Source organism: Pectobacterium sp. IFB5596 (genome assembly GCF_021432585.1).
Taxonomy (GTDB): Bacteria; Pseudomonadota; Gammaproteobacteria; order Enterobacterales; family Enterobacteriaceae; genus Pectobacterium; species Pectobacterium punjabense.
In genome coordinates this window covers 1-230,686 of record NZ_LXFY01000023.1, presented here as the reverse complement: position 1 = coordinate 230,686, position 230,686 = coordinate 1, and the positions used below count along the sequence as shown (strand labels likewise).

Annotated in this window: 192 protein-coding genes, 5 tRNA genes and 10 pseudogenes (1 of these 207 cut by a window edge); 98 read left to right on the top strand and 109 right to left on the bottom strand. The window is 52.0% G+C overall.

Annotated elements, in window-relative coordinates; translation table 11 throughout:
* The 9 genes from nuoG to elaB all read left to right on the top strand — a co-directional run.
* Positions 1-1,274, top strand: partial view of an NADH-quinone oxidoreductase subunit NuoG gene (nuoG, locus tag A6301_RS14715; protein WP_107170536.1) — the 3' portion only. The gene continues 1,453 nt to the left of window position 1, outside the view; the window shows 1,274 of its 2,727 coding nt (coding positions 1,454-2,727); the start codon falls outside the window, past its left edge; it ends in the stop codon at positions 1,272-1,274.
* Entirely contained in the window at positions 1,271-2,245 is a 975-nt protein-coding gene (gene nuoH, locus A6301_RS14710) for an NADH-quinone oxidoreductase subunit NuoH (protein WP_048259481.1), read from the top strand. Before nuoG ends, nuoH begins: the two co-directional genes overlap by 4 nt.
* A 17-nt stretch (positions 2,246-2,262) precedes the next feature.
* The gene (gene nuoI, locus A6301_RS14705) at positions 2,263-2,805 is read left to right on the top strand and encodes an NADH-quinone oxidoreductase subunit NuoI (protein WP_010278884.1); all 543 of its coding nucleotides are present in this window, start codon (positions 2,263-2,265) and stop codon (positions 2,803-2,805) included.
* 9 nt (positions 2,806-2,814) lie between these two features.
* A complete protein-coding gene (nuoJ, locus tag A6301_RS14700) occupies positions 2,815-3,375 on the top strand; it encodes an NADH-quinone oxidoreductase subunit J (RefSeq protein ID WP_101781442.1) in 561 nt (186 codons plus the stop codon).
* Complete coding sequence (nuoK, locus tag A6301_RS14695) at positions 3,372-3,674, top strand: NADH-quinone oxidoreductase subunit NuoK (protein WP_005969835.1); 303 nt, start codon at positions 3,372-3,374, stop codon at positions 3,672-3,674. Before nuoJ ends, nuoK begins: the two co-directional genes overlap by 4 nt.
* Positions 3,671-5,521: an NADH-quinone oxidoreductase subunit L gene (gene nuoL, locus A6301_RS14690; RefSeq protein ID WP_234258122.1), complete on the top strand. Its 1,851-nt coding sequence runs from the start codon at positions 3,671-3,673 to the stop codon at positions 5,519-5,521. The genes nuoK and nuoL overlap by 4 nt, the downstream gene beginning before the upstream one ends.
* A gap of 100 nt (positions 5,522-5,621) precedes the next feature.
* On the top strand, positions 5,622-7,157 hold the full coding sequence (gene nuoM, locus A6301_RS14685) for an NADH-quinone oxidoreductase subunit M (RefSeq protein ID WP_205543008.1): 1,536 nt from the start codon (positions 5,622-5,624) through the stop codon (positions 7,155-7,157).
* A gap of 6 nt (positions 7,158-7,163) precedes the next feature.
* Entirely contained in the window at positions 7,164-8,621 is a 1,458-nt protein-coding gene (gene nuoN, locus A6301_RS14680) for an NADH-quinone oxidoreductase subunit NuoN (protein WP_205543007.1), read from the top strand.
* A gap of 278 nt (positions 8,622-8,899) precedes the next feature.
* Positions 8,900-9,211, top strand: coding sequence for a stress response protein ElaB (gene elaB, locus A6301_RS14675; RefSeq protein ID WP_010295366.1), 312 nt, complete (start codon positions 8,900-8,902; stop codon positions 9,209-9,211).
* Positions 9,212-9,387: 176 nt separating this feature from the next.
* Here the strand turns inward: elaB and treC are convergent, their stop codons facing one another.
* The 4 genes from treC to A6301_RS14655 form a co-directional block, all read right to left on the bottom strand.
* The gene (gene treC / locus A6301_RS14670; RefSeq protein ID WP_234258121.1) at positions 9,388-11,073 is read right to left on the bottom strand and encodes an alpha,alpha-phosphotrehalase; all 1,686 of its coding nucleotides are present in this window, start codon (positions 11,071-11,073) and stop codon (positions 9,388-9,390) included.
* 65 nt (positions 11,074-11,138) lie between these two features.
* Complete coding sequence (gene treB, locus A6301_RS14665) at positions 11,139-12,557, bottom strand: PTS trehalose transporter subunit IIBC (RefSeq protein ID WP_107170530.1); 1,419 nt, start codon at positions 12,555-12,557, stop codon at positions 11,139-11,141.
* A 572-nt stretch (positions 12,558-13,129) separates the two neighbouring features.
* Positions 13,130-13,690 carry a GNAT family N-acetyltransferase gene (locus A6301_RS14660; RefSeq protein WP_234258120.1) on the bottom strand — a complete coding sequence of 187 codons (561 nt, stop codon included), beginning with the start codon at positions 13,688-13,690 and terminating at the stop codon, positions 13,130-13,132.
* A gap of 14 nt (positions 13,691-13,704) precedes the next feature.
* Positions 13,705-14,601 carry a PhzF family phenazine biosynthesis protein gene (locus tag A6301_RS14655; protein ID WP_234258119.1) on the bottom strand — a complete coding sequence of 299 codons (897 nt, stop codon included), beginning with the start codon at positions 14,599-14,601 and terminating at the stop codon, positions 13,705-13,707.
* Between the two features lie 117 nt (positions 14,602-14,718).
* On the opposite strand from A6301_RS14655, the gene A6301_RS14650 reads away from it, so the two are divergent.
* Positions 14,719-16,311, top strand: coding sequence for an ABC-F family ATPase (locus A6301_RS14650; RefSeq protein ID WP_107170550.1), 1,593 nt, complete (start codon positions 14,719-14,721; stop codon positions 16,309-16,311).
* A 57-nt stretch (positions 16,312-16,368) separates the two neighbouring features.
* Here A6301_RS14650 and A6301_RS14645 read toward each other — a convergent pair whose 3' ends face one another.
* Both A6301_RS14645 and A6301_RS14640 read right to left on the bottom strand, forming a co-directional pair.
* On the bottom strand, positions 16,369-17,190 hold the full coding sequence (locus A6301_RS14645) for a hemin ABC transporter substrate-binding protein (RefSeq protein ID WP_370642242.1): 822 nt from the start codon (positions 17,188-17,190) through the stop codon (positions 16,369-16,371).
* A gap of 11 nt (positions 17,191-17,201) precedes the next feature.
* Complete coding sequence (locus A6301_RS14640; RefSeq protein WP_234258118.1) at positions 17,202-19,385, bottom strand: TonB-dependent siderophore receptor; 2,184 nt, start codon at positions 19,383-19,385, stop codon at positions 17,202-17,204.
* A gap of 408 nt (positions 19,386-19,793) precedes the next feature.
* Between A6301_RS14640 and hutW the strand changes: the two genes are divergently transcribed.
* The 8 genes from hutW (at position 19,794) to fdhE (ending at position 29,351) form a co-directional block, all read left to right on the top strand.
* Positions 19,794-21,107 carry a heme anaerobic degradation radical SAM methyltransferase ChuW/HutW gene (gene hutW, locus A6301_RS14635; protein WP_107170526.1) on the top strand — a complete coding sequence of 438 codons (1,314 nt, stop codon included), beginning with the start codon at positions 19,794-19,796 and terminating at the stop codon, positions 21,105-21,107.
* Between the two features lie 14 nt (positions 21,108-21,121).
* Positions 21,122-21,622: a heme utilization cystosolic carrier protein HutX gene (hutX, locus tag A6301_RS14630; protein WP_234258117.1), complete on the top strand. Its 501-nt coding sequence runs from the start codon at positions 21,122-21,124 to the stop codon at positions 21,620-21,622.
* Positions 21,619-22,248 (top strand): NAD(P)H-binding protein, encoded by a 630-nt coding sequence (locus tag A6301_RS14625; RefSeq protein WP_107170524.1) that lies wholly within the window; start codon positions 21,619-21,621, stop codon positions 22,246-22,248. The genes hutX and A6301_RS14625 overlap by 4 nt, the downstream gene beginning before the upstream one ends.
* Positions 22,249-22,429: 181 nt before the next feature.
* Entirely contained in the window at positions 22,430-22,906 is a 477-nt protein-coding gene (locus A6301_RS14620; protein ID WP_233671856.1) for a YlaC family protein, read from the top strand.
* Positions 22,907-23,265: 359 nt separating this feature from the next.
* Complete coding sequence (locus A6301_RS14615; RefSeq protein WP_107170522.1) at positions 23,266-25,695, top strand: membrane-bound PQQ-dependent dehydrogenase, glucose/quinate/shikimate family; 2,430 nt, start codon at positions 23,266-23,268, stop codon at positions 25,693-25,695.
* 208 nt (positions 25,696-25,903) lie between these two features.
* A complete protein-coding gene (locus tag A6301_RS14610) occupies positions 25,904-26,626 on the top strand; it encodes a glutamine amidotransferase (protein WP_107170521.1) in 723 nt (240 codons plus the stop codon).
* Positions 26,627-26,734: 108 nt separating this feature from the next.
* Positions 26,735-28,186, top strand: a complete 1,452-nt coding sequence (locus tag A6301_RS14605) for a PLP-dependent aminotransferase family protein (protein ID WP_107170520.1) — start codon at positions 26,735-26,737, stop codon at positions 28,184-28,186.
* Between the two features lie 235 nt (positions 28,187-28,421).
* On the top strand, positions 28,422-29,351 hold the full coding sequence (gene fdhE, locus A6301_RS14600; RefSeq protein WP_107170519.1) for a formate dehydrogenase accessory protein FdhE: 930 nt from the start codon (positions 28,422-28,424) through the stop codon (positions 29,349-29,351).
* A gap of 89 nt (positions 29,352-29,440) precedes the next feature.
* Here the strand turns inward: fdhE and A6301_RS14595 are convergent, their stop codons facing one another.
* The 7 genes from A6301_RS14595 to A6301_RS14565 all read right to left on the bottom strand — a co-directional run bounded on the left by A6301_RS14595 (position 29,441) and on the right by A6301_RS14565 (position 35,954).
* Complete coding sequence (locus A6301_RS14595; protein WP_215483780.1) at positions 29,441-29,761, bottom strand: DUF202 domain-containing protein; 321 nt, start codon at positions 29,759-29,761, stop codon at positions 29,441-29,443.
* Positions 29,762-29,764: 3 nt separating this feature from the next.
* Positions 29,765-30,130, bottom strand: a complete 366-nt coding sequence (locus A6301_RS14590; protein ID WP_205542992.1) for a YidH family protein — start codon at positions 30,128-30,130, stop codon at positions 29,765-29,767.
* 136 nt (positions 30,131-30,266) lie between these two features.
* Positions 30,267-30,374, bottom strand: a complete 108-nt coding sequence (gene cydX, locus A6301_RS14585; RefSeq protein ID WP_107170516.1) for a cytochrome bd-I oxidase subunit CydX — start codon at positions 30,372-30,374, stop codon at positions 30,267-30,269.
* A gap of 19 nt (positions 30,375-30,393) precedes the next feature.
* Complete coding sequence (gene cydB / locus A6301_RS14580; RefSeq protein WP_205542990.1) at positions 30,394-31,533, bottom strand: cytochrome d ubiquinol oxidase subunit II; 1,140 nt, start codon at positions 31,531-31,533, stop codon at positions 30,394-30,396.
* A gap of 14 nt (positions 31,534-31,547) precedes the next feature.
* Positions 31,548-33,125 (bottom strand): cytochrome ubiquinol oxidase subunit I, encoded by a 1,578-nt coding sequence (cydA, locus tag A6301_RS14575; protein WP_234258116.1) that lies wholly within the window; start codon positions 33,123-33,125, stop codon positions 31,548-31,550.
* Positions 33,126-33,789: 664 nt separating this feature from the next.
* On the bottom strand, positions 33,790-34,407 hold the full coding sequence (locus A6301_RS14570; protein ID WP_234258115.1) for a tail fiber assembly protein: 618 nt from the start codon (positions 34,405-34,407) through the stop codon (positions 33,790-33,792).
* On the bottom strand, positions 34,407-35,954 hold the full coding sequence (locus A6301_RS14565) for a phage tail protein (protein ID WP_234258114.1): 1,548 nt from the start codon (positions 35,952-35,954) through the stop codon (positions 34,407-34,409). The genes A6301_RS14570 and A6301_RS14565 overlap by 1 nt, the downstream gene beginning before the upstream one ends.
* A gap of 299 nt (positions 35,955-36,253) precedes the next feature.
* On the opposite strand from A6301_RS14565, the gene A6301_RS14560 reads away from it, so the two are divergent.
* From A6301_RS14560 to A6301_RS14525, 8 genes are all read left to right on the top strand, one after another.
* Entirely contained in the window at positions 36,254-37,543 is a 1,290-nt protein-coding gene (locus tag A6301_RS14560; protein ID WP_234258113.1) for a nitrate regulatory protein, read from the top strand.
* 527 nt (positions 37,544-38,070) lie between these two features.
* Complete coding sequence (locus A6301_RS14555; RefSeq protein WP_234258112.1) at positions 38,071-39,330, top strand: CmpA/NrtA family ABC transporter substrate-binding protein; 1,260 nt, start codon at positions 38,071-38,073, stop codon at positions 39,328-39,330.
* Between the two features lie 12 nt (positions 39,331-39,342).
* The gene (gene ntrB, locus A6301_RS14550; RefSeq protein WP_234258245.1) at positions 39,343-40,257 is read left to right on the top strand and encodes a nitrate ABC transporter permease; all 915 of its coding nucleotides are present in this window, start codon (positions 39,343-39,345) and stop codon (positions 40,255-40,257) included.
* Positions 40,258-40,267: 10 nt separating this feature from the next.
* Positions 40,268-41,062, top strand: a complete 795-nt coding sequence (locus A6301_RS14545) for an ABC transporter ATP-binding protein (RefSeq protein ID WP_025919247.1) — start codon at positions 40,268-40,270, stop codon at positions 41,060-41,062.
* Between the two features lie 19 nt (positions 41,063-41,081).
* On the top strand, positions 41,082-45,269 hold the full coding sequence (gene nirB / locus A6301_RS14540; RefSeq protein ID WP_234258244.1) for a nitrite reductase large subunit NirB: 4,188 nt from the start codon (positions 41,082-41,084) through the stop codon (positions 45,267-45,269).
* The gene (locus A6301_RS14535) at positions 45,266-47,974 is read left to right on the top strand and encodes a nitrate reductase (RefSeq protein ID WP_234258111.1); all 2,709 of its coding nucleotides are present in this window, start codon (positions 45,266-45,268) and stop codon (positions 47,972-47,974) included. The genes nirB and A6301_RS14535 overlap by 4 nt, the downstream gene beginning before the upstream one ends.
* Before the next feature lie 25 nt (positions 47,975-47,999).
* Positions 48,000-48,833 (top strand): uroporphyrinogen-III C-methyltransferase, encoded by an 834-nt coding sequence (cobA, locus tag A6301_RS14530; RefSeq protein WP_234258110.1) that lies wholly within the window; start codon positions 48,000-48,002, stop codon positions 48,831-48,833.
* Between the two features lie 163 nt (positions 48,834-48,996).
* Complete coding sequence (locus tag A6301_RS14525) at positions 48,997-49,941, top strand: Rpn family recombination-promoting nuclease/putative transposase (protein WP_234258109.1); 945 nt, start codon at positions 48,997-48,999, stop codon at positions 49,939-49,941.
* Positions 49,942-50,027: 86 nt separating this feature from the next.
* Here A6301_RS14525 and A6301_RS14520 read toward each other — a convergent pair whose 3' ends face one another.
* Complete coding sequence (locus A6301_RS14520; RefSeq protein WP_107168455.1) at positions 50,028-50,489, bottom strand: DUF1456 family protein; 462 nt, start codon at positions 50,487-50,489, stop codon at positions 50,028-50,030.
* 84 nt (positions 50,490-50,573) lie between these two features.
* The gene (locus tag A6301_RS14515; protein WP_107168470.1) at positions 50,574-51,095 is read right to left on the bottom strand and encodes an acireductone dioxygenase; all 522 of its coding nucleotides are present in this window, start codon (positions 51,093-51,095) and stop codon (positions 50,574-50,576) included.
* A gap of 290 nt (positions 51,096-51,385) precedes the next feature.
* Here A6301_RS14515 and A6301_RS14510 point away from each other — a divergent pair, with 290 nt between their 5' ends.
* Genes A6301_RS14510 through A6301_RS14490 form a run of 5 tightly spaced genes read left to right on the top strand, consistent with a single transcriptional unit; the run spans position 51,386 to position 56,846 of the window.
* Positions 51,386-52,315, top strand: coding sequence for a sugar ABC transporter substrate-binding protein (locus tag A6301_RS14510; RefSeq protein ID WP_234258243.1), 930 nt, complete (start codon positions 51,386-51,388; stop codon positions 52,313-52,315).
* Positions 52,316-52,319: 4 nt separating this feature from the next.
* A complete protein-coding gene (locus tag A6301_RS14505; RefSeq protein WP_234258108.1) occupies positions 52,320-53,870 on the top strand; it encodes a sugar ABC transporter ATP-binding protein in 1,551 nt (516 codons plus the stop codon).
* Positions 53,867-54,856: an ABC transporter permease gene (locus tag A6301_RS14500; protein ID WP_234258107.1), complete on the top strand. Its 990-nt coding sequence runs from the start codon at positions 53,867-53,869 to the stop codon at positions 54,854-54,856. The genes A6301_RS14505 and A6301_RS14500 overlap by 4 nt, the downstream gene beginning before the upstream one ends.
* Positions 54,853-55,851, top strand: coding sequence for an ABC transporter permease (locus A6301_RS14495; protein ID WP_234258106.1), 999 nt, complete (start codon positions 54,853-54,855; stop codon positions 55,849-55,851). Before A6301_RS14500 ends, A6301_RS14495 begins: the two co-directional genes overlap by 4 nt.
* Positions 55,852-55,904: 53 nt before the next feature.
* A complete protein-coding gene (locus tag A6301_RS14490) occupies positions 55,905-56,846 on the top strand; it encodes a sugar kinase (protein WP_234258105.1) in 942 nt (313 codons plus the stop codon).
* 31 nt (positions 56,847-56,877) lie between these two features.
* Here the strand turns inward: A6301_RS14490 and A6301_RS14485 are convergent, their stop codons facing one another.
* The 3 genes from A6301_RS14485 to A6301_RS14475 all read right to left on the bottom strand — a co-directional run bounded on the left by A6301_RS14485 (position 56,878) and on the right by A6301_RS14475 (position 59,908).
* Positions 56,878-57,906 carry a 2-hydroxyacid dehydrogenase gene (locus tag A6301_RS14485; RefSeq protein WP_234258104.1) on the bottom strand — a complete coding sequence of 343 codons (1,029 nt, stop codon included), beginning with the start codon at positions 57,904-57,906 and terminating at the stop codon, positions 56,878-56,880.
* Positions 57,903-59,450, bottom strand: a complete 1,548-nt coding sequence (locus A6301_RS14480; protein ID WP_234258103.1) for an FGGY-family carbohydrate kinase — start codon at positions 59,448-59,450, stop codon at positions 57,903-57,905. Before A6301_RS14480 ends, A6301_RS14485 begins: the two co-directional genes overlap by 4 nt.
* 152 nt (positions 59,451-59,602) lie before the next feature.
* Complete coding sequence (locus tag A6301_RS14475) at positions 59,603-59,908, bottom strand: helix-turn-helix transcriptional regulator (protein WP_234258102.1); 306 nt, start codon at positions 59,906-59,908, stop codon at positions 59,603-59,605.
* Positions 59,909-59,995: 87 nt separating this feature from the next.
* Here A6301_RS14475 and A6301_RS14470 point away from each other — a divergent pair, with 87 nt between their 5' ends.
* Together A6301_RS14470 and A6301_RS14465 are read left to right on the top strand one after the other, a co-directional pair.
* Positions 59,996-61,084 carry an NADH:flavin oxidoreductase/NADH oxidase gene (locus A6301_RS14470; RefSeq protein ID WP_234258101.1) on the top strand — a complete coding sequence of 363 codons (1,089 nt, stop codon included), beginning with the start codon at positions 59,996-59,998 and terminating at the stop codon, positions 61,082-61,084.
* 284 nt (positions 61,085-61,368) lie between these two features.
* Positions 61,369-61,666 (top strand): annotated as a pseudogene (locus A6301_RS14465) (helix-turn-helix domain-containing protein); the annotation flags it as partial.
* On the opposite strand, the pseudogene A6301_RS14460 reads toward A6301_RS14465, so the two are convergent.
* Both A6301_RS14460 and A6301_RS14455 read right to left on the bottom strand, forming a co-directional pair.
* Positions 61,642-61,901 (bottom strand): annotated as a pseudogene (locus A6301_RS14460) (helix-turn-helix domain-containing protein); the annotation flags it as partial. The pseudogenes A6301_RS14465 and A6301_RS14460 overlap by 25 nt on opposite strands.
* Positions 61,902-61,963: 62 nt before the next feature.
* Positions 61,964-62,855 (bottom strand): annotated as a pseudogene (locus A6301_RS14455) (LysR family transcriptional regulator).
* Between the two features lie 137 nt (positions 62,856-62,992).
* On the opposite strand from A6301_RS14455, the gene A6301_RS14450 reads away from it, so the two are divergent.
* The 3 genes and pseudogenes from A6301_RS14450 to A6301_RS14440 form a co-directional block, all read left to right on the top strand.
* Positions 62,993-63,739 carry an SDR family oxidoreductase gene (locus A6301_RS14450; RefSeq protein WP_022633091.1) on the top strand — a complete coding sequence of 249 codons (747 nt, stop codon included), beginning with the start codon at positions 62,993-62,995 and terminating at the stop codon, positions 63,737-63,739.
* 78 nt (positions 63,740-63,817) lie between these two features.
* Positions 63,818-64,492, top strand: a complete 675-nt coding sequence (locus A6301_RS14445; protein WP_215483242.1) for a glutathione S-transferase family protein — start codon at positions 63,818-63,820, stop codon at positions 64,490-64,492.
* 100 nt (positions 64,493-64,592) lie between these two features.
* Positions 64,593-65,321, top strand: a pseudogene (locus tag A6301_RS14440) (IS110 family transposase); the annotation flags it as partial.
* Positions 65,322-65,411: 90 nt separating this feature from the next.
* Here the strand turns inward: A6301_RS14440 and A6301_RS14435 are convergent.
* Complete coding sequence (locus A6301_RS14435) at positions 65,412-65,972, bottom strand: TetR/AcrR family transcriptional regulator (protein WP_215483243.1); 561 nt, start codon at positions 65,970-65,972, stop codon at positions 65,412-65,414.
* 133 nt (positions 65,973-66,105) lie between these two features.
* On the opposite strand from A6301_RS14435, the gene A6301_RS14430 reads away from it, so the two are divergent.
* The 5 genes from A6301_RS14430 to A6301_RS14410 all read left to right on the top strand — a co-directional run bounded on the left by A6301_RS14430 (position 66,106) and on the right by A6301_RS14410 (position 70,438).
* Positions 66,106-67,197, top strand: coding sequence for an alkene reductase (locus tag A6301_RS14430; protein WP_234258100.1), 1,092 nt, complete (start codon positions 66,106-66,108; stop codon positions 67,195-67,197).
* A gap of 75 nt (positions 67,198-67,272) precedes the next feature.
* On the top strand, positions 67,273-68,055 hold the full coding sequence (locus A6301_RS14425) for an SDR family oxidoreductase (RefSeq protein ID WP_215483245.1): 783 nt from the start codon (positions 67,273-67,275) through the stop codon (positions 68,053-68,055).
* 131 nt (positions 68,056-68,186) lie between these two features.
* Positions 68,187-69,005, top strand: a complete 819-nt coding sequence (locus tag A6301_RS14420; protein WP_215483246.1) for an oxidoreductase — start codon at positions 68,187-68,189, stop codon at positions 69,003-69,005.
* A 3-nt stretch (positions 69,006-69,008) separates the two neighbouring features.
* Positions 69,009-69,419 carry a hypothetical protein gene (locus tag A6301_RS14415; protein ID WP_215483247.1) on the top strand — a complete coding sequence of 137 codons (411 nt, stop codon included), beginning with the start codon at positions 69,009-69,011 and terminating at the stop codon, positions 69,417-69,419.
* Complete coding sequence (locus A6301_RS14410) at positions 69,416-70,438, top strand: NADP-dependent oxidoreductase (RefSeq protein ID WP_215483248.1); 1,023 nt, start codon at positions 69,416-69,418, stop codon at positions 70,436-70,438. Before A6301_RS14415 ends, A6301_RS14410 begins: the two co-directional genes overlap by 4 nt.
* An 85-nt stretch (positions 70,439-70,523) precedes the next feature.
* Here the strand turns inward: A6301_RS14410 and A6301_RS14405 are convergent, their stop codons facing one another.
* The 6 genes from A6301_RS14405 to A6301_RS14380 all read right to left on the bottom strand — a co-directional run bounded on the left by A6301_RS14405 (position 70,524) and on the right by A6301_RS14380 (position 76,259).
* Positions 70,524-70,856, bottom strand: a complete 333-nt coding sequence (locus A6301_RS14405) for an EmrE family multidrug efflux SMR transporter (protein WP_234258099.1) — start codon at positions 70,854-70,856, stop codon at positions 70,524-70,526.
* 19 nt (positions 70,857-70,875) lie between these two features.
* Positions 70,876-72,930 carry a hypothetical protein gene (locus tag A6301_RS14400; RefSeq protein ID WP_234258098.1) on the bottom strand — a complete coding sequence of 685 codons (2,055 nt, stop codon included), beginning with the start codon at positions 72,928-72,930 and terminating at the stop codon, positions 70,876-70,878.
* Between the two features lie 208 nt (positions 72,931-73,138).
* Positions 73,139-74,056 carry an aminotransferase class IV gene (locus A6301_RS14395; protein WP_205542938.1) on the bottom strand — a complete coding sequence of 306 codons (918 nt, stop codon included), beginning with the start codon at positions 74,054-74,056 and terminating at the stop codon, positions 73,139-73,141.
* Positions 74,057-74,071: 15 nt separating this feature from the next.
* Positions 74,072-74,884 carry an amino acid ABC transporter ATP-binding protein gene (locus A6301_RS14390; RefSeq protein ID WP_205542936.1) on the bottom strand — a complete coding sequence of 271 codons (813 nt, stop codon included), beginning with the start codon at positions 74,882-74,884 and terminating at the stop codon, positions 74,072-74,074.
* 23 nt (positions 74,885-74,907) lie between these two features.
* Positions 74,908-75,573: an amino acid ABC transporter permease gene (locus A6301_RS14385; protein ID WP_107168481.1), complete on the bottom strand. Its 666-nt coding sequence runs from the start codon at positions 75,571-75,573 to the stop codon at positions 74,908-74,910.
* A gap of 8 nt (positions 75,574-75,581) precedes the next feature.
* Positions 75,582-76,259, bottom strand: coding sequence for an amino acid ABC transporter permease (locus A6301_RS14380; protein WP_107168482.1), 678 nt, complete (start codon positions 76,257-76,259; stop codon positions 75,582-75,584).
* Between the two features lie 151 nt (positions 76,260-76,410).
* Between A6301_RS14380 and A6301_RS14375 the strand changes: the two genes are divergently transcribed.
* A complete protein-coding gene (locus A6301_RS14375; RefSeq protein ID WP_234258242.1) occupies positions 76,411-77,820 on the top strand; it encodes an MmgE/PrpD family protein in 1,410 nt (469 codons plus the stop codon).
* Between the two features lie 35 nt (positions 77,821-77,855).
* On the opposite strand, the gene A6301_RS14370 is transcribed toward A6301_RS14375, so the two are convergent.
* From A6301_RS14370 to A6301_RS14360, 3 genes are all read right to left on the bottom strand, one after another.
* Positions 77,856-78,689: a transporter substrate-binding domain-containing protein gene (locus A6301_RS14370; protein WP_205542935.1), complete on the bottom strand. Its 834-nt coding sequence runs from the start codon at positions 78,687-78,689 to the stop codon at positions 77,856-77,858.
* Positions 78,690-79,006: 317 nt separating this feature from the next.
* On the bottom strand, positions 79,007-80,221 hold the full coding sequence (locus A6301_RS14365; RefSeq protein ID WP_234258097.1) for a cell wall metabolism sensor histidine kinase WalK: 1,215 nt from the start codon (positions 80,219-80,221) through the stop codon (positions 79,007-79,009).
* 5 nt (positions 80,222-80,226) lie between these two features.
* Positions 80,227-80,916: a response regulator gene (locus A6301_RS14360; protein WP_234258096.1), complete on the bottom strand. Its 690-nt coding sequence runs from the start codon at positions 80,914-80,916 to the stop codon at positions 80,227-80,229.
* 155 nt (positions 80,917-81,071) lie between these two features.
* Between A6301_RS14360 and A6301_RS14355 the strand changes: the two genes are divergently transcribed.
* Genes A6301_RS14355 through A6301_RS14345 form a run of 3 tightly spaced genes read left to right on the top strand, consistent with a single transcriptional unit; the run spans position 81,072 to position 86,073 of the window.
* Entirely contained in the window at positions 81,072-81,887 is an 816-nt protein-coding gene (locus tag A6301_RS14355) for a MipA/OmpV family protein (protein ID WP_234258095.1), read from the top strand.
* Positions 81,888-81,913: 26 nt separating this feature from the next.
* Positions 81,914-82,996: an efflux RND transporter periplasmic adaptor subunit gene (locus tag A6301_RS14350; RefSeq protein WP_234258094.1), complete on the top strand. Its 1,083-nt coding sequence runs from the start codon at positions 81,914-81,916 to the stop codon at positions 82,994-82,996.
* Positions 82,996-86,073, top strand: coding sequence for an efflux RND transporter permease subunit (locus tag A6301_RS14345; RefSeq protein WP_234258093.1), 3,078 nt, complete (start codon positions 82,996-82,998; stop codon positions 86,071-86,073). Before A6301_RS14350 ends, A6301_RS14345 begins: the two co-directional genes overlap by 1 nt.
* Before the next feature lie 58 nt (positions 86,074-86,131).
* Here A6301_RS14345 and A6301_RS14340 read toward each other — a convergent pair whose 3' ends face one another.
* The 5 genes from A6301_RS14340 to A6301_RS14320 form a co-directional block, all read right to left on the bottom strand.
* Entirely contained in the window at positions 86,132-87,313 is a 1,182-nt protein-coding gene (locus A6301_RS14340; RefSeq protein WP_107168489.1) for a mandelate racemase/muconate lactonizing enzyme family protein, read from the bottom strand.
* A gap of 109 nt (positions 87,314-87,422) precedes the next feature.
* Positions 87,423-88,922 carry a SulP family inorganic anion transporter gene (locus tag A6301_RS14335; RefSeq protein WP_234258092.1) on the bottom strand — a complete coding sequence of 500 codons (1,500 nt, stop codon included), beginning with the start codon at positions 88,920-88,922 and terminating at the stop codon, positions 87,423-87,425.
* A gap of 172 nt (positions 88,923-89,094) precedes the next feature.
* Positions 89,095-90,894, bottom strand: a complete 1,800-nt coding sequence (gene lepA, locus A6301_RS14330) for a translation elongation factor 4 (RefSeq protein ID WP_234258091.1) — start codon at positions 90,892-90,894, stop codon at positions 89,095-89,097.
* Positions 90,895-91,161: 267 nt separating this feature from the next.
* Positions 91,162-91,947, bottom strand: coding sequence for an SDR family oxidoreductase (locus tag A6301_RS14325; RefSeq protein ID WP_234258090.1), 786 nt, complete (start codon positions 91,945-91,947; stop codon positions 91,162-91,164).
* A gap of 78 nt (positions 91,948-92,025) precedes the next feature.
* Positions 92,026-93,528, bottom strand: a complete 1,503-nt coding sequence (locus A6301_RS14320) for an efflux transporter outer membrane subunit (protein ID WP_234258089.1) — start codon at positions 93,526-93,528, stop codon at positions 92,026-92,028.
* 87 nt (positions 93,529-93,615) lie between these two features.
* On the opposite strand from A6301_RS14320, the gene A6301_RS14315 reads away from it, so the two are divergent.
* The 4 genes from A6301_RS14315 (at position 93,616) to A6301_RS14300 (ending at position 99,820) form a co-directional block, all read left to right on the top strand.
* A complete protein-coding gene (locus A6301_RS14315; RefSeq protein ID WP_107168494.1) occupies positions 93,616-94,230 on the top strand; it encodes a TetR/AcrR family transcriptional regulator in 615 nt (204 codons plus the stop codon).
* 75 nt (positions 94,231-94,305) lie between these two features.
* On the top strand, positions 94,306-95,415 hold the full coding sequence (locus A6301_RS14310) for an efflux RND transporter periplasmic adaptor subunit (RefSeq protein ID WP_234258088.1): 1,110 nt from the start codon (positions 94,306-94,308) through the stop codon (positions 95,413-95,415).
* Complete coding sequence (locus A6301_RS14305) at positions 95,412-98,501, top strand: efflux RND transporter permease subunit (RefSeq protein ID WP_234258087.1); 3,090 nt, start codon at positions 95,412-95,414, stop codon at positions 98,499-98,501. Before A6301_RS14310 ends, A6301_RS14305 begins: the two co-directional genes overlap by 4 nt.
* Before the next feature lie 122 nt (positions 98,502-98,623).
* Complete coding sequence (locus A6301_RS14300) at positions 98,624-99,820, top strand: multidrug effflux MFS transporter (RefSeq protein ID WP_234258241.1); 1,197 nt, start codon at positions 98,624-98,626, stop codon at positions 99,818-99,820.
* Between the two features lie 137 nt (positions 99,821-99,957).
* Here A6301_RS14300 and A6301_RS14295 read toward each other — a convergent pair whose 3' ends face one another.
* The gene (locus tag A6301_RS14295; protein ID WP_234258086.1) at positions 99,958-101,130 is read right to left on the bottom strand and encodes a dienelactone hydrolase family protein; all 1,173 of its coding nucleotides are present in this window, start codon (positions 101,128-101,130) and stop codon (positions 99,958-99,960) included.
* Between the two features lie 373 nt (positions 101,131-101,503).
* Positions 101,504-101,579 (bottom strand) — tRNA-Asn (locus tag A6301_RS14290).
* Positions 101,580-101,958: 379 nt separating this feature from the next.
* Here A6301_RS14290 and A6301_RS14285 point away from each other — a divergent pair.
* Both A6301_RS14285 and iraP read left to right on the top strand, forming a co-directional pair.
* A pseudogene (locus A6301_RS14285) lies at positions 101,959-102,228 on the top strand (LysR family transcriptional regulator); the annotation flags it as partial.
* Between the two features lie 395 nt (positions 102,229-102,623).
* Positions 102,624-102,890 (top strand): anti-adapter protein IraP, encoded by a 267-nt coding sequence (gene iraP / locus A6301_RS14280; protein ID WP_168444506.1) that lies wholly within the window; start codon positions 102,624-102,626, stop codon positions 102,888-102,890.
* 169 nt (positions 102,891-103,059) lie between these two features.
* On the opposite strand, the gene cycA is transcribed toward iraP, so the two are convergent.
* Complete coding sequence (cycA, locus tag A6301_RS14275) at positions 103,060-104,472, bottom strand: D-serine/D-alanine/glycine transporter (RefSeq protein ID WP_107168529.1); 1,413 nt, start codon at positions 104,470-104,472, stop codon at positions 103,060-103,062.
* Positions 104,473-104,808: 336 nt separating this feature from the next.
* Between cycA and A6301_RS14270 the strand changes: the two genes are divergently transcribed.
* Together A6301_RS14270 and A6301_RS14265 are read left to right on the top strand one after the other, a co-directional pair.
* Positions 104,809-104,884, top strand: a tRNA-Lys gene (locus A6301_RS14270).
* A 448-nt stretch (positions 104,885-105,332) separates the two neighbouring features.
* Complete coding sequence (locus tag A6301_RS14265; protein ID WP_107168530.1) at positions 105,333-105,620, top strand: hypothetical protein; 288 nt, start codon at positions 105,333-105,335, stop codon at positions 105,618-105,620.
* 94 nt (positions 105,621-105,714) lie between these two features.
* Here the strand turns inward: A6301_RS14265 and A6301_RS14260 are convergent, their stop codons facing one another.
* A complete protein-coding gene (locus tag A6301_RS14260; protein ID WP_107168531.1) occupies positions 105,715-105,939 on the bottom strand; it encodes a DUF2594 family protein in 225 nt (74 codons plus the stop codon).
* A gap of 637 nt (positions 105,940-106,576) precedes the next feature.
* On the opposite strand from A6301_RS14260, the gene uvrY reads away from it, so the two are divergent.
* The 8 genes from uvrY to A6301_RS14220 all read left to right on the top strand — a co-directional run bounded on the left by uvrY (position 106,577) and on the right by A6301_RS14220 (position 114,509).
* On the top strand, positions 106,577-107,233 hold the full coding sequence (gene uvrY / locus A6301_RS14255; RefSeq protein WP_010279369.1) for a UvrY/SirA/GacA family response regulator transcription factor: 657 nt from the start codon (positions 106,577-106,579) through the stop codon (positions 107,231-107,233).
* Positions 107,226-109,058 carry an excinuclease ABC subunit UvrC gene (gene uvrC / locus A6301_RS14250; RefSeq protein ID WP_234258085.1) on the top strand — a complete coding sequence of 611 codons (1,833 nt, stop codon included), beginning with the start codon at positions 107,226-107,228 and terminating at the stop codon, positions 109,056-109,058. Before uvrY ends, uvrC begins: the two co-directional genes overlap by 8 nt.
* A 58-nt stretch (positions 109,059-109,116) precedes the next feature.
* Positions 109,117-109,665, top strand: a complete 549-nt coding sequence (gene pgsA / locus A6301_RS14245; RefSeq protein ID WP_205542889.1) for a CDP-diacylglycerol--glycerol-3-phosphate 3-phosphatidyltransferase — start codon at positions 109,117-109,119, stop codon at positions 109,663-109,665.
* A 139-nt stretch (positions 109,666-109,804) separates the two neighbouring features.
* Positions 109,805-109,880: transfer RNA gene (locus tag A6301_RS14240), tRNA-Gly, on the top strand.
* A gap of 228 nt (positions 109,881-110,108) precedes the next feature.
* A complete protein-coding gene (locus A6301_RS14235) occupies positions 110,109-111,914 on the top strand; it encodes an integrase arm-type DNA-binding domain-containing protein (protein ID WP_234258084.1) in 1,806 nt (601 codons plus the stop codon).
* Between the two features lie 216 nt (positions 111,915-112,130).
* Complete coding sequence (locus tag A6301_RS14230) at positions 112,131-112,676, top strand: hypothetical protein (RefSeq protein ID WP_234258083.1); 546 nt, start codon at positions 112,131-112,133, stop codon at positions 112,674-112,676.
* An 88-nt stretch (positions 112,677-112,764) separates the two neighbouring features.
* Positions 112,765-113,544: a hypothetical protein gene (locus A6301_RS14225; protein ID WP_234258082.1), complete on the top strand. Its 780-nt coding sequence runs from the start codon at positions 112,765-112,767 to the stop codon at positions 113,542-113,544.
* A 98-nt stretch (positions 113,545-113,642) separates the two neighbouring features.
* A complete protein-coding gene (locus tag A6301_RS14220) occupies positions 113,643-114,509 on the top strand; it encodes a hypothetical protein (RefSeq protein WP_234258081.1) in 867 nt (288 codons plus the stop codon).
* Positions 114,510-114,797: 288 nt separating this feature from the next.
* Here the strand turns inward: A6301_RS14220 and A6301_RS14215 are convergent, their stop codons facing one another.
* Positions 114,798-115,046 (bottom strand): helix-turn-helix transcriptional regulator, encoded by a 249-nt coding sequence (locus A6301_RS14215; protein WP_025919280.1) that lies wholly within the window; start codon positions 115,044-115,046, stop codon positions 114,798-114,800.
* A 376-nt stretch (positions 115,047-115,422) separates the two neighbouring features.
* Positions 115,423-115,695 carry a helix-turn-helix transcriptional regulator gene (locus A6301_RS14210; protein WP_234258240.1) on the bottom strand — a complete coding sequence of 91 codons (273 nt, stop codon included), beginning with the start codon at positions 115,693-115,695 and terminating at the stop codon, positions 115,423-115,425.
* A 620-nt stretch (positions 115,696-116,315) separates the two neighbouring features.
* Here A6301_RS14210 and A6301_RS14205 point away from each other — a divergent pair.
* The 8 genes and pseudogenes from A6301_RS14205 (at position 116,316) to A6301_RS14170 (ending at position 127,318) form a co-directional block, all read left to right on the top strand.
* Positions 116,316-116,834, top strand: a complete 519-nt coding sequence (locus tag A6301_RS14205; RefSeq protein ID WP_129707094.1) for an Hcp family type VI secretion system effector — start codon at positions 116,316-116,318, stop codon at positions 116,832-116,834.
* Between the two features lie 91 nt (positions 116,835-116,925).
* Positions 116,926-118,776 carry a type VI secretion system tip protein VgrG gene (gene tssI, locus A6301_RS14200; RefSeq protein ID WP_234258080.1) on the top strand — a complete coding sequence of 617 codons (1,851 nt, stop codon included), beginning with the start codon at positions 116,926-116,928 and terminating at the stop codon, positions 118,774-118,776.
* Positions 118,777-118,805: 29 nt separating this feature from the next.
* Positions 118,806-119,252 (top strand): DUF1795 domain-containing protein, encoded by a 447-nt coding sequence (locus tag A6301_RS14195; protein WP_234258079.1) that lies wholly within the window; start codon positions 118,806-118,808, stop codon positions 119,250-119,252.
* Positions 119,245-123,588, top strand: a complete 4,344-nt coding sequence (locus tag A6301_RS14190; protein WP_234258078.1) for an RHS repeat-associated core domain-containing protein — start codon at positions 119,245-119,247, stop codon at positions 123,586-123,588. Before A6301_RS14195 ends, A6301_RS14190 begins: the two co-directional genes overlap by 8 nt.
* A gap of 15 nt (positions 123,589-123,603) precedes the next feature.
* The gene (locus A6301_RS14185) at positions 123,604-124,158 is read left to right on the top strand and encodes a hypothetical protein (RefSeq protein WP_234258077.1); all 555 of its coding nucleotides are present in this window, start codon (positions 123,604-123,606) and stop codon (positions 124,156-124,158) included.
* 34 nt (positions 124,159-124,192) lie between these two features.
* Positions 124,193-124,720: pseudogene (locus A6301_RS14180) on the top strand (type IV secretion protein Rhs); the annotation flags it as partial.
* Between the two features lie 67 nt (positions 124,721-124,787).
* A complete protein-coding gene (locus A6301_RS14175) occupies positions 124,788-125,339 on the top strand; it encodes a hypothetical protein (RefSeq protein WP_234258076.1) in 552 nt (183 codons plus the stop codon).
* 380 nt (positions 125,340-125,719) lie between these two features.
* Positions 125,720-127,318: a sigma-54 interaction domain-containing protein gene (locus A6301_RS14170; protein WP_370642229.1), complete on the top strand. Its 1,599-nt coding sequence runs from the start codon at positions 125,720-125,722 to the stop codon at positions 127,316-127,318.
* 62 nt (positions 127,319-127,380) lie between these two features.
* On the opposite strand, the gene mobH is transcribed toward A6301_RS14170, so the two are convergent.
* Positions 127,381-129,204, bottom strand: a complete 1,824-nt coding sequence (mobH, locus tag A6301_RS14165; RefSeq protein WP_234258075.1) for a MobH family relaxase — start codon at positions 129,202-129,204, stop codon at positions 127,381-127,383.
* A 305-nt stretch (positions 129,205-129,509) separates the two neighbouring features.
* Between mobH and A6301_RS14160 the strand changes: the two genes are divergently transcribed.
* Both A6301_RS14160 and A6301_RS14155 read left to right on the top strand, forming a co-directional pair.
* Positions 129,510-130,478, top strand: a complete 969-nt coding sequence (locus tag A6301_RS14160; RefSeq protein WP_205555189.1) for a hypothetical protein — start codon at positions 129,510-129,512, stop codon at positions 130,476-130,478.
* A 202-nt stretch (positions 130,479-130,680) separates the two neighbouring features.
* Positions 130,681-131,052: a DUF3742 family protein gene (locus A6301_RS14155; RefSeq protein ID WP_043898987.1), complete on the top strand. Its 372-nt coding sequence runs from the start codon at positions 130,681-130,683 to the stop codon at positions 131,050-131,052.
* A gap of 26 nt (positions 131,053-131,078) precedes the next feature.
* Here A6301_RS14155 and A6301_RS14150 read toward each other — a convergent pair whose 3' ends face one another.
* The 15 genes from A6301_RS14150 to A6301_RS14080 all read right to left on the bottom strand — a co-directional run bounded on the left by A6301_RS14150 (position 131,079) and on the right by A6301_RS14080 (position 144,763).
* Complete coding sequence (locus tag A6301_RS14150) at positions 131,079-132,587, bottom strand: conjugal transfer protein TraG N-terminal domain-containing protein (protein ID WP_234258074.1); 1,509 nt, start codon at positions 132,585-132,587, stop codon at positions 131,079-131,081.
* A 12-nt stretch (positions 132,588-132,599) separates the two neighbouring features.
* Positions 132,600-132,950: a hypothetical protein gene (locus A6301_RS14145; protein ID WP_234258073.1), complete on the bottom strand. Its 351-nt coding sequence runs from the start codon at positions 132,948-132,950 to the stop codon at positions 132,600-132,602.
* Complete coding sequence (locus A6301_RS14140; protein ID WP_234258238.1) at positions 132,947-134,344, bottom strand: integrating conjugative element protein; 1,398 nt, start codon at positions 134,342-134,344, stop codon at positions 132,947-132,949. Before A6301_RS14140 ends, A6301_RS14145 begins: the two co-directional genes overlap by 4 nt.
* Positions 134,345-134,354: 10 nt before the next feature.
* Entirely contained in the window at positions 134,355-135,290 is a 936-nt protein-coding gene (locus tag A6301_RS14135; protein WP_234258072.1) for a TIGR03756 family integrating conjugative element protein, read from the bottom strand.
* Positions 135,287-135,733: a TIGR03757 family integrating conjugative element protein gene (locus A6301_RS14130; RefSeq protein WP_234258071.1), complete on the bottom strand. Its 447-nt coding sequence runs from the start codon at positions 135,731-135,733 to the stop codon at positions 135,287-135,289. The genes A6301_RS14135 and A6301_RS14130 overlap by 4 nt, the downstream gene beginning before the upstream one ends.
* A gap of 171 nt (positions 135,734-135,904) precedes the next feature.
* Positions 135,905-138,766 carry a conjugative transfer ATPase gene (locus tag A6301_RS14125; RefSeq protein ID WP_234258070.1) on the bottom strand — a complete coding sequence of 954 codons (2,862 nt, stop codon included), beginning with the start codon at positions 138,764-138,766 and terminating at the stop codon, positions 135,905-135,907.
* On the bottom strand, positions 138,766-139,203 hold the full coding sequence (locus A6301_RS14120; RefSeq protein ID WP_234258069.1) for a TIGR03751 family conjugal transfer lipoprotein: 438 nt from the start codon (positions 139,201-139,203) through the stop codon (positions 138,766-138,768). Before A6301_RS14120 ends, A6301_RS14125 begins: the two co-directional genes overlap by 1 nt.
* Positions 139,184-140,590 (bottom strand): TIGR03752 family integrating conjugative element protein, encoded by a 1,407-nt coding sequence (locus tag A6301_RS14115; protein WP_234258068.1) that lies wholly within the window; start codon positions 140,588-140,590, stop codon positions 139,184-139,186. Before A6301_RS14115 ends, A6301_RS14120 begins: the two co-directional genes overlap by 20 nt.
* The gene (locus tag A6301_RS14110) at positions 140,580-141,482 is read right to left on the bottom strand and encodes a TIGR03749 family integrating conjugative element protein (RefSeq protein WP_234258067.1); all 903 of its coding nucleotides are present in this window, start codon (positions 141,480-141,482) and stop codon (positions 140,580-140,582) included. The genes A6301_RS14115 and A6301_RS14110 overlap by 11 nt, the downstream gene beginning before the upstream one ends.
* A complete protein-coding gene (locus tag A6301_RS14105) occupies positions 141,479-142,159 on the bottom strand; it encodes a PFL_4703 family integrating conjugative element protein (RefSeq protein WP_234258066.1) in 681 nt (226 codons plus the stop codon). Before A6301_RS14105 ends, A6301_RS14110 begins: the two co-directional genes overlap by 4 nt.
* Entirely contained in the window at positions 142,156-142,554 is a 399-nt protein-coding gene (locus tag A6301_RS14100; RefSeq protein WP_234258065.1) for a TIGR03750 family conjugal transfer protein, read from the bottom strand. Before A6301_RS14100 ends, A6301_RS14105 begins: the two co-directional genes overlap by 4 nt.
* 12 nt (positions 142,555-142,566) lie before the next feature.
* Positions 142,567-142,926, bottom strand: a complete 360-nt coding sequence (locus tag A6301_RS14095) for a TIGR03745 family integrating conjugative element membrane protein (protein ID WP_103182609.1) — start codon at positions 142,924-142,926, stop codon at positions 142,567-142,569.
* Between the two features lie 19 nt (positions 142,927-142,945).
* The gene (locus tag A6301_RS14090) at positions 142,946-143,179 is read right to left on the bottom strand and encodes a TIGR03758 family integrating conjugative element protein (RefSeq protein WP_234258064.1); all 234 of its coding nucleotides are present in this window, start codon (positions 143,177-143,179) and stop codon (positions 142,946-142,948) included.
* Entirely contained in the window at positions 143,176-143,556 is a 381-nt protein-coding gene (locus tag A6301_RS14085) for an RAQPRD family integrative conjugative element protein (protein ID WP_234258063.1), read from the bottom strand. The genes A6301_RS14090 and A6301_RS14085 overlap by 4 nt, the downstream gene beginning before the upstream one ends.
* 304 nt (positions 143,557-143,860) lie before the next feature.
* Positions 143,861-144,763 (bottom strand): bacteriophage abortive infection AbiH family protein, encoded by a 903-nt coding sequence (locus tag A6301_RS14080; RefSeq protein WP_234258062.1) that lies wholly within the window; start codon positions 144,761-144,763, stop codon positions 143,861-143,863.
* A gap of 278 nt (positions 144,764-145,041) precedes the next feature.
* Here A6301_RS14080 and A6301_RS14075 point away from each other — a divergent pair, with 278 nt between their 5' ends.
* Both A6301_RS14075 and A6301_RS14070 read left to right on the top strand, forming a co-directional pair.
* Complete coding sequence (locus A6301_RS14075) at positions 145,042-146,037, top strand: DUF3800 domain-containing protein (RefSeq protein WP_234258061.1); 996 nt, start codon at positions 145,042-145,044, stop codon at positions 146,035-146,037.
* 49 nt (positions 146,038-146,086) lie between these two features.
* Positions 146,087-147,076: a hypothetical protein gene (locus A6301_RS14070; RefSeq protein WP_234258060.1), complete on the top strand. Its 990-nt coding sequence runs from the start codon at positions 146,087-146,089 to the stop codon at positions 147,074-147,076.
* A gap of 31 nt (positions 147,077-147,107) precedes the next feature.
* On the opposite strand, the gene A6301_RS14065 is transcribed toward A6301_RS14070, so the two are convergent.
* Genes A6301_RS14065 through A6301_RS14035 form a run of 7 tightly spaced genes read right to left on the bottom strand, consistent with a single transcriptional unit; the run spans position 147,108 to position 153,070 of the window.
* A complete protein-coding gene (locus tag A6301_RS14065) occupies positions 147,108-147,857 on the bottom strand; it encodes a TIGR03747 family integrating conjugative element membrane protein (RefSeq protein WP_234258059.1) in 750 nt (249 codons plus the stop codon).
* On the bottom strand, positions 147,854-150,013 hold the full coding sequence (gene traD, locus A6301_RS14060) for a type IV conjugative transfer system coupling protein TraD (RefSeq protein WP_234258058.1): 2,160 nt from the start codon (positions 150,011-150,013) through the stop codon (positions 147,854-147,856). The genes A6301_RS14065 and traD overlap by 4 nt, the downstream gene beginning before the upstream one ends.
* Positions 150,014-150,017: 4 nt before the next feature.
* Complete coding sequence (locus A6301_RS14055) at positions 150,018-150,554, bottom strand: integrating conjugative element protein (protein WP_234258057.1); 537 nt, start codon at positions 150,552-150,554, stop codon at positions 150,018-150,020.
* Entirely contained in the window at positions 150,551-151,144 is a 594-nt protein-coding gene (locus tag A6301_RS14050) for a transglycosylase SLT domain-containing protein (RefSeq protein WP_234258056.1), read from the bottom strand. Before A6301_RS14050 ends, A6301_RS14055 begins: the two co-directional genes overlap by 4 nt.
* Complete coding sequence (locus tag A6301_RS14045; protein WP_234258055.1) at positions 151,126-151,842, bottom strand: TIGR03759 family integrating conjugative element protein; 717 nt, start codon at positions 151,840-151,842, stop codon at positions 151,126-151,128. The genes A6301_RS14050 and A6301_RS14045 overlap by 19 nt, the downstream gene beginning before the upstream one ends.
* 11 nt (positions 151,843-151,853) lie before the next feature.
* Positions 151,854-152,504, bottom strand: coding sequence for a hypothetical protein (locus A6301_RS14040; protein ID WP_234258054.1), 651 nt, complete (start codon positions 152,502-152,504; stop codon positions 151,854-151,856).
* Positions 152,501-153,070 (bottom strand): PilL N-terminal domain-containing protein, encoded by a 570-nt coding sequence (locus tag A6301_RS14035; RefSeq protein ID WP_234258053.1) that lies wholly within the window; start codon positions 153,068-153,070, stop codon positions 152,501-152,503. Before A6301_RS14035 ends, A6301_RS14040 begins: the two co-directional genes overlap by 4 nt.
* Before the next feature lie 389 nt (positions 153,071-153,459).
* On the opposite strand from A6301_RS14035, the gene A6301_RS14030 reads away from it, so the two are divergent.
* A complete protein-coding gene (locus tag A6301_RS14030; RefSeq protein WP_234258052.1) occupies positions 153,460-154,389 on the top strand; it encodes a hypothetical protein in 930 nt (309 codons plus the stop codon).
* Between the two features lie 198 nt (positions 154,390-154,587).
* Here the strand turns inward: A6301_RS14030 and A6301_RS22415 are convergent, their stop codons facing one another.
* Together A6301_RS22415 and A6301_RS22500 are read right to left on the bottom strand one after the other, a co-directional pair.
* Positions 154,588-154,716, bottom strand: coding sequence for a hypothetical protein (locus A6301_RS22415; RefSeq protein ID WP_255764550.1), 129 nt, complete (start codon positions 154,714-154,716; stop codon positions 154,588-154,590).
* A gap of 98 nt (positions 154,717-154,814) precedes the next feature.
* Positions 154,815-154,937, bottom strand: a pseudogene (locus A6301_RS22500) (IS3 family transposase); the annotation flags it as partial.
* Between the two features lie 426 nt (positions 154,938-155,363).
* Here A6301_RS22500 and A6301_RS22495 point away from each other — a divergent pair.
* The 3 genes and pseudogenes from A6301_RS22495 to A6301_RS14020 form a co-directional block, all read left to right on the top strand.
* Positions 155,364-155,516: pseudogene (locus A6301_RS22495) on the top strand (integrase core domain-containing protein); the annotation flags it as partial.
* Between the two features lie 166 nt (positions 155,517-155,682).
* Positions 155,683-156,447, top strand: coding sequence for a hypothetical protein (locus tag A6301_RS14025; protein WP_234258051.1), 765 nt, complete (start codon positions 155,683-155,685; stop codon positions 156,445-156,447).
* Positions 156,444-159,254: a DEAD/DEAH box helicase gene (locus tag A6301_RS14020; RefSeq protein WP_234258050.1), complete on the top strand. Its 2,811-nt coding sequence runs from the start codon at positions 156,444-156,446 to the stop codon at positions 159,252-159,254. Before A6301_RS14025 ends, A6301_RS14020 begins: the two co-directional genes overlap by 4 nt.
* A gap of 299 nt (positions 159,255-159,553) precedes the next feature.
* Here A6301_RS14020 and A6301_RS14015 read toward each other — a convergent pair whose 3' ends face one another.
* The 5 genes from A6301_RS14015 to A6301_RS13995 form a co-directional block, all read right to left on the bottom strand.
* The gene (locus A6301_RS14015; RefSeq protein WP_234258049.1) at positions 159,554-161,833 is read right to left on the bottom strand and encodes a DEAD/DEAH box helicase family protein; all 2,280 of its coding nucleotides are present in this window, start codon (positions 161,831-161,833) and stop codon (positions 159,554-159,556) included.
* 135 nt (positions 161,834-161,968) lie between these two features.
* Positions 161,969-163,078 (bottom strand): DUF6094 domain-containing protein, encoded by a 1,110-nt coding sequence (locus tag A6301_RS14010; RefSeq protein ID WP_234258048.1) that lies wholly within the window; start codon positions 163,076-163,078, stop codon positions 161,969-161,971.
* A gap of 70 nt (positions 163,079-163,148) precedes the next feature.
* On the bottom strand, positions 163,149-163,796 hold the full coding sequence (locus A6301_RS14005) for a hypothetical protein (RefSeq protein WP_234258047.1): 648 nt from the start codon (positions 163,794-163,796) through the stop codon (positions 163,149-163,151).
* Between the two features lie 93 nt (positions 163,797-163,889).
* Positions 163,890-164,564 carry a DUF3275 family protein gene (locus tag A6301_RS14000; protein WP_234258046.1) on the bottom strand — a complete coding sequence of 225 codons (675 nt, stop codon included), beginning with the start codon at positions 164,562-164,564 and terminating at the stop codon, positions 163,890-163,892.
* Between the two features lie 82 nt (positions 164,565-164,646).
* Positions 164,647-165,567, bottom strand: a complete 921-nt coding sequence (locus tag A6301_RS13995) for a DUF3577 domain-containing protein (protein ID WP_234258045.1) — start codon at positions 165,565-165,567, stop codon at positions 164,647-164,649.
* 377 nt (positions 165,568-165,944) lie between these two features.
* On the opposite strand from A6301_RS13995, the gene A6301_RS13990 reads away from it, so the two are divergent.
* On the top strand, positions 165,945-166,268 hold the full coding sequence (locus tag A6301_RS13990; protein ID WP_234258044.1) for an H-NS family nucleoid-associated regulatory protein: 324 nt from the start codon (positions 165,945-165,947) through the stop codon (positions 166,266-166,268).
* A 65-nt stretch (positions 166,269-166,333) separates the two neighbouring features.
* Here the strand turns inward: A6301_RS13990 and A6301_RS13985 are convergent, their stop codons facing one another.
* The 15 genes from A6301_RS13985 to A6301_RS13915 form a co-directional block, all read right to left on the bottom strand.
* A complete protein-coding gene (locus A6301_RS13985; protein ID WP_234258043.1) occupies positions 166,334-167,176 on the bottom strand; it encodes a phosphoadenosine phosphosulfate reductase family protein in 843 nt (280 codons plus the stop codon).
* Between the two features lie 125 nt (positions 167,177-167,301).
* Positions 167,302-167,667 (bottom strand): DUF3085 domain-containing protein, encoded by a 366-nt coding sequence (locus tag A6301_RS13980; RefSeq protein ID WP_005966940.1) that lies wholly within the window; start codon positions 167,665-167,667, stop codon positions 167,302-167,304.
* Between the two features lie 148 nt (positions 167,668-167,815).
* Complete coding sequence (locus A6301_RS13975; protein WP_234258042.1) at positions 167,816-168,613, bottom strand: GTPase; 798 nt, start codon at positions 168,611-168,613, stop codon at positions 167,816-167,818.
* Between the two features lie 233 nt (positions 168,614-168,846).
* On the bottom strand, positions 168,847-170,280 hold the full coding sequence (locus tag A6301_RS13970) for a DNA cytosine methyltransferase (RefSeq protein WP_234258041.1): 1,434 nt from the start codon (positions 170,278-170,280) through the stop codon (positions 168,847-168,849).
* A gap of 523 nt (positions 170,281-170,803) precedes the next feature.
* Complete coding sequence (locus tag A6301_RS13965) at positions 170,804-172,816, bottom strand: DNA topoisomerase III (RefSeq protein ID WP_234258040.1); 2,013 nt, start codon at positions 172,814-172,816, stop codon at positions 170,804-170,806.
* 193 nt (positions 172,817-173,009) lie between these two features.
* On the bottom strand, positions 173,010-173,411 hold the full coding sequence (locus A6301_RS13960) for a single-stranded DNA-binding protein (protein WP_234258039.1): 402 nt from the start codon (positions 173,409-173,411) through the stop codon (positions 173,010-173,012).
* Between the two features lie 61 nt (positions 173,412-173,472).
* Positions 173,473-174,033, bottom strand: a complete 561-nt coding sequence (locus A6301_RS13955) for a DUF3158 family protein (protein WP_025920350.1) — start codon at positions 174,031-174,033, stop codon at positions 173,473-173,475.
* Positions 174,030-174,848, bottom strand: coding sequence for a PFL_4669 family integrating conjugative element protein (locus tag A6301_RS13950; protein ID WP_234258038.1), 819 nt, complete (start codon positions 174,846-174,848; stop codon positions 174,030-174,032). The genes A6301_RS13955 and A6301_RS13950 overlap by 4 nt, the downstream gene beginning before the upstream one ends.
* Positions 174,849-175,122: 274 nt before the next feature.
* Positions 175,123-176,337, bottom strand: a complete 1,215-nt coding sequence (locus A6301_RS13945; RefSeq protein ID WP_234258037.1) for an STY4528 family pathogenicity island replication protein — start codon at positions 176,335-176,337, stop codon at positions 175,123-175,125.
* On the bottom strand, positions 176,337-176,897 hold the full coding sequence (locus A6301_RS13940) for a DUF2857 domain-containing protein (RefSeq protein ID WP_103182579.1): 561 nt from the start codon (positions 176,895-176,897) through the stop codon (positions 176,337-176,339). Before A6301_RS13940 ends, A6301_RS13945 begins: the two co-directional genes overlap by 1 nt.
* An 11-nt stretch (positions 176,898-176,908) precedes the next feature.
* Complete coding sequence (locus A6301_RS13935) at positions 176,909-178,633, bottom strand: ParB family protein (protein ID WP_234258036.1); 1,725 nt, start codon at positions 178,631-178,633, stop codon at positions 176,909-176,911.
* The gene (locus A6301_RS13930) at positions 178,626-178,886 is read right to left on the bottom strand and encodes a type II toxin-antitoxin system HicA family toxin (RefSeq protein ID WP_044202821.1); all 261 of its coding nucleotides are present in this window, start codon (positions 178,884-178,886) and stop codon (positions 178,626-178,628) included. Before A6301_RS13930 ends, A6301_RS13935 begins: the two co-directional genes overlap by 8 nt.
* Positions 178,870-179,733, bottom strand: a complete 864-nt coding sequence (locus A6301_RS13925; RefSeq protein WP_234258035.1) for a ParA family protein — start codon at positions 179,731-179,733, stop codon at positions 178,870-178,872. Before A6301_RS13925 ends, A6301_RS13930 begins: the two co-directional genes overlap by 17 nt.
* Before the next feature lie 33 nt (positions 179,734-179,766).
* Entirely contained in the window at positions 179,767-179,979 is a 213-nt protein-coding gene (locus A6301_RS13920; RefSeq protein WP_234258034.1) for an AlpA family transcriptional regulator, read from the bottom strand.
* Between the two features lie 436 nt (positions 179,980-180,415).
* A complete protein-coding gene (locus A6301_RS13915) occupies positions 180,416-181,366 on the bottom strand; it encodes a LysR family transcriptional regulator (protein ID WP_228377255.1) in 951 nt (316 codons plus the stop codon).
* A gap of 525 nt (positions 181,367-181,891) precedes the next feature.
* Between A6301_RS13915 and A6301_RS13910 the strand changes: the two genes are divergently transcribed.
* From A6301_RS13910 to A6301_RS13865, 10 genes are all read left to right on the top strand, one after another.
* Positions 181,892-183,058, top strand: a complete 1,167-nt coding sequence (locus A6301_RS13910) for a hypothetical protein (protein ID WP_234258033.1) — start codon at positions 181,892-181,894, stop codon at positions 183,056-183,058.
* A 158-nt stretch (positions 183,059-183,216) separates the two neighbouring features.
* Positions 183,217-184,443 carry an ABC-three component system protein gene (locus tag A6301_RS13905; RefSeq protein ID WP_234258032.1) on the top strand — a complete coding sequence of 409 codons (1,227 nt, stop codon included), beginning with the start codon at positions 183,217-183,219 and terminating at the stop codon, positions 184,441-184,443.
* On the top strand, positions 184,440-185,105 hold the full coding sequence (locus A6301_RS13900; protein WP_025920360.1) for an ABC-three component system middle component 1: 666 nt from the start codon (positions 184,440-184,442) through the stop codon (positions 185,103-185,105). The genes A6301_RS13905 and A6301_RS13900 overlap by 4 nt, the downstream gene beginning before the upstream one ends.
* Positions 185,080-187,407, top strand: coding sequence for an AAA family ATPase (locus tag A6301_RS13895; protein WP_234258031.1), 2,328 nt, complete (start codon positions 185,080-185,082; stop codon positions 187,405-187,407). Before A6301_RS13900 ends, A6301_RS13895 begins: the two co-directional genes overlap by 26 nt.
* Before the next feature lie 165 nt (positions 187,408-187,572).
* The gene (locus tag A6301_RS13890) at positions 187,573-188,874 is read left to right on the top strand and encodes a PD-(D/E)XK nuclease family protein (RefSeq protein ID WP_234258030.1); all 1,302 of its coding nucleotides are present in this window, start codon (positions 187,573-187,575) and stop codon (positions 188,872-188,874) included.
* A 116-nt stretch (positions 188,875-188,990) separates the two neighbouring features.
* Positions 188,991-191,642 carry a PD-(D/E)XK nuclease family protein gene (locus tag A6301_RS13885; RefSeq protein WP_234258029.1) on the top strand — a complete coding sequence of 884 codons (2,652 nt, stop codon included), beginning with the start codon at positions 188,991-188,993 and terminating at the stop codon, positions 191,640-191,642.
* Entirely contained in the window at positions 191,639-194,884 is a 3,246-nt protein-coding gene (locus A6301_RS13880; RefSeq protein ID WP_234258028.1) for an exodeoxyribonuclease V subunit beta, read from the top strand. Before A6301_RS13885 ends, A6301_RS13880 begins: the two co-directional genes overlap by 4 nt.
* A gap of 433 nt (positions 194,885-195,317) precedes the next feature.
* Positions 195,318-195,391 (top strand) — tRNA-Cys (locus tag A6301_RS13875).
* A gap of 8 nt (positions 195,392-195,399) precedes the next feature.
* A tRNA-Leu gene (locus tag A6301_RS13870) sits at positions 195,400-195,486 on the top strand.
* Between the two features lie 202 nt (positions 195,487-195,688).
* Positions 195,689-196,960 (top strand): integrase arm-type DNA-binding domain-containing protein, encoded by a 1,272-nt coding sequence (locus A6301_RS13865; protein ID WP_234258027.1) that lies wholly within the window; start codon positions 195,689-195,691, stop codon positions 196,958-196,960.
* Positions 196,961-197,240: 280 nt separating this feature from the next.
* Here the strand turns inward: A6301_RS13865 and A6301_RS13860 are convergent, their stop codons facing one another.
* From A6301_RS13860 to A6301_RS13800, 13 genes are all read right to left on the bottom strand, one after another.
* Positions 197,241-198,710, bottom strand: a complete 1,470-nt coding sequence (locus A6301_RS13860; protein ID WP_234258026.1) for a serine/threonine-protein kinase — start codon at positions 198,708-198,710, stop codon at positions 197,241-197,243.
* The gene (locus A6301_RS13855) at positions 198,707-199,249 is read right to left on the bottom strand and encodes a hypothetical protein (RefSeq protein ID WP_234258025.1); all 543 of its coding nucleotides are present in this window, start codon (positions 199,247-199,249) and stop codon (positions 198,707-198,709) included. The genes A6301_RS13860 and A6301_RS13855 overlap by 4 nt, the downstream gene beginning before the upstream one ends.
* Positions 199,250-199,256: 7 nt before the next feature.
* A complete protein-coding gene (locus A6301_RS13850) occupies positions 199,257-200,942 on the bottom strand; it encodes an ATP-binding protein (protein ID WP_019106735.1) in 1,686 nt (561 codons plus the stop codon).
* A complete protein-coding gene (locus tag A6301_RS13845; protein WP_234258024.1) occupies positions 200,932-202,089 on the bottom strand; it encodes a hypothetical protein in 1,158 nt (385 codons plus the stop codon). The genes A6301_RS13850 and A6301_RS13845 overlap by 11 nt, the downstream gene beginning before the upstream one ends.
* Positions 202,090-202,091: 2 nt before the next feature.
* Positions 202,092-202,940 (bottom strand): hypothetical protein, encoded by an 849-nt coding sequence (locus A6301_RS13840; protein ID WP_234258023.1) that lies wholly within the window; start codon positions 202,938-202,940, stop codon positions 202,092-202,094.
* 10 nt (positions 202,941-202,950) lie between these two features.
* A complete protein-coding gene (locus A6301_RS13835; RefSeq protein WP_234258022.1) occupies positions 202,951-207,237 on the bottom strand; it encodes a hypothetical protein in 4,287 nt (1,428 codons plus the stop codon).
* Complete coding sequence (locus A6301_RS13830) at positions 207,234-208,520, bottom strand: hypothetical protein (protein WP_234258021.1); 1,287 nt, start codon at positions 208,518-208,520, stop codon at positions 207,234-207,236. The genes A6301_RS13835 and A6301_RS13830 overlap by 4 nt, the downstream gene beginning before the upstream one ends.
* A gap of 17 nt (positions 208,521-208,537) precedes the next feature.
* Complete coding sequence (locus tag A6301_RS13825) at positions 208,538-210,007, bottom strand: restriction endonuclease subunit S (protein WP_234258020.1); 1,470 nt, start codon at positions 210,005-210,007, stop codon at positions 208,538-208,540.
* Positions 210,007-212,160, bottom strand: a complete 2,154-nt coding sequence (locus tag A6301_RS13820) for a class I SAM-dependent DNA methyltransferase (RefSeq protein ID WP_234258019.1) — start codon at positions 212,158-212,160, stop codon at positions 210,007-210,009. Before A6301_RS13820 ends, A6301_RS13825 begins: the two co-directional genes overlap by 1 nt.
* A gap of 50 nt (positions 212,161-212,210) precedes the next feature.
* The gene (locus A6301_RS13815; protein WP_234258018.1) at positions 212,211-212,597 is read right to left on the bottom strand and encodes a hypothetical protein; all 387 of its coding nucleotides are present in this window, start codon (positions 212,595-212,597) and stop codon (positions 212,211-212,213) included.
* Positions 212,594-213,937 carry an McrC family protein gene (locus A6301_RS13810; RefSeq protein ID WP_234258017.1) on the bottom strand — a complete coding sequence of 448 codons (1,344 nt, stop codon included), beginning with the start codon at positions 213,935-213,937 and terminating at the stop codon, positions 212,594-212,596. The genes A6301_RS13815 and A6301_RS13810 overlap by 4 nt, the downstream gene beginning before the upstream one ends.
* Entirely contained in the window at positions 213,930-216,005 is a 2,076-nt protein-coding gene (locus tag A6301_RS13805; RefSeq protein WP_234258016.1) for an McrB family protein, read from the bottom strand. Before A6301_RS13805 ends, A6301_RS13810 begins: the two co-directional genes overlap by 8 nt.
* Before the next feature lie 116 nt (positions 216,006-216,121).
* Entirely contained in the window at positions 216,122-217,465 is a 1,344-nt protein-coding gene (locus A6301_RS13800) for a DUF1173 family protein (protein ID WP_234258015.1), read from the bottom strand.
* Positions 217,466-217,644: 179 nt separating this feature from the next.
* Between A6301_RS13800 and A6301_RS22490 the strand changes: the two are divergent.
* Positions 217,645-217,776, top strand: a pseudogene (locus A6301_RS22490) (IS3 family transposase); the annotation flags it as partial.
* Here the strand turns inward: A6301_RS22490 and A6301_RS13795 are convergent.
* The 6 genes and pseudogenes from A6301_RS13795 to A6301_RS13770 all read right to left on the bottom strand — a co-directional run.
* Positions 217,772-218,056 (bottom strand): annotated as a pseudogene (locus tag A6301_RS13795) (restriction endonuclease); the annotation flags it as partial. The pseudogenes A6301_RS22490 and A6301_RS13795 overlap by 5 nt on opposite strands.
* Before the next feature lie 88 nt (positions 218,057-218,144).
* A complete protein-coding gene (locus tag A6301_RS13790) occupies positions 218,145-218,690 on the bottom strand; it encodes a LuxR C-terminal-related transcriptional regulator (RefSeq protein ID WP_180790958.1) in 546 nt (181 codons plus the stop codon).
* 49 nt (positions 218,691-218,739) lie between these two features.
* The gene (locus A6301_RS13785; protein ID WP_234258014.1) at positions 218,740-220,194 is read right to left on the bottom strand and encodes a flagellin; all 1,455 of its coding nucleotides are present in this window, start codon (positions 220,192-220,194) and stop codon (positions 218,740-218,742) included.
* A gap of 261 nt (positions 220,195-220,455) precedes the next feature.
* A complete protein-coding gene (locus A6301_RS13780; protein WP_234258013.1) occupies positions 220,456-221,037 on the bottom strand; it encodes a hypothetical protein in 582 nt (193 codons plus the stop codon).
* A gap of 109 nt (positions 221,038-221,146) precedes the next feature.
* A complete protein-coding gene (locus tag A6301_RS13775; RefSeq protein ID WP_233991141.1) occupies positions 221,147-221,359 on the bottom strand; it encodes an AlpA family transcriptional regulator in 213 nt (70 codons plus the stop codon).
* A gap of 87 nt (positions 221,360-221,446) precedes the next feature.
* The gene (locus tag A6301_RS13770) at positions 221,447-222,049 is read right to left on the bottom strand and encodes an inovirus-type Gp2 protein (RefSeq protein WP_234258012.1); all 603 of its coding nucleotides are present in this window, start codon (positions 222,047-222,049) and stop codon (positions 221,447-221,449) included.
* Between the two features lie 550 nt (positions 222,050-222,599).
* Here A6301_RS13770 and A6301_RS13765 point away from each other — a divergent pair.
* The 9 genes from A6301_RS13765 to A6301_RS13725 all read left to right on the top strand — a co-directional run bounded on the left by A6301_RS13765 (position 222,600) and on the right by A6301_RS13725 (position 228,550).
* Positions 222,600-223,526 (top strand): hypothetical protein, encoded by a 927-nt coding sequence (locus A6301_RS13765; protein ID WP_234258011.1) that lies wholly within the window; start codon positions 222,600-222,602, stop codon positions 223,524-223,526.
* A gap of 94 nt (positions 223,527-223,620) precedes the next feature.
* The gene (locus tag A6301_RS13760; protein ID WP_234258010.1) at positions 223,621-224,508 is read left to right on the top strand and encodes a GTPase family protein; all 888 of its coding nucleotides are present in this window, start codon (positions 223,621-223,623) and stop codon (positions 224,506-224,508) included.
* Between the two features lie 183 nt (positions 224,509-224,691).
* On the top strand, positions 224,692-224,850 hold the full coding sequence (locus A6301_RS13755; RefSeq protein WP_156105178.1) for a hypothetical protein: 159 nt from the start codon (positions 224,692-224,694) through the stop codon (positions 224,848-224,850).
* Positions 224,851-224,996: 146 nt separating this feature from the next.
* On the top strand, positions 224,997-225,830 hold the full coding sequence (locus tag A6301_RS13750; protein ID WP_234258009.1) for a hypothetical protein: 834 nt from the start codon (positions 224,997-224,999) through the stop codon (positions 225,828-225,830).
* A 57-nt stretch (positions 225,831-225,887) separates the two neighbouring features.
* Positions 225,888-226,238, top strand: coding sequence for a hypothetical protein (locus A6301_RS13745; RefSeq protein WP_234258008.1), 351 nt, complete (start codon positions 225,888-225,890; stop codon positions 226,236-226,238).
* 122 nt (positions 226,239-226,360) lie between these two features.
* Positions 226,361-226,834 (top strand): DNA repair protein RadC, encoded by a 474-nt coding sequence (radC, locus tag A6301_RS13740; RefSeq protein ID WP_234258007.1) that lies wholly within the window; start codon positions 226,361-226,363, stop codon positions 226,832-226,834.
* A gap of 39 nt (positions 226,835-226,873) precedes the next feature.
* Positions 226,874-227,209, top strand: coding sequence for a type IV toxin-antitoxin system YeeU family antitoxin (locus A6301_RS13735; protein WP_234258006.1), 336 nt, complete (start codon positions 226,874-226,876; stop codon positions 227,207-227,209).
* Between the two features lie 69 nt (positions 227,210-227,278).
* Positions 227,279-227,599, top strand: a complete 321-nt coding sequence (locus tag A6301_RS13730; protein WP_234258005.1) for a TA system toxin CbtA family protein — start codon at positions 227,279-227,281, stop codon at positions 227,597-227,599.
* A gap of 117 nt (positions 227,600-227,716) precedes the next feature.
* Positions 227,717-228,550 (top strand): DUF4942 domain-containing protein, encoded by an 834-nt coding sequence (locus A6301_RS13725; protein WP_234258237.1) that lies wholly within the window; start codon positions 227,717-227,719, stop codon positions 228,548-228,550.
* Between the two features lie 595 nt (positions 228,551-229,145).
* On the opposite strand, the gene A6301_RS13720 is transcribed toward A6301_RS13725, so the two are convergent.
* The 4 genes from A6301_RS13720 to A6301_RS13705 form a co-directional block, all read right to left on the bottom strand.
* Positions 229,146-229,289: a transposase gene (locus tag A6301_RS13720; RefSeq protein ID WP_370642226.1), complete on the bottom strand. Its 144-nt coding sequence runs from the start codon at positions 229,287-229,289 to the stop codon at positions 229,146-229,148.
* Between the two features lie 207 nt (positions 229,290-229,496).
* Positions 229,497-229,853, bottom strand: coding sequence for a hypothetical protein (locus A6301_RS13715; protein WP_107170986.1), 357 nt, complete (start codon positions 229,851-229,853; stop codon positions 229,497-229,499).
* A 216-nt stretch (positions 229,854-230,069) separates the two neighbouring features.
* Positions 230,070-230,288, bottom strand: a complete 219-nt coding sequence (locus A6301_RS13710; protein WP_107170987.1) for a KTSC domain-containing protein — start codon at positions 230,286-230,288, stop codon at positions 230,070-230,072.
* Positions 230,289-230,564: 276 nt separating this feature from the next.
* Positions 230,565-230,672 (bottom strand): hypothetical protein, encoded by a 108-nt coding sequence (locus A6301_RS13705; RefSeq protein ID WP_370642241.1) that lies wholly within the window; start codon positions 230,670-230,672, stop codon positions 230,565-230,567.
* Between the last annotated feature and the right edge of the window lie 14 nt (positions 230,673-230,686).

The following is a 230,686-nucleotide window of genomic DNA, read 5'->3' as shown; positions in this document are numbered from 1 at the left end:
TCATCGTACAGGCGCTGGCCGGTGCGAAAAAGCCGCTCATCATCTCTGGCACCAATGCTGGCAGCGAAGAGGTGATCTCCGCAGCGGCAAACGTTGCTAAAGCGCTGAAAAATCGTGGCTCTGACGTCGGTATTACCTTTGTTGCACCTGCTGCAAACAGCATCGGGTTGTCAATTATGGGCGGCGGTTCGCTGGACGATGCGCTGGTGCAGTTGGAAAACGGCGAAGCCGACAGCGTGGTGGTTCTGGAGAACGATCTCTATCGCCATGCACCGGTCGCTCGCGTTGATGCGGCACTGGAAAAAGCTGAAAACCTGATTGTGGTCGATCATCAACGTACTCGCATCATGGACAAGGCCAGTATCATCCTGTCTGCTGCCAGCTTCGCTGAAAGCGACGGTACGCTGGTGAATCAGGAAGGCCGCGCTCAGCGTTTCTTCCAGGTTTACGACCCAACGTACTACAACGACAAAGTCGTGATGTTGGAAAGCTGGCGCTGGCTGCATTCGCTGTATATCACCTATAACAGCCGTCAGGTTGACTGGACGCAACTGGATAACGTGATTGACGCGTGTGTTACGGCATTGCCGCAGTTGGCGGCGATTAAAGATGCTGCGCCGGACGCCTCGTTCCGTATTCGTGGGCAGAAACTGTCGCGTTCGCCGATTCGCTCCAGCGGCCGTACTGCAATGCGTGCCAATATCAGCGTGCATGAACCGCGTCAGCCTGTCGACAAAGACACGATGTTTGCCTTCTCAATGGAAGGGAACAACAGCCCGACAGCCAATCGTCAGCAGATTCCGTTTGCCTGGGCACCAGGTTGGAACTCACCGCAAGCCTGGAACAAATTCCAGGACGAAGTGGGCGGACATTTGCGTCATGGCGATCCTGGCGTTCGTATGATCGAAGCCGGAGAAGGTTCGCTGGCGTACTTCGACAACATCCCAGCGGCTTTCGTCCCACAAGCGGGTCAGTGGCGCGTTGCGCCGTATTATCACCTGTTCGGTAGTGACGAAATGTCACAGCGTTCTGACGTGATTCAGCAGCGTATGCCAGAGCCTTACGTGATGGTGAATCCGGCTGATGCGGCGACACTGGGTGTAAACTCGGGGGCGTTGCTGGAATTGACTTGTGCAGGACAAACGCTACGTCTGCCACTGCGCTTAAGTGCGGCATTGAGTCAGGGACAGGTTGGTTTACCGCTGGGCTTGCCGGGTATTGCACCGGTGCTGGCGGGTGCAACCGTTGAAAATCTGCGGGAGGCCGCACAATGAGTTGGTTAACGCCGGAATTAATCGAAATTCTGATCACCGTCGGAAAAGCGATAGTGATTCTGCTGGTTGTCGTGACCTGTGGCGCGTTCATGAGTATGGGGGAGCGTCGACTGCTCGGCCTCTTCCAGGGACGTTATGGACCGAACCGGGTAGGTTGGGGCGGTTCATTACAGCTTGTTGCTGACATGATCAAAATGTTCTTCAAAGAAGACTGGGTGCCGAATTTCACCGATAAGGTGATCTTCACGCTGGCACCGATGATCGCATTTACGTCAATGCTGATTGCCTTTGCGATTGTGCCGATCACACCAACCTGGGGTGTCGCCGATCTGAACATTGGCATCCTGTTCTTCCTGATGATGGCAGGGCTGGCTGTTTATGCGGTGCTGTTTGCCGGTTGGGCGAGTAACAACAAATACTCGCTACTCGGTGCGGTACGTGCTTCCGCTCAGACTGTGAGCTACGAAGTGTTTATCGGTCTGTCACTGATGGGTGTTGTCGCGCAGGCGGGTTCGTTCAACATGCGTGATATCGTCGATTCTCAGGAACATCTGTGGAACGTAATTCCTCAGTTCTTCGGCTTTATTACGTTTGCCATCGCGGGCGTGGCGGTGTGTCACCGCCACCCGTTTGACCAACCTGAAGCTGAACAAGAACTGGCAGATGGTTACCACATTGAATACTCCGGTATGAAATTCGGTCTGTTCTTTGTCGGGGAATATATCGGGATCGTGACCGTTTCCGCGCTGATGGTGACCTTATTCTTCGGTGGCTGGCATGGTCCGTTCTTGCCTCCGTTTGTCTGGTTTGCGCTGAAAACAGGCTTTTTCATGATGATGTTCATCCTGATTCGTGCTTCGTTGCCCCGTCCACGTTATGACCAGGTGATGGCTTTCGGTTGGAAAGTCTGTCTGCCGATAACGCTTTTGAATCTGCTGGCGACAGCGGCCGTCATTTTGTACAACGCTTAAGAAGGGGTGAATAAACCATGACATTGAAAGAGTTAGTGGTTGGTTTCGGCACCCAGATACGCAGTATCTGTATGGTGGGATCGAATGCTTTCAAGAAGCGCGAAACCAGGATGTACCCAGAAGAGCCTGTGAATCCACCGCCGCGCTACCGTGGTCGTATCGTGCTGACCCGCGATCCCGATGGTGAAGAGCGTTGCGTTGCCTGCAACCTGTGCGCAGTGGCCTGTCCGGTTGGCTGTATCTCATTGCAGAAAGCAGAAACCAAAGATGGTCGCTGGTATCCAGAGTTCTTCCGCGTCAACTTCTCGCGCTGCATTTTCTGTGGCTTCTGTGAAGAAGCTTGCCCGACAACCGCTATCCAGCTGACGCCGGATTTCGAGATGGGTGATTACAAACGTCAGGATCTGGTGTACGAGAAAGAAGATCTGCTGATATCGGGGCCGGGTAAATATCCGGAATACAATTTCTACCGGATGGCTGGTATGGCAATCGATGGGAAAGACAAAGGCGAAGCTGAAAACGAAGCCAAACCTATTGATGTCAAAGGCCTGTTGCCCTAAGGAGCTAGCATGGAATTCGCTTTTTATACCACAGGTTTGATTGCGATATTGGCGACACTGCGCGTCATTACGCATACCAACCCTGTGCATGCGTTGTTATATATGGTCACCTCGCTTATGGCGATTGCGGGCGTCTTTTTCTCGCTCGGGGCTAATTTTGCCGGTGCGCTGAGTATCATCGTCTATGCGGGCGCCATCATGGTGCTGTTTGTGTTCGTCGTCATGATGCTCAACCTCGGTAATTCCGTAGAAGAACAAGAACGGAATTGGCTGAAACCCAGCGTCTGGATTGGCCCAAGCATTTTGTCACTGGCGTTACTGGTGATTGTGGTTAACGCCATCCTTAGCCTGAAAGAGCAGGGCATCACTGGCACGCCTGTTGAGGCGAAAGCCGTGGGTATCAGCCTGTTTGGTCCTTATGTTCTGGCGGTTGAATTAGCGTCAATGCTACTGCTGGCGGGATTGGTTGTCGCTTTCCACATTGGTCGTGAAGATAAACGTGGTGATGTTGTTAATAAAGAAAGCGCGAACCAGGATGTTGAGAAAAAAATAACGGGGGAACGTGCATGATTCCGTTACAACATGGATTGATTTTAGCCGCTATCTTGTTTGTTTTGGGGCTGACTGGTCTGTTGATTCGTCGTAACTTGCTGTTTATGTTGATTAGTTTGGAAATCATGATCAACGCTGCCGCGCTGGCTTTTGTTGTCGCAGGCAGTTACTGGCAGCAGCCGGATGGTCAGGTGATGTACATTCTGGCGATTACGCTGGCGGCAGCTGAGGCCAGTATTGGTCTGGCACTGTTGTTGCAGATGTATCGTCGTCGTCAAACCCTGAATATTGATACAGTCAGTGAGATGCGCGGATGAACTTACTCTATTTAACAATACTCTTCCCGCTGCTCGGCTTTCTGCTGCTGGCATTTTCCCGTGGTCGCTGGTCTGAAAACACGTCCGCGACGATCGGTGTTGGCTCGATTGGTTTGGCAGCGTTAGTTACCGCTTGGGTTGTGGTTGATTTTATGGGCCAGCAGCACAGCGGCGGTGTCACCTTCTTTAATCAACATCTGTGGACGTGGATGACCGTTGGCAATTTCGACATTAGCGTAACGCTGGTGCTCGACGGCCTCTCGGTGACGATGCTATCTGTGGTGACGGGGGTCGGCTTCTTTATCCACCTGTTTGCCTCCTGGTATATGCGTGGGGAAGAGGGATATTCTCGCTTCTTCGCTTACACCAACCTGTTTATCGCAAGTATGGTTGTTCTGGTACTGGCTGATAACCTGCTGCTGATGTATCTCGGTTGGGAAGGGGTAGGGCTGTGCAGTTATCTGCTGATCGGTTTCTACTACACCAATCCGAAGAACGGTGCGGCAGCGATGAAGGCTTTTATCGTTACGCGTGTTGGTGACGTCTTTTTAGCCTTTGCTCTGTTCATCCTTTACAAAGAGCTGGGCACGCTCAACTTCCGCGAACTGATGGTTCTGGCACCGCAGAAACTGGCTGAAGGTTCACCTGAAATCACCTGGGCTACGCTGATGTTGCTGGGTGGTGCGGTGGGTAAATCAGCACAGTTGCCGTTGCAAACTTGGCTGGCAGATGCGATGGCTGGTCCAACGCCGGTGTCTGCATTGATCCACGCCGCAACGATGGTTACTGCGGGTGTTTACCTGATTGCGCGTACCAACGGCCTGTTCCTGATGGCGCCGGATGTGTTGCATCTGGTGGGTATTGTCGGTGCCGTAACGTTGGTGCTGGCGGGTTTTGCTGCCTTGGTTCAAACCGACATCAAGCGCGTACTGGCCTATTCTACCATGAGCCAGATTGGTTACATGTTCCTGGCGCTGGGCGTGCAGGCATGGGATGCTGCGATTTTCCACCTGATGACGCACGCATTCTTTAAAGCGCTGCTGTTCCTCTCCTCTGGTTCGGTGATTTTGGCCTGCCACCACGAGCAGAACATCTTCAAGATGGGCGGCCTGCGTAAAACAATTCCGCTGGTTTATGTCTGCTTCCTGGTCGGGGGCGCGGCGCTAGCTGCATTACCGCTGGTTACCGCAGGCTTCTTCAGTAAAGACGAAATTCTGGCTGGCGCATGGGCAAATGGTCACATCAATCTGATGGTGGCTGGATTGGCCGGAGCCTTCATGACCTCGCTGTATACGTTCCGTATGATTTTCATCGTGTTCCACGGTGAAGAGAAAACCAAGGCGCATGCAGGAAAAGGCATTTCGCACCACTTACCGCTGGTTGTGCTGATGGTTCTGTCCACCTTTATTGGTGCGATGATTGTTCCTCCGTTGCATGGTGTATTGCCGGCAACGACAGCGCTTGAACATGGCCAGTTGCTGACATTGGAAATTACCTCTGGCGTGGTGGCGATTGCCGGTATTCTGCTTGCCGCTGTGCTGTGGCTGGGTAAACGTCAGGCGGTGAATAGCATTGCGAACAGTGCGCCAGGCCGTTTCTTCTCAACCTGGTGGTTCCATGCATGGGGCTTCGACTGGTTGTACGACCATGTCTTTGTTAAACCGTATCTGGCTATCGCGAAGCTGTTGCAGCGTGATCCGTTAAATGCACTGATGACCCTGCCTGCCCTCATCACCCGTTGGGGTAATCGTGGGTTGGCGCTCAGTGCGAATGGTCAGTTGCGCTGGTATGTTGCCTCTATGGGCTTTGGTGCCGTGCTGGTGCTGGGCTTGTTACTGCTGGTGTAAGGCAGTATCCGGTAACGTATGAAAGGCAGGGCATTCCCTATAAAGGAATGCCTGCCACGGCAAGTTTTCAGATTTCTTTAATTTAGGGACACAAAACGCCATGCTACTACCTTGGCTAATTCTTCTCCCCTTTATCGGCGGTCTGCTGTGTTGGCAGTTAGAGCGTTTTGGTACGAAAGTACCGCGCTGGATAGCGTTGATTGCAATGGGGCTGACACTCGCACTGTCTTTACAACTGTGGTTGCAAGGCGGTTATTCACTCGTAGCACCGAAAGGCGCTCCAGACTGGCAGGTTGAATACTTTGTGCCTTGGATACCGCGCTTTGGCATCGGTATTCACCTCGCGCTGGACGGCTTGTCACTGCTGATGGTCGTGCTGACGGGGCTGCTGGGTGTGTTGGCAATCCTCTGTTCCTGGAATGAAATTCAACGCTATCAGGGGTTCTTCCACCTGAATCTGCTGTGGATTCTGGGCGGCGTGATTGGTGTGTTCCTTGCCATTGACCTGTTCCTGTTCTTCTTCTTCTGGGAAATGATGCTGGTACCGATGTATTTCCTGATTGCACTGTGGGGGCATAAAGGCTCTGACGGTAAAACCAGAATTACGGCGGCGACTAAGTTCTTCATTTATACCCAGGCAAGCGGTCTGATCATGTTGATTGCGATCCTGGCGCTGGTCTTTGTGCATCACAATGCTACTGGCGTTTGGACATTCAACTACGAAGACCTGCTGAAGACACCAATGTCATATGGCGTCGAATATCTGCTGATGCTGGGTTTCTTCATCGCTTTTGCCGTAAAAATGCCTGTCGTGCCGTTGCACGGCTGGTTGCCGGATGCGCATAGTCAGGCTCCTACCGCAGGTTCTGTTGACCTCGCGGGTATTCTGTTGAAAACCGCTGCCTATGGTCTGCTGCGTTTTAGCCTGCCGCTGTTCCCAAATGCCTCTCATGCCTTTGCTCCGATTGCTATGTGGCTGGGTGTGATTGGTATCTTCTACGGCGCGTGGCTGGCGTTTAAACAGACGGATATCAAGCGTCTGATTGCTTATACCTCTGTGTCCCACATGGGCTTCGTGATGATTGCCATCTATTCCGGTAATCAACTGGCTTATCAGGGCGCGGTGATTCAGATGATTGCGCACGGGTTGTCCGCTGCGGGTCTGTTCATTCTGTGTGGTCAACTGTACGAGCGTCTGCATACCCGTGACATGCGTGAAATGGGTGGCCTGTGGTCGCGTCTGAAGTTCTTGCCTGCACTGTCTCTGTTCTTTGCTGTGGCAACCTTGGGTATGCCGGGCACGGGTAACTTTGTCGGCGAATTCATGATTCTGTTCGGCAGCTATCAGGTTGTGCCAGTCATTACGGTGATCTCAACCTTCGGTCTGGTATTTGCATCGGTCTACTCACTGATCATGATCCAGCGTGCTTATTACGGTACGCCTAAATCTGATGAGCCATTGAAGGGTATGTCGATCCGCGAATTGTCTATCGTGCTGCTGTTGGTGGTATTACTGGTGTTGTTAGGGGTTTACCCGCAACCGATTCTGGATACCTCCAGTGCCGCGATGTCAAATATCCAGCAGTGGTTTATGTCGTCTGCTCCAGATTCAATTATTTCAACAACAAGGCCGTAATTCGCCATGACAATAACTCTTCAACAACTAATTGCGCTATCGCCGCTGTTGATCGTCGGATTGACGGTAGTGGTTGTGATGCTGTGCATTGCGTGGCGACGCAACCATTTTGTCAACGCAACCATGACGGTTATCGGCCTGAATATTGCGTTGCTGTCACTGTACTTTGTCGGTCAGGTTGGCCCAACGGACGTGACGCCGCTGCTGCGTGTTGATGGCTTCTCGATGTTTTATACCGGGCTGGTTCTGCTTGCCAGTCTGGCAACCAGCACGTTTGCCTATCCGTGGCTGCAAGGCTACCCAGACAACCGTGATGAGTTCTACCTGCTGGTTCTGATTGCTGCCTTAGGTGGGATTCTGCTGTCGAGTGCCAATCATCTGGCTTCGTTGTTCATTGGTATTGAACTGCTTTCTCTGCCGCTGTTTGGCCTGGTCGGCTATGCTTTCCGTCTGAAGCGTTCGCTGGAAGCCAGTATTAAATACATGCTGCTGTCGGCGGCGGCGTCTTCCTTCCTGCTGTTTGGTATGGCGCTGATTTATGCTGAATCGGGCGATATGAGCTTTGCCAGCCTCGGTAAGAGCCTGAGCGATCACCAAATCCATGAGCCGCTGTTGTTGGCAGGTCTGGGGATGATGATTGTTGGTCTGGGCTTCAAACTGTCTCTGGTTCCGTTCCAGCTGTGGACGCCTGATGTCTATCAGGGCGCACCTGCACCCGTGTCTACGTTTCTGGCGACGGCCGGTAAAATTGCGGTTTTCGGTGCGGTAATGCGTTTGTTCCTGTACGCACCGGTGGCTGACAGCGAATCCGTCAGAATTGTGCTGGGCATCATCGCATTCGCGTCGATCCTGTTCGGTAACGTGATGGCGGTATCGCAAACCAACATCAAACGTCTGCTCGGCTACTCTTCCATCGCGCATTTGGGCTATTTGCTGGTTGCCCTGATTGCGGTTCAGAGCCATCAACTGGCGCTGGAAACCGTAGGCGTGTATCTGGTCGGTTACCTGTTCAGCAGCCTGGGCGCGTTTGGTGTGGTTAGCCTGATGTCCAGCCCGTACCGTGGTCCGGATGCTGATTCACTGTTCTCTTACCGTGGTTTGTTCTGGCATAAACCGATCCTGTCTGCGGTGATGACGGTGATGATGCTGTCTCTGGCTGGTATCCCGATGACGTTGGGCTTCTTCGGCAAATTCTACGTGCTGGCTGTCGGCGTGAATGCTGAGCTGTGGTGGTTGACCGGTGCCGTCGTGCTGGGTAGCGCCATTGGCCTGTACTACTACCTGCGTGTGATGGTCAGTTTGTTCCTGAATGCGCCTCAACAGCTACAGCGTGATACACCAAATAATTGGGCCTTAACGGCTGGCGGTGTGGTCGTATTGATCTCCTCCATCGCGGTGCTGTTCCTTGGTTTGTACCCGCAACCGCTTATCTCTCTGGTGCAGTTGGCGCAGCCAATGATGTAACCACTGACAAGAGTCTGCTTGAGTCATGAAACGCCGTTGATGAGAATCAACGGCGTTTTTTTATGGTGAGCTTCCTGCTCGCTACCCTTCGGGCCGTCGCAAGCGACGTTGAAAAACGCTCCCTGCGTTTTTTTATGGAAGCAAAATGCGTTTTAGGAATGATCTGGTCTGCTGAAGCCGTAGAAGTCAGGAAAAATTGTCTATAGTTAAGAAGACAACGATTTATAACTCATGGTTTTTCATAACCAATGACTTCTCATAACAGAAGGAAGCACTCTATGGCGGCAACCAAAAAACAGCCTGAAGAAATTCGTGTCGATGATGATTTAAAACTTCTGTCCGAGACGTTAGATGAGGTGCTGCGCTATACGGGCGATCAGGCAGACCAAGCCTATCTTGATTTGAAGAAGGGGGCGGAAAAAGCACTACTCGAAGTTAAAGCCCGTATCGGCGTGACTGACAGCTATTATGCACGTGCAAAGCAGGTGGCCGACAAAGCCGATGTTTATGTACATGACAAACCGTGGCACGGTATTGGTATTGGTGCCACCGTCGGTCTGGTATTGGGATTGCTGCTGGCTAAGCGCTAATTTTTTCCACACTGAGTTGGAATGTCCCTGAGAACGAAAACTCGCTGAGAACATCGCTCTGTCATCCCTTGCGACAATGCCGATTGATATCAGTGTAAACGGCCGAATAGCTCATGTTAGATCATTGACAATGTAGCGGGATGACCCGCTACATCTCACCTGATAGTTGATACCCTCTAAACCTTTCCCTCTTTTTCCTGCATTCCTTGTACCCAATATATGGCCTCAAATGGGCGTAGTACCAGAATGGCGGGCTGGGGCTGTGCATCAGAATAATTGCTGAATAACAGTCGCCAGCGGTGGTCATGGGTATCCGTTGGTGGCTGCCAGCGCTGCGGTTGTTTAGTGAGATTTGCCAAAACCAGAAGTCGTTGTCCTTCCCAGATACGTTGATAGCACCAGACAGTGGGATGGTCAGGCAGCAAATCCTGGTAGTCTCCATGCGTCAGCAGCGGAAGTGCTTTACGCATAGCGATAAGCTGCTGGTAGGTATAGAAGACGGACGCTTTATCCGAGAGCGCCTGATCTGCGTTGATGTCGGGGAAATTTGTGCATGGCGTTATCCACGGCGTACCGGTCGTGAATCCAGCATGCTTGCTGTCATTCCATTGCATTGGCGTACGACCGTTATCGCGCGATTTGCTGGCGAGGATCGCTAATATGTGGTCATCTGCCTGACCGCGGTCGCGCTGTTCGGCAAATTGATTCAGGCTTTCAATATCGCGATATTGTTCAATTTGCGTATAGCCGGGATTCGTCATGCCCAGTTCTTCGCCCTGATAGATATAGGGCGTGCCTTGCATACCGTGAAGCAGCATTGCCAGCATCTTGGCGGATTGCACACGGAATTCACCTTCATCACCAAAACGCGACACAATACGAGGCTGGTCGTGATTACACCAGAACAAGGCGTTCCAGGCGTGGTTGTGCATACCCTGTTGCCAGTGATTAAAAATCTGCTTGAGCTGAATAAAATCAGGTTCCGCCAGCGCCCATTTTTCCCCATTCGGATAATCAACTTTCAGATGATGAAAATTGAACGTCATGGAGAGTTCGCTGCCGTCCAGTGCCGCGTAGCGGCGACAGTGATCTAATGAGGTCGATGACATTTCACCGACGGTCATCAAACCACGGGGCTGAAAAACATCCTGACTGAATTCCTGCAAGTACTCATGAATCAGGGGACCATCGGTATAGAAACGGCGTCCATCGCCCTGTGCATCTGATGGTAAATCCTGCAGTTTGGAAACCAGATTGATCACATCCAGTCGCAGCCCATCCACGCCCTTATCCGCCCAAAATTCACAGACCTGTTTTAGTTCATCCCGCACACGCGGATGCTCCCAATTCAGGTCAGCTTGCTCGGTGGCGAACAGGTGCAGATAGTACTGCTTGCTTTCCGCATGCCACTGCCAGGCTGAACCGCCAAATTTTGAACGCCAGTTATTGGGCAGTGTGCCGTCATTCCCATCACGCCAGATATAAAAATGGCGATAGGGGCTACGGCGATCCTGAGCATTCTGGAACCAGTGGTGTTGCGTAGATGTATGATTGAACACCATATCCATAACGATATAGATACGGCGTCGATGTGCTTCGGCGATTAACGTTTCTATATCGGCCATGGTGCCGTAGGTTGGATCGATGGCGCAGTAGTCGGCGACGTCATAGCCGTTATCAACCTGAGGAGAGAGGTAAACTGGAGTCAGCCAGATCGCATCGACGCCCAATTGTTGCAGGTAATCGAGTCGGGAAGTGATGCCAGCGATATCGCCAGTGCCATTTCCGGTACTGTCCTGAAAGCTCTTCGGGTAGATTTGATAAATTACGCCGTTTTGCCACCAGGGGAGTGACGTACTCATGAAAAATCCTCCTGTAGCGCTATAGCCACGGCTCAACAGACGTGGCTGAATAGATATTGGGACGGTTATACGGGTTCTAGCGTGCCATTGCGGATTTTCCGCTTATAGACCAGCGATGTCAGCATAATTGGAATGACGGCAGCAACCAGCATGGCGATGGCGAAGATCCCCCAAAACTGCGGCTTGATGGAGAGAATGCCCGGCAGTCCTCCCACGCCGATACCATTTGCGGTTACGCCGTACAGGCCGCAAATAAGTGCGGCGGCAGCGGAGCCTGCCATGGCGCATAGCATTGGAAAGCGGTATTTCAGGTTAATCCCGTACATGGCCGGTTCGGTCACGCCAAGAAAGGCTGAGATTGCCGCAGGGACAGAAATCTCACGTTCGTTTGCTTTCCGGCTAACGAGTATTATCCCAACGACGGCCGAAGCCTGCGCAATATTGGACAGCGCAATGAGTGGCCAGACAGGTGTGCCGCCCATACTCTGAATCATCTGCATATCAATCGCCAGCGTGGTTTGGTGCACGCCTGTGATGACCAGCGGTGCATACAGAAATCCAAATAGCGCAGCACCAACGGGGGCAAAGCTGCCTGTCATGACTGCTTTAACGGCCCAGGCGACGCCATCGCCAATCATGCGACCAAACGGACCAATCAACGTGTGTGCCAGGAAAACAGCCAGAATGAGCGACGTTACGGGCACGACCACCAGATAGAGGTAATCCGGTACGATTTTTTTCAGCCGTGTTTCGATCAGCGCTAACGCCATCCCGGCTAATACGGAAGGGATAACCTGTGCCTGATAACCTATCTTCTCAATCGTGAACCAGCCAAAATTCCACACCTCCGGCGTTTGTTGGCCGATGAGGTAGGCATTCATCAACTGCGGCGACACCAGCGTGATACCCAGTACAATACCGAGGATGGGCGTGCCACCCATTTTACGCACGGTTGACCAGCAGACGGCGACAGGAAGATAGAAGAAGATGGCTTCGCCCAATAACCAGAGGAAATCATAGACGGTTTGCCAGGTTGGGTAGAGCTGTACCAGCGTTTGCCCGTCTCGCATCGGGATATCGCCGATAACGTTACGCGCCCCGAGGATCAAACCTCCGCTGATGAGTGCGGGGAGCAGCGGGAAAAAGATCTCGGCAAAATGTGAAATACTGCGTTCAAACCAGCTCATATTCTGGCGGGCAGCGACTTTGGCTTCTTCCTTATTGATTTCACCTTTGCCCGTGGTGGCGAGCAGCGCCTTATAATACTCGTCTACATCAGTGCCGATCACGACCTGAAATTGTCCGGCATTCGTGAAGCAGCCTTTCACCATTCGCATTTCTTCAATGTTTTTGGGATGCGCTTTGGAAGCATCGTGCAAGACAAAACGGAGGCGAGTGATGCAGTGTGTAACCGCTGCGATGTTCTCACGCCCGCCGACTAGCTCGATCAGACGGTCAATATCCTGTTGTTTCACTTTACTCATAGCCATGTCCTTATATCTTTTAGCGCAGACGTCGGGGACGCAAAGCAAGTACAGCTACAGAAAAGCATAGTCTGTTAATGGTGATTTTGCCGTGAGAGAGAAATGCATTGGGCTGTTTTTAAAAGAGAATGTTCAGGCATGCGGCGTGCTGCACAAATCTGTGCTGTGCGGGTAGACAAAAAAGAAAGGAAGATAAACAAGAATAGGGGCGCAAGAAAAACAAAAGCCGCCTGGTAGAGGCGGCTTTAGAGATTGTTTACATCACAATCAGAACGGGCTGATGATTGACCCAATACGTTCACAGTAGCTGACATAAACATCTCCCACTCTTTTGAAGAATTTGCTGATTTTACGAAACATAGTCATTTTCAGACTCCTCTAACGGGTTAATTAAGTGTGATGTTCATCACGTTTTTAATGGTAGCGGAGATGAAATTGGATTTCAACATTTTTGTGATATTAGTCACAAAAATATAACGACTTGGCAAATGGAATGTTCCGGGCGTGAAAAGAACCTGATGCGCGCCCGATAGAGCAGCGAATCAGGTGAGGGAATACACTACGAGGCAGTGTCAGGCGGAATAGTGATAAATATTGTGATCGAACCACTGCTCACTAATCTTCTCGGCCTTTTTTTCCATGTGATGAAAACGGAAACCAAGCCGTTGGGCGACAGCATTGCTACGTGTGTTGGCAGTTGATGCTTTGATGATACAGCGCTCAATGAGGCTGGCATCGACATAGGCTGCTATCAGTGTACTGACGGCCTGAGAAACGATGCCTTTACCTTCGAATTCTTCTGCGATCCAATACCCGATGATGCCTTCTTTATTCTTAATCGCATTGAAAGAGACGATGCCCGCTAGCATGTCGTCCCAACGGATGACATACACGGCTGCCGTTTTGGCGAAGAATTCCTTTCTGTTGCCGCGAATGGTTTCACGCGTGTCATCGACGGTCTTGACAGAATCCGGCCAGGGCAACGTCCGCCGCAGACGCGATTTTTCCTGTTGGATCAGGGTAAAGATCGCATCGGCATCGCTCTCTTCCTGTATTGTTAAGCGTAGGTGGGGCTGATGGCTTAATTGATACAATTTATCTGTAAATAACGTATCTGCCAGTGGTGCTTCCATAAAACTTCTCCCTTCTAATACTGTAACGTCCCGTCAACGATTGTGACGCTGTGTCCGCCGATCCATGGTTCATCGTTCAGGTAAGTCACGGTAATGCGGCCATCGCAGTGCAGCATCGTGCCCTGTCGAGCCAGATAGCTGAGTGGTGCGGTGACGTTATTGGTAGAGTGCTGCTGGCGAAGCAGCGCTGCCAGACAGGCATTGGCACTGCCGGTAACCGGATCTTCTTTAAGATGGCCGCATTCAATGTAGAATGTGCGAACTTCATAATCGGCAGGCGTTGCGTTATCGTGCGGGCCATAGATGGCGATGCCGTTGGTCTGGCTGAGATTTTGCACGGCGGAGAGCGCGTCTGCATCCGGTATGATGTTCAGACAGGTGTCAGCGCTATCGACCCGAACCACGAGCCAGCGAATGCCCATATATACGGCGGCAGGCGGATAGCACTTATCGATGTGAGCACTACCAAGACCGGTTATGCCGAGCGCTTTTTCCAGCAGCGGCGTGTGTTCATCGTCAAACGGCACAATGGTAGCCTGCGGTGCGTGAAACGCCAGACTCTTGTCATCACCGATATTGATTGGGACTAGGCCAACGCCGCACTGTTGCACTAACTGGCCCGGAGATTTGGGGCGCAATCCTTCTTCCAGCAGGGCATGTGCCGTGCCTAGCGTGGGGTGTCCGGCAAAGGGCATTTCCGCTTCTGGCGTAAAAATACGAACATGATAATCCGCCAGAGGATCGGTAGCAGGCAGGACAAACGTGGTTTCTGACAGGTTTGTCCAACGCGCGATATCCTGCATTTGCGCATCGGTTAACCCATTCGCTTCCATAATGACGGCAAGCGGATTGCCCTTGAAAGGCTGCTGGGTGAAAACATCGACCTGTTTGAAACGACGTACTGTAGGCATCGCATTTCTCTCCTGTATGCGCTATCGATTAAATATTACTCAAAACTAACCGCGATCCTGACGCGCGCTTGTGGCATAATGCGCGCCAAATCACATTCCGACTCGAGTATAAGTGCTGTGTTAAGTACCAACAATATCACCATGCAGTTCGGCAGCAAGCCGTTGTTTGAAAACATTTCCGTTAAATTTGGCGGCGGCAACCGTTACGGTTTGATTGGCGCAAATGGCTGCGGTAAATCTACATTTATGAAGATTCTCGGCGGCGATCTGGTGCCGAGCGGCGGTAACGTCTTCCTCGATCCTAATGAACGTCTGGGTAAACTGCGTCAGGATCAGTTCGCGTTTGAAAAATACAGCGTACTGGATACTGTTATTATGGGCCACGGCGAGCTGTGGGCGGTAAAAGAAGAGCGCGATCGCATCTACTCATTGGCTGAAATGAGCGAAGCCGACGGCTATAAAGTCGCCGATCTGGAAGTGCAATACGGTGAGATGGATGGTTACAGCGCAGAGTCACGCGCGGGTGAACTGTTGCTGGGTGTGGGAATTCCTGTTGAGCAGCACTATGGCTTGATGAGTGAGATTGCTCCCGGTTGGAAACTGCGTGTCCTGTTGGCGCAGGCGCTGTTTGCCGATCCCGATATCCTGCTGCTCGACGAACCGACCAACAACCTGGATATCGATACTATCCGCTGGTTGGAGCAGGTGCTGAACGAGCGTAACAGCACCATGATCATCATCTCGCATGACCGTCACTTCCTGAACATGGTTTGTACGCACATGGCGGACCTGGACTACGGCGAACTGCGTATTTATCCTGGCAACTACGACGAATACATGACGGCCGCGACGCAGGCTCGTGAGCGTTTGCTGGCCGATAACGCCAAGAAGAAAGCGCAAATTTCCGAACTGCAATCGTTCGTTAGCCGCTTTAGCGCCAACGCCTCTAAATCCAAGCAGGCGACATCGCGTGCACGCCAGATCGATAAAATCCAGTTGGATGAAGTGAAAGCGTCCAGCCGTCAAAACCCGTTTATCCGTTTCGATCAGGATAAGAAACTGTTCCGTAATGCGCTGGAAGTCGAAGCGCTGAGCAAAGGTTTTGATAATGGCCCACTGTTCAGCAAGCTGGGACTGATGGTCGAAGTGGGTGAGAAAGTCGCTATTCTGGGTGCCAACGGTATCGGTAAATCGACATTGCTGAAAACGCTGGTCGGTGATTTTGAACCAGATAGCGGTACGGTGAAATGGTCTGAAAACTCAAAAATTGGCTACTACGCGCAGGATCACGAATACGAATTCGATGACACACTGACCGTTTTTGACTGGATGAGCCAGTGGAAACAGGAAAAAGACGACGAGCAAGCCGTGCGCAGCATACTCGGCCGTTTACTGTTCAGCCAGGATGATATCAAGAAGAAAGTGAAGGTGTTATCCGGTGGTGAAAAAGGCCGCATGCTGTTCGGTAAACTGATGATGCAGCGTCCAAATATTTTGGTGATGGATGAACCGACCAACCACCTTGATATGGAATCCATTGAATCGCTGAATATGGCGCTGGAAATGTATGAAGGAACGCTGCTGTTCGTCTCTCATGACCGTGAATTTGTCAGCTCGTTGGCGACCAGGATTCTGGAAATTACGCCAAATAAAGTGATCGATTTCACCGGCAACTATGAAGATTATCTGCGCAGTCAGGGTATTCAGTAAGTGTGTGATACGGCCTCATTATTGAGGCCGTGTTATCTAGGGGATATATTCGTTTTGTTAAGGATAAAATCCGCGATTCAGCGCTTCAACCGCTTCGGCGACGCGCGGCCCCATTCCCAGTAAAATCGCCTGATCGAGCGCGATAATACGCTGGTTTTTCCAGGCTGCGGTTTGCGTTAAACCGGGCACGGCCGCTAGCGCCTCCACGCCGTTTTCCACACTTTGTGTGGTCACCACAACTACCTCTGGGTTCGCCGCAATCATCGCCTCGCCGCCATAAATACGATACTGGCTATGCGTGGCAATATTCTTTCCGCCTGCCAGCGCGATCAGGCTATCTACTACGGTATTTTTCCCCGCGACCTGCGCTGCACCGCCGCCGACACTCAGCAGAAACACAACGCTGACGCGATCCTTCCGCGTTGCTAGCTGCTCTGATACCGCACTGAGCTGCTGAGAGAGACGAGTGGCCAATTGCTCGGCAGCCTCCGTGCGATTGAGCAACGCTCCAGCCTGACGAATATTGCTAAGCAGTTGCGCTGGCGTGCTGGGCGTGCGGGTAAAACGGGCTACCGTTACGCCAGCCTGCTCAAGCTGATTAAGTACCTGCGGCGGGTTGGCATCCTGCCAGGTCATCAACAACGTTGGGTGCAGCGACAAAATCCCTTCGCTCGTCAACTGTTGCCAGTTGCTGACTTTGGGTAGCGTTGCTGTTTGTGGTGGATAGGTGGTGGTCTGATCGACGCCCACAACGGTATCGCCTGCGCCGAGCGCATAAACGATTTCCACCAGCGAACCACCGGCAATCACCACGCGCGGCTCAGCCGCGCAGTTGAAGGAAGACAGCCCGAAGAGCATTAACACAATAAGCGCCTTCATCATCATGATGCTTAGAATGAGAACGCCGCGCCAATCGCGGTGCTGAAGCCGGATGCAGGAATGCTTTCGTGCGCGGTGGTGTAGCGTTTATCCAGTAGGTTGTTCAATGCCAGCGTGACTTGATACTGATTCTCGCTGCCGAAGGTACTCGTGAATTCCAGATTGGCCGTTGCCCAGCCGCTGTGCTGGACGGCGATATCTGCCGTTTCATCCTTCGCGCGCGAGGCTGCTCGGAAGTAGAGATCTGATTCCAGCTCCATGCGCTCGAATAACGTGATGTTTTTGAGTCCGATTTTGCCGGTAAAGGTGGGTTCACCCGTGCGATAGGTGCTGCGGGTCGGCAGTTCTAGCTCACGACGGATGATGTTGCCGTTAACGTAAGGAGACAGTGCCCAGCCGAGGTATTCCGCATACATTTCCATTCCGTACGTGGTCGCACGGTTGGCGTTGGCGTAGTAGCGGCTGCTGCTGTTCGTGCTGCCAGAACAGACCGCGTTACCGGCACAGTTCAGCGTGGTGATGTAGTCTTTGGCGCGTGAGTGATAAATAGCGCTGTCCAGCAGCCAGCTCTCATCTTTATAGCGCATGCCGACTTCATAGTTATCCGACGTTTCCGCCTTTAGGTTGGCGTTTCCGTAAGTGGTGCTTCCGCCTGCCGCCGTGTCGTAAAATTTATGTGTCAGGGTAGGGTAGACATAACCTTGCGCAAAGGAGGCGCGCAGTTGGATATTGTCAAAGCCGGAATAGCGCAGGCTGCTGGCGGTGACTAATGTGCTATCACTTTCTTTCGCGGCCGCGGACGTACTGTTGTTCGGCCTTACCATACCGTTCATTGTTATTGAACCTGTTTTTTGTCCTCCGTAGGAGAGCGACTCAACCCAGTATTGGCGTGCACCCAGCGTCCACGTCCAGTCCGGCGTTATTTTCCATTCATCTTGTGCGAACAGCGCCCAGCTGTTCTGCCGCCAGTGGTTATTGGATACCGAGCTGGGGTTGACTGACAGGGATACGGGGAGAACAGGAGAGGCAAAGCCGTTGACATGAACATCAGAGAAGGCATTTTGCTTCACGACATCGGAGAGCCATTGTCCCCCAGCGATCAGCATGTGTCCGGCTAATGGCGTGATATCCGCCTGTAAGGTTAATCCCCGGCTGGTCTGCTTGTCGTCGGTGCCTGTGCTCATCGCCATTTTGCCCTGATAAAGCGCCATGCCTTCATATCTGAGCGGATTACCGCTCTGTGACAGATCGTTACGAAATTCGCGTTTGATATTTTGCTGATAGGCATCCAGATGCAGGTTTTTCAGCACATCGCCGCCGATCTGCCAGTCATAAAACAGGCCGACCTTCTTTCTTTCCAGTTCAGGAATGCGCACGCTGAAGCTGTCGTATTCATCCGAATCGGTGTAGGTCTGCGTGCTGAGTTTGAAGCTGTCCAGCGACAGGCCGAATTTATGATCGTCAAGGCGATAGCCGAGCCAGGCGGACTGGCCGCTGTTGCGGAAATGCGTATCCGGCAGGCGACCATCCGGCGTGCTGCGGTTGCCCTGATCGCTATAGCTGCCGCTAAGGCGATAATCAAAATTACCGATAGAGCCGTAGGCTAAACCTGATTCCTGCCAGCCTGCGGTTGCACTGTCATAAACGGCTTTGATTTTTCCGCTCAGCGGCTTGTCTCCGCCCTTGCGGGTAATAAAATTGATCACGCCACCGATAGCCTGTGAACCATATAATACCGAATGAGGACCTTTTACCACTTCGATACGTTCGATATAAGAAGGATCAATTAATAATCCGAGGCTGTAATTAGGTCCGGCGCGTTGATAAGTGACTTCTTGTCCGTCAATTAACACTAAGACGCGTGAGGCTTCTTCACCGCGAATACGTATTTGTTTACGGCCTGCTAATGCGGTGTCGGTAATATCGACGCCGGGAATATCACGCAGCGCTTCGGCAATAGAATCACCGGTATATTTATTCAGTTTTTCATTATCGACAACCTGCATCGTGACGGGACTTTCCCATAAATTCTGTTCCGTTCTCCCTGCGCTAATAACGGTTATTTCATCGCTGTTTGTCGTCGTATAGCTTGAGGATAAATTATTTATGGATAAATCGTTTGTAGCTGCACTAATTGCGCCGCTATAAATAGCAGGCAGCATAAATAGCGCCCAGCGTGTGGCCTTTTTATTCATGGCTTCTTCTCTGAAAGGTTAATGATTCTCATTAACATTATCATTTGGGCGCAAGGGGTAATAATTAAATTTAAATGAATTCTTTAAAATGTGACGCCAATCTCATTACTTATTAAATAAGGACTTGCAATATTTTATTGGCTGTAAAGTTAACGAACTTTAATGTAGTGGTTTTTGTTTTCATTTATTTAACATTTAAAAGTGGTGTGGCGGATTAATACTATGAAAATAATGAAAATTAACCGTGTTTATTAACTCGGTAAATTTTAAACAAAATAAGCAAATCGGTTAATTTAAAGAGAAAATGATGCGGAAAGAATAACCCGCCTCCTTTCTGCCCGTCGGGCAGGTTGCCAAATAAAAATAATTATCATTTAATTTATTTTATTGATTATTTGGGGGCCGTTAATGAACATCGATTTGACGCCGTATTATGCCGAGCCCGGTGAGCAACCTTTTGGTGCCCGACGTATGGCAATGCCTTGGCGCAACCATGTGCCACTTTCACCAGAACACATTCCAGCCGGTTGGCAGGCGCTGAAGCAGCAAACATTGCCTGCTCGTAAGCGCTTGCTCTATCTGCATATTCCTTTCTGTGCCACGCACTGCACGTTCTGCGGCTTTTACCAGAACAAACTGCGTGATGACAGTACCGCGACCTATACGCGCTATTTGTTGCAGGAATTGGCGATGGAAGCGGACAGCCCGCTGCATCAGTCTGCGCCTATTCATGCGGTTTACTTTGGTGGCGGTACGCCAACGGCGCTGGCAGCTGATGAACTATCGCAGATCATTCGCGCAATCCGCACCTCTCTGCCGCTGGCTCCAGACTGTGAAATCACGGTAGAAGGGCGGGCGATGGATTTTGATGATGAGCGGATCGATGCCTGTCTGGATGCGGGAGCGAACCGCTTCTCCATTGGGATTCAGACGTTTGATACTCGTATTCGTCAGCGCATGGCACGCACCTCAGATAAACAACAATCAATTCGCTTCCTTGAGCGACTGTGTGAACGCGACAGGGCGGCGGTCGTATGCGACCTGATGTTTGGCCTGCCGGAACAAACACCGGAGATCTGGCGCGAAGATCTGGCGATCGTCAGCGATTTAGCGCTAGACGGCGTCGATCTGTATGCGCTTAATCTGTTACCAACGACGCCGCTGGCGAAAGCGGCTGAAAACCAGCGTGTTGCACTGCCTGATGTGGTCGCTCGACGTGATTTTTACCGGACGGGTGCAGCATTTCTCGCGGATGCGGGCTGGCACCAGCTTAGCAACAGCCACTGGGCGCGTACCACCCGTGAACGTAACTTGTACAATTTGTTAATTAAGCAAGGTGCAGACTGTCTGGCGATGGGAAGCGGTGCAGGCGGTAATTTAAACGGCCAAGCCTACATGATGGAGCGGAGTCTGGAGCGCTATTATCAGCAGATCGATCAGGGGCAAAAACCGATCATGATGATGACGCCAGCCAGTTCTACCGGGCCGTGGCAGCATCAGCTTCAGGCGGGCATTGAAGTCGGCCGTATCAAACTGCCTCAGCTTACCCAGCATGCCCGCGAACTTCAGCCCTTGCTGAGTCAGTGGCATCAGGCGGGGCTAACCTGTGACGATTCCACCTGCCTGCGCCTGACTAACGATGGCCGCTTCTGGGCGAATAACCTGATGCAGGCATTACAACAAATTATCCCTCAACTTAATGCCGAAGAGCATGCGCACTAACCGGAGACGCAACCATGACCATGACACTGAATGAATTACTGGCAACTAACCCTGATGGCACATTGGAAGAGATTGCCGGAAAATATAATACTTCGCTGTTTGCCGTCGTCGAGGCGCTGCCTGCGGCTCAGCGTACGCTGGTGACGGGCGATCGTTTCGATCAGGTGTGGGACACGATTGCGACTTGGGGTGAAGTGACGTTAATTAGCCACACGGCGGATGCGATTCTGGAGTTTAAGAGCGAGCTGCCAACCGGGACGCATCGTCACGGTTATTTTAATTTACGTGGCAAAAATGGCCTGAGCGGACATATCCGCGCGACGAGCTGCCAGCATATTGCGTTTATTGAACGTAAGTTCATGGGGATGGACACAGCCTCCGTGGTGTTCTTTAATGCCAGCGGTGCAGCGATGTTTAAAATCTTCCTTGGACGAGACAGCCACCGCCAGCTGCTGAGCGCTCAGGTTGAGGCGTTCCGCGCGCTGGCGAATGAATTACAACCGGAGCAGGTATGACATGGTTACTTTTTGGCGCAGGCAATGGGGTCGGCGCCTGCTTATTACAGCGAGCGATTGAGTGCGAGCAGGCGGTAGTACTGGTATTACGCAACCCTGAGCAGGCTAAACACTGGCGTGAACAGGGGATGACCGTGGTGGAGGGTGATGCCTGTGACCCGGAAACGGTAGCAGAAGCCTGTCGCGTTGCTGGGCCGTCCGCTATTGTGGTATCGACGATGGGTGGCGGTACAGTAAATTATCAAGGGCACCGGACGGTGATCGACGGTGCAGAACAGGCGGGTATCAAGCGTATGCTGCTGGTGACCTCGCTGGGCTGTGGCGATAGTTGGCCACAGCTGTCGCCACGCGCCAGAGCGGCGTTTGGTTTCGCAGTACGTGAGAAATCGCTGGCAGAAAGTTGGTTGCAAAGCAGTACGTTGGATCACTGTATTGTTCGTCCCGGTGGCCTGTTGGATGTGGTCGCGACGCACAATGCGCAGCTGACACAAGGTGCGGCCACGCTGGGATTAGTCTCTCGCTGGGATGTGGCGCTGGCGGTTGATAAATTGTTGCAACAACCCGTGTTCGGTAATCACATCTACAATCTGATCGATCCCGATCTCACGATGCCTGCCATTCCGTAATTTTCGTGATGTCGTCATCCATGTTGTCGGGATCGTTCATCCCGGCATCAGACGAACTGTTATAGTCAATCTGTCGAAAACTGTATCTGTTATCTCTGGTATGGCTATGTTCTAATCAACGCCAGCCGTGTTGTGTTTTTGTTAAAGCATGACAGTTTTTATATGCATGATGGTGATGACGATGGATGAAGTAAAACGCCTTCTGACTGAAGAGATCGAACGTATTAATCGGGAAGAAAAACGCGATAATAAAATACGTTTTAGCCGCAAATTCATGCAGTCACATCCCTATTTGTTTGCCGCGATGCTGGTGAGTTACGTGCCGGTTGCGATGATCCTGTTTTACGCGCCTTATTTTGGTTTGCCGTACCTGATTGGTTTTACCATCTTCCTGTTGGTGATGTCGCTGGCACTCTCAATGGATATTAATCCGACCTACCGCTTTGAGGACATTGATACGCTGGATTTACGCGTTTGCTACAATGGTGAGTGGTTTACGATCCGCCATGTATCGCAGGACACATTGGATAAACTGCTACGTAACGAGCAGGTGCCACCTGCCGTGAAAGCGGGGATAGAGAAGATTCAACGCACGAAAGGCGATGTTGATTTCTACGATATTTTCTCGCTGGCTTATCGCCAACAGCCCTCTCTCTGAATGATATAAAACAGTCAACGTTATCTTTATATAGCGTTACGCTTGTTTATATTTCCATCTATTTCTTATTCCACTATTCAGCTATTTTCATCCGGCGGTGGGGAAATCCTTACGAAACCAAATGTTATAGAAATTTTATTTTCTTATTAAGAAAGTGCAATATGATTGTGACCCTTTAAAAAACATCTACGCTATGTAAGTGGGGTGGAAACGATATATCCAGCATGTTTATGCGGTTTCTCGACCCACGCTCTCGCTTTTCTAAAACATTAACGTAATGCATTCCTTTCTTCATCAGCGTGTTAGATGTGGGGCAAATGATGTGAAGACAAGGTTTGCTCGTATTGATGGAATTTTCTATGGCAAAACCACTTGTGTCCCAGTTGCAGGGTATTTGGCTGCTGATCTTGGGGTTAATCGTAACGGCGATAGGTGCTTTTTTTGCCTATTATGGCGCCAAACTTATTGGTTTGGGGGGGAGCCCATATTTTCTGGTATCTGGCGTAGCATTACTGATTTCCGGTGTGCTGATTTGGCGTAAAAGCGTCGTAGGCGCTTATTTGTACGCTGCCGTCTTATTGGGAACGGCGGTATGGGCATTGTGGGATGTGGGGCTGGATTTCTGGCCTCTGGTGTCACGCTTGCTCACGCTGGCAGGGATTGCCATTTTGGTCGCGTTGTCGCTACCGCTCTTACGTAATCGCGCGGGCAACCAACCTGGTTGGCGTGTGGCAGGGCTTTCTGCGGGCGTATTGGCGCTGGCTTTTGTTGCGACAGTCGGTGGGATGTTCGTCCCTCATGCTCCAGTGCCTTCTTCCGGCGCTCAGCTGCCGCTCGTTCCTGTAAAACCGGGTGAAGAGCAGCGTGACTGGACGAGTTACGGCAACACCTCCGGTGCTTCACGCTTTGTCGCGTTGGATCAGGTCACGCGTGATAATGTGAAAGATCTACAGGTCGCGTGGACGTACCGTACTGGTGATGTGCCGCAAAGTCCGGGCGGTGGTGGTGCTGAAGATCAGCAGACTCCGCTGCAAGTGGGTAACCGTTTGTTCCTCTGTACGCCGCATAACAATATTATTGCGGTGGATGCCACAAGCGGTGAGCAACTGTGGAAAACCGAGATTGGTGCTCAGCAGAAGAAGTGGATGCGCTGCCGTGGCCTTGCCTATTTTGATGCCACACAGCCGCTGGCTCAGCCCGATCTTCCGGGGTCTACGCCCGTTGAACAGGTTTCGGTACCAGTCGGCGCGGTTTGCCAGCGTCGTATTTTGATGAATAGCGTGACGCCGGAACTGATTGCGGTTGATGCAGATACGGGGGCATTTTGTCCAGATTTTGGTACCAATGGCCGGGTGGATCTCAGCGATCACATGGGCAAAGGTAGCGATAAAGGGCAATATTATCCGACGTCAGCGCCTACCCTGGCAGGGACGACCATCGTCATTGGCGGCAGAGTCGCGGATAACGTTAGCCTCGATATGCCTGGCGGTGTCGTTCGCGGGTTTGACGTAATTACTGGCAAGCTGCGTTGGGCGTTCGATCCTGGTAATCCGCAGGAGACAACAGAGCCAGCACAGGGTCAGAACTATACGCGTTCGACGCCTAACGTATGGGCGCCGATGTCCTACGATCCGCAGTCAAATACGGTGTTCATGCCGACGGGAAGCGCCGCCATTGATTTATGGGGTGTCAAACGTAGCGATTTGGATCGTAAATTTGGTGCGTCAATGGTGGCGGTGGATGCCTCCACGGGGCAGGTCAAATGGGTCTACCAGACGGTTCACGATGACCTGTGGGACTTTGATGTGCCGATGCAGCCTTCTTTCGTTAATTTCCCCAGCGAAAATGGCAAGAACGTACCCGCGTTAGTGTTCGGCACCAAAGCCGGTCAACTGTTCGTTCTCGATCGTGCGACGGGTAAACCGTTGACGAAAGTCGAAGAAAGAAAGGTTGAACAGGGAGAAATTCCAAGCGAAGTGTATTCGCCGACTCAGCCTGTTTCCGTTGGCATGCCGCAAATTGGGGCCGATGTCCTGAAGGAATCGGATATGTGGGGGGCGACACCGTTCGACCAACTGCTCTGCCGCGTTCACTTCAAGTCTAAACGCTACAACGGACTGTTTACCCCACCAGGTCACGATCCGTCACTTAACCTGCCGGGCTCATTGGGCGGGATGAACTGGGGCGGGTTATCTACCGATCCGGTGAATAATTATCTGTTCATCAACGACATGAGAGTGGGGCTGGAAGTTCAGCTCGTACCAACGTCGGCGGAGAATCAGGGTAAGAAAAGTGATGGGAACGAAGCGGCCAGCATCGATCGTCCGGTTCCGCTGGACGGCACGCCGTATTCGGTTAATGCCAAAGTGCGCTTTATGTCGCCTATTGAGATCCCTTGCCAGAAGCCGCCTTTTGGCACATTAACGGCAGTGGATTTAAAGACGCAGCAAATCGCCTGGCAGGTTCCAGTTGGTACGGTACAAGACACGGGGCCATTTGGCATCAAGATGGGGCTGCCGATTCCGATTGGGATGCCAACGATTGGCGGTACGCTTGCTACTCAGGGCGGCCTGGTGTTTATCGCGTCAACGCAGGATTACTATCTGCGTGCGTTTGATAGCGCGACGGGTAAAGAAGTTTGGAAAGCTCGGCTACCAGTAGGAAGTCAAAGTACGCCGATCAGCTATAAATCCTCGGTTGATGGCAAGCAGTACGTCGTTATTTCGGCAGGCGGTGCGCGTAATTCACCGGATCGTGGAGATTACGTGATTGCCTATCGTCTTCCATAATACGGAAGCGTCGGTATTGCCGTTGCAACGGTAGAGATGAAAGGCCACCGGCTATTGAGGTGGCCTTTTGCTATCCCGAGTGTGACTTGGGTAGGAATCGTATTGGGTTAGTGCTACGTTCGTTGAGGTGGATGAAGCCGCATTCTGTGGTTTTTCAGACGAAAAGTTTATCAAACGGGTGATTTTCAAATACAGGTAGAACAGGACGATGAGCGAAAAGGTATTGCTGGTGATTCAGTTGGGTCAACCGCCGGAAGGCATTGCGTCTCAGGTTGGGCAACAAGGGAAATGGTTTGTCGATGCTGTTGAAGGGAAAACACAGCCGGTGCAGGTGGTTCGTCCCGATCTTGGGGAACCGCTGCCGCCGTTTGATACGCTGGTGGCGGCGATTATCTCCGGTTCGTGGTCGATGGTCACAGATCGGCTGGACTGGAGTGAATACACCGCGGGTTGGCTGCGCGAGGCGTATTACGCGGATGTTCCGCTGCTGGGCGTGTGTTATGGGCACCAGTTGCTGGCCGATGCGCTGGGCGGTAAAGTAGGCGATAACCCGAACGGCAAGGAAGTCGGCGTTCAGGTGGTGACAACCCATGAAGTCGCGGCACAAGACCCATTATTGCGTGATTATCCATCGCAGTTTGGCGCTTACCTGACCCACCAACAATCTGTGCTGGAAGCGCCAGAAGGCGCGCAGGTGTTGGCGAGCTCAGAGATGGATGGTTGCCAGATTATCCGCTACAGCGATAAAGTCTTGACGGTACAATTTCACCCCGAATTCAGTGCGAACATCATGCTGACGTGCCTGCGCCATAATGAAACGGCGCTGCGGCAGGGCGGTTGGGATGTCGATCGGATGATGGATATTCCGCAAGAGCCTGTCTGGGCGCGCAAGATCCTGCTGGATTTTGTCGCGTGCTACGCGGCGAAATAGCCCTCGCTCGAAGCGTGGCTAGCGATAACACATCCTGCTCGATCGTCATCGATCGGTGATGATCGAACCGAAAATAATGACATACTCATCCAGCGAAACCCTAGTGCTATGGCAAAGTTTGAACAGCTCGCTCACCAGATCCGTGAGCAGCTTCAGGAAGGCATTTGGCAGCCGGGAGACAAACTGCCCTCGCTGCGGGAAAAATCACTGCATGCGGGCATGAGCCTGATGACGGTGCTGCACGCGTATCAACTGCTGGAAAGTCAGGGATTAATCGTGTCGCGCCCGCAGTCTGGTTACTACGCGGCTCCGCGGTTATCTCCGGCGTCAATAGACAGCTCACATTCGCCTGTCGGGCGGGATCGCGTCCAGCTTACCGAAGACGTGGACGTTAACGCGTTCATTTTTGACGTGCTTCAGGCCAGCAAAGATCCGACGGTGATGCCGTTTGGATCGGCGTTTCCCGATCCACAGCTCTTTCCGCAGCGCCAGTTAACGCGTTCACTGGCCTCGGTCGCCCGCCATATGCAGCCACAAAGTGCGCTGGATAATTTGCCGCCGGGTAACGAGAATCTGAGGAAGAACATCGCCCAGCGCTACGCGTTGCAGGGGATTGCCGTCTCGCCCGATGAAATTGTCATTACAGCGGGGGCGATGGAGTCCCTCAATCTCAGCCTTCAGGTATTGACGGAACCGGGTGATTACGTGGCGATCGAATCTCCGGCTTTTTACGGTGCGCTACAGGCGATTGAACGTCTTAAGCTCAAGGCCATTGCGATTGCGACCGATCCGCAACAGGGTATCGATCTTGAGGCGTTGCAGCAGGCATTGAATGACTACCCGATCAAAGCCTGCTGGCTGATGACTAATTTCCATAACCCGCTCGGCTACACGTTGTCCTGGGAGAAGAAACAGCGGTTGGTGGCAATGCTGGAGAAACACGGTGTCGGACTGGTCGAGGACGACGTCTATAGCGAGCTATACACTGGCCTGCAACGTCCGCTGCCAGCTAAGGCGTTGGATAAAAAAGGGACAATTTTGCACTGTTCCTCGTTTTCTAAAAATCTGGTAGCGGGATTTCGTATCGGCTGGGTGGCAGCAGGGAGCTATGCGGGCAGCATTCAGCGTTTACAACTGATGAGTACCTTATCAACCAGTGCGCCGATGCAACTGGCGATTGCTGACTATCTGGCGACCAGCAGCTATGACAGCCATCTGCGCCGCCTGCGGCGGGCGCTGGAGCAGCGTAAGCATGCGGCGTTACAGTCTCTACGTAGGCATTTTCCGGGTGACGTTCGCATTCATCATGCACAAGGCGGCTATTTTCTCTGGTTGGAATTACCTGAAGGCGTCAGCAGCACGGAGTTATACCGCTGTGCGCTGGAGCGGGGCGTCAGCATTGCGCCGGGGAAAATGTTCACGACTGGTGACCAATTCGACGGCTATTTCCGCTTCAACGCCTCCTACGAATGGGACGAACGCTGTGAACAAAGCGTGATCGTGTTAGCCGCGCTGATTCGGGCACAGATAAACGAACGTCTGACACGAGCACCTCTTTAGAGGTGTGGAGCGGCTTGCTGCTTTTCTGCTACTGTCTACGTCATGACGGGAAGCAACCCTATTGATAGCAAAAAACAGCCATAACCTTGCCGGAAATCAGGAAGTCGATAGGCATGATGGGTATAATCTTGGCTAAAGGTGAGCTATACCCGCTATCTTTCGGACCGCGCTGGCGGCCTTCCCGCATCCCGAAATCTATCGGATAGACAACGTAAATAACAGGAAAATCCCCCTGATGAGTATTCGTATTGTTCCTCAGGAACAGTTAGAACAGAATGAAAAATCGATGTCGGAAGGAAATATCCCTCCGCTGCTTTTCGCCAATCTGAAAAGCCTGTACAGCAGCCGTGCGGAACGTCTGCGTCAGCTAGCTGAAGATCACCCGCTGGGGGATTATCTCACCTTCGCCGCAGGCGTGGTGGAAGCCCAACAGAAGGTGTTGCACGATCATCCGTTGCAGATTGACCTGAGTGACGTGCTGAAGCAGTCCGGCGAACGCCCGCCGCTTGATATCGCCGTGTTCCCGCGTGATGCGCACTGGCATACGCTACTGCGTGCGTTGATTGAAGAATTGAAACCGGATGCCAGCGGACAGGTGTTAGCCACGCTGGAGAATCTGGAAAAGGCTTCTGAGCAGGAGTTGGAAGAACAGGCAACGGCGCTGCTGCAACACGAATTTCGTGCCGAAAGCAACGATAAAGCCCCGTTTATCTGGGCTGCGCTGTCGCTGTTCTGGGCACAGATGGCAGGTCTGCTGCCCGGTAAAGCTCGTGCTGTACCCGGTGAACATCGCCAGTTCTGCCCGGTGTGCGGCAGTATTCCGGTCTCTGGCGTGGTGCAGTTAGGTACATCCAGCGGGCTGCGTTATCTGCACTGTAATCTGTGCGAAAGCGAATGGCACATGGTGCGGGTGAAATGCAGCAACTGTGAAGAATCGAGCGAGCTGAATTACTGGTCACTGGATAGCGAGAACTCCGCCATCAAAGCGGAAAGCTGTGGTCACTGTGGCACGTATCTGAAGCTGCTATACCAGGAAAAAGATCACCGTGTAGAAGCCGTCGCTGACGATCTGGCTTCGCTGGTGCTGGATGTAAAAATGGAGGAAGAGGGCTTTTCTCGCAGTAGCATCAACCCTTTCTTGTTCCCGGAAAGTTCGATCGAATAGCCCATCTCATCGGTGAAGCACGTTTGGGCTTCACCGCCTTTCTTTTCCGAAAACCTTTCTTTTCCGAAAAAAGTACAGAAAATGGGGGCTTACCCCACGCCGCTGAAATGGAGTAGCAAGACCAGCGCGGTGATAACAATTGATGATGACGTGAGCACGATCAGCCCGTGACTAATGCGCGATAGCACCAACTGGCAACGGGCATTAAAACGATAACGCGCAATCGCTAGCACCGACATCAGCGCGGAAATGCATAACAACAGCATGGCGCAGGCAAACACTACTCGGCTGTCATCCACCATGCTCAGACGAAAACACAGCAGGCTGTTGATCAGCATCACAAACAGCGTACGTGACCAGGCCATACCGGTTCGCTGTGGCTGTAATCCCGGATCGCGTGTCGTGTCCATGCGCTACCCGAACAGAATCATCGCCGCAAGCGCGATGGCAATGAGGGTGATAAACAGCGTCACGATCAGCAGCATTGGCGTATACGGCATATCGCTTTCCTGACGCATCGCTTTCTCATTACTGACCCACCGACGATAGGCCAAGCCTCCCAGTAGCGCCGCACTGACGACGAGCAACAGCGACAGCCCCTGACGCAACAGAGGATCGATATGTACGGTAAATTGATCGATACCCACCGCGCCGGCAAGAAACGCCAACGCGGTGCGAATCCACGCCAGAAAGGTACGCTCATTCGCTAATGAAAAACGGTAGTCCGGGGTTTTCCCCTGGCTCCACCACGGTGTTTTGTCCTGTCTGGGCGTTGTCATGTTGTCGTCTGATTTCAGGTTGAAAAGGGCATCCGCTTGGGGCGCTGTGTTTGCATTTTAGCGCCCTTGGCGGATTTCGTCTGCCCTGATTGTCATCAGCACGGCATGATGAAACCCGTGATGGCAGTGCGTCTTTTTATCTGGAAGCGTCTTTGCCCGCTTCATGGTTCTCTACTGCCAGTGCGGTGACCAGCGCGAACGCGCAGGCCAGCAACGTGCCGAGTATCCAGGCGAAATACCACATGCTCTTTCTCCTCAAGTCGTTAGTAAACGGAATGCTTATTGGCTTCGATGTAGCGGGCATCGATTCGGCCAAACATTTTGTAATAACACCAACTGGTATAAAGCAGGATGGTGGGAACAAAAATACAGGCCAGAATGGTCATCACCTGAAGCGTAAGCTGGCTGGATGTGGCATCCCAGATGGTTAGGCTGACATTGGGATCGACACTGGAAGGCATCACGAACGGGAATAGCGTAACCCCTGCCGTCAGAATCACGCAGACAATCGTCAATGACGAGGTCAGAAACCCCCAGCCGCAGCGGTCTACGCGAGAGAAGAGACAGGTGAACCACGGCAGAACCACACCCAGTGCAGGAATCGCCCACAGCGCAGGGTGCGCCGTAAAGTTGGTTAACCACGCCCCAGCCTGCTGGACAACTTCTTTATTCAGCGGGTTAGATGGGGCCGCTTTATCCAGCGTGGAGGTAATCAGGTAGCCGTCGATGCCGAACAGTACCCAAAAGCCAGCCAGTAAGAAGGTGAGGCTCATCAGCGCGCTGGCGATCAGAACGGTTTTTTGCGCGCGACGCTGAAGCGCCTCTGTGGTGCGCATTTGCAGGTAAATTGCACCGTGTGCGACGATCATAGTGACACTCACGACGCCTGCCAGCAGCCCGAATGGATTCAACAGACCAAAGAACCCGCCGTGGTAGGTGAGGCGCAAATACATATCGACGCTCAGCGGCACGCCCTGCAATAGGTTGCCTAATGCGATGCCGAACACCAACGTGGGAACGAAACTGCCGATGAAAATGCCCCAGTCCCACATATTGCGCCAGCGCTGGTTTTCCAACTTGGAGCGATAATCAAAGCCCACCGGGCGGAAAAACAGAGCGGCGAGCACCAGAATCATGGCGAAGTAGAAACCGGAAAAAGCGGCGGCATAAACCATCGGCCAGGCGGCGAACAACGCGCCTGCCGCGGTGATCAGCCAGACCTGATTGCCGTCCCAATGTGGGGCGATCACATTAATCATCACCCGCCGTTCGGTATCGTTCTTGCCCAGCAGGCGCAGCAGAATGCCCACGCCCATGTCAAAGCCGTCGGTGATGGCGAAGCCGATAAACAACAGGCCAATCAATCCCCACCAAATCAGGCGTAATGTTTCATAATCCAGCATTATTATGTCTCCCGTTACGGTTTTGCAGGTGTCGCGAGTGGCGGTGTTGTCAGTTGTTCAAAGTGGTAGCGGCCGGTTTTCAGGCTGCTTGGCCCCAGTCGGGAAAACTTGAACATCAGATACAGTTCCGCAACCAGAAACAGCGTATACAGTCCGCAAATCAGCCCCATCGACAGCAGAATATCGTGTGCTTCCAGAGACGAATTGGCGATAGCGGTAGGCAGAACTTCGGCGACTGCCCAAGGTTGACGACCGTATTCAGCGATAAACCAGCCGGATTCAATGGCGATCCAGGGCAAGGGAATGCCGTACAGCGCCACGCGATGCAGCCATTTACGTTGTCCCATGCGGCCACGTATCACGCTCCAGAACGACAGGGCAAAAATAGCGAGCATCAGCACGCCGCAACCCACCATCAGCCGAAACGCGATATACAGCGGGGCGACGCGAGGAATTGAATCCTTTGTGGCCTGTTGAATCTGATTTTCACTGGCGTTGGCGACGTCATCGGTATAGCGCTTAAGCAATAAGCCATAGCCGAGATCGTGCTTGGCAGCCTCAAATTGTGCGCGAACGGTGAGGTCGGTGTTGCCTGAGCGTAGTTCTTCCAACAGACCATAGGCCGTCATACCGTTGCGAATGCGTATCTCATGTTGTGCCATTAGGTCTTTAATACCGACTACGGGTTTGTCGAGTGAACGGGTGGCAATCAACCCCAGCAAGTAAGGAACGTGGATAGCGTAATCGTTCTGCATCGTCTCCTGATTAGGAATAGAGAACAGCGTGAAAGAGGCTGGTGCGGGCTGCGTTTCCCACTCGGCTTCGATCGCTGCCAGCTTGGTTTTTTGCACATCGCCCATCACATAGCCGGATTCATCGCCCAGTACGATGACGGACAGCACCGAGGCCAAACCGAAACTGGCGGCAATGGCGAACGAACGCTTGGCAAACGCGATATCGCGGCCTTTCAGCAGATAGTAAGAACTGATGCCCAGCACGAACATCGCACCGGCGGTGTAGCCTGCCGCTACGGTATGTACGAATTTCACCTGTGCGACGGGGTTCAACACCAGTTCAGCGAAGCTCAGCATTTCCATACGCATGGTTTCGTAATTGAATTCGGCGGCAATCGGGTTTTGCATCCAGCCGTTGGCGACCAAAATCCATAAGGCGGAGAAGTTGGAGCCCAGCGCAACGAACCAGGTCACCAGCATATGCTGGACTTTGGTCAGGCGATCCCAGCCGAAAAAGAACAGACCAACCAGCGTGGATTCCAGGAAGAACGCCATCAGCCCTTCCATTGCCAGCGGCGCGCCAAAAATATCGCCCACATAGTGAGAATAGTAAGACCAGTTAGTACCGAACTGGAATTCCAGCGTCAGACCGGTTGCTACGCCCAGTGCGAAGTTGATGGCGAACAGCTTGCCCCAGAATTTCGTCATATCCTTGTAGATCTGCTTGCCGGTTAACACGTAAGCCGTGTTCATAATGGCCAGCAGGAAAGACAACCCCAGCGTCAGTGGGACGAAAAGAAAGTGATACATGGCAGTCAGGGCAAATTGCAGCCGCGACAGCTCGACGACATCAAACATGTTACGCTCCTAGCTTAAGGCAGGAAAATGCAGCTATTCCGATGCTTGCCGGAATAAATAGTGATGAATAAAATGCGAATAAATTACCGCCGACGGCATTTGCATCCGCCAGAAATTAACTTCACTGATTGAATTGAGATAAGAATAAATAGTGAGTGAAACGTGCGGGGATTATAGCGTGCAAAAAATAACGAATAAATAGTACAGTTTGTCGATTCGTATTTTTTATCTTTAATGTTGCTATTTTGGTTTTATATTCTAATTTTTAAATATATTTGGTTTTTTGATATTGATTGCATTGATTTTTTTGGTTTTTTATTTTGCTACCAATTAAGTATTAAATTTGATTGTGAGTTTAATTAGTACAGATGTGAAATTGATAAATATAACAGTTTCATTTTTTATTAAATTTTACATTTCATGATGAATAATAATGGGGAATTATCAGAATACTCCGCCTAAAGGAACTGAAATTATGGGTGTGCCGAACGCTAAATATGGCACACCATGATTATGCCCGTCATACTTCAAGTTGCATGTGCGTTGGCTGCGTTCAGTCACCCGAATCACTTACCTGAGTAAGCTCATCGGGATTCCTTCTCTTGCCGCCTTCCTGAAACTCGAATTATTTAGGGTATATATAATGAATTGCTGGTGTTACCGATTAGACGGAAGGCGCTTCTGGCCACACAACGGGTGCGGTGGTGAGGTCAATGCGGCTCAACGTGACCAGATAAATTTTCCATTGGGTTAGCCGTTCTTGCTCCTCATCCGTGGCGATAGCTAAGTCCACGGCGTAGCCCAGCTCGGTAATCCGGGTATTTGCTGTCGCGCGCCGTGCCGCCAGTTCCTGCTGAAGGTTTTTGGTCGCAGCAAGCTGTCGTGCTTCGAGGTTTGTCACCCAGGTCGTCCCATCCCACCGATCAAACTCGGTTGCAGGAGCCAGAAATGTCGTATTTTCAGGCAATTCACCGAATTGCATCACCGTCTGCGGCTGGCGGGTTTCTGTGCTGTAAACCGTCTGACCGCGATAGTCCGGTACCGGCTCCCACGATGTGCCATCAGCGGAACGGCGCAGGGCTTGGCCAACAGGCGGCAATTGCGGTTCGTCGGCGTAGCTGTCGGCAGGAAGACCAACACCTTGCATTACATATTCATAGCTGGCGCTCTGGTATTCCCGCGTCGTCGGGTTCACGTGATAAACGGTAATCCAGCCCGTATTGATGGCTAATCCGCGTTCGTTCAGTTCTGCGTTTTTAATTTGTGTTGAATAGTTGCTCATTATGCTGCTCTCACGATGTAGTTAAAGGCGATATTGCGTGGACGAGTTTCACTTCCGCCAACTGATCCTGTATCCGATGGGTCGTAGTTATCGACGCCTCCTGCTCCTTGATCGCCCCATCCGTCGATATACCCCCCCCATTCATATCGACGCGATATACCGCCTGAATGCTTGTGAGATTGAATATCAAAATTTTGCCAGCTCAGCAGTGCGCGCCCTGTATCAGCGCCGCGCCCGTCATCCCAACCACGCACGAACTCGCCGCGTAGGTCTGGTAATACACCGGATGGGTAGAGAGACGCCAAAATCGGATACAGTGATTTATTAAATGACTGCCCGTTGCACTTTATCCAGCCCGTAGGCGGGGTTGCTGATGGGTATGGAATAGGGACACCGACTGGAAACTCACTGGATAGATTAATATCCGCCGTACCATCAAACGCAACGCCATTAATCTTTCGGGCTGTCGCTAATCTGGTGGCAGCCACCGCTGTACCTGCGGCGGGCAATGCCCCAACATTTGCTGGGGTAAGTGAGATATTCGCTGTGCCATCAAACGTGATGCCGTTAATCGTCCGTGCCACTGCTAACTTAGTCGCCGCCGCTGCTGTTCCTGCCGTTGGCAATGCTCCCACACTCGCCGGAGTCAGTGAAATATTCGCTGTGCCATCAAACGCCACGCCGTTGATCGTTCGTGCCACTGCTAGCTTAGTCGCCGCCGCTGCTGTTCCTGCCGTTGGCAATGCTCCCACACTCGCCGGAGTCAGTGAAATATTCGCTGTGCCATCAAACGCCATACCGTTGATCGTTCTTGCCACAGCTAATTTTGTGGCTGCTATCGCTGTCCCTGTCGCCGGTAAGGCCCCGATATTTTCAGGCATCAGGGCAATATCCGCAGTACCATCAAACAATACGCCTGCAATCTTTCTCGCTGCGGCCAGTTTCGTTGCTGCTACCGCCGTGGTCGTTTTTTCTAAATAGCGGCCATCTCCAATAGCAATATCGGGAATATCGCTGGCACCTGTACCTACAGTACGTGTGGCAGCAGATTTTAACCCGATGTTAGCCAGAAATTTGGCCTTGTCGGGGATGTCTGCACCGTTTTGTTCTTTCTCCAGCTTTTGTGCCAGCTTATTCAACATGGTGGTTGAAAAATTTGGATCATTACCTAACGCATTCGCTAACTCTTGCAGCGTATCCATTGCTGCTGGCGAACCATTGATCAGTGCGGCAATGGCCGATTTCACAAATGCCGTGGTAGCAATCTGTGTGTTATTTGCTGTTTGCGCTGTCGTTGGCGCGGTGGGCGTTCCCGTTAGTACCGGACTATTTTTGGGCGCATATTGCGAATGCGGATCGCTGGCTGCGAGATGCTTTTGCAAATTCTCGCCAGTGGTTTCCTGCATTTTTTTCAGGTAAGCCGTGCGGTTGGCTAATTGCTCAGCCTGACGATTGGAAATTCCCCCTGGACCCGCGACAACCGGGTCTGATGTTTCAAGCTGGTAAATCCCATCAATCCAACTTTCTTGTTCAGATAAACTCGCCATGTTCATGCGCTCCTATGGGCTGTGGCATAGCTACGATGCGATTTTTACCGCGGTTCTTTCTGCTTCCGTGCAAGTGTCAGTATCGTGCTATGGCTATAAAACTGTTTTAGTAACGATGAAGAGCGTAACTGTTGAGATGGGGAAGGTTTAGCAACGGAGTTTAAAAATTAAGGTGAAAAGTGTACGAGCGCGGCTGTCACCGTGCGAACAACATGCCCTTGCTGCTTGCCCGCTGTAGGCTGATGTAACTGGCGCACTAATTGCATATTCCTAAAGATGGTTTTTTAGGAGAGACAGCAATGGTAGCGGAGCCTTCAACAACAATTCGATTTTTACTCGCCTCGCGCCAGTGTGAGCTGAACAGCCTGCGTTACCTGCTGCAAAGCGGTGAGCTGGTGGGAAAAATCAGCCAACTTGTGCATCTATTGCAGCGTGAACGAGGAACCGCCAACCTGTTTCTTTGCTCCGATGGCCGATTGTTCGCCGACGAACTGGTATTACGTGAAAGAGATGTACAGGTGGCGCAGACGAATCTGATGACGCATCTGGCCGGGTTGGAGAAAATGACGGCGGAATTGCCGCAGGCGAGTCGCCTATTCAGCCGTGTTGCCAGCGTGGTCTATGCGTTGAGTCTGCTGCCCGCGCTGCGTCAGCAGACTCGCCAGCGTTTGCTGCCCCAGCCGCAGGCGATGACATTTTTCAACGACATTATTCGTAACCTATTGGCGCTGGTTTTTGAGGTGTCGGACACGGCGGCCGATCCGGGGATTTCCCGTGCGCTGATTGCCATGTTCAGTTTTATGCAAGGGAAAGAGCTGGCGGGGCAGGAGCGTGCTGTCGGTGCGGCGGCTTATGCTGTGGGGAGTGTCGATGAGGACACCCGGCAAAAGCTGCTGGATTTAATTGAACGGCAGGAACGCTGTTTCGATACCTTCCTGAATTTTAGCGACGAAGAAAGCCAGCAGCGTTGGTGCACTATCGCGGTGGACAGCGAGTTTGAACGTCTGCGTCGCATCGTGTGCACTCGCAGCCCGGTAGAAAAACTGTCGGAAGCCGATAGCCTGCACTGGTTTTCGATTGCCACGCGGCGCATTGATGAAATGAAAAAAATGGAAGATGAACTGGAGCTGACGCTGATGCAGCGCTGTCGAACGCGTATTGCGGCAGCGGAGAAGGCGTGCAGCGATCAACGGGCAGATTTTGAAGAGCTAATGGTGCAGCAGGAAAGTGACGATCCCGGTTATTCGATATTTATCGCCGGTCACGACGTGGAAGGACAAAACGTGCAACCCGGTTGGTTACATAGCGACGGCGTCAGCCCACAGCTGGGGCGATCGCTGCTGTCGCTGGTGCAGCAACAGTCGCGGCGCTTGCAGGCGCAGGATCATGAATTGGCTGCGCTGCGAGCAACGTTGAATGAAAGAAAACAGATCGATCGTGCGAAGGGGTTGCTGATGCAGCACCGTGGGTTAAGTGAAGAAGAGGCCTACAAAACTCTGCGCCGCATGGCGATGAGCCAGAATAAAAAGCTGATCGATATTGCAACGGCGATGCTCGCGGTGGCCGATGTATTCAATGATACCCCTTAAGAGGTATATGCACATGAACTGTGCGTGTTCTGCTTGCTGGCGGTGCAAGACGCCGTCTTGTGAGTGGGAAAATAGCTGAGTAACTGACGGTGTGAAGTGGTTTCGTACATAGCTGGTTCTCGCTGTCGTTGTGTTGTGATGAGCGTAAATAACGCTGAAGGAAAAACAGTCTTAGGATGAGCGGCAGGGAAGCCGCGTGTCGGGCGCGTGCTACGACGTAGCATAGAAATGGCGATATTCTAGCGCACGAAATAATAACCTTAAATTACATGTTGTTATCGAAATTTCAATTCACCTCTCGATTAAATAATCCCTCGCGTGAATACGCAAAAGTGTGATAACTGGCACAAACCTTGCTTTAACTCATTAGCAATAACCAAACATTCATAATGCGTTTCGGGCCAACGGCGGTGCGGAAGGTGTTAATCGGACAACGGCGTCCATAAGCGTGCAGATTCTGCATGGGCTTGTGGACGCCGTTTTTGTTTTTACCACCTGAAAGGGTGTTTTGTGTAAGGGTGTCGTTGATGAGTGATTCCAAAACCAAAAGCATGACCGTCTCTCGCCGCCAATTTTTGTTGGGGAGCGCCGCACTGGGAGGCAGCCTGATGTTGCCGGGGTTGATGAATAGCGCCTGGGCTGCGGGTTCCGATGCGCCAGAAAAAAAGGAAATTCGGGTTGGGTTCATCCCGTTAACGGACTGTGCCTCGGTTGTGATGGCAGCAATGAAAGGCTTTGATAAGAAGTACGGCATCACCATCGTTCCCAGCAAAGAAGCCAGTTGGGCGGCGGTGCGCGACAAGCTGGTATCGGGCGAGCTGGATGCCGCGCACATTTTGTATGGGCAACTGTACGGCCTGCAAATGGGGTTATCTGGGTCGCAGAGCAACATGGCGGCACTGATGACGCTCAACCAGAACGGGCAAGGGATCACGCTGGCGAACCAACTGCGTGAAGCCAACGTTACCGATCTCGCCGGCCTGCAAAAATATGTTGCTGCCAGCCCGGCGGGTACCTACACCTTCGCGCAAACTTTCCCGACCGGCACCCACGCCATGTGGCTCTATTACTGGCTGGCTTCTGCTGGAATTCATCCACTGAACGATGTGCGCACCGTCGTGGTGCCGCCGCCGCAGATGGTGATGAACATGAAGATTGGCAACATGGTTGGCTATTGCGTCGGTGAACCGTGGAACCAGCGCGCCATCAGCGAAAAAATCGGCTTTACCGCTGCCACCTCACAAGACATTTGGCCGGATCACCCGGAAAAAGTGCTGGGTACTCGCGCCGACTGGGTGAACGCCAACCCGCATAGCGCCCGCGCATTGACTGCTGCGATCCTCGATGCCTCGCGCTGGATTGATGCTTCAGACGACAACCGCCGTGAGACGGCAGGTGTGATCGCCGGACGCGCCTACATCAATGCCAAAGAAGAAACCATCGTTGGACGCATGCTGGGCCAGTACGAAAACGGATTAGGGAAAAGCTGGAAGGACGAACACGCGATGCGTTTCTACCACGACGGTTCGGTGAACTATCCGTATCTGTCCGATGGGATGTGGTTCCTCACCCAGCATAAACGCTGGGGCTTGCTCACCGAAGAGCCGGACTATTTGGCCGTCGCGAAGCAGGTTAACCGCATTGATATCTACAAACAGGCGGCTGACGCCGTAGGGAATGTGTCGTTGCCCGGTAGCGATATGCGCAGCAGCGTGCTTATCGACGGTCGCCGCTGGGACGGTAGCGATCCGGCAGGCTATGCCAACAGTTTTAGCGTGAAGAAATAAGTGAGGTTAATGATGAAAAACCAGGCCCAGGTCATTCCAATTACCGCGGATAACGCCCCCGAAACCGTACACAGCGCCGAGGTTACGCCTCTGCCAACCAAACCGGCGATGCCTGAGAAATCGCCGACGGTTCCCGCTTTTGCCTACCGACCGCTGCTGCGTAAGCTATTTCAGCAGCTTTTCCCTGCCGTATTGGGGCTAGGGCTGCTGGTTGCCGTCTGGCAGATTGCCGCGCTCAACAGCGAAAACTTTCCAACACCGTGGACGACCTGGCTTGCGGCGCTCAGCCTCTTTGCCGATCCGTTTTATATCGCAGGGCCGAACGATCAAGGCATTGGCTGGAACGTATTGGCCTCGCTGCAACGTGTGGGTATCGGCTTCGGGCTGGCGGCGCTGGTGGGTATTCCCGCGGGCTTCCTGATTGGCCGTTTTACCTTTCTGGCTAACATGCTCAACCCGATCATTTCGCTGCTGCGCCCAGTCAGTCCGCTAGCGTGGCTGCCGATTGGCCTGCTGCTGTTCCAGCGTGCTGAACCGGCATCCAGTTGGACCATTTTTATCTGCTCCATCTGGCCGATGATCCTCAATACCGCCGAAGGCGTGCGCCGTATCCCGCAGGACTACCTGAACGTAGCACGCGTCCTGAAGCTCTCCGAATTCACCATCATGCGCAAAATTCTGCTGCCGGCGGTGCTGCCTAACGTATTGACCGGCGTGCGCCTGTCGATTGGCGTCGCCTGGCTGGTGATTGTGGCGGCAGAAATGCTGACCGGCGGCGTGGGTATCGGCTTCTGGATTTGGAACGAATGGAACAACCTGAATGTAGAAAACATCATCATCGCCATCGTGGTGATTGGCGTTATCGGTCTGCTGCTTGAGCAGGGGCTGGTGTGGATTGCTAACCGTTTCAGCTATGACAACCGCTAAGGAGCAGACGATGCGTACAACACCGATTATTCAAGTGCAAAAGGTGAGCCAGCGTTTCAATACCGCCAGCGGTGAATTTCTGGCGCTGGATCAAGTGAGTTTTGATATTCACACCGGAGAAACGATCAGCCTGATCGGCCACTCCGGCTGCGGGAAATCCACGTTATTGAACCTGATTGCCGGTCTGACGCTGCCGAGCAGCGGCGGCCTGCTGTGTGACAACCGTGAAATTGACGGACCGGGGCCAGAGCGTGGTGTGGTTTTTCAGAACCACTCACTGCTGCCGTGGCTGACTACCTACGAAAACGTCGCGCTGGCGGTACGGCAGGTGTTTCGTGGGCAGATGAACAAGCACGAGATGCACGAATGGATTACCCACAATCTGGAACTGGTACACATGGGGCATGCGCTGAACAAACGGCCTAATGAGATTTCCGGCGGGATGAAACAGCGTGTAGGCATCGCCCGTGCATTGGCAATGAAGCCGAAAGTGTTGCTGATGGATGAACCGTTCGGTGCACTGGATGCGCTGACCCGTGCGCATCTTCAGGACGCGGTGATGGAGATTCAGCAACGCTTGCAGACCACGATTGTGCTGATTACGCACGATGTAGATGAAGCGGTGCTGTTGTCGGATCGTGTGCTAATGATGACCAACGGTCCGGCGGCGACGGTGGGTGAGATCATGACGGTTGAGCTGGAGCGTCCGCGTTCACGCGTCGCGCTGGCTGACGATCCGCGCTATCACCATTACCGTCAGCAGGTGCTGCATTTCTTATATGAAAAACAGCCTAAAGCAGCCTGAGAGCGAGGCCAGAACGATGATGAAACCGCATCTGATAGTGATTGGTAACGGGATGGCGAGCGCTCGATTCGTCGATGTACTGCGGCAACTGGCCGCGACGCGCTATCGAATCACCGTGATTGGTGATGAGCCGCGCGCCAGCTATAACCGCATCCTGTTGTCGCCCGTGTTGAGCGGCGAAAAAGCGTTTACGGATACGCTGCTGACGCCTGCGGCTATCGACGATGATGCGGCGCTGCCGGTGAGTTATCTGTTGGGTGAACGGGTCACCCATATCGATCGCCAAGCGCGTGAGGTGACAACGACGCAACGGCAGATGCATTACGATCATCTGGTGCTGGCGACAGGCTCTACGCCGTTTATGCCGCCGATGCCCGGTATCGATTTGGCTGGCGTATGCGGTTTCCGCACGCTGGATGATGTTGAACTGATGTTAGCGACGATTGCTCAGTCCGTTCCTGCGGTGGTGATCGGCGGCGGTTTGCTCGGCATTGAAGCCGCCGCGGCGCTGCAACTGCGTGGGGCTGACGTCACGCTGCTGCATCGCGTTCCCATTTTAATGGAGCGTCAACTGGACGCCACGGCGAGCGACCTGTTGTGCGACAGTCTGCGCGCGCGCGGCATTACCTGTATGACGGATGTACAGGTTGCGGCGCTGCACGGTGATGAACACGGCGTGACGGCTGTCGCATTGGCGGATGGCCGCACGATCCCCGCCGGTCTGGTCGTCGTGACCGCTGGCGTGATCCCTGCCAGCCAACTGGCGCGCGAGTGTGGCTTGCCCTGTAATCGTGGCGTCTTGGTAGACGGACAGTTGCAAACCGCCGACCCGTATATCAGCGCGATTGGAGAATGCTGCGAACTCAATGGCGAAATCGTCGGGCTGGTTGCCCCGTGTTTCGCTCATGCCACGCTGGTGGCACAGCGCCTTGCTGGACATGCCCCGCAAGACTATCAGCGTGAACAGGCGACGACGCGGCTGAAAGTCACAGGAATTGGTGTGGTCAGCGGCGGCGATATTAACGTGGCGCCGAATGATGAGGTGTACACCACGTTTGATCCGCAGACGCAGCACTATCGCCGTCTGCTCCTGCGCGACGGTCGGCTGAGCGGTGTCTTGCTATATGGCGACACCGACGACAGCCCGCGTTTGCTGGCCGCGATGGAGAGCACCACTGAAGGCGAGATGATACCGCCTGCCGCGCTGCTTTTTGGCCTTTCTTCCCCTGATTCTGACTCACAGCCTGAAGCTGTAAGGATTCCTGTCATGAGCAAACCTATTTTAGTGGTCGTTGGCCACGGTATGGTCGGCCACTATTTTCTTGAACAACTGGTTGAACGTGATCTGCATCAGCATTACCACATCGTGGTATTTGGCGAAGAGCGCCATGAAGCCTACGATCGCGTTCATCTCTCTGAGTATTTTTCCGGGCGCAGCGCCGCCTCACTGTCGCTGGTAAAAGAGGGCTTTTTTGTCGAGAGCGGTATTGAGCTGCGCAGCGCCAGCGAGATCGTCGCGATCGATCGGGAACGTCAGTGCGTATGTGATGCACAGGGCAGAGAAATCGCCTACGACAAACTGGTGTTGGCGACAGGGTCCTACGCGTTTGTTCCACCGATTCCCGGCAATACGCGCCCCGGCTGTCTGGTTTATCGCACGTTGGACGATCTGGATGCGATTGCCGCACAGGCGAAAAAGGCTAAATCCGGTGTGGTGATTGGTGGCGGTTTGCTGGGGCTGGAAGCGGCCAACGCCCTGCGTCAGCTGGGGCTGGACACCCATGTGGTGGAGTTTGCACCGCGCCTGATGGCGGTACAGTTGGATGACGGCGGTGCAGCGATGCTGCGTCGCAAGATCGAGGCGCTAGGTGTACAGATTCATGTCAGCAAAGAAACACGTGAAATCACCGACGGCGAACAGGCATTGCATCGCCTCTGCTTTGCTGACGGCAGCGTGTTGGAAACCGATCTGGTACTGTTTTCCGCCGGCATTCGTCCGCGTGACAAATTGGCGGATAGCTGTGATTTAGAGAAAGGGCCGCGCGGTGGCATTGTGATTGATGACCATTGCCAGACCTCAGACGACGCGATTTTCGCCATCGGCGAATGTGCGCTGTGGAAAGGCCAGATTTTCGGTCTGGTGGCACCGGGCTATCAGATGGCGCGCAGCGTGGCGGACACCTTGGCGCAGCGCGATACGCCATTTACCGGCGCTGACATGAGTACCAAATTGAAGCTGCTGGGCGTGGAAGTCGCGTCGATTGGCGATGCGCACGGGCGCACGGCGGGAAGCCAAAGCTACCAGTGGACGGACGGCCCGAACGAGGTCTACAAGAAAATCGTGGTATCTGCCGACGGCAAGCATTTACTGGGGGCGGTGCTGATTGGCGACAGCAGCGATTACAGTACGCTGTTGCAAATGATGCTTAACGATATGCCGCTGCCTACACAGCCGGAAGGACTGATTTTACCCGCGCGTTCTGGTGATACGCCGAAAGGGCTGGGCGTGGCGGCTTTACCTGCCAGCGCACAGATCTGTTCCTGCCACAACGTCAGCAAAGGTGATATCTCCGCTGCGGTGGCGGGCGGCTGCGGCGAGCTGGGTGCGCTCAAAACCTGCACCAAAGCGGGGACAGGCTGCGGCGGCTGCGTACCGCTGCTTAAACAGGTGATGGAGTACGAACTGACGCAACTGGGTGTCGAAGTGAAGAAGGACATTTGCGAGCACTTTGCCTATTCGCGTCAGGAGCTGTATCACCTGATCCGCGTGCATGAGATTCGCTCGTTTGACAGCCTGCTTGAGCGTTACGGTCATGGTTTAGGCTGTGAAGTCTGTAAGCCGCTGGTGGGGTCGATGCTGGCCTCCTGCTGGAATGACTATTTGCTGCAACCACAACACCTGCCGTTGCAGGATACCAACGATCGTTTCTTTGCCAATATCCAAAAAGATGGCACCTATTCTGTGGTGCCGCGCGTTCCGGCGGGGGAGATCACACCGGCAGGGCTGATCGCCATCGGTCAGGTGGCACAGCGCTATAACCTGTATACCAAGATCACCGGCGGTCAGCGGGTGGACTTATTCGGTGCGCGATTGGAGCAGCTTCCGGCGATTTGGCGTGAGTTGATCGATGCAGGGTTTGAAACGGGTCATGCCTACGGTAAATCGCTGCGTACTGTGAAATCCTGCGTGGGATCGACCTGGTGCCGCTATGGCGTGCAGGATTCCACCGGGCTGGCGATTCAGTTGGAGCACCGCTACAAGGGACTGCGTTCACCGCATAAGATCAAAATGGCGGTGTCTGGCTGTACCCGCGAATGTGCGGAGGCACAAAGTAAAGATATCGGCGTGATTGCCACGGACAAAGGCTGGAATCTCTACGTGTGCGGCAACGGCGGCATGAAGCCGCGCCATGCGGATCTTTTTGCCAGCGATCTCGATACCGAAACCTTGTTGCGCACCATCGATCGGGTGTTGATGTTCTATATCCGTACCGGCGATCGTCTCCAGCGTACCAGCACCTGGATGGATAATCTGGAAGGTGGCATCGACTATCTGCGCCAGGTGATTCTGGAAGACAGTCTGAATATCGGCGAAGAGTTAGATAAAGAGATGCAGTGCGTGGTGGAGGCCTACCAGTGCGAATGGCAAACCACGCTGGAAAGCCCGGAACGTCTGGCGTTATTCCGTGGTTTCCTGAACAGCGATAGCCCGGATGAAGCAGTGGTGATGGTGCCAGAACGCGGGCAGATCCGTCCGGCGCAGGAGCATGAGAAAGCGATATCGCCAGAACCAGTCGCGCTCAAACCCGCCGTGCATGAAGCAGAGTGGGTACAGGTCGCAACGCTGGGCGACATACCGCGTCATGCTGGCATGGCGGCACGCCTCGGACAGCAACAGATTGCGCTATTCCACCTGCCGGGCAGTGAGCAGCAGGTGTACGCGTTGGAAAACCACGAACCGGGCAGCGGGGCGAATGTGCTGTCGCGTGGGTTGATCGGTGATGTGGCGGGTGAGCCGGTGGTGATTTCTCCGCTGTACAAAAAACGCTTCAAGCTGCGAGATGGCGTCAGCACGGATGACAGTGCGTTGTACGTTCGCGCCTGGCCGGTGCGCGTAGAAGACGACGAAATCTGGGTATGCCGTCAACCGCTGGCCGTGCCGGAAAGCGCTGGTCTGGCAGACCATGATATGGCGAAAGCATCATGAACGCGCGCGTCTGTCGGACAACCTGCCCGTATTGTGGCGTCGGCTGTGGCGTGCTGGCAGAACACGACGGGCAAGGTGCGGTAAAGATCAGCGGCGATCCGGCACATCCGGCCAATTTGGGGCGGCTGTGCGTCAAAGGCTCCGCGCTGGGAGAGACGCTGGATTTGAAAGGCCGGCTATTGTGGCCGCTCGTGGAAGGCCGTCGTGTTAGCTGGGATCGGGCGCTCGATACGGTAGCCGAACGGCTGCTGGCGACGATGCAGCAGCACGGCCCGCAGTCGGTAGCGTTTTATGGTTCAGGCCAACTGTTGACGGAAGATTATTACGTCGCGAATAAGCTGATGAAGGGCTTTATTGGCGTCGCCAATATGGATACCAACTCACGCCTGTGTATGGCGTCGGCGGTGATTGGCTACAAGCGCGGATTAGGAGCGGATGCGGTTCCCTGTAATTATGAAGATATCGAACAAGCGGATGTCGTGGTGCTGGTCGGTTCTAATACCGCCTGGGCACATCCGGTAGTGTATCAGCGGCTGGTGCAGGCGAAACAGCAGCGACCGCAGATGCAGGTGGTGGTGATCGATCCGCGGCGCACCGCAACCTGCGATATCGCCGATCTGCATTTACCGCTCCAGCCCGGCAGCGATGCGGGGCTGTTTAACGGCCTGCTGCAGTGGATTGCACAAGGTTCGCGTATCGATCGCGACGCATTGGTAGAACGCTTTTCCGGCGTGGAGGAGGCATTACAGTCAGCACAGACCTGGTCCGTGGCGCAGGTGGCGGATTTCTGTCAGTTGGATGAAGCCGATGTCGAGTGTTTCTATCATCTGTTCAGCACAAGTGAAAAGGTGGTGACGCTCTATTCGCAGGGGATTAATCAGTCGTCTTCCGGCAGCGATAAATGCAATGCAATTATCAATGCTCACCTGCTGAGCGGCAAAATTGGTTTACCCGGTAGCGGCCCCTTTTCGATAACCGGACAGCCAAATGCCATGGGCGGGCGAGAAGTGGGCGGACTGGCTAATCAACTTGCCAGCCATATGGGTTTTACGCCGCAGGATATCGAGCGCGTGGGGCGTTTCTGGCAGAGCGATAATGTCGCGACGCAGCCCGGACTGAATGCGGTAGATCTGTTCCGCGCCGTTGAATGCGGCGATATTAAAGCCGTGTGGATTATGGGCACCAACCCGGTGGTATCGATGCCGGATGCCGACCGCGTGAAACAGGCGCTGGAGCGCTGCCCGCTGGTGATCGTCTCCGAGGTGATGCGCCATACCGATACCGCAGAAACCGCCGATATCTTACTCCCTGCGCTAGGCTGGGGGGAAAAAGACGGCACGGTGACCAATTCCGAACGCCGACTTTCCCGCCAGCGCGCCTTTCTGCCTGCACCGGGGGAAGCCAAAGCCGACTGGTGGATGCTGAGTCAGGTGGCACAACGCATGGGATTTGCTGAGGCGTTCGCTTATCAGCATCCCGCAGAGATCTTCCGTGAACATGCGGCGCTGTCGGGTTTTGAGAATAACGGTAGCCGCGCGTTTGATATCAGCGGGTTGGCGACGCTCAGCAATGAGCTGTGGCAGCAGTTGGAGCCGATACAGTGGCCGGTGAATGCCACATACCCACACGGGCGCGCCCGACTGGGTGACGATGGCCGATTCTGGCATGCCGACGGCAAAGCGCGTCTGGTGGCGGTAACGCCGTCGCTACCGCAAAGCCCGTGGAGCGCGGCGTATCCGCTGGTGCTGAACACCGGACGTATCCGCGATCAGTGGCACACGATGACGCGTACCGGTAAAGCCGCCCGTCTGATGCGTCATATCAGCGAACCTTATTGCGAACTGCACCCACAGGATGCACAGACGCATGATATTCAGGCAGGTGATTTGGTACGTCTGTCATCGGTTCATGGCTGGATGTTGGCGCGGGCGCGCCTTGATGTTGGGCAGGCGCGCGGCAGCGTGTTTGTGCCGATGCATTGGAATCAGCAGTTCAGCGCTCAGGCGCGAGCTGACAGTTTAGTTGCCCCGATTACCGATCCGTATTCCGGTCAGCCGGAAAGCAAGCACAGTCGGGTGCGTATCCAGCCTTGGCATACTGCCTGGCAGGCTACGCTATTTTTTGCCGATGAACCGGTTTTAGCGCCATTAACATTACCCGCAGAGCATGATGTTCTGCCGCCGCCTGCAACCTATTGGAGCAAAGTGCCCCATGAAGGTGTGACGCAGTATCTGTTTGCCGACCGCACGCCGGTAGACGACTGGCAAGCATGGCTGACTGAGCATTATGGATTGGAAAATATGCAGTGTCAGGTTGCACAGGGTAACGGCGTGTTTCACCTGATTGGCTGGCGTGAGGGGCGCGTCGTGCTGGCCTGTTATGTCAGTGCACAAACGCTACGCATCGACAGCGATGCGGTGCGTCAGGCGTTTGCTACACCGCCACTGTTGCCGCATGAGCGTCAGGCGCTGTTGGCGGGCCAGGCACCGCAGGGGCAGGTGACGCAAGGGGCGACGATTTGCAGCTGCTATAGCGTTGGCGAAGCCATCATTGTTGGCGCGATTCGTAAAGGGTGCCACAGCGTGGCGGCATTAGGCGGCACGCTGAAATGTGGCACTAACTGTGGTTCCTGTATCCCCGAACTGAAGGCCTTATTGAGTCAGCATGTACCAATAACGGTCGATGAACTGAAAAAAGCAGGTTGAGCGCCACGGCGTAATGAGGTGTGACATGATGACAACACAATCAATATTGGCGCAGGGGCAGCGGCGTCAGCCCGTACTCGGTGGTGAAATCTGGCTGGTGGGTGCAGGGCCGGGGGATGCGGAACTGCTGACGCTGAAGGCGCTGCGAGCAATCCAGCAGGCGGATGTTGTGGTTTACGATCGGCTGGTGTCGGCAGAGATTATGGATCTGGTGCCAGAACAGGCGCTGTGTATCGACGTCGGCAAAACGCGCGGCTGTCATCGACTGTCGCAGGAAAAAATTAATCAGTTGTTGGTCGAGCTAGCGCAGGCAGGACAGCGGGTGATCCGTCTCAAGGGCGGCGATCCGTTTGTTTTTGGGCGTGGTGGCGAAGAAATGGACTATGCCCAGCAGGCGGGAATTGTCTGTCATGTGGTGCCGGGCATTACTGCGGCGACGGGCTGCGCCGCAGCGGTAGGATTACCGCTAACCCACCGTGCCTGTGCGCAGTCGGTGCGTTTTGTGACGGGGCATTCGCGCGATGGTGAACCACAGTTGGACTGGCCGACGCTGGCGGACAGCCAGCAAACGCTGGTGTTCTACATGGGGTTGAGCCACAGCAGTCGGCTGTGTCAGCGCCTGATTGAACACGGGCTGTCAGCGCAGACGCCCGTTGCGATTATCGAACGCGGTACTCAGCCCGATCAGCGGTTATTGACCGCGACGCTGGCAACCCTACCGGCATTATTGGCACGCTATCAACCACAGTCGCCCAGCCTGCTGGTGGTCGGTGACGTCGTTCGCTTCTGCCGTCATCCGGCGTTGCACGTCGACGCGGCTCCTGCGCGGCTGACGATGGAAAAACATGAAGCTGCCTGACGGCAACAGATTCTTTTCGACGATTAGCGCCTTGTTTTTAACATGAAAAACGTGTTTTCTTCGAGGCGCTTTCCACTTCCTATGCCGTTTTCTGTTTTGATACCGCATCCCCCTTATCCTCCCCACTGAGTTTTAGCCAGTGTCTGACAAGGAAGGGGATGAAATGCCATCGCATGATGCGATCTTTAAACTGTTTCTGAGCGACATCGCGGTCGCACGGGATTTTCTGACTATCCATCTACCGGATAGCATTCGTGAGCGATGTGATTTCAACACACTGCAATTGGAGTCGGCGTCGTTTATTGATGAAAAGCTGCGTGCGCGGATATCGGACGTGCTGTACTCGCTGCGCACCACCGCAGGTAAAGGATACATTTACTGCGTGATTGAGCACCAAAGTCGCCCGGAAAAGCAGATGGCTTTCCGACTACTGCGCTATTGCCTGGCCGCCATGCAGCAACATCTGGATCAAGGACACGATCGTTTACCTCTGGTGGTGCCCCTGCTGTTTTACCATGGCAGATCGCGACCTTATCCTTACAGCCTTCGCTGGCTGGACAGCTTCGCCGATCCCATACTGGCACAAGCGCTGTATGAACAACCTTTCCCACTGGTGGATTTAACCGTTATGCCGGACGATGAGATTCGCACGCACCGGCGTATGGCGTTACTGGAACTGGTACAGAAGCATATTCGTACCCGTGATATGCTGGAGTTGGCGCGAGAGATTGGGTTACTATTTGAACACTGGTCGGTGCCGCTGACGCAGCGTCGGGCGCTGTTATTTTATATTGCACAAGCGGGCAACACATCTAAACCCGCAGATTTCATTGACGCACTGGCTGCACCGCTATCAACCGGTCAGGAGGACATTATGACGATTGCAGAACAATTGAAAAAAATGGGATTCGAGGAAGGAATTCAACGCGGTATTCAGCAAGGATTGGAGCAGGGCATTGAACAAGGGATGAAAAGCAGTGCCAGACAGATTGCCCGTAATTTATTGCTAATGGGAATGGATAAACACAGCGTGCAGCAGGTCACTCAGCTTGAGACAGAAGAGTTGGATCAACTGGTTACGGCGATCCTCAATGAAACACAGCATTGATGTGTGCTGACAATAGAGCGTTGCTGCTGCCTGTTACGAAAAAAGGTCAGATAGGCAACGCTCACGTTTTTTATAACGGGATGTTTTTAGCCTTTGACCCGTGCAGTCAGCCCTTTTAGAAAGTAGCGGATCACCTGATCGCCGCAGGTGCGGTAGTTTTTGTGGTCAGGGGCACGCATCATCGCGGTGACTTCCGGCACTGAAATGCGAAAATTTTGTGCCATTAGGATCGCCTGAATATCATCCGTTTTTAGTGAGAAGGCGACGCGCAGCTTTTTCAGGATAATATTATTCGTCATCTTGCGCTCAAACTGTGGTGCTGGCTGGTTTTCATCTTGACCGCGTTTTTGCAGAATCAACCCATTCAGGAAATAACTCATCACGATGTCCGGGCAAGGCTGGTAGCCTTCCTCTCCCTCTTTTTTGACGTAGCTCGCCAACTGCTGGGGAGGGACGGTCATCTCCACCAGCGCCAGGATTTTCAGCAGGTGGTCATTATTGAAATTCAGCATATAGCGCACGCTGCGCAGGACATCGTTGTTCATCATTACGGAAGGGGTCTCGCCGTTCGTCTTGGTACAAAACGCACAGTATAAAGGGAACGGCGGAGAAATGCAGAAACGATCGTGGAATTAGTGAAACGTCTCCCGTCCGGTAAAGTGCCCAACCCAGCCTTCTGGATTGGTAAAAATACGGATCGCGACAAAATCAGGAAATTCACCACAGTCAAACCAGTGCGGCGTGTTAGCGGGGACGCGTAAGAGATCGCCTGCTTCACAGGTCAGTTGGAAAACCTGCTCGCCAATCGGCACGAAGAACGCACCGCTGCCACGGACAAAAAAGCGCACTTCATCTTCGCTATGGGTATGTTCCTGAAGAAATTTTTCTCGTAGCGCCTTTCTTTCTGTATGGTCTGGCGTCAGGCTGATCACGTCGGCGGAGGTGTAGCCTTCTTGCTGCTTAAGCCGCTCAATATCGGCATGATACTGCGCCAAAATGGTTTCGCTGCTGGCACCGAGCGGAGGCGCTTCTGTCTGCCAGTGTTCTAATTGGATTCCGGCGCTGGCAAGCAGTGCGGCAATGTCATTAAACGCGGTGAGTTGCTGAGTGGGCTGTGTGATGTGCGGACGGTGGTAAATCGCGAGTGTTGTCATGTCTGCTTTTCCCTTAAATATAGAAGACGCTTAACCATTCCTTTTATAGGGATAAAAAGCAAGATGCTTTTTTTATAACTTATTCCTTAAAATTCAATGGGTAAAAATAATTACATCTGTTAAACAAGGCTATTTCTATTTAATCACTAGCCATTATCATTTTTGTTATTTCGATTTAACTTTTCCCGTTGCTAATCTCTTTCACTGCTAATAATTTTATAAAAATCGGGATGAAAATAATGAACACACGCTTTTCTCGTCTTGCCGCATGCGTGCTGGTAGCGGGGGTCATGGCCTCGGCTCAGGCGGCAGAAGAGACACTGTCGCTGAAGGGAAAAACCATCGGTGTTGCCGTGGTGGGGACACAGCATTTTTGGGATCGTGAGGCTTACAAAGGCGCAACGGAGGAGATTGAGAAACTCGGAGGGCAGGTTGTTGGGGTGGATGGCGGACGGGATAATCAGGTGCATGCCAATAATCACGACATCCTGCTGGCGCGTAAGGTCGATGCGGTGATCAGTATTCTCGGCGACAGCGCAGTAGAACCAAAATTTAAAGCGCTGCGTGATGCGAAAATTCCGGTTTTCACCGTCGATCACGTATCGTCTTACTCCATCAATAACACCACGTCGGATAACTACGCGATTGGATCGACGATTGGTCGCTACACGGCGGACTCTCTGGGCGGAAAAGGCAATATTGCCGTTTTCAACGCGTTCTCCAACGCGCTGAGAATTTGCGGCATCCGCTATGATTTGTGGAAATACGTCCTGCAAGATTATCCGGGGATTAAAATTATTCAGCCTGAGCTGGCCGAACAATATTCCAACTCACCGGAAGATGCGCGCAAGAAAACCCTTGAGTTGCTGAGTCAACATCCGAAAGGCACGCTGGATGCCATTCATGTTGCCTGCTGGGATCAGCCCGCCATCGGCGTGGTGCAGGCACTGGAAGAAACCGGACGTGACAAGGATGTGAAAGTGACGGCGATTGATGCCGGGCCAGAAACGCTGGAAATTATGGCGGAGAAAGGCAGCCCGTTTGTTGCCAACGTCGCGCAGCAGCCGCGCCTGATTGGTACAACATCGGCAAAAAATGTCGCACGCTATTTTGCGGGTACCACGCTGCTGCCGCAGACGTTTGTACCGGTGCTGCCCATCAGAGGGGAAGCAGAAGCCAAAGCGGTGTATAAGCAGCTTGGCTATGGCGAACTGAAATAAGTCTATGGGGGGATATGACTTTGCTCCGTCGCCGTCCGGCGGCGGTTTGGCAATGACGCACATCAGCAAGCAGTTTACGGGAATCTCCGCACTGGATAACGTATCGCTAACGGTTCAGCCAGGAGAAATTCTTGGCCTGATCGGGGAAAACGGTGCGGGAAAATCGACTTTAATCAAAGTGTTGGCTGGGGTCTATGCCCCAGACGGCGGCGAGATTGCTATTGATGGACAACGGCTAACCTCCGTGACGCCTGCGGCAATCCACGCATGCGGCGTGCGTTTTATCCATCAGGAACTGCATCTGATTCCTCATTTTACCGTGGCGGAATCGGTGTTTCTCGGTCAGGAACGGCTGGCCCGCTGGCGAGGCGTCGATCGTCGGGCGATGCGGCGTGAAACGGAGCAATTTTTTCAGCACACGTTTAACCTAACGATCGATGCCAATCAGCTCATTCGGGATCTCAGTCTGGCGCAGCGCAAGCTGGTACAAATCGCGCGCGCACTGATTGATGGCAAGGCGCGGCTGGTGGTGTTTGATGAACCGACCGCACCGCTGGAAGCACGTGAAGCTGCGCAGTTGCTGCACACGCTTCAGACGCTGAAACAGCGTGGTATCGCCATTATCTATGTTTCCCACTATCTCAATGAAATTGCGGATATTTGCGATCGCGTCACTGTTTTACGCAATGGCAAGAGCGTGACGACGTTGGATTTCCCCGAGACGAAAGATATCGACATGATGATTCGTTTGATGGTGGGGCGCGAGATCGCCAGCCTGTTTCCCGACGGAGAAAAGCGAACGTTCACCGGGGCACCGCTGTTGCAGGTTGAACAATTGACCGATCGGCAACATTTTCAGCCGATACGCTTTCAGGTTGCAGCGGGAGAAATTGTCGGCATTGCGGGGCTGTTGGGATCGGGACGTGAGGCATTGATTGATGCGCTCTATGGCATAACCCCTGCCCGTGATGGACATATTGTGATTAATCGTCAGGCGCTGCGCCCGCGTTCGCCGGTACAGGCAATCGCACAGAAAATGGCGCTGGTGCCGCGCGACCGCCGCCATGACGGACTGATTTTACCGCTATCTGTAGCGGATAATATTACGCTGGCCTCCTTGCCCGCGGTTGCCTGGCGCGGCTGGCTACGACGTAAAAAAGCCGCCGCGCAGGCGAACCATCTGGCACAAATGCTGGATATCCGGCCGCGTGACGTGAGTCTGCCCGTACGTAATTTAAGTGGCGGTAATCAGCAAAAGGCGATACTAGCACGTTGGCTGAAGACGGATACTCGTCTGTTCATTCTTGATGAGCCGACACTGGGCGTTGATATTGGCGCGAAGGCGGACATTTATCAGCTTACCCGACAGCTAGCCGCCGAGGGGCGGGCCGTTATTGTCTCTTCCAGCGACGATAGTGAACTCTTGGGGCTTTGCGATCGCATTCTGGTAATGTGGCGTGGCGAGCTTATCGCTGATGTCGCGACCGAAGCACTTTCTCTGGATAGCCTACTGGCACTGACCAGCAGTGGCAAAACCCTGGGGGCAGTATCATGAGCACGTTACCTTTTGCGCGTCCAGCGCCGCGTGTCGTCTGGTTTTTGAATCATATTCCCTTACTGCTCTTTGCCGCGCTGCTGTTATTCCTCTGTCTGAACGCCCCTTATTTTCTCAGTTGGCAAAATATCACCATTATTTTGCGCCAAAGCGCACCGCTGGCGATCCTGTGTTTTGGGCTGGTTTGCGTCATTACAGGGGGCGGTGATGATGTCGTTTCCGGCGGTATCGATCTCTCGCTACCGGCGATTGCCGTGCTCGCGGTGGCGATAATCAGCGACGGTTTGACAAATGCGAGCATCGGCTACTCGTGGCTGATTCTGCTGGTGGCGTGGGCTGCGCTAATGGCTGGGGGAGTGAATGCGGCGCTGGTGGTGGCGATTAGGCTACCGCCGCTGTTGGCGACGCTAGCCTGTTCTGTCGCGGTTATCGGCCTGACTAATTTGCTGACGCAGCAGCGGCGTATCAGCGTTAGCGATCCGGCTATTGTCGCGTTTCGCGATAGTAGCCTGCTTGGGCTACCGCTGGCGGTCTGGTTCATGCTGCTGGTCTTCGTCCTGTTTCAGTTTATCGTTCACCACAGCCGTTGGGGACAGCATTTGCAGGCTGCGGGTGGAAATCGCGAAGCGGCGCAGCTGTCGGGAATTTCCCACACGCCGTTGGTTATCGGTTCATATCTATTAGGCGCACTGGCGGCGGCGCTGGCCTCGTTAACGCTGGTAGCTCAAGGCTCAGGCAGTTCTCCCGGTACGGCGGAACCGCTGTTGCTGGAGATGGTGCTGGCGACGTTCCTCGGTGCGGCGTTCTCTCGTCGTCGGGTGGTGACGATCTGGGGCGCATTGCTGGGAACGCTGCTGGTTAACGCTCTGTCGAACGGTCTGGCACTGTTGCGGGTCGATATCTTCTGGGTCGGTGCGATTAAGGGAGTGCTGATTCTGGTGGTACTCACCGCCGCGTCACTACGCAGGCAAAGGAGCCACGTATGAAGAATCCTTCTTTGGCGGTGTTGCCTGCGCTACCGGGTACTAAATCAGGGCTGGCGTTCTTTATCCGCTATGGGTTTCTGGTCATCTTGCTGGCTTTTCTCATATTTTTCTCGCTACAAAATCCGATATTTTTGACGCTAGATAATGGGGGAAATCTGCTTCAGGGCAGCGCCGTGTTGCTGATTGTGGCATTGGCAATGACGCTAGTGGTGACGGCGGGCGGTATCGATCTGTCCGTGGGGGTTGCGCTGGATTTTGGCGCAGCCTTCGCACTGGTGGCACTCAAAGTCTATGGCCTGCCGTGGCAGGCAGCGGTGCTGGCCGCACTGGTGGGCGGGGCGCTGGTAGGGTTGCTTAATGCGATACTGATTATTCATTGTCGGATTAAGCCGTTTTTGGCCACGCTGGGAACGTGGTTTATCGGCAGCAGTATCGAACGTATTTACACTGAGGGTGGCGGGCCAATTGCTTATCGTCGGATGGCACCGCAGTATCACGAGCTGGCCGTGGGCGATCTGTGGGGCATTCCGGTGCCAATCCTGATTGTGGCCGTGTTGTGGCTGGCTTATTACCTGTTTTTTGAACGGACCATTGCCGGTAAACGTATTTACGCGATGGGACTGAATGCGTCGGCGGCGCTGATTGCCGGAGTTAATGTACGGCGTACGATGTTCTGGCTGCTGGTTGTGACCTCGGTGACCTGTGCCGTTGGCGGCGTATTGCTATCGGCCAATCTGCGTCAGTTTACGCCGCTGGCTGGGCAGGCTTACCTGATGGATGCAATTGCTGCCGTTTTCATCGGCACGGCGTTTCATGCTCAGGGGCGACCGAATGTCGTCGGCACGTTAATTGGCGTGCTGTTTCTCGCCATGATTGCTAACGGTTTGAATCTGATGGGGCTGAACTTCATCGTAAGAGATGCGCTAAGCGGTGTGATTTTAGTGCTGGCACTGGCGCTCTCCTTTCTGCAAGGGCGGCTGCGCCAGCGGCAGTAACTAATTGAACATAAATAAAAATATGAATAAAAACAGCATGTGAAGGAGTGAGCGTGAGTCAGTTTGATGCGGTGTTTGTCGGATTAACCATTCTGGATGTTGCGGGTCGGCCAGTAACAGGGTTGCCCGAAGGCGGTGGCGTACACTTTATTGACGAGATCCGTCTTAATCCCGCAGGTACGGCTAGCGGCGCGGCAATGAACGCGGCCAAACTCGGGATTAATACCGCAACGGTGGCGTGTCTGGGCGAGGATGAGAAGGCGGATTTTATTCTGGCTGCCTATCGCAAATTGGGCATTGATTGTTCATTGGTGCAGCGAACGGCGGCAGCCTCGACGTCGGCGACGATTCTGACTATCCGCCCGGACGGCGAACGTCCGGCGCTGCACTATCGCGGGGCGTCAGATCATCTGTTCATCGACGAGCAGGATTTTGACGCCGTGTGCAATGCCCGCTTTTTACACCACGGTGGTACGGGGCTGCTGGCGCAAATGGATCGGGGACAGAGTGCGCGTCTGCTTCGCCACGCCAAAGCGAAAGGGTTGACGACCAGTTTTGACCTGATCGCGCCGAACGCGGAAACGCTATCGCTCTTGACGCTGCTGTTGCCGGATGTGGACTACTTTATGCCCTCGCTGGAAGAGGCCGCGTTTATTTCCGGCCTGACGGTTCCGGCAGAGATTGCGGCTTTCTTTCTCGAACGCGGCGTCGGCACCTGTATTTTCAAAGCCGGAGCGGCAGGTTCTTACGTATTTGGTCAGGATTTTTCGTTGCGTATTCCCGCTTATCGGGTGACGGTGTCGGATACGACCGGCTGCGGTGACAGCTACTGCGGCGGCTTTATTGCCGGTTTGGCAAAAGGCTGGGAGGTGGAACAGGCCTGCCAGCTCGGTTCGGCCGTTTCAGGGCTGGTTGCCACCGGATTGGGCTCCGATGCGGGTGTGATTGACTGGGAGCATACGCTGAGGTTTATGGCTGAGACGCCGACCTATTAAGAGACGCTGACCGACGAGATCGGTGCCGCGTCTATTTCCACTCGTAAAGCAGCGGTTCGCCGTGAATGAACCGTTGCAGGTCGGCCGCGATCATGGCGGTGTGTTTCACCAGCGTTTCTCGCGTCGCACCCGCAATATGCGGCGTGAGTACCACGTTATCAAATTCGGTAATGAACGGATGATGACGCCAAAGCGGTTCGCTGTCGTAAACGTCAAGGGCCGCTCCTGCCAGCCACCTTTCGCGTAGTGCCGTAATCAGGTCTGCTTCGACGATCACCGCGGCACGCGAGGTATTGATGAGATAGGCGCTAGGGCGCATCGTTCTGAGCCTGTCGAGGTTGACCAGTCCCTGGGTTTGCGGCGTGCTGTTCAAGTGCAGGCTGACGAAATCGGACTGTGAAAACAGCTCGTCCAGAGCAGCCTTCCGAATGCCGGGTTCATCAATCTCTTCGGCTGCGACGTAGGGATCGGCAATGAGTAACTGCATGCCAAAGGCGCGCGCCAGTTTCCCAACCCGACGCCCAATACTGCCATAGCCGATGAGACCGAGCGTCTTATTGCGCAGTTCACCGCCTTTGAATACTTCATACGGGCTGTGTTTGTCCACGTCCCATACCACATCGTGCCGCAACCCCGCCTGTGTCTGTAAGGCGGCGTCGGTGTCGCGGGTGAACTCACCGCGCTTGAGTGCACTATGCGCCTGAGGGATGTGGCGCGTGGCATTCAGCATCAGTGCCAGCGTTAATTCTGCGGCGGCATCGGCATTGCGTCCGGGCGTGTAAAGCACCGGAATGCCTCGGCGGCGTGCGGCCTCAACATCGATGTTGACCGGGTTGGCGCGGGTACAGGCAATAAGCCGAAGGTGAGGGCAGGCCTCAATGACCCGCTCGGTAATATCATCATAGCTGGTGATAATAACGTCGGCGTTCTCTGCCAGACGAATCAGAGACGTTTCGCTAAGTTTAGGGTGACCGATGGCCCAGCCGTCCACCACCAGCTCCCCCAATGCGTGGAAGGCATCAAGGCTGCCGCTATATTCTGCGGTAAACACGATTTTCATGAAGCAATGCTTTCCTGTGAGATGAGTGCGCTGGAGGAATGCGCGGTGTTGTGATTGTCTAGAGCCTTAAGCGCCTGAGCTCGTGCCTGCCAGAGCGGCTGTAGCTGGTCGCGAAGTTGGCGAAAAACCGGAAACAGCGTTTGATAGCGCCGATGTGTGTCGGCATCAGGGAGAAACGTCAGTGCCTGGGTATTTGCTGAGGGCATCTTATTGGCACTTTCGCCGACCGACAGGGCAGCAAGGCGCGCAGCGCCGCATGCACTCAACTCTTTGACCGAGCTGGCGATCACCCGTCGTCCAGTGCAGTCCGCGATAATTTGCAGCCAGATCGCTGACGCCGCCCCTCCACCGGCGATGTAGAGATCGCCGTGGGCAGGATAGCCGCTGAGCGAGTCAGTAATCGCATAGGCCAGCCCCTCAAAGACCGCACGCAGCAAATGGGCGTTGGTCGTGGACTGCTCGATACCGAAAAATCCCGCTCGTGCCGAGGTACTGTAAAACGGCGCACGTTCACCATTAAGATAAGGTTGATAGAAGACGCCACCGCTGCCGGGTGGCACATCGGCAATACGCGCGCCGATCGTCTGAAAATCGGCATCGTCAGCCAGCGTATTTAACGCCCAGTCAATATTCGGCGTGCCGGACTGCATCGCGAACAGGTTGAGATAGTGACCCGGCCAGGCGTGTGCGACAAAACGGGTTTGCAGACTCACCCGCGTTAAACCACGGCATACAATGCCGGTACAGCAGGTGGTGCCGAGAATAGTAAAAATATCGCCGTCGTGAATCGCGCCGATACCCAGCGCGGCAGCAGACACATCTAACGCGCCTGCACAAACGGGAATGCCAGCGGGTAAGCCTGTTAGTGCGGCGACGGTGTCGCTAAGCGTTCCGGCAATGTCATCGGGATAAAGCAGCGGCGGAAAAAGTGGCCGACTCGCGTGTAAATCCAGTTTATCCAGCACGGTTTTTGACAGCGTCTCGCTGTGCAGATCCAGCAGCGACGTACCGGCATCGGTCAGTTCCAGATTGGCCTGTCCCGTCAGCCGAAAACGTACCCAGTCTTTGGCAAAAAAGAAGTAATCGGCGTCGTTCAACGCATCCGGCTGATGTTGCAACAGCCAGCGTAGCTGTTGTGCGCTGTTGCAAGGGAGCAGCGGAGAGCCGGTTTCAGGAAAGATTGTCGCTTCCAGATTCGGGCGCTGTTTGAGCTGATGAACCTGCTCCGCTGTTCGGGTATCGCTCCAGAGGATGGCCTGCCGCACTGGCTGCCCGTGACGATCGCTTAGCCAGACCCCTTCACCTTGTCCGGCCAACCCGATGGCGCGAATGCGACCATGCTGTAATCGTCGTGAGGTTGCCAACGTTTTCAGGGTTGAAAGCACCCCATCCCACACATGGGACATATTTTGTTCGGCATAGCCGGGAAGGGGGGAATAGGTCACGGTGTTGGCTGACGCAATCTGAAGTTCGTTGAAATCGGCATCGAATAACACCGATTTGACCTTGGAGGTCCCGATATCAATGCCAATGTAGTAATCCATCGTGTTCTGACCCTGCCTTGTAAAAACCGTATCAGCATCAGAATAATGGAAAAGTAGCGGCCGCTATATTCATAGAAATGCAAAGCAAAGCGTCAATTCTGGAATAGCGGGGAAAGCGCAATGGCGGAAAAACCGCCATGAATGCTAGAAGTTTACTCTGCGGGTTGAGACAGAATGGCGTCAAGCAGGCCGGGAAAGCGCTGTTGCATTTCACTGCGGCGCAGCCGGTTGATGTGCGTGGTGCCGCTGTTGCTGGTGTGCAGCAGACCCGAATCGCGCAACACGCGGAAATGGTGCGACACGCTGGATTTCGGGCGACCGCCATCGAGTTCGCTACACGTCGCTTCCTCTTGTACGGATAAACAGCGCACAATGGCTAGGCGTAACGGATCGCTCAAGGCATACAGGACGCGCTCAAGAGTAAATTCTTCAGGAGAGGGGTGCTTAAAAGGTCTCATAGATGAATTATAGCGACAGGGTTGTCTAAAATCCATTGTTCGATTAATATCGAAATATCGAAGTAACCAGACAAGGTAGGAAATGTTATGTCCGCACTGTTTCAACCCTTCAAATTGAAAGACATTACGCTACGCAACCGCATTGCCGTTCCACCCATGTGTACCTATTCCGCGAACGATGGCCTGATCAACGAATGGCATCAGGTGCATTATGCCTCGCTGGCACGCGGTGGCGCGGGGTTGGTTATCGTGGAAGCGACGGCTGTTGCTCCTGAAGGCCGCATTTCTCCGCGCTGTACTGGAATTTGGAATGATGAACAGGCACAGGCGTTTGCCAAGGTCGCCAAATCCATTAAGGATGCGGGCTCCGTGCCGGGTATTCAGATTGCGCACGCCGGACGTAAAGCCAGTGCCAACGTTCCTTGGGAAGGCGATGATCATATCCCTGCGGGTGACTCGCGCGGTTGGCAGACGATTGCCCCTTCCGCAGCGCCTTTCGGTGCGAATTTGCCCAAGCAACCGCAGGAAATGACGCTGGAAGATATCGCTCGCGTTCGTGATGACTTTGTCGCTGCCGCTCGTCGCGCGCTGGACGCTGGGTTTGAATGGCTGGAGCTGCATTTTGCTCACGGCTATCTGGCACAGAGTTTCTTCTCCGTTCACTCTAATAAACGCAACGATCGGTACGGCGGCAGTTTTGACAACCGTAGCCGTTTCCTGCTGGAAACGCTGGCTGCCGTTCGCGACGTGTGGCCACAACACCTGCCGTTGACTGCCCGTTTCGGCGTGATTGAATTTGACGGCCGCGATGACGAAACGCTGCAAGAATCTATTGAGCTGACGCGCCGTTTCAAAGCCGCAGGGTTGGATATGCTGAGCGTCAGCATTGGTTTCTCTACGCCGGCAGCCAATATTCCGTGGGCACCGGCCTTTATGGGACCGATTGCTCAGCAGGTGCGTGAGCAGGCCGATCTTCCTGTGTCCTCCGCTTGGGGCTTCGGGACGCCGGAACTGGCTGAGCAAGCGGTGGCATCAGGTCAGTTGGATCTGGTGATGGTAGGGAAAGCGCATTTGGCGAATCCGCACTGGAGCTATCAGGCTGCACGCGAACTGGGCATCGATCGCGCCTCGTGGACGCTGCCAACGCCGTACGCTCACTGGCTGGAACGTTATTAATCACCGATCAATATCTTTGTGACATTGATGTATGTCCGACTGAGGGTGCCCAATCGCTGGCACCCTCAGCACTTTTTTTAGCGGGATGGCAGTAATTACGCCGCTAACGCGGTTCCTTCGGTGCCATACCCACCTTCCGAGCCGTCAATGATGTGTTCCCGATGTACCAGCCCAGATTTGAGTTGATACTTTCGTTGCTCAGGGGTATGCCTAATTTGGCTGCTTTGTGCTGTGAGTTCAACGGGCCGATGCAACGCTATCCTTAATCGAAGGGGGACGTTGCCATGAAACGAAGAACGCGTATTAACTACATGCCGGAACAGAAAGCGATTATCTGGGACAGATACAAGCAAGGTGATTCCCTACACGATATCGCCAGAATGTTCGACAGGTATCATTCTTCTATTATGCCCACTATTCACCAGACTGGTGGGTATCGACCCGTGTGAGAAAGCGGCATCCGTTAGCTCTTTCACTTGATGAAAGAGAGGATATATCCAGAGGGCTGGTAGCAAAACGTAGTATCAGGGACATCGCTGATAGATTATCAATAGCCCCTCCACGATTAGCCGCTCTCTGAAATTCCTGGGGACATTCCTATCACGGTACTGAAGGCACGCCTGAAAGCAGTTTCATCGCCGTACCTGCATGCATTTGCGATCTGAAAAATGGTTTTGCCCGGACTTTCCAGAAGGACCGATGCCGTTTCGATACAAACTCGCGTAATGAAACCTTTCGGACTTTCCTGCACAAGCGTTTTCATTTTACGATTAAGCGTGCGGGTCGTCATATTCGATGCATCAGCGAGCTGCTCTAAGGGACATAGCCTAAGATTGATTAAATTTTACTAATGATTCAGATATATTCGTTATCTCAGGCTCATTTCATTGAGTTGTAAACTTTGAAGGCGGGATTTTTTTCAAAAATTTCCGCAACAAAATCCATGAACACAATCGCTCGTTTTGGTAAAAGTCGATTAGCAACATAAACGGCTTGAATGGGAACAGGCGGTGCAGTGTAATCAGTCAGCAATAATTGTAAGTTGCCATTTTCCAGCCCTTCCTCGAACAGCCATTCTGGGCCCTGTGCGATCCCAACCCCTGCATTGACAAATTTCTGTACTGCTTCTGGTGAATTGACCCTGAGCCGACCAGAAATAGGTACATTGATATCCTGAAATCTCCAGGTAGCTCCTGTTGTTAGCAAGGTATAGATCAAACAATCATGTTTTTTTAAATCTTCTGGGGTAGTGGGGGGTCCGTGTTTAGCTAAGTACTTGTTACTGGCAACACAGACTCGCTCATACATGCCAAGTCTGCGGGCACGCATAGCACTGTCCTCCAGGTGTCCAATGCGGATTGCCAGCTCAGCTCCTTCATCAACGAGATTGATATAGCGGTCATTAATCTGTAGCTCGAGTGTTAGTTCAGGGTAGCGTTCTAAAAAATCTGGGATGTGCGGGACTAAGAATGTGTGAGCCAATGCTGTGGGGCAAGCAACGCGTAATAGCCCTGTGGGGGTTGAAAGAAGACTCTGACTCTTCGACGGCTTCCAGAATACGCCTTGCTTCCAAATAATAACGTTCTCCTTCAGGAGTTAGGGAAAGCTTGCGGGTTGATCTGTGAAGTAATCGGGTCTGCAAATGTTCCTCGAGGGTTGCAACATGACGACTCACGTTCGGTTGCCCTAAGCTTAAATCCCTACCGGCTGCGGAAAAACTGCCTGTTTCAGCGGTACGGACAAAGCATGTCATCAAAAGTAATCTATCCATCCTAAAACCCACTTATGCTTTTAATGCATGAAAGATATTTAAAAATACAATCTTATCACTATATGAGCATGAGCTTATAGTGACTATCAAATCGGTCATTCGCCGATCGGTTGTTAAAACTAACAGGAGATTTTTACATGTCTAGATTACAAGGTAAACGCGCACTGATTACGGGTGGAACAAGTGGTATTGGTCTTGAAACAGCGAAGCTGTTTGTTGCAGAAGGTGCACGCGTAATTGTTACTGGTGTTAACCCTGATTCTATCGCAAAGGCGAAAGTGGAACTGGGTAATGATGTGTTAGTCGTGAGCGCTGATTCCGCTGATGTGAACGCACAGAAAGCACTGGCTCAAACGGTTAAGGAACACTTTGGTGAACTGGATATCGCTTTCCTGAATGCGGGTATCTCAATGTATATGCCAATCGAGGTATGGACAGAAGAGATGTTCGACCGCATTTATGATATCAACGTTAAAGGTCCTTACTTCCTAATGCAGGCGCTGCTGCCAGTGTTCGCAAGCTCTGCATCAGTGGTCTTTAATACCTCTATTAATGCTCACACCGGACCTGAGAACTCTTCCGTTTATGGCTCAACCAAAGCGGCATTGCTGAACATGTCGAAAACACTTTCTAACGAGTTACTTTCTCGTGGAATTCGTATCAACGCAGTGAGCCCCGGCCCTGTTGATACACCGCTTTACGATAAGGCGGGGATTCCAGTGGAATATCATGATCAAGTGATGAAAGATATCGTTGCAACCATCCCAGCAGGTCGTTTTGGTAAACCTCAAGAAGTTGCGCAAGCGGTACTTTACTTTGCATCTGATGAGTCTGCCTGGACCGTGGGTTCAGAAATCATCATCGACGGCGGCGTTTCAATCTAAGCCACCAAAATAAGATTTACCATTCATCAAGCCCGACACCTTTATAGCGGCGGGCTATCATTTTATCTGGAGTTTGAGATGTCTATCCATAACCTAACACTTATTAGCCACCCACTATGTCCCTTTGTGCAGCGTTCAGCTATCGTTCTTCTCGAGAAAAATGTGCCATTTGAACGCGTAAATGTAGACTTATCGGCGAAACCTGATTGGTTTCTGGCTCTGTCACCCACAGGCAAGGTGCCTCTACTTAAAGTGCGTCAGGCAAACGGCGAAGATGCCATTATTTTCGAGAGTATGGTGATCTGCGAGTACCTTAATGAAACGCAAGACGGTGATCCGATGTATGTTGACGATGCATTAGTAAGAGCCAGACAGCGCGCATGGATCGAGTTCTCTACATCAATGCTTGGCAATGCATGGCAATTTTTAAATGCGACTGATCAGGCCATTGCAGACAGCAAACGCGCGGTGTTCCGTGAGCAGCTTGAACGTATTGAATCTGAATTGAGCTTAGGGCCTTATTTCTCTGGTGCCGAATTCAGTATGGTTGATGCGGTCTACGCGCCTATTTTCCGTTACTTCTCCATCATCGATGCATCAGTATCTGAGGCGATTTTTGAGGGACTTCCGCGTGCTTGCGCATGGAAAGCCGCACTTGCGAAAAGGGAAAGCGTAAAAGCCGCTGTATCATCAGATTATGCAGAACTTTTCCAAAATCATCTTCGTCAGCATTCTGCTATTCTCGCTGCTTGAAGATATTAACAAGGGAAACCGTGACCGGCTCCCCGTTGATTAAAACACTGCAATGTGAGTAATTCCTCCACCAACTGAGAGGACAATTTTGAACTTCCGCTTCACGCATCGGGACAGTTCTCTGTTCTGCGAGCTAATAATCCGCTGGCCCAGTCTGCAACAACTCAAGCGGGCCCGGAGCGATACCATCCATCATTTTATGAACGCTAACGATGGTCCTGCTGTTGCATATACAGAGTAGCGGATCGCAAGCATTGCCATCGCTATTCCCCTGACCACCGATAAAAGTGTCATCGAGGCGAACGCGCTAATGGCAACAGCACCTGCATCGCAAATCAAACTGGTAGGTGACCTCATCAGAACCTACGACGAGCGAATCGAATCGTTATTCGATACTCTTCTGGATGCAGATCTGTTCAAATCACTTCTGGGCATGTGGCCGTGTACGGGCCCACGGATGCTTGCTGCACTGGGTGATAACTGTGACCAGTTTAACAGCGCTGAAGAAATTCAAAACTATGCAGGTATTGCACCGGTGACAGAACGACGTGGCCAGAAATCCTGGGTTCACTGGCGATGGCAGTGTGCGAAGTTCGTCAGGCAAACTTTTGTTGAATGGGCTGCCAAGACGGTTAACTCATCATACTGGGCCAGACTGTATTACCAGAGCCCGCGAGAAAAAGGGAAATCGCATCAATCAGCCATCTGGGCTCTGGTATTCAAATGGATAAGGATCATTTACCGCTGCTGGAAGACCAGAACCCAGTACGACGAAGCGAAATATTTGCTGGCTCTCGAAGCGCGACGCTCGCCCTTACTGAAGCCATAAAAAGTTTGTCGAATGTCTCAGGGCGTGAAGCAGGCATTGGTGATTTATTTATCTGCACTGCTCAGAAAAAATTCCTGTTACCCAGCAAATTCAATCCTTATGAGCATCCTGACTGAGAATACGTGTGCGGCAAACATCCAGAATCTCATCTGCCAGAGCGGAATCATCAGGGCAGGCACGGGACAGCACCAGGGCGCCAACAAGATGTGCGATGGTGTCGATGAGTTCAGCACGCGTTCCGCTTTCCGCACGGTTTTCATTTGCTAAAATGGTCAGTTGATTTTCAACGCCAGCCGCAAATGTTGCCTTAATGGATTCAGACAGACGTGCTGTATCTGCGCCCAGAGCAGACATCACGCAACCCTTTCCCATATCATCGCGATGCTGGCGGGAGAGGTAGTATTCAACAAATTTTTCCCGGTTCACACCTACCGTGCTTTCTGCAGAGCGTGTAAAACCGCAGCTCATCGCTTCCGCCATCAGATCAGCCTTAGAGCCAAAGTGCTTGTAGAACCCGCCGTGAGTTAGCCCTGCTGCGGACATCAGTTCCGCGACACCCACTCCATCGTAACCGCGCGCACGAAAAAGTTCTGAGGCCGTTTCAACAATGCGCATTCTGTTTTCCCGAACCTGCTCTTTCGATACTTTCATACTCTTCTACCCCTCTCAAAATATAGGGTTAAGTATACATTGATGATGATCGTAATCAAATGGATTGACTTTTTAGATTACGATCATCATCATTGCGTGCATGCCTTCACCTACTGCCTACCAGGAAAACAACATGACGAACCAACCACTATTTCAACCTTACAATCTGGGGCCCATTACGCTTGCCAACCATATCGTGATGGCACCGCTGACGCGTAACCGTGCCGGAGCAGGTCTGGTTCCCGGCGAACTGGCGGCGACCTATTACGCCCAGCGTGCCACCGCAGGATTGCTGATTACCGAAGCTACGCAGATCTCAGAAAAGGCACAGGGCTATCAGGATACGCCGGGGATCTACACGCAGGCTCAGATCGAGGGCTGGCGCAAAGTAACTGACGCGGTGCATGCCAAAGGTGGGCGCATATTTATACAGCTATGGCACGTAGGACGGATCTCGCATATTGATTTACAGCCAGGTGGCGCTGCGCCGGTCGCACCGTCTGCTATCCGTGCAGAGACTAAAACCTTTGTGAACAACGGATTTGCTGACGTTTCTGAGCCACGTGCGTTGGAGTTGCAGGAAATACAGGGGATTATCGACGATTTCAGAAAGGCCTCTGCCAATGCTATTGCCGCCGGATTTGACGGCGTAGAGATCCACGGCGCGAATGGTTATCTGCTGGAACAATTCCTTAAAGACGGTGCCAATCAGCGTAGCGATGCGTACGGCGGCTCTGTCGAGAACCGCGCCCGGCTGCTGTTAGAAGTCACGGCTGCCGTTAAAGAGGAGATTGGTGCTGACCGAACCGGCGTACGCATTTCACCGGTTTCCCCTGCTAATGCGATTTCGTGCAGCGATCCGCAACCGCAATATGACTACGTCGCTGATCAACTTAATGCTTTAGGTATCGTGTACCTCCACGTGGTTGAAGGCGCTACGGGCGGCCCGCGTGATGCATCACCGTTCGATTACGGCTCCCTGCGTCGACGTTTTAAAAACACCTACATCGGTAACAACGGCTATGACTTGGCGCTGGCGTCCGCTCAACTCGCGGAAGACAAAGTCGATCTGTTCGCGTTCGGTCGTCCGTTCATCGCCAACCCGGATCTGGTCGAAAGGCTGAAGACTGACGCGCCTCTGGCCTCACTCAATCCTGAAACACTTTATGGCGGTGGCGCAGCGGGATATACCGATTATCCGTCGCTCACTGAGGCCAACAAGTAGAACCACAGGTGTCGCCGGTTATCCACACGTCGCACATTGCGGTTTCTGTTTATACATTAAAAAGAAGAACAACTTATGACTAAAGCTTCAGTTCTCATTACAGGCGCATCCACGGGTATTGGTGCTGTTTACGCTGAACGGTTCGCCCGCCGGGGCCACAACCTTGTTTTGGTTGCACGCGACAAAGCAAAGTTAGAGACACTTGCGGATCGCTTGCGACAGGAAAATGGCATTTCTGTCGATGTTTTGCCTGCTGACCTCACGCAAACGAGTGATTTAGCCGTGGTCGAAGCTCGCCTGCGTGAAGACGCGCAGATTGGCATTCTTATCAATAACGCGGGTATCGCGCAGTCCGGCAGTTTTACAGAGCAGACGCCTGATTCGATAGAAAGCCTTATCGCGCTCAACGTCACCGCCCTGACGAGACTTGCTAGTGCGGTGACGCCACGATTTGTAAAAGCCGGAGAAGGCTCGATCGTCAACATCAGTTCCATCGTCGGACTCGCCCCAGAATTTGCGATGACGGTTTACGGCGCAACCAAAGCCTTCGTTCTTTTCTTGTCTCAGGGAATGAATGTAGAGCTGTCATCCAAGGGCATTTATATCCAGGCGGTGCTCCCTGCCGGCACTTACACGGAAATTTGGGAACGTGCGGGTATCGACATCAGTAATTCGTCAAAATTCATGGAAGTGGGCGAGTTAGTGGATGCCGCACTGGTTGGCTTTGATCGCCGTGAACTCGTCACCATCCCACCGTTACATAATGCTGCACGCTGGGACACCCTCGATGCTTCGCGTCAGGCTTTGCTTTCAGACATCAAACAAGATGAAGCCGCAGAGCGATATAAAGCACTTTAGTCAATGAGTTGCACTCTGCAGAATGGTCTTTTGGCTGTTCTGCAGAGAGGTAAATCCGACATAAATCCCTCACAGCGTGTCGTCTCATCTTTGATGAGAAACCTCAAACAAATCATGAGGCCTTATTCAGCATGACAAAAAAACGTGTAGCACTGGTTACAGGCGCTTCCTCAGGTATCGGCGAAGCGTCTGCCCATAAACTTTTAGCGGCTGGGTATACGGTATATGGCACGAGCCGGCGTGGCTCCCAGGTGGGAACGCATCTGTTTCCTTTGTTGACGCTTGATGTGACGGACGACGCTTCTGTCGTGGCTGCCGTTGATGAGTTGCTGCGCCTAGAGGGGCGGATCGATGTTCTGGTGAACAATGCGGGCTTCGGGGTCGCTCCGGCGGCGGCGGAAGAAAGTTCTGTCGAGCAGGCCAGGCACATTTTCGACACCAACTTTCTGGGCATCGTCAGGTTGACGCGGGCAGTTGTCCCTCACATGCGCCGTCAGGGCAGCGGGCGCATCATTAATATCGGTTCGATACTCGGGATCGTTCCGTTGCCGTATGTGGCACTTTATGCGGCCAGTAAGCATGCGGTCGAAGGGTATACGGGAGCACTGGATCATGAGCTGCGCACGCAGGGCATCAGAGTGTCTGTCATCGAACCTGCTTACATGAAAACACAGTTTGAAAACAATAATATCGAGCCGGATGCCAGGCTTGAAGAGTATGACCTCATCCGGGCTAAGTTGGAGAAAGTGGTTAGCAAGGCCATGGCCGAAGCGGAAAGCCCGGAGGTGGTGGCTGACGTGGTGGTTAAAGCGGCTCAGACTTTACACCCGAAGGTGCGCTACACGGCGGGAACGCTGGCAGGTAAATTGAATTTTATGCTCAGATTCGCGCCTTCGTCATTCCTGGATAAGGTAGTGCGCAACAGTCTTCAGCTTGATGCGAAAGAATAAATAATGAAATTTTTTCACTTGGCTATTCTGACCTCTGTGTTGTTTTTCATCCTGGCCACGTTATGGATGTTGTTCCCAGAACAGCTCTTAACGCAGTGGGGAATTGAACCGACGCCAGGTACCGGCGTGATCAGTCGTCGCTGTGCGGCATTTTTTGTGGGAATCGGGGTGATGTGTTTATTCGCCAGAAATGCAGAGCCTTCACTAGCTCGTTATGCTCTGGCCGCCGGTATCAGCACGATATCTATTATTTTAGCCGTACTGGGCATCGTTGAATGGCGTGAAGGACACGTTAACGGGCAGATCCTGTTTGCAGTATTTATTGAGCTATTCCTCGGGATTGCCTTTTTGCTCAGCAACAGGTCCGCTAAGAAAAATTTTACTGACAAACGCGCCAGGGGAAAGGACAAATGAAGACTAAGACGATGAAAGCATTTACGTTTAAACGCTATGGTAAATCCCCTGAATCAGGATTCGATAACGTCGATTATCCTGCAATCAATGCTGATGAAATCCTGGTTAACGTTTACGCGGTTGGTCTGAACCCGATTGATAATATTATCCCAACCGGAATATTTAAGCCGGTTTTGCATTTTAAGCTCCCCGCCACATTGGGCAGCGACTTGTCCGGGGTTGTTGTTGCCGTGGGGAGTCGCGTGACGCGTTTCACGCCAGGCGACGAAATTTTTGCCAGCATTTTTGACCTGGGAACGGGATCTCTTGCTGAATTTGCAGTGGTGCCTGAAAGCGCCGCAGCAATGAAACCCGCTAACCTGGACTTCGTGCAGGCAGCTTCGCTTCCGATGGTGAGCCTCACGTCCTGGCAAGCGCTGACAGAGCGAGCCAGGCTGCAACCTGGTCAGAAGGTTTTCATCCCGGCAGGTTCCGGGGGAATTGGCAGTTTTGCGATCCAACTGGCGAAGCACCTTGGCGCAAAGGTGGGAACGACAACCAGTTCAGGCAACGTCGAGTGGGTGAGTCGTCTTGGCGCAGACGACGTGGTTGATTATAAAAAGCAAGAATTCGAAAACGTGCTGAGTGGCTACGATGTCGTCCTTGGCACGGTCAAAGGTGATACGATTGAAAAATCCACCCAAATTCTTAAGCCCGGAGGAAAGATCGTTTCTCTCACCGGGCCGTTAGATGCCGTGTTCGCACGATCCCGGGGGCTAAACCTCTTACTGCGTTTTGTGTTCGGATTGATGAGCCGCAAGATTATGCGTCTTACGAAAAAACGGGGCCTGACCTATTCATTTCTCTTTGTCCGTCCTGACGGCAATCAACTCACCCAAATCGGCGAACTCATAGAAGCTGAACACATCAAGCCTGTCATCGACAAGGTCTTTCCCTTTGCAGAGGCGAAGGAGGCCCTTGCCTACCTTGCCCAAGGGCATGCGAAAGGAAAAGTGGTCGTTAGGATGCAGGAATCATAATAAGTAAGGTTTGAATCTGTTTTTGGGACTGATCTTTATCTCGGCCAGTGTGTAATAGAAAGCACCGGCCTCCCTATAACCTCACTCAATGCGGTGCCACTTTCGAAAAGATATTAATCACCAGCACGCCCGCGCAAATCAGCCCCATCCCCAGTATGGCGGGCAGATCCAGCTTCTGTCCGCTGACCAACCAGCCCAGCAAACTGATCAGCACAATTCCCGCGCCTGACCAGATGGCATACGCTACTCCGGTAGGAATGTGTGCCAGTGTCTGCGCAAGCAGATAGAACGCGGCGGCGTAGCAAGAGATTGTCCCCACTGAGGGCCATAAGCGGCTAAACCCTTCAGAGTATTTCATCAGCGTTGTACCAATCACTTCAGCAACGATGGCCAAGCCAAGAAGAATATAGGTGTTCATAGCAGTTTATCCATAAAGATCAGCGCTCATATTCCCATTTCGGAATCACACAGCCGTTAGGTCCGGGGGCGGTCTGTTTTCCATTCTCATCGAAACGTGTTTCACATTTTGTGGTCAGCCTGCCATCTTTCCAGATTCCGCTGCTTTTGACTTTGCCATCGGGGTAATAACAGGCGCTTTCGCCCTGGCGCAGCGCGCCCTGATAATTTTTGTACTCTTTACCATCGACCACCAATGGTTTGAAACCCTGCGCGCGGCTAATGCATTGCATCTGACCGTTAGGGTAATAGCTGATTTGGGTGTAGCTGTCATCGGTGCCGATACGCGTTTCATCCTTACGCTGGCCGTTGGCATACCAGGTATTATTGGTTTGCTGACGGTTGAACAGATAATCGGCTTCGGTGAGTGGGGTGCCGTCAGGGTTGAAGGTTTGCTGTTTACCGCAGTAGCCGCGACCGCTCATCGACAGAGGGCAGTAATTACGCTCGGTAATTTTGACACCAGCAGCGGTGAATTCCTGCATTAGCCCAACTTCATCACCGCGATCGTAGGTCGATATGGACTGCGGTTTTCCGTCAGGGAAATTATAGCGATACAGGCCGTCGAGTTCGCCATTGCGGTAACCGCGATCGGCGCGCACGGTGGTGCCATCGTCGTAATATTCGATTTCACGACCCTCCAGTTTGCCCATGACATAGTCAGCCTGATAAACCATTTTTCCGGCAGCGTTAAACTTCTGATACACACCGTGAGGAAGATTATCTTTATAATAAATGAGTTGTGTCAGATGACCTTGCTTATCACTCCAGCGTAGTTCCCCCTGCTTTATGCCAGCGATCAGTTCGACCTGCTGGATTTCGCCGTCAGCCGTCTTTAGCTTCCACATCCCGTTAGCCACGCCTTTCACAAACGGGCCTTCGCCGTTTTCGGTGATCCACATGCCTTCAGGCTGGTCATCAACATAATCGCCCTTCGAGCGCAGCACGCCCGCCAGACGACGCTCGCTGGGACCATGGCGCAGACCGCTGAGATAAGTATCGAAGCCACTCAGCTCTGGTGTTATGCCACCCACGCCGTCGGTTATCTCCCAACGGCCTTCGCGCTCACCGTTTTTCATCAATCCCGTTGCCGTTTCTTGCTCATCGCTGATGATCCACTGGCCTTGCTGTTGTCCCGCTATATAGCTACCTGAACTGCTGAAATTTTCGCCGACGGTGACCCATTTTCCCTCAGGAATGCCATGTTGGAAAAAACCTTTAACTAAGCCATATTGCTCCGAGTAATAGACATAAGGCCCATTCTCGCTGCCGCTGAATTTAGCCGGATCGGCTTGCCAACTGATAGCTGTCGCGCGAAATCCAGGCGTTGCGCTGTCTTCCACGCGGCGGAACGTTACGGTGAGAAATAAACCATCTTTTTCCGCGAAGGTTTTTTTATAGGCATAGACGTTTTCTGCTGGCTGTTTCGCAGCATGGGAAGGTGTGCCATCGTCAAGATACCAGCCGACAACGTTGCCTTGGGTAAAATCAATGTTATCGAAATCGTGATTATCGAACGTAGGGTAGTGCGCGCTGTAGTCATAAGGCGGAAGCTGCCCGAGGGCGCGTTTTATCAACGTTGAATTGAGATCTTTATTTTCGCGAACCAGCTTATCCAGAACCGGTTGTAAACTCAGTACCGGAATATAGCTACCGTCTTCAATATAACGCCAACTGCGCAGGGCGAACTTGCCGTGGCTTTTACTTAACACCAGCGTGATTTGACCCGCCTTATCCACGTCGGCATAAAACACCGATTCGATGGTGGAATCGGGGAAGGTTCCGAGCAGGTGGGGAAGGTGATCGACACGGTGATCCTCTTCGCTACAGAAGCAGTAATAGCCGTTGACCGCCTGGTTTTCCTGAATGAAAACCAGCAGGGCGCTGCTGTCGCGTGCGCCCGAAATGATCGGATGCGCCAGCGTTTTTCCTGCGTAAAAAGGAGGTGGGGTGTCATCCGGGGCTGCGATAGCCGTGCTGACCCCTATGACCATATTCAGTAGTAGGATGCCAAACAGTAACTTTACGACTTTCATTCCCTGACCTGCTCCTTTGAAAAAGAGCGCATAGGTTACATGAAATGTTTCTAACGGTTAATATTTCGTTGAATCAATTCGTTGTGGGCTATCAGACTTAATCGCATTCTAATACACAACACGGTCAGATTAAGTCTGAGCCAATACATTCCTTATGCGGCACTGACTTTAGCGGCATCGTCATGGCTATCATGACGATACGTCTCAATCACTGCGCGTGTAGATACGCCTCATACCAGCGGCTGAGCTGTTCGGTAACCGGGCGATGTTCGGCGCTAAACAGGTGGCCATCCAGCGCTTTTACCGGGGTGATGCCTGCCAGCGTGCCAGTCACAAAGGCTTCATCGGCGGTGAGCGCTTCTGCCAGCGTAAAATCCTGAGTCTTGACCGTAAGTCCGTTGGCGTGAGCAAGATTGATAAGGGTCTGGCGAGTAATACCGTTAAAGCAGTAACGCCCCGATGACGTCCACAGTTCACCGCGACGGACGATAAAAAAGTTGGTTGAGTTGCAACTGGCGACAAAACCGTATGGGTCCAGCATCAGTGCTTCATCGGCTCCGGCCTGCAACGCCTGTAGCAGTGCCTGAATAAGGTTAAGGCGGCTGTGCGAATTGAGTCGCAGATCGAAGACGTCCGGTGTACTGGTGCGGTAGGTAGAAGTAAACAACGTCAGCCCGCGTTTTTTCGCCGCCGTATCGACGACCTTGTACTCTGCCACGCACACGATGGTTGCGCCGCCGAGAATAAAGCGAGGATCTTGATTCGGGGTCTGCTTTTTCCCTCGGGTAATCATCAGGCGAAGATGTGCGCCATCGGTCATCCCATTGACTGCCAATGTTTTATAGAGAATATCGGTCAGCGCGTCCCGGCTATGGCCGATATCCAGTTGGATCGCCGCCGCGCCGTCAAACAGGCGATCCAGATGGGCGTCCAACGCAATCAGGCGGCCATTAACCAAGCGCAAGCCTTCCCATACGCCGTCACCGCACACATAGCCGGAATCAAAAATCGACACCACCGCGTTATCGCGATGAACAAATTCTCCATTTACATATACCTGTACGTCGTTGTTACGCGGATCTTGCAAATAGGCCTGACTGCTTTGGTTGGATAATGTAGGTTGCATTATGCTGTCCCTGAATTAAAAAGCTCGCTCGGCAAAGCGGGCAAGAAAAGCCTGTGTACGCGGCTGTTGTGGATTTTTGAGTACCTGCTCGGCGCTACCCATTTCATGGATCACGCCATTTTCGATAAACACGACGCGGTCGGCGAAGTGATAGGCAAACCCCAGTTCATGGGTGACCAACAGGAGGGTACGACCTTCCTCTGCTAACGCGTGGATGGTATGCAGCACTTCGCCTACCAGTTCCGGGTCCAGTGACGATGTTGGCTCATCGAACAGCATAATCTCTGGCGACATCGCCAGCGCACGGGCAATCGCTACGCGTTGTTGCTGCCCACCGGACAGATTGGCAGGGCGAGCTTGTTGCTTGTTACCTAGCCCGACCTTTTCCAACTGGGTTTTGGCGATGATATCTGCTTCATGTCGCGGCATTTTCTTCACCGACACAAGCGCTTCACGCACGTTTTCCAGCACGGTCATATGGGGAAACAGGTTGAACTGCTGAAACACCATTCCTACGCGTTCCCGCACGGCGCAAAGCTGCTTTTCCGGGTAGTCGCGCTGGCCTTGTGCATTGGTTTTTCCCAGCACAACGCCATCCAGTTCGATGGTGCCCGCGCTGGGTATCTCCATGAAGTTTAGGCAGCGTAACAGGGTGCTTTTTCCCGAACCGCTGCCGCCGATAATGGCAATTTTTTCGCCGCGTCGTACATCCAAATCGATGCCTTTTAGTACCTCAACGGCACCGAAGTGCTTCTGGAGTCCGCGGATACGCAGAGCGATATCTTCATTCAACGTACTGTTTTCATTCAAGGTAATAGTGTCACTCATAAAAAACCTGTTTCACCGTCAGGCTAAGGGGTTGAACGGAAACGACGTTCAAGTCGTGCGGCAAGGTAACTCCCCGGCCAGATCAAAACAAAATAGAGCAGCGCCACCACCGTCAGGATTTCCAGTGGACGATAATAGGTACTGCTCAGCAACCGTCCTTGGTACATCAGTTCGTTGACGGCCAGTATGGAAGCCAGTGAGGTCACTTTGGCCAGTTCGATCATCCGGTTGGTCAAGGCTGGCAGCATGTTGCGCAGTACCTGAGGCAGAACGACCCGCCGCAAGACTACGGTGTGCCGCATCCCCAGCGCTTTCGCGCCTTCCCACTGTCCGTGGTCGATGGATTGCAGCCCGGCGCGGAAAATTTCGGTGCAGTACGCGGCGCTATACAGCGTCAGCGCCAGCGCCGCGGCGGCGAAGGTGCTGAACTGTATGCCGACCAGAACCGGAAAGGCGTAATAAAACCAGATCAACTGAATCAGGACCGGCGTATTACGGAATATTTCGACGAAGATTCTGGCAGGTAATGACAGCCAGCATTTTCCAAATACGCGAAAAATACCGAAAGTCAGCCCGAGTATGGTTCCCATCACACCGGCCAGCAGCCACAGCTCGAGCGTGACGCCAAGGCCTTTCAGCAACACCGGAATGTTGTCCCAGACCAGCGAGAAATCCCATTGATAGTGCATGATATTCCTTACGCGAGCCGACGGTCTGCCAGCGACAGCCGTTTCTCAATATGTTGACTGAACAGGCTAATCAGCAGCAGCAGGGTGAAATACATCACCGCCACCAGACTGTAGACTTCCAGCGGTCGGTAGGTTTGGCTGTTGATCTGCATCGCCTGATAAAGCAGTTCGCTGTAGGCCAGTGATGATGCCAGCGACGTGGATTTGATGAGTTCAAACGAGCGCTCAATAAAGGGGGGGATCATCCGGCGTAACGCCTGAGGAAGAATGACCCGACGTAGCGCAGTTGATTTTGGCATACCGAGCGCTTTTGCCCCTTCCCACTGTCCCGCGTGAATCGAGGAAATCGCTCCCCGATAGACCTCTGCATAGAAGGCACCAGACTGTGCGGACAGCGCGATCACGGCGGCAGTGAAAGGTGAAAACGTTAACGGCGTAATGACGGGCAGGGCGTAGTAAATCCAGAAGAAATGCACAATCGCTGGCGTATTGCGATAGAAGCCAATCAGCACTACGGCGGGCAGGCGCAATAACCATCGAGGCGACATTTTCATCGCGGCAAGTACCATACCTGCCACCATCCCGATCAGGATGCTGGTGGCACCGATCTTTATCGTTCCCCATAGCCCCTCCAACAGCAACTGGTGGTAAGGCCAGATGGCAGAAAAATCCCACTGATACGACATAGATACAGAACCCCTGGAAACAACGTAATTAGGAAATAGGTTTCTTATTTTGTTAGAACCGATGCATCTTAGCAGGTCGAAAAAATGATAAATAAATAATAAAACGTGGTGTTAATATTCCTTTTATTTATAAAAGAATGGCGGTATGCCGATGCCTCACGCTGCTGAACTCCCTCTGACGTTGCGACTCGCGACCTTTGTTCATCGATTGACGATTCAGGATATCCCCACCGTATTAAGAAGAAAGATCGTGCTGCATTTTATCGATAGTCTGGGCTGCGGCATTGCCGGGGCGAGCTGTCGGGTGGTGCAGAATTGCGCACGCGTCACCCGCCTGCACTATGCTGCTGGCAACAGTCCAATCTTGGACGGTGGTGCGCCGCTGGCGGCTATTGGTGCCGCGTTTTTGAATGCGACGGCGATCAATGCGCTGGATTACGACGACGGATATGAAGTTGCCGGTCGCGGCATGGGGCACCCCGGCGCCTCGCTGGTTGCCGCCGCATTGGCGGCCGTCGGTACTCGCCCGATCGACGGCGAAACGCTGATCTGTGCGCTGGCCGCTGCGTATGAAATCAATGGCCGGATCATTCAGTCTCAGCAACCGAGTCCAGAGCGTTTTCAGCAGGTCTATGGTGTGTGTCAGCATGAATCGATCGGGGCGGCGGTGGCCTACGGTTTACTCACGGGGTGTGATGCAACAGGGTTAGAGAACGCCATTGGTCTGGCGGCGTCGTTGACGCCGTTGCCCTGCTTGCACAAATACAACTGGCAGCAGCGACCGCTGGTTTCCTTTAAGGATTACAACGCACCAGCCGCTGAGGCGGGCGTCCGTGGCGTTGAACTGCATCACGCAGGAATGATCGGCCCAAGAGATGTGCTGTCTGGCGAGCAGGGGTTCTGGCGCATGATGGGGTCAGATCGTTTTGATGAGTCGCTATTACTGACTGTGCTGGGCGAGGAGTGGGCGCTCCAGCACGCCAGTTTCAAAGCGTATCCTGCCTGTCGCTGGATACATACTGCACTGGAATCCTTCGAACGTGTACAGCACGAACGGGCGCTGGCACCGCAGGACATCGACGTTATTCTCGTTAAAGGCAGCCAGAGGCTGGCCGCTGACTTTATGGATAGGCGGCCGCAAAATGAAACGGATGCGCAGTTCAGCCTACCGTTTGCGCTGGCCTGTCTTGCCTACCGCATTCCGCGCCACCGCTGGAGTGCGGACGATACGTTAACCAATCCCACGCTTTTGGCGCTGGCAGATAAGGTTCACGTTGAGGTGTCTCCCGAGCTTGACCAGCTTATGGCACAGGCGCGCCGCCCGGTATTGCAGGTTGATGTTGTCATGAGGGGAAACGTTGTGGCAGGTGAACGCATTGCGTTTCCGCTGGGTTGCGCGGAACACCCGCTAACGGAAAGTCGCATCATGGAGAAATTTGCGGAGAATCTATCGTCACGGCTTGCCCCTGCTGATATTGCACAGGCAGTAGCGGCGCTCTCTGAGATTGAACAATGCAAGGATGTCGCTGCACTGGTTACGCCGCTGATGCAGACGTCCTGAATCCGTTCAGGACAATTCTGTTATCCGAATCCCGCTTATTTCCAGTCTTCTTTAATGACTGACGGCACTTTGCTGACGTCCACACCGCGCAGTTTGAGAGCCTGTTCATAGTAGTGCTGCGTCTTACCGGATTTATACAGCTTGGCAAACTCGTCATTCAGGAAATTGTGGAAGGTTTGGTCGGTTTCTTTACGGATTGCGCCGCTGGTGCTGACTTCAATAATCGGCTTCGGCAGAATCAAATTGCCTTTGCCGACTTTAGCCTGTTGCAGAGCCAGAGCGGGATGGAAATACGACAGTGCATCGACACGGCCAGCATAGAATGCAGCTACGCCTTCGTCCATATTCGGGAAACGCACTAGCTGTGCTTTTGGCAGACGTTTGGTCAGAATCAGGTCTGGGCTGGAACCCAGCGTGACGCCGATTTTAACATCTTCACGATTGAGGTCGTCCCAGTTGGTGACGGCAATACCGTCGCGAATCAACACCCCTTGCGCATACCAAAAGAAAGGCTGCTCAGGGAAATCGACCGCTTTTTTCCGCTCTTCCGTCGGATCGAGTACCAGCATGGTATCGATCTGACCCGTTTGTAAGGCAGCAATCGCGTTACCCCAGGTGGTTTCTACCGTCACCAGCTTCACGCCAAGATCGTTGGCTAACTCTTTGCCGATGTTATAGCCGATGCCGTCCCATTCTCCGGTCGACGGATTTTTAAAATACCACGGTTCGCCCTGTGCCACGCCGATGCGTAATTCACCGGTCTGTTTGATGTGTTGCCACGTTGATGGCTGTGTTTCCGCAGCCTGACTGAAAAAGGCGGCGCTAACTAGCGTCATCGCCATGAATATCTGGTGAAGAGAACGTTTCATTATCATTACCCTGATGATTGAGTTTTAATCGAGGCGATATATTTCGCTCATGCAGAGTAGCGAAATACTTATAGCTAAATTATTCTTTTTCGCCTTATCTCATTCCAGATAAATATAAGTATTGGTTAGGAGAAAAACGGTGTTGGACGGCGGTGAACCTCGCCGTAGGGCGTGGCGTCTGGGGTGGTTGCGTTTGTCTCATCATTTAACCGATAAGTCTTACATTATTTCCCCTATTTTTTGCCCGCGAAAAGGCATAGCAATAATTTCGCTATGCTTTCTCATTATTAGTTATTGAACCGCGGCATGCTGTTATGTCAGGCGCAGTGTGGCAGCGTCATCACGATGGTAAGTCCACCGTCATTGTTGAGATCTGCATAAATAGCGCCGCCATGTGCGGTGATAATGGCTGAGGCGATAGACAGCCCAAGCCCGCTGCCGCCGGAATGTCTCCCGCGTGAATGTTCGGCGCGCCAGAAGCGGTCAAAAAGCAGGGGAAGCGATTCTGCCTCAATTCCCGGTCCGTGGTCAGAAACCGTAATTTGCCAGCATGGCACGTTTTCACGCACCGCCATTTCACGAACGGCAATTTCACGTACCTCAATCGCCAGATAGCGGCCATCGCTGGCGTAGCTTAAGGCGTTTTCGATCAGAATGGAGAACACCTGCCCCAATCGTTCGCGGTCGGCAATACAGAAGTCATGTTGTTCGATATGCACATGGGTCTGAAACCCAGCCTGCTCTAGCTGAGGTCGATACCAGGTAAGCCGTTCAGTGACGATCTCGTCGAAATACAGCGGTGTTTTGACCAGTTGCAGTTGTCCGGCTCTGGCGAGTGAAAGGAAGTGCAGATCCTGAATCACGTGATTGAGCTGTTCGAGCTGTTTGATGACCATCGTCAGCTGCAATTTATCACGCGGGAAGACGTCATCAAGCATGCCCTGAACGCGCCCCATTGCTGCGTTTAGCGGCGTACGCAGTTCGTGCGCTAACGCCGCGCTGGATTCGCGCAGTTCCCGTTCGTAGCGCTCCAACTGCGCGGTCATATTGTTAAAGTCGTCCGCCAGCGTAATCAGCTCCATCGGTGCCTGCTCGACAAGCTGCGTGCGAGCATCAAATTTTCCCTGCGCGACGTCGCGGGCGGCGCTGGCGATATTGGAAAATTGCTGTGACAGCGGTCGCGCCCGCCACAGAACGATGACGACCACGGTCGGTAAGGCGATCAGGATCATAATCGCCAGTACCAGCCAGTCGGTGCTGGCAATATTCGGCACAAAGAAATCCGTGCCGTAATACTGATTGATAATCTGCTGGTAGCGAGGATTGCCGTAATCTTCCTGTTTGCTTAACTGCTGAAACTCAGCCCGTACGGCGTCCGGCATCTGCTGTTCGACGTAGACATTGTTGATGGCAAAGCGTAGCCACATTAGGGCGGCGATGATGAGCAGGGTGGCGAGCAGCAGAGAAATAATACGAAAGCACAGCCAGCGCCACAGCGACATTTTTTCTGACAGAAAGATCGACTTTTTCATCAGGTTCACCGGAATCGATAGCCGACAGAGCGGACGGTGACGAGCACGTTGATAATGTCGTACTGGTTGAGTTTCTTCCTGAGATTGTGGACGTGGGTATCCACCACGCGCTCCAGCGCATCGCTTTCCGGCAGGCAGGCTTCCAGCAGTTCACCGCGAGTAAAGGCGCGGTTTGGCGCTTTAAGCAGCGTCATCAGAATGTTGAATTCGGTAGGTGTAAGATCGAGAATGACAGATTCAGACGGTGATAGCGCAATGCTGGCCGTTACGGAGGTCGGATCAACCGATAAATTGTCGAATGTCAGGATCGCCTCTTCCCGGATGGCGTAGCCGGTGCGTCGTAGTACGGCCTGCACGCGCGCCACCACTTCCTGCGGGTTATAGGGCTTGACGACATAATCATCCGCGCCGTAACGCAGCGCGCCGATTCGTTCTGGTTCATCACCAATAGCGGTGACCATAATCACGGGAATATTACTGCGCTGCCGCAGGGCGGACAGCACCTCCGAACCCTTCATTTTCGGCAGCATCACGTCCAACAAAATCAAATCGGGTTTACTGGTCAGCGCCATGTGCAGACCCTTTTGCCCATCGGTTGCGATAGAAACCTGATAGCCATCGCGCCGCAGATAAGCCTCAAGCACGCTGGCGGCATCCATATCGTCTTCAATAACCAACACACGTTTTTCTGCCATCGACGACCTCTTGATGAAATCTTAAAAAACCACAAAGCATTTCTTGACCAAGCGTCAGCATAATCCGCCTCGGGGCTGAAAAGCCAATATCAATCGTGCTTGCGCCCACCGGGGAAACACCACGGGGCAAGATTACCGCGTTAAAGAGGGGATGTATGAACATAACAACAATGATTTTATCTACCAGTTTGTCCGCTATCGTGCTATCTGGCACAGCCTTCGCCGCGGAGTCGGAAGCATCACCGCCCTCGCTCTTGGGTGACCACACGGATGTCACCGTTGGCGTTGCGGCCCAGAATGCGCCGCGTTACAGGGGGAGTAAAGATCGTCAGACCACCGCGCTGCCTGTGCTAACGGTTCAGCGTGGTGCGCTCTATTTCGACTCCTCGCACGGTATTGGCTGGCAATACCAGTCTCCTTCTGGTTTCTATCTCGATCACGCGATTGGCTACGACATGGGAAGGGATGACAAAAACAGCAATTGGCGTGCGGGTTCGAACCGGTTGAAAGGGATGGGGAAAATTAAGGGATCGGTGATTACCACCGTAACGGCGGGGTATCAGTTTGCCCCTTGGCTGGCATTGGAAGCGAGCGGCGAATTTGCGCTGAGTGAGACAAAAAGGGGAAATCAGTACCGCGTTGGGGCAAAGAGCACGGTGTGGCAGTCCACAACAAAAGACGACGTGCTGGCATTGTCGGCAGACGTACTGATGGGGGATGCCCGCTTTAATCAAACCTACTACGGTGTGACGCCGCAGCAGAGTCTTCGCTCTGGGTTGGTCGCCTATCATGCTAGCAAAGGTGTCTACGGCTATGCGTTGGGTGCGAACTGGACGCATCAATTTAGCCCAGCTTGGTCAACCAACGTTGGGGTTACCTCAACGTGGCTTACTGACAAAGTCGCGGATAGTCAGGTGGTGGAACGACGGAATGATACTGGCGCAACATTGGCGGTTCTGTATTCGTTCTGATGGCGTGTGATGAGTGAGAGGATGTGATGATGGTCAGCCGTTTTGCCTTCTGTCTGCTGTCGGTCGTGTTGCTTAGCGGCTGTGACAGTACCGATGATTCGCCTGCGTCGCCGCCCGTTAGGCCGGTAAAAACGCTGGTCGTCATGCCAGCAATGAGTCGTGAGCCGGTGACGCTGACGGGAGAGATTCGCCCGCATGAAGAAACGGCATTAGGTTTCCGGCTGGATGGCCGCATCCTTAATCGTTTGGTCGATGTGGGGGCATCCGTGACGCGCGGTGATGTGATTGCGACGCTTGATGCACGCGACAGCGAAAATCAGCTTCGCAGTGCACAGGCGGATTTAGCCAGTGCCGCCTCGGCGGAACGGCTGGCGAAAAGCAACTTCTCCCGCATGAAAGCGCTGGCGCCGGGCGGGGCGATTGCGCGGGTACAGCTTGATGAAGCGCAGGCAAACTGGGATGCCGCCGTTTCCCGGCGCGAAAGCGCACAGATGACCGTCAAAGGCGCGCAGGAGCGCCTCGGCTATACGCAACTTACGTCCGCACAGGACGGGGTGATAACAACGGTCAGTGCGAACCCCGGTCAGGTAGTCAGTGCCGGGCAGGAAGTCGTCAGGTTGGCTTCGCTCGATGGGCGTGATGCGGTATTTGATGTACCGGAACGGTTGGTTAATCAGTCGCTTCCTTCGCGCACGATGCTTGTGTCGCTGCTATCCGATCCGGCGATTCAGGTACAAGGACGCGTGCGTGATATCAGCCCGCAGGCCGATGCGGTCACGCGAACGTTTCGGGTTCGGGTGACGTTAACCTCGCCACCGGCGGCGATGGTACTGGGTGCCAGTGTGAATGGCGCAATACAGCAGTCCGACACCTCGGTCATTGAGCTGCCTGCGTCTGCACTTACCCGTCAGGAAGAAAATCCGGCGGTTTACGTCGTGAACACGGAAACCCAGACGGTGCGTTTGCAGCCCGTTACCGTTGCACGCTACAGCGACACGACGATCTACATTACCGATGGACTGAAACAGGGGGATCGCGTGGTAACGGCTGGCGTCAGTAAGCTACGGCCGGATGAGAAAATTCGGTTGGATGAAGAGGGGCGTCGCTAATGGCTCAAGAACCGCAATCGACCCCAGGCTTCAACCTGTCCGCCTGGGCATTAGCACATCAGCAACTGGTCGCGTTTATGATGCTGGTGATTATGGCAGCAGGTGTGATGAGCTACCAGCGTTTGCCCCGCAACGAAGATCCGGCGTTTACCATCAAATCTGCCGTGGTGTCTGCCGCCTGGCCGGGGGCGACGGTGAGCGATACGGTCAATTTCGTCACCGATAAGCTGGAGAAAAAATTACAGGAAACGCCATATCTCGATTATGTCGAGAGCTATACCCGTGCCGGGGAAGCGGTGGTTTTCGTTAACCTGCGCGATGATACACCACCTTCTGCCGTGCCGAATATCTGGTATACGGTGCGAAAGAAGATGACTGATATCGCCAGTTCGCTCCCCGATGGCGTCAGCCCGCCAGCCGTTAATGACGAGTTTGATGATACGTTCGGCACGATTTATGGCTTCACTGCTGATGGGTTCTCTCCGAGGGAACTGCGCGATCGCATCGAGGATATTCGCTCTGCGTTACTGAGCGTGCCGGATGTCGGTAAGGTCGACATGCTGGGGGTGGAAGAAGAACAGATCGTCGTAACGTTTTCTCCCCGACGGCTGGCTGGATTAGGGATCGATGCGCAGCAGGTTATTGATTCACTTAAGGCGCAGAATGCGGTTACGCCGGCCGGTATTATCCGTACTGAGGATGAGAAAATCGCCGTGCGCGTCAGCGGCGCGTTTACCTCTGAGGAGAGTCTGCGCCAGATTACCTTACGCATCGGCGGGAAATTTGTTCCGCTTACTGATATCGCCACCATTGGTCGTGAAATAGCGGAGCCGCCGTCGCCGACATTTCGAGTGAATGGCGAGAAAGCCATTGGACTGGCTATTTCTATGGCACCTACCGGCAATATGCTCAATTTCGGTCAGGCGATTCGCGAAAAAATGAACACGCTTTCTGCCCAGCTACCGCATGGAATAGACATGACGCGTGTGGCCGATCAGGCTGAGGTGGTGAAAGGTGCGGTCGGCGGCTTTATCAAAGTGCTGTTGGAGGCCGTTGCCATCGTGTTGGCGGTGTCGTTTGTCTCTCTCGGCAGCCGAGCGGGACTGGTCGTTGCTGCATCTATCCCTATTGTGCTGGCGATGACCTTTATTGGCATGGAGATAACCGGTATTGGCTTACAGCGTATCTCGCTCGGGGCGCTGATTATTTCGCTGGGGCTGCTGGTGGATGACGCCATGATTACGGTGGAAGCCATGGTGTCGCGGCTGGAAGAAGGGTGGGATCGTAAACGAGCGGCGGCCTGGGCGTATGAAAGTACGGCCTTTCCGATGCTGACGGGGACGCTGGTGATGATTGCCGGATTTATTCCCGTCGGGTTTGCCTCATCGAGTGCGGGTGAATACTGTTTTTCACTCTTTGTCGTTGTCCTCATCGCTTTGCTCAGTTCCTGGATCGTCGCAATTCTTTTTTCCCCGTTGCTCGGTGTCTGGCTGCTGCCAAAAACGTTTCGTCACCATCACAACGAACCGGGACGAGTGGGGCGCATTTATCGCCAATGGCTGCAACGGGCGTTGGCAAACCGGGGAATGACGTTAATCATTGCGGTGCTCCTGCTGGTAGTCGCCTTGTTTGGTGCAACTCGGTTGGAGGGAGAGTTTTTTCCTGCGTCGGACAGGCCGGAACTGCTGGTTAGCCTGACGTTGCCTGCGAATGCATCACAGGCTGCGACGGAGGCGCAGGCGAAACGGTTGGAAGCGCTTCTGAAGGACGATCCTGACGTTGATCATTTCTCCACCTATGTTGGATCGGGCGCTGTGCGCTTTTACCTCCCGATGGATGTGCTGCTGAGCCATGAAAATATCGCTCAACTGGTGGTGGTAGCAAAAAATCTGGACGCGCGGGATGCGCTGACGGCACGGTTGAATCAGGTGCTTGAACGCGATTTCAGTAATATTGTGGTGCGTGTGTCGGCATTGGAACTGGGGCCGCCAGTGGGCTGGCCGCTGAAATATCGAGTCGCGGGGCCGGATATTCATCGGGTTCGTGATCTTGCGCAGGGGCTTGCCAGTCTGGTGGGCAATCAGGCCGATGTTCGCGAGGTGAATCTGACGGCGGGTGAACCGGAACGTTCGGTGAACGTGGTGCTGAATCAGACCGAAGCCCGCGCGGTTGGCATCAGCTCGCAGGATGTGGCCAGCATGCTGGCGGCGATATTCTCCGGTTCAACGCTGACCTCGGTGCGTGATGAAAACCGATTGGTGGATGTGGTCGTTCGTGGTACGTCGCAGGAACGCAGAGACGTCGCCACGATCGCCAATCTGCAAATTCCGATTGCGGAGGGTCGTTCCGTACCGTTGGGGCAAATTGCCACGGTGTCGTACGGCGTTGACGATCCAATTATCTGGCGGCGTCAGCGTGAACCGTTCATTACGGTACAGATGGATGTCGCACCGGGCGTGCGAGCACCAGCGCTGTCTCAAAAACTGGCACCAGAAATTGAACGCTATCGCGCCTCATTACCGACGGGGTATCACATCACGGAAGGCGGCGTTGCAGCGGAATCTGACAAGGGCAATGGCTCGGTATATGCGGTGCTGCCGGTTACGCTGTTGGTGATGCTGGTACTATTAATGATTCAGTTAAAGCGTATTTCCCGCATGGTGCTGGCTGTCCTGACCGCACCGTTTGGTCTGATCGGCATCGTTGCTGCGATGCTGCCGACGGGTACACCGATGGGGTTTGTGGCGCTGCTAGGCGCGATTGCGCTGGCGGGGATGATTATTCGTAATGCCGTCATTCTGATTGGCGAAGTCGATCTGAATGTGAAAAATGGACAACCCGCCACGGAGGCGATCGTCAATGCGGCCAGCCATCGTTCACGCCCGATAGTGCTGACCGCGCTAGCGGCGATTCTTGGCATGATCCCGATTGCGCATCAGGTGTTTTGGGGGCCGATGGCCTACGCGATTATCGGTGGGTTGATGGTGGCGACGCTGCTGACGCTGCTTGCTCTGCCTGCGGCGCTGAGCCTATTGATGCAGTGGGAAGGACGGAAGGTGGAAAATCCTACGGCGTAGGGAAAAATACGACAGGTCGTGGCGCTATCTGTGACGCGTCACGACCTGTTGATGTGCTTTATTGATCGACGACGGAACCGTCGACGTGCAGTCGGGTTTTCAGGCCGCGACGACGGTAGGGGAAGCGGTTCTCCAGATCGTCCGCCAGCTCAATGCCGATGCCGGACTGTGTCGGTATCTCCATAAATCCATCTACGCATTTGAAGGTGTTCTTCACGACGTCTTTTTTCCGTACGCCGTTCTCTACGCCCGTCGCGCCAAATTTTTCCGACAGCGCGGGTTGGTCATCCCCCGGATACTCCAGCAGCGCAAAGTTCGGGATGCTGACGGCGATCTGTAAACAGGCGGCGGTCGACACCGGACTAAGCGGGTTATGCGGCACGACCATCAAATCATTGGCCTCTGCCAATGCTGCTACCTTTTTCGCTCCGGTAATCCCGCCGCACATGCAGACATCAGGACGCACATAGGCGACGGCATTCCGACGAATCAGCATCGCGAACTCCTGAGGATTATTCAGGCGTTCACCGGTGGCGATAGGAATATTGATTTTCTCGGCCACCTCCGCCATCGAATCGAAGTTATCCGCGCCGATAGGGTCTTCAATAAAATAGGGATAAAACGGCTCAATGCCGCGTGCAAACACCACGGCATCGGCGGGTTTCAGGCGGCGGTGGACTTCAATGCACAGATCGACATCGTTACCGACCGCTTCCCGATAAAGGCCGATCCGTTCGATGGCCTCACCGATCTCTTTGGCGTGGGTGGTGAAATAGGGCGTATCGCGAGACTCATCCAGAAACGGCGTCAGATGACCAATCGCGGTAAAACCATCGGCTTTGGCCTGTTTCAGGTTGGCGATGGTTTCTTCGGTGGTGCGCCCTCCCGCGTGGGCATAAACGCGGGCTTTATCGCGGCAGCGGCCGCCCAGCAGGTTATAAACCGGTGTATCGTAATACTTGCCCGCGATGTCCCACAGGGCGATATCGATAGCGCTGATCGCTCCCATGATCGCGGCACCACGAAAATGCCAGCAGCGGTACATATACTGCCAGTGGTGCTCAATCCGCAGTGGATCTTGCCCGATCAGATACGTGCGCAGTGCCTCGACAGCACCTTTTGACGCATCGAGAAAACCCCAGGCACCGGATTCGCCAATGCCCGTCAGCCCCTCGTCGGTGGTGACCTCAACAAACATATATCGATTCGCGAGAATCACGCGCACATCGGTAATTTTCATCAACGCTTTCCTTAAGTTAGCCTGCTTAGCATTGAGTCTAATCACAGTGGTGTGCGGGTTGTCAACGTTGACAGCCCGCAATAGTCGCTGCCTTCGAACGCTGGGTGGCTCAGAGATGCCCTGATAGGCGCTGATGGATTTTGCTGCTGTGGGTATCCAGACCGACGATCGCGACCTTCGCATCATAACGGTGATAGCGGGTTTCGATAGCATCGAGCGCCGCCACGCTGGAGGCATCCCAGATTTGTGCGTGCGTCAGATCGATAGTGACGTTCTGCGGGTCCTGCGCATACAGGAAATGCTCGAAGAGGTCGTTGCTGCTGCCAAAGAATAGCGGTCCTCGTACCGTGTAGTGTACCGACTGTCCGTCTTCGCTCACGCGACGCTCTGCGTGGATGACGTGCGCCACGCGACGTGCAAATAGCAGGATGGCAAAGATAACGCCACCGGCCACGCCGATTGCCAGATTTCCCGTCGAAACGGTCGCGATAACTGTGATGATGACCACCAGCGTTTCTGACAGCGGCATCCGTTTCAGCGTGGTGGGGTGCAGGCTATGCCAGTTCATCGTTTTCAGCGCGACGATCATCATAATCCCTGCCAGCACCACCATCGGAATCTTCGTCATGATTTCGCTCAGCCCGGTCACCAGCAGCAACAGCACCAGCGCGGCGGCGAGAGTAGAGATACGCGTACGCGCTTTCCCTAGCTCCACGTTGACCACGGTCTGTCCGATCATCGCACATCCGGCAATGCCACCGTAGAATCCGGCGAAGATATTAGAAACGCCCAGCCCCCAGCATTCGCGGCGCTTGCTGGACGGAGTATCCGTGATGTCGTCTACCAGTTTGGCGGTTAACAGTGATTCCATCAGCCCCACGAAGGCAATGCTGAGCGCAGTCGGCCAGATGATGCGCAGTGTTTCAAGATTGAATGGCACCAGCCACTGGGTGAAACCCGGCAATCCTGGCTGCATAGGCCCGGCGTCGCCGACGTTAGGCACCGTGATGCCGGTAAACATGGCAATCGCTGTCACGGTGACAATCGCCACCAGCGGTGCAGGAATGCTTTTCACCACATAAGGCAGCAGCAATACAATGGTCACCGTTAACGCAAACAGTAGCCAGACCAGCGAGGATTGCCCGTATACATGTGGCACTTGCGCGGCGAAAATCAGGATGCCTAGCGCATTCACGAAACCAATCATCACCGAGCGGGGAATGTAACGCATCATTCTCGCCAACCCAGCCAGCCCAAACAGAATCTGGATAAGCCCCGCCATAATCACGGCGGGCAGAATATAGGCTACGCCGTGCGCGTGTACCATCGGGCCAATAACCAGCGCCACAGCACCGGCCGCCGCGGTAACCATCGCCGGTCTGCCGCCGAGAAAGGACATGGTGAAGCACAACACGATAGAAGCGAACAAACTGACTTTGGGGTCGACTCCCGCGATGATAGAAAACGAAATCACCTCTGGGATAAGCGCCAGTGCGGTGATGGTGCCCGCCAAAATTTCACGCATCAGCAGCGAGGGCGAACGTAAGGTTGCAAGCGTTGACGTGGCTGATTGAACCTGTGTCGGCGTTACCTTAGGGGATGGAATCATAGGTGCAGGCTTAATTTTTGTAGTCAATGACGAAAGGCGGGAGAGGATAAATTATCGGCAGTATAAAAGATACTGTCCGTCATCGGCAGGCAAGGAAAAATCAGTAGGAAAACGAAGGGGCGGTTAGCGCGTCGCCTTATCCGCCCGCTCGTTGTGTTTTCTCCGTCAGGAATTAGGCATCAATCGCCAGAATGGCCATAAACGCTTCGCGTGGAATGTCTCGTTTTGAGAACCCAACGTTGTGTTTTTTATTTTCTCGCTGTTTACGGATCAGTCGCTGTTTCTGCGATAGGCTACCCTGAAAACCCTGTGCCAGTGCGCTTTTTCGCAGCGGCGGAATGTCTTCGCGGGCGATGACACGCTGGCCGACTTTTGCCTGAGCTGGAACGGGGTACAGTTTACGTGGAATAACGTATTTCAAGGCTTTCACGATCTCAGTTGCTCGTGCCCATGCTTTATGACGGGCAATGATGAAAGAAAAGGCGTCAATCGGCTGGCTATCGAGATAAATATCACAGCGCACTAGATCGGAACGTCGATAGCCATCTAACACATAATCCAACGTAGCATAGCCCTGTGTAAGTGATTTTAGGGCATCAAAGAAGCCGAAAATCATTTCATTGAGCGGTAGCTCCCAGTGTAGTGTCACGCTACCGTTATCGAGATATTGCATGTCGATAAATACCCCTCGACGCGAGGTGCAGCATTCCATCAACGCGCCAACGTAGGCATCAGGTGTGTTAATTGTGCAGATAACATAGGGTTCTTCGACGAAGTCCAACACGTCTTCTCCGGGAAAATGTGCTGGATTATCGATGGTATGGCTCTGACCGTTATGTAATGTGACCCGGTATGCCACGCTGGGCGCGGTGGCAATCACCGATATGCCGTATTCGCGTTTGAGCCGTTCGCGAACAATATCCATATGTAACATGCCGAGAAAACCACAGCGAAAACCCGCGCCCAGCGAGGCAGAGACATCGGGAACCATGTGCAGTGCCGCATCGTTAAGCGACAGTTTATTCATGGCATTGCGCAAGCTTTTCAGATCGTCGTCCGCGTCGGGGTAGATTCCAGAAAACACCATTGGCTTCATTTCCTGATAGCGTGCAACTGGCACTGAAGCGGGACGAGCGGCTAACGTCAGCGTATCACCCACCCGGATCGCGGCGGCATCTTTTAACCCGGCGGCGAGATAGCCCACCTCACCGTTTTTCAAGGCGCTACAAGGCTGACGTTGAGGGAAAAAAGCACCGGTTTCGGTGACGTCGAAACGCGATCCTGATGACATAAAACAGAGTGTATCGCCAGTCTGAATGCTGCCATCCACTACACGTGCGTGCATGATAGCGCCCTGATAGGGATCATAATGTGAGTCAAAAACCAGCGCGCGCAGCGGAGCATCGGCGAACCCGTTTGGTGCAGGGAAGTGGTGGGCAATAAAACGCAGTACTGCCGCTACACCTTCTCCGGTTCTGGCAGAGACCGTCAGCACGGTGCTGATATCCAGAGAGGGAATATCCGCCAACTGCTGCATCACCTGTGCGACATTAGCCTGTGGGCTGTCAATTTTATTCAGGACAGGCAGAATCGTTAGCCCCTGTTGTCGGGCGAGGTTGAGGTTGGCCAGGGTCTGTGCCTGAACGCCCTGCGTGGCGTCAATCAGAAGAATCGCGCCGTCGCAGGCGGCCAGACTGCGGGAGACCTCTGCCGAGAAATCAACGTGTCCTGGCGTATCTACCAAATTGAATTGGTATGGCTGGCGGTTTTCATCCTGATAGCGCATGCGCACGGTTTGTAATTTGATAGTGATGCCGCGCTCCCGTTCTATCTCCATCGAATCTAACAGCAGTTCGCGCATGTCGCGTTGAGCGACGGTTGCAGTCAGTTCGATAAAACGGTCGGCGAGGGTGGATTTGCCATGATCGACATGAGCAATAATGCAGAAATTACGAATTCGAGGTGTACACATAGAAAAAGCCTTTCACATCATGATGTCTGGCTCGGGATCGTGTGCGACGCTGAGGACAGACAGAGAAATTCGCGCTGAAAAAATTCAGCGAAGATGAAAATCAAAAGATGTAAAAGTGAATAGCCGCGGCGATGATAGCGCGTTTTATTTTGCCGCGGCAAGTCATAATTCTTGACGTGAGTTGCTCCCTGAAAAGTGATGCACGGCGGTTGATAGGCGTATTTCATTACGAGGGCTGTTTGCTCTTGTAGGTTTTCGGCATTCTCTTTAAACCCCCATCACACGGGCCATGATGGCCTGATGTAACCAGCGCGGAGTGGCCCAGGTCAGAAATACAATTGCCTTATTTGCCATACCCGGGACAACGCTCATTCGTCCGGCCTGAAGTGCTCGGATGCCAGCCTGCACAACAGGCTTAGGCTGCATCATGACTCCTTTTAAGGCTGGGGTGAGTTTCTGTTTGGCGGTTGCAGCAAAGCCAGTGTCAGACATGCCCGGGCAAAGCGCGGTGACAGTGACACCGTCGTTTTTAAGCTCACGATGCAGAGCATCAGAGAACCTGAGCACATACGCTTTCGCTGCTGAGTAAACGGCAAAATTTTTTACGCCCTGATAGGACAACAGGCTGGCAACCATCAAAATATATCCTTTACGCCTGACGCGCATATCTTCTGCAAAGAACCGGGTCATTGCTGTCAAACTGGTGATATCCAGATTGATCATGTTCAGCGCGTCATCAAGTGGTTGATCCAAAAAGCTATCTTGCAGACCATGACCAGCATTGTTAATTAATATATCAACCACAATATTTTGTTCCCGTAGTCGACTGTGCAGATCGCTAATTGCGGTAATCACGGAAAGATCGGCCTGTTCAACCCTCACATCAATGTTAAAATGCGTCCGCAATTCGGCAGCCAGCAATTCAAGTTTATTGAGCCGCCGTGCCACCAGGATGAGTGATTTTCCCTGTGCGGCATATTGACGCGCGAATTCTTCACCAAATCCGCCTGAAGCCCCTGTGATGAGCACCCAGGCGTTGTTTTTTGCTGTCATGTTAATCACTCCGGTGGTTTATTGTGAACGGTACAGGTGGTAGTCGATGGCATGTTTGTGCACAGCTACGCGAGTATCCTAGGGCATCCTCTCGGCGGCTTCTGGAGGCTGCCAGCCGCCGCCGAGTGCTTTGAATGCGAAGACCGCTGCGCGTGCAGATTCCGTCTGGGCCTGCGCTCTGGCGTCGGAAGTTTGCAACAGGGTTTCATCGTTGTGCAGGACGTCAATCAGGCTGGCTGTCCCTTTATGGTAGGCGATGAGAGACGACTGGCGTGCACCAGCCAACGCGGTTTCGCCGGCGGTTAATGTTGTTGTCTGCATTTCGCGATTGAGCAGTGCCGAGAGTGCGTTTTCAACGTCTTCGGTCGCGCTTAATACTGACAGGCGGTAAGCTGCCAATGCTTCGGCTTCCTGCCCCTTAGCTTGATCGATCTGAGCGTTAATGCGGCCGAAGTCGAAGAGTCGCCAGCGCAATCCCAAGATGCCTGCCGATTGACTGGCCGCGTTGGAAAACAGATTGCTGCTCGATACTGACGTTGCGCTGCCAAGCAATGCGCTGAGTGAGAATTTAGGATAATACTCGCTGATGGCGGCCCCGATACGCGCGTTGGATGCCGCGAGATGGCGTTCGGCTACGATAATATCGGGTCTGCGACGTAGCAGATCGGCTGGTGTACCCGTTGATATAAACGGTGGGGGCTGTGGAATGGCACCCGGCGAAGCCAACTGAGCGCGATGGGTTCCGGGAGGTGTGCCGAGCATGACGTCCAGCGCGTTCATCGCGCTATCTATCCCTATCTGGAGAACCGGCACGCTAGCCTGAACCTGTGAAAGTGCGCCTTCGGTTTGGCGGACTTGATACTCTGCGGCGAGTCCTTTGCTGTGGAGTCGCTGTACCTTGTCGAGTAAGTCTTGCTGGGTGTTGACCTGTCTGTTGGCGATCGCCAGACGAGTTTGTAATCCGCGCAGCGTGATATAGATATCGGCTGTCTGTGCGGCGACGGTTAGACGAGTGGCGGCGACGCCAGCCTCTGAAGCCTGATAGTCAGCCCGTGCCGCCTGATGACCGCGTCTCAGACCGCCGAAGATATCAAGCTCCCAGCTTGCGTTAAGATCGGTTTCATAGGTATTGCCGTAGCGATTATAGCCAGGTGTCGAGTTGAGTAACCGACCTTGCGGCGTTTCAATTGACTGATAAGCGCGTGCTGTTTGTCCGCTGATATTGCCAGAGGGCAGCAGAGCCGCTGTTGCTGCGCCAAGCCCGGCGCGTGCCTGAGTCATTCGTGCGGACGCTTGGGCTAAATCAAGATTCTGTACCAGTGCGCTTGAAACTAACGTGTTCAGTAAGGGATCATTGAAGCTCTCCCACCAGACCGAAAAGGTAGCAACCTGAGTTGCATTCCCCTGTTTTAATATGGATTGATTTGATATGGATTGATTCGCGACAGATTGCTGGACGGCGGATGGAGTCTGGTAGCGATCCGATAACGGAACGTCCGGGCGATGATAATCCGGTCCAACCGCGCAACCCGCCATTACGCTAGCGGCCACAACCAAGGCAAGGGGATGGAGGGATGACATAGTAATTCCTTGAGCCAAAAATAATGTGACCATATTACGTATTGGTCACTCGTTGTCAATCAAGACCCGATGAGCTAAGCTGGAAACATGACTACACATATGAATACACATTCCCCACGCGGCCCGTCGGACCATAGCGTCCGCGATCAGATAGTGGACGCTGCCACTGAGCACTTCGGACATTTTGGATATGAAAAGACAGCCGTGTCCGATCTGGCCAAAGCGATTGGTTTTTCTAAGGCCTACATCTACAAATTTTTTGATTCCAAACAGGCTATCGGAGAGGTGATCTGCGCTAATCGGTTGGCGATGATTATGGATATTGTCAATTCAGCGATCGCGGATGCGCCAACGGCTTCAGAAAAACTGAGACGCCTGTTCAGAGCCTTGACAGAAGCGTGTAGCGACTTATTTTTTCATGACCGCAAGATTTATGATATTGCCGCGGTATCCTCTCGCGATCGGTGGCCTTCAGCAGCAGCATATGAGGAAAAGCTACGCCAGCTTATTCAGCAAATTCTTCTTGAGGGACGACAATCCGGGGAATTTGAACGCAAGACACCGTTGGATGAGACGGCGAATGCGATCTATCTGGTCATGCTCCCTTATATCAGCCCTGTTCAATTGCAATACAACCTTGATACAGCAGCATCAGCAGCGGTATTACTGTCGTCGTTGATATTACGTAGTCTGGCACCTTAAAAATGTGACCATTGACAATATTGGTCACTAGTTGGAGAATGCGGTTTCTGTCCTGTTAATGTAATAAGGGAACCCATGCTTCGGCTCAAATCTGCCACTATCGCTGTTTGCCTGTTGCCTCTCGCCCTGGTGGCGTGCGGCGATGCTTCCGACGTTGACGATCCGCGCAATCAGCCTCCTTTGGTGAGATCGGCTACCGTGGTGAGCGCCGTTGATGCCTCTCGCGCGTTCACCGGCATTGTTATCGCCCGGGTTCAAAGCGATCTAGGTTTTCGGGTGCAAGGTAAAATTCTCGAGCGTCTGGTCAATACCGGAGAAAGCGTCAAACGTGGTCAACCTTTGATGCGTTTGGACCCTATCGATCTCAACTTACAGGCGCAAGCCCAGCAGCAGGCTGTTATCGCTGCCCGGGCTCGTGCCCGACAGGCTACCGATGACGAGGCTCGTTATCGAGGTCTGGTTGCCGCAGGTGCTATATCCGCTTCAGCCTACGATCAGATAAAGGCGGCTGCCGAGACGGCAAAAGCGGATCTGAACGCCACGCAGGCGCAGGCTGATGTGGCGCGTAATGCGACGGGGTATGCCGTTTTGATGGCCGACGCCGATGGTGTGGTAGTCGATACGCTGGCAGAGCCCGGTCAAGTGGTGAGTGCAGGTCAACCTGTCGTTCGGCTGGCGCGAGCGGGGCAACGGGAGGCTGTCGTACATTTTCCTGAGACGTTACGCCCCGTGGTCGGTAGCGAGGCCATGGCAAGGTTATACGGTGCGGCTAAACCGTCCATTCCCGCGAAACTGCGACTGCTGTCTGACGCTGCCGATCCTCAGACGCGTACGTTCGAAGCTCGATATGTGCTTGAAGGCGCACTGGCGAGTGCGCCGCTTGGCTCGACGGTCACGCTCAATATTGCGGAGGATCAGTTACCTGAGCAGGTTCTTCAGGTGCCAATCGCTGCTATTTATGACGCGGGAAAAGGGCCGGGGGTATGGGGTATTTCGGGTGAGCCCCTCAACGTGTCGTGGAAGCCTGTTGAGGTTATTGCGTTGGGTGATGACACGGCGAGGGTGACCAGCGGTTTACAGCCCGGTGAACAAATTGTGGCTTTAGGCGCACATTTGTTGCATGACGGTGAGGTGATCCGAGTGATTGAACAGCGCGATGCCAGCGTCGCCGGGAGCCAACCATGAGCGAAGGGCGGTTCAATCTTTCGGCTCTCGCCGTCCGTGAGCGTTCCATCACGCTGTTTCTTATTATCCTGATAACCGTCGCGGGCATTCTCTCGTTCTTTGAACTGGGGCGTGCGGAAGATCCACCGTTTACGGTCAAGCAGATGACGATTATTTCTGCCTGGCCGGGGGCGACGGCTCAGGAAATGCAGGAGCAGGTAGCCGAACCGCTTGAAAAACGGATGCAGGAGCTCAAGTGGTATGACCGCAGTGAAACTTACACGCGCGCTGGGCTAGCTTTTACGATGCTGTCATTGCAGGACGGCACGCCGCCTTCACAAGTGCAGGAAGAATTTTATCAGGCGCGTAAGAAACTCAGCGATGAGGCGAAGAATTTACCGTCGGGGGTGATCGGGCCGATGGTTAACGATGAATTCTCAGACGTGACCTTTGCACTCTTCGCGCTGAAGGCCAAAGGGGAGCCGCAGCGTTTGTTGGTCCGCGATGCCGAATCATTGCGTCAGCGTCTGTTGCATGTGCCGGGAGTAAAGAAGGTCAATATTATCGGGGAGCAGGCTGAGCGCATCTTCGTCTCGTTCTCGCATGATCGGCTCGCGACGCTGGGCATTTCTCCGCAGGATATTTTCTCCGCGCTGAACAGTCAGAACGTGCTGACGCCGGCCGGTTCGATTAATACGAGCGGGCCACAGGTCTTTATCCGTCTGGATGGTGCTTTTGACACGCTGGAGAAGATCCGAGAAACGCCAATTGTTGCGCAGGGGAGATCGCTGAAGCTCTCGGATGTGGCGACGGTTGAGCGTGGTTACGAAAACCCTGCGACCTTTTTGGTTCGTAATCAGGGGGAGCCAGCGCTGTTGCTGGGTGTTGTGATGCGCGAGGGCTGGAATGGCCTGGATTTGGGTCAGGCACTGGATGCTGAGACGACCAAAATCAATGAAGGTATGCCACTCGGCATGACGTTGACGAAAGTCACCGATCAATCAGTGAATATTAGTTCGTCCGTCGACGAGTTCATGATCAAATTCTTCGTCGCGTTGCTTGTTGTAATGGTGGTTTGCTTCATCAGCATGGGGTGGCGTGTAGGCGTTGTTGTTGCGGCCGCGGTGCCGTTGACGCTGGCTATCGTCTTTGTGGTGATGGAAGCTTCCGGCAAAAATTTCGACCGTATTACGCTGGGCTCCTTGATCTTGGCGCTGGGTTTACTGGTGGATGATGCCATCATCGCCATCGAAATGATGGTGGTGAAGATGGAAGAAGGATACGACCGCGTTAAAGCCTCGGCATATGCCTGGAGTCATACAGCGGCACCGATGCTGGCTGGTACGTTGGTGACGGCAGTGGGTTTTATGCCCAATGGTTTCGCGCAGTCTACCGCCGGTGAGTACACCAGTAATATGTTCTGGATCGTCGGCATTGCCCTAATTGCCTCCTGGGTCGTTGCCGTGGTCTTTACACCTTATTTAGGCGTAAAGATGTTGCCGGAAATAAAAACCGTGGCGGGAGGGCATGCAGCCATCTACGACTCTCGGCATTACAACCGCTTTCGCCGTTTACTGACGCGCGTGATCGCGCGGAAATGGATGGTGGCCAGCACCGTTATTGCCGTGTTTGTGGTTGCTATTGGCGGGATGGGGATGGTCAAGAAACAATTCTTCCCAACCTCCGATCGCCCTGAAGTGCTGGTGGAGGTGCAAATGCCTTATGGTACTTCTATTGAGCAGACCAGTATCACTGCGGCGAAGATCGAAGACTGGCTGAAACAACAGGATGAAGCAAAAATTGTCACGACCTATATCGGACAAGGGTCACCGCGTTTTTATTTGGCGATGGCACCGGAGTTACCCGATCCGTCGTTTGCGAAGATTGTTGTGCTAACGGACAGTCAGGAAGCGCGTGAAGCACTTAAATTTCGGCTCCGTGAAGCGGCGGCTGATGGGCTAGCGCCCGAAGCGCGGGTTCGCGTGACGCAACTGGTGTTTGGCCCGTATTCACCTTTCCCGGTGGCCTATCGTGTAATGGGGCCGGACCCTGTCACGTTGCGTGAGATTGCAGACAAAGTGGAAGCGGTGATGCAGGCTAGCCCAATGATGAGGACGGTCAACACCGATTGGGGCCCACGTGTACCGACGTTGCATTTCACGTTGGATCAGGATCGGTTGCAGTCGGTGGGGCTGACATCAAGTGCGATCGCTCAACAGCTCCAGTTCCTACTTTCTGGCGTTCCGATTACTTCTGTGCGTGAAGATATCCGTTCTGTACAGGTTGTAGGCCGTGCCGCGGGGGATATTCGACATGATCCCGCCAAAATAGAAGGGTTGACGTTGGTTGGGGCATCCGGTCAACGCATCCCCCTTCCGCAGATCGGTGATGTTGAGGTCCGAATGGAAGACCCTGTACTTCGACGTCGAGATCGAACGCCGACTATTACCATCCGTGGCGACATAGCCGAAACGCTACAGCCACCAGATGTGTCCGCGACAATTGTGAAGGCGCTACAGCCCATCATTGATACGCTTCCCGCTGGGTACCGCATTGAGCAAGCGGGTTCGATTGAAGAATCGGCAAAAGCAACCAAAGCGATGGCGCCGCTGTTTCCCATCATGATCGCCATAACGCTGTTGATCATCATCTTACAGGTGCGCTCAATGTCTGCGATGGTGATGGTATTTCTCACCGCTCCGCTGGGGCTGATTGGTGTGGTGCCAACGCTGCTGCTCTTCAACCAGCCATTTGGTATTAATGCGCTTGTTGGACTGATCGCGCTATCGGGCATTCTGATGCGTAACACCTTAATTCTGATAGGGCAAATCCATCATAACGAGAAGGAAGGGCTTGATCCTTTCCATGCGGTGGTGGAAGCAACGGTGCAACGTGCCCGACCGGTGTTGCTTACGGCCATGGCCGCTATTCTGGCGTTTATCCCGCTGACACACTCGGTATTTTGGGGGACGTTGGCTTATACCCTGATTGGCGGGACGTTGGGAGGAACGATCATGACGTTGGTATTCCTACCCGCGATGTACGCTATCTGGTTCAAAATACGCCCCGATAATCAGACGCATGATGATAAACATGCATCGGCATAAACCGTCACCCCGATAAAAGACAATCGCCACAGGCAACAGATTGTGACGAAAACCACCCAACTGGCGCGGAGCGTATTCCCGCGCCAGTCATTATCGCTAAGGTAACCATGAGTACTGAAATTATGGTGAAACCCTATTCTTCTGAAGCTCCGCGATTAACCGGAAAAATTGTCGCGTTACTGTCAGGTCTTTCGGCTATTAGCATACTGTCCACAAATATCATTCTTCCGGCGTTTCCCGATATTGGAGAGCAGCTTGGGGCATCCTCACGTGAACTGGGTCTGACGCTTTCCAGTTTTTTCATTACCTTCGCGCTGGCTCAACTGGTTGTGGGGCCATTGTCGGACCGCTACGGACGCAAGACGCTTGTACTGGGCGGCCTCACCATATTTATTGTTGGTACGGTTGTCGGTGGTCTTGCTGATTCACTTGACACACTGATCGCTGGAAGAGTCATTCAGGCGCTGGGGATATGCACTGCTTCAGTGTTAGCGCGCGCGATTGCACGTGATTTATTTGACGGCGAAACGCTGGCGCGCGCGTTGTCTCTGACGATGATCGCGACGGCCGCAGCCCCCGGATTCTCACCGCTGGTGGGTAGCGTACTGACCACCACACTGGGGTGGCGAGCGATTTTTATAGTGGTGGGGCTTGCGGCCTTTGCCATCGCGGCCTTCTATGCTCATGGACTGGGGGAAACGCACCCCATGGAGCGTAGGAGCCGATACGCAATGCCGAGCGTGATATTTGCGTACGGCAACCTGGTTGCGAATGGGAAATTTATTCTTCCGGCACTGTCGATGAGCCTGTTGATGAGCGGATTGTTTGCGTCTTTCGGCGCTGCGCCTGCGATTCTGATGAGTGGGATAGGGCTGTCTTCGCTCCAGGCTGGGCTATATTTTGCTTCCACCGTGTTTGTTGTCTTTGGTGCTGGCATAGCTGCGCCGCAGCTGGCTCGCCGTTATGGCCCGCGAAGGATTGCTTCGGCGGGGCTTGCTACCGCATTAGTCGGTGGGAGTTTGCTATTGCTTGGGCCGGAAACCCCAAAACTGAGCTGGTATACCTTGTCGATGGTTGTCTTCCTCTGGGGAATGGGCTTAGCTAATCCGCTGGGAACAGCCATTACGATGGCGCCTTTCGGGAAAGAAGCGGGTTTGGCATCTGCTCTGCTTGGTTTTTTGACGATGGGAATGGCGGCGATGGCAACTTGGCTAGGCTCGGTGCTAACGTTTCCCGCCGTCACAACGCTAGGTGGTATACAGGCAACGGCCTGCCTGATAGCGCTGGTATTATTTCGCGTTGTCCCACATGTGAGGTGAATACGAATTCACAGGCGTAATTCTGTAAGAACAGTTTCAGATTTTATGGATGTTGATGACTAGACAGTTTTTTCCGGGAACCCATCGAATGAAAAACGTCGCCAGCGCTTAATCTTTATTAAGCGCTGGCGACAGAGCTACTGTGCCACAACCTCATCATTGATGGCATATACCGTGCAGTTGGTTGTTCCCTTGTGCTGGAATTTTTCGCAGTTCCTGATGGCTGCATCAGCCGCTTCCTGACCTGTTCGCCCCCAGTATGCTGTCCCCCATGCCCCATCCTTGCCTGTCGCAAAGGCTTTCTCATAAAGTCGTGCTGTTTCGTATTTTCTGAACGCCTTTTCGCCTGAGAGGTTATTAAGATTTGCGGGAGAAACAAGATGTGTTATCGGTAAGGTCACGACTTCCTCTGATGGTAAGTGCTGTTGTGCCAGGAAGGTAGCTACGTGTTTCCACCAGAAATTCTCAGGGGCTGTATCCATAAAGACGTGTCCATTGCTTTCAAAAGCAGGCATTTCAATAAATTCAGCATTACCTCCATCGTGGCGATAGGCTTCATAAAATGTTCTGCCTATTTCTGGTGTGAAAGATTGATCATTGCTGGAATAGAGCCACAGAGAAGGAATACGTGCAGTTGCGCCATAAGTGGTCAGGGCTTTAATCAAGCCAGCTTTATCACAAAGTGATTTACCATCAATGGAACCTCTGCCTCCGTCAAAATTGATTATAGCCTGAACGCCGGGAGGGTTAACCGCGCTAGTTGCCAGAACGGCGAAGCCGCCTGCTGACATGCCTGCCAGAACCGCTTTATCAGGAGAGGCCCAGGGTTGACGTCTTATTGCTTCAAGCGCGGCCAGCATATCCTTGGTGTCTTTTTCACCAGCCAGTTTATGCAGAGGCTGCTTACAGGAACCACCTGAATATTCAGCACCGCCACTTGAATAGCCGTACCCTTCGCGCAGAACGGCAACAGCAGCATAACCGTGGCGCGCAAAGGCGAGTGCGGTTGACGATTCGCGGTTTGGATTCATTTCCCAGCGATCAAATTCGGCAGTACCAACGGTACCGTTAGTGATCACCGCCACAGGGAGTGTTGTCTGGCCGACTGGCCGGGTAACAAATGCGTCCAGTATTGCTGGCTTACCATTATCCAGTATTACCTGCAACGAAAGTGGTTCTCTGATGAGACCCTCAAACTGCTGATTTTGTAGTGAAATATTCAGTGGTGCGGCGATGGAAGAAAAGGTAATACAAAACAATGCTGTGGTGACGATGACTCCGGTAAGGCTGGCCATAGAGTAGTGTCGCATTTTTGTTAACCTTGGCTGGTGTTTGATAATGTATTTTCATGCAAAACTACCCGATGAATATCAGGTATTCATTCTGGCTTCAATGGTAACTCAAGGTCTATTTAGCTGCGGTTTAAATACATGAGTAAGCCGGGTGGAACGGGGATTTTAAGGCGTTTATCTGAAGGCTTGATACCGAGTTTTTGAGTCGTTAAGAGATATTTGGGGTCACTTCGCCATCGAACCAACGTGACCCCAAATCTGACCACCACATTCATCCGATGCGGGATGAAAATGGAATGTACATCGGGAACAATTTTCAGATGGAACGTATTGAATACAGTGCAAAAAGCAAAAATCCCGCTTAAGTTTCCTTAAGCGGGATTTTCTAATTTGGCTCCTCTGACTGGACTCGAACCAGTGACATACGGATTAACAGTCCGCCGTTCTACCGACTGAACTACAGAGGAATCGGTTAAGTGCGATGGATAATAGCGGGAGCGTTTCGGGTTGTCAAAGGCTGTTATCGCTTGGTGCGTTTGATTGCCGAACTAATAACCAACATATTGAAATTATTGCTCAAGTTGAGCACTGGAAAGCAATGAAATACGCTGAGTCGCGGACGGGTTTGCACCCTAAAATAGCAGGGGGTGCTTTAAGATGGTGCAGGTTGGTATGGGCTTGCTGAGGGGATTCCTAGGCAGAATCAGGTATTTTGGTTAGCAGAATCATTGCTTTTCCTTATTTTACCTGTGGCTTATCAATGAGGTATCACTTTTTCTTAGGCATAGAAACATAATATGGCGCGCTTTTTGCTACCTCTTTAGAGTAACTACTCAGGAGGCAGACATGAATCTTAGACGGCTCAAGTATTTTGTGAAAATCGTTGATATCGGTAGCCTTACACAGGCTGCTGAGTTGTTGCATATTGCACAACCGGCGCTGAGCCAGCAGGTCGCGACGCTGGAGAGTGAACTCGAAAAACAACTGCTGGTGCGGAGTCGACGTGGTGTTACGCCTACCGAAGCGGGGAAAATTCTTTATTCTCATGCACAGACGATATTGTCACAGTGTGAACAAGCAAAGGATGCGGTGAGTGGCGCACATCAATCAATGAGTGCGTAGTAAAGGTAACTATAGAGCCAGCTGTTTCCCTATAGCTGGCTACTCATCTAGCTTCTTTGTTTGGCATTCTGTCAAAAATGAGTATCTTTATTTTTCTGTGAATTTCATCACACATTCATGATTTTGGTGATTTTCTTCAAAATAGTTATTTTTTGTTCGAAAAAATAAAATGCTTTTTTAATTTTTTTATTTATTCGATTTATTTATCTGCAGCTTCATTTCATTACTGTAGTGTGAATATGATTTTCTTAAAATGATAATAGACACTAGCGGTCAGGCCATTCACAGTGTTACATTAATCTTCGTTATGTTTCTCTAATCCTGTGCGACAAAGAACGGGTGTTGCCTTATGGATGTATGGCGGTTATTTTTTTGATTAAGGAGTTCAAATGAATAATATCCTCTCTCATCTTTTAATAAAGCTGGCAGAAAAGGAAGTTGGAGAAAAAGCGCTTAACGCTAAGATTGAATCGTTAGAGATGCTGATCTCTGCTATTGTCTCAACGCTAGATGACGGAAAAATCAATGAGTTAAATAGAAAAATAGAAGGTGTTGTTGCTGATGCTTCACAGCGGAAAGACGAGTGCAATTGCTTAGCCTTCGAACTATTGGCTAAAAACATCAATCGCATCACAACCGTTTCATTACGAGAATAACTTTCTTATATATCAATGGTGGCGACATTAATTGACCGCATATTAATTTCCGTACATCAATTGAGAATTGTTTATATTCAATAATAGAGAGTACTTGTGCTATGCGTGATTTTCCCGAAAAAAATTAAAGGCGCCGACATTGTCTGCGCCTTTCTTGCATTTACAAATTTTACTTTCCGTCAATAGCCCGCTTTTTCCGACGAATAAACTGATAAGCAATAGCCAGAACAATAAACCATAACGGCGTGACAACGAGCGCTTGGCGTGTATCTGGTTGCAATGTTAACAGTACAATAACGAAAGCGAAAAAGGCCAAGCATACCCAGCACATGAAAATCCCCAATGGCATTTTATATGATGACTCTGTATGCAGTTGCGGGCGCTTTTTACGATATGTTAGGTAGGAGCACAGGATGATACTCCAGATGAACATGAATAAAATTGCGGAAACGGTGGTCACGAGTGTAAACACGGTCATCACGTTCGGTATCAGATAGATCAACACCACGCCTGAGAGTAAACAAATACAGGAAAACATCAGCCCAGTGGAGGGGACTGAGCGTTTAGATAGCATACCGAAACTTTTTGGTGCATCACCTTGTTTAGCAAGACCAAAGAGCATACGACTGGTTGAGAATACACCACTATTGGCGGAAGATGCCGCAGATGTCAGTACGACGAAGTTGATCATACTGGCAGCAGCGGGTAAGCCGACAAGGACAAACATTTCCACGAAAGGACTACGATCCGCAGTAATTGCACTCCACGGCGTCACAGACATAATCATGATTAACGCAAAAACATAGAACATGATGATGCGAATTGGGATGGCATTAATCGCGCGGGGCAACACGACTTTCGGATTTTTAGTTTCAGCTGCGGTCGTGCCTACCAGTTCGATGCCAACAAATGCGAATACGGCTATTTGAAACCCGGCAAAGAAACCGCTAATCCCTTTAGGGAACATGCCGCCATCATTCCATAGATTAGTAAAAGAGGCGACATTTCCAGATGGAGAAGAAAACTGAATCATGACCAGCGCTACACCGACCACAATGAGTGCGACGATAGCGACAATTTTTATCATTGCAAACCAGAATTCCATCTCGCCAAACAGTTTCACCGTTGCCAGATTTAGCGTAAGTAATAGCAGAACGCAAAGCAGGGAAGATACCCACTGTGATAAATCAGGGAACCAGAACTGAGAGTAAGCGCTAATGGCTACGACATCGGCAATCCCGGTGACTACCCAACAGAACCAGTAAGTCCAGCCGGTAAAAAAACCAGCCCATGGTCCAAGCAGATCGGCAGCAAAATCACTGAATGATTTATAGTTGAGGTTGGAGAGTAATAATTCTCCCATCGCACGCATGACGAAAAACAGCATGAAACCAATGATCATATAAACGAAAATGATCGAAGGGCCAGCCATGCTGATTGTTTTGCCTGAGCCCATGAATAGCCCAGTGCCGATCGCTCCGCCGATGGCGATGAGTTGAATATGACGATTAGTCAGATTCCGTTGCAGTCCCTCTCCCTGTTCAGGGGCAAGGTCTGCGGATTCTTTTGATTGTTCGACCATTTAAGTACACTTTCCTGTTTCTGTCTGTGATGTGTTTTGAGCTCTTTGGCGGCTCTCGTTTGCGAAAATCGAAGAGAATAAGATAGCGCAACCGCAGTACTTATTACAGCGGATGTCTGAGATAGCCGAGCATAAAGAGGGCAGGTAATGATGCCAGATGCTGCTGTATGTTTTTCGCCCTAGTAATGAAGAAGATATAAAATAATGAGGAGTGTAGATATTAGGTCGTGCAGGTTAACAAAATTGCCTGTCGCTAACAATGCTATTATTGCGGCATAAAAAATTAATATGAAGTGTTTGACAGGCGAGCTAGGGAGGAGAATAATCCCTCCCGTTGGGTCGTTAGCTCAGTTGGTAGAGCAGTTGACTCTTAATCAATTGGTCGCAGGTTCGAACCCTGCACGACCCACCAACAATTTCAATAGGTTACAAATTATTTTTTGATTTGTTATCATTTTTTTTTATTTGTTATCTAATTTATACTCGCCTATTTTTTAATTCCTCCCTTTTATTAACTCTTTTTCTTTCTTTTCTATTTCATTCTATGGCTCTTTTCACTTAATACATTCGATGATTTCTTGTGTGCTTGTTATTCATATAACATATTGTCACTGAGAGAAAATATAACGCAATTGGTGGTACAACCGATAATCACTGTTCCGCTTGGGCAAGATGTGTCTCTTGTGCCCTGAAGAGTTCTGAGAAAGTGCTATGCTTAATGGATGGAATAGACGATAGATCGTATGTGATGTTACGAGTTTGCACTGGGCTGTGTTCACATCCACTGGGGCGGCATTTAGAAGTAGCTGGAGCTTCCTGGTTAGCCATAAGCAAGTTTCTGCTTGATTTCGGAGGTTCATATGGGGTTCGAAAAATTACTGGCTGTCATAGAAAAAAGTCACCAGGACCCAAAATCAGTTATCTCGTTGTCTGAACTTAGCCAGGCAATCCATGAGATAATTTGTACAGAAAGTTCAAAAGAGTACAAGATAAATGCGTGCTTCACCGAACTGCGGGAGTTAGTTGATGAAAGAAAGGCACTCTCTAGGAAACAGTTTTTGGATAAGGCATTGGTGACGGAATTAACACAATATAAAAAGAAAGAAGAGGCGCTGCTTTTGAAACTCATCAGTATTGGAAACAAATAGACGAGAGTCTCTATTTATTAAATTAAAAAGAGTCATGCTAAATATCGCTACACCGCCAGATCAAATTACTGAGATGGCGGTGTAGCAAATAGTGCTATTTTCGGTAGCTTGTTTTGATTTGCTTAATCGTGTTATCAAAAACAGCAGCCTGCTCGGCGTCTTCCAATTGAGCAATATATCTTTCCATATTGATGATCACTTTACCGGCATCTGCCTGGCCGATTGCTTTTAATAACAGCGTAACCATCGCTTTCAGACAAGTAACCTCATGGGCTAGGGTTTCAGCGGATGCGGTAGTAGAAAAATCTACGTTGCTCATGTTTTCTCCTCAACAAGAAAAAGATGTTTTCCTTCGCCTGCTGCGGCGTTACCGCTGACACGACAGGCAAAATCAGATAGTGAGGAGTATAACATAAAGCATATTGTAGATTGATATTATTCGCGGATAACACCGTTTTAGTGACTGTTTTTTATGCATTTAATTAATTATAATAGCGCTTATATTTTGGATGCCATTTCGTGGAAAGGGCTGTAGATGTGTTGCGCTTAATACATACCATATTCACTATGGACGCTTTTCTATAAATATATTATTTGTATAATATCGTCATAGGCGATGGCGTGATGCTTAATCACATGTTGCTTACAATAGTAATTTTTCATTGACATTCAAGATATAAAGCCAATTGCATGCCATTTGGTTTGTTTTCTACACATTTTGTATTATTAACCGGTTTATACTGTGTGGCGTATTTGAAATGTTAAGAGTGTGATCAACATGCGTCTTCAGGCTAGCGATATATTGTTATGATCGGGGATGTGCTTTATTCCTTCTTGGCATATTTTAAAATACTTATTCATATAAGTCAGTGTTCATTATTGTTTGAAACCAACGTAGTATCACCTGCAAGCAACTTTTCATGTAAGTGTTACTCTCTTTTTTGGAGAATTATTCTTTGATTAGCGTTTTTCTTGTTGATGACCATGAACTGGTGCGGGCAGGGATACGACGCATTCTTGACGATATCAAAGGTCTGAAAGTGGTTGGTGAGGCGTGCTGTGGTGAGGATGCTGTCAAATGGTGTCGAAGCAATGATGTTGATGTTGTTTTGATGGACATGAGCATGCCGGGTATCGGTGGACTTGAAGCAACGCGTAAGATCCTACGATTTACGCCAGATATCAAAGTCATTATGCTCACTATTTATACCGAAAACCCATTGCCCGCTAAGGTGATGCAGGCGGGGGCTGCGGGGTATGTTAGTAAAGCGGCTGCCCCTCAGGAAGTGATCTCTGCTATTCGGGCGGTGCATGCAGGTAAGCGGTATATCGCTTCTGATATTGCTCAACAAATGGCATTAAGCCAGTTGGAACCTCAGACGGACGCGCCGCTGGAGTGTTTGTCTGAACGCGAATTACAGATTATGCTAATGATAACGAAGGGACAGAAAGTGACTGAAATCTCAGATCAGCTCAATCTAAGCCCCAAAACAGTGAACAGCTATCGTTACCGTATGTTTAGCAAGCTGAATATCAATGGCGACGTCGAGTTGACGCATCTGGCTATCAAGCATGGGCTTTTTACCGCGGAGACATTGTTAAGTAGTGAGTGAGAGTTTCGATGCTTCGGCATTTTTAAAAACGGTAACGAGCCAGCCTGGTGTCTACCGGATGTATGATGCCGGCAATACGGTCATCTATGTCGGTAAGGCAAAAGACTTAAAAAAACGACTTGCCAGCTATTTTCGCAGTCATGTCGCCAGCCGTAAAACCGAGGCGTTGGTCAAAAGCATCAATCATATTGATGTCACGATTACGCATACAGAAACCGAAGCTTTACTGCTGGAACACAATTACATCAAACTTTATCAGCCGCGTTATAACGTCTTGTTGCGCGACGATAAATCCTATCCCATGATTTTCCTGAGCGGTGATGCTCATCCGCGTCTGACAGTTCATCGTGGCGCCAAGCACGCGAAGGGCGAATACTTTGGCCCGTTTCCTAACGGTAATGCTGTGCGTGAAACGCTACTATTGCTGCAAAAACTGTTCCCGGTGCGTCAGTGTGAAAATAGTGTCTATCGCAACCGTTCTCGACCTTGCCTGCAATACCAAATTGGGCGCTGCCTTGGGCCTTGCGTTAGCGGCTTGGTTAGCGAAGAAGATTATCAGCAGCAGGTAGAGTATGTTCGCCTGTTCTTGTCCGGTAAAGATCAGCAAGTACTGAATCAACTTATCTCCCGGATGGAAGCGGCTAGTCGTGATCTGCGTTTTGAAGATGCCGCACGGATACGCGATCAGATTCAAGCTGTTCGTCGAGTGACGGAGAAACAATTTGTTTCCGGTGACGGTGAAGATTTGGATGTCATCAGCGTCGCTTTCGATGCTGGCATGGCCTGCGTATATGTCCTTTTCATCCGACAGGGGAAGGTACTTGGTAGCCGGAGCTATTTCCCGAAAGTACCTAGCGGTACGGAATTGGGGGAGGTTGTGCAAACTTTTGTCGGGCAATTCTATTTACAAGGGAGCTTAGGTCGAACGCTTCCTGCTGAAATTTTGCTTGATTTCACCTTGCCCGATAAAGATTTGCTGACAGAGTCCCTGACCGCAGTTGCAGGTAGAAAAGTACAAATTCAGACGAAACCTCGCGGCGATCGCGCCCGCTATTTAAAATTAGCGCGGACGAATGCTGCTACGGCGCTGGTCACGAAACTATCTCAGCAATCCACTATTCATCAGCGTTTGGCTGCATTAGCCAACGTCTTGCAGTTGCCAGAAATTCACCGAATGGAGTGTTTTGACATCAGTCATACTATGGGGGAACAAACTGTGGCATCTTGCGTGGTATTTGATGCTAATGGCCCGCTGCGTTCGGAATATCGCCGCTATAATATCAGTGGTATTAAGCCTGGCGATGACTATGCCGCTATGGCGCAAGTCCTCCAACGTCGATATGGTAAAGCGTTAGATGACAGTAAAATACCTGATGTGATTGTAATAGATGGTGGGAAAGGACAACTCGGCCAGGCTCAGGCCGTGTTTGACTCCTTGCAAGTATCGTGGGATAAAAATAAGCCTCTGCTACTTGGCGTTGCGAAAGGCAGCGATCGTAAAGCGGGCCTGGAAACGCTGTTTTTTGAGGCTACAGGTGAGGGTATGGCTTTACCAGCTGATTCCCCTGCGCTGCACGTGATCCAGCATATTCGTGATGATTCGCATGACCATGCGATTGGTGGGCACCGTAAGAAGAGAGCAAAAGTGAAAAATACCAGTACGCTGGAGCTTATTGAAGGTGTCGGCCCTAAACGTCGCCAAACCCTGCTGAAATACATGGGTGGACTACAGCCTTTGATGAATGCCAGTATTGAGGAGATTGCAAATGTTCCAGGAATTTCGCATGCATTAGCAGAAAAGATCTTCCATGCATTGAAACACTAGGGACAATGTAGCAACATACTCCTAGTATCCACTCCAGCCAGATAGTTACCTAAGCGCTATGCAATTTAATATACCGACGTTGCTTACCCTGTTTCGTGTTGCTCTTATTCCGTTCTTCGTGCTGGCGTTTTATCTTCCATTCGTCTGGGCACCATTGCTTTGCTCGTTGATCTTTGTATTTGCTGCCGTGACGGACTGGTTTGATGGTTTCCTTGCTCGCCGCTGGAAGCAAACCACGCGTTTTGGTGCCTTCCTCGATCCTGTTGCGGATAAAGTGATGGTGGCTGTCGCGTTGGTGTTGGTTGCGGAATACTATCACTCTTGGTGGATTACGCTGCCCGCTGCAACGATGATCGCTAGGGAAATCATTATCTCGGCATTACGCGAATGGATGGCTGAAATTGGCAAAAGAAGCAGCGTTGCCGTGTCGTGGATAGGGAAGGTGAAAACCACGGCTCAGATGATGGCGCTTTTTGCTTTGTTATGGCGTCCGGAACGTATTGTGGAAGGCGTTGGTGTTGTGGCGTTGTACATCGCCGCCGTACTGACTTTCTGGTCTATGTTTCAATATTTGAACGCCGCAAGGCACGATCTGCTTGAACCTTGATCGAAGCGCCGTAAAAACCAGCAAACGAACGCAGTTGCTTGATAATTTTATTGACTCATTGCGTCAGGTCAGTAGAATGCACCGCATCAACAGCAACGCTGGTTTGTAAGAAGTTAGAAAAATCAGAAGGTTCTGTGTTGCGGGAATAGCTCAGTTGGTAGAGCACGACCTTGCCAAGGTCGGGGTCGCGAGTTCGAGTCTCGTTTCCCGCTCCAATTTATGATCTGTAGACTGCTACTGAAGTCTGCAAGTCGTTGAAAATAGGACCTTCGGGTCCTTTTTTCGTTCCAGCGAAGTCTACTGGAATCCGTCTACATCCACGCTTTTTTAGTCCATTTTTTAGTCCATAAAAAACGGGTGCGTGGGGTTCCGTATTCTTGCTGGGTCGGAGCGAGCCATGAGTCGAGGATCTAGCCTAACTCTTCAAGTTAGGAGCTGGAACTATGGCACTATCAGACATGGCGGTTCGCCAAGCCAGGGCAACAGGCAAGGCCTATACGCTAGGCGACATCGATGGTCTCTCATTGGCTGTGACCGACATGGGCGGTCGGTCTTGGCACTTCCGCTATTCTTGGGCTGGCAAGCAAAAGCGTATGTCCTTGGGGACTTACCCTGAGGTCGGTTTGCGTGAGGCGCGAACGCTGCGCGATCAGGCTCGTGCCCTGCTTGCCAAGGGCATCAATCCCAAGCTCGATCGTAAGCATAAACGGCAGTTCGTACGATTGGCCGACGAGCACACATTCAAGGCTGTGTTTCTTCAATGGGTTGAGCATCGTAAGCTAGAGCTCAAAGAGGGGCGCAACAGCACCTTGTCGCAAATTCTGCGCATCTTTGAGCGTGATGTGCTGCCAAGCCTGAGTAAGCTATCTATTTACGACGTTCGTCGTGCCGACTTGCTGAACGTGCTCTCCAAGATTGAGCAGCGTGAGGCGTTCACCACCGCAGAGAAAGTACGCTCCTGGCTCAATCAACTGTTCCGCTTTGCGCAGGTGAAAGTCGAAAGACTGGAGAGCAATCCGGCATCTGACTTGGATGTGGTAGCTGTTCCTGCTCCGCCTGTTGTTCACAATCCGTTCCTGCGTTTACCTGAGCTACCCGAACTTCTGCAGAAAGTGCGAGGTTATCGTGGGGCGATTACGACGCAACTCGGAATCCGCTTGTTGTTGCTGACGGGCGTGCGTACTGGTGAGCTACGGTTGGCGACTCCGGAGCAGTTCGATTTGGAACAAGGGCTGTGGATTATTCCTCCGGAAGTGGTCAAGCAACTGCAAACGGATATGCGCAAGAAAGGCAAGCGACCCCAGGATATTCCCTCCTACATCGTACCGTTGTCTATTCAGGCGATTGAGATTGTTCGCTACCTGCTCGAAGAAGTGAGGCCGGCACAACGGTATCTTTTCTCGCACCGCAGCGATTTGAAAAAACGTATCAGCGAGAACACGTTGAACGGTGCCCTCAAGCGTATGGGTTATCAGGATTTGCTCACTGGTCACGGCATCCGTGGCACGATCTCCACGGCACTCAACGAAGTGGGCTACCCCAAAGTTTGGGTGGACGCCCAGTTTTCGCATTGCGATCCCAACCAGGTGAGTGCAGCTTACAACCATGCACTCTACGTCGAGCCCCGGCGTAAGATGATGCAGGACTGGGCGGACCGGTTGGACTTGCTGGAGCAGGGAGAAGTAGAAGCGGCCAGTCAGCATCTGACCATTCGCATTGATGGCGTGCCTGTTCTGGATGAAAGCAATGGGACGGAGGCAATGCTGAAAGATGCGTCACCCGTCGGTGGAATTACGCCTCACCGCTTGTCTGCTGTGCCGGCACGCCCGGTGCCTGAATCTGTCGTTGAAATCCCTATTTCTGACCTGCAGCGTGAACGGATGGAAATGCTTGCAGCTTATGAAGCACCGCACAACTTGCCAGTCGTTCAGTTTGCCAAACTGGCCGGAAAATCCAAGGATCAGATTAATCGGGAAATCAAGGCTGGTAAGTTGTTGACAATCAGCTTTGGGAGCCGTGGGCAGAGGGTGCCTGAGTGGCAGTTGGTGCCGATGAAACTCAAGCTGACACAGGTGATGATGAAGCATCTTTCTCATGCTGAAGGATGGGATGTATATCGCTTATTAACCAGCGTTCATCCTGAACTGGATGATCGTGCAGCTATTGATATTATTACGCCGAATAATATGGACAACGTTGTGCAGGTTTTGCTGCCTCAACAAGCATTCGAGGCTGGCCGAAAAGTGTGAAGAGGTTTGTGGGTTGTTCGGCTAAGCTGTAGCCTTTATAGGCTTGGGTGGAGTATCGATCTGTGAAAATCTCATTTCTCAACTGCGTAAATGCTTTTGGGTTAATAAAAAGCGTCATATATTGAGGGGGGTATTGCTGTTTTTGTAGCTTTTTCCTCTGTCAAAATGAAAAACCAAGAATGCGTAACAATAATATTTTAGCCAATCAGGATTTTTATGTCAGATAATATTGATCAATTTTCAATTTATGCCGCTAAGGTATTTGAGACCTTGTATGACAGCTTTCCTGTTCCGATCGCTGTCAAGCAGCGGGAAGTGATTGCGGATTATTTGAATTTTGATAATTATGAAGAGTTAAAACAGTTGAGGATCAGGCGTGATATTGCTGACATAGTTGATTGCGTAGAGGATGAGGATCTGAAGGCGACGGTCAAGGAAAAGCGTCCCGCTATTGAGGCACGACTTGCTGAACTAGAGCGTGACCAGCGTAATGGTGTAGACCGGCAAGAACGAATTTTCAATGGCACCTTAGATTTTCTGTGCTGGGAAGGCCTCATACGTCACTGTGATAATGGATATCAGCTCACGGCGAAGGGGTTTTCTCATCTGAATAAATCATTCAAAGGTGGAGAGATAGCTGATGAGAATGACAAAAATATCTCTGTTTTGAAAGCGGTGTTTGAAAAGTCGTCAGAAACCTCACTTCAGGTTGCAGTGGGAACCATAGTCAATGTTTTAACCAAGGTTCTGGGTTATAGCTAGCCAGTCAATCAATTTCTTTCGTGGCCTGTTGGTCGCCCACTCCTGACAGGTGGCTGATTATTTCTGCGTTATATTTTAAGGAGATTCCGTGAGCAACGGAGCATCATCATTTTCTAGTCAATTGCTAATTGCCATAATTCCAATATTCTTGGGATCTTTTCTTTTTGCAGGAGTGCTAGAGAGCTACAAGAAAGATCAAGGCCTTCAAAAGGAGCTTATAAAAGATTACTACAGGCCTATGAGAGAATTGCAAGGCTTTTGTTCGACCTCACATAATGAACTTTTTCTAAAATATGGAGATTTAGCAGGTTCTTATCAACTTATGTTTGATGAAATAGTACATATGTTTGAGACTCCTGAATCCAAGTTGGGGCGAGATTATGAAGCTATCCCAATGTCAGTCGTCAAAGCAAATTCTGAGCTAAAAAAGAGGGTCGAAGAGCTTGATGTGGTGGTAAAAAAATGTAGATCTGATTTGTTTCTAAAATATGAGGAGCTTGCCTTGGCTACTGGTTCATACCCAGAGCTTATGAGGTTGGCAGAAAAACGCACAAACGAGATTAATGCCATCTATTCAGAAAGAAAGAAAAAGGCCGAAGAAATTATAAAAGATATAGACCCTAATCAGTTGATGCTATTAATGCGAAGGTTTGTTTCTATTGATATGTCTGATGATATGAGTAAGTCTATGTTTGTCAGTGAAATGAAAAAGATAATTGAACCATTAAAACAATACGATTTAATTATGGCGGAATCTGAACAGTCGATATTTCAAAAGGAGTATGAGTTTTTTCAAAAGCTTCATGAGTTGTTTGCAAAGGAAATTAGTAAAAAACATTCGGGTGGTTTTTTCAGTTGGGTGTTTTGAAATGTAAAAATCAAATCAATTGTGTGTTTTTTTGCGTGGTCCGCAAAAAAGTGGAATCGGTTGTTGAGGTATTAGGCATGGCGAGGTAATCAATCGAAATGAAAACTAAAAAGCGTGAGTGGCATGGTGCCCATCACTCTTGGGGGTATGATCCTAGAGCTTTTCGCTGGTTGGGCGAGATGATTGGCGGAATAAACTTGCTGCCGATCGCAACAGATATGCGTGCTTGGATGCAGCAGCGAGGACATTTATCTCTTATGCCTGCTCAAGAGGCACCGGAAAGAAGTGGGTTCACTAATCCGTATACAAAAAATGGAGTTACTTTGTCACTTATTATGGGGAGGGTTATTAACTATTTTCATAATTATGCGCACGGAGCTGCTGAGCCTAGTCATGATGAAGTAGATTCAGAAATTGAACGGCTGAGAATTTACAATGAAATGATTTTATATTCTGCAAGACTCTGCGAAGTTGCAATTAAACAGCTTCTCTACTGCACACATATACCTGAATCAATATACGGAAGAATGGCGCTGGGCCAATTGCTAGAAGCACCATGCCCAAGCTGTAAACGAGCAAATGATAAAAAACCTCACTTCGTTTCATTGGTTGGAACTTTGGCACATCCATATCATTTGTGTCTAGAGTTCGAGCACTGCGCCATGGATCATATGGATCTCGTTAACAAGTTGAGAAATTCCCAGGTGGCTCACTCGGGAATTCAAGAGTTGAATATCAGAACGTCAGACGTTTCTAGAGTGCAACTGCTGAAAGAGGGAGACGATATACTTAACGGGTTTCTACATATGCTTTCTCACGTTGAGGCTCTTGAGCAAAAGATAATCCGAGATTTAGAAGATAAAGCAAAGGCCATTAATCTTCTTAAGATTAATGGCCTGAAGCCAGAGGATTGTAATTTCAATTTGGTTCCGGGTGAGAAGTTTGTGTTTCATCCAAAGGAATAATGTGCCTGACAGCTCCAATTGGTCGGAAATGTTTTCCGCTGCTGAGGGCGTTAACGTCAGCTAATCGCTCTTTGAAATATATCAGGTTTTCTCGTGTTCTAATACAGATCACGCCTAGATGAATTTTTATTCATATTCAATTTCTGGTTAAAAGAACTCTGCTGTATTTTTAAGCGTCTGGAAATGAATTTTGTCGCTGATTTTATGAGGTGAGGGTATCACCTCTTATTTCTTCATAATAATTAAAATTCTGCAGCGCTTATTTCCCTGGTGTGGAACGCTAGTCAATCAACTATTCCTAGTTTTCCTTTCCAGTTTATTGCCATCATCATCAAAATACCGACTAGGCCAGATTTCGGCGGGCTCCACGCCGAGTGCATTGGCAATCAGTTGTTCGCCTTTCGGCCAGGATCGTGTGAGTGCGTTTGCGAGAGTAGAGGAACTTAGCCCTGCTTGTCGCGACAAAGCAGCCAGTGTGGTCTGCTTTTTGCGAAGGCCTGCGATGATATCGGCGTTGTGCCAGTCCTGCTTGTTCATTGTCATATGAAGTAACCCTGAGTCTTACTGCTGGTGGCGATTCAGACAGGGTTTGCAGTACCGGGCAAGTTACCTAAACCGGCGAGGACATTGTCCTCCCCTGCCTGAACCGCCATAACAGGGGCGTACTCAGGCACACCAGCGTGCGAACGCTGATGGGTAACTCGCTAAGGGGCTGCAAATCCCCGCCAATGGATTTTGCCAAAGGCATAATTAAGATAAGTGAAATTTGCAGCTTTCTCAAATTAAAAAGTTGTTGTGTTGGGGCCTGGCGGCGTGAGCTGTTATGGCAGCATGTCGGGAGAGTAGTAAGTAAAACAGGTGGTGAAGACGCGTTTTTGTGCTGGCAGATGATTTTGCCAGCAAGTGGTTGTTTTTAGAAAGAAACGGGTGTTCGTGCTTTTTTGAACCTTCGGGTGACTTTGTTGCCCGTCTCATCGTAATACCGGCTCGGCCAGATCTCTGCTGGGTCCATGTCCAGCGCTTCTGCAATCAATTTTTCGCCTTTCGGCCAGGGGCGATAAAACGTATTGGCGAGAGTGGAATCACTGAGTCCGGCCTGTCGTGAGAGTGCGGCCAGGCTCATACGTTTCTTGTGAAGTGCGGCGACGATATCCGCCCGGTGCCAGTCCTGTTGCTGCTGCGCCATAACCATAAATAGCTCCATGTTGTGGGTGGCGGTTCAGACAGGGTTTGCACTACCGGACATGTGACCTAAACCGGCGAGGATAAATCCTCCCCTGCCTGAACCGCCATAACAGGGGCGTACTCAGGCACACCAGCGCCTAAACGCTGATGGGACACATGTATAGGGGGTGCAAATCCCCGCCGATGGATTTTGCCAAAGGCCTAAACAAGATAAGTGAAAAATGCGCCGCACTCAAAAACTTTTAAGCACATCATGTTATTGGTTCTAATTACTGGTCGATCGAGAGGCTAATGTTTACACACTATTATTTGAAAGATTGATAGCCATACCCTCTCAAGGAGATGGTGGTCTCAAAAATTAATCAAAATTATCAGAATAACTGCGAAGCTCAGGCCATTTATTGCGCAGCTCACAGAACAATCCGACTGTCTGGGTCAGTTTTACAAAGAATCATCATTGTTTCGGGATGGCCTGAGCAACTTCTTGCTCAAATTTGGCTTAGGGGAAATTTGATTTAAGAAAATAAACAATAAAAACAGCAAGATAAAAATTGGCATGGTTATTGATATGAGTAACGACGAAGCGTTACCTATATCAACAACAAGGAAAGGAGCAAGACTATGCCAACTCCATGCTATATCAGCATCGAAGGAAAAACGCAGGGCAACATCACCGCTGGAGCCTTCACTTCTGATTCTGTCGGCAACATCTATGTGGAAGGCCACGAAGATGAAATGCTGGTACAGGAATTCAAACACGTCGTCACCGTGCCGACCGATCCGCAGTCTGGCCAACCGTCTGGTCAGCGTGTCCACAAGCCGTTCAAGTTCACCGTCGCGCTGAACAAAGCGGTGCCACTGATGTACAACGCCCTGGCCTCCGGTGAAATGCTGCCGACCGTCACGTTGAAGTGGTATCGCACCTCGGTGGAAGGCAAGCAGGAGCACTTCTTCTCTACCGTGCTGACTGACGCCACCATCGTGGATATCGACTGCAAAATGCCACACTGCCAGGACCCGTCCAAGCTCGATTACACCCAACTGATCGAAGTCTCTCTGGCCTACCGCAAAGTCGACTGGGAGCACACTGTGGCCGGAACCTCGGGTTCTGACGACTGGCGCACGCCTGTCGAAGCTTGATGCTGCTCAAACCCGGCCCTGTGCCGGGTTTCCTGCACTGAGTCATGGCTCATGCCATGCCTGAGTGTGGATGACAGCATCAGGAGGACGTGTGGCAAACAGTACAGGATTACAGTTCACGGTAAAGGTCGGTGCATTGCCCGAGAGCACCTTTGCGGTGGTGGATTTTCAGCTCAGCGAGGCACTGAATCAGCCGTTTTCCCTGTCGCTGAATCTGGCCAGCCCGCTGCCGGGTATCGACTTTGGTGCCGTGCTGGATCAGCCGTGTGAACTGCTGGTGTGGTACGAAGGTGAACTCAAGCGCCGTGTCAGCGGCATTATCAGCGCTTTTGCACAGGGCGACACCGGTTTTCGCCGTACTCGCTATCAGGCAGAAGTGCGACCGGCGCTGTGGCGGTTGGGGCTGCGCACCAATGCACGGATCTTTCAGGCACAAAAGCCAGAAGCGATTATTGGCATGTTGCTGGAAGAATCCGGCATCACCGATTACGCCTTTGCGCTGCGTCACGATCACGCGCCCCGTGAATACTGTGTGCAGTACCGGGAAAGTGATTTGGCCTTTGTCGCCCGTTTGGCGGCTGAGGAAGGCCTGTACTTTTTCCATGAGTTTGAAGCCGGTAAGCACCGGGTCGTCTTTGCCGATGATGCCGGGGCGCTTGGCAAAGGCCCTGAGCTGTTCTTCAACCTCGCCACGCAGGGGCTGAGTGAAGGCGAATATGTCAGACGTTTCCGCTATGCCGAAGCGGTCAGCACAGCAGAAGTCGCGCTCAAGGATTACAGCTTCAAAACGCCCGCCTACGGCTTGCTGCACAGCAAGATGAGCGGTGAGTTGGCGAACCAGCGTGAAAGCTATCAACACTTCGACTATCCCGGACGCTTCAAGCAAGATCCGAGTGGCAAGGCCTTTACCGGCTATCGGCTGGATGCATTGCGCGCCGGTGCCATGACGGGATCGGGTGAATCCAATGCCGCGATGCTGATGCCGGGGAGCAGTTTTACCCTCACCGAACACCCCAATCCAACGCTCAATGCGGCCTGGCAACTGGTGGCGATCACCCACAGTGGGCAGCAACCGCAGGCGCTGGAAGAAGAAAGCGGCGGCGAGCCGACGACCTACAGCAACAGCTTCGAGGTGATCAGTGCCAAAAGCACCTGGCGTGCCGATCTGCCATACAAACCGATGGTGGATGGCCCGCAGATTGCCACCGTGGTCGGCCCCGCAGGCGAGGAAATCTACTGCGACGAATACGGGCGCATCAAACTGCAATTCCCGTGGGATCGCTACGGAGCCAGCGACGACCAGAGCTCCTGCTGGGTGCGCGTCAGTCAGGGCTGGGCAGGCGGTCAGTACGGCCTGATAGCCATCCCACGCATCGGCCATGAGGTCATTGTCAGCTTCCTCGAAGGCGACCCCGACCAGCCGATTGTGACAGGCCGCACGTTCCATGCCACCAATCCTTCACCGTATCCACTGCCGGCGAACAAGACACGCACCTCGCTGCGTACGTCAACGCACAAGGGCGCGGGCTTCAATGAACTGCGCTTTGAAGACCAGGCCGGGCAGGAAGAAGTGTTTATCCACGCTCAGAAAGACATGAACACCGTGGTGCTGAATAACCGCAGTACTACCGTGACGGCTGACCATACCGAAAACGTCGGTGGCAATCAGGCAGTGTCGGTCATCAAAGACCAGTCCACTGAAATCCAGGGGCAGCAAACCATTGCCATCTCCGGTAGCCGCAGCACCGTTGTGGGCGACGCCACTGCAACGGAAGACGTTCATGACAGCCTGCAGGTGAAAAACAACATCCTTATCCAATCGAAGCAAGGCGGCATCCTGATCGCCACCGATGGCGGCTTCATTGCGATCAGCAAGGAAGGGGCCATCAATATCAAGGGCACTACCGTCACCGTCAATGGTGACCGCATCGATCTGAACTGAATAACAAAAACAACAAGGACGCGTGAAACATGTATCAGATGAATGAAGGCACACTGGCTATTCCAGCGCAGTGGCGTGATGAGTCCCTGCACGTTTTTGTACTGCCGAATGAAACAGCGAATCTGGTAGTCAACCGCACGCTGACAGAACCTGGTCAGACACCGGAAACGGTTTATGAGAAAACGCTGGAGCAGTTTTCCGCCCACCTCAATGGCTATAAAGAAACACTGACCTGGACGCTGACGCTGGCTGGGGAACCTGCACGAGCGCTGGAGTACACCTGGCAGTCACCGGAAGGCCCGATGCATCAGGTCGTCGTGATGCAGGTGCGTGGCAACCTGCTGCTGACGTTCACCATCACCGCAGCCGATGTGCTCAGTGATGAGAACAAAGCCAGCCTGTTGGCGGTGGTTGAGACCTTCAAAGCATCTAAGCCACCTGCCACACCGGAGGATAAGGCAGGTAGCCATGCGTGAGGAAATTCTTTCCCGCATCGCGCGAGTAGGAGCAATGCATGCGGGTAACCGCCCCACACTGTCACCCACGTTACCTGAACCGGGGCATGGTAAGCCGCCGACCTCACCAGGCAAGGCTATCAAGCACAGTAGCCTGGCGGGGGCATTGCTTGGCGCTCTGGCAGGTGCTGTGGTTGCAGCGGCCGCGTTTGCCGCTGCATCTGCTGTCGTTGCCGGTCTGGTGTTGTTAACCGGGGTAACAGGTGGAGCGGGGCTGGCGCTGGTTGTGGGTGCAGCCAAATTGGCGCTCGGATTCGGGGCCGTATTCGCTTTGGGTGATTTAATCTCCGATGTCAGTAGAAAGACCTCGGCGATGGTGGACAGCATCATGCCGGCATCAGGGGCGGTCAAGGATGGTTCGAAGAAAGTCTTTGCTGAGGGTAATCCGGTCTCCCGCGCGAAAATCGATGCGGTGCTCTGCGATAAACACAATGGCCCACAACTGATTGCTCAGGGCAGCGCCACGGTATTCGTTGAGGGCTACCACGCCGCGAGGGTGGGGGACAAAACCGTATGTGGGGCCACGATCAAGGAAGGGGCATCAACGGTGTTCTTTGGTTCAGGCCAGGAATCGCCACTCAAGGTCGAGGATGAATTCAGTGGCTGGGAGAAAGCGCTGATACTCGCGGTGGAATTCCTGATGCCCCCCAGTCGCGGTCTGTTCCGGGGATTGGGCAAGCTGTTTACCAAAGGGCCGATGGCGGTGCTGCGGGGCATGAAAGCGGGCGCAGCACATGCCCTGGAAGGGCTCCGTAGCGCTGTGGAGTGCGCCAAGAACGGCTTCAAGAACAGCAAAGGACTGGCGCGTGTCACCGAATCTATTCGCGGCTTCCTAAAAGACCCCGTCTATATCGCCAGTGGCGAGGTCATTGAAAAACGCCTCGATCTGGAGCTGGGCCAGACCGTTCCACTGCTGTTCGAGCGCACCTACCGCTCTGGTAGCCCACACTCCGGCTTGCTGGGTCATGGCTGGCACGATAGCTGGAGTGAGGTGGCCACCGTTGGTCGCACCGACCAGGGGGACGTCCATGTGACGCTTACCCTGGCGCAGGGCTACGACATCGACTTCACCTTCGGGATTGGCACAACGGTGGTGTACTGCGCCGAATACCCCGAATTCAAACTGGTCAAACGCCATAATGGCTTTCACCTGTGGCACCGCGACAGCCAGACCTGGCGTGCCTTTACCGTCAAGCAGGGCGACCAACTGCTGCTGTCGTCCATTACCGATAATCACCGTAACCGAATCAACTTTCTTCGCGATCCCAAAGGCTACCTGCGCAAGATCAGACACAGCGATGGCATCGAACTGTTGCTGGTATGGCAAGGGGAGTTTCTGCGTCAGATACAGCGTATCGACACCGGGCAAAAAACGCTGTTGGCGGAATACCGGCAGGATGGACAAGGCCGCTTGGTCGAGGCCGATGCTTCACATGCCTACCACCTGTTCTATGACTACGACAATCACAACCGCCTGACCCGCTGGCATGACAACGACAAGACCTGGGCGCGTTATGAGTATGACCACCAGGGCCGCTGCATTTACACCACCTGTGCCGACGGCTACCTGACTGCTAATTTTGAGTACCTGGCCGACCGCGTGGTGATGACTGACGGGCTGGGGCAGCGCCATGAATACGGCTTCAATGACCTGTACCTGATGGCCTGGGAGACATCCCCGCTTGGCCATGTCACCCATTATGAATACGACGACGTAGGTAACCTGCTGCGGGAAATCTCTCCGGCAGGGCGGGTTGTGGAATTTGCCTATCTGGACAACAGCGGGCTGGTCAGCACCTTTACCGACGGCAGCGGCCACCAGTGGCACTACGACTATGACCATTACGAGCGGCTGACTGGCATCACCGACCCTTTGGGTCGCAGTTGGGCCTGGCAGTACGACAGCAAGGGCAATCCGCTGAGCCTGACCGGGCCGGACGCCAGCGAAGTCCGGTTTGCGTGGAACCGCTACGGCCTGCTGACCGAGGTGAGCGACGAACAGGGGCGGACGCAGGCCAGCCTGTTTTATGACCATAGACAGCGCCTGATGAGTGCCACGGATGCGGAATCCCGCACCCAGCAACTGCGCTATGACCAGCAAGACCGACTCACAAGCTGGACACGGCCGGATGGGGCAACGTATCGCCTTGGTTACCGTCGCGCCAGTTGGAAACTGCCGGAGCAACTGATACGCCCGGACAACAAGCAAGAGCAACGCCAGTACGACAAACATAACAACCTGCTGCACTACACCGACGGTAACGGCTCGGTATGGACACAAAGCTATGGCGCGTTCGACCTGCTGACCTCACGTACCGACGCCGAAGGTCGTACCTGGCAGTACGACTATGACAAAGAAAGCCAGCAACTGATTGGCGTTATCGCACCCGATGGCAACCGCTGGCAGTGGTGGCTGGACGCCGATGCGCGGGTTATCCGTGAGCGGGACATGGCGGGGACGGAAACCCGCTACAGCTATGACGAAGACGGCCACTGCATCAGCATCCGCAATGGCGAAGGAGAAACTCGCCACTTTCTGTATGACGGGCGTGGACTGCTGATTCAGGAAACTGCGCCGGACGACACCCTGCACTACCGCTACGATGCGGCAGGCAGGCTGATTGAAGTGACATCTACCACCAGTCATATCCAGCTTGAATATGACGAGCGTGACCGGGTGGTGCAGGAGCGGAACAGCGGAACGGAAATCCGACGCCAATACCAGGGAGAGTCGCACACCGTGTCCCGCAGCCTGCATTGGGAAGGTGAGGAGGACAGCGCGGCACTGACCAGCACTTTCTGCTACCGCGCGACAGGTGAACTGCGTCAGGTGCAGTTGCCGGATGGCGCGGAGCTGACGCTGGTTCACGATGGTGTGGGTCGAGAGTCTTCCCGCCAGAGCCATGCTGGCTTTATGCAGCACCGTGAATACGACGCCATGGGTTGGCTGACGCGGGAAATGAGCGGCCAGGCGGTGGACGGCCGCCTGCAGCCTGTGCAGACCCGTGAATACCTCTACGACGGCGCAGGCAACCTGACCGGCACCCGACGCAACCGCGAAGCTGCGGGCTATCAACTTGATGCCAGCGGGCGGGTGTTGTCGGTGCTGAGCGGTGGTGCGGGGCGCGCCGTCAACACCGAAGAGCAATATCGCTACACCCGTAGTGGGCTGCCACAGGACGTGACAAGGTTGACCGAATGGCAAGCCGGACGCTTGACCCAACATGACAACACTCACTACCAGTACGACAAGGCCGGAAGGCTGATACGTAAACAGGTAGTGCAGCCTGGCTATCGGCCGCAGGTGTGGCATTACCGCTGGGACAGCCGCAATCAGCTCAGGGTAGTGGATACGCCCAGCGGTGAACGCTGGTTCTATCGCTACGATCCGTTCGGACGGCGTATCGGCAAACGCTGTGACCAAACCCATGAAGATATCCGCTACCTGTGGGACGGCAACCAGATCGCCGAGGTGCGTCATCACCGTGGCAATCAGCTAATCAGCCGCCGTCACTGGGTACATAACGGCTGGGAACTGCTGGTGCAGCAGCGCCAAACTGTGGCGGGGAACTGGGAAACGGATTTTGTGACTAGCGGCCATAATGGTGAACCGCAGGCGGTCTTTAATCCGCAAGGCGAACTTCGCTGGCAGGCTCCGCGCACCAATTTATGGGGCCAGCGCTATACAGATAATACTGAAAGTCTTGATCCGGGGCTGGCATTTGCGGGGCAGTACCGTGACGCTGAAAGTAGCTTATGCTATAACAGGTTCCGCTATTATGATCCGAGTGGTGGCTGTTATATCTCGCCTGACCCTGTGAGTATTCTAGGGGGCGAGAGTAACTATGGCTATGTGCAGAATCCGCTGGATTGGGTTGATCCATTTGGGCTGGCTTCATGTGAACACCTAAATAAAATGGCGAAGGAGGTTCATGATCTTGCTGGGGGGCTGAAAACTCCCGATCCTAGAGCTATTAGGAATTCAACAGTTTCAATTGTTGAAGCTACTATCGATGGGAAAAAGGTTTTATATGCTGCTGGTAGTGGTGGTCGTCTTAATCCAAGACAAGTCGAAGCATTAGAACGATTAGGTGTTGCTAGGGAAAATATTTTCAAAGGCGCTCGAGTGACAAATGATTTTGCAAAGCTGGAGAATCACGCAGAAAGGATAATTTTAAGAAATCTTCCTGATGGTGCAGTTGTTAATAGGTGGGGGATATCGTGGGGTGGTTTGCAAAGAGGGATACCTTGCGATCATTGTGCCCCATTTGTACGGGATGCTGGTGGTTTCTTTTAATTGGTGGTTGATGTTATGAATATTTCTAAGCATATCGAAAATTTGGAGAGGGATATAAAGCTCATCAAACTTTTGAGTAAGGTTAGGTTTGGTGTTTGGTGCATTTGGCCTATTTTAAATGATAGGGGTGTGATTTGTTTTTTGAATAAAGTAAAGAGTCCTAATTATTGCGAGAGCCTTAAGGCTATCCTTGTTGATTTATATCTCGGTAATAGGTGTGAGGATAAAGGAGAGCTTCGTTCCTTTGTGGAGGGCGTTGAGGCATTTGATTGGGATCATGATGGGGTGGCTGAGAGTGAGGAGTGTGCTTCACAAGGGGCAATGGATTTATTAGGGGGGATTTCGTCTTTAATTAATGGTTGCATAGAAGGGCGTGATGATTACTTTGCAAATTGCGCAGAGGTCGCAATAAATAGGCTTTACTACTTGGTCGACTTTGAAATTCTGCCTGAATACCTCCTTGATAAAGAGGCTGATAACCAAGTTGTAGCCATGAATAGTCTTTTGAATGATGGAGAGGATGCGCTGTCATTAGATGATAGAGATGTGTGGGGAGGGTATGGTCTATAGGACCCATTCTCTGGGGCGGCGACCAGATAGCTAAAACGGTCAGCTGCAACCGGTGCAGACCCGCGAATACCTCTATGACGGTGCAGGCAACCTGATCGGCACCCGACGCAATCGCGAGGCGGCAGGTTACAAGCTCGATGCCAGCGGGCGGGTGCTGTTGGTGTTGAGTGGCGGTGCAGGGCGTGGCGTCAACACCGAAGAAGAATGCCGTTATACCCGCAGCGGCCTGCCGCAGGATGCGACCCGGCTGACCGACTGGCAGGCCGGACAACTGACCCAGCAGGACAACACCTACTACCAGTACGACAAGGCCGGGCTGCTGAGACGCAAGCAGTTGGTACAGCCGGGCTACCTGCCGCAGGTGTGACATTACCGGTGGGACAGCCGTAACCAGCTCAGGGTGGTGGACACGCCGACCGGAGAGCGCTGGTTTTACCGCTATGACCTGTTCGGGCGACGTATCGGCAAACGCTGCGACCAGAGCCGTGAAGATATCCGCTACCTGTGGGACGGTGACCAGATAGCCGAGGTACGCCATCACCGCGATGGTGAACTTACCTCACTCTGTCGCCGGGCTGATTTTCCATTATCAGATAAACTAACTGAAATTAATATGTGAGGAACCAGAAATGCCGATACCGATTTTGGATGGTTGGATCACTATCATATCTTTGTTTTTATCTTTATTGGCTGTTAGCATATCGCTTGTGTCATTTGTATTCACTCGAAGAAGTTGGTTTCAGTCAAATCGACCCATCGTGTCGGCGGCAGTCGAGACTCATGCTGGTGGTAATGAATTAATTGCCTACAATTTGGTGCTAAGTAACACAGGAAATCGACCTGCTACGAATGTTCGTATTCGTGTGAAAGAAAGTGATATTGATGCGTGTTTGTCCGAATGGGTTAAAGAGCATAAAACTACGAATTCTATATATTCTGACGTGATGAGGTGTTTCTCGGATGACGGCGAGATTCCATTGCTGTTGAACGGAAAAAGTATGGTTAATTCATTTGGTTATACTTGCGCTGATGAACAAAAATTTTGGCTCTATGGAGTCAGTCTGACTGTAGAAATCAAATATTGTGATTTGGATGGACGAAAGTATAAGTCAAACCAAACAATTAGAATTAAAGACTCGGAAGGTTTTGCTGGCGGAATTTGGCAGTCATCAGCTAATTAATATTAAAAACTTGATCAAGCTCACGCCATGTTTGCTGCTCTCCGCAGTGAGCATTATTTTTTATGTCATCTGTAATCTGTCTGAAATACTGATTATGCTGTTTTAAATAAATTTATCCCACTGTTCCAGCTTGTCTCTGAGGTATGGATTGTCGATGGTTTTTATGTTCGTAAGGTCGTTAATTATTAAGTGTCAAAATAATAATGATGGTGTTGGTTGTTTTTCAATTTTTGGTGAGTAGATTTTATTGATGGAAAGTGTTCCTGTGTTTCATGGGCGGCGATGCTTGGCGGTTTGCAAGTAAAATAAAATCAATTCGCTCGGGTGGATAAATTATTTTATAAACGTAAAGGAATAAAAAATACGGCAAGGAGATGGCGGTGTCTGAATGCAAAGAATTGCCGAAAGAGGAACAGAGGAGAAAAAGCGGTAAAGAGTCGGGGCAGATATCCCGGCTTGATCTGGCATTGACGCTGACTGCCCAGAATACTGAGGCTGAGGTGTGTGACTGGCTTTTGTCTATGGTGGCATCTTACTGGCGACCCCAGGGAGCAATACTTGGGTTGGTTGATAGCAGCGGCAGGCAACTCTTGTGCCAAGGCCAGGCGACAGGCGAGTCCGTTGTGATGACGCTTGATGTGGATGATTTCAGCCACCCATTGGCCTATGCCCTGCATGAGAACAAGGCACATGTCTGGCCATCGTTGAATGGTGGTGCGGGTATTGAGCATCTGGCCTTTCAGCAGATGCTGTCGGAGCTGGGATCAGCGTGTGGGCTGTATGCCATACCGGTGTTATCGGATAGCGGCACTGTGCTGGGAATACTGGCGCTGCTGGATACACCTGAGCGGTTACAACACTGGGACGATAGTGGAGAAGGCAAAAAGCTGGTTCAGATATTCTGCAACCAGATGGTACTTTTGCGCCAGCGGTCGGGAGGACAGCATCAGCGGTCAATGCTCAGCGCTTCTGTTAAACGCGCTCGGGACGAGGCGTGTCAGCAGGCTCTGATAAAACGCATACAGGATGCGTTGATCGGTCAGTCGTCATATATGAGGGCGCTGCAACAGAAGATCGGACAAGCGGCTAGGCATTCTTTATCAGTATTGATTCTGGGTGAAACGGGTACAGGCAAGGATGTGGTAGCCAGCCTGCTGCACCAATGTTCCGTCAGGGGCGATAGGCCTTTTGTGGCGATTAACTGTGCCGCGATCCCTGAGAATCTGATCGAAAGCGAGTTGTTCGGCTACCAGAAAGGGGCGTTTTCTGATGCCCTGAGCGACAAGGTTGGTCTGGTGGCGCAGGCTCATGGTGGCACGCTGTTTCTGGATGAAGTTGGGGATATGCCGCTTGCCATGCAGGCCAAGTTATTGCGGGTGTTGGAGACCCGGTGTTTTCGTCCTCTTGGCGCAGCGCAGGAAGTGCATTCGGATTTCCGACTGATTGCCGCCACACATCATTCGTTGAAAAAGCGCATAGCAGATGGTGCATTCCGCCAGGATCTGTACCACCGACTGTGCCAGTGCGTATTGCATGTAGCGCCACTGCGCGAACGTGCAGAGGATATCCCGCTGTTGTGCCGCTACTTTATCGCGCAGTGCTGTGAGCGGGAGCAGAAAGCAGCAGCGACGCTAGAGCCGTCATTCTTGCGTCAACTAATGCAGTACGCCTTTCCTGGCAACGTGCGGGAATTGCGCAGCCTGCTGGAGGTTGCTTGCGTTCACACCTTATCCGGTCAGTCGGTCACCATACAGGCATTGCCACCCGAGGCGCAGAAACGGCTGGCAAGTGAACGGATGCAGGGGGAGGATTTTCAGCACATAGCTGATTTGCGCCTCGCCGTACGTATACGGGAGGCTGCCATCCTGCAAGCGAGGCTACGGCAGTTCGGTGGCGACCGTCAGGCGGCCGCAGACAGTCTGAATATACCCAAGCGTACGTTTAATCGTAAATGTCTCAGACAGGGGATCAGATATTGACGGTATTGTGCCAATGCGTTTTGAGAACGGGCATATGTGTAGTGTTGCACCGGATTGCATGATTAAGCTGGCTTGTTCTCCAGAAGCGTTAAGTATGGGTTATTGGGCGGTTGCTCCGCGAAGACGCTCGACGGCTCTGTGAGTAAGTAACCGTGCAACCGCCGAGTTTTTCTTGGCCCTGTCACCTGGCATGTCCAGATGTTCAATCCGTTGGACTGCTTGCGATGCACTTGGTGCTTCTCGAAGCGCTTTTGAACCCACTGCCAATCCTGTAATCCCTCCTGTTTTGCCATGGTGGCAATTGTTGGGTGCTCCTGCGCATAGCGTTGAAAAATCCCCGGACTGACAAGATAGACCGTGTCGTTCACAGTATGCACCATTGCTTTGGCATCGTTGATGATGAGCTTGCGTGATTGAACACCTTCCCTCAGCCAGACCATGAAGTGTTCGCTCGAAAGCGGTTTGGCAGGCTCGGGTTGTGATGATGTATCCGAGGCCTGTGGCGACATGGGCTCATCCGTGTCATCAGGTGGCGAGGATGCGGTGTGTGCAGCGCTTGACGCACTGGAAGACGGTGCAGTGTTGGGCGCTTCGGCTGGCATCAGCATTGCGAGCATGTCTTCCATGACATCGTGTGGCGCAGCGGGGGATGGTGCTGTTGCAAGAACGGGTATGGGGTGAGCAGGAGAGGTCGATACGGCGGGTTCAGGTGCGGGAGGCATCGCGTCGCTGCTATCGGGGGAACTGGTGTCGATCGCTACCGTTCCTGTGAAAGGATCTGGACGCTCGGACGCTTCCCAGATCAATGCCGGAGAGAGCTTCAACAGCGTGAAACTGTGTGACCAGCCGGATGCACTGCTGATGGTGGCTTTCCAGATGGCCTTGCCATCCTGGGTTGGCTGCAGCACGCCATGCTCCTGCAACACGTTGAACACAGCCGTGTTATTGGATGGAATGCCTTCGATCCCCTGTGCCAGTAGATGGGCGCGTAGTTTGTCAGAGACGGTCTTGCTGACCAGCCAAAGCGTATCCTCGGTCAGCCATCCATCCGAAGCCTGGGGCTGGTTGATTTTCAGTTCTTCTTTGAGCAGGTAACGCAATCCGTCGAGTAGCTTGCGCTGTAGCGCCTGCTTGGGGGCTGCCAGGATTACGCGGTTGGGATTTCCGCCCAGTTCCTGAGCAACCGAAGCGCGATCGGCCTGGATGACGAGTTCGCCCAGCATGCCGGCGTGTTCGTATTGGCCTGCAAGCACATACAGCAGCGAAGTCCAGAGGGCAGGGTAGCTGCTGAGCCAGTCGAGGATGTGGTTATCGAGTATTTGCCGGTAGAGCAAGCCTGTGGCGGCTCCGTGCAGGCGGTATTCACGGTCATCCCGGTAGCGAAAGCGGTAGGGCTGTTTCAGCGGCCCATGCCAGGGGTGCCAGAGGCCGCCATCCTCGTGCTCGATGTGCAGATCAACGGCAATCTTGCCGATATCGTGGAGCAGGGCAGCATAAGCGATGGCCGCAGTCCAGGCTTCTGATTGAGCGGCTTGATCTTCCGGAGGTGCGCCTGCTGGCAGCAGGTGGGACTGTCGTAGTTTCAATGCAAAGGCGACGATTTCAAGTCCGTGATCGAGCATGCCGCCATGGTAAGCATGATGATGCGTTTCAGAGGCGGGAAACAACTGTACCAGCTCTGCGTAGCGCTCCAGAGGCCTGCGGTAAAGTGTGGTGAATTGCTTGCGAGAGAGTGAGGTGCGTTGCCAGATATGTTCCAGTAGCTTTTGCCGACGAGGCGTGTTCAGCAAGGACGCAGCGGGTTCTGGCTGGATCAGTCCTTTTTCTGGCATGACAGGATCTGGCTGTGGTGGCGTGGGCTTTTTTCGCTGGAACAGAGTAAACATTGTGATGCCTCAGGTGCGGGGTAAACGGGCCTTTTCCTTTTCTGGGTAGGGCCTTTCCCCTTGACCCCATTCCATTGCCTTTTATGGGTTTTACCCTTGTTGGTGCCTTTTGATATAGCGTTGTTTGCCAGTGCCATCGAGTATCAATGAGGCAGGGGGGAGTTCTTTTTGTGTTGGGAATGGATAATGGTATGAAGGATTGATATTGCAGGTGAAAATATCATTATGTAATTCTTTCGGCCTGCAGAGGTAGCGTAACTTTCTTCAGGCGAATAACGATTTGGTAGAGTTGGCTGGAAGTAAAAATGAAGAACGACATTGAACGCGATATCAGCAGTATCAGGCAGGAGTTGACGGGTTCAGAATTAGATCTGTCACGGCAAACAAATCGCTCCTTGAAATATTATGTGCGGGGTATTTATAACGATTTAGTGAAATGGAAGTTTACACGCCAATGTGAACAAGAAAAATCACAGCAAAATCTTGAAGTGGCGCTTGGTGTAATTGGTTTCATTGGAGTAATGCTGGCGATTTTCCGCTCAGCGGGAAGTGATATCGATTGGGTTCGAGAACATACCCTGTCATTCCGGTTATGGGGCGTTGCCTTGTGCGCCATTTTTGTTGGTGTATCTCTGGAACGGTTGTCTCTGGTGAGTTCTCTGTGGCGTTTTACTGTCACGAAGGTGTTGCTATCAATTGTACTGTCGGGGCTGGTGATCTATGCACGTGGTCAGGCAGGTATCTATGTCAATGATGTGTTTCATGTTGATGCGTCGGCTTTACCTATTACCCTGTTGTTTACAACCGGCCTTATGGTATTCAAATTGCTTTTGCCGTTTATAATTGTTGCGGCTATAGCTATGTTTTTGTTTAATTTTTTACTTCTGGGGGCTTGGGTCAAAAATAAGTTTAATGGCGGAGATTCAGATTTGCCATTTCTTTACCCCGCTCTTTGCGTGTTTGTTTCATCCGTCCTTCTTTATCATGGATGGTTATGGTCCAGTGCTCAATTAAGCGATAATCGGGTATCTGAAAAAGTCTATCTGTTGGCTCATGCGCTGGATTTTAATAAATCGCATCAATGTGCCAATATTCCAGTGGATCGGCCAGTGGTTTTTCTTGGGAATGCTCAGGACGCAGTACTGGTGGCTCCATATCAACTGGAAGACTTTGACTTTGCCACGTTCTTTGAGGCCTCGGTAAATGTTCCCCAGCAATTTATGCGGATGCGATGTGAATATAAGCCGGCACAAACGTTTCCAGAAGGGTGGTGATTGGTACACACTTTGTTCCCGATTAGTTTATGTGCTGTTCAGAGCAATAAGCGGGATAGGCGATCTTCGACAGTTGGATATTTGATGTATGGTATTTCTGCTCTAAGATAAGTAGATAAGGCGATTTCCGTAACAACATCGTGTATCAATCGCTGTAAGGTGGACTTCCGGTACAAGCGGGTAACGCAGGTATATGATGACCATGAATAGCACGAGCCATAACAGTATTGCAGAACGCTTTGGCCGTTGGCTCGGCAGAGGCTGGCGTGGCTATGTGCGTTGTGAGCAACAGATATCGAGTTGGTTTGTCGATCAGGGGATGCCCGTTAAGGTAGCGTTTGCCCTGTTGTGGATTGCCAAACTGGCTCTTCTGGGACTATTGCTTTATGTGGCGTTCTGGTTGGCCCTTTTGCTGATAGGTCTCTTGCTTGTTGCACAGAGCCGTGGCAACAGAGAGCATGACGATTTGCAGCCAAGCATGGAGTTACGTCATGGTGAGGCTGGATTTGGGTTGTACTCATCGGATGGTCATCGAATTGATCCCCATGACCCCAATGATCCGTACGATGATTGATGGCCGTCCGTAAAAGCTTTGAGCCATCAGTGCATCGCTTTGTTTACGCCTGATGCTGTGCTGTCTTTTGCATCTTTACTGCCGGTTCCTAGATTCTGTGCAATTGCCCCCGCCTTTACACCAGCCCATCCCAAAGCTGCAATCCAGAAAGTTGGAAGAACCAGAAACATGGTTCCCATGACGAAGTTCAGCAACATGTCGCCGAAGGTATTGTTCATGCCCATAAGCGGATCAACATTGTTGTGTGGCCGATTCCAGCCCCATCCCCAACCGTAAAGCGCATCGAGGATCGTACTGTCGATCCAGCGAGCAAGCTGGAACCAGAAATCCACAAAGAACAGCGCAAACTGCACGATGCTGAGCGTGACAACGGTCTTCAGGTCGTAGGTGCCTACCAGGAGCACCAGAGGGATACAGATCACCAGTGCCATCTTCATTAGTGCAAGCACCATCGGCAGTGCCTGGCGCACGACGTCCAATGCCGGGAATGCGGCGATCCCTCCAATGGTCATGCCAATGTCGCCTGCAGCACGTGTGACGATATTCGGTAAGGTTTTGTCGATTTGGCCGCCATAATCGGTGTAGACACTGCCTTGGTTGAGTTTCTGCTGACGGGGGGACGCAAGCGCCCTGATGACTGAGTCATCCACCTCTGCACGGCTGATGAATCCAGCCCAGTTGGCGATGCGGCTGAGTAGGCTGGGGTCGACCTGTGCCAGCAGGCGCGCACGCAAGCCGTTGCCACCATCGCTCCACCACTGGCGGCAGCTCGGATAGCCAGCCCCGCTTGGCACCTGAGCCAGGCCAGCGTCACGGTTGCTGTCGTAGGCCCAGCCCTCACGTGGTGTCTTGGCGCGGTAGGTGTCGTAGAAGCCTCCGGTGCTGACAAAATAGGTCGAGCCGATCCAGGTCACGTCGTGCATTTGTGCTTCATCAAGATCAGGACGATTCATGAACAGTTTGGCACGTGCAGGGCCGTAGCAGTCGTGGGTAAAGTCCGCGACTTCCTGAGCCAGCAGGGGATCGTCAATACGGGTGGCATTGATCTCCATCCGCATTTGTCGCAGGTCGGTGCCGCATGGGATAGCCGCCACCGAGGCTCCAGTGAGCGCGCGTGAGAGCGCATGCATGAAGGCCCACCATACTGGCACTTTTGCACTCTGGTTGTTGAGGGTGCTGAAGGATTGTGACCAGCCTGTGTCTTCGGGCTGTGGCACGCTGATCTGGCACTGTGCCGAACGCGCCTGATCGTACCTGATCGTGTTGAGGTCAACATCAATGAACGGAATACCGGCGAACATCACCACCACGATTGCTACCCATACCCGGTTTTCAATGCGCATTGAAGACAGGACGCCCTTGTTGCCTTCGTCAGCACCCTCGGTACGGGATCTCAACCATTCGTCGATGATGATGGCCACGAAGGGGAGGACGAACACACCGCTGGAAACCAATACCGCCCAGATACCGTTGTGGACGACCCAACTCACCAGGGTCAGGTAATACTCCAGATAATCGGTGGTGAAAAGCGTCATGGTCATCTACCTCTATGCGTTCTGCACCAACAGGCTGAACTCCAGCACCAGCAATGCCGCTATACCGGAAACTTCGGCACGAATGAGCCTGCGCCGGGCATCGGGGCTGGTATCGCGCAGGAGCAGGCGGCGGCGCATCCACAACCAGCCATAAACGGTGGCACCGTACAGGCACACTCGCCACAACAGGAAATAGCTGGCAGCATCGGCCAGCCAGTGTTCCCATCCAGCAATGCTGCCAGCGAAGTAGATGCCCAGGACGTTGGCTGTGACGGTGATGACCAGCAATAGCACCGTCCACAGGAGGACTCTGGCGGTACGCCAACGGAGCAGGCGGTGTGAACGCAGCCAGGCAAGACTCATGGCGTGCCTCCGGGGCTGGGACGCTGCAACTGGTCAAGACGGTTGGGTACGGGATCACCTTCATAAATGCCACGTGAGCCGGCTGCACGTGCGCTGTGGCGCTGGATGATGGCCATCGGCGAGTTGTTGGCAAGTTCGCGGCGCAGTTCAAGCTCGGTTTTGAGATTGAGGATCTCGCGGTCAAGCGTGTTGCTTTCCTGATCGACGGCGGCGACTGCCAATTGGTTGGCGGCGACGTTTGGCTCTTTCCTGCCGGTCAGTAGCGTACGTTGCAGCAGCAGGGCTTTTTCCAGTACCGATGCCAGCGCGGCTTCGGAGGCCAGGCGTCGGGCCAGAATGTCTTGGTCAGGTTCGTCACGCAGTGCCTCGATGACGCTGCGGGTGATCGGTAGTGAGGCACTGCCTGCTTCGCGAAGGTTCTCGAACGTGGTATTGCGGGTTCCGTTGACTAGCGCCTGCAGGGCTTCCAGCTTGGTGTCGTATTCGTCCTGGATGACTGGGGTCAGCCCGACGCCTGGTACGGTCTCGGTCTTGGTGCAGCCTTCGCAGGTACGCTGTTCCTGCTCGCCTAGCACGCGGGTGGCAAAGTCGATGGCCTGCTGTGGTGAGGCCCAGGTCTGGCAGGACAGACTTTGGCAATTTGCTGTGTCGATGGATGAGGTGTCTGCCACATTGCGACCATTGACCAGGTTGTAACCTGCACGGGTGACATCGCTGACGACCTTGATTGACCGCTGACCGGCTCCACCGGCATTGCTGCCACCGACCCACGGCACCCCGTCGTTACCGCGGTTTTTTTCAGCCTGTTCAATAGCCGAGACGGCATCGGTGCTGGAGACCGCCTGACGTAGCGCCATGCCTTGGGCAATCTGGTTCCAGCCGAGCTGGCCACCTGCGGTGTCTGCCATGCGCTCAGCCATCGCCTGGCAGGAGAGTTTGGAGCGGTCAAAGTCGAGTCGAGCCTGCAGAACGCCATTGGTCAGCAGGTTGTAGAGCCCCGGGTCGGCCCGCTGGATGATGAGCGCGGGCAATGAGGCGACCGCGCTGGTGGCGTTCTGGATCACGTTGCTCATGATGTTCTGGAAGCCGTTGGTCAGCCCGTTGAGCTGATTCTGGATTGTGGTACTGATGTTCATGTCGCCGCAGATCAGGTTGCTGTTCCAACCCACACCGACACCAATCGAGCGCATGCCGGCCGCACCGCTCATCGACACGGCGTTACCGCCGCCGATGGAGTACATCACCTCATCGCCAATGACGGCACCGCTGTTCTGGAAGCCTCCGTTCTGTGCCTGCGCCAGTCCACAGTTCAGAGCCAGTACGGCAACCAATAGTGCGGGTTGCCGCAGGCGTGGCGCAGGAATGGAAAACGCTTTCGGGTCGAGCCGTTTCATCATCATGTCCTCAGTTGAAGTCCACACTGCCAAGAAAGGTCTGTCCGCGTCGTTGGCAGCAGCTATAGGGTCGCCAGAGTGCCCAGGCGTAATCGCCTTGCTGTGCCTGAACCAGGGGTTCTTTATGCGGGAAGACCGCGCAGGAGGCAGACAGGCGAGGGGCCAGTTCTTGCCATTTGCCGGTCGAGGCATCGCTTTCCATCAGTGCGCCTGCAGGCCAATAACCGTCGCGTGCGTTGGCGAGCAGGGGGTGGTACACGTGCAGTTGTCCTCGGCGGGTCACGATATCGCCTGCCCGTTGGGCGACCACGGCGCTGGCCTTGTAGCTGTCCACTTGATGCAGGAAACCGCCACGTGGATAGACGTTGCCCCACAGGTTCAGTGTGGTGCGTGCACCGATCTCGCGCATACCGGGGATCAGCGCCTCGGGATACACCGCTTCGGGAATGTTGTAGCGCCACGCGATGGTATCGAGTGTGCTCAGCAGGTACGGCATGAAGGCGGTGCCGGCACGGTCGCAGATGTAGCCTGATGACGAGGCAAACTGGCTGAATGCCTGGCCGCCAGGGTGGCCGATCACGTCTGCGTTACGGAAACTGGAGAGATTGTTCTCGTTGCCATGGTTGCTGGTGCCGTCACCACCGCTCTGCGCCGTGGTGTTGGGCATACTCATGGCGCGCACTTCAACCCACGGGTTGTCGCCCGTGTTGCTATAGCTCGATACCACGGCGTCGGGAACGTAGTGCCTGACTTTGACGGAGGTGCGTACCGAACAGCCGAACTTGGTGCAAAGCAGCCAGTAGCAGATGCCGGTGACCCGGTATTCCAGGCAATCCGGGGATAGCGATGAGGCGACGATGGTGGCGGTATTGAGGGCGAACGACGAACTGGCAGCCGTAAGCAAAACGGTGGCAATATTGGTGCGCAGGTGGCGTGAGCGTTTCATGGCTGAGTTCTCCTGTGCGTGTTGATGAGTTCAACCGCTCTGGCGATGTCGGGTTCGCCATAAACCACATACCGTTGATCAACGATAACGGCGGGCAGGGTGGTGATGCCCAGACTCCAGGCATCGACAACGTCCTGATAGGCTTCGTTGATGCGTTGCTGCAGGGCTGTGCCGCCTTCTCTCAGGCGTTGTTGCACGATGATGGCGGCGCGGGCGGGGTCTTGGGGGAGGTTGGCGGCCAGTTCGGCTTCGATGCGTTGAGCGGCGTCCAACTCAATGACCCGCACAGACGGGTGTTCGACCTGCACTGGATGGCGTCGATCAGTAACGACGATGATGTCAGCGGCGAAGGCGTCGGTAGCGAACAGCAACGCGTACAACCAGGCGGTGATGGTGAGTGGCCTCAGCCTGGGCAAAAGGAATTGAAGGAGATACGTCAGCATGTCGAGCCACCATGTAGTTGCTAATGGTGGTAGTCCACTGCAAACCCGAGTGGGGCACGACAAACAAAAGGAAGCTGACGGTCACCGTATTGATGAGAGGCGTGAGTCGACTACTCTTTCAAGTTGCGCTCGCGTGTATATCCCTAACGGGAGCAGGTCAAATTTCTGACTTCAACCCAGTGCGTGTCCATATGGTAGGGGGGTGATGCCACGCGCATGGTCAATCGTTTCGGCCACTTTGAGTGCGGCATCCAACTCGCCAATGCCGAACTGCTGCATCAGTTGGTAGCGTTCGGCTTTTTCCTCGGGCTCGGTCTGCGCCAGGGCGAGATAGAGGCTGGGCGGTACGGCACGGAAGAGCACTTCCAGGTTCTTGGAGAGGATGACGCCTTCGGTGAACTTGCCAGACTCTTTGCGTGCGGACAGCATCAGCGCCTTCTGCGCGGGTGTCAGCTCTCTGAACCTGGCGATTTTTTCCACCTCGTCGGGCGGCATCGACAGGCAAATCCACCATTCGATCATGTTGAGCATGGGTTCTGCCGCCTTCGGCAGGTCGTCGATGTTCTGTGTCGCGAGCCAAAACCACGCACCCAGTTTGCGCCACATTTTCGTGACCTTCACGACGTAGGGTGAGAGCAAGGGGTTTTTGGTGATGATATGGCCTTCGTCCGTCACGTTGAGGATGGGGCGGCCCAGGAACTGGTCGCGCTCGGCGATGTTGTTGACGGTGTTGATAAGCGAGATGTAGGCGATCGACAGTTGTGCGTTGTAGCCTTCGCGTGCATAGGTTGCCAGGTCGACCAGGGTGATGTCGGCCTCGGGCCAGGGCGTTCCGTCACTGTTGAACATTTCTCCATCGCTGCCCTGGCAGAACATATCCATCGCGTCGGCCATCTCCAGCAGGCGAGCGCGCCGGATTTCCGGCAGCGTGGTGTCATGACCCCGCTCACGCAGCGCATCGCGCACATCGCGGGTCAGCACGGTACGGTTGGCAGTGACGCAGCGCTGAGCGGCGTCCAGAATGCATTGGCGGATCAACGAGCGGTCAGCCCGGGTCATGCGGGCTTCTTCCTTGTCTTCTCCTCCCGTGATCATCAGGCGTGCCGTGATCTCCAGTTCGCCCAGCACATCGCGCTGTTCGTCGGCTTCGGCTTCCTTGCTCTGCTGCTCATCATCCAGTTCATCGGCATCGAGTGTCTGTACATCGCTGGGTGTTTCGATGAGTCTGCGGGCATCGGCGAACGGCGCAAGGCTCACACCAGCTCCGGGGGCGAGCTTGACCCGGTTGACGGTCAGTCCCAAGCGCCGGGCGAACTCGCAGAACAGACCGAAGGAGTTGCCGGCCTCCACAATGAAGATCCGTGGACGATAGATGGCGGTGACTTGATTGAGCAGGTTGTTGAGGGTGGCGCTCTTGCCTGAACCTGTGGGGCCGAACAGGAAAAGGTGCGCGTTCATCTGCCGATCCAGGCGGTTGAAGGGGTCGAACGTGATCAGGCCGCCTCCACGATTGAAGACGGTGATGCCTGGATGGCCTGTACCCTGGCTACGTCCCCAGGTTGGCGAGAGGTTGGCCACATGCTGGGCGAACATCAGTTGCGTGTACCACTGTTTGCGGTCTTGGGCCGGGTTGTACATGCACGGCAGCCAGCGCAGATAGGTGTTGAGCGGGGCGACTTCGTCCTCTTCGCGCACCGGCTGCAGGCCTGCGCCCAGCATCACGTTTGCCAGTTGAAGGCCCCGACTGTCGAGTTCCGTTTCATTCCGGCCACGCAAATAGAATGCCAGGCTGGCGCGGTACAGCTTGTGAGAGCTGCCGATCAGCGAGCGTGCTTCTTGCACGTCTGCCAGGGTTTGTTCGGACGCCAGCGTCTCGCCAACGGCTTTCTTTGCCAGATGATTCAGATGTGCTTCGAGTACATCCTGCGGTGTGGCAACCAGTGTCAGGCACATCGTCGTGTCTTCCGGCATCTGGTCGAACAGGGTGTTGATGGCATCGCCCTTGCGATTCTCGCCCGTCATGTGACCCACGTTGGGTGGTGTGCGCAGGCGGTCGGTCATCATCACCCGATGCGGCATCCCATCAAAGTGCCACACGCCCCGGGCCGCATCTGAGCGTGGCTGGCCGAAGAACAGTCTCTGACTGAAATCTCGCCCGGAGGCCAGCTCGATTTCATCGGCGTCGTGAGTGTCCGGGTAGGCGGTTAACTGGTAGAAACGTTCGCGGTCTTCGGCGCTGGGTCCCAGCAGCGTGGGCTGTGGGTTGAACCAGCGCAGCAGCCAGTCTTGGATGTGCGACGCGTTCAGGCGCTGGGTGCGGATGCCGACGTTGGCCAGACCACCGCTCAGGCGATCACAAACCACATTCAAAGCCTGCTCGGGCGTCTGGCCGCGTCGGGCTGTGCTGCCAGTGGTGCGGCGATAGACCACCATGCGTACCCGGCGTGTTTGTCCGCGCCAGGGCAGTCGCGTGACTGTGGCATCCTCGAACAGGCCTCCCGGTTTTGCTACTGCGCGCAGGTGATGGGCCATTGAATGCAGATAGAACTCGGTAAAGCGTGAGTGCTGCGCACGTGACTGGATGTAGCCATGCAGGGTCTGCAGATACGAGTCAAAGTTGGTCTCGTCCTGAGCGTAGAGTTGCAGTACCCAGGGGTTGTCGTCGAGCTCGTCGAAGCTGTCCTGCAGCGCGTTCTCCAGCGCATCCCGTGCCTGAGCCAGCCAGGCTGGCTCGCGGCCTTCGGTGCCCAGCGGGGTCAGTTCGAAGAATGCGGCAACCGAGATACCATCTTCCAGCAGCATACTTTGCGATTCGGGCAGGTATTCGACCCAGGGCAGCAACGCGACGAACGATGGCGCAATCTCGTACAAGGCCTGCTCATCCGCCTGCGTGGCGGGGCGGTTCCCCCTCACTGCGGCACCGGGTTCGGGAATGCCAGCGTGATGCAATGCATCGGTGTGGCGTTGCCAGCCGTCCGGCTGTTCGTCTTTGGTAGGCACCGTGGGCTTGCGCCAGGGAAGCGACCAGACCATCAGCAATCCTCCGTACGTTCGCCCGGCATCGCGTACTGCACACGCTGGTAGAGGGGGAAGATGGTCGTGTAACCCGGTACAGGAACCGGGTCCGTCCCCGCCAGATGCGGGAACACGTACATCAGCAGGTCGGGGTTGGGCAGTCGCTGAAACTGGCTGCGTACTTCATTGGCGGCGGTACGCGTGTAGTGTGCCTGTTCTGCCGGGGCCGCTCGTACATCCGCATGGCTGAGTGGACGGCGCAAGCTCTGACGGGCATCGAGCAGTTGTCGATAAGCCATCTGCCCCACTCGACCCCCATTGCTGCTTTCTTGCTGCCAGATCTCCTGCATGGTTTGGCCGCCATGGGGTAACAGGTCTTCTTTGCTCGTGGCGCAGCCGGTCAATACGATCACGGATAGCATGATTGCCAGCGGTTTAGTCCAGTTCGAGCGCATGGCTTTCTCCTGTGCGATGGTCGACTTTGCGACCTTCAGGCTCGTAGTCGATGGCGAGGGGTTTTTCGAGGTGGACGGCGACATGTGCGCCTGGTTTCACATAGACCGCTGCGAATGCCTGTCCATAGAGCTTGTTGACCCAGTCCGACATGTCGCGCACACCGCCTGCGAGAATACGGCCCACAGCCTCGTTGCCGCTGATGCCCACCGTACCGATGGAGCCGTCGGCACCGGCGTAGGACATCTGACCGCTGTCCGAATCGATGAGCGATGCCGCGCCTGCGCCCGCAGCGGTGATCAGCGCCTGTGTGCCGAGATATTGCTGGGCATTACTGCGGCGCTCGCCGGACACGCACGGGATGCCGTAGGGATCGCTGATCCATCCCAGGCCGTTCTGGTCATTGTTTTGTTGATTACTGCGTTCGCTGTCTTCCGGAATGGTGCGGATGGTGCCGTCATGGAAAACGAAGGTGATGGAGCGAACTTGCCCCCTGACGCATGAGAGTGTCCAGTCGCCGGAGGCGGTGCCGCTGAATACCGCTCCTGCCACATCAGGGATATCGATGCCGTTGGCCGTGAGGTTGTCGGAGCCGACCAGAATCTTGAAGGGGTAGGGGTCATTGACGGTGCCATCGATTGGCACGCGACCGATCAGCGCGGTCATCGCGACAGAGCCCATCAGCGTTGAATTGGTCGGTACGGTGTAGACGGTTCTGGCAGTTTTGACGCCAGCAGCCCTGGCTCCCGCATCGGTGATAGGGTTGGCCGTGGTTTCCAGCGTCTTCTGAGCGGGCCCGAAACGTGTCGGAAAGCTCGGCGCAGCGTTGCCATGACGACCCTCAGTCTGCCTGGCATCATCAGGCTCTACCCAGCGGATTGTGGCCTCGTCGCTGAATCCTTCCGCATCCCCGTCTTGCAGGCCGAGGCCGACAGGCAGGTCGCCATGGCCGCCGCTGCCCATGCTGTCCAGCCGCCGTTGCAAATCTGCCAGCAGACCCTCGGTCTGCTGGCGCTCGCTGCTGAGTTGTTCCTGATCGCGGCGCAGGTTGGTTCGCTCGGACTCCAGTGCAGTGCTGATGCGCTGGTCAATGGCGCTTTCGCGCTGGCGCAAACGCTGGTTCTCTTCTCGCTGTGCACGGTTGTCGGTGGTGGCGGTTTGCAGCTCGGTGCGCAGTTGCCGGACCTGGGCCACCAGGGTCGCGACGGTATCGCGTGGTGTGTCCCCTTCGATTCCCAGCGCCTTCATTTCCTCTGGGGTGAGCTGGCTGTCTGTCTTTGTCGAGGCAGGGGACTGTGTGTCGCCACCAGAGAACATGCGGATGCCAACGAACAGGATCAGCAGTGCGACTGGGATCATCAGCCATTTCAGCAGACCATTACTGCGCATGCTGCACCTCCGTCGTCGGGCTTGTCGTAGTTTGCACGTGCCTGGCGGGATCGAAGCGTTGGATGGCGGGTAGCAGTGACTGTGGTAACCCATGTCTGCGGGTGACCAGATACAGCACGGTGGTGTCTTCGGGGGTGCCGCGTGGGCCAAGCGCCGGATGCTGGAACGTGGCGGTGAGGAAGTTGCCCTGAAGTGTGCGCGGGTCGAGTTCGATCCAGCCCCCCTCCATATGGGTCAGCTGCACGGCAGTAACCCACTGGTCTTCCAGTCGCCATGATGCCAGCGCGGTCGCCTGAACAGGCAGCGTCGGCAGTAAGGTGTCGAGTGGCAGGTCGCGGCGCAGGTTCACGCGCACAATGCCGGGTACAGGTTCAACGGTACGCAGTGGTGCGTACAGGTTCTGTGCTGCGTAGCGCGTCAGTAACACGGCCACGGGGGTTTCACGTCGCGCCGGCCTGTCCTGTTCTGTGGTGGCGGCGTCGGTTTCGCTGTCCCGTTGCTGGCCGTAGCGCGGTGGCGTGATATTGCCCTCAACGATGCGTACCGGCTCAAGCGCCGGCTCACCGTCTTTGGCGGGGGAGGCTGCAATGTCGAGCAGAATCAGCGTGCCGCTGTCAGCGTCCTGCAACTGCAATCGGGTGGGTTCGATGGACTCACTGGCTCGCAGGTAAATTGCCCCCCCTGCGCTCTGCACGCGCAGCCGATCGCCAACGCTGGCCGGGACGCCGACACGGATGTTGCGATCCACAAACACAATGCGTTCCTGTCCGACCGTAAGGGGAACGGCAAGCGGCAGTCGCTCCCAGCGCAGGATCTCCACTGCATGGGCAATGGGCGTCAGCATCAGGGTCAACAGCCCCAGCCAGATAAGACGGAGAGGGTGGTGCTTCATGGGGTTTCTCCCTGTGTACCCAGACCGCCACGACTCGGTGGCTCCGGTGTAGGGGTTGTGATGCGTTGCGGAGCACCGTCATAGCAGTCGAGCACGAGGCCAAACGGATTACGGGCTGGATCGACATCGGCACGTGCGACTTTCACCGGGTAACGCACCAGGGCGCGTTTGACCTGTTCCGGGCCGTGGTACTCGTCGGCGCTGAGGTCGAGGGTCACCACCCAGTCACTATTGGATATTGTGCGCACCCGTGCTATGGGGTTGTCACCATAGCCGCGCCCTGGGATTTCGTAGACACCGCGTACGCGCTGCCGCAGTTCTCCAGTACTGTGGCGATAGTCGTAATCCGCCTGCAGAAAGGCACGGCATGCTGGGGTGAGGTACGGCGACAATGCATGCAGGTTGCGTGCGTAGTCCTCTTCCCCATTGGTTGGCCAGCGGTTGAGTTGCTGGAATACATAGAAGGTGAAAGCGTAGACCGACTCGGGAGGCACCTCCCACCAGGCACGTGCGCTCCCCGAGCGCAGGTCGGGCGGTACGTGAATGGTCAGGTCACGTGGTGCGTTCCACCAACCGGCCCCCATCACCAGTGATACCAGAAGTAATGCACTGGCACCGATACGAAGGGTCTTGATGTGTGCCTGTAGATGTGTGACTTCGTTCTTGAATCGGCTCATCGCGTTGTCCTTCTCGTCGACCAGAAGCCTGAGTGCGTGATCAGCCGGTGTCCGCCGACCCAGCCTGTAAGCAGCGGATAGCGGGTCGTGATGTGCCATTGCAACTGGCGGTACAACCAGGTGTCGGGTCGACCGCGCTTCTGTCGTCGCAGAAAGCCGCCACCAACAAACACGCCGCAGGCGATTCCCAGCACAATGCAGGTCGGTGCCAGAGCGATGGTTGAAAGTAGCCATGACAGCGGGATGCCGATGATCAACCCGGCGCTACCGGACAGGCCACAGCAGATCCACAGCTCATCGGCCGTCAGACCGCGCACCACCACAGGATGCCGATTGAGCCGATGCGGCAGGAACGTGACGGTGCCGTCTGCGCGGATATGAGGATGAGCAGACATCTCCAGCCCCTCTTACAAAATGCCGGTGGCTTCGGTTAACAGCCAGATGCCGATCACCAGCAGCACGGCCCCAACTGCAACCGTCAGGCCGAACTGGCCCCAGGTTTTCTTGCCGTTGTGGATCTCGGCGTAGGTGCCGTACGCGTGATAGCACACACCGATGAACATGCTGGCTACTACCAGAAGCGCGACCAACAGGACGATGTCATAGCCGTAATTGCGGATGGTTTCCATAATGCCGCCACCGGTGCCTCGCGATGGGTTTTCCAGTTGCGGCAATCCTTGTGCGAATGACAGTGAGGGCAAGGTGGTCAGGCTCAAAGCCAGCGCGACGCGCTGAACGAGGCGAGTGGGAGAGTGGTGGTATTTCATGGGATTGATCCTTATCTGGTTACGTGAGGAGGAAGAACGTCAGTACGAGGTACATCGCGAGAAAGCGCACGATGACGCCGAGGAACTGACGCTGGTTAAGTTGGTTCTCGGCCCAGCCGACGTAGGCGGTGCGGATGGCCCATGCACCCCATAGCAGCAGAACAGCGAACACGATGCCGATCAGGACCGTGGACATGGCTGCAGGTGTAATACTGCTGTTTGCCTGGAAGGCGCTGATCTGTGCGGCAGTCATGGCTGGCCTTCTGGGGAGACGTTGCTGCGCTCGGATAGCGATTCCTGACGGTAGTGACTGCTCAGCTCGGTGGGGTCGCGCGGCTGGGCGCGGGATGGCGACAGATGGAACTGGATGCCTGCGCGTACACGCGCTAAATCATCGAGCAGCCGGGGGTAGTCGAAGTGATAACGTTCGCCTGGTACTGTGGGGGCTCTGGATGCGCTCTGTGCAATGAAGTGCTCCAGTGCGTCGAGCTGGCGCAGTGCGGCAGCCAGTTCTTGACGCTGGGCTGGTGTGTCGGCATGGGCAGTCAATGGACTGACCAGCATCAGAGCGGCGGAGAGAAAAATGAGCGCGCTGTAGTGCGCAGCGCGAAGTCGGGTAGGACGCACCATTGCGCAATTCCTCGATTCGATCAGCAATGTGGTGATCGTGACGAAGTAGGTGCTTCAGGGCTGCAAACAATCGGAACAGGATAGTGCCCGGATTGATGGGGCAAGTTGTTACATGCAGTTCACGGCTTGGTGCAGCCTATAAGTACTCTCTCGCTCGGCATCAGATCAAAAATGGCATCGCGGAGTTGCCATCGTCGAATACCGGGAGCAAGACGACGATGATGGTAGGGAAGGATCGATAATGAGGTCTATGCCTCGGCTATCTTGTTAAGGTTACCGAGGCGATTGATGCAGGATAGTGGGACTAGAGATATTGCCAGAGAATTGGCTTTGCGTTGTTTTGTGGTAGCTCTAGCGCCTTCAGCAACAACTGTTTCTCAGGCCACTCATTCAGATCGCGCACTGCAATCGTCCATTGAGCCCGGGCCACATTGGGTTGTGCGAGTAGCGCCTGGAAGTATGAGGCATCGACATCTGATAGGGAATGACCTAGCACGATCACTTGCTCTACGGCGACCAGGGATTCGAAGAAAGCGGAATGTTGGGCGATAATTTCGGCAGAACGTTTGAAGGTGAGCGAGAAATAGTTGTCGATTATGTCGTTGGCCTCCATCAAGCGAGTGTCCATCTCTGCGATATCATGGCGATCGTTTAGCGAATGGCGTGACGAGGGATGCCATGTATGGCCGAGGATCAGCACATCGTCTGGTTTTGCGGCACAACCGTGGATGAAAAGGATTTGCTGAGGATCAATACCATAGACGGTGTTCAGCGTGCTGGTGTAGTTGAAGTTCAGGAATTGCGCCTGCTGATCCAGATTTGACAGCAGCTTGGGGGCTGTATCGCGTGTGGGAATGTGGAGCGTACGAATCCAGTCTGCGAAATGTGCCTGCAGTTTTTTCGATAGCCTATCGACGGTATTCTCCACCTCGTACTGGAAATCGTGATGCCCTGCATCGCTCCAGTCGTCGTCTCCATAGGACGACATGAAATGGCCGAGATTGTCGATTAGCATGTCTGCGTCCAAGGCTGCTAGGGCGTGTTCCAGTTCGTTCCAATTTTCCCCAACAGGCAGATATTCCTCCACTTCACGGTAGACATCGCTGTCTGCAGACTGAACGTAGTTCTTGAAGTGTTTGAAGCCGGATGGGATGTCATGCCATAGGTCAAAACCGTTGCCGATAATGTAGAGAGTGGTAGGTGGCATTTTATCTCCAGTCGGGGACTTCGTGCGGGTTTAGTGATTGCTTGATTTATATTAAATATTATTTACAACTTCGGGGGAAGCATACTATGGGTATTGTCGAAGGCTATTTGCGTGCCTACACCTTGGTGGGGAGATTCACCTAATTAGTGCCATATATTCGAGAGTTGGGGCGCAACGTAATTGACACTATCTTGAACGTTTGACAAAGGCGCAGTCTGGGGGATGGATAATTTCACTCTGCCTGGGAATTTGCGTCGTTTATTTGGGGGAGAGTTTTAATGGAATGTTTCCGTATCGATGAAAGCGGTTATACCGGTTTCGATCTCTTGAATACAGAGCAGCAGTTTCAGGGGGCGACAGCCATAGCGATCGAGGATGATGAGGCTCGTCGGCTGATTCGTGAACACTTTCCCAAGCTCCAGGCCGATGAACTCAAGTATCGCTCTCTTGCTCGTCGCCCAACTAATCATCCTCGTTTGCTGGCTTTGCAGAAAGATCTGCTAACACATTACAAATGTATAACTTACGTTTGCAACAAGCGCTACCTTTTGCTGCTGATGTTTTTGGACTACGCAGTGGAACCTTTTTACTACAAGCGAGGGCAAGACTTCTACGTTGATGGTCAGAACTATACACTGGCGTCATTTTTGTACACGGTTGGCCCTATGCTCTTCGGTAGGGAGGCCTTCAGTGATTTGCAGGTGGCATTCCAACATGCTGTAAAAGAGAAGTCGCTGCAGGCTCTTGGCGATCTGGTACAGGCTGCTCGTAATACCCGCTGGCAAGAATTACCAGAAACGCTCGGCCCGTTGGCCAGGTATGCAGCTCCCGAATGCCTGCAGGCGATCGCCACACCTGGTGTCAGTACCGATGCTGCCATGGTTGTGCTGCAGTCGCTAATCAGCCGTATGGAGGTCATAGCCGATGGTGCCTATCGTGTCGATCATGATGAGTCAATCACTTTTCGAGAGACCGAGATTACAAGCATCACCTTTCCTCTCAAACTGCAATCTGTGACTCAGGTGGATTCGAAGAGCAGCCCTGCTGTGCAATTGGCCGATGTGATGATCGGTGCCGCCATTGAGGCTGCCAATACGCTCACGGGACAGCGATGCAACGGGGGGTTAGATGCTCAGGCCGTCTTGGCATTGTATGAGGAGCATCAACTGATCCATATGCTGCCATCAACCGACTTTGATGAACAGAAGCGATTCCGTCAGGGAACACAGGCGTCAGAGATCATTGATTATTTCGCATCCCATTTTCAAAAATAGCTGGAATTTGTGAAAAATAGTTGTGTATTTAAAAATAAGAGGTGGCTTTATGGGTTTTTCTGTTGATTGTTTCAGTATTGAATCTCTGATTAAAGATTATGATGCTTTAATTGATAATTTCAGGAAGGTTATTTCTGACTCTGGGGCTGGGGCAAATATCGAAAGCACCAAGCTATGGAAGTACAGAAAAGAACTTGAGTGTCTAGATGGCATGGAGAACAGAGATGTTGCTGCGCTTCTTGGTTTGGTGAGGAAATATTGCTCAGTTAGTTGTTTGTTTGATTCTGAGAGTGGCATTAATTTGCCGAATAGCAAATTGTTAATGTTGCTTGAGGGTGATCCTCTGGTTTATGATAAAAATCAGAATTATAACGACGCTTTTTTTGAGGTTTCAATGGCGATTCGTCTGGCCAAAGGGATTAGGAGCCATTTTGGTAGAAATTATGAAATAGATATGACAGGAGTGTGTGATGTGGTGTTGGTTAATGAGATGGCAGTTGAATGTAAATATGTTCATAGCCTAACTAAAGTAAGAAAAAAAATATCTGAGGGTATTTCTCAGATTAAAAAAAGGGTTGCTGATGGGGTGGCGCCAGTTGGCATGGTTGCGCTGGATATTTCCAATCTTGTGAATCATGAGAAAATATATAAATTTAGCCAAGAGGTTTTTTCTTGTTTTCTAGAAAACCACAAGGAGATTATGGGTAGTCGATGTGTCTTTGCCGGAGAGATGAATGATGGCGGAGTGATAAAATCAGTTCTTTCTGATGGGAATTTTTCAAGAATATTAAATCTTTATGCGGCTCATGAGGCTGAGACTGTTTTTTACAAGGGGTTCACGAAAGAAGAGTATAATAAATTAGATAAAGAAGTGATCGCGCTGGCTTATCAGGCTAATTATTATCTATGTTTAGAATATAAAGGAGAAGTGGTTCCGGTTCCTTTTAGGAGTATGGGGAGATATATAAACAAATCTCTGCCCGATCTTTATTATGTTGGTGTTGAGGATATGTTTAATTCATTGGCTGTGGGGATTTGAGAGAGTCAGTTTTGAAAATACATATTACTTGTTATAGATATTTCTTGAAACTACTCGCCGTCAGCGCCACAGCGACGCCCAGCAATGCAGCGCCGGGCAGCAGAATCATCAGCGGATGAACCGATACCGGCAGTGCCAGATAAGTTACCCAGGGCAGCACAGCCAGCGGCAGTAATGCGGCCTTTGCCCTGTGGTAAATAAAGCCCGATTCCCGACCTGCCCCAAACCTGCGTACATCGCGCCGCACCAGACCATCAACCAGGCCCACAAACACAGCCATGACAATGAGCGGCAATGTCAGCACCAGTACCAGCAAACGCACCATGAACGTCAGTGTGGTGAAGGCTGCGGCGATCAGATAGTTTTCTGACCACACATAGGCTTGGCTTACGAAGTAGCGGAAGTCGCGTCTGGGTGTCTGGCTGGGAGTACGCGCATGCTCGGCGGTCTGCTTCATGCGTTCAAGCAGTCCGGTCTTGATGAACATCCATTCATAGCCGGTGTCGATGAGCTGGTGTGCCGTGCGGCCCGGCTCCTGCACGATGACGCTGCGGGTAAAGTTATTCGACAGGTGTCCCAATTCGTACTGCAGCATCGCCTGCGAGTGTTGCCAGCCCTGGTCTTTCCAGAAAAGATGCATGCCTGCGCATTCCACGATGATTGAAATCAGCAATGAGCCAATCAGCACACCCACTAACCTGAATGGCAAGGTGATGACACTGGCCAGCAGGCTTTTCCGGCGTGTCTGCTGATGTTGTGCCGTAGCTGCTGGATCGCTCATGGCGATTTACTCTCGTCGATAATAGGGTCGGCATCCTCATCAAGCAGTTCAGGCGGTAGTGCTTGCTTCTGTAGCATAGGTGAGCCCTGGTTCTGCCACCATTGACCGGTATCGGTGTAGCTTTGACGCATGTAACCTGCCAATTGCTGAAGATCGGTTGGCATGATTTCATCTGGATCGGGGGCGGGCAGGGGCATGCGGACTTTCCACAGGTTGCCACCCTGCAGCAGCGCAAAGCATTGCCCTTTCGGAAGTTGAACAACGTGTGACGGCTCAATCATCGGCACACTCGACATGCTGATGCGATCCTGTGTGTTGCTGGTGAAATCGGTTTTGGTGTGGATGTCGGAGCTGTCGGTTGCGCCACTGACCACCGTTGTAGTGTAGACCTCCACCTTGGGCAATTGCTTGGTGAGCAGTTCGGCGGTGGCTGTCTCGCGCACGCGCAGCATGAACAGGTTATTGAAGTTTCCGACGACTTGACCTGCTTTGGCACGATTGCCAATGCGTGCTTCGATATCGCTCAGGGTTTGAGTGTAGGCGGTGACCTGGATGCCGGCACCGCCACCCTTGTTGATCATCGGGATGAATTCATTGCCCATCAACTCATTGAATTCATCGGCATGAACGTTGATTGGTACTTTGGTGTCTGCTGATGCACCGGGCAGGCCGTCGTCGATACCGAATTTGTAGATGTGTCCGGCCACAGAGACCATATCGCTGAACATCGAGTTGCCCACTGCGGCGGCGACTTCGGCATCAGACAGCGCATCGAGCCCGACGTAGACTACCGCACGTTTCCTGATGATCTGCATCCAGTCGAAAATCGGCCTGGGGTCACTCAGATCCGAATAGTTCGGTGCCAGCAATTGGGCGATTTTGCCGCTGGTGAGTTTTTCAAGCAGGGGCAGCAGGCTGGCGACGATCTTGTCGAAATAGGTTTTGTCGTATCGAACCGCCGATCTCAAGCCATCCAGTACGGGGTCGTAGTTACGGGCCTGACTGAGGTATTGCTCAAGGGCGACCACGCGCTTTTCGCGGCCGATCATGTTCCTGGGAATATTCTTCTCGTTGAGCTTGGCTTCAATCTGAACGATGACTTCCCAGGCCTTGGGTTCCGTTCTGGCGAAGTAGTGTTGGGCGTATTCGATGAACAAAGCGTCGATATTGATGACGTGGCGCTGGATCAGCATGTAGTCTGGTCGTTGCCCCAGTTCAATCAACGCCCTGGCGATGATGTTGACGAATCGCCAGGCAAATTCCCGGAAGGCCGCACTGTTTCCCTCTCCCGATAGCTGGCCCGAGATACGCGTCGCGACCTCGGAAATTCGCCCGAAACGGCCTACTGCGTTGTAACGGGCGCTGATCTCCGGCCACCCCAGATGGAACACGTAGAACGCGTTCTCTCTGCCTGCGCGTCTTGCCTCGACGAACATCCTCTTGAGCAGATCTGCGTCCCCTTTAGGGTCGAAAACAATAACCACTTCATGCTCGCCGAGGTGATTCTTTCGACGAATGTCCTGGGTGATGAACAGTTCGGCCAGCCGCGTTTTACCCACGCGCGTGGTGCCCAGGACGAGGGAGTGGCCAACGCGTTCGCCCAGCGGCAGGCTGACGTCGACTTCCTCCGGTTCGATGCCATGCAGGCGCGGCAAGCCGCCAACAGGCGGTAATGGCCGTACCGGATTGAGCGGGATATCCCAGGTTGTGAGGCAGGGCAGTAGCGACAGCGGAAAAGGTGCGAATTCCAGCCGTTCCTCCAGGCGACGTGCCAACTGGTAGGCGGGTGTCGGCTCCACATAGCGTCTGAACTCGGGTCGGTAGGTCTGCATCAATCTGTGGGTGTGCTTTTGTTCCCAGCGAAACCCTTTGCCAATGAACAAGCGTTGTTGGCTGACAGGCACATTCCTGCTCGTCATCACGTAACGTGGCAGGCGACGGATATTGCGGCGGTAGCGCAGGATCACCTGCGCATCGCGCCAGCGCAGTACGCCAAAAAAACCGAATGCCAGTGCGCTACCGATGCCGATGTCCGGACTCAGCGCGAGCGACCACGGTGCTGCCACGCACAGCAGCGCGGCTCCGGCACAAACGGCAACGGTGTAGAGCTCCACAGGAGGGCGCAGCAGTACCTCGACCGGCTGAGTCTGTGCCATCGTGTTATTGCTCAATACCCGTGCTGGTGATGAGCACGGGGTAATAGCGCAGGCCAAGGCGTTCGGCCAGGTCATCGGCGGCAACGGGTGCAAGCTGCAGGCCCGGCGCGGCTGCGCGCAGGCGTACCAGACCGTCCTCGGTCTCTACGTTGACGACCAGACCGACGGCACCACGCTCGCGCAATGATGCGCCCTGGCGTTGCAGCCACACATGCGATGCTTCATCGTCGCCGACCAGGAAGAACGGCTGCAGACCAGGAGCGTCAATGATCCGTGGTGCTACGGTGCCAGGTGTGAGTTTCGGGCTACGCACTGGCAGCATGTCCGCTTCGGTGGCTGGATTGACCTGCACCGAGGGGAGTGCAATAGGGGGGCGTGGCGTACCAGAACGTGCCTGAAGGCTGAGCGCTTCGTAGTACGGCAGGGCGGATGCCCCGCCCAAATCTTTCACCACGATGGGCGGTTGTGCCGCGTGCAGCAACGGCGGTACGGTGGTGAGGGTCAGGAGCAGGCCGTATACGGCAGCGATATGAGGCATCATGGGGAGGTCTCCTTGCTGATAGTCGTGGCGAACAATTGCTGTTGTGGCCCTAATACGCGCTGAAGGTGCTGCGACACACTGCGGCGGTAGCGTGCCGCCGGAGCACCTCCAGCGGGTCGGTGGTAGCGACCAATCGCCAGCAGCCAGTCTTCGCCGGGTGTGTGCTGCTCTTTGAGTATCTGCGCAGCGATAGCCAGGTTGTTGTACGGATCGAGTAATTCGCAGGGCTGGCGGTAGCGGTGCTTCTGCCAACCGAGATTGATCTGCCCCAGGCCCACGTCGATGCGGGTAGGTGGTACGTCTTGCAGCGCCTGATGCACTCCTGCGCAGGCTTGTGCCTGGCTGGCATATCGGCGTGACTGGCCGGCGACATTTAGCGACCACGGCCACGGCACGATGCGTTCTCTCCGGTACACGCCACTTTCCTGCAACGCCACGGCATACAGGACGACGGAGGGAATACCTGCGCGTTGAGCGGCCAACTGGTAGGCGGGAGGAGGGATTTCTTGCGCCTGCGCCAGGTTGGTCAGCAGCAGGTACACCAGTAGTACATTCAGGCGCTGCATGGCGTTCAGGGTTGGCGTTGCCATTGACCATTGACCTGCCTGAGACTGGCAGGCAGTTCTCCGGGCATGCCCAGAGACAACCAGCGGCCGGCATCGTGGTTCAGGGTGATGGTGCCGTTACGCACCCGTACAGGGTCGATCCGGGCACGCTTGGCCCAATCGCGGATACGCGCATCGTCTTGCCGCGAGCCGACCATGTACAGGTCGAATTCAGTACCCGACGCTTGCAGGCGTTGTACGTGTTCGGTGCACGAAAGGCAGTCTTCTTTGACGAACACTGCCGTGCGGCCGCTGCCGGACATTGCGTTGCTGTTGGGGGCGGCATCCGGCAGATTCACCCGTTGCATGCCGGGGTTCAGCCTTTGCCAGGCTTCATCGTAAGCGCGTTGATAGGCCAGCAGCTTTTCAACGCGATGTGCTTCTGCCTGTACTTGCAGTTCGGCATAGCGCTGCCGTTCGTCGTCACTGCGTGCCTCGATGCCCAATGCTGATAGTGGGTCGAGGTTGGGTGAATATGTGCCGAGCGGCCCCTCCATGAGTTCGCGGTAACGCTGCCATTCTTCGACGTTCAGGCCCCAGTTCTGGGCCAGGTGCGCGTCTCGGTGCTGTTCGACCCGAGTCGGTACGATACGAGACTCCATAGTGGTGGGCTGCTGTGCCATCGTGGGGAGTGGAAGGGCGGTCACCGCAGCAGCGATAAGGATCGTCATCAGGTGTTTCATGGTCTTCTCCATCAGGGGATCGCCAGGCGGCGCGTCTGTCCAGCGCGGCTGAAAATTGCGGTGTCACCCTCAATGGCATCCAGTCGCCACTGGCCTACGGTTTCGCCGAGCGAGACAAGCTGGATTTGTGTGGATGACCGCTTTCCGCTGGCAGGTGCCAGCGAGACCATGAGTTGTCCCGCACGCAGCTCCAGACCCAAGATGCGGAACGGAAATGGCATGTTCCTGGGCGCTGTCGCTGCAGGGTTGGCAGTGCTGTGGGTGGTTGGCGGGCTTGGACGGGCAACGTCCTGTTGAGACTTGAGCCGCTCAAGCTCGTCACGAAGGGTTTGCACGGCTTGTGTGGAAGCCTGGTTTTCCTGCATCTGCTCGATTTGAACGAGGCGATTTTCCAGATTCTGCTGTAATTCCCGTAGGGTTGTAGCGCTGGCAGGGAGAGTGTGCGTTTGAAGTACCTGCATGCTATCAGCCAGCTCTGCCATGCTTGCTTCCAGTACGTGAACTTGCTGCACGCTGGCATCCACCTGTTCACGTTCAGCAAGGTTGGCTATCGCGCGATAGCTCTGGCTGATAAAAACAGTGAGCACACTCAACCACGCATAGATCAGGAACCAGGAGACTGCGGCTGCCGTGCGCTTCAGCCTCGTAGGTGCGTTGTTCATGGTTGACCTCCTGCGGACAGGGTCGCTTTACCTGCCTTGGCGGCCGGGAGGTCGCTGGAAACTGCACCGACCTCGCTATCTGTGCTGGCGCGTACAAAGCACACCTGCCGCACCCGGTCATCGACCTGCATATCCCACGCTGAGCCAGCCAGGGTCAGCAGAGCGTCGCGTAGGGTCATTGGCCCCATGTGCAGGTGAGCGGCGGGGAGCGGAAGTGAATACAGTTCAATGAGGGTTTGTGCTGTTTCACAGAGCTGATAACCGCTGCGTTTGAGCACATGCCGCAGGCCATCACCGACGGTGGCACGGGCGTCTTCGGGTATTGCCACGTCAATTACCTGTAGCAGCAGGTCGCGCTGTGCCGCGTTGGGTGCCAGTTCTACAAGGGTATAGCGCCCGTAGCGCACGATTGGGATGAAGTCCGGCGTCGCATCGGGAAGCGGGGAGGCCGTTTTAATGGGCGGTGAGGGGGGCGGGGCAGTGGTTGTTGTGCATCCGCTGCTCAAGGCTGCAATGATCAGCAGGTGACTGACGAACAGCCGCTGGGTTGAATGTGTGGGTGACATGGTTCAGCTCTCTGTTGCGATGAGCTGCTACCTTCGTCTGAGGCGTGGGTTTGATCAGCAAAGAATGCGGATTTGGGTGTATTCCTTTTTGGCGTCGTTGCTGTAGGCGAAGCAGGGGGGGCGGTGATTCCAGCTTTGGAATTCGCTGAACTACGCCAGAGCCTGATGCGGCAGTTTTATTAATCGGTGAGGCGAGTTCAGCATATGCCAGATGTTTTCTGGAATGGAATTCTATAATGCCCTTTCTCAGGCTAAGCAGACCTACAAACCGGTTATGCTTAGCAGCCAATCTACCCACTTATATATTTACTTCGGCTTCGTGTGTCTGCATGATGCCCTATCGAGAACTGCTTGCACCGGCTTCATTTTAAAACCCAACGGAACGCCGTATGACAGACAATGGTATCAAAACCTTTGCGAAAGCACTCCGATCACCGTTTCCGGTGATATATCTGGATTTCCGATCGGTTGATCGCTTCCTTTACCGTATCCGCGATCTTCGTAATCTTCGCGATCATCTTCCCGATGACTTAATCGAACGACTAGACCTTTGTCATCTGTACATGATTTGCAAGCGTCCACGTCTGTCGCTGATTCCGAACTCCATCACTTGGAATGCTGATTCCATCTCTTTGAAAGTGTCCTGCGCTTTTAATGGCGTGACACATGAAGGAGGTGTGCAACTTATAAGGCCTCCGGCATTACGCGACGCAAAAGCATTCTCTGTTTCGCGCTTCCCACATCGCGAACTGCTTGCTATTGACCGAGATGGTAAGGTTACCCATGAAATGCTGTTCGCGAACCTCGCTCATTTGATCAAGTCTCTGCCTTCTTTTGCGCAGCAACTTGAAGTGCTTTATGTCGGCAAGGGGTTGGCGAAAAATACACAAGATCGTCTTGCAAATCACGAAACCCTTCAAAAAATCCTTGCCGAGATTAACTCCGATGATCCTGACTCGGAAGTTTTTGCTCTCGTGTATCGCTTTGATTACCGAAGATCGGTCGGAGGTATTGTTGCGGACAACTTCGATGTCAAGGAGTTTTTGTGCCAAAATTGTGGCTTATACAAGCCGACACTGGACGATCAAGTAAGTCTTATTGAGGCTGCTACCATATCGTACTTTCACACTGCCAAATACAATTCCCACTACATTAACTTCCCAATGACAGATATTGATGCCGCACGACGTGCACGTGAATTCGGTGCAGCTTACATTGTTGTTCAGATCGACACCGAAAACATTGGTGGTGTCCCGATTTATTCGCAACGGATTGGGCCGCAGGCTACACATTACGTCGTCCACCGAATCGCCCGATAACCATACATTTAAACGCCCACTGTTCCGCTAGGTCTGGGGTGCCAACGTAGATAGCAGGCAAAAATACCTGTGGCATGCACCTATGGCTCTTCGGGTGATTGTGCCTAAATAGGTCGTGATGATAGCCTGATGAGCACTTAGCTTACATAAAAGGAGGTGCTAAATGAGCAAGACTAGTGAATTCGAGGCACTGAAGGTTCAGTACGGAGAAAGCGTAATCGTTGCCGCCTCACCGGTGAGAATTTGGTGAGGCTGCTGGAGACGGTACAGCACGATAGTGGCGGCAGAAGTGGCTGCCCGAAAGGCTACAGAGCGAAAAGATGCCATCGAAGCTCAACTGAAGGCGTTCGATGAGGAAAATGATTAGTGGAGTCATAGTTAAAACGAGTCATGGTCAATTTTTAGTGGACGCCAGCATAGGGGATTCAGGTAGCTGCTTTCTCGTAATCGCCTGGTGATTGGTATCTGAGTTTGGATTGCGACCGGTGAGTGTTGTAAATGCCGACGATGTAGTGATTAATGTCAGCGACGGCTTCGTTGAAGTTAGCATAATTGCTGCCTGACCTGTTCCATCTTCAGTTTCAGGAGGAAGCGCTCCATGGGCGAGTGTCCCAACAGTTGCCCTTGCGGCTCATTCTGGCAATCAGACCGCGCTTCTCAATTAGCGTACTCAATAACACCTGATGCACAGCCCCTGGGCCTTGAGCGCAACAGGCAACCGACGGCTACCGTTGTTGTCCTCATTGACCTGGAAAGCAGCTCGCAACGGCGTACTTAATATGCTGGTGTGTGGCGCTTGTCGCAGGTGACGGGCCGCTACAAACTTGCGCGACTGATGCCCATTAAACGGCACATCCGGTCGTATCGACTTTGTTCTGCCACTAGTCGATCAGTTTGTGGATCATTTCCGTTCTCGGAGAAGAAGGCAGATGGTTTTTTCGCAGCGACACGTCTTCGTGCAACTGCTGGTTCTCCGGACAGTGCGCTACGAGCGGCTATCTCAATATCACTGGGGAAGGTCTGGAACAGGTTCAGCGCGCAGCAGCAGAATGGATGTGTGGTCCTACAATCATGGACACCCAAACATGGCTCTGGGTGGATATACTCCTACACAGCGGCAGGTCAGGCCCCCGCATATCGTTCCTACTTCTGGCAATCGCTCAATACGGAAGATTACCAATGCACACCGCCTCTGCACGCATATTAATAATTAAATATATGTTGTAGCATTAAGAAAATTTGGGTCTTGTTAACACAGCAATGACCATCCTTATACAACGAAAATGAGATCCGATGAGCTTTAGCAAGTCGCCTTCTAAGTCGCCTAATGATTGGCAGATACAATTGATGCGTGGTGATCCAGATTGTGGAGCTTTCTACCGGTGGATACATACTGAACTCACAAAGGTTATCAAAAATTGGCCACCAAAAGTCACGACGCTGACTACTGGCCGAAAGGGAAATCTAGGTGAGTTTTTATCGTACCGAGTGGCTTGTGTTAATGGGTTGCACGGAAAAAGAAAGGGATACACTGTGGCGCTCATGGGAGCCCTAACTCCGCTTCAAGATGGTGCACCGACTGGATTGGACACCACCATAGTCCATTTGGATCCCGGCGGTGACACCACCAAGGACTGCCTTTACATCATGGAGGTGAAGACTACCGGCTCTGCCAAGTTGACCTACGCGAAGGAGCTCATTGGTGACTATGAAAAGCTCTTGGGTAAAACAACGGTTGCAGGCTCGTTAGGTCAGCGATTTAACTGGCTCCAAGCTTATTTGAAGGAGATACATGAATTCTCCGATGATGATATTGAGCGTGTAGGAAATCTCTTTATGCCTGAAGCTAAGGACTGTCGAGGCATCAAGCTGTTACCTACGCTGGTGCATGATCGAAGTGTCGGAGATCCAGCTGCCATTGCTGCATTAGAAAATGTAGCTGAAAAAATTGAAAAGCAGGGCTGGGGCAAACAAACCATCGAACCCTGGAGCATTGCTATCAACAAGCTTACTGCATGCCTCGTACATCTCTCGAATAATGAAAGTACGATGCCATGATTAGCCTCCCTGTTTCAGTCAGGTTTCTTGATAGCGCCGCTTCGTCCGCAGCAAAGGCCAGAGGCGTTAAGCCGGTGTGGCCAACGGAAGACCCACTCGATGTAGCAACTGCACTCAAATGCATTAGCGCGTTTCAAGTCCGCGTGAATATCGAAGCCCTTGAGGCGCTCGATGATGAGATCAACGCGCAGCCTCTTGTCGCAGCAGCTCGGATTTTGCAGTCGACAGCACAGCACTTGAGGAGCGAGAAGAGTCTTTCTAACAAAGCCAACCTCGACGAATTGTCGTTTTATGCTGCACTTGCCTTTGCCATGCATGGCAACTTTCCCAGTGCGCGAGCAGCTCTTTCCGATGTGTCGTCAGACTTTGTCGAGGAAAGCCTGATGTTCCGTATGGTCGTAGCCATATGCGATCCTTGCGACAAGTCGGTTCGATTTCGTTCGAACAATACTGAGTTTGAGCCGTTTCGTCGGCAGTGGTACCGCGCCTTGCGCAACACGGACAGTGAAGTACGCAATGAAGCATTCAAACGTGTACTCAAGCTCTTTACTGAAGCAGCGATGGCCGGTTCCATGGCGGAAGGGGCGCTCTTGCTGGGAGGCCGAATGGCGGCCCACCAAGCGAGACGATTAGCAACGGCTAATCTTCTGGATGATGCACCCGAAATTCCAAACTGGTTCATCCGAAACTCCATCAAGAAGGGCATGGTGACCTTACTTCCACCGCAACACATGCTTCTGAGTAAGAGACGAATTGCCAGACACGGACGCAACACCCTCCTGACGCTGCCCACAAGTACTGGAAAGACTTTTATCGCTGAAGCCTGCATAGCCTCAGGCTTGGCGAATGACGGCCTGTGCGTCTACGTAGCACCGTATGTCGCCGTTGGGGAGCAGGTGAAAGACTCACTCCGGATGTGCCTCGGTGATGAGGTACCCCTTATTTCGATGTTTGGTGGCTTCCTGTCAGAGACCTTGAATATCTTCGCCAAGAGAGAGGTCTTCGTCGCTACGCCTGAACGGTTTGACGGATGGCTTCGTTCTGGTGAAAACGTCGGACGGCTACGTACTGTCGTCTTCGATGAAATCCATATTCTCGAAAATGGAGTTCGGGGTGTCCGTGTGGAAGGGTTGTTGTCACGACTTAGACTCCTTCAGCGAAGCAACCCGGGCCTTCGCATCATTGGGCTGTCGGCTGTATTGACCAAGCCTCAACGCGTCTGCAAGTGGCTCGGAGTACAAGATGTTGACCTTCATCAGATGGGTTGGAGACCGACAGCTCGTCGATTGGCTATGTGCCTTGCAAACGGGGAAATGTACTGGGTTCAGGGGAACGATACGCTCCGACCTGTGGGCGAGCGAGCTGCTTCAGCTATGTCGGAGTCTATAATGATCGACCTGCCGGGACAGATTCGACCAGCGCAGTTTGCGAAGGTAAACGAGAAGAGTGCGGCCATCAATGTTGGCTCGATAGCGCGAGACCTTTTAACTCGGCTGGGTTCGCCAGGTCTGGTAGTGTGCCCACGAAGGTTAGACACTCGATTGCTTGCTCGTGAATTGATGAGTAGCCGCGAGTACGTCAAGAGCGAAGATACTTTACAGACCGCAGACGGCATTCTCGAGCGCTACCCCTACTTGGACTTTCTAGCCGAGTGTTTGCGGTGTGGGGTGGCGTACCACAACGCCTCTCTACCCTTTGATGTGCGCCGCGATATAGAACGACTTACCCGCGCACGCGCGCTGTCCGTGGTCTGCGCGACGACCACGCTTGCTGAGGGTGCAGACCTTCCGTTCCGGTGGACTATCGTCGCTCACTGGCTCAGCAGTATGCATGGCGACGGCACGAGAATGAAGTCGATGACTTTCCGCAACATTGCGGGCCGCTGCGGTAGAACTGGCGCCTTCACTGAGGGGGACACGATCCTCTTCCAAAATTTAATGGGCCCCCCTTCTATGGGAGCACGGCAGCGCGACGCACGTCGCTTGGAAGAAGTCATGTTCTCGTCGTCACCTCTCATATCGACGCTTGGCAGCGAATGGATTGAGATCTCTGAGCAGGGACAGCAATTGTTGGAGTCCACTTTCAGTTCACAACTGCTCGCGTGCATCGGAGAGCACCCCCAAGTTGACGATATTGTGTCGGAGTTAACGGAGGCCTCTTACGCTGGGCAAACCGACGGCGAGGATAACGTACGTCGAATTCTGTCAGAGACGCTCATCAGAATTTTAGATGACAAGCAGCCTGGTGGCGCAATGGCAGTGATGAACAGTCCAGTCCGACTGACTGAGTTTGGGCGCGCAGCTAATTTAAGTGGTTTCTCGCCGGATACCTGTCGGCTGATGGTGCAATTCCTGTCGGAGGAGAGCTTCGAGTCGGATGGTGCGCTTTACAGTGAACTGCTGAGACGTTTCAACAGTGTTCCCGAGCAGTCCAACGACACGCTGAGAAAAATCTTCTCAGGAGCATCTCACAGGAACGTTCTCAAGGCCGGCAACCTTGAGGAGATGCTGAACAATTTACTTCTGCGCATGGACTTACGCGAGGTTTTTGAACTGCTGCGCAGCAAGAAGTCCAAAGCCCAGCCAGACACTGTTGAGACGATGTTCGAGGAGTTTGTATCGTTCCTAAATGGCGTTGTGGGGAATTTTCTACCATGGATTCTTAGAGGCCTCGAGAAACTCAGCGAATACGGGAGCGCAGAGGCTGCAGCCACTAACTGGTCGGACATGGCTAAGGATATTGAAGCTGTCCTGAGTGCTAATTACGACGATACCGCAGCCGACGATTCGCTGATTACGATTAAATAATTGCTCAGAATAAAGAGGTTGAAGATATTCAGCACGATTAGAAGGCAATTGGCCGTTAGTACAGGAGGCTATCATTTTCATTCAAATTATTTGTTGAAAAAATTTCAAATTTTGATTTGGCTCGAAAGCCAGCATCTACCCTTGCATCTGGTATTGTGCCTTCTTTATTTTTGATGGCACGGGAAGGAATGGGCTGCCATGACGAAAAATCCTCAGTCTCTGGACAGTTTTCACCACCGCAGCGCGATGTGTTATCTGAAAAAGCCGACGTCCATACGGGACGCCGGCAAACAGGAATATCAAGCCGCGACAAGTTGCCGGGCCAGGGCGACTTCAATAGAGTCGCCATCTTGATTAAGCACATCCAGCCCCGACTCAGGAACGTCTCCCGACGTGCTCTGAGAGACCAGAATCTTCTTCGCCATCAGCGCCAGGCACGTCATCTGCGACGTGGCCGCATACCCCAGGTAGATCACCTTCACAGGCTGCTTCTGGCCGATACGCCAGGAGCGTCGTGCGGCCTGCTGCAGTGTGTACACGTTGTACCCTGATTGCATGAACACAATCGTGGGGAATTCCAGAAGATCCAGCCCTGTTTTGACAAGCTCCGGGTTGGTGATGAGGACGTCGATGCCACGGTCGAGCTGTTCTGCAATCCAGTCTTCACGGCGACTGGCATCGACGCTGGCGCGCAATACCGCAACCCGAAAACCTTCTTGCTCCAACAGCATTTTCAGCCTGCTTGTGGTATCTCGCGTGCCTGTGTAGACGGAATAGGCCAGGATCTTGCGCCCCTCTGCTTTCTCCTGCTTGCAGATGTCGATCAGTTCCCGCTCTTTAGGCATCACCTGCAGCTCGTTGAACTGGGCCTGGGTGAATGCCAATACCTCTCGCGTACGCGGGTGGCGCACGGTTTCGGTACGAAAGCAGCAGTCAGACCAGGCCAACAGCACATTGAGCACCACGCCCAGCAAGGTGGTGTCCCGCTTACGCAGGGCTTCCTTGAGCTGACTCGTCAGGCTGGCAGCGAGCTTGCTGTAAGTATCACTTTGCTCGGCATCCATCTCGACTTCCCTGAACTCTTCGTCATATGGGGGCAGTACGCCACCAATATCCCGGAGTTTGAGGAAAATCGTGAAGGGCAGAACGCAGCGCAGCACGCCCTTGGGGCCGAACCCCGGCGCTTTGACGGTTCTGACGGTGACCTTCGAGCCTTTTGCGGTCTTGTGGGCCGGGCCGTCGCTCTCGGAGTAGATGTCCTTGAGGACGCCATGATCCCGCATGAATGCCATTGCCGCAGCGTTCATGCTGCCACTGGTACTGGGTCGGTAGCCGTCTTCGATCATACGTCCGGGCAGTGCTCGGAACAGCAGATAAAAGAGATCGGAAGCGTAGCCTCCCATCAGCGTGCCGGTGAGCAGCAACGTTTTGCGGGTTTTGGCCGCAATAACGCCCATGGCCTGACCCTGTGCGGAACCGCCTGTCTTGTACTCGTGGGCTTCGTCGGCGATGAGCAAATCGAACGTGCTTTGCGGCAGATACCGCTTCACGAATTCGCTGGGTTGATAGCCGCCCTCACCGAAGCCGAACTCCATACTCGACATGGCGCGTTCCATGCGCTGAGCCTGCCGGTCTGAAAAGACCAACTCCCCCCGGTTGTCCATCAGATTGATGAACTGGTGGAAGTTGTCCCCAAGCATCGAGGCCAGGAATGAATCGCCAAAGGTCTTCATCAGTTTGGCAGCCGTGGCTTCACCAATGGTCGGAATGCGTTTTAGCGCCCGCAGTACTGCTGCGGATTGATCGCTGCCTGACAAACTGCGTGGTCGCATCAGTGTCCAGAGGGCACTTTTGCAAACGCCACACTTGCGACGCACTTCCTCAGCATCGAGTTCCAGTGCGCTGACGGGCTCGCCATCAAGGGTGTGAACCATGGTGCCGCAGTGTGGGCAAAGCCCAACGGTGCCGTGACGGGTGCGTTTGCGAACGAACGCGGGCTTCCAGTGGAAGCCCATTCGCATGCGCACACGGCCAATGATGAAAAATTCCTGTCCATCGGCTGGCACGTTCAGTTGCTCGCGCAGCTTGATCAGTTTGAGCAGCGTGTCCGGGCCGTTGAGCACCCAGACTTTGGCCCCCGTGACGGTTTCGAGAATCTCCCGCCGCCATTTATAGACCAGGTGCGGTGGGCTGAGCACGAGTGTGCGGCGATAGCCTTCCGCATTGAGTACCGCCGCCAGCGCGATGCCGACAGTGGTTTTTCCTGTCCCCATCTCACCATTGACGATGGCTGCGCGCTCGCCCTGATTGACGAGCAACTCGGCCGCTGCATGCACGACCTCAGCCTGGGCGGGGAACAACTGTCGCTTGAGACTGGCGAGAATGCGTTGGCGGTTTGCACGTGGCACACCGTTGTAGACCGGTGGATTGGCCCGGTTGAGAGAGTCGAGCAATTCATCCCCGAACTCGCTGACGAAATCCTGCAGGCTGATGGAGAGTTCGTCGTTCGCAGGGCCGAACAGATCACCGGTTTCGGGTGATTGCGTGACGGCAGGGGCCGCTTCGATTTGTATGCTCATGGTGATGCTCCAAAAAATGGGGCATGCACCGCCCAGGGGCGATGTATGCCCCGATGGGTAAGAGAAATGAGCTGGTGTTGAACTCGGGTTCAGTGGCCAGCAGTGTGTAGGTGGTACTGCTTCCCCTTGCGGGGATTAATGGATGGTGAGAATCCGTCCCAGCGTGGCTGAGTTGGGAGACAGGTCCCATGCTCTGATGACGGGCACGAACTTATCGGTGAGAATGCGCGTTTCGGCGATTGAACCGTCATCGCGTTCGCAATACTCGGTGCTCGTTGCTTTCTGCTTGTAGGTGTCACCCTTGACCGCAAGTGTGCGGCCGCTTTGGGACTGCACGACGCCGGAGATCGCACCCGCTGCCAGGGCCAATGCCAGGTGCCATTCAGATAAAGCACGAGCAGGCGCGCGCAGCGACTGCTGCGCGGCACCGAGGTGAGTCTCGAACGCTGGCCACAGGCCTCGCAGACGCTGCACTTCTTCGGCGAACTGCATCGGCTCCATGCTGATGCGATAAAAATGCTCGGGTTCGGTTTGGGCGCTTGGCACGATATAGGGAAGCGACGTCCACTCGGGCGGCAATTCCTCTGCGTCCTGTTCTCCCTGCCCGATCTGCAACAACCGGGCGCGGGTGGACTTCACGTCTTCACTCGCCATATCGCGCTGGCGAGCACGACGACCAAACAGCACCACTTGTTTGAACTGTGTATCTACCGCACGGAAGACACGCAGGTCGGCGAAGTGGCGTGTGAGCCAGCCCACCATTTCCTGGTCGAGCACATAGAACGGAATGATGAAAACGAGAATACCGTGGTACTGCAGCAAGGGCAGCGTCCGCTGGTAGAACAGCTTTTCCAGTCGGGGCCGGCCCTTACCGTCGTAGCCGATGTTGCCGTTGGCATCTCTGGATAAGTCGCCGTACGGTGGATTGAGCCAAAGCAAACCGAATGCCTGACGCGAGATGAGGGTATCCATCAGGTCGGCATGGATGCAGTGATCGACCAACAACCGTGCATGGCTGGCGCGCTCCTGATCGTACTCGACAGCGTACGAACGGGTGTGATCAAGCCCGAGGGCATGGGCGGCTTCGGCAATCGCAACGCCTTCGCCTGCACAAGGGTCGATAATGCACATGGGCTCATCGCTGGGAGCCAGTGCGGCGAGTGTCCGTTCGAGCGTGGACTCATCGGTAGGGTAATAGCCATTTTTGGCAAAATTTCTGGCGAGCCGGGGAAACATGAGTGCCATAGGGATCTCCTGTCTGGCGGTGATGAAAGAACGTGCAGGTGCCTGGTAAGGTGCGCCTGCCGTGGAACGATCAGACCACCGCGTGCGGTGTCCAGATCTGTGACGGATATGGGTAGGCCGTGAGAACGCCGTTACGAATAAGCTCGCCCAGCGCATCGGTGAGTGCTGGCACATCCAGTTCAAGGCGAAAGCCCCGCAGCGGCCCGAGAGCGACTGGTAGCTCATGGAGCATGTCGCGGCTGCTCAGTAACTCCAGCACGGGCATTTGCCAGTGGTCGAGCAGTGGCAGCGGACATGTATCTTTGACGAGTTGCCACAAGCGAACGGTCGGTTCAGCAGCAGAGCGCGGCAGTAGCGCCAGTGCGCTGGCTGTGCTCTTGTCAGGGCAGATGCAACGCTGGTCGAACAGCCACAGATTGGTGAGCGATCCAAACAGTGTGCGGCGATAGTTGCGGGTCAGACGCTTTTCAAGGCGCTCGACCGAAGGGATGAACACAGGTACAGAGCCGCCGTGCTCTGTGATGAGGTGAAACTGGTTCAGTCCATCGTCATCGCGGCCCAGTGTGAGTCGGGCGATAAATTGCTGGACGGCGGTATCCCGCGCCCAGATTGAGACAAAGACCAGATCGCCATTCTCGCGGCAGACGCAGGCATCGACCATCAGGTCAGTACATTCGTCGATGCGGAACAACGGTTGCTGTAATGAAGATTCGGGCATGGTGGTGTCCTCAATAACATTGAGTGGCAACACTGCCCTTGGGGCCGTGTTGCCCCGAAGGATGGGAAAAGCGCGCAGCGGTGGCTGGAGGAATCAGATCGCCAGAGATTCAGACTGACGGTTCCACTGCTGGGCCGTGGCGTCGAACACATAGCTCAACTGGCTCAACCGCGCGACTTGCAGGCGCAACGTGCGGCGGTCAATGGTTGCGTCCAGCTTCACCGATTCACCTAGCGGCCAGAGGATGCCGAACAATGCAGCATCATCGCTATCGGGATTGTCCGAGGCCGCTACAGTCGCGGAGGGCGCATCGACGCCGAATGGCGTGGTGTCAACCAGTGGGTCCTGGGTGGCTTGCACAGGGGCAGGCCTGGCCTTGGATTTGGACGTTGCGGTTGGCGTGGGTACGGGTTGAGTACCCGATTCCTCATCAAGCGGATCGACATCCTGCGTGGCGAAGGCGCGAGCCTCTGCTTTGCTGAGTTTGTCGATACCAGACAAGGTCATGCCATCCAGGTTGGCCCGGATCTCGAATCGCATGCCGTCGCCGACAGGATAGGCTTTCGGATAAATATATCGAATCGCAAATTCACCCTCATACTTTCCTTCGGGATACTGCTCCAGTTCGGGATCTTTGACATGGAACAGCCCAAGGTGAGTGGTGAGACGACCGACTGTGAACCGGCCGTTACGACCGGATATTGTGCGGATTGCGAGTTGGCCGTGAACGATGATGGGGGGAGCGGATTGAACGGCTGCTGTAGCCATGGATAATCTCCTGGGATGCGTTGTACTACCGATAACCTTGGGAAAAGAGACAAGACCCCACTGTGAGGTCTTGCCGATCGGCTTAGCGTGAAGTGACGAGAGCGGGCTCTTCTTCTACCGAGGATTGCGCTTCAGGTTCGGTTGTACCGGGCGTCGTAGACGGCATATCCACGCTGTTATCAGGACTTTCTGACTCAGTGGATACCGCTGTAGCATGCTCGGAAGAGGGAGCCTGGTTGGCAGTGGGATAGACCAATTGGCCATCGATCTTGATCAGGCCAATATGGATCAGTTTGGATTCCAGACTCGCAGCCGGCTCGCCGGCATGCTCGCCCTTCGTGCGAAGGTACGGATCAGCTTTCATGTCGTTGAGACGAAAGGCCACCAGTACCTTGCGTTCAGCCTCGACGGCCTGCACGCAACGGCGCACCAGATGTTGAGCCTCCGGTGTGGTCACGATGGTGTTGATGTACCGGTATTCCGGTTCTTCGACAGGCCCGGCCAGCGCACCGATGGTGCATGCGAGGAACGGGTCACCCTTCTTCGGTGTGACGTCTTTGGGCCGATTGAGGTAGCCAATGCCCCGAGTGACCAGCTCGTACTGTTCGATTATTTGCAGTGCGGCAGGGTCGATCAGTTCAGCTTTCAGGAGCCGTCCCTTGAGACTGGCTGCCGGTTCACCCTTGCGCTCACCGCTGGGGCGAATAAATGCATCACTCCACAGATCCCCCAGCCGGAACTTGATCATCGGACGCTGCTTTGGATCATCAATGCCGATATAGTGTTCGACCAGTTTTTTAGCCTCGGCACCTGTGACTTTGACATCAAAATAGCGGGTGGTCGGTTCTTGGGCCGAGCCGACCAGCGCTGCGATGGTGCAGGCCAGGAAGGGTTGAGCACGTCGGCCACCCCGCACGGGAACTTCCCGTACGCGTTGCAGACGACCGTAACCTTCGGTGTGCAGATCGAAATAGGCCTTTTCGCCTGAAGTAGAATGAGTCATGGTGAAATCTCCATTGAAAATGAAGCGGAGACACACCAGGCCCGATGGCGAGGGTGTGTCACCCCGCGATGGGTTGATAAGGCGGATGCATCCACTACCGGTAGAAGCCGGTGGTCGTCCGCGCGAGGATGCTGTGCGAACTGGCTTGGTCATGCGGTTTTTGCCGCACCGCAACCTTGGAGACCGTGGTTGCGTGGCATGTCGCTGACAACGTCAGCAAAACATGCAGACAGACTGCCCGTGCCTCAATGCCGGCGCGACGAGAAATATGAACTGGAGTCGTTCCCTATTTTCGAGATGCCATTCCTCTGGAAATGGCTGTCGTGGTACAAACGCGTACTTAACGACTTTCTGCATCACCCATGGAGGGAGAAATAATGTCGATTGATTTGCAGGCGCTGTCCGCAGCCGAATTGAAGAACCTGATCGCATCCGCACAGGATCAACTGGTCAAGGGAGAACGTGAACGCATCAAGGCTGTTCGCGAGAAAATTCTGCAGTTGCTGGAAGGTGAAAATCTGGATCTGGAGCAGGTCTTCCCGAACTCGAAGCCGAGTCCTCGGGTAAAAAATCCTGTGGCTCCCAAATATGCACATCCCGACAACCCAAGCCTGACCTGGAGTGGTCGAGGCAAGCAGCCGAATTGGTTCAAGGAGGCGCTCGCAGCGGGCAAAACTCAGGCGCAGTTGTTGCTGCCCTAGTCGTTATCCAAAGTGGCACCTGATCAGTACAGACCCAAGACAATCAGGTTTCCCTGCGGCGCGATTTAATCACCGCAAAAACAGGCCGCCGCATCTTCGGTTGAATCGAACAGATCACCCTGGTTTGCGGCGAAGCGCGCCAGATCGGCATAGCTGGGACCGTCAATACGAAACCGTGTGCCACTGGCTTTGCTGGCCAGATTCAGTGATTCCATGCGCATCCACCATATGGCAGCTTCCGGTCTGGCCTTGATGAGGGCCAGCCGCTGTCCCTGTGGCTTGAGGAAGCACAAATCACAGTTGCCTTCGAGTGTGCGGCCTTTCACGGTCAACAGTCCCAGATCGAAAGGTTGCGCCTGCCAGAACGCACTGACCTCGTATACGCTGATGTTTGCATCGGCCAATGGCATGCACATCATTTCATGGCTTGATTCTGTGGAGTGACCGCGCGCCCGAATTTTGGCGACACGCCGTTGCTCGTCGGCGCGGATGCCAATGAATTGATCCCATTCCGCCCAACCAAGACTGCGCAGGTATTTATGCATCGGCCGAATTTTCAGGCTGGTGGTGCAGCAGCGAGCAACGGGATTGGGCAGGTATTGGCGTTTACGGATCAACGCCTCGAAAGGCTCACCCTGACGGCTGGCCGTCGTGAAATCGACCCGCGTGAATCCCGGTTCTGCATTCTGATATTCGAGCCAGTGGATAGGGATTTCCCAATGTGTGGCACAGTCGCGCACGAAGCGCAGGGTGGCTTCGACTTCTTTGCCCGTGTTGGCGAAGCAGACAACGGTATCGGCAGGCAGGCCGCAGTTGGTCTGTAAAACGCGCCACAGCATATAGGCACTGGTGCGGCCACCGGAAAAACTGATGCAGGTCGGGGTGTCAATCTTGAACGGGTCGCGCATGGGGGCGTCTCCAGGGTATCGCTGGTGGAATGGCCCGTCGTGGGCTGAGACGCATGCGTGTCAGCGGTGGAGGTGCTGGCGCGAGAGGAAAGAAGCCCCCATGAGGGGGCTATGGAGGACGAGGCTCAGTTGCTATCGGGGCTTGTCGCGACAACTTGCAGGAAAATCTGTGTTGCGGTAGCGGACACTTCGAGATCACCAGCACCATCCAGGATGCCGGTAAACACCCTGTCGCCAGGTTCGAAAAACTCACCAAAATCATCGCCACCGAACTCAGCGCGTGAACGCTCCCACCAGTCGTCGAAGGGTGCAACGTCAGGGTTGCAGCCAATTGCGTAGGCGATCAGCTTTTGACGCCCATCGGGATGGCGTTCACCATGCTCGGCGAGCCAGTAAACACCCTGATCCTTGACCAGGATGATGCGGCACTGATTGGCAACAGCTTCGGCGATGACGGGCCGCAATTCGGCTCCTTTGAAGCGTAAAGTCATACAAGTTACTCCTGAGAGGATGGTATGCCGGGCAACACAGTGAAGAAGTGTTGTCCGGGGCGGGGGATTGGTGCGTATCCCAGTCGAGGTGCGATAAGTAAACGATGCTGGTCAGATAACCCACCGTATAGACGGGTTGTCTGTCGCGTCATGACTTGCGTCGCAGCGGCTTTTGAATGGTGCGCACATGTATGCGACGCCAGCTGCCATCGTCGATCAGCCTGAGCAGTACGTCTCCGAGGGTATCGAAGAACACACCGTCAACCCGTTCAACCAACTCTCCATCGTGGCTCAGCACTACGGCATAGAGGTCGTCGGCGCGTTCGTATTGCACAGTGACGCGGCCATTGAATTTCGCCGTGCTTGTGTTGAAGCTGATAGCCGGTGGTGTAGCGATGATGTCCTTGGGCAGTGGATCAACCCAGGTGAAATCCCGCGCACCCGCATCAACCAGCAGGTGCGTAATCCGACGAAAACCATCCGGTGCCGGCAGCTCCTCCAGTTGCCTGATCAGTTCCTGTAACTCCGGGCTGCGGGGTTGCGGGATCGGAAGCTTGGTGGGGGCGGAGCCGAGGACATACGTCTGGAGCTTGTAGGGCTTGCCATCAGCGGTGTATTCGGTGCGCTCTTCGGGGGTGTCTGCGCGAAGACCGTCGAAGCGATGCCGTGCGTAGGGTTCGACCTGCACCTTGGCTCCTTCGTCTGGATCTTCGGTCACGAGCGTCCGGTCAAGCACCGCGAACTCGATTCGGCCCGTCTTGACGACAATGGCATCCTCCGTCCTGGCGATGATCTTTCCTTCAAAAGGCTTGGGATCAATGTGAAAGCCCAGTGTCGACACCTTGGGCTGGCCGTCAAAAATGTTGAACCTGAAACTGCGGGCATTGGAAGGAACGTGGTCACGCACCAATGACTGCATCTGATTGCGAATGGTTTGATGATCCATGGGAAAGTCTCCAAAAAAAGGAGCTCCCCAGCCACAAGGGAGGAGAGCCCCTATGGGTGGAATGAGAAAATAACGAAAGCCAACACACCGTCGGCGTGTCGCAGTCTTGATGGCCTTGACTGCCTGGGATGTTGCCAGCTACACCGGCGAACATGTATTCAGCATGACGTGGCAACGGTGCGTGTGTGTGGAACAACACGCATCAGGACGTGCCCGTATTGGTTAGCGTGATGTCACTTGGGTGTCTGCAATGCCTGGAGCAGACGCTGACCCAGCCAGGCCACGCATGGTACGGCCATGGAGTTGCCGATCGCTTTGTAGCGGGGGGTATCAGCAGCAGGTTTGCCGCCGCGATATGGCACCAGCGTCCAGCCATCCGGCATGCCCTGCAAGCGTTCGCATTCGACGGGCATTAGCCGCCTGACCCTCCATTGCTGCCAGTTTTCTCCATCATGCTCAAGCGGCGTGTAATGGAAGTGCGCGTCAGGCGGGGTGACGCTGAACACGGTTGGCATGCCCTGACCGGGCTTTCCGCCGCTGGCGAGCAGCGTGCCAGCGATCTGGCCGTGACCCGATTCCAGGCGCAGTTCGCCACGCCCGTTCTGTGCAAAGGCGATGGCAGGCCAGGCCCTGGTCCGCAATGTCGGGGTGACGTCTTTTACGGCATCCGCGCCATAGTCCTGAGCGGTAAAGGCCATCATCGGTATACCTTTGTTGGCACCATCTTCCCTGTAGTCTTTGCCATGCGTTGCCGTGTGCAGTGTATGGCTGAGGGGGCCAGCCATCGACTGCACCAGGAAGTTCTCGGTGCAGATGTCATGTTTGGAACCGGCTGCCATCAGGCAGGCCGCCACGTTGGCTGGCCCTGTTCCTCCAGCGAAACTGTATGTCGTGACAGCCTTGCCGTAGGGACTCAATCCGGCATAGTCGCTTGCTGTCGCAGGGCCTGCTCCAGCAGCGCGGGCAGCTTCTTGCCACGGCGAGTTGCTCGCATCAGAATGCCCGCGCACGCTGTCGCGCTCAAAAAGTACTTCGCAGGGATCGAGGTCGTCTCGACCACTTGCCACAAGAAACACACGCTTGCGGCGCTGGGCGACACCGAAGTGTTGGGCGTCGAGCACCCGCCACGCGAGGCGACGGCGGGGTCCAGACACGTGACCTGCGTGCGCCCATTTTTCCCCTGGCGGGTTGAGCGCATGGCTTTCTCCGGCCAGTGCGCCCAGCAGGCAGCCAAAGGCGTTGGAGCGGTCACTGAGCACGCCAGGGACGTTTTCCCAGACGATCGTGGTGGGGGACTGATGATTTTTGAGACGGATTTGGTCGATGACATTGGCAAGCTCCACGTAGCTGAGGGTTAAGGCACCGCGAGGGTCGTTCAGACCCCGTCGTGCGCCGGCAATGCTGAACGCCTGGCAAGGTGTCCCGCCAACCAGAATATCTGGGGCGATGACCTCGCCAGCGTGTACCTGGTTGGCGATGTGCGTCATGTCGCCGAGGTTGGGCACATGGGGGTAGCGGTGTGCGAGCACGGCACACGGGAAAGGGTCGATTTCCGAAAACCAGGCGGCTTTCATACCCAGTGGTTCCCAGGCGAGGCTGACTGCCTCGATGCCACTGCAGACGCTGCCGAATTGCAGTACATGGGGTGTTGTAGGTTGCATGTTCATGGGGTCTCCTGTTTTTTGGTTCAGGGCCACAGGCCCAACCGTGTGTGTCGTAAATCAGGAGAAAAAGTGTCGGGGACCTGCTGGCCTCCGACTTGGTAGGAATAAACCACCTGTGGGCTGGTTCAGGATGTGGTCGTCGTCAAAACCATTCACTGTCGCAGCAATCGCACCCGGCCGTTATCGTGGTTGTGGCCGGAATCCTCTGGCATGTATCCACACACAAAGGGAGCCCAGTTTTTCGCCGTTGGGCGCGGCAACGAATACCGTCATCCCCGAAGGGTTTCCTGATGTCTGGCCTCTCAAACAAAGCATCAGGAAACCCTTCAAGGAAGGCGGAAGTACCGGAGAAGAGGGAAAGCGTCTGGTGCGATCCGTGGACGAGTTGCCCTCTGCCTCGCTGCCGGAGCATAGCGAAGTGCGCACTGTTTAGTAGAAGGCTTGGTGCGCGGGGATTCCCGCATGGGCGCGGGGGGGAGCCATGTCATCACTGAAGATGTGGCATGGCTTTTAGGTTCAGGGCGGTTCAGGATGCCCGTGTGCTGCTGTTACGTTTGCGCGGCATAGCACGTTTGTGTTTGCCGTTGTCGATAGGCTGAGAGCCTTTGCAGTCAGGATAGCGAGGGCAAGACCAGAATGGCCCGCTTTTGCCAGTACGCTGATGCATGGCGGTGCCGCATTCTGGGCATGCAGGTCCCTGTGGCACCTTGATAGACAGCGATGCTCCTCGATACTGCTGTACCAACTGCGTGATCCAGGCTGACTGCTTGTCGATGAAGACATCAAGAGTGAGCTGACCGGCTTCGATCATGTCCAGCGCCTGTTCCCAGATGGCGGTCATGCCGGGATCGGCAATGGCACCGGGAACGGCGTCGATGAGTGTGAAGGCCGCATCGGAGGCACGTACCGAACGGCCTTTCTTCTGCAGGTAGCCACGGTCAAGCAATCCTTTGATGATATTGGCGCGAGTCGCCTCAGTGCCGATACCCGTGGTGTCCTTCAGCTTTTGCTTCAGGCGTGGATCGGCAACCAATTTAGCAACGCCCTTCATCGCTTTGACCAGTTCGCCCTGGGTATAAGGACGTGGCGGCGATGTCTTGAGCGCTTTGCAGTCGATTCCAGTGATCTGGCAAGACAAACCTTCATGCAGCGCTGGCAGAACCTGGCTGCGCGGAGTGGTCTCGCCATCATCGTCTGGCCTGGGCTCAGTGAGCACCTGCCGCCACCCGATGACGACGACCTGCTTGCCGACAGCCTGTAGCGTTTCACCCGCACAGGATAAGTGTGCAGTGGTGCGGTCAAACTCATGTTGCGGCAGAAACTGCGCCAGATAGTGGGCACGGATCAGCATATAGACTGCCCGTTCCTTGTCACTCATTGCCTTAAGGTTGGTGGGTTCGAGCGTGGGAATGATGCCGTGGTGCGCCGTGACTTTGCTGTCGTTCCAGGCACGTGAGCGCTGGTTGCGGTCTAGCTGGTCAACGAGCGGTCGCAGGCCAGGATCGGTCTTGAGAAGACTGTCGAGTACGGTGGGCACCTCGGCGAACATGCTGTCGGGCAGATAGCCGGAGTCTGAGCGCGGGTACGTTGTCGCTTTGTGAGTTTCGTACAGTGCCTGAGCGATTTCCAGGGTTTCCTGCACGTCCAGACCCAACTGTTTTGAACAGATTTCCTGCAGCGTGCCCAGATCGAAGGGTAATGGCGGGCCTTCACGCATGCGTTCAGTTTCGACGGACGTGATCTGTGCGCTACCAGCCGAACGCATGCGTTCCACCGCCTGCCGGGCTATGGATTCCTGCAGGCAGCGGCCGGCATCGTCTGTTGCTGTATCTGGTGCAAGCCAGGCTGCAGTGAAAGATTGACCTTCGCTCGATAGTGTAGTCTCGACTGCCCAGAACGGTACAGAGACAAAGCATGCGATCTCGCGGTCGCGATCGACAACCAGTTTCAGCGTTGGGGTTTGTACCCGGCCCACGGAGAGGACGCCGTCGTAACCGGCCTGCCGCCCCATAACGGTGAACAGGCGACTGAGATTCATGCCAATCAGCCAGTCTGCGCGGGAACGGGCCAAGGCCGAGAAGTACATCGGCAGGGTTTCGCTTGATGGCCTGAGCGTTGCCAGTGCTTTGCGGATCGACGCATCATTTAGCGCCGATAACCAGAGCCGCTGGATGGGGCCGCGATAACCGCACAGTTCGATGATCTCACGTGCGATCAACTCGCCTTCCCTGTCAGCATCCGTTGCGATGACCAGTTCGCTTGCCTTGCTCAGAAGGTCTTTGACGACGTTGAACTGCGAGGCGGTCTTGGATTTGACGTCGACGCGCCAGCGCTCGGGGATAATGGGCAATTGCTCGATAGACCAGCGTTTGTATTGCTCGCCATAGGCATCGGGCGGTGCTGCTTCAACGAGATGGCCGATGCACCAGGTTATGGTGATACCTGAACCGGTGAGGCAACCCTTGCCTCGCTGGGTAGCCCCCAGTACACGTCCGATATCTTTGCCCTGAGAGGGCTTCTCGCACAGAAATAGCTTCATGGAATTCTCTCGGCACGTGAATCATGCTGTCGAGTATTCCCGGCTGGAGATTTTAAAATGATAAAGAATGCGGATTACGAGCCAACGTATTCGATTTTCCCATCTGATATGCCAATCTGAGCGTGAGAAACGCAATAGACATCAGTGGAATAGGGGACGACCACTGTCTGGGATCGTCCCGAAGTGCGATGTGTTACTCGGCCGATGGCCCCGGATCTGCTGGCCCTGACTTGGGGCTCAGGGTGATGGCCTCGATTCGGTAAGGGAGGATGCCAACGCTGCGTGCATTGACCCGGTAAGTCGTGCGCGGGTTGTTGTTCTCATCGGTCCAGTCGTCGCGCTCCACACGTCCGCTAACCACGACCCGCATGCCTTTCTGGAACAGTCCAGAGAATTGCTCCGCATCACGATGCCACCAGTCAACTGGCCGCCAGAAACCGCCACGATCTTCAAAGGCACCGCTCTTGCCGGGGACGGGGTTGTCGAAGTAGACGTTCAGACGCAACACCCGACGTGGTTCTTCGTTGCCGTTGGGGTACTCGTGGAATTCTGGCGCAGAGCCGATATTTCCCTCGCCACTGAAATGTGTACTCATGTCTATGACTCCTGTTTGATGTGAAATGCCCGCATTGGAAAGACAATGCCGGTTGAAACCGTCAACGGTGTTGTGCTGATGCCTGATGTTTCATGTGGTCTCCCCCTGTATGGGACTGGTTTAGATCTGCCTGATGGCCTGTCCGGCGCAGATAAATATCGTCGGCATGGGCCACTTTGCTGGCGCAGTCCCTGGCCTGGCGTGCGAGTGTGTGCAACAGGCTAATCTGCATGTTCAGCACGGCACGCTGGACTTCTATTGCGTGTAAATCGCCGATGAGTCCGGGTGGCGTAGCCGGATTGGCCATCATCTTCTGCCACAGGGCTACGCCCATACTGCTGCGATCAAGGTTGCGCCAGCGCAGAAAGGTGGTGCCTGCGCCAGTGGTTTGCTGGGCCAGTTGCGTGGGTAGCAGGTTGAAGGGATGGCTGCGTGCCTGTGCCAGAACCTGTCGTTGCGCCAGCACGATCAGGTTGTCGCGCAGTGCCTCGCATTGGCTGGCCCAGACTTCGAGTGCCCCTTTACCTTTAAAAGGTTTTAAAAGGCCTTTTAGGTAGCCTGCATGTCCCAACTGCTGGAAGGCGGTCTGTTCCAGCAGGGTGAAACGTGTCGATGCGCTCATGCGTGGTCATCCTCGCTATCCTGTGCCTCTTCGGTTGGGTTTCCACTGGTGTTGGCAGGGACATCAGCAGGTTCGTCTGCGTGTGAGGGGGTTTGATGTGTGGTGCCTGAATGCGCCATGTTCGTTTGTCCACGCCGGATCAAGGGTGGTGCGAAGCGTGAACGACGCGTGCCTTCGAGCACGTCCTGCGGCAGTTCTCCGTATTTTTCCACTGCGGCACGGGCTGCGGCATTGTTGGCAGCAAAGTCGTCGCGCCGGGTGCCGGAGTAGCGGTATTGCTGCGCCAGACTGAAGAGACTGCGCAGGGCATGGGCTCCGTCGTTGAGGCAGCGTTCAAGGGTTGAGCGGTCAATCAGTGCGGTGTGGTGGGCCAGGATCAGGCGGCGGGCAAGATCGTCGTAGTCGGCCAGTAAATAGACCGCCATAAAGCCCAGTTGCGAGGAGACGAATAGCGGCAGCTTGACGGGTTGCACATTCATGTTTTCACCAATACTCAGCGCGGGTGGTACGTCAGCCAGTGCTTGATCCACTTGTTGGCGCAAGTTCTGGAGCTGTTCTTTGGTGAGCGACAGCTTGTCTTCAATGCGCAGCATCCACCAGTCGGAGTAGGGATCGTCCTGCTCGGCACCGCGCTTGAGCTTGTTCATGATGGAGACAAATCCGTTCAGGCCGACGATGCCGGGTTTGCCTTCTGCGGCTGCACGTCCGTGCCAGATACGCGACGCGTGGTGGGTATGCAGGGTCAGTGACATCGCACTGCGCAATGACCCCAGGTTCAATTGCAAGGACTCGGTGGCATTGTTTTCGTTGGACATGGTGATGACTCTCGGTAGTGAAACGAGTCGCCAGCTTCGGCTGTAACAGGAAGGCCGTCAGTCATGAAACCGCACTGCTGGTCAGCCTGTTTTGCGAGGCACCGGACGCTTTGCGAGGGAAGGGGGGGCCGCTATACCCGGGGTATAGGCGACGGTGGACGCCAGTGGACGATATGTCGCTATTTTTGTGTGAGTCGTATGCGTATCGTCTGGAAGGCTGTGTGTGCAGCTATACCCAGGGTATAGACGACCATGGATGGTGATGGATATGTCTTCAGGTGGCATCCAGCAATTTGCGCAGTCGTGCCAGATGGGCCAGTGCGACATCTCTGTTCGCCGCAGGCGGCTGCGGTGGGATGGGGGCTTCACGTGGTTTGGTGGCGGGCGTTGTTTGTGTGTTGTCCTTCTGCCCAGCCCAGGCTCGGAAATCACCGCGCAGGGCTTTCTGGATGATGCCAAACAAATAGCCTGCGGGGTTGCGAATGGTGGTTGTTGTGCAGCGAGCATCCCATTCGTCAAGGACTGATTGGTGCAAACTGGGCTCAACCGACTGCAATGCGGCCAGCGTACCGGATTGCTGCTCAGCCTTGAGTGCCATAAAGCGCTCCGGGAAATGCAGCATCCCAAGTTCTTGCGCACGCGGTACTGTAAGTACTTTTTTATTATTTTCTTTTATATGTACTGTACTGATGTTCTTCGGATTCCGAAGTGGGTTGATTTTGTTGGCGCTCAGGCCTGATTTGGAATCCGAAGTCAGGTCGCCATTATTCCGAAGAGAGGGCGTTATCCCTTCTTCGGAATCGTGATCGTTCATATCCTGTGGGTAACGTGAATCCATGCGCCAGCCCTGTGCGGCCAGACGCTGTGTCAGCACCTGCAATCGGGTTGGCAGTACCTGGCCGCTGAGCATCGAATCCTGGGACATCTCCTGTAGCGTATACACACCGACACGTTGGACAGACTTGCTGGCATGGATCAGAGACTGGCTGACCAATGCCAGGTAGTCGGCGTCAAGCTGGATGGCCTCATAGGGAGTGAGCGGTTCATCGTGCAGGACATAGAGGTTGCCCAGAATGCGGCCTGTGCGTGGATCACGTCTGCGCCTGACCAGGCTGATCCATCGGGTCAGGCGCAGCATCGTCAGGGTGCGTGCGACCGTTTCGTGAGACGCTTTGGCCGCACACGGCATGGAGGCAAGCCAGGGGGCGAGTTGATCGTACGTGGGCATCGCGGTAATACCATCTTCTGCAAGCATCAGCCGGAAAACTTGCCAGCCGTTGCGTTCAAGCGGGGTCAGCCGTCCGTCCATCAGTAGGGCCCGTGGCACACTGTCGTGGTGATTGCCGCTGAAGAGGAAACCATCCGTTGCCGCAGGCGATGAGGCGGATTGAACCGGCTTCGCAGATTGCGGTTGCAGATGGGAGAAAGCCTGGTCGAACAGCTCATTCAGCCGGATGGGGCCGTTCGTGCGTGGCTGGCCTCCTGCCATCAGGTCTGTCCTTCATCAATCCATCCGCGTATGGCACTCCAGATAACGGACAAAGGCAGATCTGTAGCTTCGGCGAGATCTGCTGCGATACCCAGCATATCCATATCATCATTGAGTGCCACTTTCTGTGATTTAACGGCAGCAGACCAGCTGTGCCACAGATTGGTATCCTGCTCTTCGGTCAGAACCGGATGGCGGCCTTTCCTTTTTGGCAATCCGATCACACTGCGGCGCAACGCGATTTCCTGATGGGTGAGCCCGAAGAACTTGCTGATAAGTTCGGTACTGGCCCCCAGGCGCAGAAGCCGGTCAATTCTGGCGACTTCTTCGGTTACACCATCGACCTGATGCAGTAGCCGACGCAGCACATCGCGGTTGACCACGACGGAGCACCAGGACACGTTGGCGTTGGCCAGCACACTTGCCATGGCAGGATGTTTCAGTGCATCGAGGTCAGTGTCATCAAATCCCATGGACTTGGCTCTGCGCAATTGACCATTGCGCAGATCATGCAGTGCTTGTGCGATGACAGCCTGATTGAGAGGGTGTGGACCGGTCATGGTTGTGCTCCTCATGATCCGGGAATGACGTCGCCGTCATCCTGTGTGCCGTTCTCAATGTCGATCAGCCTGCGGGTCAGCCGTAGCAATCGGAACAGCTTCACCAGTGCGCTGTCATTGAGCCGCTGTGGTGCATCGTTTGCGTCATTGCTTGCGTCCAGTATCCCCTGCAATAAATGCCCGAGTAGCCCAAACCGGATCGAAGACGCGGTATCTGAAAGCGGATGTGTGGCGTGCAGATAGGGGGCGCTCAGGGCGTGCAGCAGCACCAGCACCATGGAGGCTGACGTATCTGTGTTGACACGGTCATCGGCGCATTTGCAACTGAATCCGATGCCATTTTCGTAGGGCTCAATAGCATCTTGCGCACCGACTTCATGGGCGATTTCTGCGGCAAATTGCGCAATATGGGTGCGTAGTCGTGAAGGTTCATCCAGCGATGCCTCAATGTGCCAGATATCGGTGATCGGATACAGGCTATCGGCCTGGATAGGGATGGATTGCAAGACATTGCGTTCGAAGTCCGGCAGGGTCTCGCCAGTATGGCCGGCGACCAGCCGTTGAATCGACTGCAGCCGCTCGGTTGTGCCAGCAGGAGAAACAACATGCTGTTGCAGTAGCGCGGCATGCTCATCGTTTCCTGCTGCAGATTTGTCTTGCGAGGTGCGGCCAACAGGTTCAGACGGGGGCGATCCCGGTTGTGCAGACGCCTTGTTGGTCGTTGATGGTTCGATGTTCCTGGGCGACGTGGATTCCGATGTAACTCCGGGCGGCGTTACGGGTAATGGCGTCTTCTCTTGCAGCGTCGGTGCCCCAGGTTCAGCCGCTGGTGCTTCATTGCTGAGTAACTGCCAACGCCGATCGGTGTCGGTGATCTCGAATGCCAGCGTGTCGTATTCCATCTCCAGCAGATCGGCCATTTGTCCAATCAACTCATCCTGTACGCGCTGGACACTGAAATTGCCCGGTGTACTGTCGAACATCACCAATACATCCTGGAACAAGGTGGTGAAGTCGATGTGGCGATGCGTGTTGGTGCTGCGAGCAGACCAGGCGCGTTCAGCAGCACGTCGCAGGCTGGTCAACTGCTCGACCTGATGCCTTCCCAGCCCGGCATAAAGCACGGTAGGGATGGCCGGAAGCAAGTATTGAATGGCCTCTTGCATGCGACTGATATGGGGCTGGGGTACTGGGTAGCCATCGGCCTTGAGGCGGCGGGCCAGCTCTGACTGTGACAGTGATTTCCCGGTCTCTTCTTCATAAAGCTCCCGTGCTTTATTGACGCCCAGGGCACGTTCAATAAATGACAGTCCACCGTGCAGCTCGTTCTCAGCCAGATGCCCTGTCAATGCGATGATTTCACCGCGTTCCGGCCATGGGCGGAACAAGCATGGAATGCGGAAAAAGCGTTCGTCCCTGGTCTCAGCCCAGAGTTCGCGCAGAATCGACAGTCTGGTATTGCCCCCGTTGCGAATGATATAGCCCTTTGCCCCTGGTCGCTGAGTGATGGAAGGCGGGGAGTCGAGTCCGCGCTCGCGGATTGAGGCTTTGATCTCGTCGTAGAGCGGGTTGCGGGTCAGTCGTGGATCGAGTTCATAGGGTGACAATTCGTCGAGTGTGATAACCATCGCGGTTTCCGCAATAGGTGCGCTTAACACTCCGGTAATCGGTGCTTTGCTCGCGAAGCCTTCGCTCAGTAGCTTGTTGGTCAGGTCTTGTACGGAAATATCAGGCATGGCGGCCTCCCTTGTCAGGAGAGGATTGATCAGTGGCAAACTGGTTCTGCGTACGTCGGAGCAAGGCGCGTGCATTGCGTCCGGCACGGTAATCGCTGGCCGTAGAACTGGTGAAAATAGGAGGCATGCCCGGTTTGGTGAACTTCAGATGCCCACCAGAGGTACGCACAACCTCCCAGCCTTCTTGCAGCGCGTATTCAATCAGCGGTAGTAACTGCTTGTGGCCTTTAGCCAGTTCACGGGCATTTGACATGGGCATGCCCTCCGCTGGTTTTTCCTGTGACCAGTGCGAACTGCTCACGCCACTGGGGCAGTAATTCGGTTGCCAGGCCGCACATGATTTCTCGCGCAGAGCGGGTCTGGCGACCGTAAGGCCTGATACGCTCAACGCGATGCGCTGGCAGACCGCGAGTCGCCGCACGGGGAAACGCTTCAATTGCGGGTATCTCGGTGTCCAGAATGTGGATGCCCGCTTGCTCCTGAAAAACCAGACGCAGGGTTTTCTGGATCATGCGGGCATTGGACGACACGGCTGGTACGCGATTGATCAGCAGGTGTAGAGGTGGGGGCGTAATGCCCAGATTACGGTAAGGTGCGATGTCCTCGACCAGTTGCAGGGTTCCCCGATGTAGCTCACGGGCAGTGAGTATTTCTGGCGTGACGGGTGAAATGGCCTGTTGTGATGCCAGTAATGCCATCTCCAGCAAGACTGTGCGTGCGCCCTGCGTGTCAATGACAACGAGGTCGTAGTGTGGCTGGAACGCAGGCAATAAGTTGCGCAGCCTCAGCCTGCCGTCTGGAGCGTGAAGTAGCAGTGTGTGCAACTGGCGATGTTCATCGTTGGATAGCACAACATCCAGACGCTCAATGGCGGTACGGGAGACAATTTTCCCCTGATCCTGTTCATTGAACGCCAGTAGTTCATAGATGCCGCCAGCGGCACGGTTGCTCAACTCATAGTAAGAGGACAGCGTGGGTTGCATGTCCAGATCGAGTAGGAGTACGCGGAATCCGGCATCGGCAACGAAACTTCCTAGGTTGGCAGCAATGGTTGTTTTACCCACGCCACCTTTTGTTGAAATAACAGAAATCACTTGCATGGTCTGCTCCTGGTAATTGGTGACTGGGAGCAGTCAGGCTCGTTCTTTGAGGCGAGCAGTGATCCACTGATCAATTTCGGCAGAGTCCCATCCCACGGCGCGCACGCCAAGACGCAGCGCCTTGGGAAACTTTCCCTCTTTCATCAAGTTATAAATATGGGCTCTTTTAAAGCCGGTTTTGGCTTCAACTTCAGCCCGACGCAGGATGCGACGCTCTGGAACGGGAACAGTGTTCTGTTGGAACATGACAGTCACTCCTTAATGCTTGGTAGCGCTTATTGAGGGTGACTGTCATTAAATAGACACCATCGATAAGCCACATCAAACAATAGGGACGAGCGGGTCACCGCTTTCTTGTCGCAACAAGCACGACCTTTGATTTAAGCCAATACCTGCTTGCCCCAAAAGTGACAATATTGGTTATCACTTCCGACCAATAAAGCATGCATCTGATCAAACCTTTCAATGCATAAAAATGAGCAGCCAAAATATTTTGATTGTTGTTTGTCTGTAGACGAAAAATGTCTGAGATTGATTTTTGTTGGATGTTGACACGCGCTTCAAGCCCTGGGAGCTATACGGGTTCGTTCACTAAAGCTGTGTGGCAAGGATTTTTATGCAATAGAAGGACTGTTTTTTGTCATGAAAGTGACAAAAACAGTCCTTTTGTTTCATTGCGGTGTCACAGTGTTCGGGTCGGTGGGGCGTGCGGCAAAGTTGGCATTTCTCCGATTGCGATAGCCCGGTTGATAAATCGAACCAGCTCTGCTGAACGTTCTCTTTCTGCTGTTACGACAAACGTAGCTGTGCTGGGAATATTGTCTGCTGCTTCTCTGATAATGACATTTGGATGGTTATAGAGAGCAATTTGGGATGCCAGCCCGATACCGATTCCATAGCCTGCTGCAACTAACATGATCATGGGTTCATGCCCTGAAACATATTCGGCAATGTTTGGAGTAGGGAGTGACGGATTGCTGAACAAATGTCGAGTCAGGTTATATCCACCAGTGCACTGTTCGGGGTGGCAAAGCACTAGCGGATAGCGAAGTATCTCGGCGTCAGAGATTTTTTCTTGTGAAAGTAATGGGTGATGAGTTGGGATCGCAATGGCTGGGCGCTCAGTCCATACAACCTCTTTGAGATACCCCGGTATGATTGAATTATCGACAGTAAAACCAACATCGATTTGATCGTGACTGATTGCCAGTAACATCTCGCTGACGGTCATTTCCGTGATCCTAATCTCGGTGCTAGGTTCCTCCTCACGACAACGAGCGAGCAGTGTTGTCAGTCTTGGTGGAGCCAGGCTGTCTGCAAGCCCAATACGCAGCCGACCACGGTAGCCCTGCGAGGCTGAGTTAACCCGTGTTTGAGCGTTCTCTATAAAGGCAATAATGCGTTGAGCCTCTTCACGAAACACTTCGCCTGGCCAGGTCAGCCTGATACGTCCTTTGGACCGATGAAGCAGTTGAACCCCCAGATGGTTCTCCAGTTCCTTGATGGCTCGGGATAAAGGTGATGGTTCGATATGAACTCTGGCAGCAGCTCGGGTGAAACTTTGCTCTTCTGCAACGATCAGGAAATACCGCAGGTAGCGTATCCTCATATTTTCATACTCCTTTCTTTCCATTGGGTATTGATTCCTTTTTATGGAGGAAGGCTCCGCCACGCGAATAGGACTTATTCGTGTGTTTGGGCTGTCTTTTGCGGGGCACCCCACGCTGAAATGCAGCCTCAACTGGTTGTGAGGGTGTAGGGCATTTCAATAGCTTGCTGAGCCGAGTTTTTCTTAGGGGGCAGGTGTGGAAAACGAGCAGATCAACCCGGCTGTGGAGCATCGCTAATGCTAAGGCTGCTTCTTATGGGGTTTTGTTCACACGTTGCGTGTTTCTGTCTCTGGATGTAGTGGGGTAGAGCTGATGAGGTCTGGCGCTTGCCTGTGTGGGTTACAGCATCGATCGCCCTAGGTTGTTGTTCCTCTCGATGAGTTAAGAAAGCCGGTGAATGCGTTGTCAAGGTGGTCGAGTTCGAGGCAGCGGCCGACGTCAGTCAATGACAGGTTGTAGGTGATGATGTAACAATAGTTTGTCTATTCGTGGTCCACGCTGAACAGCGTGGTGTATAAACAATGAACAATTCAGGATGTGGGTTTCGGATGAGTACTTTCGATAGCAATCATAAAAATATAATCGCTGCTTTCATGGCCTTGAAGAATAAGGCCACTCTTTTGGAAAAGCACACGCTGCGCGGGAATTACCAGATAAACAAGAATCGTCTGCCGTTCATTGAGGTGCGTAACTATTATGCAAGCCTCAGGCATGTGTGCGATCTACCGATTATATTTATGATGAATGAAGAGTTATCTAATACCGCTGCGAGGCATCTTTGTCCCGAACTGTTGATTGAGCTTCTCAAGGAACAGCATCTGACACTTGACGTTCAGGTCGATGGCAAGCCTGCTTCGCTGGAGCATGAAGATTTTGAAGCCTCGTTGTCCGATATTAGGGCATTGTGCTGTGATCGTATCAATGGGATGGTAGGAAGTTTGATGCTAGATTTCACCGTTTCTGTATTTTCCTGTTTCGAACACTGGATAACGAAACTGTACGACGGCTACGCCGAGAAATTGGAGGCTGAGTATAAAAATAGTCGCAGGGACAAGGTCGTCAAGTTGCTCAAGCGGTATGGTGGGGCGAGGTCAGACGAGGAGAAGTTGAAGTACCTGAACGGAATCCTAGATGTGCGAGGCCCATACCGTTCCTTCCCGGACAAAATCAATGCGCTCTACAAGATGGTCGACAAGCAGAAATACATGCGAGACATTAACCACGACAAGGATATCATCAAGTTTTTAGGCGCATGCAGGAACACCGTTCACAACTCAGGGGTGCATCAAAAAGACTCGCTTCAGATCACGTGTAACGGAATAACCTATTTCCTGAGGGCTGGCAGGCCTTGGTATTGCGACCGCTATTCTCAATCGATAGGCTTGCTGGGTGAGTTGACGGATATTTATAGCCATTTAGTAAGATCACTGAGCGATTGGCCGTTGGAGTCCGTCTGTGAGGAGATCCTATTGCAGCCCGATATGAGGAGATTCGAAATAGCAGTACAACTAGCGTTTGATGCTGATCAAGCTGTGCCACTCGAACAAATTTTAATTGAGAATATGGGGGTGGGCGAAGTTCAGGCGAAGAATATTGCCCGAATTCTGGGAAGGATCAAGTCGGACATATCGCGGGATCCGAAAGACTTTTGTATATATGAAATCCTAACTGGTGACCTCTTGAATTCATTAGAGACTCCTGGATCCGAATCTTAATCATGGGCTAACCAAAATCATAATTACGAGGATAATGACTGCGATTTATAATTGTTTGTTCCGAGAGTTGTATAAGCGTATCTGTGCATAGCACTGGCTTCAAGTAAAGTATTCCGTTGCTGAAGAGTTTTTCCTAACTAATTAAGTAAGGGGTGGGTGTGAACGAAGAAGAATCGGTAGATTATCCAGCTAGTGCTATCTCGACTTGGAGCGGGTATGTGTATCAAGGAAAGATTGCGCTGTACCATTCTCTGAAATTGATTGATGAAGGTGAAATTGACTTTGAACTTCAGCTAGATAGTACGGATGATTTTGCTATATACAAGGAAGGAAAAGTCATCAGCGCACACCAAGTTAAAGCTAAGATTGGTAAGTACCGTAAAAGCTATACTGAGGCGCTAGAAAAATCTGCAAAAATTGAATTTGATCGTGTTGCGGGAATCAGCCGCTATTTCCATGTTTCAGTCGAGCTAGACGACAGTACAGACTATATTAACTCTGAGGGGGAGGTCGTAAAATTTTATCCATACGGGACTAAGATGTACTGTGGTCTTGGCGAGATCGAAGCCCTTACTAAAGAGCTTATAAAAAATCTCTGTGCGAGCAATGCCATAGTTTTGAGTGAAGATCTACTGCACTACAACTATTGCATGTTATCTGAAAATATTAGTTCGCAGGCGGTAGCGATTCACAGAATTATTCAAGAGGATCGCAAAAAAGCGAATGAGGCGGCATACGAAAATCGTATTTCGGCGAAAAGTATTGTAAACGATATTCTAAGCAAAAATCCTCACGACGATACCGAATATTTTTCAGTGGAGCTTAAAGCACGACTTTACTCGTATCTTGAAGAGCGGCTCGATCAGTTTCTCCCTGGCATGAGTGACTCTGTATATACAAGAGCAAGAAACCTTTTTGATCATATTAGAACCACAAATGCTGAAGAACTTAGGTCGTTGTGTCAGTTGATGAAGCCTTCGGAGCGATTTTCACGTATCCAAAGAGGCGACATCAGACGATACTCTAGCCTGATTGAGGCTATCAGTATTGAGCCGATACTCAATAAGCTTCCTCATTACTTAGATGACCTTAAAAAATTTTATATTCCTACAGCACTTGACCTTCCATATGTCGAAGATCACGAAGATTGCACTGCAGACATAATCAGAGAAATGAAAAGCAATGATGATCTTTTGAAGCTTCTCTTCGAGTACAACAATCTTATCGCGTCGAGAGCTAATAAATCATTCATAATAGACACTAAGTTTACTAATAGTGCTGATTTGAGTGAGCAAGAAACTCAGGAGAAAATTGACAGCAATATTGTTAAAACGCTATGTATCAGTATCGTGACTAAGGAAGAGGCAGAGGCTCGACTGAAATGATCATTAAACTTATAGATGAGGCCCTTATCGCTCATGGTTTCTCCAAGGTGCTCGAAACCAATGCTACGGGCTTCTATGTCAGAGAGAGCGGGTCTGCAATCCGATTCGCAGTCTTACATAAATTAGAAAAATTAGTAAAACCTGGCGAGTTGAATTTTGCCATTAATCAATCTGCGCCTGAGGTTTTTGTGAACGACCCATCATTTAAAAAAAATTGCGACCTCATTTGTATTCATCACTTAGATAAGCTGGCTGAGTTTAAAAGTCATGAGGAACAAATTTTTTCAATCGAAGAGGATCCGCATTTCTATAAAAAATATGTGCTTTATTATAGTGATGCAGAAGTTGATGCCATTAAGGGGCTTAATTATGAGGCCCTTAATGAATTGATTTCAGATAAGAATCAGTTCGGAAAATACAAAAACGATCCGCTGGCAGCTACGAAATACAGTGCCGCTGCTAAGATTTTTATAAAACTTCCCTTCCTTGAGTTGCCTTTTAAGAAAGGAGAGTTGGTGTCGCTTCGCCTCCAAGCTGCAGAGGCTGTGGCCGAAGCTGATCTTACTAATGTCTATGAGATTGTGAAAAAATTTGACGCCAATAACGTTGATGATTTAATCAAGGAAATGATTAGCGATGAACTGGAAAATTTCAAAAATTGAAATCTCAAGCTTTAAGGCTTTTAAGCATATCTATATGGATCTCGGTGGTTCATCGCTTTTGACTCTGGATGGGCCTAACGGCTTTGGTAAAACTAGCGCTTTTGATGCCATAGAGCTTTTGCTGACAGGTGGAATTAAGAGAATTAAAAACCTGTTCTCCACCCTTATGACTGGCAGTAAGAGTAATTATGATGATAATTTGTTTTGGAATGTCAGGGCTGGCAATAAGGATTTATCAATAAAAATTGAGTTTATCGGTGATGGTAAAGCTTTAACTCTGGCGAGACATGCCGCTGCTAAAGATTTTGGTGATAAATCCAATAATAGAGCTGATAGATTTTCTCATTTTATTCTCTATGAGATGCCGGACTTTAAGTCCAATAATTATGTTCCTGAAAATATTCGTGATGATAGTTTTGTCGAGAAGTTGTTTGGAAAAAACTTTATAGAGAATTTCTCCTACCTAAATTACCTTGAGCAAGGGCAGAACCAACTTTTGCATACTCGACTCGACAAGCGAAAGGAGGCCTTAGGTAATCTCTTCAATACCAATGACGTCAAGGCAGAAATTGATAATTGCAAGGTTATCGCTTTGCGGCTGACCAAATTTATTGGCGACGAAAAAAGAGCTGTTGAACTCGAAAAGTTGAACACCGAGGCTGATTCGTTAAAAGGAATGGTTCAAGCGGATCTAGGCTCTGTTGAATATAAACTACTCACCACTGCGTTGCTGCAGCCTGGTTGGGACAAGGAGAACCCTTTTCCTACCTACTCGGCAGAGGTCTACGCACAATTTTCCGATAGTATCGATCGTCTCCAGAATTTAGTCCCGTTGAAAGAAGCAATTCAGATTAGGGAAAAAAACGAGAAGATTGAGGATGATATAGAGCGCAACAAGGAGTCTCTGGCGAGTTTGGGACGGTTTGGCATCGATTTGGGCAAGCTGGACGCTTTCGACACTATAAAGAGAGAGTTGAACGAACTGGCCAAGGCTAACGGCATCATTAAACGTGGTGCCATAGCCATCAACGAAAATGAAGCCAAGAGCCTTCCAGGATGGGGGCGGGATCGCTTGGACTGGTTCCTTGAGCAGATAAAAGTACGTGACACGCTTCAGCAGAGGAGTAGTTCGAGTGCCAGTTCTGCTGCCGAGTTAGCGCGCCTGAAAGCTGAGTTGCTTGCAGAACACGATAAGCTTTACCCCGACGATCAGCATTGCCCTATGTGTGGTGTCGACTGGAAAGCCCATGATGCTATGCTGCACAAGGTTGACGCTAGAACACAGCAGATCAACGAGGCACTCAGTGCTGATGGCCAAGCCCTGCTTATTCTAACGGGAGAAATGGCTGCAGAATTAGCAATAATTGAAGCTAATGTCCATAGACGGGAAGCACAACTATCCGTTGGATACAACAGCGCGCTTCACAACGCATTGATTCATGATAAGTCCAGGTTGCCTGCAATCGCACAACTGGGCGCTCGGCTTCAAGCTATGGGCACACAGATCAATTACTCCTTCTCTGAAAATAGAGAAGTGGTAGATGCTCGGACTCAAGAACTTACCGCTTCTATGAGAGGCCAGAAAACGCTCGAAAAGGAGCCTTTGCCGGATGATTGGAGGAAGATCATTACGGCAGCATTCAAAGAGATCCAAGATTTCTACATCATTGAACTAAAAGACCTAAAGGACAAGGGGCAGTATGTCGCGCTCAAGGCTAACGAGGCGAAAAGCAGCAGGTTGAAGCAGTGTCTTGAAGAGCAACAACGCATGCAGCGTGAGAATGATGCTGCAAGAAGAGCCAAAGAAAAGGTCTCGAAGCTAAAAACCACGCTAGAGAAGACCGAGCGTAATTACGCAGACCAAACTATCTCTGAGATTGAACTGATTTTCCATATTTACAGTGGGCGGCTCATTCAAAACTACCAACGAGGCCTAGGACTGTTCATTGAAAGCAAAGACGGGAAGCAACTGAGATTTTTAACGGCTGAGAAGTCCGAGCATGATGCTGTTCTGTCGATGAGTTCGGGCCAAGTGTCTGCTCTTAGCTTGGCCTTCTTCCTTTCGCTCAATAAGGTTTATTCACGTGTGCCGCTGATCTTGATTGATGACCCCTCCCAGTCGCTTGATGAAGTGAACGTAGCTTCTCTTACTGACTTGTTGCGCTGCGAGTTGAATAATCGCCAACTCATCGTTTCCTCGCATGAGGATGATATTTCGGCGTATATGCGTTATCGCTTCACCAAAGCAGGGCTCAGTACCCGTTCTCTTAACATGCAGCTCTTGACCAAAGAGGGTGTTTAGCTGCCATGGGGATAAGTTTTGGGAATCGCCAAAATTTTTGCTGATATTTTTTGGTTAAAGTCGGATCGTCATCGTTACCAGATAGATAGTGTAAAACAGGCCTGAGTGGTTTTGCTGAAAAATATTATTTATTGAGACTTGTTGGTGATATTAAGGGAGGTGCATGTGGAAGAAGACGATATTGACAAGGCAGTTGAACGACTCTTCGCCGATGAAGATTTGGTAACGCTTTGCGAACTTCAGCGAACAGGCGATGAAGTTCTTGATGTTATCTCACTCAGTGAGAATCAGCACTCAGATATTCTCGGTTGGCTACTTGACCCAAGGGAAGGCCACACTCAAGGCGATCAGATTCTCCAAGATTTACTCATTGCTGCGTCGCAAAAGGTAACTGATGGGGAAAGCGGTTTGGATGGCCGTTGCACAACGGCTAAGTTCTTCAGTGAATGGCCTCCATCTCGGATCCGAACAAGCAGTTTTGGCTCCGCTTTCTGTGCTCGTGAGCTGGGCATGAAAAAAGAGGAGCGGGTAGATCTCTTCGTTATTGACCCTCAGAATAAGTTTATTCTACTTATAGAGAACAAATCACGTGCAGCGCATAGTAAAAAGCAATTGCAAGGATATCGTGAAAGTTTTGCCGATATGGTTCAGGGAAACTCACACCTTCGACAGTATGATTGCGTTTATATCGCCCTTGACCGAGATTTCGATGGTGAAGATTGTGCTGAGCGGCCATGCTCAGACGCTTGGTTGCATCTTGGCTACGACTGGCTGAAAATTTCAGCAAATCGCGCACTTTTGCACGTAGAAAGAGGAAACTCTGCTGCAAAGTTGGTAGTTAGTTATTGCAATCGTCAGACGGACTGGGAGAGTCCTCAAACCAAGCGTTGCATAGAACTGGCGTCTGCGCTTCATCAGAAATATCCCGAAGCGATGTTGCAACTGCTTAAATCACCGGCTGGCCGCATTGAAAAGATTTGGTTAAAGACTAGGCATCCACCCAACGCCCTACTCTTCGCACTCCAAAACAAAAGCGTGTTGTCAATTCTGCGCGAAACCAAGGGCATGGCATCAGTAAAAATGGAACTGATCCGACGTGTGCAATCCATTCCCTTATCGAATATTGATCATGCAAGGGCCTGGCTAGCTATTTGTCCTGTTGGCTGGGAGCAATTCTCAGGCGAGCGATGGCCGCTGTACATGCTCATCCGCGTCTCAGAACACAATCAATCGAAGTTCAGCCTCAAATTGGTTTGGAATTCCGATAGAGTCGGTGATGCGTTTGATGCACAAAATTTGCGTTGCCGACTTGCTGAGCTTGAGCCCAAGTTTCTGGCATTTTTAGAGAGCCGTCATCGTCGTGTTCCTATTGCAAATGAGTTATCTCTGACTGAGATTTTCAAGATTGTGGATGAGCTAAATTCAAAGTTGAAGTCGGCCAAATCTATGTCAGTGAGCATCTTATAAGATGTGTGATAGAACAACTCTCTGCCAACCAGAAGACTGCTAGTATCTAGGGTTTAATCGATTAACTGAGATAGTTAGGGCTGGCTGGCTGCCTGCCTTCTTGGGAATGAGACAATATGAAGATCACATTTAGCCTTCATGCTGGCGGGTGGCAAGGTCCTGCTACAAACTCGCAATTGGGCGAGCCTATCCTAAGCCCTCCGGCTTTTCTCGGACTGTTGGAAGTTCAGCTTGGTTTGAGTGGACCGCCTGTGGTTTCTGCGAGACGTACGGCAGCTTTTCTAGTTGCTTTAAGGATTGCTGATACTCCTGAACGCTTCTTTCATCGCAGTATGCAAGTCGACGAAATGGGAACTGCCTCGGCATTGCTGGCTTGGCGAGATAAATGGTTTCTCGCGGGGTGGGATGGCAAACCTCATGATAGTTGGTCTGGTAGACTTTCTGATATGGCAGCAGTGGAAGCTGCGGTTGTAGGCAGAATTGGGCTTAGTGAAGGTGAGCGTTTGGCACTAGTTGCCGAGCGCCTTAGCAAACGTCGAGTCCCTATCGCGAAAGTTCTTGTGCTTGAGCCGATTTCCGCGTTTCCCGCACGTTGGCGAACTGTCTTGAAGCAATTGCCGATTGAGATCGTGTCACCGCAGTCACCACAGGCTGCAGGGGATCTCGGCGCTGTTCAGCAGCGATGCCTAGCCGCTGCCGTTGATGGCAACTTGGCACCGCTTGATGCACTTACAGTCGATGGCTCCATTTCTGTCGTACGACCGTTTACGGTGGAGGTAGCGGAACACTGGCTGGCAAACCAATATCACATGGAGCCTAGTGCGCAGCGTTTGATTGTTTGCGACGAGCCAGCAATAGGTTCCTCGTTGGATGAGACGCTCAAAGCTACTGGAGTCCCGACCTGTGGGTATAGCGAGTCAAGTTCACTGCGACCAGTGATGCAGGCACTACCGCTAGCTCTTGAGACGCTGTGGGATCCGATAGAACCAGCCCGATTGCTAGATTTCCTCATGCATCCAGTTGGGCCGCTTCCTTCAGGCATCAGGCGGCAGCTCGGTAGAGTCTTTACAACCCAGCCTGGTATTGGAGGACGGGCTTGGACGCAGGTTAGGAATGCAATCCGCGAGGGGCTTGAGCCTGATGCTGACAGGAACGTAACAGAGTGGTTGGAAGCAATTCGTTATGATCGTCGTTCTGGTGCGCCACTGGAACTCGTTGTGGCGCGCATTGATTCGCTGCGTAGCTCACTGCAAGCCAGGCTAGTGAGGATCATTGAAGAGCAAGGGGGAGGGGAGGCTGATTTACGTTCTGCTATCTCACAATGCTCAGCCGTAATAGATGCACTCTACGAGCTTAGGACTTCCGATAATGACTTGGTTAAGCCCCGTCTGCTGGAGCAATTGGTTTCCCAGGCGACTTCTGATGCCGCTAACACATTAGCAACAGCCGAAGTTGGCTGCATGCCAAGCACTTCTTCTATCGCTGCATGCGCTGTCGAATCCGCAGACGAGGTCATCTGGTGGATGCCTGACAGACCCAAATTGCCAACTGCGCATCCCTGGCTGCAGGTTGAACTTGATGCACTAAAAGATGGGGGCGTGGACCTGCTTGACCCTGGCACCGAGATGGCCTCTATGATGACTCTTTGGATCAGGCCGATTCTTGCTGCCCGCAAGCGATTGGTTCTGATTCTGCCGCCTGAAGGCGCCGAGTTACATCCTGCTTGGCAGCTCATACATGTTGTCGCTCCGCAACTGTCCATCAGTATTCTTGAACAAGACGACGTGGGGAAGGTCGCGGTTACCCCACAGGATCTGGCGCTGTCGAAGGGAGTCTGGAAGTTCGATCCCAGCGCCAAATGGCGAGAGACGTTCCCTGCTCCGACGCGGAGGGAAGTGCAGTCTTTTTCGACATTGGAGGTGGTTTTCAATAACCCGGCACTGGCTGTACTGCAGGATGCGGCTTACCTACGAGGTAGCAATATGTTTGCGCCTGCACAAGACACTCGACTTCTTGGGACACTAGCACATCGCTTGGTACAGCTATTTCTGATGGATTCTTCCAGGCTAAGGTGGAATCCAGCACAAATAGAAGATTGGTTTGGCCCTGCTGTTGACAACCTACTCACGACTGAAGGAATGCCGTTGCTGGCTCTTGGCAACTCTATGCAGTTGGCTCAGTTCAAGGCAGTAGCTATGGGGGGCATCATTTCCTTGCTTGAGTATCTGAATGCTGCTGGCGTGAAACGCGTGGAAACTGAACGCCCATTGAGTGGGTCGCTCGGTACCCTTACGCTGCAGGGGGATGCTGATTTGCTTCTATACCTAGAAAATGATGCCACCGCAGCATTAGACCTGAAGTGGTCGCGCGGTACACGATTTCGCACCAAGCTGGTGGACGGTGACTTCCTCCAACTGGCGCTTTACGCGCACATGGTGGAACAGGAGACAAAAGTCCCTCCTCTGGCAGTCGGCTATTTCACCTTCCTTGATGGCAGCCTTTCGACGCTAACCGAAGGGGTATTTGGCGATAGCGCGAGAGTCATCTCACCCAAGAGCGGTGAGACAACTGTTCAGCTTGTTCAGAGAGCCTTGGCTTCTTGGGGGTGGCGCGTCAAGCAGTGGCAAGACGGAGAAGTTGAGGTTATTGGCGATGGATTAGAGCCTGGCCCATCGGAGCCACCGGACGGTTGCTTGCCACTTAGAGCTCTTGGGCCTTGGTATCTTGATTTTTTCCGTCTGTTTGGTCAGCCGGAGAGCGAAGCATGAGCGAGGACAAGAAGATGAATATTGAGTTTGTGCGCGCTGGCGCAGGCAGTGGAAAGACCCATTACCTAACGCATCTGTTGGCGAGCCGTCTAGAAGACAAATCAGCTAGGGCTTCCTCCGTTATCGCGACTACTTTCACCGTCAAGGCTGCAACTGAACTTCGTGAACGGGCCCGATCAACGCTACTTAAAAAGGGGCGTTTAGATTTAGCTGCTACTGTTGGTCAGGCTCGGATCGGCACTATCAATAGCGTTTGTGGTCAGCTCATCCAAAGGTTCTGCTTTGACTTAGGTGTCTCACCGGATCAGCGTATTCTCGACGAACAACAAGCATCCAAGATCGCTCGGGTTGCTTTGGAAAGTGTCCAGACTCCCGAAGAGATTCGCCGTTTGATAACCGTCGCGCATCGGCTAGGTATCGGCCAAGCCAAGTTCAGTACGGCTAGTCGAGAACAGAAGCGCGAAGCAGCCATCTCGGAAACACTGCGCAAGCTCATGGATGCGGCGCGTGAAAACAATTTGTCGCCGAAGCAACTTGCGGCGATGGGGGCAAAGAATGCTGATGCCATGCTCGCTACCTGGCCTGTGCCGGTCAGAGGTGTGTCAGCAAACTTGACCAGCGCGCTCGACCTAGTAATTGCAGAGTTGCAGGTTGCCAGGGTCAAGGGGAATACGACGGATGTTCTCAGGAAAGCTATTGATAGATGCCGTGACGCTAGAGAGTTGCTAGGGCAAGGGCGTCTCCCTTGGAGTGAATGGGTCGCGTTGGCGAAACTCAATGCTGGGGCTCCACAGAAGGCAATTGTCGCTCCGCTACACACTTCGGCGAACCTCCATGGAAAGAGCGCTGAATTCCATCAGGATGTACGGGAGTACCTACTCCTTTTATTCGGTATTGCAAGCCGTGGCTTGCAGGCATTCGAGGAAGCAAAGCGGGAAATGGGTGTTGTCGACTTCACCGACCAGGAGGTTCTGTTGCTGCGAGGGTTGGAGACAAGTGAAGTGGTTCAGCAAGCATTGCGTGAAGAACTGGATTTGGTCTTGGTTGATGAGTTCCAAGATACCAACCCATTGCAATTGGCCATATTTATAGAGCTTGCAAAGCTAGCGAAGTCCTCTGTTTGGGTGGGCGATCGCAAGCAAGCCATCTATGGGTTCAGAGGGACAGACTCAACGCTTATCCAGCAGGTGTTGGATTCAGTAGAGGCCTGGGGGGGGAAGGTTGGAGCTGCGCTTACAGATTCTTATCGGTCGACACCAGCGCTTGTAAAGCTAACAAACGAGGCATTTGTGTCGGCTTTTTCGCAGACGCCAGAAGCAGAAATAGCTCTAACTCCTATTCGATGTCCCATTGCTGACAGTGTTGATCTCCAGAATTGGACATTTGCCTCCCCTCCAGGTAAGAGGATTCTTGATGTGACTGGTTTGGGGCCTGTGCTGACTCAGTTTTTGCGGAGCAAAGCTCAGATTTATGACAAGGATACCAAGTCGATACGTGATGTACAGCCTGGTGACATAGCTATCCTGTGTCGCACGAACAGCGTGGTGAAAGATGTTGTTGGTGCATTGAGCCGCTGGGGTATTCCGGTTGCAGCTGAGAGACCTGGATTGCTGGCAACACCCGAAGCGCAGTTGGTTATTGCGTGTCTACGTCGCCTGCATGATCGGAGTGACACCGTTGCATCAGCCATCATCGTGGGCCTCACGGAGGCACTCGAACCGGAACAATGGTTGCACGACCGTTTGCAGTTTCTTGCTGATGCAAAGCGAAATGAAAAAGGCGAATGGGAGCCACCTTTGAACTCCTGGAGGGTTGAAGGTGCAGGAACCAATCCGCTGCTGGCTCGACTAGAGTCTCTACGTGACCGATTGCTCTCCCTTACCCCGTTTGAGTCTCTGCGTCTAGCTAAGGCAGAGTCTGGCATAGCGAACTTTTGCCATAGCTGGTCTGTAGATAAACGCTCTGCGGAGGTTCGACTTGCCAATGTGGAGCAACTTCTTAGCTTGTCGCGCCAGTATGAGGAGGAATGCCTTAGCTCTAGTCAGCCTGCTACGGTCAATGGGCTTTTGCTATGGCTGCAGAAGTTAGATGTCGATGGCAAAGATGGTCGCGCAGCTGCAAACCATGAGGCCGTTGAAGTGATGACGTTCCATGGTGCGAAGGGTCTGGAATGGCCTGTCGTCATCGTTGTCGGGCTCGACCATCCGAGTCGGACTGACTTGTGGGAGGTTCGAGCAAGGACGGAAGGAGTGTTCAATGCCTCAGTTCCGTTAGCCAACCGATTTATCCACTTCTGGCCATATCCCTTTGGTGCTACAAAGTCCGTTGATGAAGTAACGGTTGCTGAAGCAACGTCAGTTGGTAAGGCTGCTGCTAAGTCTGCGCTGGAGGAGAACCAGCGGTTACTTTATGTCACGCTCACCCGTGCACGAGACCAGATTGTATTGGTTTCGAAACCGGGTACGGGAGCAGAGCTACCCCCACTCGACTGGCTTAGGGAATCCAATGCAATTGAGACGTTCTGGCCAAGGACTATGAAACGAGTCATCGATGGCTTTGACATAAGTTGCTTTGCTACTGATTGGACCCTTGAGCAAACTCAGGCCGAGCCTCCAGTCAAGACAGAGGAAATACTCCAGTTCTATCCTCTTCGTGAGCCGAAGCAGCATATGCCGCTCTGGGTGAGGCCAAGTGCTACCCAAGGCGGTAGTTTCAAAGTGCATACTGTAGAGACAGTGGGTTCCCGTATTGTTGTTCAGGCACATACTGATATGGCAATGTTGGGTTCTGCACTGCACAACTGCGTCGCTTATGCTGTTGCAGATCCAATGGAAGGGATTACGCTTGATGACGTTAGGGAAATTCTCAATCGTTGGGGGGTTGGGGCAGTGATTGATCCGCAGGATGCGTTGGACCAGGTCAACGCCTTCATCAGCTGGTGTCGGGATAAGTGGCCCGACAGCGAGGCGCTTGCTGAAGTACCTTTTGAGGCAAGGAGGGCTGACGGGGCAATCGCCCGAGGCCAAATCGACTTCCTACTGAAAGTGGCTGGGGGGTATATTTTGTTCGACCATAAGGCCAATCCCCGCAGTGCAGGGGATGATGACAGGCTTGCGTTTGAGCACGGGAGGCAACTGGCCGAGTACGCACAGGCTGTAGCAATTGCGTCTGGTGAGGAAGTACTGGAGCGGTGGCTGTTCTTGCCAGTCGCCGCGCAGGCCGCACGGATTGTGGAAGGTTGATAATAAAAATCTTGTGCTAATCATTTGATCGTATCGGTCTATCTTTTGTGGGGCATCTAATGCTGAATGTAGCCTCAATTGGTTGTTGTGATAGGGAAATCTTAAGAGCGGACTAAGCTAAGTCTTTCTTGGGGGAGGATAGATAGTTCGGGGAAACTTACGGTTTGGCAGCCTTGTCTGAAGGGAGATGAGGCCTCCTGTCTGCCATGTCTGGTGGATGTGGTTGGACATGTATGACGCTGTATGGAAAAAAAATTCAGGTTCCGACTTGCCAAGATCTAAGTTCTAGTCCATAATGCTGTCCATCCTATCTAGGGATGTCGGGAAACTCTTTCTAAAACAAAGAGATAACGGGTGGGTTTAAGACTCGTTTCCCGCTCCAATTTAAAGCATCGGCATTTGCGGATGTTGGTTACTAAGACCTGAATATTTTGGCGCGTTAACAAAGCGGTTATGTAGCGGATTGCAAATCCGTCTAGTCCGGTTCGACTCCGGAACGCGCCTCCAATATTTAAGCCCGGGTGGTGAAATCGGTAGACACAAGGGATTTAAAATCCCTCGGCGTTCGCGCTGTGCGGGTTCAAGTCCCGCCCCGGGCACCATTGATAAATCAATAGACGTCAACCGACGTCTATTTTTTTTCCTAAAACCCACGGTTTTACTGGCTTTCCCTTCATTCCATACTCTCCCAACGTCAACGCAATTCAACCTACATCAACTTGCTTGTGAGTATACATCTGAGTATATATGTTGGTTCTATCTTGCTCTGTATACTCACCGTAAGCACCAATGAGGATATTGATAATGGCTCTGACCGATATCAAAGTGCGTTCGGCAAAACCAGAAGAAAAAGAGTATTCACTGACTGACGGTGATGGGATGTTTCTGCTGGTTCATCCCAATGGTTCCAAATACTGGCGGCTGCGCTTTCGTTTTGGTGGCAAACAACATCTCATGGCATTAGGCGTTTATCCTGAAGTCTCTCTTTCTGAAGCGCGTCAGAAAAGAGATGAGGCCAGAAAACAGGTTGCTGCGGGCATTGATCCCCGCGAACATAAGAAAGCGGTAAAAGCCAAACAGGAAGAGGATGAAAAAACCTTCGAAGTTGTGGCTCGCGCCTGGCACGCCGACAACAAGAAATGGTCTGAATCCCATGGCGAACGTATCCTGAAAAGCCTGAGCGACAATATTTTCCCCGCTATTGGCAGCACACATATCGCAGATTTGAAAACACGCGACTTGCTGGCACCGATCAAAAGCGTTGAACGTTCAGGACGCTTGGAAGTTGCTAAGCGTTTAAAACAACGTGTGACTGCCATCATGACCTATGCCGTACAAAACGGCTTGATTGACTATAACCCGGCGCAGGATATGGCAGGGGCGATAATGCCTGGCAAAGTTGAACACCGCCCTGCATTAGCGCTTGAACGTTTGCCTGAACTTCTTGGCCGCATTGACGGTTACAAAGGCCGTGAATTTACCAAGTGGGTTATTAATCTCTCCCTACTGATTTTCATTCGTTCCAGCGAACTCCGTTTTGCCCGCTGGCCGGAAATCGACTTTGAACGAGCGTTGTGGACGATTCCCCCTGAACGTGAACCAATCCCCGGAGTGAAATTCTCTGAACGCGGTTCAAAAATGCACACACCACATCTTGTTCCGCTGAGCCGTCAGGCACTGGAGATCCTTAAAAAGATCAGAGAGGTGAGCGGGCATTGTGAACTGGTTTTCATTGGCGACCATTCGTCACGAAAACCCGTTAGCGAAGGTACGGTAAACAAAGCGCTGCAAACGATGGGCTACGACACCAAAACGGAAGTGTGTGGTCACGGCTTTCGTACCATGGCCTGTAGTTCACTGATTGAGTCGGGCTTGTGGTCTAGGGATGCGGTAGAGCGGCAGATGAGCCACCAGGAACGCAACGGCGTCAGGGCAGCGTATATCCATAAGGCTGAGCATCTGGATGAGCGTCGTTTAATGTTGCAGTGGTGGGCGGATTTTCTGGATGCTAATCGGGAGAGGGGAGTTAGTCCGTTTGATTTTGGGAAGATAAATAATCCATTACGTAAACATTAATTCTGCAGTAATAACATTCAGCCTTAATTAATCGCATGCATAAAACTGAAAAGTCTCTGCCCTTACAGGCAAAGACTTTTTGCTTTTTGAACAACCCAGAGGAAATAATTATGTAAAATTATTTACGTTTTCTGATGCACTACTCGACGGACATTTGTGATAGCCATATCGGTAAAAAAGGTGGTTGATTGCTGCTTCCATAACAAGTAAAAGATCTGATGGTGTAGTGTTTGAACACTATGAGTGCATTAGCATACAGCACAGCCGTCCATCTTCATCATCAAATAACCCCAAGCTTTGCATACAATTCTTTTTTCTCTTTCATGCTGTTATCCAATGGTGCTACTCGCAATGCCGCTTTCAAATAAGCTGCTGCACCAGAGTAATCACGCATTTGCTCGCAAACTAAAATGAGTTGGCTTAACACATGGAACTTCATTGGAGTTGTTTGGTTTACTTTCTCCAATAGTGCTCTCGCTTCAGTATATTTTGCTTCAAGGCCAAGGATAGATGATTCTAAATACATGGTAGTCGCATTTTCTGCTTCAACTTGCTTTCTTTGCAACAGCCAGAATTTTGCTTGACTTATATTGCGCAACAGTAGGTTTGTCTTAACTATCAGCTCGAACAAAGCCGCAGGTTGAGTCAATTTACCCTCGAGCAAGATCGCTTTATTATCTTCTACAACTTTTTCAAAGTCGAATAAGCGATTGGCGCGGTACAAGGCAATAAGTTGCTGATGTAAAGCTTGTAGATCTTTACTGCGGCCATACTCCTGCGACGCTAACTGAGCAGCCTTTTGGTAAGATTGATTGGACATTGCTTCAAGTACCGCACTTGACCAGTCCTGATGAGGTTTAGTCTGAAAAACGGGAGCAATAGCACCAACTTTTAATTGCTTAGTGGTAGCAGAATCAAATGCATGAATTAAGTCGGAAATAGTTGAAAAGCGATCCTCCGCTCGTTTTTGTAAGCATGTAAGAACCACTTGCTCCAGGTCCGTATGAATAGAGCTATTAATCTCTGTCGGAAGCTTGAAAGGTGCGTGACGCTGAACTTGTGCTGGCGTATCATGGGGCAGTTTCCCTGTCAGCAGCTGGTATAGCAAAACACCTAAGCTATAGATGTCGCCCAACAGCAACTCTTTTAGACTACCCCTACGGCTATCGACGTTGGAGAACTCTGGGGCCGAATACAACACAGTCCCGCCATTTTCTCGGGTACGAACGTAAATTTCTTCTGGTAAAGCTGAGCTGCCAAAGTCCGTCAACTTCACCAGGTCCCGTTCGCCAACCAAAATGTTATGTGGCTTAATATCTCCATGGGATATTGGCACTGGTAGTTCGGACAAATAATGCACAGCACAGAGCACTTGACGATATATTCTGAACAACCGTTCATAGGTCTGGCCAAAATTACGCTGCCTGTCATCGAGCTTTTGCGCCAGGGTTTGGCTTGGGAAATATTCCATTTCAATATAGAACCATTCATTATCTATACGGCCCATATCAAAAATTTGCACAATATTTTCGTGCGGCTCGACGTCTAAAAGCTCTTTACCTTCGGCAAGCTGGCGGTCTTCCCGAGTAATATCCTTAGGGATTTTTACTGCGACAATTTTTCCATCTTGCAGGCGCTCCGCCCGCCATACCCAACCATGGCTGCCATCACCAAGGCATTCAAGTAACAGGTATTTGTCACCAAGGCGTTTATTCGTCCCTGGCAAAAAATGTGCTGATTTTATATTCACATCAACACCTCATAGTGAATTCTGTCCAAAACAATCATGCTCAGATTTTTGATAAATAAAAAGCGACTAAACACCACCTCAACATCAGGAGCGGCGCTTACTTGGGTACCAGTGAACGAAGTGAAACCCATGCGGCAAATGTCTTTCAGTTTTCGGGTATCAGGTGCACCTACTAAGCCTTGGCTCCAGGCACTGAGGACCAGAGTTTTGGGGCAATGATTCCAGCGCTGCGCTGCTTCCAGTAAGTTTTTTAATTTTTCTTCTAGCTTTTGCTGCCCCTTCGCTGAACCATCAAAGCGTTCAAATTCGATTAAACACATAGGCGATGCAGATGATTTATGAAACCAGCCCGAGTCTGAGCGAATATCAGCACCAAATGTACCTGGAGCCGGACATTCCACTATCGCCATAAATGACTGTTCATGCCCGAATGTATTCCAAACGCTACAGCCCAAGCTGTGGACCAATACATCCTGGTCCAATAGATTACCGCTTGCTAAAAGTGGAAACGTCTCATTTACCCAAGCTACTTCAGGCATAGGCACCTTAGCCATTGAAAGAGCCCCAAACACGCAATACCTCCGGTGATTCACCACCGTGAATTAATGCCTTACTACCAACTTTAACAAGCAGTGGTGCAGGGATTGAACGACCACACACCAGAGCTTCACCGGTTGATAAACTCGGAAGTTCCTCCAGGTCAGCTTTGCTCACCATATCTGATGCTTTAGCTATAAATCGTTGATCGTCTGGGTTCTTTAAGCGCATCGTAATTAGCGTATTGCACTGAGAGGTCACATCTGAATCTAATTTCGATGGACGCTGGCTCACAATGCCAAATCCAACACCAAATTTACGACCTTCACCGGCGATCTTTTTAATGATGCGGTGACTGACTGCATTGCCACCGGCCGGAGCAAAATTATGGCCTTCTTCGTAAATGATAAAGCATGGGCGCAGCGGGTCCGTTTTGCTCGAGGCCGCCTTTAATATTTCACTAGATAACAGTGCACAAATGACTTGCTTAGCGGTATCACTCAAACCTTGTAAGTCAACAACGACTAAACGCCCTTGTTGATTGCTCGGGCGTCCCACCATTTTGTAAATATCAGTTGGCTCAGCCATCGTTGCACTGTAAAAACTTTTGGCTTCATTAAGCACGCGTGAAAGCTTCATCGAGGCGACGGCGGCACTACGGCCTGATAACGCCTTCGCCTCAGCTTCAGAAAGGTCGTCCCACTCTTTTAACTCTTCAATGCCATCACCTAATAAGAAGCGTAGGCGGTTAATATCTCGTGGCTCGGTCTTATCTGCAGAGCGCCAATAACGAATTGCAACATCGAGTACCCGTTGTTGCGGTTCCGTTAAACCAGGTAATATTTCAGCAATATCGTCCATTTCAAAATGGTCAAACTGAAGCGCTAATGGGGTATTCTTACTAGCGTATTTATGTTTAAAAGATTCGTGCTGCGGCGAGTAAACCTGAATACCTGCACCGGCGGCTTGCAGCTTTTCAAAGGTCTGTTTTATCAGTGGTAGTGCTTCTTGATCACGCTTATCGTCAGTGGCTTCTAAGAAGCTTGAGAATTGCAGATTACCGCCAGCGAGGGCTTTACCATATTCACCATGTGGATCAAATACTACTACAGTACCGTTATTAACCGCGACTAAACGCTCAATAATGCGGCCAACAGTATAAGACTTACCTGACCCCGTCATTGCCAGAACTGCCAGATGCTCAGTGACCAACTTGTTCACGTCAATAAAAACAGGAACTGTATTCTCGCCTTTGTCGTAGCCTACCAGGTTGCCCAAGTGCAAACTGGAGTGTTCATTAAATTCGTAAAAATCACTTAAAAACTGGAAATCGACGGTTTCAACAGCGGTACCAGGGTTAAGTGGGCGACGTGGAATTTTGATTTGACGAGTAACAGGATCGCGGTAACCTACCAGCTCGACCTGAGCAAACATATTCTCACCAGTTACATTCGCGCCGGGCAAAAGCTCAAGCTCAGTCACACCATCGCCAAAGCCGGCGTTGTAGAGCATATTGGTGCGACTGATCTTGGTCACTCGCCCCAATACGGCGACTTGCCCCTCATCTTTGCGTTCCTGGTGCATAATGCGTACAAACTCACCACGGCGTACTGAAAACGAGTCTTGCACAACCATGGTTAACTGGCTGGCATCACCAGTGTTACCGACTAATTTACCTAAAACTTTATAAGCCATTATTCAATCCCTCATCGAGGCCTGCCAACCACCCTGCCTCAATATCATTATTCTTTAGAGCCTGGTGTAAACCCTGGCGATAAAACGTAGCAAATTTAGGTAAAATGCCAAGCTGTTGATAGCCAAGTAATTGTGGCAACGGCATTGCATTACCTTTGTTTTGCATATCCAGCACTATCAGGCGAGAGGCAACTAAATCGAGATCAGCACTTTTCCATTCTGGTTCGTCACCCGCTAATTGCACCATTTTTATCTGTCCACCTCGGGCACTACGGAAGTGAAAACCAATTAACCCTTGCTTAGCTTCAATGTTGGGTTCAATGCGGTTTTCTTGCTCAGACAAACGAAATGCGATGGTGCGCGAATAGTTGCCTAAAATGCCATTGATAAATCGCAAATCCCCCACGCCCACCAAACTTTCATCCAGCCCTGCCAGATTTTGCATCAACTCTTTAGAAAACCCATCAGATGCTAAAATTTGTTTGCGGCCTTGTTCGGTACGTAAATCTTGTTTGGCGATACTTACAATTGCACTAAAGCGCTCAGCCAAAATGCTCGCAAGCACTACACCATTTTGGTTCCAGGGAAAAATTTTAGAGCGATGGTTTTGCCAAAAAATTTCTATCACTTGCCTGGTTTTTTCGTACTCTTGTTTATGACGGACATTGCGCTCCAGCGGAGCCATATCCCGTGCTAAAAACAACGGCGTATCCAGCAAAATTAAATCACCCGGCTCATAACTTAAAAGTTTTTTCTCAACTAACTGATAAGAGTGACGAATTTCAATTAAATCAAGTCGTTTACGCTGTGCTTCAAAATCAATATCATCCAGTTCTGATACCGAGTCGCTACCCGCCGTGCTGACTTTATTGTCATCTATTAGCAAATCTGTGCGCACTGCCGCACTGGCATAAATAAAACCACCCAATACCTTGTCTAAGCACGATTTAGTCGCAATACCAGCTACGCGTAAATTAACGATTGTGGGCTTCGGGACCGCCTTCACTAAGCCAGCATCACGGAACAGCGGCGCCACTTGCTCAATATCACGGACCTGTTTAAGCAAGCGTCCTGCGCTTCCCGGTAAGCGAAGCTGACTATCGATGGCGAGAGATTGCGCTAAATTCATCGTTTTGTTCTCATTCATGCTTATAGCGCTCCTGTGTGTAGCTGCTCGTTAAGTAATGGGGCATAAGCCCAATATTGCGAGGCTTGTAGGCATGTTTTACCGGTGGCTGTTATGCCCGCTTCGTCGATAAAATCGTGCTGCCGCAACATCTCCCCCCGCTTGACAATATCAAGGCTGTTAACATCAAACATCAGCTTAACCGCGTTATGCTCAGACAACGCTTGTAAGCTCATGCCACTTCCAGCGTAGAGTAGTAGCAATACAACCAGATCGTGCTTATCTGGTGTGTAGTCGGTTGATGGCGCGTTAGGTTCGATGATTCGTTCAGCAATGCCTGCGTGGTCCACAAACCAATTCAACCATCTCACCAAGATCTCACTATGATCGAGTAAAGTCAGTGACCACAAAGGTAACGTGGTAAAGGCTAATAGCCCACTGTTGCTGTGTTTTCGTATGTAGCGGGTATGCACCACATCGCCGGCCTGGTGTTGGTGGCGATCTGCACTGCCAGTAAAGCCAGCAATAGCCTGGTCTGTTTCACTGGCTAGCAAAGCGGTTAGCCCTGGCTCTTGCACCCTCAAGACCGCTGGTACTAACTGCCAATCTAGTGGGGAGGACAAGTGCGTTAATAAGGTAAATTGTTCAGCTTTCAGGTTTATCACCAAAGCGGCACAACCTGCCTGCATAGCCCAGTGATACAGGCGTTGCATAGTATTAGCGTCAGTCAACTCTTCTGCTTGTACTAACAACAAACCGCTGGCTGGCGGCGAGCTAATCCAATCCTTCGTTAAGGGGGTTGCCCCCGCAACAGTTTGCAAAAACCGACCTTTACGATTACTGGCCAGTGCCGCAGATAAGTAAAGACTCATCGCGTCACCTCTATAAACCAGTGGCAAAGGTTAGGCGCATTTTTACAATACCTTTGTCTACAAGTCCTTTCTGTTGCTCAGGTGTTAACGCGGGTTCTTGGTTTTGGCTCAAAGCCTGATAAATCGGTTGCCAATCCGCCAGTGTTAAGCCTGTATCTTTTAATATTTGCTTACCCTGGCTCTGCCATTTGGCTTGGGTGCTTTCACACACCAGTTGAAGTTCACTGACACCCAAATTGCTCACATCCCCCAGAGTCAACGCTGCTGGTTCCGCTTGCTTTTGAGAAGCCAATAGCGGTTTTAATAACGGCAGCCAGCTGTTTACCTGCTCGATGGAGCTGCGTCTGAATTGGTTAAGACGCTCTTCAATTTTAAGTAGCTGGCCTTGAATCGGTGTAAGTTGACCGCGTGCCGGTTTTAAAAGCTCTTCTGGTAAATCCCGTAACGATGAAAACTGCCCATTGCGCAAACTGTTTTGCATACTTTGACGCTTGCTCTCGGCATCGTTGGGGAGATCGGCAATAGCGTCTTTAATGAGCTGTAATTTCATTACCAGTTTTGGTAGCTCTGCAATGTCATCAGCGTACTCATACTCAGCCGTGGCGCTACTAAGCCATTGTTGCAACTGTTGGGCGCGTTGGTTTTGCTCTGCGAGGTTATTTACCAGCTTCCCAAATCGTTCTTTGCAGTTGCGGTAGCTAGACAAAATATGTCCCTGGATCTCTACTATCGGCAGCTGTTGATCACTGTGCAGGTTTAAACCTACTTCTTGCGCTAAGGCTGAAAGCTTGTCATGTGCTTTACCTAAATCGAGTTTACGCAGGTAATGCAGTAAGGTATCGCTGTCTGCTTGCTGCTCTTTTTGGCCAGTGGCACTGCTGGTATCGTCTTTTAACGCGCCGTCTAAAATATGACCTATGGTGCGCAGCGTGTTGGTGTACAGACGTTTCGGGAAATTCGTCAGTGGGGCACACTCTGTTTCAACATCTATGATTAAATCAGCGAGTCGGTTGTTGATACGCTCAGCGCTGCGCTCAACAAATTCGGCAAATAAACAGGCCTGTTCAATGCGTTGATAAAGCGAGGTCGTTTTGTCTTCTAAGCTAAGAATATGGGCATCTTTTAGCATGGGCCTGGAACTATTAAGCGGTTTAACCTTTGCTACTAACTCCAGCACTTCAGCACGCTTGTGAATAAGCCCTGCCAGTACTTGCGTGTCGTTGGCCTCGACAATATCAGTCAGTTGTTCTTCTTGGTGTTTGAGCACGTTAAATAGTGATTGTGCTTTTTCCAGCTGCTCTTTAGCTTCCACGGTGACAAAACCCAGCTTATTTGTACCCAGTGGCGCGAACATTTCATTAATGCGTGCATAACCATACACGCGGCTCATGACTTCCACATTGGCTGCGTAGCTGCCCATATCGTTACCGCTGAACCAGTTTTGTGCTTCGCTAATGGCATTTTCTAAGCGGGAGCGCGGATAGTGCTCCCAAATTGCCTGTTTTTCTGTTGGATTGGTTAACGTGAGTAAGTTCAGCTCTCCACACCACCACATCCAGTCATTAAACATGCCTTTGGCGGTAATGCTCGTTTCAGCCACATAGGCGAAATAAAACTGCTGCTTAAAGCCTTCGAATTGCCACTTGTGCTTTTTATTAGGGTGAGCAATACGGGCTAAAAATAATGGGATCTGCACCTGGCTTCGCTGCACATTATTAAGTTCAGTAAATAGCCCGGCATGTTCATCGGCCGTGTAGCCTTTGGCAATATAGCTGCCCGGCACTTTAAGTTTATCCAACAAGCTGCTCAGCTCATTCACTGGCACACCGTGTTGCTGCTGTAAATCGAGAATGCCGTTTAACTCAGGGTGAGCAATGGCCAACTGATACCAGCCTTTAAACAACAGGTCGCGGTCATTCGGTGATAACTTACCATCCACCTTTAACGGCCAGGCAATTAAACCGCGCTTCTGCAAGCGCTGGCGCCACTTGTGAATGGCATCCGTGGCAAAGGTAGTCAGGGCATGCAGCTTGTTTTTGAATTTCGCGGTAAAGCTGTCGGCAGTTAAATTCACGCCGTGCAACTGGCATGCTGCCAGACTTAAGCCAATACGCTCTAACTGGTCTGCTTCGCTTGGGTTGACATAATGCAGCAGTATCGCATCACGTAACTCATTTCTTTCATCCTGTCGGCTGTATTGCTCCATGAGATGTGCAGATGCGGTTAAAGCTAATACTGGCGTGCGACCATTCTGGTGGCTGTGGTTTGCCGCAAAGGTGTGAAGATTGTTCAGCTCAATGAGGTTACTGACCCAGGCAAACAAGGCTTTACCTTCTGGATGAAGCTTAAATCCATCCAGGGTAAGTAAACCACCCTGGCGGCCACGGGGCTCGGTTAAAATGGCCAGAGGTGCATCGTCGCTGCCCGCTTTATTACTCAGTAAGCTTTCATCATAGGTCCAGTTGTTATCCAGTAATCTCATAAAGCCTGTTACACGGGCTAATGCCTTGATGAGCGGCTTCTGGCTACTTTGTTTGCTCAGTTCACTCATCGCCTGTTCATGGGCATCGCCCATGGCGGGATCTTTAAAAATCAATGAGTTTTGTTGGGCACTGCGATAGCGCAAATCCAGGCGCAGTAACATCGCCACGCTGGGGCCAATATGCGTTGCTTCGCTGGCGTCCAGTTCGGTAGTTTCACCCACTAACTTGTGCCATAAGGCATCTGCAGCAAATTCAATTGCTGGGTGGTCATACAGCAAACTGAGTAAGTATTTAAACTCACCTTTTGACAGAGGCAGCAATACTGCGCCTTTATCGCCGCTTGCGGCTTGTTCTTTAATTGAAAAAGTACGCAGGTTATCCAGCAAAGTATCTAAACTCAGCGCTTGATCTACTGCAGGGTAGTACCATTCATCTTTATCGCGGCGGAATTTGGCTTGCTCCATGGCTTGTCGGCACTGTAAGCGGTCAATGCTCAGTTTGCGGTAATGAGCGGCTATGGGTTCCAGATCTTCGTTTTTCAGCGCTAACAATTTAGTGGCATGGCTCATTTCAGTTAAGCGCACGGGTAATTGGCCGTAGAGCAAACTACGGCATTCGGTCAATAGTGCCTGGTCGCGGGTTTGAATGCCTTCTATCGCACCTTTATCCAGCACATGCCTGGCCACGCGGCCAGAACCTGCCAGCACAGCTTCAAATAAATCGCCCACATCCTTGATACTGTGGCCTGCTTGTTGGTATTGACTCAGCACCGCATCCACATTAGCCATGACCACGTTAAACCAACCGAAGTTGGCACCACTCATGGCGTAAGCGGCTTCCACTAAACCCGCAGGGTAATTAAAACCCAGCTTGCCGTCTTTTAAGAGGCTTGCCACATAGTCTGATACATCGGCAAAAGCATTATGCTCAAGTTCTACTAACTCAAAGCGGCGTGCGACCGATTGAATTTCGCGCAATTGCTGGCCAAGCAGTGGTGAGCACAGTGCAACATAGCGCAACCATGGAAGTTTACGGCGAGGGTCTTCCTCTTTAATTGCTTTACCAATCAGGCGTATGGCTTGGCCATCAAGGCGTTTATCTTGTTCATCTTCCAGGCCAAAAGTGGCGGCTTCTGCAACGGTTTCCAGTTCATCCAACACCACCAACATATACTGCACGCCAAAGCTCTTTAATACTTTATAGGCGGCTTGCACCAAACTGACTACCAGCGTTTGGTCAGTATAGAGGTCTTCTTCGCTGTGGTTGGCGTTCAGCTGTAAGGCATCTGCTAATAGTTCAGATTTAAAGCCAAATGGCATCAAGCGTTCATAAGCTTGTTTGGCAATTTCACTTTGAATCGATCCATCAAAGGTTTGGGTAGCCAGTGGTAATAGCGCCTGATATAAACCAAAAGCAAACCAGTTATCCGAGTTTTGATAATCTGATGCCACTTGCGAGTAGCGAATATAGAGCGCCAGGTATTTATCTTGCGTATCGCGATTAAACAGCTGCTTATTGTGTAGTTGGCCTTGTTCGTCGCGGACAAACCAGCCCCTGGAGCAGTCGTTAATTTGTGCGACCAATTCATGGCCTAAACGTGATTTACCCCGGCCCCATTCGGCTTCGACGGCAAACACATGGGCAAAGCGATCATCGTCGTGATCTACCGTATGCAAAAAGGTTTGAAAGCGTTTGAAAAATCGGCTCTGGCCCACTAACGGGTCGCGAGGTGGATAATCTGATACGCCCGTAGCCGCCCAGCGATGTTGTTTTGCAAGGCTATCAACCATCTGTTCGTTTAATTCAAAACTCATAACGACGATCCTTGAAGGTTTATTCTATTGGCGGCGCGTTTTTTATTGGCATAGCAGTTTTGCGCCAGTTGCTTAATGGCCCGCTGTAACGTTTGGCTTTTGTAGCCAAATAGCGGTGCTAACGGCAGGCTATAACAGGCATCGCTGAAGCTTGTGTGAATTCGATATTGGCCGGACTCGCCACGACCCGCCTCGGTAAATTGCCAGATTTTTTGTGCCAGCAATTCAGTGATGAATGAGCTTAGGGCGCGGTTTAGGCGGTTGATGCTTTCTGTGTTCGCATTGAGTGCCGGGTAGAGGGTGATATTGAGCTCACCGAGCAGAAGCACAAGAAACTCAGCCAAACTGCCCAGGATCACCTCATCACCTTCAATACCTTGTACCGCCACATTTATTTGACCGGGTGCAAAGGCATTTTGCCCGACAGGTAAAGTGAGCAACAAGTCGCCACGCTGCTCGGCAGCCCAGGCATCTTGCACAAAGATAATGAGACTGAGTAAAAATAACCAGGGGTGTTGGGCGAATAGCGCGGTAAGCGGTACGCTATCATGACCTGAGCGGGAGACCAATAACCAATCGGCATTGGGTTTAAGGTCATGTTCATCAAGCAAGGTATTAGGGAGTGCTAACAAACGCCCACTACACCAGTTATTTGTCAGTTGTTTTGCGGTGACATCCACTGCTTGTATAGGTGCCAGTGGTTCATTTTGTTCGCTCACGGTAAACAAGGTATGGCTGGTGCGCAAAATACGGCATAGAGCGGGAATGGCAGCGTTGTCGTTTAAGCTATGGCCGAGTAAATCGCGTTCGGTTTGCGCCAATGGGCCTGCAATGATTTGTGGCGAGGAGTTTGAGTTTTCCAACTGGGCTAAGACCCATTCACTGGCATTGCCCAGTTGCTGAATGAGTTTAACCAATACCATTGTGTCATTCATCGCGCCTGCTTCCTGGCAGCGAGCGGCGGCTAAATTTATCCAATGTTGGCGAACATCTGGGTTTAAGCCCAACAACGCTAATTGCCATTCACCTGACTGGCTTAAATCGTTAAAGGCATCAAGCAATGGTGCAGTGAGGCTATAGGCGCTAACGATATCACTTTCAGCGTCGTTCTTTTTCGTCTGTATTATTGGTTGTAGCAGTGACCTAAGGGCAGGCGCAGCCGCCAATAACAACGCTGCTTTACTGGCGATTAAACCGCCTTGCTGCCAAAGCTGCAGGCAGAGGTTAAGTGCCGCTTCGCTATTTAAGGTGTCGTTATTTTGCCTGGTTGTAATGCTGTCCATGCCCCTTGTCACCATCTTTACTCTTCAGCCTCCGCTTGCGCCGCCTCTTCCAGCAAACTGTTTAACTCATCCACATCGCTAAATAGCGGTGTGGCACCTTCAATGGCATAACCCTCAGCACTTAGTTTACTTAATATCGCCTGATCTAAGCTGTTGTCGCCATCTTCCAGGGCTTGTTGGGCCTGGATTAATTGTTGCTCGGTCAGTTGGCCTTCAATTAATGCTTCAACTAGAGTTTTGGCAGATGCTGTTAACTTTTTTGCATATGCAGCCGTAGTAACGGCTAGTCTCAGCTTGCTTCCTATTTCTCTATTCTTCGCTATGTCAATCGGAATCAGAATATTTAACAGGTTTTCTGAAGTCACTTTTGGTACAACGCTGCCAGTAGTCACACCTTTCCAACACGGAAAGTGTTTATCCAGGAACCTACAAATAGACTCAATATCATATTCATCTTTTACTTTTAAAACCCAAACATGGTTGTTTGCCCAAAACTTTCCATCGGCTACATTGGCACAGCCAATAGAGCCGTCTTGCGCAATAATCAGATATTTACCGTTGAAATTGAATTCGGTATGAGTATCTATTGGACCTGATGCGCCATAGTAAAAATATGGGCCGGGTACTCTGTCTTCCGATTTGATAGGGTCGCCACATTTACATTTACTAATGAAGTCAGATAGTTTTGATGAATTTCTAAAGGTCATTTGACTATCGGTCGCACGTGCAAACTCAGGAGCTAAAGACACTGCTGATAATACCTGTTGTTTCATTCTTCTAGGTTTCAATGTTAATGAATCAACAAGGTTGAAGTGAAATAAATCTTTAATTTTGCTATCAGCCATTCCTTCCAGTCGTTTCGCCCAAGTGCGCAGTTGCTCGGCTTGGCGAACTTTATACCCGATGTATTTTTGGGCTTTAATATCAGAGTGATAAACGCGAATATCAGGTATGGCATGCAAACTAACATGACTAAAAATTGCGCCGCCACTCAGGCGTTGTAACTGCTTTTGCCCGTAAGGACTATTTAGATAGACGACAAGAAAATCACGGTCTATAGAGGCAGTCTTATCGAGTTTAATGTTTATAATGTCTGAAACAGAGTTTACATATTTGTATGGTGCGCAACACAGGACAGCAGCCGCACCGACATTACCACTTTTATTAATGATAATATCGCCATCATCTACTCTACATTTAGCCCACTCAATATCTGCCTCTTTAGATATGTATTTAGCATCATCCATGTAAGCATGAAGTCCCTTAACTTGCTTAGTCGATACATACGGGACTGCATCTTTTGTATCAGCACTAACGTAGTCTTTTGCGATTGTGCCTGTTATTCCTAGCTTTGGCTTTTGTGACAAAAACTGTGATAGATACGGAGCGTTCGCTACTTTCTTTACATATTCAATAAGTTCAGGGCTATACGCTGGCGCAGCGATAATATCGATTAATTCGTCAACGTTATATCTTTTTGCAAACATTACTCACCCCGCTTATAAGCCGAGACAATCTTATCCAGATCGTTAGCGACACCGGCGTTATAGTCTTCGATGTTGTTTTTCACCACGTAGCCCAAGGTTTCAGCCACTGCCATAAACACGTCGGTTTGTGGCTCGGGCAAAAATTGCTCTGGCTGGTTGGGGTTAGCATGGCGTTTTTGCAAATACAAAATCGAGGTTTTGGCGCCCGTGCCGGAGAGCTTAAAGCAGTCGCTCGGCAATGAAATTACTGCTTTTACAATGGCTTTACCGCCAACAAACTCGCCAGTTTTTTCGTCTTTTTTCCCCATGATGTACTCACGGACATAACGGTCACCGGAGTTACATAAAATACCATCGGGCAGCACTATTAACAGGCGGCCACCAGGTTTAAGCAGTTGCAGGCAGCGGTCGATAAATAGCACTGCCGGATCAATGGTGGCACCTACCGGCTGCCAGTTGCCCTTGCTATCGGGTTTGCTGCCCAGCGCGAGCCCTGCGGTTGTAGGCTGCAGGCTGTAAAACGGCTTTTTATCAGTACCGCCAGTTTTGCGTAAATCGGTACGATAGCCCGCCCATTTAGGCTCGCCGTTGTCATCCAGCTCTAAATCACCGATATCCTGCCACTTCATTTTTACGTGGTCATACCAGGCGTTGTAGCCATCAACGACTTTTTGGGTTGGACGAAAACCACCGAGAACTTGCTCCATATTGGCTTCGTAACTGGCTTTTGAGTTTTGACCATTTTTGCCTTTATCAAATTTAGGCGTGCCGAACGGCGGGTTGGTGCAAATTAAGTCAAAGCTATTGGGCTTCAGAGCGTTAGTGGTGAGTGAGTTGTCGGTATAGAAAATCTGTGCTTTGGGGGCTCCTTGTAATGCCATATTCACGCGGGCCAGCATCACCATGCGCGGTGCAGCATCGGCACCGGTAAATGCACAATCGCGTAATTTTTGTTTCAATGATTCTTTTTTATCGTCGGCCAGCACCAGCTTAAAATCGATCCATTTATCAATCTGGCTTAACGCCACCGAGCCAAAACCAAAGGAGCCACAGGTTGGGTCGCAGAAACGAAAATCACCATTGGCTAAGCGCGATCGCATTTCATCGTCATCGTCGATGTCGTGCATAGCAATTTCTAGCATGGCCTGTTTTACTGGGTTAGGTGTTAAATAAACGCCAAGGCCACCTTTGGATTCAAAGTTAGCGCGTAGGAAGACATCAAATACTCTACCGAGTAAATCTCCTGACACATCAGCCAACGTGCCGTGTTCTTTAGCGGTTTTGCCATCGTTGGTTTTTACCGGCCCCAGGTTTTGTATTGCTTCCAGCAAATCCTGATAGTTTTTCGCAACAGACAGGCGCAGGTGTGTTTCTTTACTAAAGATGGGATTACGTGAGCCATCATCTGAGATCACAATGTAGTTTTCGTGGCTTTTAAATTCCTCAAACGCGGCTTTGATTTGTGCAACGGCTTTATCGCCGTGCCTGGCCACATATTGCCAATCATAGACGTCACGAAAACGCAGGGTATTTCCCTCATCATCTTTAAAGGTAAGATCTTCATCGTGATGCACACGGAAAGTTTCTAAAAACAGAAGCTTAGCCACTTCCTCAATAATGTCGTTCTTGTCGTTTACCTTGTCTTTTGTGACACGGTAAACATTTTCATGGAAGGCATCAAATCGCTGCATTAAGCGTGTATAAACACGCATTGACCAGCGAAAGGTTGGATCACGCTCCATGCGATCAAAGCTACGTAATTCTTCCAGACTTGGCAGGGTATCTGCACCGTGGGTACCGTCAGATCCATCGGCACCGAACAAGGCCAAAATACGTTGGTTCATGCCATCGTCCGCAACGGCAAATACTGGCCAGTCACCTTCGATATCGCTTAACAGCTGGTAGGCTAAATCATCAAACTTTGCAGTGTCAGCGGCGTATTCCCAATGGCCTTCTGCCAGCGCAATCAACATGACCGGTGGCGTTAAGTTGCCTTCAACCAAGCCTTGAATGAGACCCGCCTTGGCGAATTCATGTTCGGGTAATTCGACCAATGGTTGAGTAAACTCGGAGTGCTGTTTGACCAGTTTATTGAACAGTGCTTCTAGCTGCTGTTGCGGGTCTTGTTTTTTTGCTTTTGCTTCTTTTGCCATGATGTTTTCTAAAATCCTTTAATACCGCCAATAGTTACTACAAGTGCCGGTTAATTTATCAATACCAGCAAGGGGCCTTTAATCTCTAACTGCGCATGCTTCCGAGCCAGTTTGTGTATCTGCTGTTCACTGGTCGTAATACCTGCTGGGAGCTTTTTCAGTACTTGTGCCAGGGGCATGCGGCCACCAGCTTGTTGTAATAATGATACTAAATGTGCCGCAACATCAGGAGTAACCTGGTACGTTGCCGTTGTTAACTCTTTTAGATGATTACTTTGAGGCAATGAGGCAAGCCATAGCGAAACTTGAGACTGGCTAAAGCCAAGGGTTTGCCAGAGAGTTTGGTTCTCGTTAAATACAGCGGCAGCGCTTCTGGGCGCTGCTGTTTGCTGAGTAATTAGTTGTTCCAGGCTTTGCCGCTGGTATTCATGGGTCATCTCATGCCTCCACTATAGGATACTGAAGCAGCCATCCGATCTGGGTTGGGTCTCATTGTACAGGACTCGTCACTCGGCCACATCATCCTCTCACCTCGTTTTGCCATTATCCGGTATGGCACAACCCATAATTTTAAAGTCTCTGAAAAAGCAAAGTGCTGCGGTATCGGTTGGCTAAAGTCATCATGCGCAGGGTAAATCAGATACATTTCGCCGCTCCCATCAAGATATTTTTGGCCGTAGGCAAACATTTGATAAAAGTCGGATTGCGCAAGTCCATATAGTGATTTTTTTTGCTCGTTACTGTTCACCAGCTTCCATTTCGTGTCCATCACCATTTTGGTTTGAATCGGTTGCCGAGATTGAATCAGCAAGTCTGGGCGAAGCTTAAAGCAATCTTTAAGTCCATGCTTTACCAAAGAATAAGTTGCTGCTTGAGGAAAAACTTTTAGGTGAGAAGGTAATTCGTAGGGTAGGGTCTGTGCCACAAAGGATTCAAATACCGCTTCCATAGGAAACAAAAGTGATATCGTTTTGGTGTTTCCTTGTAATGCACTTGGGCTCATTCCTCTCAGGATCAACTGCGCCCAAGCCATTGGCTCGCTGTAATGAGTCATACCACGCTCAATGCGTAAGCTGTTCATATCGCTCTCAACATCCCTACTAAGTGGAATACCGTCAAAAGCAAAGCGTAGTTCGTAAAGCCAGCGTTGATTCTCTGATGACAGCTTCAGACTAAGTAACTTATCCAGTGTGGAGTGTAAGAGCCGATTGGCAGCACAATCAGACATATACTCATCATAATCGACACAAAACTTATGGCGATTTACCGCGTTATGTCGTAGCTGTGCAGAGAGCATCAGCTTGCCCTTCATAAAAGCCAGATTACCTTGCTCGCTCACATAGTCGGAGCGTAAACCTTGTTTAAGCAATTGGCTGACGCTTTGCAAAAATTGGCTGATAAAAATCTCGAGCAAAGGCATGCGTTGTGCATGAAGAGTGGCCTGCTGGGTTTGAATATGTCGAAACCCAGGCAGATGGCTTAGCATCGTCAGCAATGTTTCACGCGCATTAGTTGCTGTGAGGTTTTTACCAACCTTGGGCAGTATTTCAAGCTGGAAACCATGAGGTGTTGAAAGCATCCCCGCGTAGTTTTGCACCTGAAGTAATTTGAAGCCTGAGCGAGAGGTGGGTTTGAGAAACTGGCTCCCTTGAATACTTGCCAGGCTAAGTGCTTCTAAATAATTAAAGACCTGTTGAGGCACCAACTTTGCGCCAACTGAAGCCGCTTTTCCACTCCCCAGCAGGTCATATTCAAAAACAGAGATCACTTCACCCATGGTTTACAGCCTGCTCATCAAGAGCGGTCTGTTGGGGTTGGTAAATAGCACGGTAAGCCTGTGGCCTGTTCCAGATCTCTTGATCGAATGCTTCGAGCTCGTAAGCTGTCGATTGCTGATCATGGTGTCGTAAATCATGGTTGTTGCCAAAAAGCGTATCGAGATCGTCTGTTTTCTCAATCACGAATTGCAGGCTGTCGTCTTGTTTCTGGTTGTCTGCCAGCACCAACCTGATCTTGTTCCAGTCGTCGAAAAAGTATTCCTGTAAAAGCGGAATGATCTTTTTCTGGAATGCGATCTTCAATTGTTTAAACGCAGCTTCTTCATCACCAGCATCGAGTGCATTTTTTACTGGCATAAAGAACGCATGCCCCAGCGTATGTTCACGATCGTAAAGTGCTTCGATGCGGCTATTGAGTTTCTCTAACAACGGCTCGAGTTCTATGCCTTTCACCTTGGTTCCACTCAGTAAAGAGAGGTCAGGCATCATTTCGACAAAGTCAAAGCGACGGCGCAAAGCAGTGTCCATAAGAGCTAAAGAACGGTCCGCTGTATTCATGGCTCCGATGATGTCGACATTGGCGGGTACGCTGAAGTGATCACCGCTATAAGACAGTTGCAGGCTCATTGCATTGGACATACCGGCACGCTTGTCTACTTCAATGAGTGAGATCAATTCGCCAAAAATCTTGGAGATATTGCCGCGATTGATTTCGTCGATGAAAATGGCGTAGCGATGGGCTGGATCGGCATTGGCACGCTGGCACAGCCGCATAAAGATACCCGGCTCAATAGGGTAAGAGATATTGCCACTTTCATCGGAGCGAGCGCGGATACCCTCAATAAATTCTTCATAGCCGTAAGATTGGTGGAAGGTAACCACTGCAAAACGCTGGATGGCTTCGGCAGATTTTGGACCGCGTTTAAGTTCGGCGTAGAGCTCTACCAAGTCCTCCACTTGCTCGAGCTGTGAATCGACGAGCAACCACTCGCTGTTATCTGTTTTGTTAAATACGGCAGGCTCACGCCGATTCTTATAATCAACAGTTAACGACTCCGGAACGGTATAGGATTGCAAAGCCGCCCAGGCAGTATTCGATAGATTGCCATTACGACCGTTTAATAATGCCTTACGTTGAAACCACATATGTTCAATAATTTGGCGAACTTTGGCTCGTTTCCCAAGATCGAGCAGCACCAGCGTTATAACCTGCATCCAGTTCAACGATTCAAGGCGAGAATCCAGCCAGGCATCACGATCAGCAGGAACTGCATGTGAAGTGTACTCTTTCATTTTTTGCTGCAACGTGAAGGTCTTGCCAGTGCCTGGGGGGCCAAAGAAGATCACGTTAGTTGGTGAATGTGGAATGGTCTTGTTCTCGATGGGCTCACTGCTGGTTATGGATGTCGTGCTAGCTACTTTCTCCTGCTTTTGTTCATTATCGCGTTCACGGAGCAATTCATAGAGATGCCAGATGGCCATATTCACGTAATAAGGATCTTTGTTAGGAGATTGGGCGTGTATGGCTTGTTTCAATTCATAGTTTTTCTGTAACCAATTTCCGGTCAGTACCAAACCGAGATGGAAGTGTTGATTTAGGAATTCTGCTGCTTTATTGAAAGCATTCTCATCCACAGTACTGGTGTAGTTTTCTGGCGAGAACGCGGCAAAGACACGATTTCTTAAACTCCAATACATGCGCTTAAGCTCTCCGGTCTCTTTGGCCTGCTGCAGCGCACTGCCTACATATTGGTAGGTAGCTTCATTCGGTTGCTGACGAACACGTTCAGTGAGTTCTCTAAGCAATGGGAGGCTTTGCTGATATTCTGCTAATGATGGAACGCCCTGACGAATACTGGCAATACCGTTATCACGTTCATACCAGAGCCTCTTAACTAAATCATCCGTTTCAGGCTCAGCAAAAGTTGAGGTTTGTTGTAGCAAAGTCGTAAATTCACGGTATCGCTGATCCCACTTAGAAGCTGCGTAATTTTTATCTTTCGCCAAGGTTTCAATCAATTCACTGATCGTCAGCTTGCCTGCTTCGACACTATCTACAAGAGTCATCGTGACTTTTCCTCTGCTGTGATATTGCTTATTCTTTAACTAAAGTGCTGAGTTATAAGTGCATTGAGTTAATCCATGGCGGTGGGTAGACCAACGTCAGCAGTTTGCATCCTTCCCTAAGACTCTTTCTCGGTAGGGTATCTGAATTCGTAGTATTCCTTTCGCGGTGGGAAGGTTGGTATTTCTTCGCCTCTCGGATCCCTTACCGCGTCCCATGACCACCAGGAATCACCAAACTCCTGCTGATACCACGCTTCTTTCACTGTTCTGTGCTGTAAATAATCCTCAGTGTCACGTCCCCATACTTCGAGCGGAACGAAATCTGCACCATTGACATCCGTTAGTATGAAATCGGGATGGTACTGATCTTCCGCTGAATCATAGATCAATGGCTTGGTAAACTGGCGCCGTTCCTTAGCCAGCTTTTCTTCAATAAGCCCTTCGTAAGATGAATCGAGTGGGATCCATCGTTCACTCACCATCATTAAAACTACCTGGCGAATACGTGCGGAAAAATATACCCGGTTAGACTTCACAGATTTTCTTTCTTCTGGCACGTCGGTGACGGCAATTGCGATAATTTTACCACCACGTTGCCACCATGCTACGTCACGTGGAAATCTGGTTAAGGTATTTTCCCAACGCGAACTATCAATGGTTAGATATGGCATCCCGGCAGGAGGACTGCTCTTTGTGGTTCCAACCAAAGGCAGATTATTACTAGTAATCAGAGCTGAAGACCATTCATTCAGTTCTGATATGACAACCAGACGACGACTATTCGCACAGGCGTAACTTACAGCCTTCTTATTGCCGTACCCGTTTTCTTGTAGCAATAGAACATTGCCCAGAACTGTATAGCCTTGTTTAATGCTGCTGGATTCCTTTTGCAAACGGTTCATGACTGTTGTAAGGCTTCTCTTGCCTTCAAGCCATGGGGCCCATTCATTTAATCCCGTATTTTCCCAAAGCAAATGAAGAAGACCCAACATTTTCATCTTTCCGAGGCGATTGACCTGCCGCCTTTCCCGTGGGGGATGCACCGCTGCCGGAGTCGCACGCTCAGAATCAGTCGCTGATACACGTAACGAAAAATCCAATCCTATTCGTAAGGTCCCATCTTCCTCTTCTCTGACAGCCGATGATGAATATGTTTTTGCACCACCATCTGTATTTACACGAGAGTGATATGCGCAGGACGGCTTGTGTCTGGGACCCGTGTTTGGGTTACGACAGAGAGTAAATGGACCGGAACCTTTATTACTTCGGATATATAGCTTAAGTTCTTGAGCTTGGTCACAGCAGCAAGTCGCAATGTAATTGTGATTATCCCAGGCCAGTTTTAACGAATTCTGAAAAAAGGAATCTGCAGTAGATTTTTGTTGTTCTGGCGAAAAGTAATAAGGCGTTTCTTTTTCAAGAAGATGTACGCAGACTTTGGACTGTTGTTTCCTTTCCATTGACCTATCCTATTGTGATTCTTTCTTAATCAATGTTTTATCGTATTAGCCATTATTATTCAAATTTCCCATGTTTAAATCATGGGTTATAGATTTGCAAGCCGTAGGTCTGTAACTCCTATGGTAAGAGAGCTATGCACTAATGGTATAGACTCAATCCACACATTGCGGGCTTACTTTTCCACCATTACACTCACGCTATCACGAACTACACTGTTAGATATTTCAGTTCACTCAGGCCGCATGAATATAATGGTAGATTACCGTCGAACGAGTCGGAAAATCGGTTATTGAAAAATGCTAAAGCGGTGGACAATGCTCGTCGTTCTGCAACTGCCAAAAGCCATCTCCCTTCAGCCGCCAGAAAGGCATTTCAGGGTAATGAGCACGCCGCTGTGGCCCAAAGCTGTTCAAAAGTGCCAAGAGCTGCGGACGGATTTCGTCGCCATAGTGAAACAGGCGCGGGTGTCCTTGTTGATAGGCCGATAGAACATAAAGCAGCAACAATGGCTTATGAGGCGCACGTTGATCACCTTTACGCCATATAGACATATTGGAAATTGCGGTTTGAAGTTCCTGGACAGATGGCATACGCAACACAAACTGAAAGGGAGTATATTGCGATAATGCTCAAAAAATCAGAGGGATTCAAGCTTCCTGTTGCTCTCAGAATGTTACCTCATGCCACCTTATCGACGTAGATAACCCGGTGATGTTCTGCGTCAGTGATACTTTGCATATGTGAGATTCTGGCAATGAGTAAAAAGGTGAGTAGGTCCTTTATGCCATATTTTCTGTAGATATTGTTTTTCATATTGTTGGCTGTTTTATGGGTTATCACCATCTTCTTTGCGATGGTTTTTATTGCAATTCCGTCCAGCCAATAGCCAAAGAATATTTTCTCATTCGGTGATAACGATATTGTCTTGCCTTTTATTTCTCTGAACGATGACAGGGCAGAAATCACTTTTTTAATCGTACTCATCGGTGCATGTTTTGATAACAGCAATACCTTTTTAGCCACCATCACCGGTGCATGTTTGCGGTTGTTGAGAATAATGATGAATGTTCGGTGGTTGGCGGTAATGATGTGCGTCAATAGCGTCATGTCGATACCGTGTTCAATATCAACAACAGTGATGGGTACATTACCTCCATCCTTATTTCCCAGACAGGTAAACGCCGCCGTGGTGAAAGGGCAGCGGCTGAATATTTCAATACTCATGGCGATAGTGATTCAGTAGAAAAATAACAAAGTGATATCTGACGACGCATCATCCCTGTAACAGCTTTAATACGTTTTCCGAGAGCTGGTTGGCTTGTGACAAGACGGACAGGGAGGCCTGTTGCAGGATCTGGGATTTTGTCATCGCGGAAACCTCAAGAGCATAATCCGCATCCAATATGCGTGAGCGGGCGGCAGTCGTGGCAACCTTTTCCTGCGACAGCACGGCAGTGACGGATTCAAAACGGTTCATCTGGCTGCTGTATTCGCTGCGGTAACCGTCTAGCGTTTTTAGTGCATTATCGAATGTGGTTAATGCCGCACTGGCCTGTTGAGGTGTATCCAGCGTCACAGAGGAAAGCCCCAGCGATTGGCTATCTGCTGGCGTTGGGTTGAGGGTGACCGTTTGCAATGCATCGCCAAAACTTGCTCCGACAACAAACGTCGTTTCTTTGCTGATCGGTACTGAAGGCGGCAGTGGAGGTGCAGGCTCTGTCGGTGTGGGCAGTTCATCCCAGTTTGCGCTGCTAGTAAATACGCCGCTGCCAACCACAATGACAATCAGGTCCTCCGTCACCTCATCAATATGAATTTTTTCCAGTCGGTTTGCTGCGCCCACATTTCCATCGTTAAATCCCCCGGTGTTGGCATCTTCAAAACGGTCACCATCGCCACTGTAGGTGATGGTCATGCCCTGATAAGTGGTCTGTGCCCCTGTGTTGATATTGTATTCCCCGGCTTGCAGCAGCGAATCTGCCGAGTAGGTGGCATTGGGTAAAAAGCCGTTATCTTGCGTAATCACGGCGGTGTTCATGGTGCTTTCATCCGCTACGCCGTTTGCTGACCAGACGATATCGGCGTCTGCGCCTACTACTGGCGTACCGGCCAGATGTTTACCGTCCCGTGTAAAGAGCTGGATATCGTCATCGGCGCTTAATGAGTCGATGGTAATGGTAATATTTTTTGCGCCAGCAGGAATGTAAGCCAGCGAAATCACCCCAGAAGAAAATTGATGATTGATATTGGGGACAGGAAACTTTTCAGCCAGTGGCAACGTGTCGCCCAGTTTGGCAGGCAGGGGGCCGGGTTCAGTGGGGGCCAGCGGATAACGACCAAAAATTTGAGTCGATGAGGCGATGCGGTCGATCTCTTCCCTGATTTGTTGATACTCACCGTTCAGGCTGGTCTGGTCGGTATCTGACAACGTGCCATTTGCCGCCTGCACCGCGAGTTGCCTGCCGCGTTGTATCAGGTTATTGATGGCATTAAGCCCGCTCTCAGCCGTTTGCATCAGGCTGAGACCATCTTTCATTCCGTTGGTGATGACGCTGTTGGCATTCAGATTAGCGGTCATCCGGTTGGCAATAGCCTGACCAGCGGCATCGTCCTTCGCGCTGTTGACACGCAGACCCGATGAAAGCCGTTCAATCGCCTGGCTCAATCGAGTCGCCGATTTATCCTGTTGATTCCGTATCGTTAGATGAAGAGAGGTAATCGGCGTCATTGCACACCAGTCCTGATTTGGCAAAAATAACGAATGGTTTTTATCTACTTATTATTGATTTACCGGATAACAGGCAATAGTTAACCTTTCCCGATAGTGGAAATAAAAACAGATAAAACATTACGTTATGGTTATTCTCGGCAATAGCTTATCGACGGTGGCGATCAAAAGATAATCGTTTTGATAGATCGATGCGATCGTATCGATCGGCGTTACCGATCAAAAGCGCTCTGAATCAGTGTTCACGTAACGGTATGAAAATTAAGCAGGTCGGTAGTCTGCCCAGTAACCAAAGCAGGCAAAGAAAACGTATTCGTCAATCATTGCCCGACGCGCTGGCTGAGTGCGCAGACGGGTGTTAATCCACACCTGAATCTGTCTGTCGGTTTTATCAGCCAGTGATGTCCATTCACGATAAGACAGGCCGTTAAGTAGTTCAGACCAGCACAGTAGTGTTAACGTTTCCTGAATGCCGGGTTCATTTTCCCGATCAAATAGCCTCTGAAGGTTGTCACCCAATTCATCCAGATGTAGTCGGTCACATTCACTAATCAGAATACCGCCCAGCATCGGATAATGTCGAAGGTAGCGGCTGGTTTCCACTGGCAGAATGGCTCTGCTGGTAGCCTCAATACGCGATACTCTTGATTTCAGCATTAGTTTCGCGGGGACAATCAGATGTGCCTTACACTGGTCTGGCAGGGAAACTGCCGTCAGTCTCAACCGATGGAAAGTATGAATTTTTCGTGTACTGATACCCTGATGGATGGCGTGCGCAGCACTGTCGTCAAGATGGCTTTGGTACTTATCCAGCAACGTGGATAGCGTTGTATTACGTGTCATTTAGAAAAGTCTCCAACATGCTGAATAACAGACAGCCGGTGTCCTCCGTGGAATCGGATAGCGGTCTGTTATTCGCATTTTGATAAAAGAGTGGGGAATGAAGATGTGACTATCTGTGAGACTGATTGATACGTTGCTGTAACCAGGTTTCGACTTCACTTTGTAGCCAGCGGGAACGGCGGCCCAGCTTAATCGGCTTCGGGAATTCACCCAGTTGAATCAGCTTGTAAAACCATTTGTCGGTTAATCCGGTCAACTGGGTGATGAAGGTCATATCGACAAACTGGTCGTTAAGAAGGCGGTAATCGGTAGTGGTACTCATCGTTTTTCTCCTTGAATAAATGGGAGAAGGAGCCGGAAAATGGAAATTGGCGAACTCCTTCAAACGATTCGTCAGTAGAGTAATTTTTTACAAATGGGTGCGGCGTCTGTTTCTGTTACGTCCCCCGCTTTTACATCGGGAAGGAATATCGCTGCACTGAAAAATAATCTTGTCTGTCTTCTGATTCTTTTTACTGAGATAACTCAGAATATACAGCATGTTGTCTCGACCGGTATTGTTGTCCCAGGAGGTAACACGCTCCCCCTGTACTTCATAATATTCCTTGGGTTTACACCAATGCGTATAACCCGCATCATCGGTAATATCATCCCAGAGTTCAGCTACAGAAAGAAACGTATTCCATGTCTTACGGTGTTTTTGGCCGTTAAGATAAAATGCAGCATGAATATGAAAACCATGAAGTTCGGTATATTCCAGTACCCATACGTACCCTACAAGGCCTCTTATACTCACGCTTTGTTGGAGTAACTTAACCATGTCCCCTACAATGGTATTTTTATCTGAGTGTTTAAATTCGTAACTCGTTTTAATATATGCAAAGTCTACGCGCAGCATCAGTAACTTTGAGTAACGCAGGAACAACATCTCCTGATGTGCTCTAAGTTTTTGGCTCAGATGCATGTCATGCTGATAGTTTGGATTGATGCTTTTACACTGACGTTTTTTCATGATGTCTATTCCGGTGGATTTATCTCATGATAATTATTCAGTGCGTTAATTTTTAATAATGCATGGAGTATGCCTGACGGGTTTTTTATAGCCATATATCCGAGGTTGAATGTTTTTTATAATGCGTCTATTCACTAAGCGAATGATGCTATTATTTACCTATCCGTAATGACTGGATTTATTAAATAATACTTTATTCCTTAATGAACCACATCAGCGACGAATCACCTTCATGTCATATAGCCGGTTCATATCCACGCTTGCACAAATCAATAAAATAGTACTAAATTATAACATGAGGTAATTTTATTTAAAATATATAAACATTTGATTTTGTTGTTTTTATTTGCAATAAAATTGTATGATATCTGCTATGAATCATACGTGAATAACCTAAAAAACACGACTATACACATCAGCAATTCGTAAGGAAAAATGCCTTTTTCATGCTTTTAGATAGCCTGATTTTAGCTTCATGAATCATAGTTTTTTGATGATGTTTGTAGTAGTGTCATTAAAAAATGAAGACACCAGCAATGGAGGGTAGGAGATGGTTAGGTATATTGAAGTTAAGTCCATTAGGGAGGGGGTTTATCTTCTCTGGCGGATGGGACATTCTGAAGAGGCAAGACGATTTTCATTCGGCACACAGAAAAACGTACAGTTGATTAATGAGAAGATTAACAAAATTATTGACGCTGAGGTGCGGGAGAGTAACGGAACTACGCGCATTACAAAGCATGTACTCCGGTATAGCACAATTTACTCTGACCATAGCGTCGATGAATCACAACTGGTATGGCTTAAGCAAGATCAGTATGGCTGTATATATTTTTGGTTACGGTTAATAAAAGAATATGTGAGTTTCTACCCTAGAGATGCGGATGATATACACCCAAAATATTATTTTCGTCGAAAAAGGCATCTCTGGCTTATAGGTGAACATTTGCCTTCGGCGATACCTGACACACCTGAACAATGTTATCTAGCTACCTTGTCTATTCTCGATATATTACTTACCTTGACAAGCAAAAATGACTCAATTACGTCTGAAATAAAAAATGATTACTTAAATAACAAAAAAATGTTCAGAAAGGATTTTTCATGGATGGTCGATGCAGGAAAAGAAAATATTGAATGGGTAATGGAGCAATTTTTTTCGGAGCGTCGCATATTTAGGGATTTCAGAGATGTCAACATCATTCCTGAGATGCAGGGTTTTGCCATTCCTGCAATATATTATCTCTGGAATGAAGAACCGGCAGAAAAACAACTTTTTCTAAATACGTTGCGAAAGCGCTATGCAAATATGAAGCATCGTAAGAAAGTTGCAACCAAAGCACCGGTCAATATTCGTATTTCTGACAGCTCTAAAAAGACACTGGTAAAACTTGAGAAATATCTTAACCGTAACAGGGCTGATGTGATCGAATTTCTGATAGATAAAGCATGGGCAGATATGAATCAGAAAAAATAAAAAAATCTCAGTTATATATCACCTCATTGAGTTACCCCAATTCCAATTCATCAGGCCATCCATCCCGGATGGCCTTTTTCATTCTGAGGCTGATATGAAAAAATCGTCAGGTTATTCCCTGATCCGCCGCCATCTGCGGCGCTATCCCCGTTCGTTACGTCATGCCCTTATGCAGGAGCTGACCCGGCTGGTTACCTATGAACCGGTGATTGGCATTATGGGCAAAACCGGCGTAGGGAAATCGAGCTTATGTAATGCGCTGTTTCGCAGCGAAGTCTGCGCAGTGAATGCTGTCGCAGCCTGTACCCGTGAGCCACAACGCATTCGTCTGCGTTTTGGGCGTCATTATCTTACGCTGGTTGATTTACCCGGAGTCGGTGAAAGTCAGCAACGGGATGAGGAATATCGCGCACTGTATCAATCCCTGTTGCCGGAGCTGGATATGGTGCTGTGGGTATTGAAGGCGGATGACCGCGCCTATTCTGCCGAGGAGCAGTTTTATCGGGATGTGTTCGGCTCCGTGAACGGTGAGCACACGCCGATACTCTGGCTGCTCAATCAGGTCGACAAGATTGAACCGAGCGAAGAATGGCGCTGGGCCTCTGCACAGCCGTCATCCAGGCAACGTGAACATATGGCACAAAAGCAGGCGGCTATCGGGCAACAACTCGGTATCGTGGCAGAGAACATTTTACCGCTTTCCGTTAAAGGCCGTTATCAACTGGGAAAGATGGTAGAGGCGATGATAACCCTTCTCCCAAAGCAGGCTCGCAGTCCGGTCATTCCTCATTTACGTGCCGAGCACAAAAGCGAAAGCGCGATACAGCAGGCCCGGGCTGGGTTTTCCGACACGGTAGTCAATGCGGTGGATTGGGTCATTGACCACGCGCCGTTGCCTCAGGTGGCAAAACAGGTGCTGCATGGCGTCACCCATTCCGTTGCCAGAGTGGCAAATGCCGTGTGGTCTTTCTTCTTCGACTAACGTTTTTGCTGCTTCCCATCAGCTTTCTTTATCGTCACCGATCGATTTTGTCGATCGAACCGATCGAATTGATTTGTTATACCGCCATTTCTCCCCGCTATAAAATCGATATTCCATTCTGAGACTTTTTTACTTTTACGAATCAATAACATGTTCATGTAACGCGTATGCGTCTGGAGGGCAATGATGCCGTTGTTACTGCTTTGGGTGGGGCTGGCAATCGTGTTGGGATGTGTGGCATCCAGCAGTGGTCGCTCATTCTGGGGCTGGTTCATTCTGGGTATTGTCATCGACCCGTTACTGGCCGGATTGCTGTATTACCTGATTTGCAGAGAAAAATAATATGCGAACGCTGTTGAAGCTGTTTGGCCGTTTTATGCGCTGGTATATCACGCTGGTGATTTTTATGGCCTGCCTGCTTTTTATCATCAATACCGTTGGCGGGTGGGCCGGTTTTTAACCGAGAGCCCTTCCGAAGGAAAACCACAATGAAAACACAACCTGCACTGCCATGCAGCGGAATGCTGCTGGCCTCCCTGATGGTTCTTCCCATTCTGTCTGTACAGGCAAAGCCTGCTGACAATGAACCGCAAATTATCACCGACAGCGACGGGCACATGGTCTGCCATCTCTGTGGACCCGACAGGAAAGACAGTTTCTTTATTTCTGACTATCCACAGGGCTATAAAAATAAAACGGATCAGTACAGCAAGTTATGGGACATGACGCGCTATACCATCCTGCTGAATGATGCCATTCCTGCTTACACCGCTAACCGGACACCCGATTTTTATTACATCGATAAATATGCCGCGTCGCCCACCGTTCACTTTATTGAGTTTGACGATGACCGCTCTGATTTATCGGCTGTAGCGAAGGTGTCGGTGACGGAAAACAAAAACAACACGCTGCTCACTGTCACCTGGAAAAATGGAGAGAAAAACCGTTTCCAGATGAATAACCAGGTTCTGGCGTATCAGGCACAAGTACTGAGAAACACGCAGGACCAGCTTTTCTGCCGGAATTGCGGTGACAGCGGCAAGGATGTGCTGGTTCAGGGCGCGGATACCGCCAGCCTTTATACCCGTCTGACCGATACGCCGTATTACACCTTTCTGGCGCAAAGTGCCGGGATGGCTTGCCCGGCAGGGAGCTGGTATGCCGTCAATAAAACGAACCCCACACCTGAAATCAAGGCGATTGACCTCAAGGATTGCAGTGAAATCGTGAAGGTTGACAGTACCCATGATGCCAACAACACCACGCTTAACCTCACTCACTACAACGGAAAAAAGGACACGCTGACATTCAGCCATCGTTGAGTGTTACCGCCTCTGGTCATCGGAAGGCTTCGAGCCTGTCTAATAAAGGAAAATATCATGAAAAAAGCATTTGTCGCGCTCTGTCTGGGATTGTGTTCGCTAAGCGTTTTTGCAGAAAAAGCGCCTGTCAGAGTGCAAACCCGTATTGCCTCAGGAAACTGGTATGCCGGTCCCTATTATCCAAGGATATCCGTGACCGCGTTGACAGATTCTGTCGTCGTCAAAGACATTGTGGTTAATCGGGGAAATTGCCAGCACCTTTCCGAAGAATCCTGGAAGCCCGTTCGACTCCGCTTCGGTAGCACTTTTGAAACGACGTTTAAGTCAAAAAACTGGGGAGCCGCCTGTAATGTCCTTGAAATCATGGTCGAGACCGATCAGGGCATATGGGAATTCCAGATGGAATAACGACTGACCTTATTTACGGTTCCGATGCCTCGTGCGCCTGAGCGAGGCATTGTATTTATTGTGCTCTTGTCATCCATTTCATCCTTCTTTTTCATCATCCATCGTTTAGATAAGGAACCATCATGTCATGTAATTCATTGGCAGGCCGCATTACGTCCAGAGAGCAGCGCATCATCCAGATGGCGTTATGCCTGCTGGAAAAACGCGTGCGTAAAAATGCACGCCAGTTCAAAACCTCTGAGGACACTAAAAGCTGGTTAATGCTGGAGCTCAGCAACCTGGAACGTGAAGTCTTTATGGTGCTGTATCTGGATAACCAACACCGTCTGATAGAAAAGGAAGTTATCGCGCTGGGCGGCATCAACAGTACCGAAGTGCATCCGCGTGAAATCCTCAAAGCGGCACTGCGTCATAACGCCGCCGCCGTGATACTGGCACACAATCATCCTTCCGGCTGTGCCGAGCCGAGTCAGGCTGACCGCCATATCACCGACAAGCTGAAGGACTCACTGTCACAACTCGACGTCAGAGTCCTCGATCATCTGGTTGTTGGCGGCGCTGACGTGGTGTCATTCGCTGAACGTGGCTGGCTGTGATGAGCACACTTACCACCGCACTTTTATAAGGAAAACATCATGTCATCAATAGAGGCCCCGGAATGGGGATTAAAGTGTACTGTCACGCCGCGATTCGGAGCCAGACTGGTGCAGGAAGGTAACCGTCTGCACTATCTGGCAGACCGGGCCAGCATTGTCGGTACGTTTAGCAAAACAGAAGCCCATCATCTGGAACGCTGTTTCCCGCAGTTGATTAAGCAGTTGGAACAGAAACTATGCACAGGTGAACTGAATCCTCGCCAGCAGGGCTGTGTCACGCTGCATTGCGACGAATTTACCTGTGAAGCTGATACGCTGGGTAGTTTTGGTTACGTGTATATTGCTATTTATCCCTCTGCTGCGGCAGCAGAATAACCCGTTGTTTCTCTCGCCATCCTGAACGCCTCCCTGATTTTATCGACTTAATCTGAAGAGAATATTCCCATGCAAACCATACCGGAAATCCCGTTACGGGAGGAGCAATCCTGCCCGTCACCTATAGCCGTCTGGCAGCAACTGCTTACCTACCTGTTAGAAAAGCACTACGGCCTGACGCTGAACGACACACCGTTCTGTGAGGAAAACGTCATTCAGGCGCATATCGATGCTGGCGTCACGCTGGTCAATGCCGTCAATTTTCTGGTGGAGAAATACGAACTGGTGCGTATCGATCGCGACGGTTTTAACTGGCAGGAGCAATCACCGTTTCTCACCGCCGTTGATATTCTCCGTGCCAGACGCGCTACCGGCTTGCTTAAAGCATAAAGACTGCGAGTCACTTTCCAGTCACACCACGCCAAACCTATTTATTCCTCTCCCCGATGCATAATGCGCCAGTCCTTAGCGGCTGGCGCATTTGCTTTTATGTATGGACCACAAATGATGCAAATTGAACCCGAGGTTTTGACCGAACATACCGAGCTGATTTGCTCGACCAATATCGAACGTATCGTTACCGGACGTGATACCGCGCTGCAACAGATAGAGCAACTCCTCAATCAGCTACAGGCAATTTCAATACTCACAGCGACTATCGGTGGCGGCACCGCTGAAGACTGGGCGTTAAAGCAGGGGCATCGCTATGATTGCTGGCTAACAGAAGCACCCAACAGGGCGAGGCCTGCCATCACCCGCACGTTGGATCGCAATATCTGGCGCGACCTGATGCTGAAATCCGGCATGTTGTCGCTGATGGATGCTGAAGCGCGTAGCCAGTGGCATAAAAATCTGGATGAGGGTGAACTACCGGCCATCAGTGAGGACAATATTCTCAGTACGTTTGAGCAACTTCACCAGAGTAAGCAGGAGGTATTCGAGCGTGGGATCATCAACGTATTCAAAGGACTATCGTGGGATTACAAAACCAATCACCCTTGTTACTTCGGCAAGAAAGTCATCATCAGCAATCTGGTGACGTACAACCGTTGGGGCTTTGGTTTGAACTGGGGCTGGCGACGCGATCAACTGGCCGATCTAGAACGTATGCTGTATCTGTTGGATGGTAAACCGATCCCCGACAATCGGGGCGATGTCACCATCCGACTGATGGACCATATCCGTGATAATCCCCACAAGCAGGAATACGAGGATGAGTTCTTTAGCGTGCGTTACTTTCAGAAAGGCACCGGGCATCTCATCTTTAAGCGTCCCGACTTGATCGATCAGATGAACGACATTATCGCCAAACATTATCCGGGGATGTTGGCGGCTAGGTAGTGAGCGACCGGCTGGATGTGGGATGGAGATTACTCATCTCCTGGCTACGATGTCTGTAGTGCTAATCTGGTACTGTAAAAGAGGATGCGGCATGTCACGTGTCGTTTGGCGGGAGAAGGGCGATAATGAGAAAAGGGAATAGTAGCATCTCAAAAACTGCTGCATTAACCGATGATGTGAAAGACGTAGATACGACTGCGATCGATCACTTACGTGTTACTACGTCATCGGAGGAGGGCTGGGATAGTTGGTTTGCTACCGAGGTGGCTACTTCTGATTTTATGGAGGATAGGGAGCAGCCTAAAGAATCTCAGACCTGATGATGGCGGTGAACCGATTGCCAGAAATGCACTCGCTGTCTTGATAACGGTTTTGCTATCTAGAGTAAACCACGATAGCATCTAACCGCTGAATGAAGTTGTACCGATGTTATTTATACATCAGATTTTGCATCGCAACATTTTTACCATCACTGTTGAATTGTGTGGCGAGTAGTCACTGGTGTGAAGGGAAAAAGACTGAGTATACAAATGAGGATATATCGTTTATGTTAACTTATGATGTATCTTTATTTTCAATAAGATGGATTTGTTTTTCAAGTCCCGCCCCGGCACCATTGATGTAATAGCTGGCATTCGGAAATGCCAGCTTCGCGACAAACGTCTTTGACGGTACGTCCGACTTCAACGGACTTCAACACGGCGATGATCTGATGTTCTGTAAATCGGGCTTTGCGCATAGCGATCTCCTCAACGGGACATAATCAGTATGTCGGAAGATCTCTAAAAGTGAATGGTTCGGTTTACCGGGATGCTTACATCAACCCGGAATAATTTGAAAACGAAAACCTCGCTTAGGGCTGTGTCCACATTACGTGGGTAAAATTAATATAGCGTTGGAATAGGCACTCGATGTGTTACCGCATATTCACCGGCCACATCAGTAGCTAAACGAGTTGCTGGTCTTGCTCCGCCATTTCCTTAATACGCGCTTGTACTTTGAGTTCTAACCCCATTCGTTCTTCTAACGACATTGCTTCGTATTGTTCTTTGGATATACCCATGGATGCGAGTACGGAGAAGAATAGTTTTTCCTCATAAGACATGGAAACCCAGTCCATAAACTCCTGTGCTGCCTGCGAGCGCTGAGGCTCCACTTTCGCGCTAGGTTCATGTCTGATTAGCTGTCCGTTATCTTTTGCCTTCTCGAGTGCCATTTTGAAGGTATCTTCATTTGGCGCAATGGGGGGCTTATTGTTCTGGGTAAATAAAGCATTAGCCCCTTGAATGTCCGATGTGATCATATGAACTCCCCTTAGTTAGACAGGATAGATACTTACACAATTTGGAGGGATACTATCGTGTAGATACCATCTACATATCTATTTAATTCATATGATAGCTATGATTTTTGGCAGACTGGTGGATGAAATGACAAATTGATACGGAAGCACAGCGACCTTTTAATCGCCGTTAAGATACGGCGACAAGTAGCACAATGATTGTTGCTAAAACTTAATCTATTTGTTTTTTCGGCATAGAAATTTATCTTTTATCACGCCATCAAAGAAACGGCCTTTAGACACGACAGCGTCAGAAATAAATTTTTTATAGATAGATTCAGGTACACTAACATATTGATAAATATCTTTGTTATGAAATGCTATCTCAAGAATGTGCGTCTTTGGGTCATACCCAATGGAGTCAATTCGTGACGATGATACCTGCTGTCGCTGCAATGCTTGCTCCTCCCCTGTGTAAAATCAGATCAAATAATAAAAGAGTTATTGCATGATACATTGTCGACGATCATGCTTATTTATTGAATATGTATCAAATTTTTGGCAGGTTGGTTAGTAAAATCGTTGCTTTATCATTTTTATGCTGTGAATTTGTTCAATGACGGTAAGTCTTTCTGTTTGGCAAGGGGAATGGTGCAAATCTACGATGACGAATAGCGGGCTACTCTTTTTCATATCTAGTCTGAAACGCAGATTTGCAGCAACCCAGAATAGCTACTCTGGCGCGTATTCGATCCTGTTTCTGCCATTTGCTTTAGCTTGATAGAGTGCATCGTCCGCAGCCTTTATCAAACATTCATAATCCGGATGACCATTATACACGGCGATGCCTGCAC

Excerpts from the sequence above, each read along its gene's own strand:
- nuoH (WP_048259481.1), top strand. The coding sequence starts at position 1,271 with ATGAGTTGGTTAACGCCGGAATTAATCGAAATTCTGATCACCGTCGGA.
- nuoI (WP_010278884.1), top strand. The coding sequence starts at position 2,263 with ATGACATTGAAAGAGTTAGTGGTTGGTTTCGGCACCCAGATACGCAGT.
- nuoJ (WP_101781442.1), top strand. The coding sequence starts at position 2,815 with ATGGAATTCGCTTTTTATACCACAGGTTTGATTGCGATATTGGCGACA.
- nuoK (WP_005969835.1), top strand. The coding sequence starts at position 3,372 with ATGATTCCGTTACAACATGGATTGATTTTAGCCGCTATCTTGTTTGTT.
- nuoL (WP_234258122.1), top strand. The coding sequence starts at position 3,671 with ATGAACTTACTCTATTTAACAATACTCTTCCCGCTGCTCGGCTTTCTG.
- nuoM (WP_205543008.1), top strand. The coding sequence starts at position 5,622 with ATGCTACTACCTTGGCTAATTCTTCTCCCCTTTATCGGCGGTCTGCTG.
- nuoN (WP_205543007.1), top strand. The coding sequence starts at position 7,164 with ATGACAATAACTCTTCAACAACTAATTGCGCTATCGCCGCTGTTGATC.
- elaB (WP_010295366.1), top strand. The coding sequence starts at position 8,900 with ATGGCGGCAACCAAAAAACAGCCTGAAGAAATTCGTGTCGATGATGAT.
- treC (WP_234258121.1), bottom strand. The coding sequence starts at position 11,073 with ATGAGTACGTCACTCCCCTGGTGGCAAAACGGCGTAATTTATCAAATC.
- treB (WP_107170530.1), bottom strand. The coding sequence starts at position 12,557 with ATGAGTAAAGTGAAACAACAGGATATTGACCGTCTGATCGAGCTAGTC.
- A6301_RS14660 (WP_234258120.1), bottom strand. The coding sequence starts at position 13,690 with ATGGAAGCACCACTGGCAGATACGTTATTTACAGATAAATTGTATCAA.
- A6301_RS14655 (WP_234258119.1), bottom strand. The coding sequence starts at position 14,601 with ATGCCTACAGTACGTCGTTTCAAACAGGTCGATGTTTTCACCCAGCAG.
- A6301_RS14645 (WP_370642242.1), bottom strand. The coding sequence starts at position 17,190 with ATGAAGGCGCTTATTGTGTTAATGCTCTTCGGGCTGTCTTCCTTCAAC.
- A6301_RS14640 (WP_234258118.1), bottom strand. The coding sequence starts at position 19,385 with ATGAATAAAAAGGCCACACGCTGGGCGCTATTTATGCTGCCTGCTATT.
- hutW (WP_107170526.1), top strand. The coding sequence starts at position 19,794 with ATGAACATCGATTTGACGCCGTATTATGCCGAGCCCGGTGAGCAACCT.
- hutX (WP_234258117.1), top strand. The coding sequence starts at position 21,122 with ATGACCATGACACTGAATGAATTACTGGCAACTAACCCTGATGGCACA.
- A6301_RS14625 (WP_107170524.1), top strand. The coding sequence starts at position 21,619 with ATGACATGGTTACTTTTTGGCGCAGGCAATGGGGTCGGCGCCTGCTTA.
- A6301_RS14620 (WP_233671856.1), top strand. The coding sequence starts at position 22,430 with ATGGATGAAGTAAAACGCCTTCTGACTGAAGAGATCGAACGTATTAAT.
- A6301_RS14615 (WP_107170522.1), top strand. The coding sequence starts at position 23,266 with ATGGCAAAACCACTTGTGTCCCAGTTGCAGGGTATTTGGCTGCTGATC.
- A6301_RS14610 (WP_107170521.1), top strand. The coding sequence starts at position 25,904 with ATGAGCGAAAAGGTATTGCTGGTGATTCAGTTGGGTCAACCGCCGGAA.
- A6301_RS14605 (WP_107170520.1), top strand. The coding sequence starts at position 26,735 with ATGGCAAAGTTTGAACAGCTCGCTCACCAGATCCGTGAGCAGCTTCAG.
- fdhE (WP_107170519.1), top strand. The coding sequence starts at position 28,422 with ATGAGTATTCGTATTGTTCCTCAGGAACAGTTAGAACAGAATGAAAAA.
- A6301_RS14595 (WP_215483780.1), bottom strand. The coding sequence starts at position 29,761 with ATGGACACGACACGCGATCCGGGATTACAGCCACAGCGAACCGGTATG.
- A6301_RS14590 (WP_205542992.1), bottom strand. The coding sequence starts at position 30,130 with ATGACAACGCCCAGACAGGACAAAACACCGTGGTGGAGCCAGGGGAAA.
- cydX (WP_107170516.1), bottom strand. The coding sequence starts at position 30,374 with ATGTGGTATTTCGCCTGGATACTCGGCACGTTGCTGGCCTGCGCGTTC.
- cydB (WP_205542990.1), bottom strand. The coding sequence starts at position 31,533 with ATGCTGGATTATGAAACATTACGCCTGATTTGGTGGGGATTGATTGGC.
- cydA (WP_234258116.1), bottom strand. The coding sequence starts at position 33,125 with ATGTTTGATGTCGTCGAGCTGTCGCGGCTGCAATTTGCCCTGACTGCC.
- A6301_RS14570 (WP_234258115.1), bottom strand. The coding sequence starts at position 34,407 with ATGAGCAACTATTCAACACAAATTAAAAACGCAGAACTGAACGAACGC.
- A6301_RS14565 (WP_234258114.1), bottom strand. The coding sequence starts at position 35,954 with ATGGCGAGTTTATCTGAACAAGAAAGTTGGATTGATGGGATTTACCAG.
- A6301_RS14560 (WP_234258113.1), top strand. The coding sequence starts at position 36,254 with ATGGTAGCGGAGCCTTCAACAACAATTCGATTTTTACTCGCCTCGCGC.
- A6301_RS14555 (WP_234258112.1), top strand. The coding sequence starts at position 38,071 with ATGAGTGATTCCAAAACCAAAAGCATGACCGTCTCTCGCCGCCAATTT.
- ntrB (WP_234258245.1), top strand. The coding sequence starts at position 39,343 with ATGAAAAACCAGGCCCAGGTCATTCCAATTACCGCGGATAACGCCCCC.
- A6301_RS14545 (WP_025919247.1), top strand. The coding sequence starts at position 40,268 with ATGCGTACAACACCGATTATTCAAGTGCAAAAGGTGAGCCAGCGTTTC.
- nirB (WP_234258244.1), top strand. The coding sequence starts at position 41,082 with ATGAAACCGCATCTGATAGTGATTGGTAACGGGATGGCGAGCGCTCGA.
- A6301_RS14535 (WP_234258111.1), top strand. The coding sequence starts at position 45,266 with ATGAACGCGCGCGTCTGTCGGACAACCTGCCCGTATTGTGGCGTCGGC.
- cobA (WP_234258110.1), top strand. The coding sequence starts at position 48,000 with ATGATGACAACACAATCAATATTGGCGCAGGGGCAGCGGCGTCAGCCC.
- A6301_RS14525 (WP_234258109.1), top strand. The coding sequence starts at position 48,997 with ATGCCATCGCATGATGCGATCTTTAAACTGTTTCTGAGCGACATCGCG.
- A6301_RS14520 (WP_107168455.1), bottom strand. The coding sequence starts at position 50,489 with ATGATGAACAACGATGTCCTGCGCAGCGTGCGCTATATGCTGAATTTC.
- A6301_RS14515 (WP_107168470.1), bottom strand. The coding sequence starts at position 51,095 with ATGACAACACTCGCGATTTACCACCGTCCGCACATCACACAGCCCACT.
- A6301_RS14510 (WP_234258243.1), top strand. The coding sequence starts at position 51,386 with ATGGCCTCGGCTCAGGCGGCAGAAGAGACACTGTCGCTGAAGGGAAAA.
- A6301_RS14505 (WP_234258108.1), top strand. The coding sequence starts at position 52,320 with ATGGGGGGATATGACTTTGCTCCGTCGCCGTCCGGCGGCGGTTTGGCA.
- A6301_RS14500 (WP_234258107.1), top strand. The coding sequence starts at position 53,867 with ATGAGCACGTTACCTTTTGCGCGTCCAGCGCCGCGTGTCGTCTGGTTT.
- A6301_RS14495 (WP_234258106.1), top strand. The coding sequence starts at position 54,853 with ATGAAGAATCCTTCTTTGGCGGTGTTGCCTGCGCTACCGGGTACTAAA.
- A6301_RS14485 (WP_234258104.1), bottom strand. The coding sequence starts at position 57,906 with ATGAAAATCGTGTTTACCGCAGAATATAGCGGCAGCCTTGATGCCTTC.
- A6301_RS14480 (WP_234258103.1), bottom strand. The coding sequence starts at position 59,450 with ATGGATTACTACATTGGCATTGATATCGGGACCTCCAAGGTCAAATCG.
- A6301_RS14475 (WP_234258102.1), bottom strand. The coding sequence starts at position 59,908 with ATGAGACCTTTTAAGCACCCCTCTCCTGAAGAATTTACTCTTGAGCGC.
- A6301_RS14470 (WP_234258101.1), top strand. The coding sequence starts at position 59,996 with ATGTCCGCACTGTTTCAACCCTTCAAATTGAAAGACATTACGCTACGC.
- A6301_RS14450 (WP_022633091.1), top strand. The coding sequence starts at position 62,993 with ATGTCTAGATTACAAGGTAAACGCGCACTGATTACGGGTGGAACAAGT.
- A6301_RS14445 (WP_215483242.1), top strand. The coding sequence starts at position 63,818 with ATGTCTATCCATAACCTAACACTTATTAGCCACCCACTATGTCCCTTT.
- A6301_RS14435 (WP_215483243.1), bottom strand. The coding sequence starts at position 65,972 with ATGAAAGTATCGAAAGAGCAGGTTCGGGAAAACAGAATGCGCATTGTT.
- A6301_RS14430 (WP_234258100.1), top strand. The coding sequence starts at position 66,106 with ATGACGAACCAACCACTATTTCAACCTTACAATCTGGGGCCCATTACG.
- A6301_RS14425 (WP_215483245.1), top strand. The coding sequence starts at position 67,273 with ATGACTAAAGCTTCAGTTCTCATTACAGGCGCATCCACGGGTATTGGT.
- A6301_RS14420 (WP_215483246.1), top strand. The coding sequence starts at position 68,187 with ATGACAAAAAAACGTGTAGCACTGGTTACAGGCGCTTCCTCAGGTATC.
- A6301_RS14415 (WP_215483247.1), top strand. The coding sequence starts at position 69,009 with ATGAAATTTTTTCACTTGGCTATTCTGACCTCTGTGTTGTTTTTCATC.
- A6301_RS14410 (WP_215483248.1), top strand. The coding sequence starts at position 69,416 with ATGAAGACTAAGACGATGAAAGCATTTACGTTTAAACGCTATGGTAAA.
- A6301_RS14405 (WP_234258099.1), bottom strand. The coding sequence starts at position 70,856 with ATGAACACCTATATTCTTCTTGGCTTGGCCATCGTTGCTGAAGTGATT.
- A6301_RS14400 (WP_234258098.1), bottom strand. The coding sequence starts at position 72,930 with ATGAAAGTCGTAAAGTTACTGTTTGGCATCCTACTACTGAATATGGTC.
- A6301_RS14395 (WP_205542938.1), bottom strand. The coding sequence starts at position 74,056 with ATGCAACCTACATTATCCAACCAAAGCAGTCAGGCCTATTTGCAAGAT.
- A6301_RS14390 (WP_205542936.1), bottom strand. The coding sequence starts at position 74,884 with ATGAGTGACACTATTACCTTGAATGAAAACAGTACGTTGAATGAAGAT.
- A6301_RS14385 (WP_107168481.1), bottom strand. The coding sequence starts at position 75,573 with ATGCACTATCAATGGGATTTCTCGCTGGTCTGGGACAACATTCCGGTG.
- A6301_RS14380 (WP_107168482.1), bottom strand. The coding sequence starts at position 76,259 with ATGTCGTATCAGTGGGATTTTTCTGCCATCTGGCCTTACCACCAGTTG.
- A6301_RS14375 (WP_234258242.1), top strand. The coding sequence starts at position 76,411 with ATGCCTCACGCTGCTGAACTCCCTCTGACGTTGCGACTCGCGACCTTT.
- A6301_RS14370 (WP_205542935.1), bottom strand. The coding sequence starts at position 78,689 with ATGAAACGTTCTCTTCACCAGATATTCATGGCGATGACGCTAGTTAGC.
- A6301_RS14365 (WP_234258097.1), bottom strand. The coding sequence starts at position 80,221 with ATGAAAAAGTCGATCTTTCTGTCAGAAAAAATGTCGCTGTGGCGCTGG.
- A6301_RS14360 (WP_234258096.1), bottom strand. The coding sequence starts at position 80,916 with ATGGCAGAAAAACGTGTGTTGGTTATTGAAGACGATATGGATGCCGCC.
- A6301_RS14355 (WP_234258095.1), top strand. The coding sequence starts at position 81,072 with ATGAACATAACAACAATGATTTTATCTACCAGTTTGTCCGCTATCGTG.
- A6301_RS14350 (WP_234258094.1), top strand. The coding sequence starts at position 81,914 with ATGATGGTCAGCCGTTTTGCCTTCTGTCTGCTGTCGGTCGTGTTGCTT.
- A6301_RS14345 (WP_234258093.1), top strand. The coding sequence starts at position 82,996 with ATGGCTCAAGAACCGCAATCGACCCCAGGCTTCAACCTGTCCGCCTGG.
- A6301_RS14340 (WP_107168489.1), bottom strand. The coding sequence starts at position 87,313 with ATGAAAATTACCGATGTGCGCGTGATTCTCGCGAATCGATATATGTTT.
- A6301_RS14335 (WP_234258092.1), bottom strand. The coding sequence starts at position 88,922 with ATGATTCCATCCCCTAAGGTAACGCCGACACAGGTTCAATCAGCCACG.
- lepA (WP_234258091.1), bottom strand. The coding sequence starts at position 90,894 with ATGTGTACACCTCGAATTCGTAATTTCTGCATTATTGCTCATGTCGAT.
- A6301_RS14325 (WP_234258090.1), bottom strand. The coding sequence starts at position 91,947 with ATGACAGCAAAAAACAACGCCTGGGTGCTCATCACAGGGGCTTCAGGC.
- A6301_RS14320 (WP_234258089.1), bottom strand. The coding sequence starts at position 93,528 with ATGTCATCCCTCCATCCCCTTGCCTTGGTTGTGGCCGCTAGCGTAATG.
- A6301_RS14315 (WP_107168494.1), top strand. The coding sequence starts at position 93,616 with ATGACTACACATATGAATACACATTCCCCACGCGGCCCGTCGGACCAT.
- A6301_RS14310 (WP_234258088.1), top strand. The coding sequence starts at position 94,306 with ATGCTTCGGCTCAAATCTGCCACTATCGCTGTTTGCCTGTTGCCTCTC.
- A6301_RS14305 (WP_234258087.1), top strand. The coding sequence starts at position 95,412 with ATGAGCGAAGGGCGGTTCAATCTTTCGGCTCTCGCCGTCCGTGAGCGT.
- A6301_RS14300 (WP_234258241.1), top strand. The coding sequence starts at position 98,624 with ATGGTGAAACCCTATTCTTCTGAAGCTCCGCGATTAACCGGAAAAATT.
- A6301_RS14295 (WP_234258086.1), bottom strand. The coding sequence starts at position 101,130 with ATGCGACACTACTCTATGGCCAGCCTTACCGGAGTCATCGTCACCACA.
- iraP (WP_168444506.1), top strand. The coding sequence starts at position 102,624 with ATGAATAATATCCTCTCTCATCTTTTAATAAAGCTGGCAGAAAAGGAA.
- cycA (WP_107168529.1), bottom strand. The coding sequence starts at position 104,472 with ATGGTCGAACAATCAAAAGAATCCGCAGACCTTGCCCCTGAACAGGGA.
- A6301_RS14265 (WP_107168530.1), top strand. The coding sequence starts at position 105,333 with ATGGGGTTCGAAAAATTACTGGCTGTCATAGAAAAAAGTCACCAGGAC.
- A6301_RS14260 (WP_107168531.1), bottom strand. The coding sequence starts at position 105,939 with ATGAGCAACGTAGATTTTTCTACTACCGCATCCGCTGAAACCCTAGCC.
- pgsA (WP_205542889.1), top strand. The coding sequence starts at position 109,117 with ATGCAATTTAATATACCGACGTTGCTTACCCTGTTTCGTGTTGCTCTT.
- A6301_RS14235 (WP_234258084.1), top strand. The coding sequence starts at position 110,109 with ATGGCACTATCAGACATGGCGGTTCGCCAAGCCAGGGCAACAGGCAAG.
- A6301_RS14230 (WP_234258083.1), top strand. The coding sequence starts at position 112,131 with ATGTCAGATAATATTGATCAATTTTCAATTTATGCCGCTAAGGTATTT.
- A6301_RS14220 (WP_234258081.1), top strand. The coding sequence starts at position 113,643 with ATGAAAACTAAAAAGCGTGAGTGGCATGGTGCCCATCACTCTTGGGGG.
- A6301_RS14215 (WP_025919280.1), bottom strand. The coding sequence starts at position 115,046 with ATGAACAAGCAGGACTGGCACAACGCCGATATCATCGCAGGCCTTCGC.
- A6301_RS14210 (WP_234258240.1), bottom strand. The coding sequence starts at position 115,695 with ATGGCGCAGCAGCAACAGGACTGGCACCGGGCGGATATCGTCGCCGCA.
- A6301_RS14205 (WP_129707094.1), top strand. The coding sequence starts at position 116,316 with ATGCCAACTCCATGCTATATCAGCATCGAAGGAAAAACGCAGGGCAAC.
- A6301_RS14195 (WP_234258079.1), top strand. The coding sequence starts at position 118,806 with ATGTATCAGATGAATGAAGGCACACTGGCTATTCCAGCGCAGTGGCGT.
- A6301_RS14190 (WP_234258078.1), top strand. The coding sequence starts at position 119,245 with ATGCGTGAGGAAATTCTTTCCCGCATCGCGCGAGTAGGAGCAATGCAT.
- A6301_RS14185 (WP_234258077.1), top strand. The coding sequence starts at position 123,604 with ATGAATATTTCTAAGCATATCGAAAATTTGGAGAGGGATATAAAGCTC.
- A6301_RS14175 (WP_234258076.1), top strand. The coding sequence starts at position 124,788 with ATGCCGATACCGATTTTGGATGGTTGGATCACTATCATATCTTTGTTT.
- mobH (WP_234258075.1), bottom strand. The coding sequence starts at position 129,204 with ATGTTTACTCTGTTCCAGCGAAAAAAGCCCACGCCACCACAGCCAGAT.
- A6301_RS14160 (WP_205555189.1), top strand. The coding sequence starts at position 129,510 with ATGAAGAACGACATTGAACGCGATATCAGCAGTATCAGGCAGGAGTTG.
- A6301_RS14155 (WP_043898987.1), top strand. The coding sequence starts at position 130,681 with ATGAATAGCACGAGCCATAACAGTATTGCAGAACGCTTTGGCCGTTGG.
- A6301_RS14150 (WP_234258074.1), bottom strand. The coding sequence starts at position 132,587 with ATGACGCTTTTCACCACCGATTATCTGGAGTATTACCTGACCCTGGTG.
- A6301_RS14145 (WP_234258073.1), bottom strand. The coding sequence starts at position 132,950 with ATGAGTCTTGCCTGGCTGCGTTCACACCGCCTGCTCCGTTGGCGTACC.
- A6301_RS14140 (WP_234258238.1), bottom strand. The coding sequence starts at position 134,344 with ATGAAACGGCTCGACCCGAAAGCGTTTTCCATTCCTGCGCCACGCCTG.
- A6301_RS14135 (WP_234258072.1), bottom strand. The coding sequence starts at position 135,290 with ATGAAACGCTCACGCCACCTGCGCACCAATATTGCCACCGTTTTGCTT.
- A6301_RS14130 (WP_234258071.1), bottom strand. The coding sequence starts at position 135,733 with ATGCTGACGTATCTCCTTCAATTCCTTTTGCCCAGGCTGAGGCCACTC.
- A6301_RS14125 (WP_234258070.1), bottom strand. The coding sequence starts at position 138,766 with ATGGTCTGGTCGCTTCCCTGGCGCAAGCCCACGGTGCCTACCAAAGAC.
- A6301_RS14120 (WP_234258069.1), bottom strand. The coding sequence starts at position 139,203 with ATGCGCTCGAACTGGACTAAACCGCTGGCAATCATGCTATCCGTGATC.
- A6301_RS14115 (WP_234258068.1), bottom strand. The coding sequence starts at position 140,590 with ATGCGCAGTAATGGTCTGCTGAAATGGCTGATGATCCCAGTCGCACTG.
- A6301_RS14110 (WP_234258067.1), bottom strand. The coding sequence starts at position 141,482 with ATGAAGCACCACCCTCTCCGTCTTATCTGGCTGGGGCTGTTGACCCTG.
- A6301_RS14105 (WP_234258066.1), bottom strand. The coding sequence starts at position 142,159 with ATGAGCCGATTCAAGAACGAAGTCACACATCTACAGGCACACATCAAG.
- A6301_RS14100 (WP_234258065.1), bottom strand. The coding sequence starts at position 142,554 with ATGTCTGCTCATCCTCATATCCGCGCAGACGGCACCGTCACGTTCCTG.
- A6301_RS14095 (WP_103182609.1), bottom strand. The coding sequence starts at position 142,926 with ATGAAATACCACCACTCTCCCACTCGCCTCGTTCAGCGCGTCGCGCTG.
- A6301_RS14090 (WP_234258064.1), bottom strand. The coding sequence starts at position 143,179 with ATGACTGCCGCACAGATCAGCGCCTTCCAGGCAAACAGCAGTATTACA.
- A6301_RS14085 (WP_234258063.1), bottom strand. The coding sequence starts at position 143,556 with ATGGTGCGTCCTACCCGACTTCGCGCTGCGCACTACAGCGCGCTCATT.
- A6301_RS14080 (WP_234258062.1), bottom strand. The coding sequence starts at position 144,763 with ATGCCACCTACCACTCTCTACATTATCGGCAACGGTTTTGACCTATGG.
- A6301_RS14075 (WP_234258061.1), top strand. The coding sequence starts at position 145,042 with ATGGAATGTTTCCGTATCGATGAAAGCGGTTATACCGGTTTCGATCTC.
- A6301_RS14070 (WP_234258060.1), top strand. The coding sequence starts at position 146,087 with ATGGGTTTTTCTGTTGATTGTTTCAGTATTGAATCTCTGATTAAAGAT.
- A6301_RS14065 (WP_234258059.1), bottom strand. The coding sequence starts at position 147,857 with ATGAGCGATCCAGCAGCTACGGCACAACATCAGCAGACACGCCGGAAA.
- traD (WP_234258058.1), bottom strand. The coding sequence starts at position 150,013 with ATGGCACAGACTCAGCCGGTCGAGGTACTGCTGCGCCCTCCTGTGGAG.
- A6301_RS14055 (WP_234258057.1), bottom strand. The coding sequence starts at position 150,554 with ATGATGCCTCATATCGCTGCCGTATACGGCCTGCTCCTGACCCTCACC.
- A6301_RS14050 (WP_234258056.1), bottom strand. The coding sequence starts at position 151,144 with ATGGCAACGCCAACCCTGAACGCCATGCAGCGCCTGAATGTACTACTG.
- A6301_RS14045 (WP_234258055.1), bottom strand. The coding sequence starts at position 151,842 with ATGAAACACCTGATGACGATCCTTATCGCTGCTGCGGTGACCGCCCTT.
- A6301_RS14040 (WP_234258054.1), bottom strand. The coding sequence starts at position 152,504 with ATGAACAACGCACCTACGAGGCTGAAGCGCACGGCAGCCGCAGTCTCC.
- A6301_RS14035 (WP_234258053.1), bottom strand. The coding sequence starts at position 153,070 with ATGTCACCCACACATTCAACCCAGCGGCTGTTCGTCAGTCACCTGCTG.
- A6301_RS14030 (WP_234258052.1), top strand. The coding sequence starts at position 153,460 with ATGACAGACAATGGTATCAAAACCTTTGCGAAAGCACTCCGATCACCG.
- A6301_RS22415 (WP_255764550.1), bottom strand. The coding sequence starts at position 154,716 with ATGGCATCTTTTCGCTCTGTAGCCTTTCGGGCAGCCACTTCTGCCGCC.
- A6301_RS14025 (WP_234258051.1), top strand. The coding sequence starts at position 155,683 with ATGAGCTTTAGCAAGTCGCCTTCTAAGTCGCCTAATGATTGGCAGATA.
- A6301_RS14020 (WP_234258050.1), top strand. The coding sequence starts at position 156,444 with ATGATTAGCCTCCCTGTTTCAGTCAGGTTTCTTGATAGCGCCGCTTCG.
- A6301_RS14015 (WP_234258049.1), bottom strand. The coding sequence starts at position 161,833 with ATGAGCATACAAATCGAAGCGGCCCCTGCCGTCACGCAATCACCCGAA.
- A6301_RS14010 (WP_234258048.1), bottom strand. The coding sequence starts at position 163,078 with ATGGCACTCATGTTTCCCCGGCTCGCCAGAAATTTTGCCAAAAATGGC.
- A6301_RS14005 (WP_234258047.1), bottom strand. The coding sequence starts at position 163,796 with ATGCCCGAATCTTCATTACAGCAACCGTTGTTCCGCATCGACGAATGT.
- A6301_RS14000 (WP_234258046.1), bottom strand. The coding sequence starts at position 164,564 with ATGGCTACAGCAGCCGTTCAATCCGCTCCCCCCATCATCGTTCACGGC.
- A6301_RS13995 (WP_234258045.1), bottom strand. The coding sequence starts at position 165,567 with ATGACTCATTCTACTTCAGGCGAAAAGGCCTATTTCGATCTGCACACC.
- A6301_RS13990 (WP_234258044.1), top strand. The coding sequence starts at position 165,945 with ATGTCGATTGATTTGCAGGCGCTGTCCGCAGCCGAATTGAAGAACCTG.
- A6301_RS13985 (WP_234258043.1), bottom strand. The coding sequence starts at position 167,176 with ATGCGCGACCCGTTCAAGATTGACACCCCGACCTGCATCAGTTTTTCC.
- A6301_RS13980 (WP_005966940.1), bottom strand. The coding sequence starts at position 167,667 with ATGACTTTACGCTTCAAAGGAGCCGAATTGCGGCCCGTCATCGCCGAA.
- A6301_RS13975 (WP_234258042.1), bottom strand. The coding sequence starts at position 168,613 with ATGGATCATCAAACCATTCGCAATCAGATGCAGTCATTGGTGCGTGAC.
- A6301_RS13970 (WP_234258041.1), bottom strand. The coding sequence starts at position 170,280 with ATGAACATGCAACCTACAACACCCCATGTACTGCAATTCGGCAGCGTC.
- A6301_RS13965 (WP_234258040.1), bottom strand. The coding sequence starts at position 172,816 with ATGAAGCTATTTCTGTGCGAGAAGCCCTCTCAGGGCAAAGATATCGGA.
- A6301_RS13960 (WP_234258039.1), bottom strand. The coding sequence starts at position 173,411 with ATGAGTACACATTTCAGTGGCGAGGGAAATATCGGCTCTGCGCCAGAA.
- A6301_RS13955 (WP_025920350.1), bottom strand. The coding sequence starts at position 174,033 with ATGAGCGCATCGACACGTTTCACCCTGCTGGAACAGACCGCCTTCCAG.
- A6301_RS13950 (WP_234258038.1), bottom strand. The coding sequence starts at position 174,848 with ATGTCCAACGAAAACAATGCCACCGAGTCCTTGCAATTGAACCTGGGG.
- A6301_RS13945 (WP_234258037.1), bottom strand. The coding sequence starts at position 176,337 with ATGGCAGGAGGCCAGCCACGCACGAACGGCCCCATCCGGCTGAATGAG.
- A6301_RS13940 (WP_103182579.1), bottom strand. The coding sequence starts at position 176,897 with ATGACCGGTCCACACCCTCTCAATCAGGCTGTCATCGCACAAGCACTG.
- A6301_RS13935 (WP_234258036.1), bottom strand. The coding sequence starts at position 178,633 with ATGCCTGATATTTCCGTACAAGACCTGACCAACAAGCTACTGAGCGAA.
- A6301_RS13930 (WP_044202821.1), bottom strand. The coding sequence starts at position 178,886 with ATGTCAAATGCCCGTGAACTGGCTAAAGGCCACAAGCAGTTACTACCG.
- A6301_RS13925 (WP_234258035.1), bottom strand. The coding sequence starts at position 179,733 with ATGCAAGTGATTTCTGTTATTTCAACAAAAGGTGGCGTGGGTAAAACA.
- A6301_RS13920 (WP_234258034.1), bottom strand. The coding sequence starts at position 179,979 with ATGTTCCAACAGAACACTGTTCCCGTTCCAGAGCGTCGCATCCTGCGT.
- A6301_RS13915 (WP_228377255.1), bottom strand. The coding sequence starts at position 181,366 with ATGGAAAGAAAGGAGTATGAAAATATGAGGATACGCTACCTGCGGTAT.
- A6301_RS13910 (WP_234258033.1), top strand. The coding sequence starts at position 181,892 with ATGAGTACTTTCGATAGCAATCATAAAAATATAATCGCTGCTTTCATG.
- A6301_RS13900 (WP_025920360.1), top strand. The coding sequence starts at position 184,440 with ATGATCATTAAACTTATAGATGAGGCCCTTATCGCTCATGGTTTCTCC.
- A6301_RS13895 (WP_234258031.1), top strand. The coding sequence starts at position 185,080 with ATGAACTGGAAAATTTCAAAAATTGAAATCTCAAGCTTTAAGGCTTTT.
- A6301_RS13885 (WP_234258029.1), top strand. The coding sequence starts at position 188,991 with ATGAAGATCACATTTAGCCTTCATGCTGGCGGGTGGCAAGGTCCTGCT.
- A6301_RS13880 (WP_234258028.1), top strand. The coding sequence starts at position 191,639 with ATGAGCGAGGACAAGAAGATGAATATTGAGTTTGTGCGCGCTGGCGCA.
- A6301_RS13865 (WP_234258027.1), top strand. The coding sequence starts at position 195,689 with ATGGCTCTGACCGATATCAAAGTGCGTTCGGCAAAACCAGAAGAAAAA.
- A6301_RS13855 (WP_234258025.1), bottom strand. The coding sequence starts at position 199,249 with ATGCCTGAAGTAGCTTGGGTAAATGAGACGTTTCCACTTTTAGCAAGC.
- A6301_RS13850 (WP_019106735.1), bottom strand. The coding sequence starts at position 200,942 with ATGGCTTATAAAGTTTTAGGTAAATTAGTCGGTAACACTGGTGATGCC.
- A6301_RS13845 (WP_234258024.1), bottom strand. The coding sequence starts at position 202,089 with ATGAATGAGAACAAAACGATGAATTTAGCGCAATCTCTCGCCATCGAT.
- A6301_RS13840 (WP_234258023.1), bottom strand. The coding sequence starts at position 202,940 with ATGAGTCTTTACTTATCTGCGGCACTGGCCAGTAATCGTAAAGGTCGG.
- A6301_RS13835 (WP_234258022.1), bottom strand. The coding sequence starts at position 207,237 with ATGAGTTTTGAATTAAACGAACAGATGGTTGATAGCCTTGCAAAACAA.
- A6301_RS13830 (WP_234258021.1), bottom strand. The coding sequence starts at position 208,520 with ATGGACAGCATTACAACCAGGCAAAATAACGACACCTTAAATAGCGAA.
- A6301_RS13825 (WP_234258020.1), bottom strand. The coding sequence starts at position 210,007 with ATGTTTGCAAAAAGATATAACGTTGACGAATTAATCGATATTATCGCT.
- A6301_RS13820 (WP_234258019.1), bottom strand. The coding sequence starts at position 212,160 with ATGGCAAAAGAAGCAAAAGCAAAAAAACAAGACCCGCAACAGCAGCTA.
- A6301_RS13815 (WP_234258018.1), bottom strand. The coding sequence starts at position 212,597 with ATGACCCATGAATACCAGCGGCAAAGCCTGGAACAACTAATTACTCAG.
- A6301_RS13810 (WP_234258017.1), bottom strand. The coding sequence starts at position 213,937 with ATGGGTGAAGTGATCTCTGTTTTTGAATATGACCTGCTGGGGAGTGGA.
- A6301_RS13805 (WP_234258016.1), bottom strand. The coding sequence starts at position 216,005 with ATGACTCTTGTAGATAGTGTCGAAGCAGGCAAGCTGACGATCAGTGAA.
- A6301_RS13800 (WP_234258015.1), bottom strand. The coding sequence starts at position 217,465 with ATGGAAAGGAAACAACAGTCCAAAGTCTGCGTACATCTTCTTGAAAAA.
- A6301_RS13790 (WP_180790958.1), bottom strand. The coding sequence starts at position 218,690 with ATGAGTATTGAAATATTCAGCCGCTGCCCTTTCACCACGGCGGCGTTT.
- A6301_RS13785 (WP_234258014.1), bottom strand. The coding sequence starts at position 220,194 with ATGACGCCGATTACCTCTCTTCATCTAACGATACGGAATCAACAGGAT.
- A6301_RS13780 (WP_234258013.1), bottom strand. The coding sequence starts at position 221,037 with ATGACACGTAATACAACGCTATCCACGTTGCTGGATAAGTACCAAAGC.
- A6301_RS13775 (WP_233991141.1), bottom strand. The coding sequence starts at position 221,359 with ATGAGTACCACTACCGATTACCGCCTTCTTAACGACCAGTTTGTCGAT.
- A6301_RS13770 (WP_234258012.1), bottom strand. The coding sequence starts at position 222,049 with ATGAAAAAACGTCAGTGTAAAAGCATCAATCCAAACTATCAGCATGAC.
- A6301_RS13765 (WP_234258011.1), top strand. The coding sequence starts at position 222,600 with ATGGTTAGGTATATTGAAGTTAAGTCCATTAGGGAGGGGGTTTATCTT.
- A6301_RS13760 (WP_234258010.1), top strand. The coding sequence starts at position 223,621 with ATGAAAAAATCGTCAGGTTATTCCCTGATCCGCCGCCATCTGCGGCGC.
- A6301_RS13755 (WP_156105178.1), top strand. The coding sequence starts at position 224,692 with ATGATGCCGTTGTTACTGCTTTGGGTGGGGCTGGCAATCGTGTTGGGA.
- A6301_RS13750 (WP_234258009.1), top strand. The coding sequence starts at position 224,997 with ATGAAAACACAACCTGCACTGCCATGCAGCGGAATGCTGCTGGCCTCC.
- A6301_RS13745 (WP_234258008.1), top strand. The coding sequence starts at position 225,888 with ATGAAAAAAGCATTTGTCGCGCTCTGTCTGGGATTGTGTTCGCTAAGC.
- radC (WP_234258007.1), top strand. The coding sequence starts at position 226,361 with ATGTCATGTAATTCATTGGCAGGCCGCATTACGTCCAGAGAGCAGCGC.
- A6301_RS13735 (WP_234258006.1), top strand. The coding sequence starts at position 226,874 with ATGTCATCAATAGAGGCCCCGGAATGGGGATTAAAGTGTACTGTCACG.
- A6301_RS13730 (WP_234258005.1), top strand. The coding sequence starts at position 227,279 with ATGCAAACCATACCGGAAATCCCGTTACGGGAGGAGCAATCCTGCCCG.
- A6301_RS13725 (WP_234258237.1), top strand. The coding sequence starts at position 227,717 with ATGCAAATTGAACCCGAGGTTTTGACCGAACATACCGAGCTGATTTGC.
- A6301_RS13720 (WP_370642226.1), bottom strand. The coding sequence starts at position 229,289 with ATGCGCAAAGCCCGATTTACAGAACATCAGATCATCGCCGTGTTGAAG.
- A6301_RS13715 (WP_107170986.1), bottom strand. The coding sequence starts at position 229,853 with ATGATCACATCGGACATTCAAGGGGCTAATGCTTTATTTACCCAGAAC.